This window comes from Pontibacter akesuensis (assembly GCF_001611675.1).
GTDB lineage: Bacteria > Bacteroidota > Bacteroidia > Cytophagales > Hymenobacteraceae > Pontibacter > Pontibacter akesuensis.
On the sequence record NZ_CP014766.1, the window covers coordinates 3,283,321 to 3,514,006 of the forward strand.

General features: G+C 52.1%; 174 protein-coding genes, 5 tRNA genes and 1 riboswitch (2 of these 180 running past the window's edge). Of the genes, 95 read left to right on the forward strand and 84 right to left on the reverse strand.

Going from position 1 to position 230,686, the window contains the following annotated elements:
* Nucleotides 1-788: the 5' portion of a hypothetical protein gene (locus A0W33_RS13955; RefSeq protein ID WP_068838764.1), read on the reverse strand. The gene continues 571 nt to the left of window position 1, outside the view; the window shows 788 of its 1,359 coding nt (coding positions 1-788); the start codon lies at nucleotides 786-788; the stop codon falls past the left edge of the window.
* 78 nt (nucleotides 789-866) lie between these two features.
* Nucleotides 867-1,625, reverse strand: coding sequence for an ABC transporter ATP-binding protein (locus tag A0W33_RS13960; RefSeq protein ID WP_068838765.1), 759 nt, complete (start codon nucleotides 1,623-1,625; stop codon nucleotides 867-869).
* 298 nt (nucleotides 1,626-1,923) lie between these two features.
* Between A0W33_RS13960 and A0W33_RS13965 the strand changes: the two genes are divergently transcribed.
* Nucleotides 1,924-2,005, forward strand: a tRNA-Leu gene (locus A0W33_RS13965).
* A gap of 164 nt (nucleotides 2,006-2,169) precedes the next feature.
* Here A0W33_RS13965 and A0W33_RS13970 read toward each other — a convergent pair.
* The 5 genes from A0W33_RS13970 to A0W33_RS13990 are packed head-to-tail and all read right to left on the reverse strand — an operon-like array spanning nucleotide 2,170 to nucleotide 10,394.
* Nucleotides 2,170-3,744, reverse strand: a complete 1,575-nt coding sequence (locus tag A0W33_RS13970) for an NFACT RNA binding domain-containing protein (RefSeq protein ID WP_068838766.1) — start codon at nucleotides 3,742-3,744, stop codon at nucleotides 2,170-2,172.
* A complete protein-coding gene (locus A0W33_RS13975; RefSeq protein ID WP_068838767.1) occupies nucleotides 3,745-4,506 on the reverse strand; it encodes an MBL fold metallo-hydrolase in 762 nt (253 codons plus the stop codon).
* Nucleotides 4,503-4,778 (reverse strand): hypothetical protein, encoded by a 276-nt coding sequence (locus A0W33_RS13980; protein WP_068838768.1) that lies wholly within the window; start codon nucleotides 4,776-4,778, stop codon nucleotides 4,503-4,505. The genes A0W33_RS13975 and A0W33_RS13980 overlap by 4 nt, the downstream gene beginning before the upstream one ends.
* Nucleotides 4,779-5,162 carry a response regulator gene (locus tag A0W33_RS13985; RefSeq protein WP_068838769.1) on the reverse strand — a complete coding sequence of 128 codons (384 nt, stop codon included), beginning with the start codon at nucleotides 5,160-5,162 and terminating at the stop codon, nucleotides 4,779-4,781.
* 3 nt (nucleotides 5,163-5,165) lie between these two features.
* The gene (locus A0W33_RS13990; RefSeq protein ID WP_068838770.1) at nucleotides 5,166-10,394 is read right to left on the reverse strand and encodes a PAS domain S-box protein; all 5,229 of its coding nucleotides are present in this window, start codon (nucleotides 10,392-10,394) and stop codon (nucleotides 5,166-5,168) included.
* 396 nt (nucleotides 10,395-10,790) lie between these two features.
* Here A0W33_RS13990 and miaA point away from each other — a divergent pair, with 396 nt between their 5' ends.
* Nucleotides 10,791-11,705, forward strand: a complete 915-nt coding sequence (gene miaA / locus A0W33_RS13995; RefSeq protein ID WP_068838771.1) for a tRNA (adenosine(37)-N6)-dimethylallyltransferase MiaA — start codon at nucleotides 10,791-10,793, stop codon at nucleotides 11,703-11,705.
* Between the two features lie 780 nt (nucleotides 11,706-12,485).
* On the opposite strand, the gene tamL is transcribed toward miaA, so the two are convergent.
* From tamL to pfkA, 3 genes are all read right to left on the reverse strand, one after another.
* Complete coding sequence (tamL, locus tag A0W33_RS14000; RefSeq protein WP_229802264.1) at nucleotides 12,486-14,861, reverse strand: translocation and assembly module lipoprotein TamL; 2,376 nt, start codon at nucleotides 14,859-14,861, stop codon at nucleotides 12,486-12,488.
* A gap of 3 nt (nucleotides 14,862-14,864) precedes the next feature.
* Complete coding sequence (locus tag A0W33_RS14005) at nucleotides 14,865-19,988, reverse strand: translocation/assembly module TamB domain-containing protein (RefSeq protein ID WP_308428493.1); 5,124 nt, start codon at nucleotides 19,986-19,988, stop codon at nucleotides 14,865-14,867.
* 183 nt (nucleotides 19,989-20,171) lie between these two features.
* Nucleotides 20,172-21,143 carry a 6-phosphofructokinase gene (pfkA, locus tag A0W33_RS14010; protein WP_068838773.1) on the reverse strand — a complete coding sequence of 324 codons (972 nt, stop codon included), beginning with the start codon at nucleotides 21,141-21,143 and terminating at the stop codon, nucleotides 20,172-20,174.
* A gap of 294 nt (nucleotides 21,144-21,437) precedes the next feature.
* On the opposite strand from pfkA, the gene A0W33_RS14015 reads away from it, so the two are divergent.
* Nucleotides 21,438-21,866 (forward strand): TerB family tellurite resistance protein, encoded by a 429-nt coding sequence (locus A0W33_RS14015; protein ID WP_068838774.1) that lies wholly within the window; start codon nucleotides 21,438-21,440, stop codon nucleotides 21,864-21,866.
* Between the two features lie 67 nt (nucleotides 21,867-21,933).
* On the opposite strand, the gene A0W33_RS14020 is transcribed toward A0W33_RS14015, so the two are convergent.
* From A0W33_RS14020 to A0W33_RS14030, 3 genes are all read right to left on the reverse strand, one after another.
* Nucleotides 21,934-22,554: a hypothetical protein gene (locus tag A0W33_RS14020; protein WP_068838775.1), complete on the reverse strand. Its 621-nt coding sequence runs from the start codon at nucleotides 22,552-22,554 to the stop codon at nucleotides 21,934-21,936.
* 50 nt (nucleotides 22,555-22,604) lie between these two features.
* Entirely contained in the window at nucleotides 22,605-24,362 is a 1,758-nt protein-coding gene (locus tag A0W33_RS14025) for an SLC13 family permease (RefSeq protein WP_068838776.1), read from the reverse strand.
* 218 nt (nucleotides 24,363-24,580) lie between these two features.
* Nucleotides 24,581-25,777: an aspartate aminotransferase family protein gene (locus A0W33_RS14030; RefSeq protein WP_068840136.1), complete on the reverse strand. Its 1,197-nt coding sequence runs from the start codon at nucleotides 25,775-25,777 to the stop codon at nucleotides 24,581-24,583.
* A gap of 334 nt (nucleotides 25,778-26,111) precedes the next feature.
* On the opposite strand from A0W33_RS14030, the gene A0W33_RS14035 reads away from it, so the two are divergent.
* Entirely contained in the window at nucleotides 26,112-27,659 is a 1,548-nt protein-coding gene (locus tag A0W33_RS14035; protein ID WP_068838777.1) for a sensor histidine kinase, read from the forward strand.
* Here A0W33_RS14035 and A0W33_RS14040 read toward each other — a convergent pair.
* Together A0W33_RS14040 and A0W33_RS14045 are read right to left on the reverse strand one after the other, a co-directional pair.
* A complete protein-coding gene (locus A0W33_RS14040) occupies nucleotides 27,656-28,387 on the reverse strand; it encodes a Dph6-related ATP pyrophosphatase (protein ID WP_068838778.1) in 732 nt (243 codons plus the stop codon). The genes A0W33_RS14035 and A0W33_RS14040 overlap by 4 nt on opposite strands.
* Nucleotides 28,388-28,515: 128 nt before the next feature.
* Nucleotides 28,516-29,550: a tetratricopeptide repeat protein gene (locus A0W33_RS14045; protein WP_068838779.1), complete on the reverse strand. Its 1,035-nt coding sequence runs from the start codon at nucleotides 29,548-29,550 to the stop codon at nucleotides 28,516-28,518.
* A 259-nt stretch (nucleotides 29,551-29,809) separates the two neighbouring features.
* On the opposite strand from A0W33_RS14045, the gene A0W33_RS14050 reads away from it, so the two are divergent.
* Entirely contained in the window at nucleotides 29,810-29,998 is a 189-nt protein-coding gene (locus tag A0W33_RS14050) for a hypothetical protein (RefSeq protein WP_068840137.1), read from the forward strand.
* A gap of 51 nt (nucleotides 29,999-30,049) precedes the next feature.
* Here the strand turns inward: A0W33_RS14050 and A0W33_RS14055 are convergent, their stop codons facing one another.
* Nucleotides 30,050-31,132, reverse strand: coding sequence for an MBL fold metallo-hydrolase (locus A0W33_RS14055; protein ID WP_082815242.1), 1,083 nt, complete (start codon nucleotides 31,130-31,132; stop codon nucleotides 30,050-30,052).
* A gap of 249 nt (nucleotides 31,133-31,381) precedes the next feature.
* Here A0W33_RS14055 and A0W33_RS14060 point away from each other — a divergent pair, with 249 nt between their 5' ends.
* Both A0W33_RS14060 and A0W33_RS14065 read left to right on the forward strand, forming a co-directional pair.
* Nucleotides 31,382-31,642, forward strand: a complete 261-nt coding sequence (locus A0W33_RS14060) for a hypothetical protein (RefSeq protein WP_068840139.1) — start codon at nucleotides 31,382-31,384, stop codon at nucleotides 31,640-31,642.
* Between the two features lie 89 nt (nucleotides 31,643-31,731).
* Complete coding sequence (locus tag A0W33_RS14065) at nucleotides 31,732-31,992, forward strand: hypothetical protein (protein WP_068838780.1); 261 nt, start codon at nucleotides 31,732-31,734, stop codon at nucleotides 31,990-31,992.
* A gap of 53 nt (nucleotides 31,993-32,045) precedes the next feature.
* Here A0W33_RS14065 and A0W33_RS14070 read toward each other — a convergent pair whose 3' ends face one another.
* From A0W33_RS14070 to A0W33_RS14095, 6 genes are all read right to left on the reverse strand, one after another.
* Nucleotides 32,046-33,005 carry an alpha/beta hydrolase gene (locus A0W33_RS14070; RefSeq protein ID WP_368856742.1) on the reverse strand — a complete coding sequence of 320 codons (960 nt, stop codon included), beginning with the start codon at nucleotides 33,003-33,005 and terminating at the stop codon, nucleotides 32,046-32,048.
* On the reverse strand, nucleotides 33,005-33,451 hold the full coding sequence (locus A0W33_RS14075) for a GNAT family N-acetyltransferase (protein WP_068838782.1): 447 nt from the start codon (nucleotides 33,449-33,451) through the stop codon (nucleotides 33,005-33,007). The genes A0W33_RS14070 and A0W33_RS14075 overlap by 1 nt, the downstream gene beginning before the upstream one ends.
* 163 nt (nucleotides 33,452-33,614) lie before the next feature.
* Entirely contained in the window at nucleotides 33,615-34,628 is a 1,014-nt protein-coding gene (locus tag A0W33_RS14080; protein ID WP_068838783.1) for a M23 family metallopeptidase, read from the reverse strand.
* Between the two features lie 213 nt (nucleotides 34,629-34,841).
* On the reverse strand, nucleotides 34,842-35,360 hold the full coding sequence (locus tag A0W33_RS14085) for a hypothetical protein (RefSeq protein WP_068838784.1): 519 nt from the start codon (nucleotides 35,358-35,360) through the stop codon (nucleotides 34,842-34,844).
* Between the two features lie 305 nt (nucleotides 35,361-35,665).
* Nucleotides 35,666-36,007, reverse strand: coding sequence for a hypothetical protein (locus tag A0W33_RS14090; RefSeq protein ID WP_068838785.1), 342 nt, complete (start codon nucleotides 36,005-36,007; stop codon nucleotides 35,666-35,668).
* Between the two features lie 131 nt (nucleotides 36,008-36,138).
* Nucleotides 36,139-36,390 (reverse strand): hypothetical protein, encoded by a 252-nt coding sequence (locus A0W33_RS14095; RefSeq protein ID WP_068838786.1) that lies wholly within the window; start codon nucleotides 36,388-36,390, stop codon nucleotides 36,139-36,141.
* A gap of 262 nt (nucleotides 36,391-36,652) precedes the next feature.
* Between A0W33_RS14095 and pepE the strand changes: the two genes are divergently transcribed.
* Together pepE and A0W33_RS14105 are read left to right on the forward strand one after the other, a co-directional pair.
* Nucleotides 36,653-37,372, forward strand: coding sequence for a dipeptidase PepE (gene pepE, locus A0W33_RS14100; RefSeq protein ID WP_068838787.1), 720 nt, complete (start codon nucleotides 36,653-36,655; stop codon nucleotides 37,370-37,372).
* A 189-nt stretch (nucleotides 37,373-37,561) separates the two neighbouring features.
* On the forward strand, nucleotides 37,562-39,370 hold the full coding sequence (locus A0W33_RS14105) for a DUF885 domain-containing protein (protein WP_068840140.1): 1,809 nt from the start codon (nucleotides 37,562-37,564) through the stop codon (nucleotides 39,368-39,370).
* A 408-nt stretch (nucleotides 39,371-39,778) separates the two neighbouring features.
* On the opposite strand, the gene A0W33_RS14110 is transcribed toward A0W33_RS14105, so the two are convergent.
* The 9 genes from A0W33_RS14110 to A0W33_RS14150 all read right to left on the reverse strand — a co-directional run bounded on the left by A0W33_RS14110 (nucleotide 39,779) and on the right by A0W33_RS14150 (nucleotide 47,975).
* A complete protein-coding gene (locus A0W33_RS14110; RefSeq protein WP_068838788.1) occupies nucleotides 39,779-40,231 on the reverse strand; it encodes a Spy/CpxP family protein refolding chaperone in 453 nt (150 codons plus the stop codon).
* An 8-nt stretch (nucleotides 40,232-40,239) separates the two neighbouring features.
* Complete coding sequence (locus A0W33_RS14115) at nucleotides 40,240-40,668, reverse strand: hypothetical protein (RefSeq protein ID WP_068838789.1); 429 nt, start codon at nucleotides 40,666-40,668, stop codon at nucleotides 40,240-40,242.
* Nucleotides 40,669-40,712: 44 nt separating this feature from the next.
* Nucleotides 40,713-41,252: an RNA polymerase sigma factor gene (locus tag A0W33_RS14120; RefSeq protein WP_068840141.1), complete on the reverse strand. Its 540-nt coding sequence runs from the start codon at nucleotides 41,250-41,252 to the stop codon at nucleotides 40,713-40,715.
* Nucleotides 41,253-41,498: 246 nt separating this feature from the next.
* Nucleotides 41,499-42,455, reverse strand: a complete 957-nt coding sequence (locus A0W33_RS14125) for a transketolase family protein (RefSeq protein WP_068838790.1) — start codon at nucleotides 42,453-42,455, stop codon at nucleotides 41,499-41,501.
* A 3-nt stretch (nucleotides 42,456-42,458) separates the two neighbouring features.
* A complete protein-coding gene (locus A0W33_RS14130; RefSeq protein ID WP_082815243.1) occupies nucleotides 42,459-43,850 on the reverse strand; it encodes a vWA domain-containing protein in 1,392 nt (463 codons plus the stop codon).
* 49 nt (nucleotides 43,851-43,899) lie between these two features.
* Nucleotides 43,900-44,757 (reverse strand): transketolase, encoded by an 858-nt coding sequence (locus A0W33_RS14135; RefSeq protein WP_068838791.1) that lies wholly within the window; start codon nucleotides 44,755-44,757, stop codon nucleotides 43,900-43,902.
* 178 nt (nucleotides 44,758-44,935) lie between these two features.
* Nucleotides 44,936-45,385: a thioredoxin-dependent thiol peroxidase gene (gene bcp, locus A0W33_RS14140; RefSeq protein ID WP_068838792.1), complete on the reverse strand. Its 450-nt coding sequence runs from the start codon at nucleotides 45,383-45,385 to the stop codon at nucleotides 44,936-44,938.
* Nucleotides 45,386-45,481: 96 nt separating this feature from the next.
* Nucleotides 45,482-47,377 (reverse strand): M23 family metallopeptidase, encoded by a 1,896-nt coding sequence (locus A0W33_RS14145; protein WP_229802265.1) that lies wholly within the window; start codon nucleotides 47,375-47,377, stop codon nucleotides 45,482-45,484.
* Nucleotides 47,364-47,975: a fumarylacetoacetate hydrolase family protein gene (locus tag A0W33_RS14150; protein ID WP_068838793.1), complete on the reverse strand. Its 612-nt coding sequence runs from the start codon at nucleotides 47,973-47,975 to the stop codon at nucleotides 47,364-47,366. Before A0W33_RS14150 ends, A0W33_RS14145 begins: the two co-directional genes overlap by 14 nt.
* Nucleotides 47,976-48,212: 237 nt before the next feature.
* Here A0W33_RS14150 and A0W33_RS21255 point away from each other — a divergent pair, with 237 nt between their 5' ends.
* The 3 genes from A0W33_RS21255 (at nucleotide 48,213) to A0W33_RS14160 (ending at nucleotide 49,755) form a co-directional block, all read left to right on the forward strand.
* On the forward strand, nucleotides 48,213-48,338 hold the full coding sequence (locus tag A0W33_RS21255) for a hypothetical protein (RefSeq protein WP_262502125.1): 126 nt from the start codon (nucleotides 48,213-48,215) through the stop codon (nucleotides 48,336-48,338).
* Entirely contained in the window at nucleotides 48,331-49,128 is a 798-nt protein-coding gene (locus tag A0W33_RS14155) for a M48 family metallopeptidase (RefSeq protein WP_068838794.1), read from the forward strand. Before A0W33_RS21255 ends, A0W33_RS14155 begins: the two co-directional genes overlap by 8 nt.
* 75 nt (nucleotides 49,129-49,203) lie before the next feature.
* Nucleotides 49,204-49,755: a hypothetical protein gene (locus tag A0W33_RS14160; RefSeq protein ID WP_229802267.1), complete on the forward strand. Its 552-nt coding sequence runs from the start codon at nucleotides 49,204-49,206 to the stop codon at nucleotides 49,753-49,755.
* Between the two features lie 239 nt (nucleotides 49,756-49,994).
* On the opposite strand, the gene A0W33_RS14165 is transcribed toward A0W33_RS14160, so the two are convergent.
* Both A0W33_RS14165 and A0W33_RS14170 read right to left on the reverse strand, forming a co-directional pair.
* Nucleotides 49,995-50,801 (reverse strand): 3'-5' exonuclease, encoded by an 807-nt coding sequence (locus A0W33_RS14165; RefSeq protein WP_068838796.1) that lies wholly within the window; start codon nucleotides 50,799-50,801, stop codon nucleotides 49,995-49,997.
* A gap of 12 nt (nucleotides 50,802-50,813) precedes the next feature.
* Entirely contained in the window at nucleotides 50,814-52,199 is a 1,386-nt protein-coding gene (locus A0W33_RS14170) for a UDP-N-acetylmuramate--L-alanine ligase (RefSeq protein WP_068838797.1), read from the reverse strand.
* A 156-nt stretch (nucleotides 52,200-52,355) separates the two neighbouring features.
* On the opposite strand from A0W33_RS14170, the gene dnaB reads away from it, so the two are divergent.
* From dnaB to A0W33_RS14205, 7 genes are all read left to right on the forward strand, one after another.
* Complete coding sequence (dnaB, locus tag A0W33_RS14175; RefSeq protein WP_068838798.1) at nucleotides 52,356-53,933, forward strand: replicative DNA helicase; 1,578 nt, start codon at nucleotides 52,356-52,358, stop codon at nucleotides 53,931-53,933.
* A 300-nt stretch (nucleotides 53,934-54,233) separates the two neighbouring features.
* Nucleotides 54,234-54,728 (forward strand): GNAT family N-acetyltransferase, encoded by a 495-nt coding sequence (locus A0W33_RS14180; RefSeq protein WP_157578047.1) that lies wholly within the window; start codon nucleotides 54,234-54,236, stop codon nucleotides 54,726-54,728.
* 199 nt (nucleotides 54,729-54,927) lie between these two features.
* Nucleotides 54,928-57,630 carry a D-alanine--D-alanine ligase family protein gene (locus A0W33_RS14185; protein WP_068838799.1) on the forward strand — a complete coding sequence of 901 codons (2,703 nt, stop codon included), beginning with the start codon at nucleotides 54,928-54,930 and terminating at the stop codon, nucleotides 57,628-57,630.
* Nucleotides 57,631-57,722: 92 nt separating this feature from the next.
* Nucleotides 57,723-58,499 carry a PASTA domain-containing protein gene (locus tag A0W33_RS14190; protein WP_068838800.1) on the forward strand — a complete coding sequence of 259 codons (777 nt, stop codon included), beginning with the start codon at nucleotides 57,723-57,725 and terminating at the stop codon, nucleotides 58,497-58,499.
* A gap of 224 nt (nucleotides 58,500-58,723) precedes the next feature.
* Nucleotides 58,724-60,541: a T9SS type A sorting domain-containing protein gene (locus A0W33_RS14195; RefSeq protein WP_068838801.1), complete on the forward strand. Its 1,818-nt coding sequence runs from the start codon at nucleotides 58,724-58,726 to the stop codon at nucleotides 60,539-60,541.
* Nucleotides 60,538-60,843, forward strand: coding sequence for a rhodanese-like domain-containing protein (locus A0W33_RS14200; RefSeq protein ID WP_068838802.1), 306 nt, complete (start codon nucleotides 60,538-60,540; stop codon nucleotides 60,841-60,843). Before A0W33_RS14195 ends, A0W33_RS14200 begins: the two co-directional genes overlap by 4 nt.
* Before the next feature lie 439 nt (nucleotides 60,844-61,282).
* Complete coding sequence (locus A0W33_RS14205) at nucleotides 61,283-64,030, forward strand: S8/S53 family peptidase (RefSeq protein WP_068838803.1); 2,748 nt, start codon at nucleotides 61,283-61,285, stop codon at nucleotides 64,028-64,030.
* 177 nt (nucleotides 64,031-64,207) lie between these two features.
* On the opposite strand, the gene A0W33_RS14210 is transcribed toward A0W33_RS14205, so the two are convergent.
* Together A0W33_RS14210 and A0W33_RS14215 are read right to left on the reverse strand one after the other, a co-directional pair.
* A complete protein-coding gene (locus tag A0W33_RS14210) occupies nucleotides 64,208-65,497 on the reverse strand; it encodes a site-2 protease family protein (protein WP_068838804.1) in 1,290 nt (429 codons plus the stop codon).
* The gene (locus tag A0W33_RS14215) at nucleotides 65,484-66,116 is read right to left on the reverse strand and encodes an HAD family hydrolase (RefSeq protein WP_068838805.1); all 633 of its coding nucleotides are present in this window, start codon (nucleotides 66,114-66,116) and stop codon (nucleotides 65,484-65,486) included. Before A0W33_RS14215 ends, A0W33_RS14210 begins: the two co-directional genes overlap by 14 nt.
* 92 nt (nucleotides 66,117-66,208) lie before the next feature.
* Between A0W33_RS14215 and A0W33_RS14220 the strand changes: the two genes are divergently transcribed.
* From A0W33_RS14220 to A0W33_RS14240, 4 genes are all read left to right on the forward strand, one after another.
* A tRNA-Ile gene (locus A0W33_RS14220) sits at nucleotides 66,209-66,282 on the forward strand.
* A 471-nt stretch (nucleotides 66,283-66,753) separates the two neighbouring features.
* Nucleotides 66,754-68,064 (forward strand): TolC family protein, encoded by a 1,311-nt coding sequence (locus tag A0W33_RS14230; RefSeq protein ID WP_172798122.1) that lies wholly within the window; start codon nucleotides 66,754-66,756, stop codon nucleotides 68,062-68,064.
* A 31-nt stretch (nucleotides 68,065-68,095) separates the two neighbouring features.
* Nucleotides 68,096-69,301 carry an efflux RND transporter periplasmic adaptor subunit gene (locus A0W33_RS14235; RefSeq protein ID WP_068838808.1) on the forward strand — a complete coding sequence of 402 codons (1,206 nt, stop codon included), beginning with the start codon at nucleotides 68,096-68,098 and terminating at the stop codon, nucleotides 69,299-69,301.
* A 6-nt stretch (nucleotides 69,302-69,307) separates the two neighbouring features.
* On the forward strand, nucleotides 69,308-72,433 hold the full coding sequence (locus A0W33_RS14240) for an efflux RND transporter permease subunit (RefSeq protein WP_068838809.1): 3,126 nt from the start codon (nucleotides 69,308-69,310) through the stop codon (nucleotides 72,431-72,433).
* A gap of 187 nt (nucleotides 72,434-72,620) precedes the next feature.
* On the opposite strand, the gene A0W33_RS14245 is transcribed toward A0W33_RS14240, so the two are convergent.
* Together A0W33_RS14245 and A0W33_RS14250 are read right to left on the reverse strand one after the other, a co-directional pair.
* On the reverse strand, nucleotides 72,621-73,007 hold the full coding sequence (locus A0W33_RS14245; RefSeq protein ID WP_068838810.1) for a DUF805 domain-containing protein: 387 nt from the start codon (nucleotides 73,005-73,007) through the stop codon (nucleotides 72,621-72,623).
* A gap of 329 nt (nucleotides 73,008-73,336) precedes the next feature.
* The gene (locus tag A0W33_RS14250) at nucleotides 73,337-73,936 is read right to left on the reverse strand and encodes a DUF6624 domain-containing protein (RefSeq protein ID WP_068838811.1); all 600 of its coding nucleotides are present in this window, start codon (nucleotides 73,934-73,936) and stop codon (nucleotides 73,337-73,339) included.
* Nucleotides 73,937-74,574: 638 nt separating this feature from the next.
* Between A0W33_RS14250 and A0W33_RS14255 the strand changes: the two genes are divergently transcribed.
* The 6 genes from A0W33_RS14255 (at nucleotide 74,575) to A0W33_RS14280 (ending at nucleotide 86,258) form a co-directional block, all read left to right on the forward strand.
* On the forward strand, nucleotides 74,575-75,423 hold the full coding sequence (locus A0W33_RS14255; RefSeq protein ID WP_068838812.1) for a UDP-2,3-diacylglucosamine diphosphatase: 849 nt from the start codon (nucleotides 74,575-74,577) through the stop codon (nucleotides 75,421-75,423).
* Entirely contained in the window at nucleotides 75,420-76,406 is a 987-nt protein-coding gene (locus A0W33_RS14260) for a glycosyltransferase family protein (protein WP_068838813.1), read from the forward strand. Before A0W33_RS14255 ends, A0W33_RS14260 begins: the two co-directional genes overlap by 4 nt.
* Nucleotides 76,407-76,466: 60 nt before the next feature.
* Entirely contained in the window at nucleotides 76,467-77,846 is a 1,380-nt protein-coding gene (locus tag A0W33_RS14265) for a GH1 family beta-glucosidase (RefSeq protein ID WP_068840145.1), read from the forward strand.
* A gap of 102 nt (nucleotides 77,847-77,948) precedes the next feature.
* On the forward strand, nucleotides 77,949-79,424 hold the full coding sequence (locus A0W33_RS14270) for a PhoX family protein (protein WP_068838814.1): 1,476 nt from the start codon (nucleotides 77,949-77,951) through the stop codon (nucleotides 79,422-79,424).
* 89 nt (nucleotides 79,425-79,513) lie between these two features.
* Entirely contained in the window at nucleotides 79,514-81,307 is a 1,794-nt protein-coding gene (locus A0W33_RS14275) for a cytochrome-c peroxidase (RefSeq protein ID WP_068838815.1), read from the forward strand.
* Nucleotides 81,308-81,917: 610 nt separating this feature from the next.
* Nucleotides 81,918-86,258 (forward strand): hybrid sensor histidine kinase/response regulator transcription factor, encoded by a 4,341-nt coding sequence (locus A0W33_RS14280; RefSeq protein ID WP_068838816.1) that lies wholly within the window; start codon nucleotides 81,918-81,920, stop codon nucleotides 86,256-86,258.
* A 483-nt stretch (nucleotides 86,259-86,741) separates the two neighbouring features.
* On the opposite strand, the gene A0W33_RS14285 is transcribed toward A0W33_RS14280, so the two are convergent.
* Nucleotides 86,742-87,626, reverse strand: coding sequence for a helix-turn-helix domain-containing protein (locus A0W33_RS14285; RefSeq protein WP_068838817.1), 885 nt, complete (start codon nucleotides 87,624-87,626; stop codon nucleotides 86,742-86,744).
* Nucleotides 87,627-88,128: 502 nt separating this feature from the next.
* Between A0W33_RS14285 and A0W33_RS14290 the strand changes: the two genes are divergently transcribed.
* The 7 genes from A0W33_RS14290 to A0W33_RS14320 all read left to right on the forward strand — a co-directional run bounded on the left by A0W33_RS14290 (nucleotide 88,129) and on the right by A0W33_RS14320 (nucleotide 97,635).
* Nucleotides 88,129-89,283, forward strand: coding sequence for a glycoside hydrolase family 26 protein (locus tag A0W33_RS14290; RefSeq protein WP_229802269.1), 1,155 nt, complete (start codon nucleotides 88,129-88,131; stop codon nucleotides 89,281-89,283).
* Between the two features lie 26 nt (nucleotides 89,284-89,309).
* A complete protein-coding gene (locus A0W33_RS14295; protein ID WP_068838818.1) occupies nucleotides 89,310-91,214 on the forward strand; it encodes a sodium:solute symporter family protein in 1,905 nt (634 codons plus the stop codon).
* A gap of 33 nt (nucleotides 91,215-91,247) precedes the next feature.
* Complete coding sequence (locus tag A0W33_RS14300) at nucleotides 91,248-92,459, forward strand: glycoside hydrolase family 130 protein (protein WP_068838819.1); 1,212 nt, start codon at nucleotides 91,248-91,250, stop codon at nucleotides 92,457-92,459.
* 2 nt (nucleotides 92,460-92,461) lie between these two features.
* Nucleotides 92,462-93,688 (forward strand): AGE family epimerase/isomerase, encoded by a 1,227-nt coding sequence (locus A0W33_RS14305; RefSeq protein ID WP_068838820.1) that lies wholly within the window; start codon nucleotides 92,462-92,464, stop codon nucleotides 93,686-93,688.
* Between the two features lie 83 nt (nucleotides 93,689-93,771).
* Nucleotides 93,772-94,995, forward strand: coding sequence for a glycoside hydrolase family 26 protein (locus tag A0W33_RS14310; protein WP_229802271.1), 1,224 nt, complete (start codon nucleotides 93,772-93,774; stop codon nucleotides 94,993-94,995).
* A gap of 44 nt (nucleotides 94,996-95,039) precedes the next feature.
* A complete protein-coding gene (locus tag A0W33_RS14315) occupies nucleotides 95,040-96,368 on the forward strand; it encodes a glycoside hydrolase 5 family protein (protein ID WP_082815246.1) in 1,329 nt (442 codons plus the stop codon).
* A gap of 37 nt (nucleotides 96,369-96,405) precedes the next feature.
* Nucleotides 96,406-97,635 (forward strand): glycoside hydrolase family 27 protein, encoded by a 1,230-nt coding sequence (locus A0W33_RS14320; RefSeq protein ID WP_068838821.1) that lies wholly within the window; start codon nucleotides 96,406-96,408, stop codon nucleotides 97,633-97,635.
* 422 nt (nucleotides 97,636-98,057) lie between these two features.
* On the opposite strand, the gene A0W33_RS14325 is transcribed toward A0W33_RS14320, so the two are convergent.
* Entirely contained in the window at nucleotides 98,058-99,422 is a 1,365-nt protein-coding gene (locus A0W33_RS14325) for a sialate O-acetylesterase (protein ID WP_139237264.1), read from the reverse strand.
* Between the two features lie 875 nt (nucleotides 99,423-100,297).
* Here A0W33_RS14325 and A0W33_RS14330 point away from each other — a divergent pair.
* The 6 genes from A0W33_RS14330 to A0W33_RS14355 all read left to right on the forward strand — a co-directional run bounded on the left by A0W33_RS14330 (nucleotide 100,298) and on the right by A0W33_RS14355 (nucleotide 112,894).
* Complete coding sequence (locus tag A0W33_RS14330) at nucleotides 100,298-103,480, forward strand: SusC/RagA family TonB-linked outer membrane protein (RefSeq protein WP_068838823.1); 3,183 nt, start codon at nucleotides 100,298-100,300, stop codon at nucleotides 103,478-103,480.
* A 38-nt stretch (nucleotides 103,481-103,518) separates the two neighbouring features.
* On the forward strand, nucleotides 103,519-105,192 hold the full coding sequence (locus A0W33_RS14335) for a RagB/SusD family nutrient uptake outer membrane protein (RefSeq protein WP_068838824.1): 1,674 nt from the start codon (nucleotides 103,519-103,521) through the stop codon (nucleotides 105,190-105,192).
* A 22-nt stretch (nucleotides 105,193-105,214) separates the two neighbouring features.
* Nucleotides 105,215-106,360, forward strand: coding sequence for a glycan-binding surface protein (locus A0W33_RS14340; RefSeq protein WP_068838825.1), 1,146 nt, complete (start codon nucleotides 105,215-105,217; stop codon nucleotides 106,358-106,360).
* A gap of 90 nt (nucleotides 106,361-106,450) precedes the next feature.
* Nucleotides 106,451-108,481 carry an IPT/TIG domain-containing protein gene (locus tag A0W33_RS14345; protein WP_068838826.1) on the forward strand — a complete coding sequence of 677 codons (2,031 nt, stop codon included), beginning with the start codon at nucleotides 106,451-106,453 and terminating at the stop codon, nucleotides 108,479-108,481.
* Nucleotides 108,482-108,689: 208 nt separating this feature from the next.
* A complete protein-coding gene (locus A0W33_RS14350; protein WP_068838827.1) occupies nucleotides 108,690-110,477 on the forward strand; it encodes a glycoside hydrolase family 9 protein in 1,788 nt (595 codons plus the stop codon).
* 95 nt (nucleotides 110,478-110,572) lie between these two features.
* On the forward strand, nucleotides 110,573-112,894 hold the full coding sequence (locus A0W33_RS14355) for a glycoside hydrolase family 3 N-terminal domain-containing protein (RefSeq protein ID WP_082815247.1): 2,322 nt from the start codon (nucleotides 110,573-110,575) through the stop codon (nucleotides 112,892-112,894).
* A gap of 176 nt (nucleotides 112,895-113,070) precedes the next feature.
* Here A0W33_RS14355 and A0W33_RS14360 read toward each other — a convergent pair whose 3' ends face one another.
* A complete protein-coding gene (locus A0W33_RS14360; protein WP_068838828.1) occupies nucleotides 113,071-113,289 on the reverse strand; it encodes a dodecin family protein in 219 nt (72 codons plus the stop codon).
* 258 nt (nucleotides 113,290-113,547) lie between these two features.
* On the opposite strand from A0W33_RS14360, the gene A0W33_RS14365 reads away from it, so the two are divergent.
* A complete protein-coding gene (locus A0W33_RS14365; RefSeq protein ID WP_068838829.1) occupies nucleotides 113,548-114,051 on the forward strand; it encodes a cupin domain-containing protein in 504 nt (167 codons plus the stop codon).
* A 127-nt stretch (nucleotides 114,052-114,178) separates the two neighbouring features.
* Here A0W33_RS14365 and A0W33_RS14370 read toward each other — a convergent pair whose 3' ends face one another.
* On the reverse strand, nucleotides 114,179-115,216 hold the full coding sequence (locus tag A0W33_RS14370) for an SDR family oxidoreductase (RefSeq protein WP_229802274.1): 1,038 nt from the start codon (nucleotides 115,214-115,216) through the stop codon (nucleotides 114,179-114,181).
* Between the two features lie 148 nt (nucleotides 115,217-115,364).
* Between A0W33_RS14370 and A0W33_RS14375 the strand changes: the two genes are divergently transcribed.
* The gene (locus tag A0W33_RS14375; RefSeq protein WP_068838830.1) at nucleotides 115,365-115,844 is read left to right on the forward strand and encodes a vitamin K epoxide reductase family protein; all 480 of its coding nucleotides are present in this window, start codon (nucleotides 115,365-115,367) and stop codon (nucleotides 115,842-115,844) included.
* 92 nt (nucleotides 115,845-115,936) lie between these two features.
* On the opposite strand, the gene A0W33_RS14380 is transcribed toward A0W33_RS14375, so the two are convergent.
* A complete protein-coding gene (locus A0W33_RS14380) occupies nucleotides 115,937-116,449 on the reverse strand; it encodes a GNAT family N-acetyltransferase (RefSeq protein ID WP_068838831.1) in 513 nt (170 codons plus the stop codon).
* A gap of 189 nt (nucleotides 116,450-116,638) precedes the next feature.
* Here A0W33_RS14380 and A0W33_RS14385 point away from each other — a divergent pair, with 189 nt between their 5' ends.
* Nucleotides 116,639-119,269 (forward strand): beta-glucosidase, encoded by a 2,631-nt coding sequence (locus A0W33_RS14385; protein WP_068838832.1) that lies wholly within the window; start codon nucleotides 116,639-116,641, stop codon nucleotides 119,267-119,269.
* A 161-nt stretch (nucleotides 119,270-119,430) separates the two neighbouring features.
* Here the strand turns inward: A0W33_RS14385 and A0W33_RS14390 are convergent, their stop codons facing one another.
* The 4 genes from A0W33_RS14390 to A0W33_RS14405 all read right to left on the reverse strand — a co-directional run bounded on the left by A0W33_RS14390 (nucleotide 119,431) and on the right by A0W33_RS14405 (nucleotide 123,668).
* Entirely contained in the window at nucleotides 119,431-119,802 is a 372-nt protein-coding gene (locus tag A0W33_RS14390; protein ID WP_068838833.1) for a nuclear transport factor 2 family protein, read from the reverse strand.
* A gap of 59 nt (nucleotides 119,803-119,861) precedes the next feature.
* Nucleotides 119,862-120,734, reverse strand: coding sequence for an FG-GAP repeat domain-containing protein (locus A0W33_RS14395; protein WP_068838834.1), 873 nt, complete (start codon nucleotides 120,732-120,734; stop codon nucleotides 119,862-119,864).
* Between the two features lie 164 nt (nucleotides 120,735-120,898).
* Nucleotides 120,899-122,218 (reverse strand): toxin-antitoxin system YwqK family antitoxin, encoded by a 1,320-nt coding sequence (locus A0W33_RS14400; RefSeq protein ID WP_068840151.1) that lies wholly within the window; start codon nucleotides 122,216-122,218, stop codon nucleotides 120,899-120,901.
* Nucleotides 122,219-122,483: 265 nt separating this feature from the next.
* Nucleotides 122,484-123,668 carry an acetyl-CoA C-acyltransferase gene (locus A0W33_RS14405; protein ID WP_068838835.1) on the reverse strand — a complete coding sequence of 395 codons (1,185 nt, stop codon included), beginning with the start codon at nucleotides 123,666-123,668 and terminating at the stop codon, nucleotides 122,484-122,486.
* A gap of 300 nt (nucleotides 123,669-123,968) precedes the next feature.
* On the opposite strand from A0W33_RS14405, the gene A0W33_RS14410 reads away from it, so the two are divergent.
* Nucleotides 123,969-124,397: a hypothetical protein gene (locus A0W33_RS14410; RefSeq protein ID WP_068838836.1), complete on the forward strand. Its 429-nt coding sequence runs from the start codon at nucleotides 123,969-123,971 to the stop codon at nucleotides 124,395-124,397.
* Nucleotides 124,398-124,571: 174 nt separating this feature from the next.
* On the opposite strand, the gene A0W33_RS14415 is transcribed toward A0W33_RS14410, so the two are convergent.
* The 3 genes from A0W33_RS14415 to A0W33_RS14425 form a co-directional block, all read right to left on the reverse strand.
* Complete coding sequence (locus A0W33_RS14415; RefSeq protein WP_068838837.1) at nucleotides 124,572-125,180, reverse strand: CHRD domain-containing protein; 609 nt, start codon at nucleotides 125,178-125,180, stop codon at nucleotides 124,572-124,574.
* Nucleotides 125,181-125,661: 481 nt separating this feature from the next.
* Nucleotides 125,662-126,612, reverse strand: a complete 951-nt coding sequence (locus A0W33_RS14420; protein ID WP_068838838.1) for a hypothetical protein — start codon at nucleotides 126,610-126,612, stop codon at nucleotides 125,662-125,664.
* On the reverse strand, nucleotides 126,609-127,580 hold the full coding sequence (locus tag A0W33_RS14425) for a VWA domain-containing protein (protein ID WP_068838839.1): 972 nt from the start codon (nucleotides 127,578-127,580) through the stop codon (nucleotides 126,609-126,611). The genes A0W33_RS14420 and A0W33_RS14425 overlap by 4 nt, the downstream gene beginning before the upstream one ends.
* Before the next feature lie 337 nt (nucleotides 127,581-127,917).
* Between A0W33_RS14425 and A0W33_RS14430 the strand changes: the two genes are divergently transcribed.
* The 3 genes from A0W33_RS14430 (at nucleotide 127,918) to A0W33_RS14440 (ending at nucleotide 128,341) form a co-directional block, all read left to right on the forward strand.
* Nucleotides 127,918-128,004 (forward strand) — tRNA-Ser (locus A0W33_RS14430).
* Between the two features lie 120 nt (nucleotides 128,005-128,124).
* A tRNA-Pro gene (locus tag A0W33_RS14435) sits at nucleotides 128,125-128,198 on the forward strand.
* Between the two features lie 69 nt (nucleotides 128,199-128,267).
* Nucleotides 128,268-128,341, forward strand: a tRNA-Arg gene (locus A0W33_RS14440).
* Between the two features lie 392 nt (nucleotides 128,342-128,733).
* Here the strand turns inward: A0W33_RS14440 and A0W33_RS14445 are convergent.
* The gene (locus tag A0W33_RS14445) at nucleotides 128,734-129,636 is read right to left on the reverse strand and encodes a magnesium transporter CorA family protein (protein ID WP_068838840.1); all 903 of its coding nucleotides are present in this window, start codon (nucleotides 129,634-129,636) and stop codon (nucleotides 128,734-128,736) included.
* Between the two features lie 421 nt (nucleotides 129,637-130,057).
* On the opposite strand from A0W33_RS14445, the gene A0W33_RS20950 reads away from it, so the two are divergent.
* The 15 genes from A0W33_RS20950 to A0W33_RS14515 all read left to right on the forward strand — a co-directional run bounded on the left by A0W33_RS20950 (nucleotide 130,058) and on the right by A0W33_RS14515 (nucleotide 143,954).
* The gene (locus A0W33_RS20950) at nucleotides 130,058-130,294 is read left to right on the forward strand and encodes a hypothetical protein (RefSeq protein WP_139237263.1); all 237 of its coding nucleotides are present in this window, start codon (nucleotides 130,058-130,060) and stop codon (nucleotides 130,292-130,294) included.
* A gap of 423 nt (nucleotides 130,295-130,717) precedes the next feature.
* Nucleotides 130,718-131,077: a hypothetical protein gene (locus A0W33_RS14455; RefSeq protein ID WP_068838842.1), complete on the forward strand. Its 360-nt coding sequence runs from the start codon at nucleotides 130,718-130,720 to the stop codon at nucleotides 131,075-131,077.
* Nucleotides 131,078-131,179: 102 nt separating this feature from the next.
* A complete protein-coding gene (locus tag A0W33_RS14460; RefSeq protein WP_068838843.1) occupies nucleotides 131,180-131,833 on the forward strand; it encodes a DedA family protein in 654 nt (217 codons plus the stop codon).
* Between the two features lie 45 nt (nucleotides 131,834-131,878).
* A complete protein-coding gene (locus tag A0W33_RS14465) occupies nucleotides 131,879-133,816 on the forward strand; it encodes a KUP/HAK/KT family potassium transporter (protein WP_068838844.1) in 1,938 nt (645 codons plus the stop codon).
* A gap of 103 nt (nucleotides 133,817-133,919) precedes the next feature.
* Nucleotides 133,920-135,635, forward strand: coding sequence for an amino acid permease (locus A0W33_RS14470; protein WP_068838845.1), 1,716 nt, complete (start codon nucleotides 133,920-133,922; stop codon nucleotides 135,633-135,635).
* A gap of 30 nt (nucleotides 135,636-135,665) precedes the next feature.
* A complete protein-coding gene (locus A0W33_RS14475) occupies nucleotides 135,666-136,025 on the forward strand; it encodes a hypothetical protein (protein ID WP_068838846.1) in 360 nt (119 codons plus the stop codon).
* Between the two features lie 131 nt (nucleotides 136,026-136,156).
* Nucleotides 136,157-137,647, forward strand: coding sequence for an amino acid permease (locus A0W33_RS14480; RefSeq protein ID WP_068838847.1), 1,491 nt, complete (start codon nucleotides 136,157-136,159; stop codon nucleotides 137,645-137,647).
* Nucleotides 137,648-137,904: 257 nt separating this feature from the next.
* Nucleotides 137,905-138,426: a hypothetical protein gene (locus A0W33_RS14485; protein WP_068838848.1), complete on the forward strand. Its 522-nt coding sequence runs from the start codon at nucleotides 137,905-137,907 to the stop codon at nucleotides 138,424-138,426.
* Between the two features lie 108 nt (nucleotides 138,427-138,534).
* Entirely contained in the window at nucleotides 138,535-139,860 is a 1,326-nt protein-coding gene (locus A0W33_RS14490) for an MFS transporter (RefSeq protein WP_068838849.1), read from the forward strand.
* A 37-nt stretch (nucleotides 139,861-139,897) separates the two neighbouring features.
* Entirely contained in the window at nucleotides 139,898-141,319 is a 1,422-nt protein-coding gene (locus A0W33_RS14495) for a dicarboxylate/amino acid:cation symporter (protein ID WP_068838850.1), read from the forward strand.
* Between the two features lie 58 nt (nucleotides 141,320-141,377).
* Nucleotides 141,378-141,509: a hypothetical protein gene (locus tag A0W33_RS21260; RefSeq protein WP_262502127.1), complete on the forward strand. Its 132-nt coding sequence runs from the start codon at nucleotides 141,378-141,380 to the stop codon at nucleotides 141,507-141,509.
* A gap of 118 nt (nucleotides 141,510-141,627) precedes the next feature.
* Nucleotides 141,628-142,575 (forward strand): TerC family protein, encoded by a 948-nt coding sequence (locus A0W33_RS14500; protein ID WP_068838851.1) that lies wholly within the window; start codon nucleotides 141,628-141,630, stop codon nucleotides 142,573-142,575.
* Between the two features lie 105 nt (nucleotides 142,576-142,680).
* On the forward strand, nucleotides 142,681-143,091 hold the full coding sequence (locus tag A0W33_RS14505; protein WP_068838852.1) for a hypothetical protein: 411 nt from the start codon (nucleotides 142,681-142,683) through the stop codon (nucleotides 143,089-143,091).
* A gap of 25 nt (nucleotides 143,092-143,116) precedes the next feature.
* Nucleotides 143,117-143,545: a hypothetical protein gene (locus A0W33_RS14510; protein WP_068838853.1), complete on the forward strand. Its 429-nt coding sequence runs from the start codon at nucleotides 143,117-143,119 to the stop codon at nucleotides 143,543-143,545.
* A gap of 4 nt (nucleotides 143,546-143,549) precedes the next feature.
* Nucleotides 143,550-143,954: a hypothetical protein gene (locus A0W33_RS14515; RefSeq protein WP_068838854.1), complete on the forward strand. Its 405-nt coding sequence runs from the start codon at nucleotides 143,550-143,552 to the stop codon at nucleotides 143,952-143,954.
* Nucleotides 143,955-144,031: 77 nt separating this feature from the next.
* Here the strand turns inward: A0W33_RS14515 and A0W33_RS14520 are convergent, their stop codons facing one another.
* Nucleotides 144,032-144,814: a LuxR C-terminal-related transcriptional regulator gene (locus tag A0W33_RS14520; protein ID WP_082815248.1), complete on the reverse strand. Its 783-nt coding sequence runs from the start codon at nucleotides 144,812-144,814 to the stop codon at nucleotides 144,032-144,034.
* A gap of 931 nt (nucleotides 144,815-145,745) precedes the next feature.
* Here A0W33_RS14520 and A0W33_RS14525 point away from each other — a divergent pair.
* The 4 genes from A0W33_RS14525 (at nucleotide 145,746) to A0W33_RS14540 (ending at nucleotide 151,579) form a co-directional block, all read left to right on the forward strand.
* Complete coding sequence (locus tag A0W33_RS14525; protein WP_068838855.1) at nucleotides 145,746-146,270, forward strand: T9SS type A sorting domain-containing protein; 525 nt, start codon at nucleotides 145,746-145,748, stop codon at nucleotides 146,268-146,270.
* 4 nt (nucleotides 146,271-146,274) lie between these two features.
* The gene (locus tag A0W33_RS21265) at nucleotides 146,275-147,846 is read left to right on the forward strand and encodes a collagen-like domain-containing protein (RefSeq protein WP_068838856.1); all 1,572 of its coding nucleotides are present in this window, start codon (nucleotides 146,275-146,277) and stop codon (nucleotides 147,844-147,846) included.
* A gap of 735 nt (nucleotides 147,847-148,581) precedes the next feature.
* Nucleotides 148,582-150,747, forward strand: coding sequence for a PPC domain-containing protein (locus tag A0W33_RS14535; protein WP_068838857.1), 2,166 nt, complete (start codon nucleotides 148,582-148,584; stop codon nucleotides 150,745-150,747).
* 442 nt (nucleotides 150,748-151,189) lie between these two features.
* Entirely contained in the window at nucleotides 151,190-151,579 is a 390-nt protein-coding gene (locus A0W33_RS14540; protein WP_068838858.1) for a choice-of-anchor I domain-containing protein, read from the forward strand.
* A gap of 41 nt (nucleotides 151,580-151,620) precedes the next feature.
* Here A0W33_RS14540 and A0W33_RS20955 read toward each other — a convergent pair whose 3' ends face one another.
* Entirely contained in the window at nucleotides 151,621-151,893 is a 273-nt protein-coding gene (locus tag A0W33_RS20955; RefSeq protein ID WP_139237220.1) for a hypothetical protein, read from the reverse strand.
* 769 nt (nucleotides 151,894-152,662) lie between these two features.
* Between A0W33_RS20955 and A0W33_RS14545 the strand changes: the two genes are divergently transcribed.
* The 8 genes from A0W33_RS14545 (at nucleotide 152,663) to A0W33_RS14580 (ending at nucleotide 162,749) form a co-directional block, all read left to right on the forward strand.
* Complete coding sequence (locus tag A0W33_RS14545; protein ID WP_229802307.1) at nucleotides 152,663-155,023, forward strand: TonB-dependent receptor; 2,361 nt, start codon at nucleotides 152,663-152,665, stop codon at nucleotides 155,021-155,023.
* A 36-nt stretch (nucleotides 155,024-155,059) separates the two neighbouring features.
* Nucleotides 155,060-156,280 carry a DUF4374 domain-containing protein gene (locus A0W33_RS14550; RefSeq protein WP_068838859.1) on the forward strand — a complete coding sequence of 407 codons (1,221 nt, stop codon included), beginning with the start codon at nucleotides 155,060-155,062 and terminating at the stop codon, nucleotides 156,278-156,280.
* A gap of 116 nt (nucleotides 156,281-156,396) precedes the next feature.
* Nucleotides 156,397-157,593, forward strand: coding sequence for a PepSY-associated TM helix domain-containing protein (locus tag A0W33_RS14555; protein WP_229802305.1), 1,197 nt, complete (start codon nucleotides 156,397-156,399; stop codon nucleotides 157,591-157,593).
* A 713-nt stretch (nucleotides 157,594-158,306) separates the two neighbouring features.
* Nucleotides 158,307-158,816, forward strand: a complete 510-nt coding sequence (locus A0W33_RS14560; protein ID WP_068838861.1) for a hypothetical protein — start codon at nucleotides 158,307-158,309, stop codon at nucleotides 158,814-158,816.
* A 410-nt stretch (nucleotides 158,817-159,226) separates the two neighbouring features.
* Complete coding sequence (locus A0W33_RS14565; RefSeq protein WP_068838862.1) at nucleotides 159,227-160,078, forward strand: DNA/RNA non-specific endonuclease; 852 nt, start codon at nucleotides 159,227-159,229, stop codon at nucleotides 160,076-160,078.
* 40 nt (nucleotides 160,079-160,118) lie between these two features.
* Nucleotides 160,119-160,544: a nuclease A inhibitor family protein gene (locus A0W33_RS14570; RefSeq protein WP_068838863.1), complete on the forward strand. Its 426-nt coding sequence runs from the start codon at nucleotides 160,119-160,121 to the stop codon at nucleotides 160,542-160,544.
* Between the two features lie 156 nt (nucleotides 160,545-160,700).
* Entirely contained in the window at nucleotides 160,701-161,261 is a 561-nt protein-coding gene (locus A0W33_RS14575) for a DUF4833 domain-containing protein (RefSeq protein ID WP_068838864.1), read from the forward strand.
* Nucleotides 161,262-161,831: 570 nt separating this feature from the next.
* Complete coding sequence (locus tag A0W33_RS14580) at nucleotides 161,832-162,749, forward strand: YeiH family protein (protein ID WP_068838865.1); 918 nt, start codon at nucleotides 161,832-161,834, stop codon at nucleotides 162,747-162,749.
* Between the two features lie 178 nt (nucleotides 162,750-162,927).
* Here the strand turns inward: A0W33_RS14580 and A0W33_RS14585 are convergent, their stop codons facing one another.
* From A0W33_RS14585 to A0W33_RS14615, 7 genes are all read right to left on the reverse strand, one after another.
* Nucleotides 162,928-163,563 (reverse strand): TlpA family protein disulfide reductase, encoded by a 636-nt coding sequence (locus A0W33_RS14585; RefSeq protein WP_068838866.1) that lies wholly within the window; start codon nucleotides 163,561-163,563, stop codon nucleotides 162,928-162,930.
* 46 nt (nucleotides 163,564-163,609) lie between these two features.
* Nucleotides 163,610-164,023, reverse strand: a complete 414-nt coding sequence (locus A0W33_RS14590; RefSeq protein WP_068838867.1) for a YeeE/YedE family protein — start codon at nucleotides 164,021-164,023, stop codon at nucleotides 163,610-163,612.
* 59 nt (nucleotides 164,024-164,082) lie between these two features.
* Entirely contained in the window at nucleotides 164,083-164,640 is a 558-nt protein-coding gene (locus A0W33_RS14595; protein ID WP_068838868.1) for a YeeE/YedE family protein, read from the reverse strand.
* 69 nt (nucleotides 164,641-164,709) lie between these two features.
* Nucleotides 164,710-165,573 carry a sulfite exporter TauE/SafE family protein gene (locus A0W33_RS14600; protein ID WP_068838869.1) on the reverse strand — a complete coding sequence of 288 codons (864 nt, stop codon included), beginning with the start codon at nucleotides 165,571-165,573 and terminating at the stop codon, nucleotides 164,710-164,712.
* A 270-nt stretch (nucleotides 165,574-165,843) separates the two neighbouring features.
* Nucleotides 165,844-166,491 carry a Crp/Fnr family transcriptional regulator gene (locus A0W33_RS14605; RefSeq protein WP_068838870.1) on the reverse strand — a complete coding sequence of 216 codons (648 nt, stop codon included), beginning with the start codon at nucleotides 166,489-166,491 and terminating at the stop codon, nucleotides 165,844-165,846.
* Between the two features lie 198 nt (nucleotides 166,492-166,689).
* Complete coding sequence (locus A0W33_RS14610) at nucleotides 166,690-168,030, reverse strand: MBL fold metallo-hydrolase (RefSeq protein ID WP_068838871.1); 1,341 nt, start codon at nucleotides 168,028-168,030, stop codon at nucleotides 166,690-166,692.
* A 209-nt stretch (nucleotides 168,031-168,239) separates the two neighbouring features.
* The gene (locus A0W33_RS14615) at nucleotides 168,240-169,835 is read right to left on the reverse strand and encodes a peptide chain release factor 3 (protein ID WP_068838872.1); all 1,596 of its coding nucleotides are present in this window, start codon (nucleotides 169,833-169,835) and stop codon (nucleotides 168,240-168,242) included.
* Nucleotides 169,836-170,256: 421 nt separating this feature from the next.
* On the opposite strand from A0W33_RS14615, the gene A0W33_RS14620 reads away from it, so the two are divergent.
* Nucleotides 170,257-171,279 (forward strand): hypothetical protein, encoded by a 1,023-nt coding sequence (locus tag A0W33_RS14620; RefSeq protein WP_139237221.1) that lies wholly within the window; start codon nucleotides 170,257-170,259, stop codon nucleotides 171,277-171,279.
* A gap of 157 nt (nucleotides 171,280-171,436) precedes the next feature.
* On the opposite strand, the gene A0W33_RS14625 is transcribed toward A0W33_RS14620, so the two are convergent.
* The 3 genes from A0W33_RS14625 to A0W33_RS14635 form a co-directional block, all read right to left on the reverse strand.
* A complete protein-coding gene (locus A0W33_RS14625; protein WP_068838874.1) occupies nucleotides 171,437-172,288 on the reverse strand; it encodes a DNA-methyltransferase in 852 nt (283 codons plus the stop codon).
* A 219-nt stretch (nucleotides 172,289-172,507) separates the two neighbouring features.
* Complete coding sequence (locus A0W33_RS14630) at nucleotides 172,508-174,010, reverse strand: hypothetical protein (protein ID WP_068838875.1); 1,503 nt, start codon at nucleotides 174,008-174,010, stop codon at nucleotides 172,508-172,510.
* A gap of 351 nt (nucleotides 174,011-174,361) precedes the next feature.
* Nucleotides 174,362-175,081, reverse strand: a complete 720-nt coding sequence (locus tag A0W33_RS14635; RefSeq protein ID WP_068838876.1) for a DUF4397 domain-containing protein — start codon at nucleotides 175,079-175,081, stop codon at nucleotides 174,362-174,364.
* A gap of 241 nt (nucleotides 175,082-175,322) precedes the next feature.
* Here A0W33_RS14635 and nudC point away from each other — a divergent pair, with 241 nt between their 5' ends.
* Complete coding sequence (gene nudC / locus A0W33_RS14640) at nucleotides 175,323-176,267, forward strand: NAD(+) diphosphatase (RefSeq protein ID WP_068838877.1); 945 nt, start codon at nucleotides 175,323-175,325, stop codon at nucleotides 176,265-176,267.
* Nucleotides 176,268-176,368: 101 nt separating this feature from the next.
* Here the strand turns inward: nudC and A0W33_RS14645 are convergent, their stop codons facing one another.
* From A0W33_RS14645 to A0W33_RS14670, 6 genes are all read right to left on the reverse strand, one after another.
* The gene (locus tag A0W33_RS14645) at nucleotides 176,369-176,779 is read right to left on the reverse strand and encodes a c-type cytochrome (protein ID WP_068838878.1); all 411 of its coding nucleotides are present in this window, start codon (nucleotides 176,777-176,779) and stop codon (nucleotides 176,369-176,371) included.
* A complete protein-coding gene (locus tag A0W33_RS14650; protein ID WP_229802303.1) occupies nucleotides 176,766-177,452 on the reverse strand; it encodes an SCO family protein in 687 nt (228 codons plus the stop codon). The genes A0W33_RS14645 and A0W33_RS14650 overlap by 14 nt, the downstream gene beginning before the upstream one ends.
* Nucleotides 177,436-177,873 carry a hypothetical protein gene (locus A0W33_RS14655; RefSeq protein WP_068838880.1) on the reverse strand — a complete coding sequence of 146 codons (438 nt, stop codon included), beginning with the start codon at nucleotides 177,871-177,873 and terminating at the stop codon, nucleotides 177,436-177,438. The genes A0W33_RS14650 and A0W33_RS14655 overlap by 17 nt, the downstream gene beginning before the upstream one ends.
* Nucleotides 177,874-178,114: 241 nt before the next feature.
* On the reverse strand, nucleotides 178,115-178,546 hold the full coding sequence (locus A0W33_RS14660) for a GNAT family N-acetyltransferase (protein WP_068838881.1): 432 nt from the start codon (nucleotides 178,544-178,546) through the stop codon (nucleotides 178,115-178,117).
* A 13-nt stretch (nucleotides 178,547-178,559) separates the two neighbouring features.
* On the reverse strand, nucleotides 178,560-179,075 hold the full coding sequence (locus A0W33_RS14665; RefSeq protein ID WP_068838882.1) for a hypothetical protein: 516 nt from the start codon (nucleotides 179,073-179,075) through the stop codon (nucleotides 178,560-178,562).
* Nucleotides 179,076-179,287: 212 nt separating this feature from the next.
* Nucleotides 179,288-179,713 carry a DUF2267 domain-containing protein gene (locus A0W33_RS14670; RefSeq protein WP_068838883.1) on the reverse strand — a complete coding sequence of 142 codons (426 nt, stop codon included), beginning with the start codon at nucleotides 179,711-179,713 and terminating at the stop codon, nucleotides 179,288-179,290.
* Nucleotides 179,714-180,383: 670 nt separating this feature from the next.
* Here A0W33_RS14670 and A0W33_RS14675 point away from each other — a divergent pair.
* The 8 genes from A0W33_RS14675 (at nucleotide 180,384) to ppk1 (ending at nucleotide 189,185) form a co-directional block, all read left to right on the forward strand.
* A complete protein-coding gene (locus A0W33_RS14675) occupies nucleotides 180,384-181,037 on the forward strand; it encodes an SIMPL domain-containing protein (protein ID WP_172798123.1) in 654 nt (217 codons plus the stop codon).
* A 331-nt stretch (nucleotides 181,038-181,368) separates the two neighbouring features.
* Entirely contained in the window at nucleotides 181,369-183,327 is a 1,959-nt protein-coding gene (gyrB, locus tag A0W33_RS14680; protein ID WP_068838885.1) for a DNA topoisomerase (ATP-hydrolyzing) subunit B, read from the forward strand.
* A 369-nt stretch (nucleotides 183,328-183,696) separates the two neighbouring features.
* A complete protein-coding gene (locus A0W33_RS14685; RefSeq protein WP_068838886.1) occupies nucleotides 183,697-184,551 on the forward strand; it encodes an ABC transporter ATP-binding protein in 855 nt (284 codons plus the stop codon).
* Nucleotides 184,535-185,311 carry a hypothetical protein gene (locus tag A0W33_RS14690; RefSeq protein ID WP_068838887.1) on the forward strand — a complete coding sequence of 259 codons (777 nt, stop codon included), beginning with the start codon at nucleotides 184,535-184,537 and terminating at the stop codon, nucleotides 185,309-185,311. Before A0W33_RS14685 ends, A0W33_RS14690 begins: the two co-directional genes overlap by 17 nt.
* A 13-nt stretch (nucleotides 185,312-185,324) precedes the next feature.
* Nucleotides 185,325-185,705, forward strand: a complete 381-nt coding sequence (locus A0W33_RS14695; RefSeq protein WP_068838888.1) for a GntR family transcriptional regulator — start codon at nucleotides 185,325-185,327, stop codon at nucleotides 185,703-185,705.
* A gap of 6 nt (nucleotides 185,706-185,711) precedes the next feature.
* Nucleotides 185,712-186,458, forward strand: a complete 747-nt coding sequence (locus A0W33_RS14700) for a hypothetical protein (RefSeq protein ID WP_068838889.1) — start codon at nucleotides 185,712-185,714, stop codon at nucleotides 186,456-186,458.
* 38 nt (nucleotides 186,459-186,496) lie between these two features.
* Nucleotides 186,497-186,787: a hypothetical protein gene (locus tag A0W33_RS14705; RefSeq protein ID WP_068838890.1), complete on the forward strand. Its 291-nt coding sequence runs from the start codon at nucleotides 186,497-186,499 to the stop codon at nucleotides 186,785-186,787.
* A gap of 271 nt (nucleotides 186,788-187,058) precedes the next feature.
* A complete protein-coding gene (ppk1, locus tag A0W33_RS14710) occupies nucleotides 187,059-189,185 on the forward strand; it encodes a polyphosphate kinase 1 (RefSeq protein WP_068838891.1) in 2,127 nt (708 codons plus the stop codon).
* A 399-nt stretch (nucleotides 189,186-189,584) separates the two neighbouring features.
* On the opposite strand, the gene A0W33_RS14715 is transcribed toward ppk1, so the two are convergent.
* Both A0W33_RS14715 and A0W33_RS14720 read right to left on the reverse strand, forming a co-directional pair.
* The gene (locus A0W33_RS14715; protein ID WP_068838892.1) at nucleotides 189,585-190,484 is read right to left on the reverse strand and encodes a Ppx/GppA phosphatase family protein; all 900 of its coding nucleotides are present in this window, start codon (nucleotides 190,482-190,484) and stop codon (nucleotides 189,585-189,587) included.
* A 112-nt stretch (nucleotides 190,485-190,596) separates the two neighbouring features.
* Nucleotides 190,597-191,949 carry a peptidoglycan DD-metalloendopeptidase family protein gene (locus A0W33_RS14720; protein ID WP_068840154.1) on the reverse strand — a complete coding sequence of 451 codons (1,353 nt, stop codon included), beginning with the start codon at nucleotides 191,947-191,949 and terminating at the stop codon, nucleotides 190,597-190,599.
* A gap of 177 nt (nucleotides 191,950-192,126) precedes the next feature.
* On the opposite strand from A0W33_RS14720, the gene A0W33_RS14725 reads away from it, so the two are divergent.
* Nucleotides 192,127-192,969, forward strand: a complete 843-nt coding sequence (locus A0W33_RS14725; RefSeq protein ID WP_229802299.1) for a murein L,D-transpeptidase catalytic domain family protein — start codon at nucleotides 192,127-192,129, stop codon at nucleotides 192,967-192,969.
* Here the strand turns inward: A0W33_RS14725 and A0W33_RS14730 are convergent.
* From A0W33_RS14730 to treZ, 7 genes are all read right to left on the reverse strand, one after another.
* Nucleotides 192,966-193,523 carry a thioredoxin family protein gene (locus tag A0W33_RS14730; RefSeq protein ID WP_068838893.1) on the reverse strand — a complete coding sequence of 186 codons (558 nt, stop codon included), beginning with the start codon at nucleotides 193,521-193,523 and terminating at the stop codon, nucleotides 192,966-192,968. The genes A0W33_RS14725 and A0W33_RS14730 overlap by 4 nt on opposite strands.
* Before the next feature lie 156 nt (nucleotides 193,524-193,679).
* On the reverse strand, nucleotides 193,680-194,726 hold the full coding sequence (locus tag A0W33_RS14735) for a WD40/YVTN/BNR-like repeat-containing protein (protein ID WP_068838894.1): 1,047 nt from the start codon (nucleotides 194,724-194,726) through the stop codon (nucleotides 193,680-193,682).
* Nucleotides 194,727-194,821: 95 nt separating this feature from the next.
* On the reverse strand, nucleotides 194,822-195,451 hold the full coding sequence (locus A0W33_RS14740; protein WP_139237224.1) for a hypothetical protein: 630 nt from the start codon (nucleotides 195,449-195,451) through the stop codon (nucleotides 194,822-194,824).
* Nucleotides 195,452-195,920: 469 nt separating this feature from the next.
* Nucleotides 195,921-197,432, reverse strand: a complete 1,512-nt coding sequence (gene malQ / locus A0W33_RS14745; RefSeq protein ID WP_068838896.1) for a 4-alpha-glucanotransferase — start codon at nucleotides 197,430-197,432, stop codon at nucleotides 195,921-195,923.
* Nucleotides 197,429-200,137 (reverse strand): malto-oligosyltrehalose synthase, encoded by a 2,709-nt coding sequence (gene treY / locus A0W33_RS14750; RefSeq protein ID WP_068838897.1) that lies wholly within the window; start codon nucleotides 200,135-200,137, stop codon nucleotides 197,429-197,431. The genes malQ and treY overlap by 4 nt, the downstream gene beginning before the upstream one ends.
* Nucleotide 200,138: 1 nt before the next feature.
* Nucleotides 200,139-202,562 (reverse strand): DUF3536 domain-containing protein, encoded by a 2,424-nt coding sequence (locus tag A0W33_RS14755; RefSeq protein ID WP_068838898.1) that lies wholly within the window; start codon nucleotides 202,560-202,562, stop codon nucleotides 200,139-200,141.
* The gene (gene treZ / locus A0W33_RS14760; protein WP_068840156.1) at nucleotides 202,563-204,404 is read right to left on the reverse strand and encodes a malto-oligosyltrehalose trehalohydrolase; all 1,842 of its coding nucleotides are present in this window, start codon (nucleotides 204,402-204,404) and stop codon (nucleotides 202,563-202,565) included. It abuts the gene before it with no gap.
* A 214-nt stretch (nucleotides 204,405-204,618) separates the two neighbouring features.
* On the opposite strand from treZ, the gene A0W33_RS14765 reads away from it, so the two are divergent.
* From A0W33_RS14765 to glgB, 3 genes are all read left to right on the forward strand, one after another.
* Nucleotides 204,619-206,640, forward strand: coding sequence for an alpha-1,4-glucan--maltose-1-phosphate maltosyltransferase (locus A0W33_RS14765; RefSeq protein ID WP_068838899.1), 2,022 nt, complete (start codon nucleotides 204,619-204,621; stop codon nucleotides 206,638-206,640).
* 21 nt (nucleotides 206,641-206,661) lie between these two features.
* A complete protein-coding gene (gene treS / locus A0W33_RS14770) occupies nucleotides 206,662-209,997 on the forward strand; it encodes a maltose alpha-D-glucosyltransferase (RefSeq protein WP_068838900.1) in 3,336 nt (1,111 codons plus the stop codon).
* 283 nt (nucleotides 209,998-210,280) lie between these two features.
* Nucleotides 210,281-212,320: a 1,4-alpha-glucan branching protein GlgB gene (glgB, locus tag A0W33_RS14775; RefSeq protein ID WP_139237235.1), complete on the forward strand. Its 2,040-nt coding sequence runs from the start codon at nucleotides 210,281-210,283 to the stop codon at nucleotides 212,318-212,320.
* A gap of 401 nt (nucleotides 212,321-212,721) precedes the next feature.
* Here glgB and A0W33_RS14780 read toward each other — a convergent pair whose 3' ends face one another.
* Both A0W33_RS14780 and A0W33_RS14785 read right to left on the reverse strand, forming a co-directional pair.
* Nucleotides 212,722-213,321: a DUF2179 domain-containing protein gene (locus A0W33_RS14780; protein WP_068838902.1), complete on the reverse strand. Its 600-nt coding sequence runs from the start codon at nucleotides 213,319-213,321 to the stop codon at nucleotides 212,722-212,724.
* A 31-nt stretch (nucleotides 213,322-213,352) separates the two neighbouring features.
* On the reverse strand, nucleotides 213,353-214,441 hold the full coding sequence (locus A0W33_RS14785) for a mechanosensitive ion channel family protein (RefSeq protein ID WP_068838903.1): 1,089 nt from the start codon (nucleotides 214,439-214,441) through the stop codon (nucleotides 213,353-213,355).
* A gap of 265 nt (nucleotides 214,442-214,706) precedes the next feature.
* Between A0W33_RS14785 and A0W33_RS14790 the strand changes: the two genes are divergently transcribed.
* Nucleotides 214,707-216,926, forward strand: a complete 2,220-nt coding sequence (locus tag A0W33_RS14790; protein WP_068838904.1) for a bifunctional alpha,alpha-trehalose-phosphate synthase (UDP-forming)/trehalose-phosphatase — start codon at nucleotides 214,707-214,709, stop codon at nucleotides 216,924-216,926.
* 277 nt (nucleotides 216,927-217,203) lie between these two features.
* Here A0W33_RS14790 and xseB read toward each other — a convergent pair whose 3' ends face one another.
* Nucleotides 217,204-217,467: an exodeoxyribonuclease VII small subunit gene (xseB, locus tag A0W33_RS14795; protein WP_068838905.1), complete on the reverse strand. Its 264-nt coding sequence runs from the start codon at nucleotides 217,465-217,467 to the stop codon at nucleotides 217,204-217,206.
* Nucleotides 217,460-219,019, reverse strand: coding sequence for an exodeoxyribonuclease VII large subunit (gene xseA, locus A0W33_RS14800; RefSeq protein ID WP_068838906.1), 1,560 nt, complete (start codon nucleotides 219,017-219,019; stop codon nucleotides 217,460-217,462). The genes xseB and xseA overlap by 8 nt, the downstream gene beginning before the upstream one ends.
* Before the next feature lie 298 nt (nucleotides 219,020-219,317).
* Nucleotides 219,318-219,427, forward strand: a riboswitch (SAM riboswitch).
* Nucleotides 219,428-219,723: 296 nt separating this feature from the next.
* On the opposite strand from xseA, the gene A0W33_RS14805 reads away from it, so the two are divergent.
* From A0W33_RS14805 to A0W33_RS14820, 4 genes are all read left to right on the forward strand, one after another.
* Entirely contained in the window at nucleotides 219,724-221,046 is a 1,323-nt protein-coding gene (locus A0W33_RS14805) for an O-acetylhomoserine aminocarboxypropyltransferase/cysteine synthase family protein (RefSeq protein WP_068838907.1), read from the forward strand.
* A gap of 6 nt (nucleotides 221,047-221,052) precedes the next feature.
* Nucleotides 221,053-222,114 carry a homoserine O-acetyltransferase MetX gene (metX, locus tag A0W33_RS14810; protein WP_068838908.1) on the forward strand — a complete coding sequence of 354 codons (1,062 nt, stop codon included), beginning with the start codon at nucleotides 221,053-221,055 and terminating at the stop codon, nucleotides 222,112-222,114.
* Nucleotides 222,095-223,336, forward strand: coding sequence for a homoserine dehydrogenase (locus A0W33_RS14815; RefSeq protein ID WP_068838909.1), 1,242 nt, complete (start codon nucleotides 222,095-222,097; stop codon nucleotides 223,334-223,336). Before metX ends, A0W33_RS14815 begins: the two co-directional genes overlap by 20 nt.
* Nucleotides 223,337-223,510: 174 nt before the next feature.
* Nucleotides 223,511-224,242 (forward strand): S8 family serine peptidase, encoded by a 732-nt coding sequence (locus A0W33_RS14820; protein ID WP_068838910.1) that lies wholly within the window; start codon nucleotides 223,511-223,513, stop codon nucleotides 224,240-224,242.
* A gap of 67 nt (nucleotides 224,243-224,309) precedes the next feature.
* Here the strand turns inward: A0W33_RS14820 and lysA are convergent, their stop codons facing one another.
* The 3 genes from lysA to A0W33_RS20770 form a co-directional block, all read right to left on the reverse strand.
* Nucleotides 224,310-225,479: a diaminopimelate decarboxylase gene (gene lysA, locus A0W33_RS14825; protein WP_229802297.1), complete on the reverse strand. Its 1,170-nt coding sequence runs from the start codon at nucleotides 225,477-225,479 to the stop codon at nucleotides 224,310-224,312.
* Nucleotides 225,457-226,776: an aspartate kinase gene (locus tag A0W33_RS14830; protein ID WP_068838912.1), complete on the reverse strand. Its 1,320-nt coding sequence runs from the start codon at nucleotides 226,774-226,776 to the stop codon at nucleotides 225,457-225,459. The genes lysA and A0W33_RS14830 overlap by 23 nt, the downstream gene beginning before the upstream one ends.
* A gap of 306 nt (nucleotides 226,777-227,082) precedes the next feature.
* A protein-coding gene (locus tag A0W33_RS20770) for a T9SS type A sorting domain-containing protein (protein ID WP_082815253.1) crosses the window boundary here: on the reverse strand, nucleotides 227,083-230,686 show its 3' portion. It continues 809 nt past the right edge of the window; only the last 3,604 of its 4,413 coding nucleotides appear in the window; the start codon falls outside the window, past its right edge — the gene reads right to left on this strand; its stop codon occupies nucleotides 227,083-227,085.

The window sequence follows — 230,686 nt, forward strand, 5'->3', positions numbered from 1 at the left end:
AGACCCAGTAGAATGACCTTAAAAGCTAACCCGAACAGAAGCATCTGCTTTACCAGTTTGTGGTTCCTGAGCAGGCGCCAGTTTATACTTCTCCTGGCATCGGTGCTGTGCTCCACTATTTTACGTCGCGGCTCGGCGGCAGCCAGCTCCAGCAGGAAATTTGCGCCCAAAAAGAAGCCAAGCGCGGCCATGTGCACCACCAGCATCAGCCAATCAGATGTGGCCTTGAACATGGGCATGCGGGCCTGCAGGGCAATGAAGGCGGCAGCCATGACAGCGGCAGAGTAAAAGTTGGCACTGCGCCAGCGTGTTCTGCGCTCCACCAATACCTGCAGCGAGCGCAGTGTTACATGGGCCGTAAGCAGCACCAGTATACTTTGCAGCAGGTGGAGCACGGTGTAGTGGGGCGAGGAGAGAAAGAGCAGCACCAGGAAATTAAGCGCCACAAAGTAGAAAGGCGACACTAACTCCACCAGTAATTCGGCCCGGAAACGCTGCAGGGCCGACAGTGGATAGATCTGGTTGATCAGGTTGGCCTTGGGCACATATGCCGGGAAAAAACCCTTCAGAATGATAATGGCCAGCAGGAACAGGTTTGAGTAAGCCAGCACCTCGTCGGTGCCGGAAGCAAATTTATTTTCGTGCGCCAGGTTTAGCAGGTACGTGAACAGCCAACTGTATCCACCGGCCGCCAGCACGCCTAAAATCAGGAGCAACACATTCTTCAGGTGCCTCTCCCCAAAAAAACTCCTTATCCGGGCACGCCAGCAGAATACAATCAGATCCATTTTATTTAGTTATGTGTTTAGAGTTGAAAGTTGTGAGTTGCCTACTCTGAAGTATAACTCTTCCCCCTCAATGCTTTATTAGGTAAACATCCAGTCCAGTTTGGTTTCGGTGCTTTGGGGTGGCAGCAGCAGCTGGAAAAGCGCCTGATCGATTAGGTGCTCCCCGTTCATAGTAAACTCCTGCAACGAGCCGTTATAGAGCAGGTGGCCATCGTTTAACACGCCGATGTGGGTAGCTATCTTCTCCACGTAGTTCAGGTCGTGGGAAGAGATCAGGATCACGCGGTTCGGGTTACGGTAACTTCGGATGAGCTGCACGAGCAACTGCGCGGCAATCGGGTCGAGCCCAGTGAAGGGTTCATCGAGCAGGAGCACCTGCGGCTTGTGCAGCATGGCAGCGGCAACACCCACCTTCTTTTTCATGCCGGTCGAGTAGCCGGCAACGTTCTTGTGCAGCGATTCCTTATCAGTGAAAAAGTAGTTGATGAGGCTGCTGATCCGCTCTTCGGCCTCATCAGGAGAAAGTCGGTACAGCTTGGCCACGAAGTTCAGGTAGTCCACGCCTGTAAACTCTTCTATCAATGGATTATCTTCGCACAAAGCACCCAGGTTTTGCTTTACTTCCAGTTGGTGCTTGTGGTAGTCTTTGCCAAACAAGGTAATGCTGCCGCTGTCAGGCTTCACCATGTCCAGAATACAATTGAGGAACGTGCTTTTGCCAACGCCGTTTTTGCCCAGCAGGCAGTAAATCTGACCGGGGGCAACCGTTAAGCTGATATCCTGCAGCACGTGCTTCTTCCCAAAAACCTTCGATAATCCGTTTATTTCTATGCTCATAAAAACACCTCTACATAACCCTGAAACAACAAATGGGTGCAGTTATACTTGTCGCGCAAGTATAACCAGAACGCAATGCCATGGCGGCTTCTTATTATTAAGCCTTTATCTTCTTAAATTGTTTCTGTTTTTCTCCTGATTTATTCGGGGGCAACAGCATGTAAAACCAACACTGCGGCAGTGGCGAAGGTTCTTTGGCAGCGGCTTTAACAGAGGAAATGTTGCGGCTGCTAAATTTTAATCCTGCGCCTTTGGAATATTGGAACGCCCTCTTTACTTTTGCAACCACATTTTACCTGCGCACGTGGTGAAACTGGTAGACACGCCATCTTGAGGGGGTGGTGCCTTCGGGTGTGGGAGTTCGAATCTCCCCGCGCGCACATCAAACAAAAAGAGCAGCCCAAAAGCTGCTCTTTTTGCTATTATACCTTTCTAAACAATTTCCGAATCTTCTCCATACCAAGGGGCCTCAGGCGCACACTAGGAGCCAATCATCATTTCAAAAATTTCGCGTCTTGTGTCTCGGCCCTGCTACTTGTGCCCTTTATTTCGTTGAAGACGCAAACGGATTCTCCGGTTTAACCAGCAGCACCTTTTCGCGCTCCACCACCACGGCACCCGGCGCCGAGCCTTTTGGCTTGCGCACCCATTTTTTAGGGGTATACATGACGGGGCAGAGGCTGTCGGATTTGCGCTTGCTGTAGTAGGCGGCAAGTTGAGCCGCTTTCTCCAATACCGTTACTGGAATGGTTTTGCCCGCCTGGTGCTTGATCACGACATGCGAGCCTGACACATCCTTGGCGTGCAGCCAGATGTCCTCCTTGTACGTATGGCGCTGCGTGAGTTCATCGTTGTTGCGGGCACTCTTGCCCACCAGTATTTTATAGCCCTCAGTCTCGAACACCCGGAAAGGCACCTGCTGCTGCTCCTGTTGCTTGCTGCCCAGCAGGTGGTTATAGTCGCGCAGGTAGGGCTTGAGCTGCCTGTAATCCTGCACCTCGGCTAGTGCCTGCAGGGCATCTTCCAGCACGATCAGCTCCTCCAGTTTCCGTTCCGCTTTTTCCTCCAGCTGTTTTACTTCCACGTGCTGGTTCTTGGCTTTGCGGTACAGGCGCTCTGCCGCCTTCTGTGGTGTTTCGTTTTGCTTTAGCTTGTAGGTGCGGGTCTGGTCGGTGTAAAAGTCGTAGAGCTCCACTTCTGTGGCCCGTGGAGGTATGTTGGTCAGGTTTGCCATCAGTACATCGGCTGTCTGGGAGTAGGAGCGGTCGTGGCGCAGCTCCTGCAGCTTCTGCGTGCTTTGCTCCATCACCGTTTGCGTGATGTGGCGCTTGCGCTCCAGTTGTTGCTTTGCCTGCTCGTACTGCCGCTCAAAGCCCGTCTCCGACAAGTATAGGCGCGTAAAGCTGTTCTGCGCCTCCAGCGGTTCTGTATACGTATGAAGCAGTTCGCCTGTGGGTAGCAGCGACAGCCGGAGCTTGCCCTGTAGCCGGATGATGTAATATTGCTGGGGTTCCTCCAGTATCTCCAGCATGTCCTGCACCAGTTCCCACTTCTCCTCCAGCGTAGCCGAAGTATAGCCGCGCTCCTCCAGGTATAAAACCGGCAGATCGCCGAAGGTAGGATATACTTTGCGGAGGTTACCGTTGGCAGCCATAAAGGCCTCAAAGTTCTGCTGCAGCGGCCGGTCCATCTGCAGCGGGTTCAGCTCAGCGTCCGCGGCAAACTTGTGCTGGAACAGCTCCACCGCCTCCTGCCCCTGGTAAAGTATGATGTTAGACCTGTTGCCAAAAAGCTTGAACAGCAGCAAATAGCCGCCGGAGAGGGCAAGATGAAAGCTGCGTTCGTTCAGGTGCTGCACTACTGCCTCCACCGTCTGCCCCTGCACTTCCTGCAGTAGCTCCACGCTGTTGGCGCGCGCGCGCCTGAACTCGGAAGGAAAGGAGAGAGAGGTGAAATGGGAGGACAGGGCCGCACGGATGTAAAAGTCACGCTCCGGTGCGGCAAACCCAAGTATAAGCTCGTCCTTGTTCTGGCTAAAGGCCGTTTCCGCCTGCAGACCCACCAGCAGCGGCCGGAGTGCCTGAGTCAGTTGCCGTATGAAGTAGTAATTTAAGTGCACTTACAGTTCAATTCTAAGGCCGTCGTAGCCCAGGCGTATAAAGCCCGGCAGTTGCTCCTCCACTTCCCGGTGCAGGCCCATCAGGTGGCTGATGTGTGTCAGGTAGGCTTTCTCGGGCTGTAGCTCCTCCAGCACCTGCACGGCCTCTGCCAGGGAGTAGTGGGAGATGTGGGGCTCAGGGCGCAGGGCATCCAGCACAATTACCTTCGAGCCGCGTATTTTCTCCAACTCTTCCGGGGCAATGTAGTTTACATCCGTGATATAGCTGAAATCGCCGATGCGGAAGCCGAACACGGGCAGTTTGTAATGCATTACCCGGATAGGTGTGATGGTGATGCCCTCAATCTCAAAGGGCTCGTTCGTGATAGGGTACAGCTGCACCTGCGGAATACCGGGGTACCGTGAGTCGGCGAAGATGTAGGCAAATTCACGCTTTAGTTGCTCCAGCACACGCTCCTCGCCATAAAGTGGCATGTCCTTGCGCTGCATAAAGTTGTAGGCGCGGATGTCGTCCAGTCCGGAAGTATGGTCCTTGTGCTCGTGCGTGAACACCAGGGCATCGAGCGTTTTGATGCGCTCGCGCAGTACCTGCTGCCGGAAATCAGGACCCGAGTCGATGATGATGCTCTTACCATCTAGCTCGATGTGCACCGATACGCGCAGCCGTTTATCGCGGTAATCTACAGAACGGCAAACCTCGCAAGTGCACCCGATAACCGGTACGCCCTGCGAGGTGCCTGTGCCTAGTAATGTTATTTTCAATTGACGTTTTCCTGGTTGCAGATTTCGAGGTAGAGCTTTTTAGTTTTCTCACTCAAACGGCTCTCATCCACTGAAATAGTACGAAGTATATCATACAGGCAGTTGATCTTGCCCTCCAGGCTGTAATATTTGTTCACTACAGCTACTTTCATGTCTTTCAGCACACAGTAGCCGGCTTTAAAGCTGCCCTTCTCGTAGCGCAGCACAAAATCCGACTCTGCAAAAATATCCTCCAGCTTGCTTAAAAAAGGCCGCGTGTACTTTAACTCCATCTACTTGTTAATAGTATGCTTTTTAACAGTTTGCACTAACAGGTCGAAATCGAGCGGCTTAGGCAGGTAATCGTTGATGCCGGCCGCCTTGAAATCCTCCATGCTGTAGTTGTTGGCGTTGCCGGTAACAGCGATGATCGGAATCTGGGAGATCTCGGGCTTCTCGTGCGCGCGGATTTCTTTGGTGCAGTCCATTCCGTTCTTCACCGGTATGTTCAAGTCCATGAGGATGGCGTCAATCTTGTTGGATTCTACCTGCTTGATAACCTCACCACCATTCTTGGCTGTCAGAATCTTGTAGTTCTGCAGTTCCAGGATTTTTTTGGTCAGGTTCAGGATAACAGAGCTGTCCTCAGCAATCAAAATAGTCATACTTTCTGCCATGTGCTATGTGAATATAATTTCTTTGTAAGATTTTCTATAATGTTCGTATTGATCCTGCAGCTTAGAGAAGTTTTCGGTTACGTGCTCCAGGTTGTCTTTTTTGATATCGTGTTCCAGTTGCTTGGCAAGCTCGGCCAGCGGATTAATCCCCAAGGTGAAGCCGGTGCCTTTTAGCTGATGCAATGTACTTAAAATACCTTGGTAATGTTGTAAATCGAGTTCTTTTTTGGCTTCCGCAAGCAGTCCCGCCGCCTCTTCCTCAAACTCTTCATACAGCTGCTTTGTAAAATCCTCGCCGCCTATCTCCTTCAACTGCTCCACCACTGTCAGGTCAATGATCGGGGCTGATGGGGCAGGGGCCGCTTCGACTGCGGCTGGCTGCGGCAACTCATACCAATTGTCCTGCTGCCACTTGCTGATCATGGTGTGCAGGTCGGAGCTCTTCACCGGCTTCGACACATAATCGTCCATGCCCTGGCCCATGAACTTCTCGGCGTCGTCCTTCATCGAATAAGCCGTCATGGCCACGATAGGAGGGCAGCTTGTGCCAAGCTGTTCCTTGATGTGCTTCGTTGCCGTCACGCCGTCCATCTCCGGCATCTGGATGTCCATGAAGATGATATGGTACTTTTTGGTTGTAGCGCGCTCTATGGCCTCATAGCCGTTAGAGGCCACATCCGTAATACAGCCCAGGCGCTCCAGCAGTTTAAGGGCCACCTTCTGGTTTATCTGGTTGTCATCCACCAATAGCACGTGCGGGCTGTTGTCGAGCACGGCTACCTCCTGGTTCTGCTGCAACTGGCGCTGCTGCTGCTCGGCCACCTCGGTGGTGCTGGCCTGGCGCACGAGTATGTTAAACCAGAACACACTGCCTGAGTTTGCCACCGACTCCACACCGATATCGCCACCGAGCAGGTGCGTGAGCTGCCTGGATATGGCAAGGCCCAGGCCGGTGCCGGCAAAGGTTTTGGTGGAGGAGTTGTCGAGCTGGGTAAAGTCGTTGAAGAGCAGCTGCTGGTCTTCCGGCGAAATACCGATGCCAGAGTCTTTTACCCGTACGTGCAGCCTGTAATCTACCTTGCCCAGCTTCTCGGCCTGCACATGTATGCTCACATTGCCCGCATTTGTAAACTTAATGGCGTTTGATGTCAGGTTAGACAGGATCTGGAGCAGGCGCGTTTCATCCGTCACAATATGGCGGGGCACGTCTGGCTCAATATGGTACGTAAAGCTCAGGTCTTTCTGCTGGGCACGGTTCACAAACAGCGAATGGATCTTGCCCAATGTCTCATGCAGGTCCACACCGCTTTCGTGTATTACCAGTTTGCCCGCCTGCATCTTGCTCAGGTCCAGGATGTCGTTCAGGATGGCCAGCAGCGCGTCTGATGATTTACGCAGCGTATCAATGTACTCGCCCTGCTCCGGATCCACATTTATCTGGCCCATTAAATCGATCATGCCGATGATGCCGTTCATCGGGGTGCGCAGCTCATGGCTCATGTTAGCCAGGAACTGGGTTTTCACCTTCAGCAGGTTTTCGGCCTCTTCTTTGGCGCGCAGCAGGGCTATCTGCGTGCGCTTCAATTCCGATACATCACGCGCCACCCCCTCTATGGCAATCGGCTCGCCCTGGTTGCTGAACACAATTTTAGCGTCCAGCATAACGGTTTTTTGGGAGCCATCCTTGCACAGCATCTGCACTTCAATGTCCCGAACGCTCTGCTCAGTTAGAACACGCTCGTTTATAGGTACAAGGTTATCAGGGTTCACGTAGAACTTGGCGATGCTCTGCCCCAGCACTTCCTCCTCGGTGTAGCCGAGCAACTGCGTGATGGACGGACTGACGATCTGTAGTTTGGAGTTCAGGCCAACCCGGTAGTACACGTCCTGGAACGACTCAAAGATGTTGCGGAACTTCTCTTCGTTCTCGGCAAGCGCCAGCTGTGATTTTTTCTTGTCAGTGATGTCCAGTGCAATGCCTGAGATTTCCTCAAAGCTGCCGTCGTCAAGGTAAATGGGGTTGAGGTATACTTCGCGCCACGATTCGGTATAGTCCAGGTACAGTTCGAAATGCTGAGGCTCTCCTGCAAATACCTTCTCGTACTTGTCCTCCCAGAAGTCAAAGGAGCTTTCGTGCACCGAGATCAGAGAGTCATCGCTTATGCGCGTAAACTGCTCCAGCGGCTGCCCTGTGCGGTCCTCAAAGGAGGAGGAGAAGTTACGGTTAAACGAGGTGAGCTCGTGGTTGCGGTTAAGCGACCACATGTGGTGCGAACCACTTTCGAAGATGGCGTTTAGTCGGGCGTTTTGGGTGTTAATCTGTTCCTCGTTGCGTTTGCGCTCAATAGCAAGTGCCACCTGGTTCGATATAAAGTGCAGGATCTCGATATCGGTGTGCACGTAGGCATCGGGGTTCTGGTAATCCTGCAGCGTGATGACGCCGATGATGCGGTCGCCGATGGCGAGCGGCGAGCAAAGTATAACTTCCGGCAGTGCACCAAAAATAGTCAGGTTCTCGCGCTCTGCCAGCTCCTGCAGCTCTTTTTTCTGCATGTAGAGGGGCTTGCCCGTCTCGATGATATACTCTGCAAGCCCGGTGGCAAACGGCCGCCTGATCTGCGATCGTGAAACTTTGTCGATGTACTGGTCCACCAGGTACACAAAGTGCAGGAACTTGTGGTCGTCGTTGCACAGGGCTATGTAAATGTTGCGCGTCTCGATGATCTTGCTCAGCTCCCGGTGAATGGCGGAGTACAGCGAGTTAAGGTCTTTGCTGCTGATGGCCAGGTTGGCGATGCTGTAGTATACTTTCTGCAGGCGCTCTGCCTTGATGCGGTCCGTAATGTCGTGCAGGATGGCACGCGTTGCCACTGGTTTGTTATCCTGCCAGCTGCAGGTGATACTGCCGATCAGGTGCACCGGCTTCCCTGTTTTGGTCAGAAACACCGTCTCGATCTTGTTCACATTCTCGCCCTTGTACAGGTTCCGCAGCTGGTAAATCAGCTTGGCCTTGTAGTAGGGGTGCACAATGTCGTTCAGGGTCAGCGACTCAATGTCCTCATCGGTGTAGCCGAGGCGGTCTTTCCAGGCCTTGTTCACGAAGATGAACTTGTTGTCGGCCGAGATATTCTGAATCAGGTCATGCGCATTGTCAAACAGGTCCTGGAGGCGGATCTTGTTGTCCTTGAGGGCCTCCATGGCAATGCGTTTATCTGTCATGTCCTTGCCCACGCTGGCAACCCCCTGCACCTGGCCTTCCTGGTTGTACTCAAACATGCAGTTCCAGCGGATGGTCTTCACCTGGCCTGACTTGGTGATCACGTCGCGCTCGTAGTAGGCACTGAGCTGCTTTGTTTCCACGGCGGTAAGGTAGTCCTGCAGGCGCTGCTCCCTGTCCTCTGGCGGCACAAGCACATTGTAGAAGTTTTGGCCGATCAACTCTTCTGAAGTATACTCCACGTACTCCAGGAAGTACTCGTTGGCAACCGTGACGTTGCCCTGTAAGTCGAGGCTGTAGTAGATGAGGTTTACTTTATCAAGGAAATTGCGGAACTGGCTCATGGATTCCTGCAAAATCTCCTCACGCCGTCTGGCCAGCTGGTTCATCTTACGCTGAGTGATATCGCGCTTAAATACCTGCACGTAATTCTCCCCGTCCAACAGGAGGTGGTTTATCGTCAGTTCGGCGTCGAAAAGTGTGCCGTCATTGCGCCGGTTTTTCCACTCCACCGTAATGGAGCGGCCCGTGGAGATTACCTCACGCATAATCAGGCTGGCTTTCTCGTCAGATCGCTGCCCGTCCGGCTGATACTCCGGGGAATAATCAACGGGTGACTTGCCAATCAGGTCCTCGCGCGTACACCTGAAAAACTCAATGGCCTTGTCGTTGCACTCTACTACAATGCCGTCCTTGAAGAGCAGGATCGCATCATAAGAGGCCTCAAAAAGCATTTTATACTTGTCCTGGGTGTTGGTGAGCTGCTGCTGCAACTGGTGGCGCGAGATGTAATTGCCGATGGCTGTGCCAATAAAATCCAGCAGGGCCACGGAAGACTGGTTCATGCGCGCCTCATTGCCCGGCCACAGCAGGATCAGGGCCAGTACATCTTTCTCCGTCGTGATCGGCACCACAGTGAGGGAACGGTGCAGGTGGCTCTGGAAGAACTCCTGTAAGCGCAGCAGTGCCGTGCGTTTATCGCTGCCGTACAGTTGCTCCACCAGCCTGGTATCTACCTCCAACGTCTCCTGTATCGGCGGGCCTGTCACTTCCCCCGAGGAGTAGGAGAGCATCACCTGGCCCGCGGAACGGCTGTAACCATACACGCAGCCGCCGCTTACGTCGCTTTTCTCCAGCAGCTCATCCAGTGTGTTATGCAACACATCGTGTTGGCTGTCGGCGGCTGTTAATTTTGTAATCAGTTGGTTCAGGAACTCCAGCTGGTGGTTCCGAAACCGGATGTTCTGCTCCGTGTCAATCAGCTCGTTCAGGTTCTTGATGGAGCCGTAAAGCACCTGGTCCCCCTTAAATTTCCCTTTTAACAGGGTAATCTCCACAGGCAGCAGCTCATGGTCGTGCTCGTGGAGCCACCACTCAAACTTCTGCCTGCCATCGGTAAAGGCTTGCTCCACCTGCCGCTTCAGGGCCACCCGCTCAAACAGGTTCAGCTTAAGCGAGGCAGAAATAGGCTTACCCACCAGCTCTTCTTTTCCCAGCCGCACCAGCTCCATGGCAGACCGGTTAATGTCGATCACGCTACCGCTGCAATCAAGTAGGAACATGGCTTCAGTGCCATCCTCAAACACATCGTGGTAGCTGTCGCCGTCGTAGGGCAGGAGTGCAGTGGGCTGGCCGATACCGGCGAGCTCCACGCACAGAAACGTCTCCTCCTGGAACTGCACCAAGCGGCAACTGTAGGTGCTGGTGTGGCAGCTGCCGGAGTTGGCCTGCTCAATTACGCCCGTAAGTGCCTGCTGCTGCTGTAGCTCCCCCAGCAGCGCCTCAAAGCGCTTCTCCGACATATTGAAGAGGTGCCGAAGCTGGCGCGTCTGCTGGAAATCAGATTCGGGGGAGGTATACTCTTTCGTGGGGGCATTGGCCGCCAGTACCTGACCGCCTGGCAGGGCAACCACCACGCCGTGACTGGGTTTGGCCAATTGCACCAAAACCTGCAGTAGCGCAACGGCTAATTGTGCTGTTTTATCGTCAGACGAACGTACTGGTATGTAAGGCATTTTTTTGATCTGCTAAAAGTATGGGAGCTAACCTTGTACACAAATCTAGTCACTGCTCCGCTGCAATTTTTATAAATTAAGCGATAATTTAGCAAAATAATAATTTTATGTCCCGCATGGCATGCTCCTGCCTGAGGCAGCAGAACACGTGTTACGGCATTTTCCTGCTTGGGAGTTTTAAGGTACTGATTCCATGTGGATTGTACAAGCAATGGCAGTGTCAGAAATAGCACTTTATTTCCAGTGTTTTTCTATGATGCAATTACTTAGCGCAGGGGTACTAGTATAGAACCTAATTTAGAACGAAGGGGGAACGCAGTAGCTTACAAATGTCCTGCCTTTGAAGGATACGGCTTTTGAATGGAGTCACTAAAACATGTATACTCATAATATAAGATGAAGAGGCAGAAGCATTTGGTGGTGGTGGTAGGACCTACAGCGGTAGGCAAAACCGATTTGTGCGTGCAGCTGGCAAAGCACTACAACACTGAGATCATTTCGGCCGATTCCCGCCAGTTTTTTAAGGAAATGCGCATCGGTACAGCCAAGCCAAGCCCGGCAGAGCAGCAGGGGGTAGTGCACCATTTTGTGGATTCGCACAGCATTGCCGAGGCATACAATGCCGGTGCCTTTGAGCAGGATGTACTTGCTTTGCTGGAGCGGCTTTTCGAGCGGCACGAGGTGGTGATTATGACCGGTGGCTCGGGTTTGTACGTGCGGGCGGTACTGGAGGGGATGGATGAGATGCCGGATGCAGACCCCAACGTGCGCGAGGCGCTGACAAGACAGTATGAGGAGGCGGGGCTACAGCCGCTCCTGGACAAGCTGCAGGAGCTAGACCCTCTATACTTTGCCCAGGTAGACAAAGACAACCCGCAGCGGATAATCCGGGCGGTAGAGGTGTGTGTATCCAGTGGAATGCCGTATTCTTCTTTTCGGCGCAGTGAAAAGCAGCAGCGCCCTTTCAACAGCATCCGCATTGGCCTTACCCGCGATCGTGCCGAATTGTATAGCCGCATTGATCAGCGTATGGACCAGATGCTGCAGCAGGGGCTTTTAGAGGAGGCGAAGGAACTGTACCCCTACCGCGCCCACAATGCCCTGCAAACGGTGGGCTATAAGGAGGTATTTGACTTTCTGGAGGGCAAGTATGACTGGGCCGAAGCCGTGCGCCTGCTGAAACGCAACAGCCGCCGCTATGCCAAACGCCAGTTAACGTGGTTCAACAAGAACCCGGAAGAGTATACCTGGTTTAACCCGCAACAGTGGCAGGAGATGATGGCATACATTGATGCTCAGGTTAAAGGTTGAGTAGCTGTATAAGTATAGTGGAAAGTTTTCCAAAGGAGTAGAATCATTCCCTCGCCCGTTGTGGAGGTGGGGCTTTGGGGAGCTTGCCTATACTTATTGATTTTCATTCAAACTTCTGTTTCCTCTAGCACTTACGTGGCTCAAGCGGACGCTTGTGCCACGTAAGTGCTACTGCTAATCCTCTGTACACACTACTGGCGCAAGTCTTCTAACTTGTGTCCTTTGATGGTGTCAAGTTTGTAACTCGACTGGCTTGAAAAGCCATACTTGCGTTGCGGAGGCTACACTTGTTAAAGTCATACTTCCATAGCTACTGCCTTCGCAACCTCCGCCAAGCTATACGTACTAGCTGCCGCTGACCCTACAGCTCCCAAATACCTATTGCTGCACCTCATACTTTGGGGCGCTCACGGCTGGGGAAGGGGCCCTATACGAGCGGGGCCCCGTCCTGGGGGTAGGGGCCCTCGATACGGGCATCGCGCTGTGTGCCTGAAGCTGCTCCGGGGGTAGGGGCCCTCTATTCGCTCCGCTGCGGGCTGCCCTTACGGGCACCGCAACATGCACAAGGCGCTCAACCCAAGGACTAAAATCGGTTCAAGTCGCAACAGCTTAAGCGAAACAAAAAGGTATAACTCTCCCCTTGAGGGGACTACAGGGGTATTTTACTCCTGCTGACAATTTTTCTCCTCGGAGGGGCCAGGGAGGAAGTTCCTCGTGTAATCTGTCCCATTGCCATCCCCGTGCTTACCTCAAGCGATTGCTTTTTGTATTAGCATAACACTAGAAAGGATAGCCAATAGCGATATTCAGCACCATGCTGTTTTCACCGCTGAAGCTACCGTTAAAGTTTTTGAGTGCATTCTGCTTCTCCACAGGCGGGTAAGGCAGGCGCACGGGTATGCCAACATCCAGCCGAAGTACAAAGAACTCCACATCCACCCGTAAGCCGAATCCGGTTCCTACTGCTAGCTGGTTTAAAAAGTTCTTTGGATCAAACTCGCCACCGTCACGGTTATCATCTACGGCTTGTTCCCTTTTATCAAATGTCCAGATGTTACCGGCGTCAACAAATACGGCTCCCTTAAAAAAGCCTACTATTGGGAAACGATATTCTATGTTGCCAACCAGCCGAATGTCTCCCACCTGATCAAAAAAGGAAAAGGTTGAAGTTGTATCTATATAGCTGCCAGGTCCTATGCTTCGGGCCCTGAAGGCACGGATGCTGTTTGGCCCGCCTACCGAAAACTGCTTTACATAGGGCAACGTGTTGGAGTTGCCATAGGCAAAACCGGCTCCTGTTACCAAGCGTGTCACCAGCTGGCTCTCCTTGCCAAAGTTAAAGTAGTGCCTGAAGTCGTTGTCCAGCAAAATATACTGGGAGAAACGGCTGCCTGCAATGGTACGGGGCGCATCATCGGTTGGCGGAGGGAACCCTGTTACGGACTGAAACGCGTTTAGGGAGTTGCCGGATAGGTCAAGCGTCACCTGATCAAAGAACTGGTTTGTTCTATTCTCATATACTTGGGTGCTGTAGGTCAGCTGGTAAATGGAGCCGATAATGAACTGGTTCTCAAAGCTGCGGCGCAGGAAAGGGTTGTCCACTAAATATTTTGTAAAATCAGGAGTAACGTTCGATAGCCGCACATACTGCAGGTTAATCGGCGTGACATCGATTGTGACTGTTTGCGTAGGGCGGTAGTTATAGCCGTACGTGGCGCTGTAGGAGTTCATGCTGAAAAAGCCCACCCGGTTCAGGAAGCTGAACCCTGCCCCAATGCGAGTTTGCGGGGCGAACTCTGTTCGCAGGTTCCGAATCTCAAACGGCGATAAGATGCGCGGTATGGAAAGCGATGCCTTGGCACTCAGCTCGAAGGAGGTAAGGTTAGGGTTGCCTGCTTCCTCCACACCTTCGGGAGCCTCGCCGGTGCCTCTGCCACCCACATAGTTCTCAAAGGTGCCGGAGAACTCCAGGCTTAGCAGTTCCGATCCCTTAAACGCGTTTTTATTCCGAAAGGCCAGGTTCAGACCAGGCCCCGCGAATCCATTCGATTTACTGACCATTTGGGCCTCTGCCCGCAGAGACTTTTTCAGGGCGGGGGTAAGGTAGATAAAGGCATCAAGCGCGTTATTCTTCACCGTATCCACTTCATAGTCAATGGTCACGAATTTATAAGCCGAGTAAGCAGACAGCCGCTTGTTGGTGAGTAGGTGCTCCTCGCGGGTGTATAGGCTGTCCTGCTCCAGGAAAACGCCGCGCAGCAGGTGCTTTGCCTTCACGTAGTTCTCGTTCGGGATGTAGTGGTAGCCTTTGTAGTCTATGGTGTCATTTGTGGCCAGGCTGTCGCCTAGGGAATAATTGGCGAAAATAAAGATATCGTCCATCTTGTAGGGTTGCAGCGCTTTCGCCGTAGCGGCCTTTTTGATACGAAGCAGCACGTCTACTTTCCGATCGCCTACTGTAGTGTCGGTGCTGTAGATGAGCAGCTCCGGGCTGAAAAAGTAGTAGCCCTCGTTTTTAAGGACCCCGTCAATGCGCACTCGCTCGGCCGTTAAAGTCGCCAGATCGTAAGGGTCTCCCGGCTTCAGCAACGTCTCGTCCCGCGTCTGCTCAATATCGCGTTGCACGGGCAGGGAATCGTTCAGCGTGTACTCTATCTTGCGGATGCGGTAAGGCTCGCCCACGCGTGCGGTCCAGTTTACGGTGGCCTTTTTGTTTTCGATGGTGGTCGTGCTGCCGACAGTATTGTTAAAGTAGCCTCTGTTGTGCAGGCGGCTGCTCATGATCTGGCTTACGCTGCCGGTATCCAGTTCGGAGAACAGCACGGGAGGCTCTCCGAACTTCGTCATGATCCAGTGCTTGATGCCCTTTTCTTTCTCAGTATAAAAGGCATTGTAGATGGCAAGCTTGGGGCGCAGGCCAAGTATGGAGGCGTTGGGCTCTGGCCGTACCGTCTGGCTTAGCTCTGCCTCCAGATCTGCCGATCGTTTGCTGCTGTCTTTCTCGCCTTTCACCTTCACATCATACCCCCAAAAAAGGGCTTCTCCCTCTGGTACCACTTTCGTAACGCTGCAGCCTGCAGAAAGTATGAGCAGCAATATGAGTGGCAAAATATAAATGGCTGTTTTACGCCCTGTCCCCGGTTTATCTTTCAACATAGATTATTGTTCTATTCCCTCTTCTTTGAGTTCTTGTTCCTGTTCTTTTGCTTCCTGCTTTTCCTTTCTGGTAATTCGGGCTTCTTCCAACTTGCGCTCTTCCTGCCTTCGCTGTACTTCCTCCACGCTGCGGAAAAGGTCGGAGAAGTTATCGTACTCCCGCACATAAATAAGCGACACGCCTGTTGCGCGCACGTCGCCTCCCTCCAGCACGCCTTCATACTGGTTGCGCTGAAAGCCCCGCACCCGCAGGCGCCCATCCTCAGTGAGCGAGTACTCCACCGACACATTTCCACCAAAGCCACTCATGGACTGGTTTGACTGACTTCCGCCCTCCAGGCCGATATCTGTGCCAACTCGTACCGTTAGTCTATCATTCAGGAATTGCTGTTTCAGGGCTACATTTAGGTCCGTACGCCCCTGAGCAGAGCCAGAGGAATAATCCTGGTAGGAATCAACGCCTAACTCAAGGCCCAGGCCACCGGCGTAGCGGTTGGTAAGTTGATTTAACTGATCAGTTAGCACACCACCCAAGCTATTGCGGGCCGAGGCCTCAATACCGCCGCCGGAACTAGCTAGCGGGTCAGGAGCGAGGAAGCGGTTCAGCACCAGGAGCGCAAACACCTGCTTCGCAAGGGCCGACTCATCCTGTCGCAACAAGCCCAGGCTAGATTCTATTTCACTTGTTTCACCACTCTGTTCTTCCTCGGGTAATTGTATGTCGAAGCTGATCTCAGGTGTCAGCAGTTCGCCCTCCACGTTCACCAGCACCTGGAACTCCAACTGGTTCTTCAAAGCAGCATTTTGGCCCATTGATTGAGGAGCCACCAGCGCCTCTGGGGAAGTTTCTAGCGTGTAGATAGCCGTAATGTCCATCAGGGCCTGGAGCGGATCGCCCGTCCAGTTAATGTAGCTGCCCTCTTTTATATCAAGCTCTCTGGAAGCCAGGTCGTAGAAGTCCATACTATAGCGGCCGCTGGTGATGGTGTAGCGGCCGTTCATGTTGATCTCCCCGCTCGGGCGCATGCCGATGTACAACGGATCTGCGGTTCCGCGCACCACCAGGTTATCGCCGGTGATGGGGTCAATTACAATGGTGATTTGGGTGGCGTCGGTTACGGTGATCTGCGCTTCTACATCGGCGCCTACGAAGCCCGTCACTTCTACTTCGGCAGAATCAAGCGCCGGATCGCGAATAATCCTGTCCAGCTCGGGCGACAGGTTCACGAATTCCACTATGCCTTCCCGCTCCGCCGCCCCGACCGATTCGGCCGGTATCACGGTGGTGAACTCTGAGTTGTCCAGCACACGCGCATTTACTCGCACCACCGGCAGGGCCATCGTGCCCGTTATGTCTGCGTCTGCGGCTACAAACACGGTTCCGTAGAACAGGTCGTTGTTTGCGGCGGTGGAGTTCAGTGCCAGGAACTTGTCAGTGGTTACGTCCAGGTCGAACTGGAAGTCGGTGTATGTCTCAGTTGCAATAAGCCCCTCCACCAGCAGATTGTTCCCCAAGGAGTCGGTTACAGTAAAATTAGGGAAGCGGATGCCCTGCTCGTTAAACACCAGGCGCTCGTCCTGTAAAGTAAACAGGGAGCCGAACATGGTCAGGTTAAACTGCGCCTGATCGAAGTTGAGTTCGCCGATGATGTTGGGCTCCGCCACTGTGCCCGTAATGCGGAGGTTACCGCTGGCACTGCCATCGAGTTGCTCCACCATGCCAGCGGTAAAGCCAGCAAGCGAGCCTATGTTCAGGTTAGCTATGTTGGCATCCAGGTTCAGGAGCGTGGCGTTTGGCTGCGTCTCCACAAAACCATTCACCAGCACCTGGTTGCTGTTGTCTGTTAATTTGGCGTCGATGTTGTAGCGGTTGCCGCCGGCGCTGCTGGCTTCCAGGGCCAGGTCGCCTACGGGCACGCCCTCATACATGAAATCCGTCACGGCCAAATCAGAGGTAAAAGACAGGTTATCGCCCATGATGTTGTTGACGGTGGCCTCTCCGTTTATGGTGCCCGCAATCAGGCTATCCTGATCCATAACCGTTTGCATAAGGTAGCCGATGCTCACGTTCTCAAAAACGGCGTTCAAAGGAGCGTTAGGAGACACGGGCCCTGTGCTGTTAAGCGCAATGGTCTGCCCTGCGTGCTGCAGCCTGATGTTGTTGGCATACAATAAATTGGTGTCGAACTGCAGGTAATTGTCCTGTGGCACATCCCAATCATCGCCGTTTATAACCAGTTGGTCCGGGTTGATGGAGAAGCGGTAACCAGTGCCCAGGCTGTTCAGAACGCCTCCAAACACAAGCTGCTCCGCCGTGGTGGTGTCACCGGCAATAGCCAGCTTTACCGCTAACTCATCATCCCGGGCGGCGCCCTCTATACTTATGTTCTTGGCGTTCAGGGATGGCGACAGCAGCTGCTGCAGGTTCAGCTCATACCCCAGTTGCTCCTGGTTTCCGCGTACCCGTAAGTCCAGGTTCTGCAAGGTGTAGTCGGTGTAAACGATCTTACTTATCTGCCCGTCTACCTGCAGCTGGTTTGTCTCGCCGTTGTAGGTGGCGGTGATAGGCGTGGCCGGTTGCAGCTGCTCGAGTCCCGGTACAAAGGAGGTTATCAGCCCGGTTTGCTTCAGGTCGATAGTTGCCGTAAAATCTTTCAGATTGATCGCGGCAGGGTAGGGTGGGTCCGGCTGCAGGTCGAAGTAGTAGGAGAAGTACTTCTGCATGGCCGTAGGCAGGGTCTCCAGCGAGTTTTGGAACTGCATGTTAGCATCCACAATATCAGACTGCACCAGCATTTCGGCTACCTCGCCGCTCTGCTCCAGCGTCATTGTCAGCGAGTCAACAGGGTATCTTGCGTTGTTGTGTTGCACTACCAGCTCGTTCGCCACCAGACGGCCGCTAATGGTACTGGCATCGGCACCGGTGAATTTTCCCTTTATCTGTCCCTGCACTGCCAGTGGTTCCGGGTACAGGTTAAGTGCCTGTAAATCAGCGTTCTGCAACGCCAGGGTAAAATCATAGGCAGGTTGCAGGGTGTCGCGCAAATTAAAATCGCCGGTCAGATCGAAGGCCAGGTTCTGGTCTTCGGCAGTGGCTTTAACCGAGTATAAGTTGCGGTCGATGTGGGCAGCAAGGTCAATATCGTTGTAGGAATAGCCGTTGTAGTCGAACAGTTGCACCGAGGCCTGCACGTTGGCACGCATGGTTTCAGGTGTGAGACCGGTGCCTTGGGCTTTGGCCACCAGTGCCACTTTACCAAGCCCAAGGCTGTCCACAAACAACTGCCCCAAGTCAAAGCCACCAGAACGAACGGTGGCCGTGAAGCTTTCATTCGCACCCATATCCACATCTGCCTGCACGTTTCCAAAGGAACTGCGCAGATCAGCGGTGGCATCAAAGGCGGTTAAGGTGCCCTTGTAGTTTCCTTCCATACTTAGCTGGCTGGGGAGCCGGAAGTCGGGCGGAATGGTACCGGCAGGAGTCAGGGCAAGTATGTCGGTACGGGTAGTGGCAAAGCGATCGATGTTCAGGTCGAGGTACAGGTTGTCTGGGTCCATGGCGTTGCGCACGGTGCCGCTCACATCCACATAGGTGTCTTTCAATCCTGCTAACTTCAGGTTGCTGATGCGAAGGTTGTCCAGTTGTCCTTCTGCTTCGGCTTCCAGTTTTATGGTAGAGTTGGCTATACTTCTGAACGAAGGGTTTTCAGCCATATCGGGCATAAAGTACTGCACGTCCTTCAGCCCCACGTAGCTGTTGTTGATATCGAGGTTCAGGCCGACCTGCGACGGGCTTTCCGTGATAGCCTCCAGCGAGGGGTACGTCATCTGCAGGTCGTTCTGCAGGTGGCTGTTGCCTGTTTTGAGATCAAGGTTGACGAGGCTGGCGCTGGTGGAGTCCACCACAATGTTGGCATTGAAATTCTGAATGTTGAAGCCGCTCCGTTCCTGCAGGGTCAGCTGGTTCAGGTCTACCCGGATGCGGTTCAGGCTGTAGAGAATGTCCTGTGCGTCCAGCACAATGTCGGTGAACAGCAGGTGGTCGTAGTCCATGCCCTGCGGCTGCTTTGGCGCATTAAAGTTGTCAAACGCTACATCCAGGTCCGTTACATCCATTTCGCCCAGCGTTAACACCCAGTTCATGGGCGTGCCGGAGGTCTCTTCCACCGACTTGTCCAGCGCTTCGGCTGTCCTGGCCGGGTTCACGGCCAGTGAATCAACAGGTTTATACTTCTGCTGCACATACTTCACATCCGTATTACGCAGCATAAAGCTCTTTAAGTCGATGCGGGCATCCTTCAGGTCAATTTTGTCAGCTACCACCTCCGACTCGCCCAAAGCCAGTTCAATACGCTGGTCGGCGGGGCGGCTGAGGTAGCTGACCCGGATATCCTCCAGGGCCACGCGGTTCAATCCAAAGTCCATCTCCAGCGGCTCGGTAGCGGCGGTGTCGGGTGGCGGCAGTTTCGTCTGCTCATAGTCTACCCACGTATGGGCCAGTTGAATCTCATCCACCAGGTAGCGCTGCTCGTCAAGGTTTACTTCCTCCATGGTGGTGGTCAGGTCGCCGACGCGCGTGGTGATAAAGTTGCCGCCGGCTTCGTCTTTAAAGACGACATAGACATTGTTGAGGTTGATGGTGCCGAGCTCAATCTGCATGGCCGCAGCGGAGGTGTCGGCGGGCTGTGCGGCAACAGCGGTGGTGTCGGTGGCAAAGGCCTCGGTGATAAAGTCGAAGTTGGTGGTGCTGTCTTCGCGGATGTGTAGTTTCAGGGTGGCGTTGTCGAGGTCTATCTTGCTGATGTTAAGCTTACCACTGATGAGGGAGAAAATAGCCATGTCCACGCCCAGGCGCTCGGAATACCAAAGCGTGTCCTGTGCCTGGTCCTCCACGTACACGTCCTTCAGTACAATGGTGTTGCGCCAGTCGGTGGTGAAGCCGCCAATGTCCACCTGTGTGCCAAGGGTGTCCTCCAGGTAGTTCTCTCCCTGTGTAGCCAGGTAGTTTTGCACTGCCTGAAACTGCAGTGCGATGATGATAAGTATAAGCAGCCCTACAACAATGGCAAGGGGCCAGAGTATGATTTTAAGGGCGATTTTCCCGATATGTTTGGCAGAAGCGATAATTCACAGATTTAGGTTCGTGTTCTGCTTTACGGATTTATGCGAATATGGATAGTATAATTGGTATAAGGAGGGTTTCAGTGACAACCTGACAGGGAGAGACTTGCCCATAAAGAAGCCGCCGCCGCCCGTACTTAGGTGTGGATTCCCAAGTATGGACGGCGGCGGCTACGGTAGTTCTAAGCTTTATACAGAGAGTATATCCACCAGCTTCAGGAACTGAGGGTTGATGAGCTTGTCTTTTGTAATGGTGTCGATAAACGGGGTGTACACCAGCTCTCTGTTGATGATACCGGCCATCTCGCATTTGCGTCCCTGCAGCAGCCCCTCCACACAGGCAACGCCCATCTGGCTGGCGAGCATGCGGTCGGCGGCGGTAGGGGAGCCCCCACGCTGCACGTGGCCCAGAATGGTTACGCGGGCATCCATGTGCGGCAGCTCGTGCTGCACTTTGGCCGCTATCTCGTTGGCGTTTCCGGCATCGTCGCCCTCTGCCACAATCACGATGAAGGATGTCTTGGAGCGGTTCCAGCCTGTGCGGAGCGTGTCCACTACGTACTCTATACTTGTCTCCGTTTCCGGGATCATCACAATCTCGGCGCCGCCGCCGATGGCGCACGGAATGGCAATGTAGCCCGAGTCGCGGCCCATCACCTCAATAAAGAACACACGGTCATGGCTGTCTGCCGTGTCGCGGATCTTGTCGATGGCATCAAGGGCCGTATTCACGGCGGTGTCGTAGCCAATGGTAAAGTCGGTGCCGTAAAGGTCGTTATCAATGGTGCCGGGGGCCCCCACAGTAGGAATGCCATACTCCTCGTAGAAGATGTTAGCGCCCGTAAACGTGCCGTCGCCGCCGATGGCCACCAGTCCCTCAATGCCGTGCTGCTGCAACTGCTCGTACGCCTGCTTGCGCCCCTCCGGCGTCATAAACTCTTTGCTGCGGGCGGAGCGCAGGATGGTGCCGCCTTTCTGGATGATGTTACTGGCTGAGTGCGAGTCCATCTTATAGATTTCCCCCTTCACCATTCCTTTGTAGCCGCGGTGGATGCCGTATACTTCTATCCCATGATAAATAGACGCCCTTACTACCGCCCTGATACATGCATTCATGCCTGGTGAGTCGCCGCCCGAAGTAAAAACTCCTATTCTCTTCATGGTTTATCTATGTCTTATAATGGAGGTAAATTCACAATAAAATGCTTCAGGCAGATGTTTACTCTAAGAAGCAAACGCTGAAAGCTCTGCCGAAGAAGCACGCAATTTATAACAAGAAATAAAAGCTTTCTAAATTTACGACCTAAAATATATTAAATCGTATGTTATCATATCATTACAGCTTTTACATGAGTACCTGTGGTGCAGCAGTTGCCTCTTGCTTTGGCAGCCGCTGGTTGCGCCGGCAAAGCTCAAGCGTTCAATTAAAGTAATTTAACTTATACCAGGCAACGTATGTTCGGTTTTTTTGAGAGCGAAGAAACAAAAAGATTAAAGAGCCACCTCACAAACCTGGGGGCACTGGCACGGATCGATGGGCATCTGGATCCTTCGGAGGTAAAGTATATTGTGGCCATCGGCAAAAAGAACGGCATGAAAGCCAGCGAGGTGCGCGACCTGATTGCCACCGTAAAAGACGTGAACCCGCAGCTGCCTACCAACGACTCTGAGCGCTTCGACCAGATTTACGATTTAGTGGAGATGATGCTGGCCGATGGCATTGTGGATGAGAATGAGATGGACTTCTGCATTAACATGGCTGCCAAACTTGGGTTCAAGAAGACAATTGTAGGTGTGCTGGTTCGTAAAATTTCCATGGGGGTGAAGGATGGCCAGGCCCGCGACATCATCAAGCAGGACGCACAGGCTTTCCTGAACTACTAACACAGAACAACGCCCTGGCCATAAGCCTGCTGCTACCCTACCAACCAGGCAGGCTTGTGGCTTTTGCTTATTCCGTTGTGGCTACTTTCTCAAAGCTGCCGTTCTGGTACACGTAAGTCATTACCGAATTATCAATTCCTACCGAAACGGCATCGTTCGACAATTCTAACTCCTGGTTGGTGTCATAGTTGTACAAATCTTCGCCTTCTTCGGCCGTGTACAGATAGTACAGGCTTTTCAGCGTTCCCCGTTCGTTAAAGAGAATATCCCGGCTGAGCTCCTCCAGCACAAACTCGCCGTCCTCTTTCTGCAGGGCTGCCACAATCACAAGTTCTTTTCCCAGCGCAAACTGCAGCGCCACGTCCTGGCGGGTGTCTCCGTCAAAGTCGCCGCGGGCAATGGCGGCGGTCTCATCGGAAACTTTTGCCGAGGCATCCGCAGCTATTTCCGGCTTTTCCCAGCCCGGATACTTTTCTGTGAGCTGCTCCATTACAGGCTGTGGCAAGGGAAGGGTGGGCGTGGTGGTGTTCTCGTCTGTCTTTACGTTATCTTTCGGCACGTTGGCAATGGAGTCCAGCGCGTCTGCTTGTGGGGCCACGTCCACGTATTCATCCTTCACCTCCTCGTTTTCGGGGGAGCAGGCAAACAGGCACAGGGGCAGGGCAAGCAGGTACAGTATCTTTTTCATCTTTAAAGTAGATTGCTATACTTAAAGATACTCTGATTAAGGGTGTGCTGTTACATCGGCCAAAAAACAGGTACCAGCACCAGTATCACCACCATGAGCAGCAGCGTGAGCGGGGCCCCGACTTTGATGAAGTCCAGGAACTTATACTTGCCGGGGCTGTACACCAGGATACAGGCCGGCTCAAACGGTGTCACCAGCGAAACAGAGGCCGCCAGCATGATAGCAATAGCGAAGGCGCGCGGGTCGGAGCCCAGGGCTGTTGCGGTGCGCAGCGCCACAGGCACAATTACGAGGGCGGCAGCGGCATTCGACATTGGTTGGGTTAGCAGCACCGTCAGCAGCACGAATCCAGCCAGCACGGCCATCACGCCAAATGATCCCAGCAAATCCACTATGCCGGCCGCCAGGAAGTCTGCCGCACCGGATTTCTCCATGGCCGTTCCGAACGCCGTCATGCCCCCGATCAGGACAAGCAGCTTGAAGTCTATGGCCGCATAGGCCCGCTCTGAGCTGATGCAGCGGAACAGGATGGTGCAAATTGCCGCCAGCAGAAACGCGATGGAGAGCGGCAGCAGGTTGGTGGTGCCCAGCAGTATGGCCACCAGAAAACTGCCGATCGCGATCAGGCCTTTGCGTTTTTTGAAGAGCAGTGGCTCAAACTGATCGAGCAGCGCCACGTTGCTCGAAGACCGCAGCTGCTTGAAGCGCTCGGCAGAGCCCTGCACCAGCAGCAGGTCGCCCAACTGCAGCACGATGCTGCCAATCTTGGTGCGCAGCGTTTCGCCGTAGCGCGAGATGGCAATCACCACCAGTCCGTAGCGCTGCAGAAAGTTAACCTGCTTCACCGTGTGGTTTATCAGGTTTGATTGCCGTATAATCAGCAGCTCGGCCAGCCGGATATCATCCGTTACCAGGTCCTTCTCCAATATAACATCGGCCATAATGTTGATGCCTTTCGTCTCCTTCACCTTGATCAGGTTGTCCAGGTCGCCCTCCACCAGCAGGATGTCGTCCTCCATAATGCGGGTGCGGAAGTCCGGCAGAAAGTTATCCTCTCCCCGGATAATGTTCAATACCCGGAAGTTCAGGGAAGTGAGGTCGGAGGCAAACACCAACTGGCCGGCCAGCGGCGATTCGGGGAGTACCACTATCTCGGTCAGGTACTTCTGCAGTTTATACTCCTCGGCCAGTTGCTGGTCTTCGCGGTTCGGTAACATGCGCTGCCCGATGGTCATCATGTACACCACCCCCACCAGGAAAATAACGAACCCGATACCGGAGATCTCAAACAGGCCAATGGGAGGCAGACCGGTTTTGGCGATGTACCCGCTCACAGCCACGTTGGTGGAGGTGCCGATCAGCGTGCAGGTGCCGCCAAGTATGGCGGCGTAAGCCAGCGGCATCAGCAGCTTGGAGGCGCTGATGTTAATGCGCTTGCTAAGCCCCACGAGCGGTGTCACGAACATGGCGGTAACAGTAGTGTTGTTCATGAAAGCCGATACCACCCCCGTCACGAGCATGACGGTGAACAGCATCAGGTTGGTGCTCTTGTGTGCCAATCTTACCAGCCGCAGTACCACAAAATCCAGGATGCCGGTTTCCTGCAGGGCCGCACTCAGTATAAAGATGGAGGCAATAATGATGATAAAGTCGCTGCTGAAGCCTGCGAACGCCTCTTCAGCGGTAATGATGCGGGTGCTGGTGAGGATAATAAGCATCAGCAGTGTCACGATCTCCACAGAAATTTTTTCGGTGGCGAACAGCACCACCGCGACCAACAGCAGGCCTAGCACAAGGGCAATCTCCATAAAGTTTTGATGCGTTTGCTATACTTCGGGATGAGGTACAATCTCGGCTTTTACGCACAATCGCGGTGGCGGTTGCTTTGTGAAGAGCAGGCGATACTTACCATTGGTTTTAAAGAGCAGTTATGCTTGGGGACCAGTGAAATGTATTCATGCTCATAAAAGGAAAGAGACGCAAAATATTGCGTCTCTACAAATATAAACTAAAGGGATGGCATGTATCAATCCAGTGTGGCGGTTGCCTCCTCTATAGACTGCAGAATCACGGCGCAGGCTTCTCTTATCTCTGCTTCGGTGATAACCAGTGGAGGGGCGATGCGCATGGAGTTGTCGCAGAACAGGAACCAGTCGGTGAGCACACCGTTTTTGATGGCCAGGTCGATGACGGCTTTAAGTACCGGGAAACTCTCAAATTCCGCGGCCATCATCAAACCGCAGTTGCGAATCTCCTTGATGCGTGGGTGCACGAGCAGCTCACGGAACAGAGCGGCCTTTTCCGCCACACCGGCTAGCAGCCCATCCTCCTGAATGGTTTGCAAGGTAGCCAGCGACGCAGCGCAGGAAACAGGGTGCCCGCCGAAGGTGGTGCAGTGGCCAAGTATAGGGTCGTTTTTGAAAGCACCCATGATCTCCTGCGGCGCGATGAAGGCCCCGATCGGCATGCCGCCGCCCATGCCTTTGGCGCACAGTAGAATATCCGGTTCAATGCCGAACTGCTCAAAGGCCCAGAATGTGCCGGTGCGGCCAAAGCCGCATTGGATCTCGTCGAGTATCAGCAGGGCTCCCATCTCATCGCAACGGCGGCGCAGGTGCTGCAGGTAATTGTCCTGGGCCACCCGCACGCCAGCCTCGCCCTGCACTGTCTCAATAATCACAGCGGCGGTGCGTTGTGTAATGCTTTGCAGGTCGGGCAAGTGGTTGTATCGGATGTGGCGCACGCCGGGCAGCAGCGGGCGGAAAGCATTCTTAAAACCCTCGCTGCCGTTTACCGACAGGGCGCCCTGCGTGGAGCCGTGGTAGGCGTTGCGGCAGGAAATTAGTTCGGTGCGGCCGGTGTAGCGTTTGGCCAGTTTCAGGGCGCCTTCTACCGCCTCGGTACCTGAGTTCAGAAAGTACACGTTGTCCAGGCGCTTGGGCAGTGTCTGAGTCAGGGCGTGGGCCAACTGCGCCTGCGGTGCCTGCACAAACTCCCCATACACCATCAGGTGCATGTACTTGTCCAGCTGGTTGTGGATGGCCTTGAGCACGCGCGGGTGGCGGTGACCCACATTGCTCACGCCAATGCCCGAAATCAGGTCCAGGTAGCGCTCGCCGCCTGCCCCGTACATGTAAACGCCCTCTGCTTTCTCCACCTCAATCATAAGCGGGAAATCAGAGGTCTGCGCTACGTTTTGCAGAAACAATTGCCTCATCGAAATCATGGCGCAAAGGTACGCAATTAACTACAGACGCGGGAATTAAAGCCATCGGGGTACAGCAAAAACGAACGTACCTGGCAAGCTCTTAACTTTACAGGGATTGTGCAGGTGTTAAACAAACCATGCCATTTACTTAACCGTAAGTTTATAAAGTTGTACAAATCGCAGTATTTTCGGCTGTGCTACCACTTTCGTTTGGCTTCCCTCATTTACTGCCTATATTTAGTGTTGTGACAATTATGCAGGATCATTTAAGTTTTGCTTTGGCTGACAGAGGATGCATGTAAGCATGCCTTAGTTTACAGCCGACCGGGTATAGCCAGAGAAAATCAGAATGAACGGAGAGAACACAATACTAAATTCAGCCTCAGAACTACTTTCAGAGAACACGGACCTGTACAGGCTGTTGGTGGAGGGCGTGCACGAGTATGCCATTTTCCTGATTAGCCCAACCGGCTATGTGCAGACGTGGAATGCCGGGGCCGAGAAAATCAAAGGTTATCGGCCGGAGGAGATAATCGGGCAGCATTTTTCGAAATTCTATCCTCAGGAGGCCCTCGATGACAGCTACCCGGAAAAGGAGTTGGAATGGGCAACCAGGCACGGGCGCTTTGAGGATGAGGGATGGCGTGTGAAGAAAGACGGCTCGATGTTCTGGGCTAATGTAATCCTGACCGCTATTTACAGCTCCAACAGCAAAGAACTGATCGGCTTCTCCAAGATTACCCGCGACCTGACCGACCGGAAACTGTTGGAGGACAAGCTCTCGAAGGCAATGGAGGAGTTGAAGGAGAGTGAGGAGAGTGCGCGGCTCCTGACCGAGGGGGTGAAGGATTATGCCATCTTCATGCTGACACCGGAAGGAAACATAGCGACCTGGAACCGCGGCGCTGAACACATTAAAGGCTACACGGCAGATGAGATAATCGGCCAGCATTTCTCGGTTTTTTATACGGATGAGGCACGGGAGCGAAGGTTTCCGGAGTATGAGCTCAAAATGGCCATCGAGCAGGGGCGCTTTGAGGACGAGGGCTGGCGGCTACGGAAAGACGGAACCCAGATTTGGGTAAATGTGGTGATTACCCCTGTGTATAATGCGGAGGCCAAGCACCTTGGGTTTACAAAGGTAACCCGCGACTTGTCTGAGCGCCGGAAGAACGAGGAACTGATGCACAAGAACAGGGAACTGCACAAGATCAACACCGACCTCGATAACTTTGTGTATACGGTATCGCACGACTTGAAAGCACCGATCGCCAATCTGGAGGGCCTGATCGCAATGCTGAAAATGGACCTTGGCGCCGATGCTTCCAAACATGCGGAGGTGCTGGGCCGCATCGACAATTCGGTGGTACGGCTTAACAACATTATACTTGACCTGACGGATATTTCGCGGGTGCAGAACGAAGAGAGCCCGGTGGAAAAGGTAAACCTGGAGGAACTTCTGCAGGAGGTGACAGGTAGCCTGGAAGACCTGATCGCCTCCTACCACGCCGTGATACAGCCTGACTTCTCAGGGTTCAGGTACATGAGCTATTCCAGAAAAAACCTGCGCAGCATTCTGTTTAACCTGCTCTCCAACGCCATCAAATATTCCTCGCCAGAGCGGCAGCCGATTATTCAAATCAAAACCGAGAAATTGCATGAACAGGGGCAGTACCTGCTCACGGTGGCAGACAATGGCCTTGGCATCCATATAAAACATACTTATAAAATATTTTCTATGTTCAAGCGCATGCACACGCATGTGGAGGGAACTGGCCTGGGGCTGTACCTGGTGAAGCGGATACTCGAGAACTCAGAGGATAGGGTAGAGGTGGAAAGCGAGGTAGGAAAAGGCTCTACGTTCAAGCTATACTTCCACCAAAACGAAGAGAGCTAAGCGGGCAGCAGATCGCAGAACCAGAAAGCAGTGTCAAACACGGGCTTGTCTTCCTTTTTATAGCAGTTATCGTCCGGGTCGGTCGGCGGGCCGTAGCTTTTGCGTACCTTCTCCCCCAAAGTATAGGTGATGGGGTGTTTGAAAATTGGCCCTTCGAATACGAAGGTGTGAAACTCACCGTTCTCGCCGGCGGGATCTACATTGGCTGGCAAATCCTGCAGAAAGCCCTCGTCCAGTAAGCGGCCGGCAAAGGAGGCATCCAGCAATTTTTCGTTTACGCACACCACCACCGCCTTAAAACCCTTCTGAATAAATTCGCACACCAACTCATTTGTCGGGCGGCCCCAGAGCGGGAACACCGCCTGCATGTTCAGCGGCTGCAGTTGCTGCTCGCGGTAAGTGCGCAGGTCCTCGAGGTTGATATCCCCGAAAATGGAGTGCGTGATGCCTTCCTGCTGAAGCGGGCGCATGGTCTGCGCCATCAGTTCGTTGTAGGCATTCATGCTGGCCTGCTCGGGTAAGTATACTTTCTGCAAAGGCAAGCCGATACTTTGTGCCTGTCGCTCCAATAATTCCTCCCGCACACCGTGCATGCTCACCCGCTGAGTTGTGCCACTCAGGGTGGTAAGCAGTTTTGTTACCTCATACTTGCCCTCCTGCACAACCTTGTGCAGGCACAGCGACGAGTCTTTGCCGCTGCTCCAGTTAAAGATGCTCTTGTGCGCCAATGCGTTTAAATTTAGTTCCTGGCCTAAATGTAGCCAGACGGGGCGAAGCTGTGAAGGCTGGCTGACTTTTATACTTCTCAGCGGCCAATACCAGGCTTTCAAAAGTTGAAGCTGCTTCTCTGTATGCTTTACCGTTTGTAGTTCTCGTACCAGGACGACAGCTGCGCTACCTGCTCCTGGTGCTCCTGCAGCCAGTTTGCAACGGCTTCTTTGCCGGAGCTTTGGCTGACGTAGTAGCTCATGGCCTCTACATTGCCGGCGTTTTTCATGCTGTAAAAGAAATCCACGTAATAATCCCACCAGAAGCTGCTTTTGTCTTCCTTCAGCTCGCCTAAAATAGAGAAAAGGGAGCGTGTGCTGTTGTAGAAGCCCTCCTCCTCGGTCTTGCCCTTGTTTTCGTCTGATAAAGCGGTAGCCTGCGAGAGGGAGATCATCATTTCGGCCGCCGAAAACTCGTCATCCCCCTTAGGAATGCCTACGTTTATGGTCATTGTTTTTCCACCCTCGCCTTTTGTTACGCCCTGCTGCTGCATCTGGCGCACTTCCTGGTAGGCGGTGGCAGCGCGTTCGGAAGTGGGCTCGAGCAGCAGGAAGTTGTAGAGGGCCAGCAGGCTTTGGGTGCGCTTGCCCTGGTTTTGCTTGGTGTAGCCCAGCAACAGGTGGCTGCTGGCGTGGTTTGGGTTCAATTGCACCGCATGGATGAGCGCCTGTTCGGCGGCGGCATAGTTTTTCAGCTTATACTGGGTCAGGCCGAGGTTGTAGTAGACCATGTAGTTGTTGGGGGCCAGCTTTATGGCTTCCTCGTAGGCGCTGATAGCTTGTTGCGGCTTGCCCTGCATGTCCAGTGCGTTGCCTTTGATGCCGTAGGCCTGGGCTTTCAATCCCGGATTTGCATTCTTCAGCTTTAATACTTCGTTGCTATATTTCACCGCATTGCCGTAATCGCCTATGGCCCCGTAAGTCATGGCCAACTCATAGTTGACAGTTGGGTTCTTCTTGTCGAGTTTCAGCGCCTCTTTGTAGCTGGAAACAGCTCCTGCGTAGTTCCCAATGTCGTACAGGGCGATACCCTCTTCAATCAATTCGTCAAGTTTGCTGCTTTGGGCACTGGCGGTGAAAGCCATGGCCATGCTTAGCAGTAGCGTGCATACAAGTGTTTTCATGTAGGGATTTTGTGGTTACAAGTAGGAGCAGCCTCATTTGAAGCGCTTCTAAATATACCAAAAACTTTATACTTGCAGCATCTCACCTGTCAATTTATCCTATGCTTTACTACAGGTATAGCATAGCACCATAGGCTATACTTGTAAAAGGCGTGCTGCCTTGTAGCTGAGCCGAAACCGGTTCTGCAGCAGATTGCGTAAAAGAGGGGAGCAGCGAGAATACAGGTACTATGTTTCATCAAGCAGAAAGGAGAACAACATGCCACAAGGAGATAAGTCAGCTTACACCGATAAGCAGAAGCGCAAGGCCGAGCATATCGAGGAAAGCTACGAGAAGCGCGGCATAAGCCACGAAGAAGCAGAAAAACGCGCCTGGGCTACTGTAAACAAACAGGATGGCGGCGGGAACAAGAGCGGTTCCGGAAGGGCCAATCATCCCAAAGATTAAAACTAACGAGAAAGCAAGCGGGCCGGAATCACTTCCGGCCCGCTTTTATTATCATGGATAGTAATTGGTGTGGTTGTGCGGATCGTCATGATTCGGGTCCACATCGGCGGGCATGCCCTCCATCACGCGGTTGTGCGAATACGGCCGCTCCAGGTAAGGATCCTTTGCATGCCCTTTCTCCTTTTTGTCGCGCTTGCTCCAGGCAGACCAAGCCATACCAGCCACAGCCAGCGCGCCAGCAATGGCCAGCGCTTTCGGAACGGCTGAATCTACAGGAGGCGGCACCGATACCACCCCGTGCTCATCGGCTACGGCGGGCTCGTGCACGTAGCGGCCGCTTTTCGGAACGGCAACCAGCCAGAAATCCTGCACCAACTGCTCCAGTTTCTGCCGCAGTTCTTTGCCGCGCATCGGCAAGCCGTGGCCGGTAGCGGCCACCTCTGGCTGCAGGTCGCACAGCGTTTCCACCGACTGGTGCGCTGAGCCCCAATCGGGCGTGAAGTAGGCTGGCGGCCCATGCACCTCGCGCTTCTGCGTCATCACGGCCAGCGCCGATTCGCCGTCGCGCGTTACAAAGGCATCACCGGTAATCAGGGTGCGGTCCTCTTCGCGGAACAGGGAGATATGGCCCGGGCTGTGGCCTGGCGTGTAGATCCAGCGCCAGCCCTCCAGGGCAGGAACGGAACCGTCAGGCGGCAGCAGTTCAACATGCCCCTTGATGTTAATTGGCTTCTTCGGGTATAGGAACGACAGATACGCCATTCCGCCGCCGCCTACTGTCGGGTCTGGTGGCGGGTAACTGGACATACCGGTCAGGTAGGGGAGTTCCATGGGATGTGCGTATACCGGCACGTTCCATTCCCTGGCCAATTCCTTCACGGCACCCACATGGTCGAAGTGGCCGTGGGTAAGAATGATGGCGCGGGGGCGGTTACCTTCGCCTAGCAGGGCATCGGCGGCGGCTTTGATCTTATCGGCTGAGCCGGGAACCCCGGTATCCACCAACACCCACGAACCATCGGGGTTGGCTATAAAGTACAGGTTCACGAAAACAGTCTTCAGCCCCCAGACCCGTGGGGCCACCGGAAAGGTCTTAGTGGAGTTGTTGTGAGAGGTATAAGTGGTTGTGCCCATAGAAGTTATCTTTTTACGTTGCTGGATGCAGGGTTTTTCATACGGGACATCGGTCCGTAAAGCTGCCAAAAAGTGCATACTTGTGGCCCCTTCTGAAAATAAGTGACATACTTTTAGAACAGCTGGCCCGTTTTTGGTTTATACTAGGGCGGGCATGCTTTTTGTTCCTTGCTTGTTGTCAGCAAAAAAACAGCTGATTCATTTTCTGCCTTGCCGGAATTTATTATCTTAGTTGAAAGTTTATTTACTATGGTTAATCTTATTGTACCCCCAAGCTATATGTCGGTTTATGCCAAGTGCGTGGATGCGACCATGCCGGCTTTTGAACCGGAGGAGTGGATTGAAGAAGGGAAAGTATACCCGGTGAAGCACTTCACCGAGCCCCTGAACCAGGGCGAAGGGTTTGCTGTAACCATTGTGGATGAGGATGGGGTAGAGATTCACCCGTCTGCCTCCCACTGGAGCTTCGCGTCTACCCGCTTTGAGATGTATACCCTGCACCTCAACTAGACCAAAATCAGAAATTTCACGTTTAAACGAAAAGGCTGCCTTACCGCAGCCTTTTTTATTCCATGTTGGATCGTGACGAACATTTAGCCATGAGTGCCGAAGAATTTAACCAGCTGCCGCCCCACCTGCAAGCCGAACTGGCATTTGAGCAGGGCCATTACCTGCATCACCGCATCAAAGGCTGGTGCAAGATAGACCTGTACTGGCTGCACGATTTTTATGTGGAAATCTGGTTTCTGTATGACCTTAAAAGCGTTGGCCTGATACGGGCCCTCACCCGCTACGCCTCCCTCGACCCTTATACAGAGACGATTAAACTGAAACTGGCGAATAAGAAAAACAAGGAGTAGGAGAGTAAACCATCCCACGTGAGATTTTATACTTCAAAGCAGGCAGTGCTGGGCTATACTTTGTCTGAGGCACCTGCAATAGTTCGCCTGATGTAGCTTGTCATTTCTTGAAAGGCTGCTCTCGCTTCCTGCATCACGGGCAAAATGGGCCAGATATGTGGCATGCCTTCTCCTTTTATTACTTTCACCTCCACAGCCGCCTCGCACAGTTGCTGCACCACCAGTTGCTGGTCCGGGTACGTGATGTCATTTTCGGCAACAAGCAGCAGCGTGCGAGGGAAATTACTGAAGCTTCCGTTCACCGGCGATAGCCGCACATCATCCACGCCATAATGCTGCGCGCACATTCTCTTGGCACTCAGCACACCCGCTTTTGATAGCATTGGGTCCACTTTTTCTAGCGCATCTAGCTGCGGATTAGAAAAAGAGGCATCCATCACGGGCGAGATCAGGACCAGCGCTAAGGGCAGCGCCTTGCTTTTTTGCACAAGCCGCTGCGTCAGGGCCGTCAGCAACGTGCCGCCCGCTGAATCTCCTACAAGTATAACTTTACCCGCGCCGTGTGTTTCCACCGCATAGGCATAAACGGCATCTATGTTCTCTGAAATAAAGGCAATGTTATTTTCTGGCGCTTTAGGGTAATCAACCATCCAGAGGGTGCATTGGGTTTGGCTTACAAGCTGCTTTGCCGCGTGCCAATGGTGCCGGGCAGGGCCATAAACAAAAGCGCCGCCGGGGCAAAACAGAAGCAGGAAACCATTCGTTGCGGCTGGCTTTACTTCTGTTAGCAATGTTTCGGCAACACTGAACTGCCGCATAAAGTGGGGCCGGAACGACGCAGGTTTTGGGCGATGGACATCCTCTTTGCGCAGCTTATTGAAATCGATAGGGTCTTTGGAGAACTCCCGCTTCAGGCCCTTCAGCTTTATAACGAACAGGGTGAGGTAATAGGTGATGCTCTTCATACATGGTAAGGATGTGGGCCTGCACGTAAGGCGGCAGGTATAAGCAATTAAGCCTTCTGCACTTGCATTTCCATTTGGTACAGATCAAATCCTTCAGCCCAAAAGTCTTTTTCAGTTTTTACCAACTCAAAACCTGCTTTCTGGTAGAATTTATAAACGAGCTGTGTGGTTCTGACCACAATCAGCTCTATTCCCTGTTCCTTTTCGATCCGGGCTATCCGGTGGCGGAGCAACTCGGTCCCGATTCCCTTCCCCTGAAATTCAGGGTGAACGATGTCCCAGGAGATCCGGGCCAGCTTTTCTGCCGGAAAGAAATTTATACCGCCCGAACCGATAAGTTTGCCGTTTTCTTCCACCACATAATAGCGCTCCAGGTGCTCGTCCAAGTACGTGCTGAAGTCATTCTCTTCCGATGCATCAAAGTACCGGGGAATATTCAGTTTTAGCAACGCTAAGAGCGCCGTTTTATCGTCGGGTACGTATGGTCTGATCATATACTTTATGCCTGGCAGCGGAAAATTAAAAGACTATGTTAGCGTTTGCAGCGTAGCAAACAGTGGTGTTGAGGGAAATGGACATAGGCGCTGATGTAATCCTCTTTCTGATTACTGATTCGTTGCGGGAACCGGTGTACCAGTAAGAGCGGCTGCCTGTTTTCTATTTTACGGGTTTAGGTGGCGATACATATTGCCCTCTTTCCGGAGCAGCCTGCGTTACCTGTTCCCCATGCAGTAGGTAATTTGTAAACTGAATGGGTAAACCCACTCCCTCCCGGTAATCTGTGCCTGTTTGCAGGTGATAATGCAAGTGCGGCACTTCACTTTTTCCACTGTTACCTGCCAGACCCAGCAACTCTCCCTGCGTGATAGTTTGCCCTGCCTTTACCTTTACAGAGCCCTGCTTGAAATGAGCCAGGAATGAATATTCGCCGTTTTGATGGTCGATAACCACGTAGTTTCCGGGCGGTGAGTCGGTATTTATTTTACCTAAACGATTGTCTTTTACCGTATCCACCACCTGTATCACCACACCGGCCCCAGGTGCTACAACTTCCTGCCCAAAGCCATAAAAATCTTCGTTCGCCGTGGGCGTATTGGTTTTGGCCAGCTTGCCGTTCTTGGAGTACAGAAAATCCAGTGCATACCGTTGGTCAGGAGCAGAGATGTGTTTGTTTAGGTGGGGTTTCTGTCCGCCCCACGCCACATACCAGGTGTCCAGGAAAGGTAGCTGCAGGTCGGTTTTTGTTTTATAGAATTCATGTTGGCTTGGTGCCGGTTCAGGTGTTGCATTTATGGTAAGCCCCACAATTGTTGTGTCTTTCCACACCCATTTAGTTGTGATAGAGGCAGCTTTTTCGAACTCACTTACCCGGTAATAGGTAATTGCGCCCAGCTCGGAAAAGCTTGCCTCGTCAATCAGCCTGATCTCTTTGCCGAGCTTTTGATGTAACTGATCATTCATTTTGGCAAATCCGATTTCCCCGTTCACCGCTTCCTGAAACGAGGTGCCCATTTTAGGATATAGCGATTCTATGGCGTCGTTTGCCAGGAGAGTGTTTAATTTTCTGCCTTTCTCCAGGTCGTTGATTACGTTTACTTTAGAAGGAATGCCTTGTGTATAGGCATGCAGCGAGAGCACGATGAACGCTAAAAAAAGAATTATTCTTTTCATGAGATGTTATACTTGGTTGACGCTCACACTGAATTACTTACGTGTTTTATAATGCAGTATTGCAATATACGAAGGTTTGTAGTTTAGTTGTTGTTATTTGAAGTTTGTTTATGGGTCTGCCTGATTTTAAGGGCTGAATGATCTGGCTTTTAGGGGTGTGGCGAACGTAGTGATTTGAAAGGAAGCGGTATTGGCTGAAAAAACGATTACTCCTCACAACCTGCTTGCAGCCGCTATAACCGGTGTTATAACCGCCACAGTACGTACTAAGCGCTTACGTGCCACTTGTCGGATAAAGAGCCCACTGCTGATAAGAAGCTTTTCGACTTCAGTTGCCAACGATCCGTTTATACTTATCACTCCTTTCTCCATTGAGCTCATAGCAGCCTGCCGGTACGTGATCATAGTTTCGCCTTTCGCGGTTTTCCAATAAACTTCTTGTTCCCAGAAGCTGGTGGAAAGGATAAATCTTTCTCCCGTCACTAGTTTCAAAGTTTTCTCTCCCCATAGCCCGCTGTAGATTTCGCCAAAGGGCTTGTTATCCCTGGTTACTGCTACATTGCTGTCCCAAAAGCTTTTTTGAGAGAACTTTAGCTCAGTATGCTTGTCGGTATATGTTGCAGTGGAATTCCAGGCACTGGCAAATGTCAGCTCTCCGACAATCACCTGCCCAACTGAGAATATGAAACTTCGGCCATTCCAGTCCGTGCGTCTCCAGTTTAGTGTTTTCATTTTTGAATCAGTAGTAACCGTTTCCCCCCTGTAAGTTCATACTGCCAGTTCAAAGGGCAACGGTCTTGTGGGTGATGTGTGCTAAGCTACCGGCTGATGGGTGTTTTATGGGCTGTAAGTAAGATCTTTAAGATCGCTTTCATGGTAGGGTTTCAGTATGCAGAAATTTTTTAGTTATGATGTTTACTTCTTTGTATGAAGGCTTGGTTGGGAGATTGAGCTTGTTGCTGACAGCGTTTTGTACATAAGATGAGCGATGCGAAGCTGAGCATGACTTATGTGTTGGGTTGTAGGATGTAGTTATTCTATATCCATTTCTCTCCCCTTAGAGTTAGAATCACAAGAGAAAGCACTATATGGAATGTAGCTATGCTTATTATAGTCCAGTTTAAGCTTTTCTTGTTTCCAATTATGTCAATTAATAGTCCGTAAACGGGATACTGAAAGATTGCAAGTATTACAAAAGGCAATTCTATGCCTCGTGAACATAGTATTCCAATCAGTCCGAAAGGGAACAATATTATAGCTGGCTCAAACATGCCATGACCACCGCCCATCATAAGAACTGCAATGAATAAAAGAATTGGTGTCCAGATGGAGAGCTTCTTTGTCCACTTTAAGGTTAGAGCCATTTCTTTCAATTTCATGCTTAATATACCTTGCAACGGCTTGTATAAACGGCAGACGAGGCGTAGCTGAAGTATGGCTTTTATGCCTTGTTGGTTTATGTTTTTCTTCTCAGACCAACCACAGTTAATGTTTACTTCTTGCTTTCAAGTTATTCAAGCAGTCCTTCTCCTTTGAAGAAGACTATCAAACTCAACATTCCATAAGTCAACAATGCACTTATAATTAGTAGCCCTAGTTCAATAAAGAATTTATAAGCCAAGCCTTCACTCTTAGATTTATCTATGAATGATTGTCCAGAAGGAAAATAACGCATTGTTCTTTTAAGGATAAAATAAACAATCAAAACTGGAACAAGAAACATTGCAAAAATTAAGAATATCGCACCTTCATTCCATTCCATTTATTTTTCTTCCTTTTTTTTATCCCAAATACAAACCAACTATTGGCAAAAAGTAATCTATTTCGTTTAGCCACCCACTGTGGACTGATAACCGTAATCGCACTGCCGAATATACTATATATTAACTTATTAATCTAAAAAGCTCGTGCCTGCTAGACTAAAGTATGGCAGGCACTAACTTACATGGTACTTACGCAGGTGGCACAGCAAATTCCCGACCCCATAGCACCATTGGCTCCTGCAAATTCCATACTTTTGAAGTATGAGCAGAAACCTACTTTTAATAAGCACCTCCACCACGCATGGCACCGGCTACCTGGAGCACGCCGAGGAGGAAATAAAGGCCCTGCTACAGGGCAAAAGCAGTATTCTTTTTATTCCGTATGCCCGCCCCAGCGGCATTTCGCACAAAGACTACACCGACAAGGCACGCGTACCATTCGAGAAGTGGGGCATCAGCGTAACAGGTGTACACGAGTATGATAACCCTGAGAAAGCGGTGCGAGAGGCAGAGGCCGTGTTTATTGGCGGTGGCAATACCTTTGTGCTGCTGCGCAACCTGTACCAGAACAAACTGGTGCAGGCACTGCAGGAGCGTGTGAACAAGGGCATGCCTTACATGGGAACAAGTGCAGGAACCAATGTGGCCGGTAAAACCATCGGCACCACCAACGATATGCCCATTGTGCACGTGAAAACCTTTGATGCGCTGCAACTGGTGCCATTCAACATTAACCCGCATTTCCAGGACCCGGAGCCGAACTCTAAACACATGGGCGAAACGCGCGATACCCGTATTGCCGAGTTTCACCACCACAACCGGCAGCCGGTGGTTGGTTTGCGCGAGGGAAGCATGCTGCGCATCCAAGGCGATCGGATCAGGCTGCACGGGCCGCACACGGCGCGGATTTTCCTGCAGTCGGAGAAACCGATGGAGTTTAAGCCTTCCGATGATTTCAGCTTCCTGACAGAGGCGTATTAAGGAATTAAAAATTATGAATTATGAATTCGTAATAAGTAAGGTAGGAGATTAGGGTTGAAGTATAGTAGCAAAAAAGGTGGGGCGTTGGAGTCTCACCTTTTTTGTTTAATTTAAAGTATGGAAGCGCGCTATGCGTTTTATTTTATACTTCTCACATATTCCATCTTTTCATTCATCATTCAGCGAAAAATGAATAAACATAGACTCACTTTATGCGCGGCGTTGGCCGTGGCAACGCTGGGGGCAGTAAGCTGTACCCGTACCTCTGAGCAGGAGCAGGCAACGGAGGCTGTTGCATCTGAGCAGGACCTGGGCCAGTTGTTTGATAACTACTTTGAGGCCCGGCTGAAGCTCTTCCCGATGGAAGCCACCGCCATTGCCGACAACCGCTATAACGACCAGTTGCCCAACGACATCAGCCAGGAGCACACCCAGCAGGTGCGCCAACTGTATCAAAGCTACCTCGAAAAAATAAACAAGATAGACCGAAGTGCGCTAAGCCCACAGGAGCAGGTGAGCTACGACATATTTAAGTATGAAATGCAGGTGTCGCTGGAGGGGCTTGATATGCCGTCGCGCCTGTTGCCGATCAACCAGTTCTGGGGCCTTCCTATCACGATGGCGCAGCTTGGTTCCGGCTCAGGCAACCAGCCGTTCAAAACCCCCGAAGATTACCAGGATTTTCTGGGCCGCATCCAAGGTTTCAGCGTGTGGGGCGACACGGCTATCGCCAACATGCGCCGGGGCATGAGCGTGGGCATTGTGCTGCCGCGCACCATCACGCAAAAGATTCTGCCCCAGCTGCAGGCCATGCTGGTAGATGACCCAAGCAAATCTATATACTGGGCACCCATAAACAACTTGCCGGCCAGTTTCTCGGCTGCACAGAAAGACAGCATCCGCCAGGCCTATACTTCAGCCATAAACGAGCAGGTGGTGCCCACCTACAAAAAGCTGTACGATTTTATGCAGCAGGAGTACCTGCCGGTTAGCCGTGCCACCACGGGCATTAGCGGCATAAAAGGTGGTGATGATTACTACCGCTACCTGGTACGCTACTGGACCACCACCGATATGACACCCGATCAGATATTCGAGATTGGGCAGCAGGAGGTGGCGCGGATCCGCAGCGAAATGGAGCAGGTAAAGGAGCAGGTGGGCTTTAAGGGCGATCTGCAGGCATTCTTTAAGTACGTAAACGACAACCCTAAATTTACTCCGTACAAGTCGCCGGAGCAGGTGCTGAACGCTTACCGCGACATTGAGCAGCGCATGCAGCCACAGCTAAGCCAGCTGTTCGGCATCACTCCGGAATCTAAGTTTGAGGTGCGGCAGACAGAGGCATTCCGGGCGGCATCGGCCAGCGCCGAGTACAATCCGCCGGCACCGGACGGCTCCAGACCGGGAATTTTCTACGTGCCTGTACTTGATGCCAGTACCTATAATGTAGTCGGCATGGAATCACTGTTTCTACACGAGGCTATTCCGGGACACCACTACCAGATTTCTATCCAGCAGGAGCAGGAGGGGCTTCCAAAGTTCAGGCAGTATGCCTGGTACGGAGCCTTTGGCGAGGGCTGGGCGCTTTACTCCGAGAGCCTCGGCAAAGAGCTGGGCCTCTACACCGACCCATACCAGTACTTCGGCCGCCTAAGCGATGAGATGCACCGGGCCATACGCCTGGTGGTGGATGTGGGCATGCACGCCAAAGGCTGGACACGCGAGCAGGCCATTCAGTATTCGCTGGACAATGAACTGACAAGCCGTGAAGCCGCCGTAGCCGAAATAGAGCGCTACATGGTGATCCCGGGCCAGGCGCTGAGCTATAAAATAGGAGAGCTGAAGATAAAGGAGCTACGCCAGCGCGCCGAAAAGGCCTTAGGCGATGACTTCGACATCAAAGCCTTCCATGATGAGATACTTATGAGCGGTGTGATGCCGCTGGCGGTGCTGGAGAAGAAAATGGAAACTTGGATCGCCAAGCAGAAGAAGTCGTAGAGAGATTTCCAGAGTTTATACTTTGGGCTACTAGTTAACAGGTGCAACAGCATCAAAATCATCTTAAAGCGACTGCGTTATCCCTTAAGCGCAGTCGCTTTTTGTTTGCATCCATACCCTTATCCCTGTCATCTTGTAAAGATCTTGTGGGCGAGCTGTAATACCCTTCTAAAACGTATAAACTGGCTTCCACCAAGATCCTTTCAGGATGACAAATTAGGCGTATTCGTGCCGGATAATACAAAAGGAGTGGAGCAGCAAACAGCAGACAAGTATAAAGTGTAAAAATAGTGCAACCACCATTAGGAGGGAGGCTATAATGTTCCCGGGTCAGAAGTATAGCAAGCCCTAAAAGAAAAGCGGAACCTCTAATCGAGGTGCCGCTTTTTTTCTCAACTTTAGCAAAGATTAGTTGCCGGCTCTTCTATCGTCCAGGCGTTTCAGTAGCATTTTAGTGAATTCGCGCTCGGCACGGTAAAGCTTTATCAACTGCTTGTTTGTGATGATGCGCTGGTACTTGGCAGCGTATTCCTGCTCAAGGTTCAGCTCACGCTCCTTGGTCACAAACATGCCGTCTATGCGGGCTTTCGCCTCCTGCTCGCTTAGCTCATCCAGGTTGCGGCGGTAGCCGCTGCGGTACGATTTTACCATATCCCGGCGTTTGGCCTCATACTCGTTGTACAGCGGCCAGAATTGCTGAGCCTGTTCGGCCGTGAGGCCCATTTTATCGGTGATGAAGGCAACTTTAGCAGCCTCCACGTTTTCCTTTCTTTCGTTCGATTTGCTATCCTGAGCAAATACAGTGGTGCCGCCAAGGGTGAAAGCGCAGAAAAGAAGTAACAGTAGTGTGTAACGCTTCATCGGGTTGGTTAATAATCCAGGTTGTTAAGGTGATAGTATTCCAGTTCCGCCTCAGCGGTTCCGGCGCTTACGTTCAAAAATTCTGATGCAAGTTCCGCGTCAGCCATGGCATGCTCTTCCAAGTCTGTGGCATCCACCTGGGCATAGTCGTTCAGGTACTGCATGATCTCCGCATCCGACAGCGAGGCCACAGTGGCCGGAGCGGGCTGTGCTGCTTGCTGTGTGTTTACGAAATAAACGCCTACAAAAACCAACAGCAGCAGAAGTGGGGCAATGGCCAGTCGCATCGGGCGCCATACCTGCTCCAGCCAGGGAGCCGGAGCCTCAGGGGCAACCGTACGCGCCATTACCTGCATCGGCAACTTATCAAAGTAGCCGTCAGGCACTTGGTAAGGCTGCCGCTTTGGAATATCGTTTAGTTTTATCTCTCTCTTCATGAGGCTTTTGCTATACAGGTTTGATTGCGTTAGCAGGGCAAAGTTTAATCCTGTTTCAGAAATTCTTCAATTTTTTTTACAGCGATGTGATACGAGGCTTTCAGGGCACCTACCGATGTGCCCAGTATCTGCGACATGTCCTCATACTTCAGCTCGTCGTAGTATTTCATGTTAAACACGAGGCGCTGTTTGTCGGGCAGGCGCAGGATGGCTTTCTGAAGCTTCAGCTGAATTTCGTCGCCGGCCAGCTCAGGCGAGGCTTCCACTTTCTCCATCAGCTCTGCCGTTACATCATTCAGCGGCAGAAAGAACTTCCGCTTCTTACTGGAAAGGAAGGAGAGGCACTCGTTGGTGGCGATACGGTAAATCCAGGTATAGAGCTGAGCATCCTGCCGGAAATTCTCCAGGTTCTTCCATACTTTCAGGAACACATCCTGCGTCAGGTCATCGGCATCGTCATGGTCGATGACCATTTTGCGGATGTGCCAGTAAATCTTCTGCTGGTACTTGCGCACAAGTTGGTTGAATGCCAGGTTGCGGCTCTCGGGCTGGGCGAATTTTTCTAATATCTCTTTATCTTCCACGTGCACATAAGCAGAAGCTTAAATATACTAAGCCCGGGTTTAAACTTTATACTCTCAAGTATAAACCCTCGGATATTTATACTTGACATGTAGCAACAGGCAGGGCGTTTTCATTTTCTTTATCATCATCCTGGAAACTCTTCATTGTCATCCTAAAAGGATCTTGTGAGCCAAAGGCATAGCTACAAAAAAAGAGGCAGCTTCCTTAGGGGAGCCGCCTCTTTATACTTGTGTGTGAGCTGTTGCTTAACCTTTTCTGCTGATAGCACGCTGTGCAGCAGCCACGATATCGTTCTCAGTCAGGCCATACTTCTCCATCAGTTCCTCAGGCGTAGCAGACTCTCCGAAGGAGTCGTTAACCGCTACGTACTCCTGCGGAGCAGGCTTGGTCGTAACCAACGCTTGTGCCACGCTGTCGCCCAGGCCACCGATGCGGTTGTGCTCCTCGGCGCTTACCACACAGCCTGTCTTGGCAATCGACTTCAACACAGCCTCCGTGTCAAATGGCTTGATGGTGTGGATGTTGATGATCTCAGCAGAGATGCCTTTTTCTTCCAAGATCTTACCGGCAAGTATGGCTTTCCATACCAGGTGGCCTGTTGCGATGATGGTTACGTCGGTGCCTTCGTTCAGCATCACTGCCTTACCGATTTCGAACTTCTGATCAGCAGGAGTGAAGATAGGCACCACAGGGCGACCGAAGCGCAGGTATACCGGACCTTCGTAATCAGCGATGGCGATGGTGGCAGCTTTGGTCTGGTTGTAGTCGCATGGGTTGATCACCGTCATGCCCGGAAGCATTTTCATCATGCCGATATCCTCCAGTATCTGGTGCGTGGCACCGTCCTCGCCCAAGGTCAGGCCTGCATGCGAAGCACAGATTTTCACATTCTTGTTGGAGTAGGCGATAGACTGGCGGATCTGGTCGTAAACACGGCCGGTAGAGAAGTTGGCAAACGTGCCGGTGTATGGGATTTTGCCCCCGATAGTCAGGCCAGCGGCGATGCCCATCATGTTTGCCTCGGCAATGCCTATCTGGAAAAAGCGCTCAGGGTTCTCCTTGATGAAGTCGCCCATTTTCAGGGAGCCTACCAGGTCGGCACAAAGGGCCACTACGTTCGGGTTGGTGCGGCCCAACTCCAGAAGTCCGGCTCCAAAGCCAGAGCGGGTGTCTTTTTTCTCTGTATACGTGTACTCTTTCATTTTTTATCTGTTGAAGATTTTTACAGTTGTTGTTGCGCCCGACCGAATGGTGAAGTCCTGTACAAACGTAAATTTGCTGGACTGGGCTGATTTCATACGGTAAACTAATTTATACTTGCCCGGCTGTAAGGCCAGGGTTACTTTACTGTTGTCCTCGGGCAGGTTGAGCAGCCAGCGCTGGCCGCCGCCCTCGGCCAAAGCATATACGCTTCCGTAGCCCTGCATCTGCGAGGGTATCGCCAATTGGCCCGGTGGCGGAATGGTGATCACGTTCGATTCGCCGGATTTTAGCTCCACATTGGTCAGCTGGATGCGCGGCGTACTCAGGATCTCCAGGTCGTAAGTGCCCGCAAGGTACTTGTGGCGGTTACCGAAAGCCTGCACGTTCAGCGTTCTTTCTGATCCAGTTTGCCGCACAATGGCCTGCAACTGCCCGTAAGGCGATGGTCCGTCCTGCCGCAAGTAAAGCTCGCCCTGCGGTGCCTTTACCTGAATTACGTTGTGCCTGCCCGGCCTGATCTTCAAGTTGCGCTCCACCACGGCTGGCGTGGTGTGCACCTGCAGGTGGTACGGAATCAGCGCATCCACATCCAGCACATCGGCTTTGCCTTTGGCATCCAGGTAATGCACGTAGTTGTACTCCGGCTCTCCTGTCAGCGTATTAACGAACGTCATGTTCACGCCCGTTTCCCGGGGGCGATTCTGTGCATCCAGCAACTCCACGCTCACCGTGGTTTCGCTTAGCGCCTGCGTCACAATCTCCGACAGCACCGTTTCGAAGGTCTTTACATCGGCCGCGTTAAAGTACTGGCCAATGCAACTCAGCTGCTGCTCAAACTGCGGCTCAATGCCAATGCCAATGATAAAGGGCCGCAGGAAAATGCGCTTGCGCTGCAATGCCTCCGACATGGCACACGGATCGCCGCCGCAGGACTCCAGCCCGTCTGTGATCAGGATCACCACGTTGCGGGAGCGGTCCTCCGGAAAGTCACCGGCGGCCTGCTCCAGGGAGTACGTGATCGGTGTATTGCCCCGCGGAATCAGGCTTTCCAGCTTTTTCTTAATCACAGCGGAGTTGTTTTCGGCAAACGGCACCTCCAGCTTCGTGTCTTTGCAGTCGTTGCGCTCCCGGCCAAACTGGTGGCCGTACACCCGCAGCGCCACCTCCAGGTTCTCGTAGCGGTCGAGCGAATCTACCAGGTGGGCCAGCAGGGTTTTGGCAACTACCATGCGGTCGCTGTTCTCCCACTTGGCCAGCATGCTTCCCGAGGCATCCAGCAAAAAGAGGATGCGCGTTTTGGGCTGCGGCTTTTTCTCCTGGGCAAAAGCAGTTCCCGTTGCCGCCAGTAGCAGCAACAAGGCTATCGCCATCACACTTTTGCACCACTTACCCATGCTGTGCTGTTAGCAGAAAACGTAAAGGCCCTAGGGCCAGAATAACGGTCTAGTAATCTGAGGCTACGTCTACGGCCAATTGCTGCAGGGCAATCTCGAGCTGCTCATCGTTTGGAGCCACGCCATGCCATTTGTGAGAGCCCATCATAAAGTCAACACCGAATCCCATTTCCGTGTCCATCAGAATGATAATCGGCTTGCCCTGGCCAGTGGCGGCTTTCGCCTGGTCCAGCGTTGGCAGCAATGTCTCGAAGCTGTTGCCGTTGGTCTCCATTACGTTCCATCCGAAAGCCTCGAACTTCGCGCGTAGGTCGCCCAGGCTCAGTACTTCCTCTGTAGAGCCGTCAATCTGCTGTCCGTTGCGGTCTACGGTGGCGATCAGGTTGTCGACCTTGTTGTGGGGCGCATACATGGCAGCTTCCCACACCTGGCCTTCTTCCAGTTCTCCGTCGCCCATCAGCACATATACCAGGCTGTCGTCGCCGTTCAGCTTCTTCGCCTGCGCCGCGCCAATTGCCACGGAAAGTCCCTGGCCGAGTGAGCCAGATGAAATGCGTACGCCTGGCAGTCCTTCGTGCGTGGTCGGGTGGCCTTGCAGCCTGGAGTTGAGCTTACGGAAGGTAGCGAGTTCTGCTACATCAAAGTAACCGGCACGCGCCAGCACGCTGTAAAAAACAGGGGAGATGTGGCCGTTGCTTAGGAAGAAAAGGTCTTCGCCTTTGCCGTCCATCTTAAAATCGGTGCTGTAGTTCATCACCTTAAAGTATAGCGACACCAGGTAATCGGTGCAGCCAAGGGAGCCACCCGGGTGTCCGGAGTTTACGGCGTGCACCATGCGCACAATGTCGCGGCGCACCTGCGAAGCTGTTTGCTTTAGCTCTTCAATGCTCTTGTTGTGTGGATTCACTTTGTTGGATTATGAATGATAAATAGTTGAATTAAGAATTGCGGATGGCGTGTGTACGTTGTTCCGTCCGAAACAGTATAGGCCGCTGCCTAAGTAAAACACGTAGCTCCGGCAGTAGTCTTATGGTCAAATATAACGAAAAACGCAGCGGCCCGGCTAGGCAACTGCGTTTTAGTTTTTATTTCAACACCTGTGCAGTGTGCTCTTTCGTCTTTACTTTGGTGATGATGTCCGCAATCACGCCGTTTTCATCAATCAGAAACGTGTAGCGCATGGTGCCCATGTACTTGCGCCCGTACATCGATTTCTCCTGCCACACGCCGTACTGCTCCACAATTTGCTTGTCAGTATCGGCGATCAGAGTGAAGGGCAGCTCATACTTGGCGACAAAGTTCTGGTGCGATTTTTCGCTGTCGGTGCTCACGCCAATTACCTCGTAGCCCTCTTGCTGTAAGGCGCTGTGGTTATCGCGCAGGTTACAGGCCTGGGCGGTGCAGCCGCTGGTATTGTCCTTCGGGTAGAAGTATAAAAGCACCTTTTTGCCGCGGTAGTCGCTTAGTTTTACAGTATTGCCATTCTGGTCTTTGCCCTCAAATTCAGGCGCCTTGTCTCCGATGTTCAGTTGCATGTTTTTGTAATTTTTGACTCTTTGACAAAAGACAAAGGACTCTGTTTTTCTTTTTCAAAAGTCCTTTGTCCTTCATCAAATATTCCTTTGTCTAACTTAAATTCTGCCCGTGTAAGTCGCTTCGTTACCGGCGTTGTCCTTCACCTTCAGCACCACCTCCCCGGACAAAGGTACGTTTTTGTCTAACTTCTCAGACCAGATGGTAGCGTCTTTGTGCTCATACTTCATCAGCACCCACTTGCCGTTTACCCAGGCGTTAAAGGAGTTGATGCCTGACAGGTCGTCCCCGATTTTGAAGCTGATCAGGTTCGGCGACTTGTTCATCAACTTAATAGTAGGGGCCTTTGTGTCTTCCAGCACCTTAAATTTTCCCATGTTTTTGGTGGAGAAGGTGATTGTGTTGCCGTCCCATTTGCCACCGGTATAGCCACGGCCACGGCCGGTACCCAGGAAGTATACTGCCGCTTTTTTCATATCCAGGCCGGTGGTGTCAGGCCGGATGGTTACCTGAATGGCCTTGTGCAGCGGCGTGAAATAATCCCCGATGGTGTACACGCCGTTCTCCAGGCTGGTCTTCAAATAGAGCGTGTCGTAGAGCGACTGCTTGTCGAAAAGCACCTTGGCGTAGCGGTTCGTAAACAGCACTTCTTTGTTGGGCGGCACCATCCGCTCCAGGCCAAGCGCTTTGCTGATGCCGCAGAAACGCATGGAGTCAGGCAGACCGGCCCTTAAATCAAAGAGGCTGACGGAGGTGGAGTTCTTCATGTAGCTCGGCACCAGCATCAGCGCCTTGTCGCCCATGTACAGCTCAATGTTCTGAGCGGTTCTGCCGGTGTCGGTGGCACTGATCTTAAGCACGTTGCCCATGATCTCGTAGCTGATTGCCGGCTTCTTCACGCCCTTGGCAAGGGTTTGGGTAAACTTCGGCTTCTGCCCCTTCACGATAAAGCTTAGGGTAGAGGTGTTGTTATAGGAGTCCTGCGTCACCAGCTTTATCCGGTACACCGAGTCTGACAGCACGCTGATGCGGCCGTAGCGCTCCTTCGTCTTGTAGAGCGGCAGGTCGTTGCCGTAATCTACATAAGCCTTTTGAAAGGAGCTGCCTTTCCGCTTGTACTGCTCGTAGTTAATGTGCTGCGATACCTGACGCGAAAGCTCAAAGGGCACCTGGTCGATGTAGTGGTTGTAGAGCGGCTCCCCGTTCACGATCAGGGTCACTTCCTGCGTGCCATTCTTATTGGCGGCGCCGTCCAGCCTGTCAATGGTCAGCAAGTCGAGGCCAAGCAGGCCGTGTGCATACACTGTGTCGGTTAAAGTATAGTTAGTGCCCACCTGCTTAGTGCGGAACTCGGCGCGTTCAAACTCGTTGTTCACGCGCGCATAAATGTTCAGCGGGGTAATGCCCAGGCTGTAGATATCCGGCGGCGTGGTGTCAATCACCTCCGCAAATTTATACTTGAGCGGGTTATAGAGGCGGTCTTCCTTGTCGCGGATCTCAAAGTGCAGGTGCGGCCCGCCTGAGCCACCCGTATTGCCGGATAAACCGATCACGTCGCCGCGCTTCACCGGGAACTGGCCCGGCTCCGGGAAAAGCTCCAGGTCAAAGGCCTGCTTCTCGTACTGCTGCTGCACCATGTAGTTGGCCAGCGGCTTGTAATACTCCTGCAGGTGCGCGTAGGTCGTTACCAGCCCGTTGGGGTGCGTCACGTAAATGATGTTGCCGTAGCCGTAGCTCGACTGCTTTACCCGCGAAATGTAGCCATCGGCGGCGGCGTGCACCGGCAGGCCCACGCGCTGCTCCGTTTTAATGTCGAGGCCGCCGTGGAAGTGGTTGGAGCGGATCTCGCCCATCGTCCCCGACAGGAAATTACGCTCCCCCGGCTTTATCGGAAAAAGGAAATAACCCGGCTCAGGAGCAATTTGCGCCATCGCGCCCCAGCCGGTAAACATAGCAAGTATGGCCGTAGCCAGCAATTTCTTATTTGACTTCAAAGTCAAGAAGCTTCTTATCTTCAACATACCCTTCTAATCTATCTCCAATTTTAACCGGGCCTACGCCTTCCGGTGTTCCTGTAAAAATAATGTCGCCCGTTTTCAGGGTGATGAACTGTGAAATGTAGGCGATGATGTCGTCGAACGAGTTGAGCATCATCTTTGAGTTGCCTTTCTGCCTCTCCTCGCCGTTCACGCTCAAGCTGAAGTTAATGTTTTTCAGGTCGGGGAAATTAGAGAGGGGCAGGAACTCGGACACAGGGGCGGAGCCGTTAAAGCCCTTCGCCAGCGTCCACGGCAGTCCTTTGGCTTTGGCTTTTGTCTGCAAATCGCGGGCCGTGAAGTCAATACCCAGGCCTATGGCGTCGTAGTACTTATGCGCGAACTGCTTCTCCACATTCTTGCCCTCGCGGCAAATGCGCAGCAGCAACTCTACCTCGTAATGCACATCAGAAGTATACTCGGGGTAGTAAAAAGGCTCGTTGTGGCGAAGTATGGCTGTGTCGGGTTTGAAAAAGACGACGGGCTCGTCGGGTACTTCGTTGTTGAGTTCTGCAATATGCTCGGCGTAGTTCCGGCCGATGGCTAATATCTTCATGTACGTACTGATTTCGGTTCTATTCTCAAAAATAGGACTTTTAACGCAGCGCCGCAGCAAATGTGGCGAAAAATTATGCGGGGCGACAGCGCCCGGGCAACTGAACTTCTTTTATTCTAACTTCGGAACAGTGCAATTAGTATAGCCGGCGGCATGACAACATTTTGATGGCTGGCAGACGTATACCTGTACAGAAAAAGCAGAATTTTTATCTCCTGACTTTTAGGAGATAAGCCTATGGCAAGGTGGAATACAGCTGCTTTGCCTTTAAAAATTGATCTCGTTAAAATTGATTTTAGAGAAATTGGTTCAAAATTTGGAACGAATTCTTTAAAGCCACTAAAATTAGAAAGACATGTATAAGAAAATTGTAGCATTTACAGTAGCTGTGGTGACAATGGTAGCCTGTACTACCGTGCCCATTACGGGGCGTCGGCAGCTAAGCCTGGTGCCTGAGTCCGTGATGCAGCAGCAGAGTTACGCTGCCTATGACCAGGTAATCAGCGAAAGCAAGATATCACGCGACGCGCAGGCCACCGCCATGGTGAAGCGGGTAGGGCAGCGCATACAGGGCGCCGTGGAGCGCTACATGGCGCAAAACGGTTTGCAGGGCGAGCTGCAGGGGTTTGACTGGGAGTTTAACCTTATCGACGACCCGCAGGTGAATGCCTGGGCGATGGCCGGCGGTAAAACGGCTGTGTACACCGGTATTCTACCTATTGCTAAAAATGAAACGGGCCTTGCCGTGGTTATGGGCCACGAGATTGCCCACGCCATTGCCAAGCACGGCAGCGAGCGCATGAGCCAGCAGTTGGCCCAGCAGTTCGGCGGACAGACGCTGTCGGCCCTGGCTGGTACACAGCCGGGCGCAGCCACTAACCTGGTGATGTCGGTGTACGGCGTTGGCTCTCAATTAGGGCTTTTAAAGTATGGCCGTACGCAGGAGTCGGAAGCCGACCGCCTAGGCCTAATATTTATGGCCATGGCTGGATATAATCCCGAAGAAGCTGTATCTTTCTGGAAACGCATGGAGGCGGAAAGCGGTGGACAGGCGCCACCGGAGTTCCTTTCAACGCACCCAAGCGCGGGTACCAGGCAAGCCGCTTTGCAGAAGCACATGCCTGAGGCCCTGCAGTACTACAAAGCCAGATAAAAACCAACCCTCATGAAGGTATGCGCCCCTTTGCAGGCTTTAGCCAAGCCTGCTGCTTTGCCAAGTCTACGTTATATGCTGTTTTTCCTGCTGATCCTGGGGTCCGCCTGTACTACCCGCGATGCAATTCGCGATGAGAGCGAGGCCGGCCCAGAGGATATAGAGGAAGAGCCTTACGACGGAAAGCTGCTGGCGCAGGTGGTGTTCGACACGGTGGACTATATTGTGCCCACCACAGAGCTCATGCAGCCCTTTATCCGGGAGTTTGGCGATGGTACGGTGGTAGACAAAGTGATGATCCGCAAGGTGCAGGAGACGAAGGAAGACGATCCGGCTTACTATTTGGTGGGCCTCGGCATGCAAAACGGACAGTTCAGAAGTATGGCTTTGTCCCTGGATGTAGCCGCCGACAATAGCCTGTATTTAAGCAGCAAGGGATCGAAGCACATGTGCCAGGCTGCCGCAGGTTGCGGATTCTGCTACTTCACGTTCTCCGGCAACCAGATCACCGGCTGCGAGTGCGCTTCCCGTGCGCCGGGCAACAACTGTGTGCACAAGGTATCACAGCAAAACACGCTCCTGAAAAATGTGTCATCACTAGATAGGACCCGCAACAAAAAGAAGTAATAATTGTACTTGATGAAAAAAGGGAGAGGCCGCTGGTATCCAGCGGCCTCTCCCTTTTTATTTGATGCCGTAAGAAGCTAAAGATGGAATATTTCAGGCGCTTTTAGTTTCTCACAACCCATTTACAACCTCATCATCAACATTTGTCATTTCGACGTCAGGAGAAATCTTTACTAGTTCTAAATAGATCTCTCCTGACGTCGAGATGACAATGGCAAGAGGATAATGCAACTGTCTCATTACGACGTCTGCATGCTGCGCAGTCGGATGCGTGTCAGGATCTTCTTGGTGTACAGCGGGAACTCACTTTTCATCATCCAGTCGTAGTAGCTTGGCTCTTTCTGCAGCACTTCCTCTACCGACACATTTTTATACTTGCCGAAGTTGAACACCTCCTGGCCAGCTGGGTTGTACACGATGCGGCCCGACAGATCAGCCGTTTTATCGACCGTGAACTTATGCAGCGCCGCCATGTCGTTCTGCACGGGGTACTCTGTCAAGCCCTCTTTTGTCTCGAAAGGAGTTTCCTGGTACTGGTCCAGTTGCACCATCAGGATGTGGTAGGTAGCGATGGTGTCGGCCTCGGCGCTGTGGGCGTTCTCCAGCGATTTGTTGCAGTAGAACTTATAGGCGGCTGACAGGGTGCGTTTCTCCATCTGGTGGAAAATGCGGCAGGCATCCACGATGTGGCGGTTCTCAATGTCGAAGTCAATGTCGCAGCGCAGGAACTCCTCGGCCAACAGGGGAATATCAAAACGAAGCAGGTTGTAGCCACCCAGATCGCAGCCCTCCAGAAACTTGCTGAACTCCCGCGCCACTTCCTTGAATGTAGGGCAGTCCTTCACGTCTTCGTCGTAAATCTTGTGGATCAGGCTCGACTCCAGCGGAATTGGCACGGTGGGGTTGATGCGGCGGGTCTTAAGGATTTCCTCTCCGCCGGGCATCACTTTCAGGCAACTGATCTCCACAATGCGGTCTTTGCCGATGTCGGTGCCGGTGGTTTCCAGGTCAAAGAAAACGAGCGGGCGCTTCAGGTGTAATTTCATGGCTGTACTTGGTTATGCGTTAAGAACCGCCTGCGTTAGCGCCTCCAGATTCATGTTGTTATAGTTGCCCGAGCTCATCAGCAGCAGGTTGGCGTTTTGCCAGTTGCGGCTGGTCAGGTGCTGCTGCAGCGCTTCAGAGTCGGTGTAGATGTGCAGGTTGGGGTTCTGGAACGCGTCTTTCAACTCCTGTTCCGTCAGCATCTCCATGCGCTTGTGCTCAATGGTTTTCGGGTTGAAGTATACGATCGGCTCATCAGCCAGCGCAAGCGCACCGGCATACTGGGGTATAAAGTTCCGGTTCAGGCTGCTGAAGGTGTGCAACTCCAGCACCGCTACCAGATCACGCTGAGGAAACTGCTTCTTTACCGCCTCTGAAGTGGCTTTTACTTTAGAAGGCGCATGCGCAAAGTCACGGTAAATGTTTGCGCTGTCAGATTCCCCGATCTTCTCCAGGCGCTTGGCCGCTCCTTTAAAGCTTTGAATTGCCGCGTAAAAATCACTCGCTTTCACACCAATTTTCTTGCACACTTCCTTAGCAGCAGAAATGTTGCGCAGGTTGTGCTCCCCAAACAGCTGTATCTCCACGTCGCCCTCTTTCTTCGTATGCAGAATGGTTTTGCCGTTTTTGATGCTGTGCTCGTGCACCGTGTAACCGATGTAGGAGATATCAGCAGGGTTGCGCGGCACGCTCACCAATTGCACCTGCTCGTCGTCCTGATTGTAGATCAGCGTGCCAGCCTTCGGTGTCATTTCGGCGAAAATGCGGAACTGCTCGCGGTAAATGTCCTGGTCAGGAAACACGTTGATGTGGTCCCAGCTGATGCCGCTGATTACAGCAATGTGGTGGTGGTAGAGGTGGAACTTGGGTATGCGCTTGATCGGGTCGGAGAGGTACTCGTCTCCTTCTATGATAATCAGGGGTGCATCATCTGTTAATTTCACCATGCGGTTGAAGCCTTCCAGCTGCGCACCCACGGCATAATCAAATTTGCGGCCCAGTTGCTGCAGCACGTGCATGATGAGCGAGGTGATAGAGGTCTTGCCGTGGCTGCCCCCGATTACGATGCGCTGCTTGTCCTTGCTCTGCTCGTAAATAAACTCCGGGAAAGAATAGACAGGAATGTTGAGCTCCTGCGCCCGCTTCAGTTCGGGGTTGTCGGGGCGGGCGTGCATGCCCAGTATAACGGCATCCACGGAGGCATCCAGTTTCTCCGGAAACCAACCTTCTTCTGAGGGAAGTATACCCTCGGCGGCGAGTCTGCTTTTGGCCGGCTCAAAAATCTCGTCGTCAGAGCCCGTTACTTTCAGGCCTTTGTCGTGCAGGGCCAGGGCCAGGTTGTGCATGATGCTGCCGCCAACGGCAATCAGGTGTATGTGCTTTAAATCCTTCTTCTCCATGTGCGATGCTAATGATGTAGCGAACCTACAAATTTAGAATTCCTTCCCAAATTAAAATGGCTATACGGCAATATGTGGATACTTTGTGGATATCTTGTGGATTATTAACAGGGTTATAAAGATTGAATCTCTCCCAGAGCTGCTAAATTTGTGACTATGGAGGAGATGAAAATGAATGTGCGGCCTGCGGGCAACCGGAACGGATGGCAGAAGAAAGCCCCCGTTCTTTCGGAATTGGGTAAGAAGCCACCGCAGGCACTGGACTTGGAGGAGGCCGTGCTAGGCGCTCTGATGCTGGAAAAGGATGCCCTGACCACGGTAATTGATATTTTGCGCCCGCAAAGCTTTTACAAGGAGGCACACCAGCGCATTTTCAGGGCTATACTGGCGCTGTTTGATAAGTCGGAGCCGATTGATATACTGACGGTGACGCACGAACTGCGCGAGCAGGGCGAGCTGGAGATTGCAGGCGGTGCCTACTACGTCACCCAACTGACCACCCGTGTAAACTCCGCTGCCAACATCGAGTACCACGCCCGTATCATCACGGAGAACTCCATCAAGCGCGACCTGATCTCCATCTCCTCAGAAGTGCTTTCCAGCGCCTTTGAGGATACTACTGACGTATTCGAGTTGCTGGATAAAACTGAGGCGAAGCTGTACGAAGTATCGGAATCCAACATCCGCAAGAACTTCGATGACATGCGCTCTTTGATGCACCAGGCCATCAAGGAACTGGAGGAGAAGCGCAAGCAGGCCGACGGTTTAACAGGTGTGCCAAGCGGTTTGATGGCGCTGGACCGTGTAACATCGGGCTGGCAGAAATCTGACTTGGTTATACTTGCCGCACGTCCGGCGATGGGTAAAACAGCCTTCGTACTGTCGTGCATGCGCAATGCCGCTGTTGATTTCAACAAAGGTGTGGCAATTTTCTCTCTGGAGATGTCCTCGCTGCAGCTGGTGAATCGTCTTATTTCTTCAGAAGCTGAGCTGGACTCGGAGAAGATCAAGAAGGGAAGCCTGGAGGAGTATGAGTGGGCACAGCTGAACCATAAAATCGCGAAGCTGACCGAGGCGCCTATCTTTATTGATGACACCCCTGGGTTGTCTATTCGTGAACTTCGCACCAAGTGCCGCCGGTTGAAGGCCCAGTACGATATCCAGATGATCATCATCGACTACCTGCAGCTGATGAGCGGCAATGCCGATGGAAAGTCGAACGGTAACCGGGAGCAGGAGATTGCCTCCATCTCACGTGCCATGAAGATGCTGGCCAAAGAATTGAACGTGCCGGTAATCGCGCTCTCGCAGCTAAGCCGTGCCGTGGAAACGCGTGGCGGTGATAAGCGCCCGCAGCTGTCTGACCTTCGTGAATCCGGCTCCATCGAGCAGGATGCTGACATGGTGCTTTTCCTGTACCGCCCGGAATACTACGGTATTACCGAAGACGAGATGGGCAATCCGACGGCCGGTGTAGGCGAGGTGATCATCGCCAAGCACCGTAACGGATCGCTGGAAAACGTGCAGTTGAAATTTATCGGTAAGTATACTAAATTTACGAACCTCGACAATGATTTCGGGGGAGATGGTATGAGCGGCTTTAACGCCTTGCCTAACAGTACGTTTGATGCCGATGCACCAGGGTCTATTCGCTTGGGTAGCCGCATGAACGACGGGGGTAACGGAGGCGGCGGCTTCCCGACATCCAACTTCGATGAGGAACCACCGTTTTAATAAGTAAGATTTTAGACGTTAGATTTAACACAATAGACTTCTAAATATTTCAGTTAGAAGTATAAAAGACTTCACAAAGTATAAAGGCATACACAATAAGCCAAAGGAGGATTAGCCGCTGCGCCACGAGCCAGTGGCTTTTCTGATTTTAGGGAGGTCTGAAAAAGTAGGAGTCCCCGATGACCTCGCAGTGTCCGAAGGTCCTGCGAGCGTCTTGCCAGCCACGAGGCATCAGACGCTGCGAGGTTTTGCGAACGCTCGCAGGTCTTTCGGCAGCGAATGGCCTATCCAAATCAAAGTATGAAACGGGTGGATATAGTTGAAATAAAAGAATTAACAGCTGGCCAGAAAAGGCAGGTGCTACAGCTGTGGAACCAGGAATACCCGGTGCAGTTGCAGTATGCGGCTCTTGCTGCGTTCGAAGAGTATCTTAAAGGCTTGATGCAGAAGCGGCATTATTTGCTTCTTAGCGAGGCCGGAGAAGTATGCGGTTGGTTTTTTCTTTTTGAACGGGCGGAAGAAACCTGGTTTGCCTTGTTAGTAGATGGTAAGTTGAAGGGGAGAGGGTACGGAAAACGTCTGCTGCGCCTTGTTCAGGAAAAGGAGAGCCAACTGAGCGGCTGGGTCATAGATCATGATAGGGACGTGAAAAGCAACGGAGAGAAGTATAACTCTCCCTTAGACTTCTACCTGAAAAATAATTTTAAGGTATGTCCGGAGGAGCGGCTGGGGACGGAGAAAATATCAGCTGTGAAAATTAGGTGGATTAGAGAATCAAACACTACATCCTGTTGACTCTGCCGACGCAAGCGTTTTTACTGCTACGAAGCAACAGACGCTGCGAGGTTCTGCGAACACTCGCAGCGTCTTTTAACGCATAGTCCGGCTATACTTGTCAGGATTTATTTTCCGGCTTCTCAAGTATAAATGCTCCCACTTTTTAAGCTTCTAATTTCTACTTAAATTAAGCCCCTCATTTAGTACCTTTGCCTGTATGAAAGTAGGAATCTTTTTCGGTGGTCCGTCGCGTGAGCGGGAAATCTCGTTTGCGGGTGGCCGTACGGTTTACGATAATTTAGATAAAGCACTCTTTGAAGCCGTTCCGGTATTTGTGGACAGCCTCGGCAACTTCATCCGCCTCGACTGGCAGTACATCTACAAAGGCACTATCCGCGACTTTTACCCGCCGGTGGAGGCACTGCCTGAGAGCGAGCACGGCCTGCAGATCTACCTGGAGTCGTTGGGTGAGCTGAGTATCGAAGAGCAGGACAAGATCATTGCTAAAGCGGGTAAGCGCCTGCAGCCAAACGAGTTCAAGCAGTATTTTGACTTTGCGTTTCTGGCGCTGCACGGCCCTTACGGCGAAGATGGCAGTATACAGGGCTTACTGGAGTGGTACCACATCCCGTATTCCGGCTCCGGCATACTTCCCTCTGCGATTGGAATTGACAAGGCGGCGCAGAAAGAACTGCTGAAGCAGAACGGCTTTGCCACGCCCGGTTACAGCCTGATCAAGTATAGCGACTGGGCCGACCACAGCAAGCGGGAGTCGATTTTTGAGCAATTGGTAGCGCAACTGGGTCTGCCGCTGGTACTGAAGGCGCCGCATCAGGGCTCTTCCATCGGCATCTCTATCGTGAAGGAGAAAGATTTTACCACCTTCGAGACAGGGGTAGACCGCAGTTTCTTCACCAAAACCATTTACAAGAGCCAGTGGCTGGCAATGGGCGAGGAGAAGCAGCTGACAAGTATAAAACAGCTGGTGGACATCCGTGAGGGTATCGGCATGCCGGTACTGCTGCAGGATGGCTCCATCATCTATCACCCGGAAGAGCTTTTCAACCACATTAACCACACCTTCTCCAGCTCCGCTACCGACAGCATCACACTTACCAATGTGGAGCACGAGCAGCAGGTGCTGGTAGAGGCTTTTATACAGGGCAAAGAATTCTCCTGCATTGTAGTGCAGGACGAGCAGGGACAGCCGATTGCCTTGCCGCCTACCGAGATCGTAAAGGGCAATGAGATGTTTGACTACCGCTCAAAATACCTACCGGGTTTGAGCCGTAAGATTACACCAATTAACCTGCCTGTAGAGCAGATACAGCAAATCCGGAAAGACTGCAGCAAGCTTTTCAAGGACTTTGGCTTTAACGTGTATGCGCGTCTGGATGGCTTTATAACGGAAACTGGGGACATTTTCCTGAACGATCCGAACACGACTTCAGGCATGCTGCCTTCGTCGTTCTTCTTCCACCAGGCCGCAGAAATAGGCTTGAACCCATCGCAGTTCCTGACTTATATCATCCGAACGTCGGTGGCTGAGCGTCTGAAAACCGGTAAAGACACCGTGAAGCTGACGCGATTGCTGCAAAAGCTCGATAAATCCATACAGGAGCAGCAGGCGCACCGGCACGATAAAATCCGGGTGGGTGTGATCATGGGCGGTTACTCTTCTGAGCGCCATATCTCGGTGGAGAGCGGTCGTAATATCTACGAGAAGCTTTCTTCGTCTACCAAGTATGAGCCGCTGCCCATCTTCCTGACGGGCAGCAACGAGTCGCACCGCCTGTACACCATTCCGATCAACGTGATGCTGAAGGACAATGCCGACGACATCAAGGAGAAAGTGCATTACTTTGAGAAAGGTGGAAAGCCGCACCCGGTGCTGGCGCAGATCACGGAAGAAGCCGAAAGCATCACCCGCAAGTATACGGGCAGTACGCTGCAGGAGCCGCAGCGCATTAGCTATGAGCAGCTGAAAAATCTGACCGATGCGGTGTTCATTGCCCTGCACGGTCGCCCGGGCGAGGATGGGGCACTGCAGGCGGAGTTAGAGAAGCTGTACATCCCGTACAACGGCTCTGGTATCCGCTCGTCTCAAATCACCATCAACAAGTATGAAACCAACGAGATACTAGCCAAACACGGTGTACCGGTGGCAAAGCATGCCATGGCCCTCAAAGAGGATTGGATGCAGGACAAGGAAGCTTTCTTTCAGGGTATAGAGGCAGCGTTTCCGTATCCGTTTATTGCCAAGCCCGCAGACGATGGCTGCAGCTCAGCCGTTAAGAAGATAAAGAACCGCCAGGAGCTGGCAGCGTTTTCTCACCTGATCTTCCGTGAGATGGAAGAATTGGATACCGAATGCGCCCGCACCTTGTCGCTTGGCTTTAAGGAAGAATTCCCGAATAAGGCAGGCTTTCTGGTGGAAACACTAATCTCCCGAAACGGAGCCAAGCATTTCCTGGAGATTACGGGCGGTTTGCTTACCAAGTATGATCCGGATGGCACAGTGAACTACGAAATATTTGAGGCATCTGAGGCATTGGCTGAAGGCGAGGTGCTGTCGCTGGAGGAGAAGTTTCTGGCGGGAGAGGGGCAGAACATTACACCCGCCCGCTACGCCGCTGACCCGGTGCGTCGCCAGAAAATTTCAGATAAAGTAAAGGAAGACCTGCGCCGTGTGGCCCAGATTCTGAACATCGAAGGCTATGCCCGCATCGATGCCTTTGTGCGCGTGCTGGAAAATGACGAGGTGGAGACGATCATTATAGAAGTGAACTCGCTGCCGGGCATGACGCCGGCCACCTGTATCTTCCACCAAACCGCCATTAACGGTTACAAGCCTTACGACTTTATCGACCGCATCCTGCAGTATGGCGTGGAGCGTACCAAGATGAAGGGACAGTTATAAAGAGTTAAAAAAATTAAAAGTTAAAGAGTTTGAAGGTGTTTTATAGAAGTCTAATGTCTTTTATCTAATATCTAATGTCTCAAATAAAACCCATGTTTAAAGCAAATTCTTTTGTAAGTGTCTTGGTGCATCTGACGATAATGGCGGCGATTGTTGCCGCACTTATTTTCGGCTTCTTTTACCTGTACCTGCCCTCTGCCACTAACCATGGCGAAACGATATCAGTGCCGAAGATTACCGGTATGCAGCTGGGGGATGCGGAACAACTGCTGGAGGAGCAGAGCCTTCGCTACTTCATCAACGACTCTACTTACAGGTCGGACCAGAAGCCGTTTGAGATACTGACGCAGGACCCGGCGCCGGGGGCGAAGGTGAAAGAGGACCGGAAGATTTACATCTCCGTGAACATGAAGAACCCGCCGATGATCAAGATGCCGAAGCTGATTGACGGATCGGTGAAAAACGCAGAGCTCATCCTCAAAAGCTACGACCTGAAAAAAGGCAAGATCACGTACGTGCCGGACCTGCAGCAGAACGCTGTGCTGAAGCAGTTTGTTGGCGGAAAAGAAGTTGCGCCGGGGGCTTTGGTGCCAAAAGGCGCTGTGGTGGACCTGCACGTGGGCGACGGTCTGGGTAATACAGAGTTTGAGGTACCCAGTGTGGTGGGTATGCCGGTGGATGAGGCATCGGTGCTGCTGGCAGGGCAGGGGCTGCAGGTTGGCAACATTTTCTACGACGCCAGCAGTACAGAGCCGACAGGAACTGTTGTGAAGCAGCGTCCTTTTGCCGAAGTGGGCGCCAAGATTCGCGTAGGCGAACTGGTAGACTTATGGGTGGCCGGCGACGAGCAGCTGCAGGGAATAGAGTAGCACAGGAAGGAATAAATCAGGAGCGCCTGCCAGAAACGGCGGGCGCTTTCGTTATACATGCAGGAGGTGGCTTTCCGCTGCAAACGCGCTGGGCACTTCCTTTGCGCTGTAAGGAGGCAAATTTGCCTTCGGATATTAAATTACACTTGATACTTGCCCTGGCTGCTCCGCGGCGTTAGAAGCAAGGCTATACTTTCAGTAAACGGGTTTATGGTACATTGAGCATGAGAAAACAGCTGGCGCTTATACTTGGTATCCTGTGCTGTGCGGCAGGAGCCACGGCACAGGTAGTGTTGCAGCCCCTGCAGCAGGAGGCAGGGCGTGCGGTGCAACAGGCTGCGCCAGCCTTACGCGCGCCGGCTGCTTTGTCGCTTCCTTTTTTTGACGATTTCTCAGGCGCCAACACCCTCAATACGCAGCGCTGGAACAGCACCGGTGTGACTGTCAACAACCGCTTTGGCTTTGAGCCGCTCACCAAGAATGTAGCCAGCCTGGATGGGTTAAACAGCCTTGGAATGCCCTACGCACCGGGTTCGGTATCGGCAGGGGCCTCCGACACACTCGCCTCTGCGCCTATACTACTCGGCGGCCTCACACCGGCTGACTCTGTGTACCTGAGCTTTTACTGGCAATCCGGTGGCTTGGGCGATGTGCCGGATCTGACGGAAAACAACCTGCGCTACCTGGTGCTGGAGTTCAAGGACAACACCGGCAGCTGGCAGGAAGTATGGCGGCAGTCGGCTGTAGGCAGGGCCACCGACTTTGCACAGTTTTTTGTAGGGCTGCGGGAACCACGCTATTTCCACAGCGGCTTTCAGTTCAGGTTCCGCAACATCGGTTTGCGAAACGGGCTGGCTGATGTATGGAACCTGGATTATATTGTGCTGGATAAAAACAGGCGCAAAGGGCAGAACACCACCCGCGACATCGCCATCAGTGAGGGTGTGAGCCGACTGCTGAAGCATTACACCGCCATGCCTGCCCGGCAGTTTCTGCAGAACCCTGAGGCTGAGCTGGCCGAAGAGGTGCGGGCAACACTCAACAACCTCGGTAATATGCCTGGTGCCATCAGTTGGAGAGGCTATGTGAAGCGGCTGGGTGCCACAAGTGCCGATACATTTCTACGGGGCCAGGCGCTGATTCCTGCCATGGCTCGCCAATATGAAATTGCGGGTACCCCCACGCTAGCCAAAACACGACTGCCGGCATCCGGGGAGTTTACCCTGCAACATGGCATTCTGTTGGACACCAAGGAGCAAAACCCTTTGCAGCGGACAAATGACTCCACTGCCCGCAAAACCGTTTTTTCTGATTACTATGCCTACGATGACGGCACGGCAGAGGCAGGCTTCAGCTTTGTGAGCTCCGGAAACGGGAACGTGCTGGTGGCGCAGCGGTACGACCTGAGCCAGCCTGACCAGGTTTCCGCGTTCCGCGTGTACTTCCCGAAAGTTGGAAAGAGCATCGAAGGCACATTCATTACCTTCCGGGTATGGGCCGCCGCGGATAGTTTACCGGGAGAAACACTCTACCAGCAGAACTTCAGCATCCGGTACAGTACCATCCAGAATGAGTTTTACGAGGTGGTGCTGGATAAGCCGGTGCCTGTTGAAGGCAGCTTCTATGTGGGCTGGTCCCAGCCAAGTTCCCAGTACATCAACATCGGGTTCGACAGGAACGAAAGTGCCGCTGGCCGCCGCTTTACGTATACAGTGGCTACGGGCTGGATAGAGGAAGCCATGTTTGATGGTGCCGTAATGCTGCGCCCTGTGCTTAAAGGCGAGCCGCTCGGGATTGAAGACGAACGCTACAGCAAGGCAATGCGGGTATATCCGAACCCCAGCACAGGCGAGGTAAACCTCAGCGCACCGTATGAACAGGTACAGGTATACGATATGCTGGGCCGCCTCCTGCACAGCCAGCAGTACAAAGCAGGGCAGCAAACCCTGCAACTCGGACATTTGTCGCCGGGACTTTATACTTTGCGTATTCAAAACAGAAAAGCGATTATCACCAAAAAAATAATATTGACAAAACCATGATAGCAGCAACCGATATTACAGCCGAAGAACTGAAGGAGCGCCTCAACAAGGGAGAAACGCCGATCATTATTGATGTGCGTGAGGATTGGGAATACCAGGAAACAAACATTCCGGGTGCGCAGAATATTCCCTTAGGTGTGCTGCCACAGCGCCTGGAGGATCTGGATGAGATGAAGGACCAGGAAGTGATCGTGCAGTGCCGTTCCGGCGCCCGCTCAGCCTCAGCCAAAGCGTTTCTGCAGCAGCAGGGTTTCAGCAATGTGCGCAACCTGCTTGGCGGCATTCTGGCCTACAACGGGTAGGCAACAACAGGGGAATTAGCATCTTAAGCATGCTGGAAAGGCAGAAAGAATTACTTCTTTCTGCCTTTTTGTTTTACAGTACGCTCATCAAGTATAAAGACTCATCTACCTAAAGCACCATTCCTCTTTCTTCTTCCGCTAGCTTGAAATAGTGTAGCCGACAGTAATAGTTAATCGGGTTTATTTGAAGTTGTACGTCCTGTGTTTAAACATGTAAAAAATTGTCTTACAGGCGGTTGCTTGAAGGGGTGAGTTTGTCTGAAAAATCGGGTAAAGCCAAATATTCTGTTCTAATAGTTTAATTTTTCAGAAGGGAAAGGGACGTATATAGCATATGTTATTTTTTTAATGGAGCCAAAGTCCAGCAGGCATAGTTGCTTCGTATCTACCGAACATTTCACCTTAAACTATATATGTCCAAACTTTACTCTTAACCTTTATGAAGAAAATCTTAGCAGTAGCAGCTATGTACCTGCTCATGGTAAACGCCGTATTCGCGCAGGCTTACGTAGATTCAAAGCTTAAGACAGCCCTTACAGACAGGATAACCCCTGTGCAGGTTGTAGTTACCTTTAAAGGAGAGGGAGCCCCTGCTCTTCTTGATATTGCCGCCCTTACCCAGTTAGGAATCACAAAGGGTCTCACACTTAGGGCCCTGCCCATTGCTGGTGCTATCGCCACTGCCTCGCAGGTAGAAGCGCTTGCCAGAAACCCAAGGGTGCTTTCCATTTACCTGAACGAATCGCTGAAGTATGAGAATAACGCTGCCACCGCCCTTACAGGTGTAGAAAAAGCGCGTAACGAGATGGCCTTCACCACCCAGAATGGTGGATTGCCTGTGTCAGGTAAAGGAATCGGCGTGCTTGTGAACGACAGCGGGGTAGACGGAACACACCCTGACCTGCAGTTCGGCAAGAACCTGAAGCAGAACGTAACGGCGGCCACTAACCTGAATGCACTCTCTGCCATACTGCCGTACACGCCCATCGAGAACATCCCGAACACCGATGCTACTGGCGGCCACGGCACGCACGTTGCCGGTATTGTAGGTGGTACTGGCCAGGCTTCAACGGGCAAGTATACTGGTGTTGCTCCAGGTGCTGATCTTATCGGCTACGGTTCAGGCGCTGCCCTGCTGCTGCTGGATGTACTGTCTGGCTTCGACTATGCGTTGATCAACCAGGCGCAGTACAACATCCGCGTCATCACAAACTCTTTCGGTACTACAAGCGACACAGGCACAGACGTGAACCCTGCTGACCCGATTACGCTGGCGACAAAGCGTTGTGTGGATAGAAACATCGTGGTGGTATTCTCTGCCGGTAACTCAGGCCCAAGCTCTGGCACCATGACTGGCCAGTACAAGAAAGCGCCGTGGGTAATTGCCGTGGCTGCTGGCGACAAGTCCGGCCGTTTGGCAGATTTCTCTTCCAGGGGCATAGAGGGCAAAGGCGGTTCTTTCACGCTCGATGGAGAAACTTATACCTGGCAGGATCGCCCAACAGTAACATCTCCGGGCGTTGACATTATTGCTGCAAGAGTAATCGCACCGGTTTCTTCTTTGTCTGCTGATAAGGATGCCACAGAACTGGACCCTGCCCACGTGCCCTACTACACGCACATGAGCGGTACATCTATGGCAGCGCCGCATGTGGCTGGTATTGTGGCGCTGATGCTGGATGCGAACCCATCGCTGACGGTGGCACAAGTGAAGGCGATTCTACAGCAAACTGCTTCTAACGTTCCTGGCAGAGAATCATGGGAGGTAGGTGCCGGTTATGTAAACGCCTATGCCGCAATCGACAGATCCTTCAGAGCGGCTGCGCCTTATGGCTCCACGCTTAACCTGACCAGAACTTTCAACAGTAATGTAAATGCAAACAACGTTGCAGAAAACTTCTCCATAGATTATAACCCTGCTACCACTGCTACCAACATTTATACTTTCAGCGTGGCAGAAGGTACGACAAGCATCGAGGCGAAAATTAAAGCCACTGGTGTTGAAGGGGAGACTGGAAACCCGGTAAGGCTGTCGCTTATCTCGCCTAGCGGTGTAAGAACAAGTGCTGGTATACCTGTGCTTTTTGCTTTGAGCTACGACCGTGGCGTGGCTATAGCCTCTCCTGAAGCCGGTACCTGGACAGCGGAGATTTCCGGTTTGAATGGGGTTGCTTTCCCTGAGAAAATCAGCGGCGTAATCAACAAGATGACTGCAGCCGGTACCTCAGGACTAAATGACATTGCGGGGCACCCGGCAGAGGCTTCGATCAAAATGGCAGTAAGTTCCCGTTTGGCGGATGGTTTGGCAGGAGGTGGCTACAAGCCGGACGAGCTGCTGAAGCGCATAGACATGGCAGACTACCTGATGATGGGAGAGGGCATCCGCCAGTTCCTGCCTGTAAATGGTGCCTTTACTATGACGGACGTGAGAGACAGAAACCTGTTGGTTGAGTCAATTGTAGCCAAAGGTGGTGCCCTGCGCGATCAGGAGCATAAGTTCAATGGCATTATGCTTCCTGCTGCACCTGGCAAGTTCGCTCCTACCGGCAAAGTAAGCCGTGCAGAAGTGGCTTACTCGCTTGTGCAGGCATTGGGCTTGCAGAACTTTGCCGTGGAGCGCAACGGTAAAACACCAACAGTAGCAGTAGACGGTAAGAGCTACCCTATAGAGGATGCGAAAGACATTCCTGCCGGTTTGGAGGGTTATGTGAGCGTGGCGCTGGAGCTGAACCTGATCAACGCTTACTACAGTGTTACACAAGGTCCTTATGATCTGCAGCCAACACTGCACGCTACATTCAAGCCATTGCAGGATGTTACCCGTGCTGACTTTGCCGTAATCATCACCCGCACACATGCACAGTGGAATGCCGCTACGCAGCCTCTTGCCAGCACAAGCACTTCTAACGCAGTAGCCGTTGGTAGTTTGGAGGAGCGCGTGTTCAGCTATCCGAACCCATTCACTGGCAAAGCTACCATCAGCTATGTGGTGCCGCAGGATGGCCCGGTACAGGTGGAGGTTTATGATGTGCTGGGTAAGAAGGTTGGCACACTGGTTGCCGAAACAGTAAAAGCCGGTAAGCACACGGTAGAGTTCGATGGCAGCAAGTTACCAGTTGGCACTTATATCTATCGTGTAAAGGCTGGAAACAAGGTGTTCACAAATCGCATGATCCTGACTAAATAGTAAAGCTTAAATTAACTATGCCTGTAACTAGGCAGAAACAAAGAAGCCTGCAGCACAAAATGCTGCAGGCTTCTTTTTGCTTTGACCTTTTTCCCGTACTGCCCTGAAAAGTTCGACAACAAAGGTCTGGCCGTGTACGGAGCTCCTGCGGGCATCTGGCAACAGCGCAGTGAAATGCTACTCGATTATGAACGGTGATGGGCTGAAGCAAAGCAGGAACACCACAAACGCGAGTACGCCCAGCACCTTACGTGCAGGCGAGAGTGGCCGCTCATCGGGGCAGGAAGGGTGGAAGATTCCCATCAGGCGCGAAAGCAGAATGCCGAACACCAGCCAGCCGCTGTAGCCATCCGCGTCCGGGAAAGCCAGGGAAATAAGCACCTGCAGCAACAGCACCAGGGCAGCCAGCAGTAGGCTATACTTCAGTTTGGGAGTGGCGGGCTGCAGCACAAACACCAGGTAGAGCACATAAAAAGTCCATAGCCAGATGTACGCTGCTATCTCAGGAAATAAATCGGCCAGCGTATACTGCAGCGAAAGCAGGAGCAGGGTAGCGGGCATGGCAAACTTCCGGGAGTCCAGCAGCTTTAAAAAGGCCCAGTAGGTGAATGGTCCAAAAACAACCAGCAACTCCTCCGACCACACCGGCTTGCTGTAAGGCGATATTACCCCTAAGCCGGCATAAAGTATAAACAGGCTGAAGAAGATAGGCGAGAGCTGGTTAAAACGCCTGTAGCCTATCAGGCCGTACAGGATGTGCCCGCCGTCCAACTGTCCGATCGGGAGCAGGTTTAGCGCCGTGAAGAACAGGGCCAGGTAGCCGGCGAACACCAGCGGGTAATGGATAACCTCATACTGGTTCGGCAGCAGCGCAGGATCGGCCACAAACTGCTCGAAGAACATAAACAGCAGGTTACTGCCGATCGAGAAGCTTCCAAACACGTCCTGGTATACATATTGGGCATAATCCAACCCATATTTTTGATACTCTGGATGGACAGAAAAAATATACTCGGGCGGCGGCAGGTGCGTAAAAGCGTAGTATAGCAACGGAACGGCCACTACAAAGCCCGCCAGCGGACCGGCAATGCCGATATCAAAGAACTGCTGGCGCGAGAAGATGCGCTCCTTTATCCGAATAAAAGCCCCCATCGTGCCAATAGATGCCGTTATACCGAACCAAAGCGGAATATAGTAGGGCAGTGTAACAGCGGTGCGATAATGGCGGGCCGTAAAGTAATGTCCGAACTCATGTACTGTTAGTACCCCCAGGAAGGGCAACGAGAAGTATAGCCCACCAATAAACTCTGCTTGGGTAAGCGTGCCCGTCCAGGTGAAACCCTGCGGCCCGAGGAAAAAAAGTTTTCCAAACGTCCATTCTGCCCCGGCAATGGTGGTGGTCACCAACGTGAGGCAGAACAGGAGCAGGTGTAACCAATAGTTCTGCTGCGGCTTAGCTAACGACATCCGCAAAAACTTGGTTGATGGTGAGCGGCGGTTGCAGGTGCAAAGTCTGAAGACCTACATTGCGGGCGCTCTCGATGTGCTGGATGCTATCATCTATAAACAGTGTTTCTGCCTTCTCCAAACCGTTCTCGGCCAGCACCTGCTCAAAGATGGCGGCATCGGGCTTGCGTTTGCCCACCAGGTGCGAGTAATAGCTCTTGTCGAACAGCGAGTCGAGGCTCGGGATAGTGAAGCTGTGTTCCACAATCTCGTTAAAGCGCTTCATGTGGATGGCGTTGGTGTTGCTCAGCAGGAAAATACGGTAATGCTTTCCCAACTCCAGCAACAGGTCAATGCGCTCCTGCGGAATGTCCAGCAGCATGGCGTTCCAGGCGTCGTCGATCTGCTCATCCGTCGCGTCGATCTGGTACGTCTGGCGCAGGTTGTTGCGGAATTCCTCGTTCGAACTGACTCCTGTTTCAAAAAGGTCGAAAAGGTGCGACTGCTCTTTTTGACTAAAGGCGATATTGCAGTTGTCTTTGCACAGCTGCTGAAGGTGTTGTATGCTTTTGCCGTAGTCGATGTTAATGATGACCCCGCCGAGGTCGAAGATTATATTCTTGATTTGCTTGAAGTCCACGAAAAAATATCTGAATTGTGTTTGAATTATTGAATGCAAATATGTAAAATTGCACTCCCAAATACAAAGGAAGCACATTCTTTAGAGGGAACGGGCCTATAGCTCATTCGGTTAGAGCAACTGACTCATAATCAGTAGGTGCCTGGTTCGATTCCAGGTGGGCCCACTTCACAATCAGCCACTTACGAGTAAAATCGGTAAGTGGCTTTTTTATTTGCACACGTTTTTGATTTCCTGCTATTAACCCAAGCGAGTACCATTCCCCAGGGAAAATAGCTCCTGAAACTCACTTCCGCAGGGACATGATGAGCGTAGTATTTGCCGTTCAACCCACTATCCCTCCCTTTTTTCAGTTTGGTCTTGGGTGCTAGCGTAATTTTTATGCTTAGCAGGTTGATAGCCAAGTATAACCTTAAGCAGCTGGTGGTGGTTAAATGAGTTGTACAAGGCAAAACAAAGGCCTGTACCTCAACCCGATTGATCATTAGATGCGTCCGGTACAAGCAAATTGAAAGACGGCAGGTTTACATATGGTGCTCCCAACGCCCCGGTAGTCTTCTTACCGGTCAGGTTTGTCGTATGCATCTGTACCTTGTTTTATTTATCCGGATGTTCACGGAAAGTAGCGGAAGTTCAGTTGCCCTATGAGCCAAAGCAGGAGTTCTCCCTGGCCGGCGAAACAGCAGTGCCTGACAGGTGGTGGCTAACTTTCAACGACCCAACACTGAACATACTTGTCGACTCCGCCCTGGAAGCCAACTTACCCTTAAAAATAGCATGGTATCAAGTTGATGAAGCCCGGGCCGTGGTGGAGATTGCCTCATCGGCAAGAGTGCCCGACTTATTTCTGCAGTTACAGTCTGGGGTCAGCCGCCCGGAACCTGATTTTGCCGGAGGAGAAAATACGCAGCTGCGCCTGGGGGCGAGCTACGAAGCCGATCTGTGGGGCCGGATTAGGTATAGCGTGCATGCGGAGGAGTACCGGTTCCAGGCCAGTTACTACGACTACAAAACGGCGGCCGTTACCCTTACCAGCGAAGTTGCCCTGGCCTGGTTCAGGCTGAAAGCGAACAGCATTCAGCTGGAGCTGGTAGACGAGCAACTGGAAACGAACGAACAGGTGCTGGCGCTCATCCGGAACAGGTTTGCCAGCGGACAGGTGCGGGGCGTTGACGTGCTGCGGCAGCAGCAGCTCATCGAAAACACAATGCAGCAACGAATAACACTCGAACTGCAGCGGGAGTTGCTGGAGAATCAGCTTTCCGTGCTGCTTGGCCAACCGCCCGGCGAGATGGCAACGGTTCCCGCCCAATTACCCGACCTGCCGCCATTGCCCCAGACCGGTGTGCCGCTCCAGCTTGTCAACCGCAGGCCCGATGTGCAAAGCTCCTTTTACCTGCTCCAGGCCACAGACAGGGAAGTAGCCGCCGCCATCAGCAACAAATACCCCCGCCTGACTTTATCACTTAATGCCGCCCTTCGGTCCAACGACTTAATCGGACTAGCCCAATCACAGGCTATCTCGATTGGAAGCAGTCTATTGGCCCCTTTGTTCTACGGCGGCAGGTTAAGCGCACAGGTCGATCAGGCAGAAGCCATCCGGCAGCAGCAACTGAACGACTATGGGCAAACGGTGCTAATTGCTTTTCAGGAAATAGAAAACGCCCTCGTGCGGGAGACAAAACAAGTCCAGCAAATCGAAGTAATAGCAAAACAGGTGGAGCTGGCTGAAAAAACCTATGGACAGCTGCGGATAGAGTACCTGAATGGGTTTACTCCCTACCTCGATGTGCTGGTGACGCTCAATCAGCTGCAACAGCTGCGAAGGGAGTTAGTAAATACAAGGCTGGGCCTGCTCGAAATAAGAATTGAGTTGTACAGGGCCCTGGCCGGTGGTTTTGAAACAGAAAGGGAAGTTGAATCAGGGGAAGAAACTCAGGAATTGTAGCACAGATGTGAACCGTATACAGCGCCTTTAAATGACCAAAAAGAAGACATTCCTAATCAGTGCCGCCATACTTCTGGTAAGTGCTGCCATAACCCTGGTTGTGTTTATGACGGCACCGGAAGCGCAGCGCGAAGGAGCAAGTATAACCACGGCCATGCTGGTGGATGTGGTAGAGGTAAACCGGGGCAGTTATACCCCCACCGTAGTGGCAACTGGAACCGTGCAGCCCGCCAAAGACATTACCTTAAGCACACAGGTAGGCGGGGAAGTGGTGCGTATTGCAGAAGACTTCGCACCGGGTTCCTTTGTCGATAAGGGCGAAGTGCTACTGCAGATCAACCCTGCTGATTACCGGAACACGCTGCAGCTTCGGAAGAGTGACCTGCAGTTAGCCAAAACGGATCTAAGCGTGGAGATGGGCAGGCAGGAGGTGGCCCGCAAGGACTATGAATTAATTGGCGAAGCGCTTCCTGCAAATAACCAGGATTTAGTGCTTCGCAAACCCCAGCTGGATGCAGCCAAAGCCAGGATAGCTGCGGCGGAAGCTGCAGTAGACCAGGCACGACTGAACCTGCAGCGTACCACCATCCGGGCGCCGTTTGATGCTCATATCCTTAGCCGAAATGCCAATGTAGGATCCCAACTGGCGCCGGGTGCGGAGCTAGGGCGACTGGTAGGAATGGAAAAGTATTGGGTAGCGGCCAATGTACCCGTTGCGAAGGTAAACTGGCTCACTTTCTCTGAAAACGAAGCCAATGCCGGATCAAATGTAAAAGTCATAAACGCCACCAGCTGGGCTGCCGGGCAGTACAGAAAAGGAAAGCTGTTCCGCCTGGTAGGTGCTCTCGATACGCAAACTCGGCTGGCACGAGTGCTCATTTCCGTTCCCGATCCGCTGGCACGGCAAACAGCCGCCGACACCGTTCCCCCTTTGATTATCGGCACTTTTGTGGAAGTGCACATTCAGGCGAAGGAAATACCAAACGTCATCCGGCTTAGCCGCGATTACCTAAGGCAAGGGAACACGGTTTGGGTGATGAAAGACGGCAAACTGAATATCCGGAAAGTAGACGTCCTTTTTGATGACGCCACTTACGCCTATATCAGCAAAGGCCTTTCGGATGGCGATAGGGTTGTAACCACAGACTTATCCACTGTGGTGGAAGGGTCTAAATTACGTACAGAAAGAGGAGGAGCGGCACAGGATACCACGGCAGGAGAAGAGGATAAGGAGTAACGAAGTATGGAAGAGCAAGCGAAACCGGCTGAAGACACACAGAAGGGCGCCATCGCCTTTATGGCCCGCAACCGCATCATCACTAACCTGCTGATGTTTTTACTGGTGGGCGGTGGTATCTGGACGATGTATAACATGCAGAAAGAGGTTTTCCCGCAGTTCCAGCTAGACTATGTAGAAATAAGTGTGGTGTACCCCGGCGCTGCACCAACCGAAACAGAGCAGGGAATCGTGTTGCCGGTGGAGGAAGCCATTAAAGGGGTGCAGGGTATAAAAGAGGTAACGTCTGTTGCCAACGAAGGCTCCGGTACCGTTACGGTGGAGCTGGTCCCCGGCTCTGACAGGATGAAGGTTTTCCAGGACATCGACCAGGCCGTAAGCCGTATCCAGACCTTTCCGGATGATATAGAACAACCTCAGGTAACGCTGCTGGACCAGCGGCAGGACGTGATGCAGATCGGGCTGTTCGGGGATGTGGATGTATGGACGCTGCGCATACTTGCCGAAAGACTGCGTAACAGGCTGCTGAGCAACGACGAAATCACACAGGTAGAGATAGGCAACGTGCCCGACTTTGTGACGCACGTGGAGATTCCGGAGCACACGCTGCGGGAGTATAACTTCACACTGGGCCAGGTAGCCGACATTATCCGCAATTCCAGCGAGGATGTTCCGGCGGGCTCCATCGAAACACAGGCCGGCGAAGTGCTGCTCCGGATGGAGGAGCGGAAGCTCTGGGCTGAAGAACTTGCTAACATCGATATCATTTCTTCAGCGTCGGGTGCCACGGTAAAGCTCGGCGACATCGCCACAGTAACCGACGGATTTGAGGAAACAGGCTTTCATGGGCAGTTCAACCAGCAAAATACCGTAGACCTGGAAATATTTCGCACAGGCAAGCAGTCTCCCCTGGAGATAGAGGAGCTTGTAAAGGAAATTATCGCAGACTTCGAGCAATCCCTGCCACCCGGCGTGAACATTCGCATTGACACAAACAGGGCAGAAGACTTTCGGGAGCGTTTGTCGCTTTTAACGGAGAACGGGTTAATGGCGATCGTGATTGTGATGGTGATCCTGGGGCTGTTCCTGGAGTACCGGCTGGCGTTCTGGGTGATGATGGGTATGGTGATATCCTTTATCGGGGCCATGGTGTTGTTGCCCGTCATGGATATCAGCATCAACATGATCTCGATGTTCGGCTTCCTGATTGTGATGGGTATTGTGGTGGATGATGCCATTGTGGTGGGAGAGAATGTGTATGCGTACCGGCAGAAGGGCTACAGCTACATGGACGCCGCCATACTTGGAGCGAAGGATGTTTCCAAGCCTGTCATCTTCAGTATCCTCACCACCATCATTGCCTTTGTGCCGCTGCTTTTTATGCCCGGGGAGACGGGTAAATACTGGTGGCCTTTACCGGTGGTGGTAATAGCGGTGCTGGCCGTATCCCTTTTCGAAGCACTGTACATACTTCCCTCACACGTGGCGCACAAGCCAAAAGAAAACAACTCCAAAGCCATACGGAAGCTGGAGAGCTGGCAAAATTCTATAGCCGATGCCTTCAGCCGGTTTGCAAACAAGCGCTATGAGCCCTTTCTGGATGTGTGCTTGCGCAACAGGTATATTACCTTCGCTGCTGCACTTGCCTTGTTGCTTTTAGTTGGCGGCTACGGCTACAGCGACCACATGGGCATGGTGCTGATGCCTGAACTGGCTGCCGATGAAATAGAGTGCGCCGTACGGTTGCCGGTAGGCACTACCACTGATCAGGCCGCTAAAGTTGCCATTGAAGTTACCAACTCTACGCGCCGCATGTTCGAAGAGCACAACCTGTACGAGGTAGCCGAGGGCATCAAAACAAATGTCCGTGGCAAAGACTTTATCGATGTGGAAATTGTGATGAAACCTCCGGATGAGATCGACATGACGGCCAAAGAGCTAATTGCCTTGTGGCGTGAAGAAATCGGTGATATTGAGGGTGTCGACCAGATTACATTCGAGGCGGAGCGGGGTCCGGGCGGTGCGCGTCAGGACATAAGTATAGACCTAAGCCATACCGACATTGAAATGCTGGAGAGGGCTAGCGAAGCTTTTGTAGAGCGGGTGGAGTCGTTTGCGGAAACCCGCGACATCAGCGATAACTTCAACATGGGCAAAGTACAACTGGGCTTCGAGCTGTTGCCGGAAGGCAGAAGCCTTGGCTTTACACCCTCCGGGGTAGGGCAGCAGGTGCGTGATGCCTTTTTCGGTGCCCTGGCCATGCGGCAGCTCCGTGGCATCAATGAAACGGAAATCCGGGTGAAGTTGCCGGAGGAAGAGCGCAAGGACATGTACAACCTGGAGGAGTTCATCGTGCGGGCACCCGATGGCACGTCTGTCCCTTTGCTGAATGTGGTAAAAGTAACCGAAGGAGAGACGTTCACAAACATCAACAGGCGCGACGGACGCAGGGTGGTAAACGTGGGAATGGACGTGGAACCAGCAAGTGCCCAGACCCGCGTCCTGAAATCATTGAACGAAGAGGTGCTCCCCCAACTGCGGGCCGACTTCCCTGGGGTTACCTGGACCTTTGAAGGAAGCCAGGCAGATATGCGGGAGTCAACGCAGGCGCTGTGGTCTGGCTTTATCATCGCCATGCTGCTTATCTTTTCTTTACTGGCTGTGGCGCTAAACAGCTATGTGCAGCCCATTATCGTGATGCTGGCTATTCCGTTTGGGGTGGTAGGGGCGGTGATTGGGCACATCCTGCTCGACTACGACCTTTCGCTGGTCAGCTTAATGGGTATCATTGCTCTCTCCGGGGTGGTGGTAAACGACTCGCTGATTATGATCGACTACGCCAACAGGCACCGGGGTAGCCACTCTGCCTACGAAGCCATTCATGAAGCCGGCGTCCGAAGGTTCAGACCCATCGTACTCACCACCCTCACCACCTTCGGCGGATTGACCCCCATTATACTTGAAACATCCCGACAAGCCTATCAGCTTATACCAATGGCTATATCGCTGGGCTTTGGGATTATCTTCGCTACCTCTATTATTCTCGTGATTGTGCCCTGCCTGTACATGATCCTGGATGACGTGGTGAAATTGATAAAAAGCAAGCAAGCTTCAAGTAGTAGTGCGGGATAAACTGATTATAGGGCTGCTGCTGCGTCTGATCTTCGGAGTAAGGTAAGATGTGTAGCTAGCTATGAGGGGGCGTAGAGTTTGTTTTATGAAATAAAGATTAAGAAAAAGCCACCCGTTGTAGGTGGCTTTGCTATAATATTGCTGTCACCCGCTGCTAGTTCATCAGAGGCAGGGAAGCGGTGCTTACTTAACTTACAAGAACCTCCTGAGCAGGAACTGCGGCTCTGTACATATCAGCTTGGCTAATGCGGCCTTTTGGGTCGTTTCCGTAATAGTTGCTTCCGTGGTCTCCATCACCGAACAGCATCCAAAGACCGTAAAATGGAATTAGCTGAAAGAAGCCAGAGTTTCCGCGGTCATGGCATCTCTTGGCGCCAGAAGCAAGACTTATCCAGCTTGCCATGAGCATGGCAACAACGAAAAAGATCGTTGCTCCGGCTGCCGCTGACTCACCGGCGAAAAGTGAGACACCAAATACAAAGAAAATGACACTCATTAAAGTTGTGAGGATGATATGAGTAACGGCGTACTCAGTTCTGCGGATCCTTCCGCTGAAAGAGAAGATGTTTGACATGCTGTTGTTTGTTTTTGTTAGTTGGAAAGATAGAGGCTCAATATAGGTAATATATAGTGATTCCTATATTTGTAAAGGATAATTTTTTTTGCGAAAGTCCGTAAAGGTTGCCTACCTAAAAAATGCAAAAAGCCACGCGCTAATGGTGGCCACCTGTTTTTACGAGGTCGGAGGTTCTGGATATATGACGCTAGGTAACGTTGCGGTTATTTCCGAAGGCGACGTTTAGCAGGACTACCGCTTTATAAATTAAGTATAAGTATTGCTTTCCATTAGCGCAGCAGTAGTTCGGCAGCCCACTTTTGGCAACCCATCATTAGGTGCAGTGTTTATTTTATCCAACCTGCCGCTTTTCTCCATTCATCATACTTCTGCTTCCTATTTTCTAAGTCGGTTGGTGGGGCCTGGTTTTCACTTTTAACCTGTCCTCTCATAATATCCGTCTGTTCTTCAAGCGTGTTCAGTCCGACAGATTTTCGTCTTTGATTTACGTTGGCTAAGTCGTCATAAGGTCTGGGGCTTAATTCCCCGTTTTCATCCCAATCAAATTGAGTTCCATAGAGCTGCGGCCTTCCTTCATAAACAGCAATTCGGTCAGTCAGGTAAGCCAGGCTTCTTGGGTTCGCTTTATTTTCACTTACGGCACTTTCTAAAAGTTTTACACACTTTCTCATAAAGCCTGGTTGCCCGATTGAATGCTGTATGACCAACCACGCGGCCTCGCTGGCTTCTTTACCTACTTTGTCCAATGTTGGGTAACCAATCGTGTTTATAATTTCATTTAATATCTCCGCATTGCTGTTGTGCAGTTTCTCCATTTCCTCGTTGTAGCCTTCTGACAGTTGCCCATTTTTAATAAGCTTGTCCCTAAGTGCTAAGTCTTCATTTTTAAGATTGATTATTCTTTCAGCAATGGTTGTGTAATCCATTCTTTTAGTGGTATATATCTGATCAGTAGGAAGAAAATATGCGTTGCAATCGAGTTTCTCACCGAGTCATGTTGTTTGAAAGAGCCATCCGTTGTAGTTGGCTTTTCTGATTTGTTTAATCCATGGCGACTGCATTCCTGTCTGTAGCTTTACTGTTCAGGATTTCCCTCTTTGTTATTTAATCTTTATGTCTTCAGCCACGTCTTTCACGGGCTAAAGAACCTATCTACCTTTGGGCATATTAGGTTAGATCTTCTAAGTGAGAGCGCTTGCTGCTGCGAGCGCTTTCTCTTTTTATGAAGTTATCATACTTAAAGTATAATCCCATACTAGTTGCGAAGACTTCCCCCAAACAGCACCTGTAACGGGCCCGGGTAATTCCTTCGGAGTTTATTCTTAATTAAAGCTTAACCCTCTCACAACCTGCAGGTAACATCCTGCTATTATTTTTATGGGGAAGTTAATAGGCGCTTGAGCCGAAGGCGAGTCACCATAATAAAAGACAGGAATATGAAACAGGTTAAGAGACTCTCGACTGCTGTTACAGGGAAGCTGCTGTGCTTTTTCCTGTACAGGCTTAGCTCATTTTATTCTCCATTCAAGTTTAACAGGGGCTAAACCCGCACCGCATCTGCTTTATGCCTAGAAAAAGAAGAAGAGTAGAGGTTGTCGTTATTTCAGATGTACACCTCGGTACCTACGGTTGCCACGCAAAGGAACTGCTTGCCTATCTGAAAAGTGTACAACCCAAAGTACTTATCCTTAACGGTGACATCATAGATATCTGGCAATTTAGCAAGAGTTACTGGCCTGCTGCGCACATGCGGGTTGTCAAGTACCTGATGGGCATGATCACCAAGGGCACCAAGATTTACTACATCACCGGCAACCACGACGAAATGCTGCGCAAGTTCGTGGGCTTTAAAATGAGCGCTTTCCAGGTGGTAAACAAAGTAGTGCTGGAACTGGACGGCAAGCAGGCCTGGTTTTTCCATGGCGATGTGTTTGATGTGACGATGCAGCACTCGAAGTGGCTGGCGAAACTGGGCGCAAAGGGCTACGACACCCTTATTCTGCTAAACCGAATGGTCAATTTCTTTTGCCATAAGCTTAACCGGGAGCAGGTATACTTGTCGCGCAACATCAAGAACCGTGTGAAGAGCGCCGTGAAATTCATTAACAGCTTTGAGCAAACAGCCTCTGAGATTGCCATCTCCAATGGCTACGAATACGTGGTTTGCGGGCATATTCACCAGCCTGAAATACGGGAAGTGCATAATCAGAAAGGGAGCGTCACGTACCTAAACTCCGGCGATTGGATCGAGAACCTCTCTGCACTGGAGTATAACGCGGGTAAGTGGCGCATTTACAAGTATAAAGAGGACCTGGATACGCTTCTTATTGATGAGCCGGAGGAAGACGAGTTGATGACAAACGTACAGCTGTTTCAGAGCCTGATGGTAGAATTTAACCTGAAACGCGCTTGAAAATCCTGTACGCGATACAGGGCACGGGTAACGGCCACCTGACCCGGGCACTCGATGTGATACCGGCCCTGCAGCAGCGCGGCGAGCTGGACATATTAGTTAGCGGCTGCCAGGTAGATCTTAGCCTTCCCTATCCTGTGAAATATCGCCTGAACGGACTGAGCTTTATCTTCGGAAAAAGGGGCGGTGTGGACCTGATGCGGACGCTCGCCCAGCTTAACTCCAGGAGCTTCTACAAAGAAACGCGCCAGCTCCCCGTGCGGGATTACGACCTGGTGATAACAGACTTTGAGCCTGTATCGGCCTGGGCCTGTGCGGTAGCCCGTAAACACTGTGTGGGCCTGAGCAACCAGGTGGCGGTGCTGCATGCCAAGGTGCCAAAGCCGAAAGAGACAGACCCGATGGGCAAGCTTATCCTGAAAAACTACTCGCCCACCACGGCGCAGTACGGCTTTCATTTCTCCAGGTTCGATGATACGATTTTCACGCCCATTATCCGGCAACAGGTGCGGGCGCTGGAGGTAAGCAACCAGGGGCACTACACCGTGTACCTCCCCGCGCACGACGACCACAAGATCTTAAACAAGCTTACCAACTTTAAGAGTATAGAATGGCAGGTGTTCTCCAAGCACAACAAAGAACCATTCCGGCACGAGAATGTGTCCATTCAGCCTATTCAGAACGAGGCGTTCCTGAAAAGTATGGCCTCTTCTGCGGGAGTACTTTGTGCAGCTGGCTTCGGTACGGCATCAGAGGCTTTGTACCTGCAGAAAAAACTGCTGGTCGTGCCCATGAAGAACCAGTTTGAGCAGGTTTGCAACGCTGCGGTGTTGCAGCATATGGGTATTGCAACGGTTAAAAACCTTAAGAAAAAGCATTTTTCCATCATTTATGATTGGATGGAGGACTCAGCACCGATTAAAGTCGATTATCCGGACGAAACGGATGCCATTGTGCAGCGCATCGTACGGGAAAATACATAGTACTTAAAAAGTTTAGCTTCTAATGCTGCAGGCACCTACTGGGTGCCGCTGCTTTTTTATATGACACAACATAACCACGCGCAGGCCCCGAGACAGCCGGAGCTTAGCAGGGCAGACTTTGGAGAAGATTTTAAATGGGGTGCCTCCACGGCGGCCTACCAGATAGAGGGAGCACACGAAGCAGAAGGCAAAGGGCTTTCAATCTGGGATGTGTTCTCGGGCAAAAGAGGAAAGGTAAAGCAGAACCATAACGGCAACCACGCTTGTGATTTCTTTAACCGGTACCCCGATGATCTGGCGCTGGTGCAGTCGTTGGCTATTCCCAATTTCCGCTTTTCCCTTTCCTGGCCCCGCCTGCTGCCGGAAGGCCACGGGCAAATAAATAGGGCAGGCGTAGACTACTACAACCGCCTGATTGACCATTGCCTGGAACTGAACATCACCCCCTGGATCACGCTCTACCACTGGGACCTGCCACAGGCGCTGGAAAGAAAAGGTGGCTGGGCAAACAGGGATATTGTCGGCTGGTTTGAGGAGTATGTGGCGCTGTGCATAAAGCTTTTTGGGGACAGGGTGAAGCATTGGATGGTGCTCAACGAGCCGATGGTGTTTACCGGCGCAGGCTACTTTCTGGGCGTGCATGCCCCCGGCCGCAGGGGATTCGGCTCCTTTATTCCGGCCGTGCACCACGCCGCCCTGTGCCAGGCAGAAGGGGGCAGAATAATAAAACAACTGCTGCCCGAAGCTGAGGTAGGCACCACCTTCTCCTGCTCTTATATAGAGCCGCTCCGGCAGCAAGAAAGGGATATCAAAGCGGCCGTACGCGTAGACGCACTTCTGAACCGCCTCTTTTTGGAGCCTTCGCTGGGGCTGGGGTATCCGCTGGACGACCTTAAGTTCATGCGCCGCATCGAAAAGTACGTGCAGCCCGGAGATGAGGGAAAGCTCAGATTTGACTTCGACTTTATAGGCGTGCAGAACTACACGCGCGAAGTGGTGAAGTACACTTTCTGGACCCCCTTTATGCAGGCGAACCTGGTATCCCCCAAAAAGAGAGGCGTGCCTTATACTTTGATGAACTGGGAGGTTTACCCTGAGGCCATTTACCATATGCTGCAGCAGTTCGGCAAGTATAAGGGTATCAAAAAGCTGGTTGTAACCGAGAATGGTGCCGCCTTCGCAGATCAGTTTCAGAACGGACAGGTGCACGACCCGGAGCGAATGGCTTTTCTGCAGCGTTACCTGGCGCAGGTGCTCAGAGCGAAGCAGGATGGAGTTAACGTGCAGGGATATTTTGTCTGGTCATTAGTGGACAACTTTGAATGGGCAGAGGGCTACGATCCCCGCTTTGGCCTGGTGCACGTCGACTTTGCCACACAGGCGCGCACTGTAAAGTCATCCGGCTACTGGTACCGTGATTTTCTGAAGAAAGGAGTTTAGCAGTAGGATGCAGCCTCTTTTATATTCACAGAACAGTAAAACAGCAGTAACCTTCAGGTAACACCATAGGTGTAGTTTTGTCCATAAACCAAAACGAACACTATGAAACACATTTCCCTCTCCAGGCTTGGCTTAACCCTGGCACTCGCTTCCTCCATACTTGTAGGTTGCAACGATGACAGGTTTTCTCCGGGAAAGCCCTCTGCCGCTGTGCTGAAGGATTACTCGGTTAACCCCGCCTTAGTGAAAACACTCTCCGGCTTCAATAAGGTTAAAGTCAACACCCTTATCAGCAGTGATGACGTACTGGAGCAATCCCCTGGCTTTGTGTATGGAGCGCAGCCAGACGGAGCCGGTATCATTCCGAACCCCAACGGCGAAGGATTCATCATGGTGACTAACCACGAGATACAGCAGTCTGTGTCGAGGGTATACCTGGACAAGACGCTGAAGCCCGTGAAAGGCGAGTACATTGTAGACGGTGCCGGAGGCATGTGGCGCCTGTGCTCTGCTACGCTGGCTACCCCCGAGGAGCACGGCTTCGGACCAACTTTCCTCACGGCAGGTGAAAGCGGCATAGAATCCATGATCCACTCCATCGACCCGCTGGGCAGCGTGGCAGACAGGAATCGCAACGACCGCACCTTGCCTGCCCTGGGTAAGAGCAGCGCAGAAAATGCCGTACCACTTCCAAAAAGCGCTTTTGCAGGAAAAACTGTTGTTTTTATAGGAGAAGATGAGAGCAACCCTGCCAACAGCATGGGCCAGGTGAACATGTACCTGTCTGATGCGGTAGGCGATCTGCAGAACGGCAAATTGTACATGCTGCGCCGCAAAGACAGAAACATTGTGGAAACGGACATGGAAGTAGGCAATTCTTACGAAGTGGAGTTTGTAGCCTATGATGATGTGAAAGCCAGTACAGGGGCGCAGTTGGCCTCCCAGACTGTTACAAAGCAGGCAATCCAGTTTGCCCGCGTGGAGGACCTGGACTATGGAAAAGGCAGTGCTGCCAACAGCCGCAATTTATACTTTACCTCTACCGGTGTGAGCCCGGATAAGCTGAACCCAGCCCCCGGCCTAACCATGTGGGGGCGTGTGTACAAGTTGGAACTTGACGCGAAAAACCCACTGAAAGGCAAAATCACGCCGTTAATTGACGGTAACGAGGACCCGGGAAACAGCATTGTGAACCCGGATAACATCTGCGTGACCGAGAACTACGCTTATATTCAGGAAGATGGCGACTCTTTCTACAAGGAAAACAAGCATGACGGCCGTATCTGGCAACTTGACCTGAAAACAAAGGTCCTGAAACCGATGCTGGAGATGAACCACCGCCGCGATGATGCAGCTTTCAGCGCTAAGTATAACCCCTCCGGCGACACGCGCCTGAGCTCATGGGAGTACGGTGCCATGTACGATATCTCTGACCTGATTGGCGTACCAGGAACATTTGTGTTGAACCTGCACCCGCACACCTGGAGAGACGAAAAATACAGAAATGCGGACGGCAGCGGTGTTTCGTCTAACATCGAAGGTGGCCAGACAGTTATCCTGTCAAACGTACCTCGTTAAGAACCAATTTCCCCTTTAATAACCCCCAGCGCAAGGCCTTCCACCATTTAGGAAGGCTTTGCTTTTAGCTTTTCAACAGGTTATCGTTTATGAAAAAGATCATGTGTGTACTGATGGGACTGATGAGTGTGCTGCTGTACTTCTGTTCACCGGAGCCTCCGCAAACGCCATCGCAAAAGGCCAAAGCTTACCTGCTTGCCAACCTCGATACACTAGAGCAAACAGTCGAGCACCGACTGCAGCGCCTTGCCACCTCAGGCAGCGAAGACTCGATTCGTTTTGCCTTTCTGGAGACGCGCCGCAGGTACAAAAAAGTGGAGTTGTTCACGGAATACTATGCCCCCACCGCCAGCAAGGCCCTAAACGGCGCGCCCTTGCCGGAGTACGAGGTGCTGGAATCTAAAGCTTTTGAGCCCTCGGGCCTGCAGGTGATAGAGGAGCACCTTTACCCGGAGTTTGATACCGAAAACCGGGAGGAACTGGTGCGGGAGGTGAAGAAGTTGAAATCGGTACTGGGCCGGGCGCGGGTAATTTTGGAGGCCGTTGACCTGGAAGATGCTAACTTATTAAATGCCTGTAAGCAGGAAGTATACCGCATCATGGTGCTGGGCATCTCCGGCTTCGATACGCCTCTTACCAATGCCGGTGTGCAGGAGGCGACCGTGGCGCTGCAATCCGTGCAGGAGGTGCTGGGCTTCTTTGGAGAGCACAAGCAGCTGCAACAGCTGCTGCAGGAAGCCGTTGCCTATACTTCAGAAGATAACACATTTAACGGCTTCGACCGCATGGCCTTTATCATGCGCTTTGCCAACCCGATCACCGTCACTATCACCGACTGGCAGCAAGAACTGGGCATAATGCCGCTGCCCGATCAACTGGTGCTGAACACGCAGGCTGCCACGCTTTTTTCCCCCGACATCCTGAACAACGACGCCTTTGCCGGCTCCGCAAACGCTGCCGCAACACCCGATAAGATCGCCTTGGGCAAAGTGCTGTTTTTTAGTCCGGTGGTGTCAGGGGGTACCCGTACCTGCGGCAGTTGCCACAAGCCAGAGTTGGCGTTTACCGATGGCCTGCCTAAAAGTGCCGCGCTGCAGGAGGGTAAGTTTGTGCAGCGCAATGCTCCCACGTTATACTATGCCGGCTTGCAGCACGCCCAGTTCTACGACATGCGCGCCACGACCTTGGAGAGCCAGGCGGTGGACGTGATTCGGAACAAGGATGAAATGCATGCTTCGGTGGAGGAGGCCACCCAGCGCCTGAACCAGCAGCCCCACTTCGTGCAGGCTTTCCAGAAGGCTTACCCAGGTATGGAGGCCGAGGTACAGCCGCGCCACGTCATGCTGGCACTGGCCACTTACGTCCGTTCGCTCACACCGTTTAGTTCTCGTTTTGATAAGCACATGCGGGATGAGCAAAGCCAACTGACGGAGCAGGAGATCAAAGGATTCAACTTGTTTATGGGCAAAGCCAAGTGCGGTACCTGCCATTTCATGCCTGTATTCAATGGCACCGCTGCCCCTGCCTTCACCAACACCGAGGCTGAGGTGTTGGGCGTGCTGCAAGACCCCGACGCTGCCCACCCGACGCTGGACCCGGACGAAGGGCGTTTCACCCACAGTGGTATGGGGGAGTTGCGCTTTGCCTTCAAAACCCCAACCCTTCGGAACATCTCCAAAACGGCGCCCTACATGCACAATGGTGCATATGAAACACTTGAGGAAGTGATGGATTTCTACAACAAAGGCGGTGCTCAGGGGATGGGCTTACAACTGGATAACCAAACGCTGCCACCGGACCCGCTCAACCTGTCTGAAGAGGAAACAGAGGCTATTATCGCTTTTCTTCAAGCGCTGACAGATGAGGAGCAGGAAGAAGAGTGAAGTATGAGGTCGTTGGTTGGAAGTAACGTTATGCCCTTCCTCCCCCAGGCTTGTTAGAATTGGAATAGCCTAACATATTAGGAAGAGTATAAAAGCAGGAGCCACCTTTTGTAAGGTGGCTCCTGCTTTTATAGCCAAAGAGGGGAGGTATCCTTTGATATTGCTGTTTCCTAAGTATGGATTCGCATCAAAAATATTATTACATGTCGCATAGATCCTTTTACCTCATAATTGTCAGTGGCACGTAGTACTTAAATTCCTTCTGCCGAAACTATAAAACAATATTTGAAGATTGTTGATCAGCATAATCCATAGTAAACAAACCCTTTGAATAATTCAACAGCCCCTTTTAGTAACTTCTCGCTGATCTACTAACTTTTTAAATCCTGATGTTACGGAATTGTTAAGAAACCAACCTATATTTAGGATGGTATACCTGCTTTATACTTTTCGATGCTGTTGTGTCTGCCTATCTGATGGAACAAGAGGAGTGCTCTAGTTGAATAGCAGCCAGTTCTCGATGATGCAACTTTTTTGTGCGGTAATAGCATTAAGCAGATAACATGAACAACAAGTATAGGGCGGCGGTGCAAAACCTGAAGTATAAAAGATGATAGTGAGACTGTGGTTGGTGTTGGTGTTGCTAAGCTGCTCCCTGCTGGGGCATGCTCAGTATAACGAGCTCAAATTTGAGCACCTGTTGAAGGAGGATGGCCTCTCTAGTAGTGACGTGACCAGCGTGGTGCAGGACAAGCAGGGCTTTATCTGGATCGGCACCATCGATGGCCTGAACCGCTATGATGGCTATACTATAAAAACCTACCGGAACGACCAGGAAGACTCCACCAGCCTTTGCGACAATAAAATCAGCGTACTCTTCGTAGACCACCAGGGTGTGCTATGGATCGGGACGGAGAACAGCGGGCTGAGCAGGTACAATCAAAACACCGACTCCTTTACAAACTTTGCTCCCCAGGTGTATGAGCAGCATAGCCTGTCTTTCCATTACGTCACCTCCATTACCGAAGACGCGAACAAGCAGCTATGGGTGGGCACTTTGTCGGGGCTCAACAAGTTTGACCGGAAAAACCAGCGTTTCGACCAGTATTTCCGGGGCATTAGACTGCAAGTCACCCCCGAAACAATTGTGCACCTGAAAGAGCGTGGACTGCCAAACCGTTTTCTGACGGCTCTGCACAGACTGCAAAAAAAGGAGTTTTATAGCCACTCCAGTTTCCTTGCTGCCCTGCAAAAGCTGGTACCCCCGACCGATCTCAAGCCTTACGAGCACCTGATTCAGTCCTACATGCATGTCAGTACGCAGGCCGAGAACATACGCTCGCTGGAGGCCGATACCAAAGGAAACATATGGATCGGATTGGAGCAGGAAGGATTGGCCTTGTTCAATCCGGCCAGCGGAAGAATGAACCGCTACAGGCACCAGCCGGGAGATCAGCACTCGCTAAGCAATAACGAAATCATGAGCCTGGAGCTCGACGGCAACCAACTGTGGATCGGCACGCGGGGCGGCGGGCTGAACCGGCTGGACATCGCTCAGGACAAAGTATACCGCTACCCTTACCTCAAGGAGCGAAGCCACATCAAGGACATCCTCAAAGACAGCAAGAACACGATCTGGTACGGAGACGGGTTTGCTCTTAGCCGCTATAACCGGCAGGAAGACAGTTTCACAACGTATGAAACGTACAACAGCAGAAGCACAGGCCAGGCGACATTAGCGGTGAATGCGCTGTATGAGGATGTGCAGGGAACCCTGTGGGTGGCCTGCTTTCAGGGAGGCGTCGTTAGAACCGTTGTCAACAATCCGTTTATACACTTTAGCCAGAATGCCAGTGCCAGAAACGGACTGACCAAGTCGAGCGTTTCCACGGTGTTGAAAGACAGCAAAGGCAACCTGTGGGTGGGGTATTATACCATGGGCATTGATGTGTGGGATGCCCAAACGAATACGAAGACACATTATACTTACAAGGCAGGGGATCCTCACAGCCTAGGGGAGGGTACGGTCTTTAAAATATTCGAAAGCAGTGACGGCACCATCTGGGTGGGCACCTACCGGGGAGGCCTGCAGTATTTCGACACTACCCGCAAACGCTTTGTATCTTACCGCCATGAGCCGGGCAACCCGAAATCCATCAACGGAAACGACATTCGGGACATAGCCGAGGACAAGCAGCAGAACCTGTGGATAGCCGTGCACGGCGGTGGAATAGACAAACTGGATCGGAAATCAAACACCTTTACGCACTACCGGGCCAACTACAGCGATTGGCAGCACTCGCTGGCAAATAATTGGGTGTTCACCGTTCTGGCCGACAACAAGAACCGTATCTGGGTGGGGAGTGTGGCAGGCGTAAGTATACTGGCGCCGGGGAAAAGAGACTTTATCAGCTATAACCAGCAAAACAGTGCCTTAAGCCACAACAACGTGCGCTCCATTTTCTCTGATAAGGCCGGTAACGTGTGGGTGGGAACCGAAAACGGCCTGAACCTTTTTGACGAGCAGCAAAAGGATTTTGTGGTGTATACCGAGAAAAACGGGCTGGCCAACAACTTTATCATGGGTGGGGTAGCCGACAAGAAAGGCAATCTGTGGATCAGCACAAACAACGGACTATCAAAATTCAATGCGGCTACCCAGACCTTCCGCAATTACAGCAGGCTCGATGGTCTGCAATCAAACGAATTCTTCCCGGGAGCCTACTCCAAAGGCGAAGAGAATGAAGTATACTTTGGTGGGAAAAACGGCCTGAGTGTGTTTAACCCGGAGCACATCCGCGACAATCCCTACAAAACACCTGTCGTTATCACAGACTTTAAGCTTTTCAACAAGCAGGTACTGGTGGGGAAGGAGCAGTCGCCTTTGCGCAATAACATAAGTCAGACGCGCGAAATCACGCTCGAGCACGATCAGAATGTCATGAGCTTTGAGTTTGTGGGCCTGAACCTGGTGCGTCCGGAGAAAAACCAGTACGCCTACAGGATGGAGGGCTTCGAGAAAAACTGGAACTTTGTGGGCAACCGCCGTGACGCCACTTACACAAATCTTGACCCCGGGGAGTACACGTTCCGGGTGAAGGCCGCCAACAACGATGGCCTGTGGAATGAGCAGGAAACTTTGCTGAAGATCATTATTCGCCCGCCTTTCTGGAGGACGGGCTGGGCCTATGCCTTTTACGCCTGCTGTATACTTGGCCTGCTCTATGGGTACCGAAGTGTAACGCTTTACCGCGAACGGCAAAAGAACAAGCTGCGCCTGGAGAAGCTGGAAGCCGAAAAAACGCATGAACTGGACACTCTGAAACTCAACTTCTTCGCCAACATCTCCCACGAGTTCCGTACGCCCCTGACCCTTATCGGCGATCCTGTGGACAAGCTGGTGCGAGAAGGTGGCGCCATGCCTTCAGAAGAGCGATTGGGCTTGTACCAGTTGATACAGCGTAACTCCAGCTTATTGCTGCGCCTCATCAGCCAACTGCTGGATGTATCGGAAGCGGATGCGGGCATGATGAAACTCAAAGTGGTGAAGTGGGACATGGTGCAGTTTGCCAGAAGTATAGCCGACATGTTTTCGTACAAGGCGGAGCGAAACAACATCGTGTACCTTTTTAATTCAGATACCGAGGCGGCAGAAGTATACTTTGATCCGGACAAGCTGGAGAAGATACTGTACAACCTGCTGTCGAACGCATTTAAATTTACCCCCGAATACGGTAAGATTGCCGTGAACCTGTCACTGGTAAGCGATGCCCGGCTGCTACCGTCACGGCTGGCGGCAAAGGATTCTTCTCCGGGAGTTTATGCACGGATAGAAGTGGAGGATACCGGTGTGGGCATTCCGCAGGAGGAAAAGGACAGGATATTCGAGCGCTTCTTTCAGGTGGAGAAGAAAGGTTACCGGAAAAAGGGCGCTGGTATTGGCCTTACCCTGGTAAAGCAACTGGTGGAGCGGCATTACGGCGACATAGCGGTGGCCAGCGAGATGGGGGAGGGAAGTAAGTTCACCATCTGGCTGCCCGTTCACGGGCAGCGGTTCACTTCTGAGGAGCTTGCGTTTCCGGACGTGGATGCGAAGCCGGAGGAGGGGCTGACTGTAAAGGAAAGTGTACCTGAGCATGAGGTTGCAGGCGCAGTGCCGGAAGCGCAGGTACCGGGCGAAGTTCCGTTGCTGCTGCTGGTGGAAGACAGCCAGGATGTAAGGAATTACCTGCACTACAATTTCAAGGGAACTTACCGCATCGAGGAGGCTCGGAACGGAGCAGAAGGGTTTGAAAAGGCGAAAGCGAAGATGCCGGACCTCATCATAAGCGATGTGCTGATGCCGGAGCTAAGCGGGATAGAGCTTTGCGGGAAACTGAAGCGCAACGAAAGCACGTGCCACATACCGGTTATCCTGCTCACCGCGCAGGCCACAGAACATAGCCAGTTGCAGGGGCTGGAAACGGGAGCAGACGACTACATTGCCAAACCATTCAGTGTGCCGGTGCTCAAGGCAAAGGTAAAGAACCTCATTGCCAGCAGGAAGCTCCTGAAACAACAGTTCTTGGAGGACCCAGGCTTTAAGCCAGCCCAGCTTGCCACCAATTCGCTTGACGAAAAGTTCATGGAGCGCATCGTGCAGGTAGTGGAAGCGCACATGCCCGATTCAGACTTCAACCCGGACATGCTGGCCAGTGAGCTGGGTATGAGCCGGTCGCAGCTTTACCGTAAAATGAAAGGCCTTACCGGTTTGTCGGTAAGTATCTTTATCCGGAATATCCGCCTGCGGCACGCTACACACCTGTTGCAGGATAAGGGCCTGACAGTGGCGGAAGTAGCCTACAGCACCGGTTTCAGCGATCCTGCTTACTTTAGCAAGTGCTTTAAGGAACTGTATGCCAAAACGCCAACTGACTATATTCAGGAAATAGGAGAAGCTTTGCAGGATTAATGCTACCCTGGAGTGTTTAGCCGCTGAGTTATTCTTTTTGTCATCCTGAAAGGATCTTGTAGGCAAGTAGCGAGAGTCTAATTTCCCTTCTACCAAGTATCTTAATAGCATGGCAGTGAGCTTTTACTCCAGATTTAGAAGAACCCACCCCTGCCCCTCCGAGGAGGGGAATATTCAGCACGAGTAAGATTTACCTTTTATGGCCCAAGTTTTCAAACTTGTCACTAAGTATGGTGTCGGGTTTGTAACCCGACGGTCTCGCAGAGACCAATAAGTATAAGTATAAGTATAAGTATAAGTATAAGTATAAGTATAAGTATAAGTATAAGTATAAGTATAAGAGCTAGCGTTCTGCCCCCTCACCCTAGCCCTCTCCTCAAGGGGCGAGGGGACTTTTCACCCATGCTGAAAATCCCCTCCTCGGAGGGGCAGGGGTGGGTCAACATTTCCAGAGTATCGTTCCCAAGTAAACCCACAGCCGTGCTAGATAAACACCCTTGTGCCGGAGTAATTCTGCCGGAACTCGGTTGGGGTGCATCCGTTTTTCTTTCTGAAAATGCGGTTAAAGTAGGAGAGGTTGTTGAAGCCGCTGTTAAACGATACCTCAGCCACCGTCTGCGTCGTGTCGATCAGGAGGCGGGAGGCGTGGCCCAGGCGGATTTCGTTCAGGCTCTCGATAAAGGTGCGGCCAGTTCGTTTCTTGATAAAGCGGCTGAAGGATACCTCCGGCATGTTCACCACTTTAGCCACATCCGCCAGTGCAATGTCTTTATCAAAATGGGCCTCCATAAATTCAAATGCTTTCTCTATGCGGCGGCTGTTATAGCTGAGCTGTCCTTCGGAGAAAGTGGCGTTAGATAGGGTGCGCATGTCGCGGGAAAGAGACAGGTCATGCAGGAGCGACATCAGTTCGAGTACAGAATCGAAACCGCTTTTGGTGGTGAGCCGCTCAATGCGCTCGCGGAAGGCGGCGGCTGTTTCCTTCGAGAAAATAATTCCTTTTGAAGACCGCTCCAGCAGCGCCCGTACATGGCTGAGCTGGTTGCGCCGCAGGAGCCGCTCATCAAACAGGTCGCGGTGAAACTGTATGGTAATTTCGTAGATATCTTTGCTTTGGCAGGTGTGGTTGAACCAGCCATGCGGCAGGTTGCTGCCCACCAGCACAAGTTCCAGGTCGTTGATCACCTCTACGTTATCCCCTACAATACGCTTTGCCCCGGCGGCATTATGTATAAAGTTCAGCTCAAACTCCTCGTGCGTGTGCAGCGGAAAATTAAACTCCTGCTTCACCCGCTTAAAAAACGTAAAGCAGTCGCTTGCATTCAGGGGCGTGATTTCCCGGTAAATGTTTGAGAGATGGTCTGACATAACGCTTGTTAAATAAGTATCAGGAATTCGGTTATTAAATTTAGCTCTTTTTTGCTAGAATCAGCAAGCCAAATCCATACCCACATTGGGGGCTGCCACTGGACACTACGTTATTTACTGCTTTGCAATTAGCTGCATTATAAGCTAAAGGAAGGATAGGGGTAGTATAATTTAGAATGACAGGAGCGTAGGTGTGGCTGTTTGCAGCAGCTTGTAGTTATGATTATGGTTTCTTATCCGGTGGAATCTTTAATTCAGGATTGTTTTTAGATACCTGAAAAAAAGTGCGTTAGCCTAGCTAAGTCAATGAATTGATAAAATAGTATTACAATAGCAATTGAGATTGTGGATATATTTGATTATTGATTTTTAGGTTGATTATTTGGAGAAGGGCCACAGCTTAAAGTTACCTGATAGCTGTGCCTTTCTTTGATCAATTCAAAAATACTGCATCTGCAATGCACGCGATTATAGCGCCGCTCTAAGGCCAAAGCCATACAATATGCTAAGAATTCTTCTGATATGCGTAGCCCATGTGCTTCTCGTGAATGTACTCGCGGCGCAGCACCTGCCGATAGATGCGAAGGCAAGCGAGGAGACAAAGAACCTCTATGCCAACCTGCAGCGGCTAAGCGATCAGGGGGTGATGTTCGGGCACCAGGACGACCTGGCCTACGGCGTTAATTGGAAGTATGAGAACGGCCGCTCAGATGTGAAGGAGGTGGTAGGAGATTATCCGGCAGTTGTTGGCTGGGACCTGGGGCACCTGGAGCTGAAAAGTACGATCAACCTCGACAGTGTTCCATTTGCTAACATGCGTGCCTACGTGCGGCAGGTGTATGGCCAGGGTGGGCTTAACACGTTCAGTTGGCACCTCAAAAACCCCGTTGATCCCGCTAAATCGAGTTGGGACAAGCAGGACTCCACCATACAGCAACTCTTTGCAGATAAAAAGGCCATGCGCAAGTATAAATCATGGCTAAACGAGGTTGCGAGCTTTATGAAAAGCCTGAAGGGACCCAATGGAGAAGCTATTCCTGTTGTGTTTCGGCCACTGCACGAGCACAACGGCAGTTGGTTCTGGTGGGGCCGCGACCATGCCTCACCCGAGGAGTACAAGCAGCTTTACCGCTTTACGGTAGAGTACCTGCGCGATAAGAAAAAGGTGCACAACCTGCTCTATGCCTACTCTCCCGATAAATTTAAAACCAAAGAGGAATACCTGGAGCGCTATCCCGGCGATGATTACGTGGACCTGATCGGCTTTGACGTGTATCACCGCCCCAACACAGCCGATACCGTGGATACTTTTGTGGCTGACACACGCCGGATGGTAGAGTTGCTGCGGGAAATAGGGAAGGAGCGGAATAAAGTTTACGCCATCACCGAAACAGGCCTGGAGCGCATCTCGCAGCCTGACTGGTGGACGGAAACCTTGTTGCCCATCATACAAAACAGCGGACTTTCTTACGTGCTGCTGTGGCGCAACGGCCGGCCGGATCATTATTACGCACCGTACCCGGGCCAGGCAAGTGCGTCGGATTTCAAAAGCTTCTATCAAAACCCCGGTACGCTCTTCGGAAAGGAGGTAAAGGCGGCAAACCTCTACGGGCCGGCTGCTCCGGCCACGGAAGCAAAGGCAGCAAGTGGTCGTTAAAAGTATAGCTCTTTAGGATACAGAAGATGAAATTAGCAGCAGTAGACATAGGCATTATTGTTAGCTACCTGGTGGCAGTCGCCTGTATTGGGCTGCTGTTGAAGAACCGGGCCAAGCAAAACAAAGAGGCTTATTTGCTGGGGGGCAACACGCTGCCCTGGTACGCACTCGGCCTCTCCAATGCCTCGGGCATGTTCGATATTTCCGGCACCATGTGGATGGTGATGCTCGCCTTTGTATATGGCCTTAAAAGCATCTGGATACCGTGGCTCTGGCCCTCGTTTAACCAGGTGTTCCTGATGGTGTTTCTGGGCATCTGGCTCCGGCGCTCCAACGTTACCACCGGGGCCGAGTGGATGCTCACCCGCTTCGGCAAAACAAAGAGCACGAACAAATCACACGCAATAGTGGTGGTGTTTGCCCTGCTTAGTTGCCTGGGCTTCCTGGCCTATGGCTTTATCGGCCTGGGCAAGTTTGTGGAGATATTCATTCCCTGGTCGGCGGTGCAGCCTTATGTGCCGTTTACTGTTTCTGCCGAGTATGTGCCGCACATTTATGGTCTGGTGTTTACGCTCTTTGCCGTTTTTTACTCCATCCTGGGCGGTATGGCGAGCATTGTGTGGGCCGATGTGCTGCAGTTTGCCATCATTACCATCGGCTCCATTGTGGTTGGTTATATTGCCATCGAGAATATTTCGGCCGGAACGCTGGTGGTGCCGGAAGGCTGGAAGACGCCTTTCTTCGGTGCCACGCTTGACATGGACTGGACCGGCATCATCGATGATGTGAACACCAAGATTCAGGAGGACGGCTTCTCGCTCTTCGGTATTTTCTTTTCGCTGATGCTCTTTAAAGGAGTATTGGCCAGTCTGGCAGGCCCAACCCCGAATTACGACATGCAGAAAATCCTGTCGACGCGCACACCTCAGGACGCAGCCAAGATGAGCGGCTTTGTATCGCTGGTGCTGATTCCTACCCGTTACCTCATGATCATCAGTTTTACGGTGCTGGCGCTCCTGAACTTTGAGCAGCTGAACCTGGAGGTGGGAGGCCGCCTCGATTACGAACAGATACTGCCTGCAGCCATCATAAACTTTGCCCCGACCGGTATACTTGGCTTGATCGTGGCGGGCCTGCTCTCAGCCTTTATCGGCACCTTTGCCGGCACCTTAAATGCTGCGCAGGCCTACATCGTGAATGATGTGTACCTCAAGTACGTCAACCCCACGGCCCCGAATGCGGTGGTGACAAGTATGAATTACCTGTCGGGTATCCTGGTGGTGGTGCTAAGCGTTGTGCTGGGCTTCTTCGCCAAAGATGTGAACAGCCTGCTGCAGTGGATCGTTTCGGGCCTGTACGGAGGCTACATCGCTGCCAATGTGCTGAAATGGTACTGGTGGCGCTTTAACAGCAACGGCTTTTTCTGGGGCATGCTCTCAGGAATAACGCCAGCGCTGATCTTTCCTTTCTTCTTCGATGGGTTGGACCTGTACTACTTCCCGGTGCTGCTGCTGCTTTCCCTGATCGGAAGTATAGTAGGCACCCTGGCCGCGCCGCCTACCGACATGGAAACGCTGAAAAGCTTCTACAGCACCGTGCGCCCCTGGGGCTTCTGGGGGCCGGTGGATAAACTGGTAAAAGCAGAGAACCCCGGCTTCAGGGAAAATAAAAGCTTTTGGTTTGATGTGTTCAATGTGATTGTTGGCGTGGTGGCACAGATGAGTCTGACGCTTCTGCCCATCTACCTGGTTATCCAGATGCAGACCGAGCTGTACATCACGCTGGGCGTTTTCCTGGTGTGCGCCGTGATCATGAAGAAAACCTGGTGGGACCGGCTGCCAAATGACAGCCCAACTACACCGCCTAAGAATCCGAACGAAGACAAACCGCCTAAAAAAGATCCTGTAGCGGTAGCTGACAGCATTCATTAAATTAATTACCATAGTACAATACCCATTTATCAAATGGAATCTATTTTCAAAGAAAGACTACAGCAGTTGGAGTGTGCCTATCATTCATTGCTGACCCGGGAGAACCCGAAGGAAGAGTTAGGAAATGGCGTGTTTGACCGCTACGCGTATCCGGTGCTCACGGCGCAGCACACGCCCCTTTTCTGGCGCTACGACCTTAACCCAGAAACGAATCCCTACCTGATGGAGCGCTTCGGCATTAACGCAGCCTTCAACTCAGGAGCCATCAAACTAAATGGCAACTACCTGCTGGTGGCGCGGGTAGAGGGAGCCGACCGCAAGTCTTTCTTTGCCGTGGCAGAGAGTCCGAACGGCATCGATCACTTTAAATTTTGGGACCGCCCCATCATTATGCCTGAAACAGCCGTGCCGGATGTGAACGTGTACGACATGCGATTGGTGCAGCATGAAGACGGCTGGATCTACGGTCTGTTCTGCACCGAGCGCAAAGACCCTGCTGCCAAGCCAGGCGATGAATCGTCGGCTGTGGCGCAGTGTGGTATTGCCCGCACGCACGACCTGAAGAACTGGGAACGCCTGGCAGACCTGAAAACACCATCGCCGCAGCAGCGTAACGTGGTGCTGCACCCGGAGTTCGTGAACGGCAAGTATGCTTTTTACACCCGCCCGCAGGACGGTTTCATTGAGGCTGGCTCCGGCGGCGGCATCGGCTGGGGACTGGCAGACTCCATTGAGCAAGCCGTGATTGAGAAAGAAATCGTGCTGGATGCCAAGCAGTACCATACCGTGAATGAGGTGAAAAACGGACAAGGCCCGGCGCCGCTGAAAACGGAGAAAGGCTGGCTACACCTGGCGCACGGCGTTCGCAACACAGCAGCAGGCCTGCGCTACGTACTTTATACGTTCCTTGCAGACCTGCAGGACCCCACAAAAGTCATTCATAAACCGGCAGGCTACTTTATCGCACCGGAAGGAGAGGAGCGTATTGGTGATGTATCGAACGTGGTGTTCAGCAACGGTTGGATATTGGACGAAGATGGCACCGTGTTCATTTACTACGGCTCCTCCGACACGCGCATGCACGTAGCCACCACCACGCTCGACAAACTACTGGATTATGTGCTGCATACCCCTGCCGACGAATTGCGGTCAGGAGCAACGGTGGAACGTCTTAATAAACTTATAGATGAGAATATGGCCTACCTTCAGAAAGAGCCGGCGCTTTTGGCCACAGTACAACCTTAAGTATGGCCCAAACAGCAGTGTCGGCAGACAGACATAAGTTGAGTGTTTATAAGGTGGAAGCAGCTTCCGAACTTCAGCACATTCTGGCGTTTTGGGAGCTACATTCTCTTGATGAACAGCAGGGTGGCTTTATAGGGGAGATGGATAACGCGGGGCAAGTGCAGCTTAACGCTCCGAAAGGCGCGGTGCTGAATGCCCGCATCCTGTGGACGTTTGCTGCAGCTTACCGGCACACCAAAAAAGAAAAGCACCTGCTGCTGGCAAGGCGTGCCTACAACTATTTGGTAGCGCACTTTCTCGATACGCAGTATGGTGGCGTATACTGGGCGATAAGTGCGGCAGGAGAACCCTTAGACACGCGCAAGCAAATCTATGCGTTGGCCTTTGCCATTTACGGACTAAGCGAATATTACCAGGCAACCAAAAGTCAGGAGGTGCTGGAGTATAGCCGGCAGCTGTACGGGTGGATAGAGCAGTATAGCTATGATCAGGAGTTTGGCGGCTACTTTGAAGCGTTTAGCCGGGAAGGCGTGCTGCTGGAGGATTTGCGGTTAAGTCCAAAAGACAGGAACGATCCGAAAACCATGAACACGCACCTGCATATTCTGGAAGCCTACGCCAACCTGTACCGCAACTGGCCTGATGTGCAGTTGGCGCAGCAGCTGGAAAGCTTAATCAGGCTGTTCCTGGAGAAAATTGTGGATGCCAAAACCGGCCACATGCAGTTGTTCTTTGACCGGAAGTGGAACGCAACGGCTGATCTGGTATCGTACGGCCATGACATTGAGGCTTCCTGGCTACTGCTGGAGGCAGCGGAGGTATTGGGAAAGGAGGAGTTGGTTCAGGAGGTGAAAGCGCTAAGTATAAAAATGGCCCGCGCGACAGCCGAAGGCCTGCAACCGGACGGCAGCCTGTATCACGAGCTGGACCGCAGCCAGCAGCATTACGATACGCACCGCGAGTGGTGGGTGAGCGCCGAGGCAATGGTCGGGTTTCTGAATGCGTACCAGCTCACCTCTGACCCTGCCTTTCTGGAGCAGTCGCTGCACTCCTGGACTTTTGCGCAAATGCACTTGCTGGACAAAGCAAAGGGCGAGTGGTTTTGGGGTGTGTATGACGATTACAGTCGGATGGACGAAGTGAAGATTGGCTTCTGGAAGTGCCCGTACCACAACAGCCGGGCTTGCCTGGAGGTGCTGAACCGCTGCCAGCGTTTGCTGGAGCTTTAGATGCTGAATATACCGGAAGCTATACTTGTACTTTGGGGGTCACAATAAAATCCAGAGGGCGCTCTCAAGCTAAAAAACACTATATGAAGCTGTACAAACCTTTACTGTTAGCCACTTTCATACTTTGCAACCTGGCTGCTGTGGCACAACATGCTGCGCTTGTGGATGCGGATGCCACCCGTAAGACTGTTTTCCTGTACAACAACCTGAAAAAGCTGGCCAGGAGCGGCACCCTCTTCGGGCAGCACGAAGCAATGGCTTATGGTGTAGGCTGGAGAGCAATGCCTGGCAGGTCGGATGTGAAGGAAATCAGCGGCGCCTATCCGGCTGTGCACGGCTGGGACCTGGGCAAGATCGGTACCGAGAATAGCATCAACGGCGTACCCTTTGAGGATGTGCACGAGTACATCCGGGAAGTATACAAGCGCGGCGGCATCAACACCATCGCCTGGCACATGGACAATCTGGCCAGCGGCGGCAACTCCTGGGACACAACTCATGTGGTGAAGGACATGCTGCCCGGCGGCAAAGCACACGCAGCCTACCTGCAAAAGCTGGACCTGGCGGCAGACTTTCTGAAGAAATGCCGCGCCAACATCTTCACCCCGATTCCCATCATCTTCCGCCCCTACCACGAGCACAACGGCGATTGGTTCTGGTGGGGGAAGGGCTACACCACCGAGGCCGAGTTTGTGCAGCTCTGGCAGTTTACGGTAAAGTACCTCCGGGATGAAAAGAACGTCCACAACCTGATCTACGCTTTCTCGCCGGATCGCAGCAGAATGAACCTTGCAGAAGGAAAAGCCGCGTACCTATATGGCTACCCCGGCGATGATAATGTGGATATCATTGGGCTGGATGATTACTGGGACATGGGCTTTGAGGGAAACACCAAACCGATTGCTGAGCAGAAAACAGATCTGATCAACAGCCTGAAACTAATCGATAGCATTGCAAAGGAAAAGGGGAAACTGGCAGCGCTAACGGAAACCGGGCTAGACAAGCTGCCTATTTCCAACTGGTATACGTCGCACTTGCTGGGCGCGCTGGAAGAGGGGCTGGAGCCGCTGCAGATCTCGTACATCATGGTGTGGCGCAATGCCAACACCGGCCACCATTACAGCCCCTACAAAGGGCACCCGGCCGAGAACGACTTCAGGCAGTTTACGGCAGACGAGCAGATACTGATGGAGCCGGACATACAGCACCTGTACAAGCGAAACAAGCCGTTGCTGAGCAACCGTGCCAAGGGCAGAAAGTACAGCAGTAGGCAAACGAGCCACGCACCATCTTCCGCAGGAAATTAAAAACTGCAAGTATAGAATATAGTGATCCACTTAATTTTTACCATATGAACATCCGGCTTATCTTCATCGCCCTGCTGTTTTTTCCGTCCATGCTATCGTGGGCACAGGAAGACAAAGGCTTTATTAAAGTAGCAGGCATGCAGTTTGTGCGTGATGGCGTACCCTATTACTTTATAGGCGCCAATTACTGGTATGGCATGAACCTGGGCGCCACCACCACCGGAGGAGACAGGAACCGCCTGAAACAGGAACTGGACCAGTTAAAACAGCTGGGCGTGACGAACCTGCGCATAATGGCGGGTACGGAGGGGCCGGACACGGAGTCGCACCGGGCAAAACCCTCGCTGCAGCCTTCGCCGGGGAAGTATAACGAGCAGGTGCTGGAAGGCCTTGATTTCCTGCTGGCCGAAATGGGCAAACGCGACATGACGGCCGTGGTGGTGCTAAACAACTTCTGGGAATGGAGCGGCGGCATGGGACAGTATGTTTCCTGGGCAACCGGCGACACGATTCCGTACGCGCCACCGGCCGGTACCTCCAGTTGGGATGATTTTCAGCGTTTTTCAGCCTCCTTCTACAGTAACAAGAAAGCTACGAAGCTGTACCGGAAGCACCTGAAGTTCATCATCAACAGGGAAAACAGGTTCAACGGCGTCAGGTATGAAAACGACCCCACCATCATGGCCTGGCAGTTAGGGAACGAGCCGCGTGGGTACAACAACAAAGAGGCGTACCGCAAGTGGGTGCACGAAACGGCGGGCTATATCAAGAAGCAAGACAAAAACCACCTGGTAAGTATAGGCAGCGAGGGAAACACCAGCTCCCACCATGCCGGCAACGATTTCTACGAAGATCACCGGTCACCGAACATCGACTATGCGACCATGCACATCTGGATACAGAACTGGGGTTGGTTTGACCCGCACAAGGCCCCGGAAACCATGCCTGGCGCGGTGGAGAAAGCCACTGCCTACCTGAACGAGCACGTAGAGGCGGCGCAGAAGCTGAACAAGCCGGTGGTGCTGGAAGAGTTTGGCGTGGCCCGCGACAACGAAGCCTTCGCCACAGGCAAACCTACCGAAATGCGCGATGCCTTTTACCGGCAGATGTTCGAGGCCGTGTACAAGCAGGCCAAGGCAGGCAAGCCGATCGCGGGGGCAAACTTCTGGGCTTATTCCGGCGCTGGAAGGCCTGCAGCGGCCGAAGGAGGCAATTACTGGAAAGCAGGAGACAGCTTATTGGGTGATCCCCCGCATGAGAAACAGGGCTGGTACTCTGTCTTTGATTCGGATGCCTCCACGCTCGCCATTATCCGGAAATACGCTGAACTGATGCAGCGCCTGCCAGCTGAGGCGGAAGCATCCGGGAAGTAGTGGATTTATACTTCAACCATCCCAAAGACCATCAGAAATGAGAAACATACTTTGCCTCCTTCTTTGCCTTTTTGCCCTTACGGCAGTAGCCCAAAAGCAAAAGAACCTGGCTCTTACACCGCCCATGGGCTGGAATAGCTGGAACAAGTTTGCCTGTGATGTGGACGAAAAGCTGATCCGTGAAACGGCCGATGCCATGGTGGCCAGCGGCATGAGGGACGCTGGTTATCAGTATATCGTGATCGATGACTGCTGGCACGGTGAGCGCGACAGCCTTGGCTTTATTCATCCCGATCCGAAGCGTTTTCCATCGGGTATGAAAGCGCTGGCTGACTACGTGCACGCAAAAGGGCTGAAGTTCGGCATTTACTCGGATGCGGGCTGGAAAACCTGCGGCGGCCGCCCCGGCAGCCGTGGGCGTGAGTTTCAGGATGCCCAGACCTACGCCAGCTGGGGTGTGGATTACCTCAAGTATGACTGGTGCAACACGGAAGGCTTAAAGGCCGAAGGCGCCTACATGACGATGCGTGATGCCCTTGCCGCCTCGGGAAGGCCAATTGTGCTGAGCATCTGCGAGTGGGGCGACAACCAGCCGTGGGAGTGGGCACAGGATGTGGGTCATCTCTGGCGCACTACCGGCGACATTTACAACTGCTGGGATTGCGTTTATGACCACGGCACCTGGAAGTCGTGGGGTGTGATGCAGATACTGGACAAGCAGGACGGCCTGCGCAAGTATGCCGGCCCCGGCCACTGGAACGATCCGGACATGATGGAAGTAGGCAACGGCATGCGTACAAATGAGGACCGTGCGCACTTTGCCATGTGGAGCATGCTGGCCGCGCCGCTCATTGCCGGCAACGACCTGCGAAACATGAGCAGGGAAACGCGCGAAATCCTGACAAACAAAGAAGTGATCGCCATCAACCAGGACTCGCTTGGCATCCAGGGCTTTAAATACTCAGATCAGGACAGCCTGGAAGTATGGTTTAAGCCGCTGGCAAACGGCGACTGGGCCATGTGTGTCCTGAATCGCAAAAGCACACCTCAGCAATTGAGCTTCGACTGGAGCAAACATGCGGTGACGGACACCATCTTCAACCGGCAGCTTGAAACCAGCCAAACCAGGTATAAACTGCGCGATGTGTGGGCGAAGAAAGCGTCGGGAACAACAGCCAAAACTTTGAAAGCAGAAGTGCCTGCGCACGATGTGCTGATGCTGCGGCTTAGCAGCAGCAAACCAGCGAAAAAAGCAGCTAAATCTTAAGCGCCTCAAGTATGGCTGCGTGCTTCTGATGCTTTTTGAAGTTACAGCCATACTTGTACTTGATTGATACTGTTTACTCACCATTATTCAGCAGCTACACGTTACGCACTAATAACTATGAGGACAGAAATAACTTAATGTATTCCTTATTGTCATCCTGAAAGAATCTTGGTGGCGAACGGCAGAAGCGGGCAATTAGTGATTCACTAGCTTGCCCACAAGATCCTTCTAGGATGACAAAATAGTGAAAGCTATTTCTGTCCTCATACTTAGTATAGCATTGGCCTGTGCGGCAATTAAAGTAAAGCTAAACGAGAGTGAGCAAGTATAAAAAGCATCAGAGACAAAAGCGGCAAGTATAAATTTTTATACTTGCCGCTTTTGTTGTGAAGTATATGGGTTGGTAAAAAGCCATTTTCGCTTTATTGCAACGGAATCGGCCAGTCGTCAGTGCGGAAGCTGGAAGCAGGCAGGCCCTCCTTATTGAATAGGTTTGGCTCTGCGGTGTTGCTCCAGGCAAAGCGTACGGCTACCGGCTTTTTAACGCCCGGGGCACTCACCACAAGGGTTTTTCCGTCTACCCTTGCTTTGGCCGGTACAAACTGCTGGTCTTCCCCTGCAATCTCGAAATGCGTCAGTTGTTTGCCTTTCATCACCAATCCATTTTCGGCATGGTCAAAGTACAGGCGCACTTTGCTTCCCTCTGTTTTCATTTCACGGTACAGCGGTCCGGAGAAGGGTAGGTTTTTCCTGCCGTAAGTCTTGTTCAGGGCCAGGTTGGCAAATCGCTTGCCTACATCCTGTTTGTTTCTGGGGTGGATGTCGTTGATGTTTCCGATATCGCTTGTAACCACCATGCCTGTGCCCGGAACCGAGAGTGCTTTTCGCTGTGCATCCCGCAGCAGTACACCCTCCAGCGGGCGTCCGTACTTGAAAGGCGCTATTTGTGCGTAGTAAAACGGAAAATCATAGCCCCATTCGCTTCGCCAGCGGTTAATCAGGGCCGGGAACAGGCGCGCATAAGACTGCGGCGCCGCCGTGTTCGTCTCCCCCTGGTACCATAGCACCCCGGCAATGCGGTACGGAATTAGCGGGGCCAGCATGGCGTGGTATGTTTTCCCCGGCTCATGCGGCGCCCACTCCATTGGTGCTATTTTTTTTGCCGCCTCGGCCAGGCCTGGATCTGATGCAGTTACCTCAGGGGCCACCCATACTTCCGCTGGCGTGCCGCCCCAGCTGCTGTTTATCAACCCAATGGGCACATCCAGTTCCTGGTGCAGCTCCCTGCCGAAGAAATAGGCGATGGCACTAAAGTCGATCATGGTTTCTGGTGTGCTGGGTACCCATTGCCCACCCAGGTCGAGTTGCGGAGCATCTGCCGTGCGGTGCTGCACATTGAAAAAACGGATGTTCGGGTGATTTGCGCCGCGTACGGCCTCTTCGGCGTTGTCAATCCCGGCGCGGGCGCTCCACTCCATGTTAGATTGGCCTGACACAAGCCATACTTCGCCAATCAACACATCTTCCAGTTTAATGGTATTGTAGCCCTGCACTGTTATACTGTAAGGGCCGCCGGCAGCGGGCGTATTTACCGTCACCCGCCACTGTCCGTTTGGGTTCGTCTCCGTTTTAACGGTTTGCTGGTTCCAGCTTGTGGTAACGCTGACCGGCTCCTGTGCCTTGCCCCAACCCCAAATCACTACTTCGGCCTTCTGCTGCAGGATCATGTGGCTGTTGAAGATAGCCGGTAGCCCGACGTTGGCAAACAGCGGCGAAAGGGAGCACATAACAAGGGCTATACAAAGGCAAGTAATACTTTTTCTCATCTAGTAAACGTGTGTAACGAAAGTTTGGAAACTGGTCGTTTTCCGGCGCAAACTGCTCATGGAGCCAACATAAGAAAGCTTCCCACAGTTGTTTATCCTGGTTCTAAGGCTATCAATCTTATTCAGGATAGCAGCAGGAACAGACATTCCCTTCAGCATAATAAAGGGGCTTCGCCGCTTGCTCCATGATAAGGTAGTACCGATGTTCTGCAGGTATAAAGTACACCATTTTCCTTTAAATCAAAAGATAGGAATAACGCCCCTAATGCACAATGTTATTTTGAGCAAACAAATGATAAAAAAGTATTATCCCACAGGTTCTAAAATAGATACATTTGAAATATAAGTGAGTGATTACTTTTATCAAGGTTTAGCAGGCCTTGAATAAAGCCTAGAGAGCATAACTTTACTCCTGAGCGAGGTATTTTGGCGCTCTTTAGGTAAAATCAGGAATATTTATAATTTACTGATAGTGAACTTGTTCAGAGGGTATGCAGTTCTTCTGCAACAATAGTCATAGAATTAGAGACAATATTCATAGTGTGCTTAAGGGGTGCCAGCGATCTTAGCAACATGAAAGTGAGTACACACTTGTTGTTCAAACTTTGTTTTTTATCTTCATGCGTTTTCATCCGGGGCGTTTTAAAAAGCAGGAGTCAGGTTTCATAACCAAGCTGAAAGAAAGCAAAGGTACAGGCGCTTAACAGGAGAAGTGTTTTACATCATAAAGTAGTATAGCCCGCCAAAGGCGAGCAGGAGTAAGTGCTTTCCGTGCACCAGAGCTGTGGTTTTGGTTTGCGGTTTTTTGAATCGGAAGTCTAATCAAATTAAACTGTATGAAAAGAATTTTACTTTTTTGTCTAATGCTGGGATGGCTTTTACCAGAGGCCGTTGCACAGATACAGGTCAGCGGAAAGGTGACCGAGGCATCCACCGGCATTCCGCTGCCAGGTGTGACCGTGCTTGTGAAAGGCACTTCTGTGGGGTCTACAACAGGCGCTGAGGGAAACTTCAACATCACGGCGCCTGGATCTGACGCTGTGCTTGTTTTTTCTTTTATTGGCTATACCCCCCAGGAGGTAACAGTCGGAAACAAGTCTGTTATCAACATAGCGTTAAAAGAGGATGTAGAACTGCTGGAGGAAGTAGTGGTAGTGGGTTATGGTACACAGAAGAAAAGTGACGTAACCGGTGCCGTGGCTCAGATTTCCGGCGATAAGCTGCGAAACACTGTCACAGCAAACATCGACCAGGCGCTGCAGGGGCGTGTGGCAGGGGTGCAGGTTACCCAGAACTCCGGTGCGCCGGGTGGGGCCGTGTCTATCCGAATCCGCGGTACAAACTCTATCACGGGGTCAAACGAGCCGCTTTATGTAATTGATGGTATTCAGATACAAGGCGACGGTGCCAGAAGCGCTGGTTTTGACTGGTCTGGTGCCGCCGGTGGCCAGCAGTCCAACTCATCCAGCCCTTTGGCAAACCTTAGCCCGAACGATATTGAAAGTATGGAGGTGTTGAAAGATGCCTCTGCCACAGCTATTTACGGCTCACGTGCTGCTAACGGCGTTGTAATCATCACCACAAAGCGCGGCAAAAAAGGCGAAGCAAGGATTTCTTACGACGGCTACTACGCCATCCAGGAACTGCCGAAGAAACTGGACATGATGAACCTGCGTGAGTATGCCGAGTATAACAACCAACTGGCCGCAGAGCTTACGGGCGTTGCGCAGAATGAGCGGTTTATGGACCCTAGCCTGCTAGGCCCTGGCACCGACTGGCAGGATGAGGTTTTCCAAACGGCACCGATGCAAAGCCACCAGCTTTCTGTACAGGGTGGTACAGATAAGTCGACTTATGCTATTATGGGCGGCTTCTTTAAGCAGGACGGTATCATCATCGGGTCAGGCTTTGACCGCTTTAACGTTCGTGCCAACCTAGACTCTCAGGTAAAGGAGTGGGCGAAGATTGGTGCCAACATTGCCTACTCTAACACCGACGAAGTAATAACCCTGAACGACAGTGGGGACGGCGTAATTGCCCAGGCCCTTCAAATGACGCCAAGTGTGCCTGTAAGGAACATCGACGGGTCTTATGGCGGTCCTCCCCTAGGCCAGTTATCTGCCCAGATCGGCGCCAACCCGGTGGCCCTGGCGCTGATGCGCAACAACACGCTTGAGCGGCAGACTATCTCGGCTAACTTCTTTGCTGATCTGAACATTTACAAGGACCTGACTTTCCGGTCTGAGTATGGCTTTAACCAGAACCAGGGGCTTGCCAAGGCTTTTATCCCGACTTACGAGTGGGGCTCTATCCGCAACGACGTAAGCCAGTTAAAGCAAAGAAACGAAACCGGCTTCTTCTGGATCTTCAAGAACTACCTGACGTACAACAAGACCCTGGGGGAGCATACCATTTCTGCCATGGGCGGAACGGAGGCACAGCGCTCAGAGTATGAGGGCTCGGAGTTCTTCAAAGTAAACTTTGCTTCCAACAACATCACCACGCCAAACCAGGGCGACAACTCTGATATTCCGACAAACGGTTGGGCAGGATCAAATACGTTGGTTTCATACTTCGGGCGTACCAATTACAACTACGCTGACAGGTACCTGCTTACGTTAACACTTAGAGCAGACGGCTCCTCCCGCTTTGGCCCGAACAACAGATGGGGCTATTTCCCTTCTGTGGCTGTTGCCTGGCGAGTGGCAAACGAGAGCTTTATGCCGAAGTCAGAGGTGCTAACAGACCTAAAGATCAGAGCAGGTTACGGTGAAGTGGGCAACCAGGCCATCCCGAACTATGCCTATGGCTCTTCCCTGAGAAATATCAACTCCGCATTTGGCATGTCTTACATCAGCGACAGGATCTCAAACCCTGACCTGAAGTGGGAGACAACGGCACAGTATAACGTTGGTATGGATGTGTCGCTCTTTAACGGCCGCATCGACCTGACAGTGGATGCCTACAAGAAGTTTACACGAGACATGCTCCTGCAGGTGGCCATCCCGAACTACATGGGTGGTGGTGCCGGCGGTATCGGGGCTCCTTATGCCAACGTAGGTCGCCTGGAGAACAAAGGCTTCGAGCTGGGGCTGCACACCCGAAACATTGTAACTCCTAAGTTTACCTGGAGCTCAGATTTGAACTTTACCCTGAACCGCAACACCATCACTGAGCTGGACAGATCTTATTTTAGAGGCCTTTACTGGTATGCCGGTTACGACCAGGTGACCAGAACAATGGCAGGCCAGCCGGTGGGTATGTTCTATGGCTACGTTACTGATGGCTTGTTTACCTCAGCAGAGGAGATCCGCAACCATGCTGTGCAGGTACGTGAGGATGGTACCGTATCGGGTGAAAATCCGAATGGCATTAACTACGTGCATGAAAGAGACGGTGTGTGGGTAGGTGATGTTAAGTTCAAGGACATCAACAAAGACGGTGTGATCGACTCAAGAGACCAAACCACTATCGGCGATCCGAACCCGGACTTCACCTTCGGCTTTAACAACTCGCTAACGTACGGCCCTTTTGACCTGACTGTGTTCCTGTCCGGTTCTTACGGTGCGGATGTGTTTAACTTCCAGCGTGCCAGAATCGAAAGCATGACCAGCATGTACGACAACCAGGCAGCCACCATCGTAAACCGTGCGCGCCCGGCAGTAAATGATCAGGGAGAGCCGTACCTGCTGAACCCTGGCACCGACATCCCTCGCTTTGCACAGCTGAACGTGAACGCAAACGACCGCATGTCTGACAGATGGATCGAAGACGGATCTTTCATCAGACTGCAGAACGTGAGCCTTGCCTACACGCTACCACAAACACTGACACGCCGCGTGAAAATTGAGCGACTGAGATTGTATGTAAACGGCCAGAACCTGCACACTTTCACCAAGTACAGCGGCTACGATCCTGAGATCGGTGCCTTTGAGCAGGATGCCCTGCGCCAGAACATAGACATGGGACGTTATCCGATGCCTAGAACAGTGACGTTTGGAGTGAATGCTGAATTCTAAGAAGCGGTACTATTTATTTAAGACTAAATTAAAAGGATATGAATAAGAAGTATATATACATGCTGGCTTGTACGCTGATGCTTTCCGGTACAGCATGCGAGAAGGAGTTTCTGGAGATCCTCCCAGAGGATCAGCCAACAGCGGATGCCTACTACAACACCGAGTCTGAGATACGTTCCGTAACGGCTTCGCTTTACGGTCGCCCTTGGTTCGAGTACAACGATAAATTCAGCTGGGTAGCCGGAGACGGTATGGCCGGAGATCTTTATAACGATTACCAGCACGAGGGGCAGATGTTCTTCTTCTCTTTCTCTGACAACAACAATATCATTTCTCAGGGCTGGAGAGGCCTGTATAATATCGTTGCCTTCTCCAACTCCATCATTAATGATATGCCACGCATTGCGAGCTCAAAGGGCGTGTCGGAAGAAGTGATCAACCGTGGTTTGGGAGAAGCCCGTTTTATCCGCGGCTTTACCTATTACCTGCTCACAGAGTACTGGGAAGAGGTGCCAATCATTGAAAATGCGGCAGCTTTAGTGGCCAGCGGCAACATTCAGGTGCCAAAGCACACCAACGAGAGCCTTTACAAATTCATCATCCGCGACCTGGAATTCGCTGCACAGAACCTTCCGGCATCAGACATGCCGGGAAGGGTAACTGAGTGGTCTGCCAAAGGCATGCTGGCTAAAGTATACCTGACCCGGGCACAGAAGACTGGCTCTGCAGAGGATTTTGCCAAGGCCATGTCCTATGCCGACGATGTAATCAGAAACAGCGGCCTGACGCTGATGTCAAACTACGCGGACCTGTTCAAGATCGAGAACAACAACAACCCAGAGTCCCTGTTCGCGCTGCAGTGGATTGCCGGAACCTGGGGCCATGGCAACAGCCGCCAAGCGGTATTTGCCCGCAATAGCCGCATAACCAATAATTCTGAGGCTTGGGGAGGCTGGAAATCAGCCACGGTTAGCTTTGTGAACAATGTGCGGGAAAACGCTGCCGGCGGCACAGACAAGCGCAAGCCGGCAATTTTCATGACGTTGGGGGATTTCTACCCTGAACTGATGAAAGCACAGGGCGGCTATACCTATAACATCGTTTTACCTAACCCATCGGGCGTAGGCAACCTAGAGGAGCAAAACAGCCTGCTCAACAACATTAAGAAGTATGTGGTGGGCAGCCGTGAGGACGTGGGCGTTCCGGTGAACAACCAAGCGGTGCCCCTGAACCAGTACATGCTGCGCCTGGCCGATGTGTACCTGATTTATGCGGAAGCCGCTATCGGTACAGCCGCTTCTACAAGCGATGCAAAAGCGCTGGAATATTACAACGCTGTTCGCACACGTGCAGGACTGGCTCCTAGACAAGGGAATTTAACCTTTGAGCAGGTCTTTAACGAGCGCAGGGTTGAGTTCGGTATGGAGGGTATCAACTGGCTCGACGTGAAGCGCTTCTACTACCGTAACCCACAGGGCGCGCTGGCTTACCTTAACGGGCAGAACAGAGCGGTTACTTATGAGCGCGCACAGGATGCCAGCGGCAATCCGGTTGGGGAGGCAAACTCTTTTGAAGGATACAGACTGGTGCAGCCAGAAACGCCGGTGGTAATCACAGAGGCTTACATGGAGCTGCCTATCCCGAATGCCGAGGTATCGCAGAACCCATTGCTGGCACCTACTGCCGAGGCAGTGGCATATGAGTTTGAATAAACATTATAATGGTATAAAAGACATGAGAGCATTTATAAAAAATGTACTGCTTTACATAATGCCCCTGATGCTGGGAGCAGGTATATTGAGCGGATGTGAGGATGATGACATGCCTAATGGCGGAAATCCGACGATTCATTATGTGCGCGTAACCGACCCTGCCGCATCGGACTCACTGCTGGTGGGATCCTCTTTAGGAAACCTGATTGCCATAGTAGGGGAGAACTTGGGTGGAACACGCGAGGTATGGTTTAATGACCGCCAGGCTGTTCTGAACCCAACTTATATCACTGACAAGACAATTTTAGTGAATGTTCCTAGCTTGCCGCCTACCGAAGTAATGAACAAAATGGTGCTCCGGTTTGCCAACGGCAATGAATTGCAGCACGACTTCGTAATTGAGATTTCAGGGCCTCAGATCACAAGAATCAAAAATGAGCACGTGAAGGACGGCGAGGAACTGGTACTGCTTGGCGAGTACTTCTTTGATCCGATCAAAGTGACCTTCGCCGGTGGAGAGGAAGCAGAAGTCGTTTCCGTTGCGCAGAATGAAGTTCGTGTCATCGTGCCTGAGGGCGCCACTCCGGGCCCTATCACCGTGCAGACAAACTTCGGCAAAGCCACGAGCAGCCAGTGGTTCCGCGATACACGTAATGTGTTTTCTGACATGGACGTGAGCAACACCGGTGGCTGGTGGCACGGGCACCAGTACTTTGCCGACAGCCATCCTAACGTTAAACCCCTGGACGGCAAATTTATACTTATCAATAAGGACTTGGGAGCAGGAGAATGGTTTGAGTTTATGGTGGCCAACCCGCCAAGCTCTATGCAGACTCAGAACATTCCAGACGATGCGATTCGAAATCCTTCAAATTACAATCTGAAGTTTGAGATCAACACCATAAAGCCGCTGGTAGACGGAACCGTTATAAAAATGTATATCGGTAACGACATGCCGGGCCAGCGCGGTGGCATGTTCTATGCTTGGAAGCCAAATATTGATACAAAGGGACAGTGGGAAACAGTTTCTATTCCTTTTGAAAACATCATCGGCATCACTAATCCGCAAGTGAGCGCGAATGGGTACGGTGTGTCTTTCTGGTTCCAGGATGGCGTTGCCATGACGGCAAACTTTGCAGTAGACAACTTCCGGGTTACACCGAAATAAGGAAACCTTTACGGGCTATTTCATCTCCGCCGCCGCACTTGGTGTGGCGGCGGAGATCTAAAAAAGAAGTAAATTCTAAAATTGGAAAATATGTTAAAGATCTTTACTAAAAGCAATTTACTGCTGCTAGTGTTCTTGCTGACCTTTGGCGCCTTCCTCACCTCTTGTGATAAGGACGATGATGTGAGCATTAATGAAACGCAGCTGCACAGCTACGGTCCTTCGCCCGCTTTACGCGGCGGTGAGCTTAAGTTTATCGGTATAAACCTGGATAAGGTGACAGCGGTAATTCTGCCTGATAACATAGAGGTGACTACCTTCAAAACAAAAACACCCACGCTGCTGGTAATTGAAGTTCCGGAGGCGACGGTAGAGGGTAATGTTTCCCTTAGAACACCAAATGGTATGATCACGGCTAAAAGCTGGTTGGGTATTTCAGAACCAATCACCGTTGCCTCTGTTAGCCCTGCTACCGTAAGGCCAGGCGACGTGATCACCATCAAGGGTACTTACCTGAACCTGGTGGAGGAAGTGATCTTTGCCAACAACAAGGTAGTAACTGAATTTGAAAGCCATACGAAGGATGCCATCCAGGTGCGTGTGCCAATGGATGCGCAGACAGGGGCAATCATGGTTTCTAACGGAGCAGATGAGCCTATACTTGTTTCCTCAGAGGCAGAGCTGCAGGTGGCATTGCCAGCGGCGACCAGTGTGGCGCCAAACCCTGTAAAAGCGGGAAGCACGCTAACGATAACCGGCACCAACCTGGATCTGGCAAAGGAAGTGATCTTTGGCGGTAACAAAAAAGTAACCGAGTTCACGGTGTCAGAGGCTGGAGACAAATTAATGGTGACAGTACCTGCGGATGCAGCGGACGGAAAGATAAAAATGGTGGCAGCTTCCCTGGTAGAGGTGGAGTCAGCGCAGGAGGTGACAATGGTGGTACCAACCATCTCCGGTGTTACGCCTAGGCCTGCCAAGAACAGCGGCAACATTACAATTAGAGGCACCAACCTGGACCTGGTAACTTCTGTGATGTTCGGTGGAGAAACCACGGGAACGATTGTATCTAAATCAGGTGGAGAGTTGGTGGTGAAAGTGCCTGCAGATGCGGTAGAAGGTATTGTGACACTGCACACTGCGGCAAATAAGACTGTTGCGACAGGAGAGGCGCTCACGCTGGTGAAGCCGGTTATCTCTTCCGTGTCTCCAACGGCAGTGAAGACCTTGCAGAACGTTACGATCAGCGGCACAAACCTTGATATTATTGAGAAGGTAATGTTCACCGGTGACACAGAGGGAACGATCGTTTCTTCTTCTGCCACCGAACTGGTGGTAACCGTGCCAACCCGTTCCCAGTCAGGCGCCGTGACTTTGATCTCAACCAACGGCACGAGAGTAGTATCCTCGCAGTCGCTGTCTATTCAGCCAGGAAATGTGCCTTCTATTACGAGTGTACCGCCTTCTATCAAACCAGGCCAGTTGCTTGTGATTGAAGGAATGAAGCTGGACTTAACCACAGAGGTTATCTTCCCGGGAAACATCAAGGCAACCCAGTTCGGTGCTAAAACAGCCACACGCCTTGAAGTAGTAGTCCCGGAGAAAACAGCGATCGGTGTAGGCCGCATCCGGTTCGTTACCGCTGAAGGCGATGTAACGGAATCCCCGGAGATTAATTTCGTCGGAAGCATCACCTACTACATCTACAACGACGCCATCAACGCTGCCTGGCAGCAGTGGGGTGGCTGGAACCTGAACTCCCAGGACTGGGCCAGCACTGAGCAGGTGAAGAGTGGTACAAAATCAATAAAGGTTGACGCAAAAGCAGACGGTTACGGTGCCATACAGGCACACCCTTCCAGCACGTTTAACCCGCGACAGTATGAAGTGCTGGTGATTTCGCTGTACAGTGTGTCTGGCGGTAGTGTGTCGGTATCGATCAAGGATGAAGCGGGAACAACGCATCCTGACTATGCCATCAGCCTGCCAGCTGGCCAGTGGAAGACGGTTGAAATTCCTATTAGTGCGTTGGGCAACCCATCCACTATCAACGAGTTCATCGTGAAGAACTACCAGGGCCCGGCTCAGGTGTTCTATGTGGATGAAATCGGTTTCCGGTAGAAACGAAGCATTTATGAGATAAAAAGAAAGAGCAGAAATGCTCTTTCTTTTTTAACAGGCTTTCCACGTGACGGCTATACGCGCAATAGCATGTAGGGCATGCTGTTGCCTAAGAAGAAGAGCTCGTACACGAAACGTGAAGCCAGGATGCAGCTTCTCATCAGTTGCAAAGAGTAGGTGTCAAGTCAGCTTTCTTATTAAAATTCGAATGAAACATATTAAATCAGGTCTCTTCGCACTCCTGACCGGGGTGCTTGCGTGCGCCGGCCTATCAGCAAGCGGACAGCAACAGTCCCAGGAAATTCGCCTGAACCAGATAGGGTTTTACCCCGATGGAGCCAAAAAGGCCATTGTGCCGGGTAAGGTGAACGGAAGCTTTTACATTACCACCGCAAATTTAACGGACACTCTTTATACCGGTAAACTGGGGGAAGAGCTAAAATCACTGCATTCAGCTAAAACTACCAGAGTGGCCGACTTTTCACCGCTGAAGGCTGTCGGCACCTATGTGCTGGTTGTGCCGGGGCTAGGCCATTCCTATCCGTTTGCGATAGGGCAGGAGGTGTACCGGGATGTGGCTCACGCGGCTATTAAAGCCTTCTATTTCCAGCGTGCCTCCACGGATCTCGGAAAAGAGCATGCAGGCCAGTGGAGCCGTCCCGGCGGTCATCCCGATAACAAGGTGCTCGTACATGCATCTGCTGCCAGCAAGGGCAGGCCAGCAGAAACAATCATTTCCTCTACCAAGGGCTGGTATGATGCTGGGGATTACAACAAGTACATCGTGAACAGTGGCATTACCACCGCTACCATGCTGTCGGCTTATGAGGACTTTCCAGCATACTTCAACACGCTACATTTACAGCTGCCTGAAAGCAACAATACCCTGCCCGACCTGCTTGATGAGTCGCTCTGGAACCTGCGCTGGATGCTGACCATGCAGGACCCTGAAGATGGCGGTGTTTATCACAAGCTCACCACACCAGAGTTTGAAGGTATGAGTACCAAGCCATCGGAGGCAAATGCGCCGCGCTACGTGGTGAAAAAATCAACGGCGGCGGCACTGAACTTTGCAGCTGTGATGGCGCAGGCTAGCCGCGTATTTAGCAAGTATGAGAAAGAACTGCCGGGCTTTGCAGACTCAAGCCTGGTTGCCGCCAAGGCAGCATGGCAGTGGGCCCGTAAAAATCCGACGGTATTATATGACCAGCCTGCAATGAACAAGCAGTTTAACCCTGATGTAAACACGGGTGCTTACGACGACAATGACGTGAGTGATGAATTTGACTGGGCCGCCGCTGAGCTTTACCTCACAACAAAGGATGAGGTCTACTACAAAGCCATCAAGGCTGTGCCACATAAAAACATGGAACTACCATCATGGGGACAGGTTCGGCTGTTAGGCTACTACTCCTTAGCACGACACCAGCAGGACCTGACACCAGCAGCCCGAAAAGACTTCCCGAAATTGAAAGCCGCCTTGGTTGCCTTTGCAGACCAATTGGTGAAAGCCGGAGAGAAGACCTCTTATAAGGTGCCGATGGGCGGAAAGGCAAGTGATTTTGTCTGGGGAAGCAACGCCGTGGCAGGTAACCAGGGAATCGCCCTGGTGCAGGCATATCGTCTGACCAAAGACCAACGGTACCTGAACAGTGCGCTGGCTAACCTGGATTACCTTCTCGGCAGAAACGCAACCGGTTACTCTTTCCTGACCGGCTTTGGCTCTAAAACCCCGATGTTCCCGCACCACCGCCTTTCTGTTTCAGATGAGGTGAAGGAGCCGGTTCCGGGGCTGCTGGTGGGTGGGCCGAATCCTGGGCAGCAGGATGGCTGCACGTACCACACGAAAATAGCCGACGAGTCATATATAGATGAGGAATGCTCTTACGCCGCCAACGAAATTGCCATCAACTGGAATGCTCCTTTCGTATACCTCGCTTCGGCGTTAGAGGCGATGAAGCACGAAGCGGGCTATGTGCAAACGAAGAACAAGTAACCCCATGCCGCTATATTATCAAACGCCTGCAAGCCGAAGGATTCATATACTTTGACCTGCACCTAAACGGATTCTGTAAACAACTCACAACATAGATGAATAAGACCAAATCTATTCCTTTTGCGCTCGCCGTGGCACTTGCCTTACAGTTTTGTGCCTCTCCCAAGCCCGCTGCTGATGGCATAACCACGGCCGCAACAGAAACTACAGCAACAGCCATTTCTCCCGCATCTGTAGCCTCATCCAGCCGGGTGGACAGCCTGATCGCAGCCATGACTATTGAAGAAAAAGTAGGGCAGATGACGCAGGTTACCATCGACCTGATCTTGGAAGATGACGAAACGACGGTGGTGGATATGGCGAAGCTGCGCAAGGCCCTGATTGAAAAAAATGTAGGTTCTATCCTGAACGTAAAAGGCCATGCCTACACAGTGGATGAGTGGCATAAAATTCTGACAACCATTCAGGATGTGGCTACCAAGGAGACAAGACTGGGCGTGCCGGTGGTATATGGCGTTGATGCCATCCATGGGGCAAACTACATTGCGGGCTCTACCTTGTTTCCGCACAACATTGGCACAGCCGCCAGTCGCAACCCGGAGATGGCCCGCAAAATAGCGGAGATCACGGCAGCGGAAGTGCGTGCCGCTGGTATTCCCTGGAACTTCGACCCGGTGCTTGACATCGGCAGGCAACCGCTGTGGCCACGCTTCGAGGAGACTTTTGGCGAGGATGTGTACCTGGTAAAAACCATGGGAGCGGCCACGATCAGAGGATATGAGCAGGATGGCCTGAATCAGGACCACACCGTTGCCTCCTGCATGAAGCACTTCCTGGGATATTCCCTTCCCGCTACCGGCAAAGACAGAACGCCGTCTTATATTCCGGAAACAATGCTGCGGGAGTATGTGCTGCCTCCGTTCAGAGAGGCCGTCGAAGCCGGGGCAGCTACGGTGATGATCAACTCAGGTGAAATCAACGGGGTGCCCGTGCACGGCAGCAAGTACTATCTGACCACCATCCTGCGGGATGAACTGGGTTTTGAGGGCGTGGCTGTTTCAGACTGGGAAGACGTGATCCGCCTGCACACCCGGCACCGCGTTGCCGCCACCCCAAAGGAGGCTGTGCGAATGGCAGTGGAGGCAGGGCTGGACATGAGCATGGTGCCGATGGACTATTCATTCTACGACCTGCTGGTGGAGCTGGTAAAAGAGGGAACCATCAGCGAGGAGCGCATTGATCTGTCGGTGCGCCGTATCCTGAACTTCAAAGAAAATCTGGGACTGCTGGATAACCCATACCCGAATGCTGCCCTGAAAAGCCAGGTGCAGAAGCCGGAGTATGACAGCGTAGCCTACCAGGCCGCCTTGGAAAGCCTGACGCTGCTGAAGAATGAAGGCAATGTGCTGCCGCTGAAGAAGGGAGCACGTGTGCTGGTGGCTGGCCCGGGGGCAAACTCGCTGGGAACGCTGCACAGCAGCTGGTCCTATATCTGGCAGGGCAGTGATGAGAGCCAATACCCGGACAAGGCCCTAACCATTGTGGAGGCCTTGCGAAAAGAACTGGGCGCGAAAAATGTGGTGAGCCGATCAGTGGGTGACTTCGGGGCGGCCGCTAATTACAATGTCGCACAGCTGAAAAAGGATGCGCAAAACGTGCAGGCCATTATACTTTGCCTCGGAGAGAAAGCATATGCCGAAAGCCCTGGTGTAATTGATGATCTGGGACTGGATGCCAACCAGCTTACCCTGGCCAAGGCCGCCAAAGAAACAGGGAAGCCGGTAATTCTGGTACTCACGCAGGGAAGGCCACGCATAATCTCCTCCATTGAGCCAGATGTGAAGGCAGTGCTGCTGGCGTACCGTCCATCTACCTTTGGCGCTCCGGCTATTGCCGACGTACTTTTTGGTGACCATAACCCAAGCGGGGTGCTGCCTTTTACGTACCCACGCCATGCCGGTGATGTGGTGCTGTACGACCACAAAGGGACCGAGAAGATCCGTGAGGACCAGCCAAACACCTATGGCGATAAAGGATTTAATCCGCAATGGACATTCGGGCATGGCTTAAGCTACACTACGTTTCAGTTTTCAGACCTGAAGGTAAATGCAACGACGTTCGGAGCGAATGACCAACTGCAGGTAACCGTGAAGGTGAAGAACACCGGTAGCCGTGCCGGTAAAAAGGCCGTGGAGCTTTACAGCCGAGATCTATACGCCAGCATCACCCCAAGCGCCAGCAGGCTGCGGGCGTACACGAAAGTGGATCTTGCACCGGGAGAGGAAAAAGAAGTTCGCTTCAGCCTGAAACCGGAAGACCTTGCTTTTGTGAATGAGGCAGGAAAATGGGTAACGGAACCCGGCGACTTCGACCTGATGGTGGGTGACCTGAAAGTGACAACGAACTACGTACAGTAAAAAGAGAGCCCGGCACGTGTCGGGCTCTCTTTTTTATACTTAAAGTGATTGCCGTTGCTATTGTACGGCAATTCATACTAAAAAAGCTGCAGGAGCCTCCATCGTATAGGGCAAGCTCCTGCAGCTTTTTTATTGAGACAAAAGTGGGATTTTTATACTTTGTTCTTCGTCAGATATCATCCGTTCTGCTTCAGGTTATCCACCTCGAAAGATATTTTAGCATTCACCCCATAGGAGACGATTCTATTATCCTGCACGTTTGCCGTCATCTCCTTAATATAAATGGACTTTATGTTTTTAACTGACTTCGCAGCTTCTTCCAGCGCGTTACGGGTAGCGTCGTCAAAACTCTTCTCAGACCCGGCGATTACTTCTATTACTTTTACAATTGCCATAGTTTTATGCTTTAAGATTTAAAAATAATTATACTTTATGGTTTACGGGGCAAAAATTAAAGAGGTTAAAAAGTGCCTTTGACAGCAGACGAAGGGGGGGACTGCTTCTAACGCTGCGGACTATGTGCTGGAAATTGTTTGGCAACAGGCAAAATTTTAGCGCCCGAGCCTAATCCGAATTGAAAATTATCCGTTGTAATTAGCGATAATCTATATATTTAAATCTTAGTTATTTTAACTCGAAACCAGTGAAGAAGTATGTCAAGTGAGCATAATAAGGAACAACTGTTTAAGGAAATAGCGCAGGAACTGACGGCTAAGGGTTTTAACATCGACAGGCAGGACCAGACGCGGCCATGGGGCGGTTTTTTTGTGATAGACGAGCAGCAGGCCCAGCGTTTTGCTGATACCTACTTTGACGGCATATCCGTCGATGACCTGAAAATATCAGGAAAGCTGAGCCCCAAGATTCTGGTTGTGGCGCCCGAGAAACGCCTGTCGTGGCAGTACCATCACCGCAGGGCTGAAATATGGCAGGTAGTACGAGGTGTTGTTGGCGTGGTGACAAGTGATACCGATGAGGAGGGGATGGTGCAAACGCTGAACCCGGGAGATAAAATCACCCTGCAGCAAGGGGAGCGTCACCGCCTGGTAGGCCTGAAGGAATGGGGGGTACTGGCTGAAATCTGGCAACACACGGATGCCGCACAGCCATCAGACGAAGAGGACATCGTAAGAGTGCAGGACGACTTTGGCCGGTAGGTTATACCTGGCAGAAGTTTAAAGGCAGGAGGTCCAGAAATCATAACCGGGCCTCCTGCTTTCTTAGTTACTACTATCCTGGAGCAAGCGTCTGCTTGAACCTACTCGTGCTTCAGGTTTAGTCATCCTACTTGTCAGACCATTTTCGGGAGAGCATGCTGCCCAGCATAACGCCACCCAGCGCCAGTGCCCCCGCCAGCAGTTTATCCCGGTGCAGGCTTAGCCATACTTGTGGGCTGAAGTAAGTTGCCTGATCATCGAAGGTGCCATGGGCACCATGGTCTCCCGGAAGCGGATCGTAGAGGTTGTGCTTGCGGTTCGGATCTTCGGGAGTGTTGGTTTGCTGGCCTTCAATGCCAGTCTTGGCCAGTACATAATCCGCAAACCAGGGCGCTATTTTGTTGCCGATAATGGCTTGCAGTGTCGGATAGCCTACCCGGTACTCCCGGCGCTCGTTTTCGGCCGCGTATACAATTACTTCGGCGGCCACCTCAGGCTGGTAGATCTTGCCCATGGGCTTTGGCTTGTTCGGCAGACGGGTTTTCACGAAGCCAAACTGGGTCGTGTTCATGGCCGGCAGCTGTACCATCGTTACCTTCACGTTGCTTTTATCGTGCATCAGCTCGGTGCGCAACGAATCGTAAAAGCCCTGAATGGCGTGCTTGGAGCCGCAGTAGGCTGACTGCAGCGGAATGCCGCGGTAAGCCAATGCTGAGCCCACCAGCACAATGGAGCCTTTATCACGGGGCAGCATGCGCTTGAGCGCTGATAAGGTGCCGTATACCTGGCCGAGGTAGGTTACATCGGTTACACGCTTATAATCTTCCGGCTCCATTTTCTTTACGGGGCTGAACACACTGTTCATGGCGTTGTTCACCCACACATCTATATCGCCTAATTCTTGCTCTATCTTCACGGCTGCCGCTTCCACGGCCGCTGCATCCGCCACATCCACCGGTACAAACACGGCTTTACGCCCCATCTCCTCTACTTCGCGCTTTGCGCCTTCCAGGCCTTCCACGCCCCGGGCAAGTAATCCGACATCATACCCGTTTTTGGCGAACTCCCTGGCGCAGGCGCGGCCCAGTCCGGCTGAGGCACCTGTGATGACGGCCACACCTTTGCGGCCACTATTGTGCGTATTTGTGTCTTGTGTCATTTTCATAGTTTAAATTGCTGTGTCTCTTCTGTTGATGGTACGCCTCGTTTCAGGTGTAAGTTTAGAATGCGCTGAAGTATAGGTGTTGTGTGGCAGTTGTTTAGGGGAACTAACGCACAGCAGGCGCGTAGAAAAAGCACAAACCGCACAAGCTATGAAACAAAACAAATCCGTAATTGACAAGCTGCGCGACGACAGCAGCGAAACCACACAATACCGCCGGCAGATAGCAGGACTGGCCGCACTGGGCCTTCTCGACTTCAGCCTGATTTCCCTTTTCCAGTTGGGCTATATCAGAAAGCTACCAGATATTCCGGGCAAGTATTTTGACACGGAGAAAGTCAACTCTTCAGAAGATGCCGTGATACTCGGCATACCGGATGGTGTGATTAGCTTGGGGGCTTACACGGCTACGATGGCGCTGGCCACAGCGTCCTCACGCTTCACAAAGCAGTCGCGGGTGCTGGATGTAGCTCTTGGAGGTGTTTTACTGGCACAGGCTGCCGGCGCGGCGCAGTACCTGGTCAACATGACCTTTGTACAGAAGCGCGCCTGTATTTACTGCCTCGCGGGGGCAGCCATAAACTTCGCGGCACTTAGTCCTTTACGAAAGCTGCTCAGGCGCCGGGACTAGTACCGTCCAGTCTTTTTATACTTGGTTTTGTATAACTTTATACTTCATCAGAATGCTGTAGGTAGTGTTGATGCAAGTATAAGCCGCACTGGCTAAAGTTCTAGTACGTACAAGTTGCATACATCAGCATCTGGCGTTAACTGCATAGTGCCCTCATACTTCATTCCCAGTTTTTCAAGCACGCGGATAGAGCCGGGGTTGCCTGGCAGGGTGAAGGCTACGATGCGTGCTAAACCAAGGGTGTGCCTGGCATGGCGAACCACACCTGCTGCTGCCTCCTGGGCATACCCCATCCCGGTGTACCTGGGTAGCAGGGCATAGCCTATGTCAAAATCCTCCAGCACCTCCCTTTTCAGCAAACCGCAAACACCGACAGGTATGTTGCCTTCCTTTAGCCGAACTAGGTACAAGCCAAGACCAAACCGTTTATAACTGCTGATTGGTCCGTTCTTGATGTAGGCACGGGCATCATCCAATGTACGCACACCTCTGTCTCCAATGTTTTGCAACCACGTCGGGTCATTTAACAACTCCAGGACAAAGGCGGCGTCTGCGGTCGTAAACTCACTGAGAATTAATCGCTCTGTTTCAAGTACGTTGGGCATAGGCTAAACTTTTTGGCGGGCAGCGGGAATTCTGCTGCTAAACCAGCTTAAAATACAAAGAAACAAGATGTTGTTAAGCCTTGAGCAGCATTAAAATACTGCCTCATCAAAACACTTCAAATCGGGTTAGAAAAGTACTGATAATTTTTAGAAATTAGAGGAATCTATGTTTGACCTTAAGACTTGCGAATGAAAAGAGTTCTATCATTATTCCTCATGTCAGTGCTGATCGGTGCAGCGTCTTTTACTTTAAAACAGGAGGAAAAGTACAAATATCCTTTCCAGAACCCTGAGCTCTCCATCGATGCCCGTGTAAACGACCTGGTCTCACGCCTCACCCTGGAGGAGAAGGTGGCGCAGATGCTGAATGCGGCGCCGGCAATCGACAGGCTGGGAATCCCTTCTTATGACTGGTGGAACGAGGTGCTGCACGGAGTTGCGCGCACGCCTTACAAGGTAACGGTGTACCCGCAGGCCATTGGCATGGCGGCCACTTTTGACACGATATCACTTAAACAGATGGCTGATTTTTCGGCCCTGGAAGGAAGGGCCATCTATAACAAAGCCATTGAGGAAGGAAAGTCCGGGCAGCGCTATGTGGGCCTGACCTACTGGACACCGAACATCAACATCTTCCGCGATCCGCGTTGGGGCCGTGGTCAGGAAACCTATGGCGAAGATCCTTTTCTGACAGCTATGCTGGGCAGGGCCTTTGTGCGTGGACTGCAGGGAGATGACCCTAAATACCTGAAGGCAGCAGCCTGTGCCAAGCATTATGCCGTGCACAGTGGTCCGGAGCCGGAGCGCCACGTATTTAACGCCACGCCATCAAATTACGACTTATGGGATACCTATCTGCCTGCTTTTGAGGAATTGGTGGTGAATGCGGATGTAGCGGGTGTGATGTGTGCCTACAATGCCTTCCGTGGAGAGCCTTGCTGCGGCTCTGATGTGCTGATGAACGACATCCTGCGCAACCAGTGGCAGTTTACGGGTTACGTTACGTCGGACTGCTGGGCGATCGACGACTTCTTCAAAAACCATAAAACACACCCGGATGCTGCCAGTGCCTCGGCGGACGCTGTAATGCACGGAACTGACCTGGACTGCGGTACCGACGCCTACAAAGCGCTGGTGCAGGCCGTGAAGAATGGTCAGATCACTGAGCGCCAGATTGATGTGTCGGTGAAGCGGCTTTTCACCATCCGGTTCCGTTTGGGCATGTTTGACCCGGCAGCTATGGTAGCCTATGCGCAGACGCCATCCAGCGTGCTGGAGAGTGCACCGCACCAGGCGCATTCCCTGAAAATGGCCCGCCAGTCGATGGTGCTGCTGAAGAACGATAAGAACACGCTGCCCCTGCGCAAAAACCTGAAGAAGATTGCCGTAGTTGGTCCGAACGCCGACAACCCTATTGCGGTGCTGGGCAACTACAACGGACTTCCATCTGAAATCGTGACGGCACTGGAGGGAATCCGCGAAAAAGTGGGGCCAAACACCGAGGTGGTGTACGAGCGGGCCTCTACCTTTACCAAAGACACGCTACTGGTGTATTCCGACATCAGCAAGCGGCTAAGTATAGATGGCAAGCCCGGCGTAAAGGCCGAATACTTTGATAATAAGGAATTGAAGGGGCAGCCTATCGCCACACGCCAGGAAGCAGGTATAAGCAATGCCTGGCAGGAGGGCGAAACAGTTGTGGGCAACATGAAAGCCTATGATTTCACCGCCCGTTATACGACAGATTATACTGCCGATAAAGATGGCACTATCACTTTTGAAGTAGAAGGAGATGATGGCTACCGCTTTTTTGTGGATGGCAAGCAGCAACTCGATGCCTGGTCGAGGAACCGCTGGGGCGCTAAAACCTACAAGCTCCCTACCGAAAAAGGCAAAACGTACCGCCTGATGGTGGAGTACCTGCAGGACGGTGGCAAGGCCTCCATCGCGATGCGTGCCGGTAACTTAGCCAGAACCGACTTCAAGGCGCTGGCGAACCGTGTAAAGGATGCCGATGCGATTGTGTTTGTGGGCGGTATTTCGCCGCAGTTGGAAGGGGAGGAGATGAAAGTGGATGAGCCGGGTTTTGAAGGCGGCGACCGTACCACCATCATGCTGCCGCAGGTACAAACCGACCTGATGAAGGTGCTGAAAGCCACGGGCAAACCGGTGGTGTTTGTGATGATGACAGGAAGCGCCATCGCCACGCCCTGGGAGTCTGAAAACATACCGGCCATTGTGAACGCCTGGTATGCCGGCCAGTCGGCGGGCACAGCCATTGCGGATGTACTCTTTGGTGACTACAACCCGGCGGGCCGTTTGCCGGTTACCTTCTACAAGAGCGACAAAGACTTGCCGCCATTCAGCGATTACTCTATGGAAGGCCGTACGTACCGCTACTTTAACGGTCAGCCCTTGTACAGCTTCGGGCACGGCCTGAGCTATACTACCTTCAAGTATGACCAGTTAGCAGTGCCTGCAACTGCAAAGGCAAACAGCCCGATAACCGTTCGTGTGCGGGTGACGAACACCGGTAAAATGGATGGCGAGGAAGTGGTGCAGCTGTATACCAGTCGCGAAGTGGCCGGATATAAAACTCCGATCAGGGCATTGAAAGGTTTCCAGCGCATCTCCCTTAAAAAAGGAGAAAGCAAAGTGGTTACTTTTCAACTGCGCCCACAGGACATGACTGTTATTGCCGAGGACGGTACCGCCAAACACCTATCCGGTAATGTGCAGATAAGTGTAGGCGGCAGCCAGCCGGACGCCAAAACAAAGAAGAGCAAGAAAACTGTTGAAGGAACAGTGGCTTTACAATAGAAAAAATCGAAGGCTGTTTTGTTAAGTTTATACAATAGAAAAAGGGAGACCCGATGTCTCCCTTTTTCTATTGTATAACTGGTTATACTTGTTGATGATGCATACTTGCAGCACGAAAGCAGTAGCGCTACCGATGGATGCATCAAAATTTTAATCAAGCGCTAGGCTTCGAAGTTATCGTAGTAGGTATAGTCTTTCGTGATTTGGCCATCTTCAATGGTAAAGATAGTACAGATGGGCAACTCAAAAGTAGTACCGTCTGGTGCAGTGCCGCTGGATACAAATTCCACAATCACGTGCTTCTCGCCTGATGGATACACCTGCACTACCGTATCAGTGAGGTCCGGGAATACTTCGTTTAGCTCCCTGTACTTTTGTGCCGTTTGCGCACGCGTCTGCTTTACGATGCCGGGGCCAAGCGACGGGTCTTTGAACGCTGCCGTTTCAGAGTACAACTCCGCCATCATGTCCCAATCATGCTGATTGAAAAGGTCGAAGTAGCGGTTTACAAGTTCAGTGTTTTCAGATGCCATTATTCAAGGGTTAAGGTTTATAAGTTAAAAGCGTAGGCAGAAATATTTTAAAATGTTGATTACTTGCAACCTTTTCTCCTTTTATGATAACTGATTAGCGCATTTACATACTTCGTGTCGTTCCTGCTGTCTTTCTCCAGTTGCTCAAGTATACCTATCCGCCAATCAAGATAATCCTGATAGTTGCAGGTCTTGTCTATGAACTTTTCGTCCTCACAGCCCATCACTTTTATACTGTCCATCAAAAATGAGTTAGATACCCTGAAACGCTGGGGCATGTTAAAGTGGAAATTGTTGGCTCCTTTTACCTGAGCGATCTCAACATACTTGCGGTCTATTTCGGATTTAACGTCATCTGACAAGAAAAACTCCGGTCTCTCCTCCGGTTCAACTTGCTCATTTCCTGAGTCAAGTAACTCTGGAACACCGTCACCATCCAGATCCACAATTACTGAGTAGTTGTTCCAGTTACGGTGTACTGACTCAAAGTTGTCCGTGCTGTACGTGGTCGTTGATTTGTTGAGGTACACATCGGTGCTAAAAACATCCTCCTGCCCGGAAAGTATGGTTACATCCTTTTTCCCATCACTGTTGTAGTCTACAAAGGAGTAAGTATGGGGTGGGAAATCGCTGCTATCTTTCAACTGCCAGATGGGGTTGAACCTGCCTCGCACCATTGTCCAGATAACGGTGCCCAGAAACCTGTTATCACCAATGTACCGGGTGAGGTACAGATTGTCACTAATGGTGTCGGTCGAGACGATCTGGTTACGTGTAGTGCCAATGATAGCGGATTCGGATAGGCCTTGATATAAGCTAACTGTATCTTTACCAACAGCAGCAACACCTTCGCCCTTATTCACGGCATCGGTTCTGGTTTCACTTTGGCAGCCCAACAGGAGTAGGAATCCCAGGCTTAGAACTTTCTTCATTAAGTTTGTTCTAGGAGTTGCGTTGTTAACAGAACGTGTACATCTGTTGGCGCGGAAGTATAAAAAGGACATACTGTTTTAGCTCCGGAAGCTACTAAATAAAATTCTATTTAAACAGAAAAAGCACCCAATCACGGGTGCTTTTTCTGTTGATGCCCTTAGGCCTATTTCTCTTTTTCTTCCAGCACTTCCCCGTTTCGGTAAACGCGGGTTTTGATTACTTTGCCCTCGGGGTTATGATACTTCCAGTTGCCGGTTTCGCGGTTGTTGCGGAACTGGCCCAGCACCTCTATTTTGCCGTCCTCGAAATAACCTTTGTAGGGCCCGAAGCGGCGTCCGTCTTTATGGTCGGTTTCTGATTTCAGCTTACCTGATGGATAATAAGTGTAGCTGATGCCGACAATTTTATCATCTTTATACACCTTTTTCTCCTCTACCTGCCCATTCTCATAGTAGGTAAGTCGTTCTCCTGTTTTCTTGCCGGCCGTGAAGTTTTCGCTGAGTTGTACTTTTTTACCCGGGGCATCATAGTATACTTTCCAGATGCCGTGCTTTTTCCTGTCTTTCAGCTGCTCCTCGGCCTGCAGGTTGCCGGAAGGAAAGTAACGGGATGTTTTGCTGTCGGAGCCATTGTTGCTGGCCGTGGTTTCCTCTACCAGTTTGCCGTCTTCAGAAAAGTACTGCGCCGTGCCGTTGATCTCGCCATTTTTATAGGAGATAATGCTGCGTGGCTTGCCGCTCTCGAAGTATGATTTTGCCTGGCCCTGCATTTTGCCGGCGGCAAAGCTGCCTTCGGTGCTTAGCTTGCCGCTGCGGTAATAGCTCTTGTAGCTGCCCTGTTTCTGGCCCGCCACGTTTTCCACCTCCGTCTGTACCTGCCCGTTATCGTAGTATGTTTTATAGGAGCCCTCCAGCATGCCGTTGCGGTAACTGGCTTCCGACTCCAGGTTGCCGTTGGCATAGTAGGTTTTGGCTGGCCCGTTCTGCTTGCTGTTCCTGTAGGTAATGTCCGACTTTAACTTTCCCGAGGGGTAATACTCGCGCACAGCTCCCTCCGGAAAGCCGTTAACAAACTCAGTCTCCTTTTTGAGCGTGCCATCATCGAAGTATGTTTTAAAGAGTTTGCTTTGCTGATCGTTCTCGTAAAAGCCCTCCTGCAGCAACTTCCCATCTGCCCGATACGCTTTGTAAGGCCCCTGCTTCACATCCAAAACATAACCTACCTGCAGCTTCGGCTGGCCGTCCGGGTAAAACTCAGTGTACACGCTGTCTTTCTTGCCTTCCACGAATTTTATAAACGCTTCGCGCTCACCAGTGGGATAATAGCGGTTGTAATAGCCCACGATAGCGGAGTCCGGGGTAATGGTGTATACTTCCTTTACCTGTGTGTACGCCTCGTCGTGATAAGTAGTGACTTGCTGTTGGGCAATGGATGCGATGGGGAGCAGGCCCAAGGGAAGTAAAAAGGTTAGTAGCTTGTGCATAGTTATAAACGGTGAACGTATATGTTGTGAAGCCTTGTCAGAATCAGGGTTTTCCGGATGCGTAAGTATAAACAGGATTTCGGGTGCAAACATTCCAATGGCGCCGTTGCCAGTATGCATGATAAGGAAGGTTGTCCCTGTTTTATACTTCCCTCGGCCACCGGCTATACAATACTTCACCCTAAAACGCTGTAAATCTACATACAAAAAAGAAGCCTTACGATTAACGCAAGGCTTCTATCAAATTGTATGCCCGAAGGCTGAATTACATTTTCTCGATCACAATGGAAGAGGCGCCACCGCCACCGTTGCAAATACCGGTCACGCCGATCTTGCCACCTTTCTTGTCCATCACGTTGCAAAGCGTTACCAAAATGCGCGCACCAGAGGCCCCGAGCGGGTGGCCTAAAGACACAGCACCGCCGAATACGTTCACGTTGCCGCCTTCCAGCTGCAGCTTTTGGTTGTTGGCAAGCGATACCACAGAGAATGCCTCGTTGATCTCGTAATAATCTACATCAGAAGCATCTACGCCGGCATTTTTAAGCGCCTTCGGTATAGCCAGTGATGGGGTAGTGGTGAACCAGATCGGATCCTGCTCGGCATCGGCAAAACCCAGGATGCGGGCGATTGGCTTAAGCCCCAGCTCCTCTGCTTTCTCCTTGCTCATCAGCACCACTGCCGCGGCACCGTCGTTCAGGGTAGAGGCGTTGGCAGCGGTTACAGTGCCTTCCTTGTCAAATACCGGGCGCAGGCCAGGGATCTTATCGTAGTTTACTTTTCTGAACTCTTCGTCCTCCGACACCACAATAGGGTCTTTGCCACGCTGCGGGATCTCCACCGGAACAATCTCGTCTTTCAATAGGCCGGCCTCTGAGGCTTCAGCGACTTTCTTGTAGGAGTTGATAGCATACTCATCCTGCTGCTCCCGTGTAATCTTCATCTCCTTAGCCGTGTTCTCAGCCGCATTGCCCATGTGGAAATCGTTATATACGTCCCACAGGCCGTCTTTCAGCAAGCCGTCCGTCATCTGGCCGTGGCCTAGCTTGGCGCCGAAGCGGGCTTTCTCCAGGTAATAGGGCACGTTGCTCATGCTCTCCATACCACCAGCCACAACCACATCTTTGTGACCCAGCATAATGGCCTGTGCGCCAAACATTATGGCTTTAGAGCCAGAGGCGCAAACTTTGTTTACCGTCGTGCACTCTACCTCATATCCCAGTCCGGCAAACACAGCCGCCTGGCGGGCAGGGGCCTGTCCTACGTTGGCAGATATTACGTTGCCCATGATTACTTCCTGTACTTCGCTTTTGTCTACACCGGCTCTCTCCAGTGCTCCTTTTATGGCAGCGGCACCGAGTTGTGTAGCCGAAAGGCTGGCTAATACGCCGCCAAATGAACCGATTGGCGTACGAACCGCCGAGATGATATATACTTCTTTGGTTTGCATGGTTTGATTAGGATTTATTCTGATATGTTGTGAAGTTACTGGGATTTGTTCTCAAAACCAAACGTTCGTTAGCCTGGTCAGGTTGTGGTCAGGCTAACCAAACGAAGGCGTTCTGCTTTGTTACGGCCACTTGCGGCTACTTTTTAAAGCTACCGGTGAAACTACCGGTGGTTTACTTAGTGTTTTACGATGCTCCCGTAAAATAGCTATGGAAGCAAAATTTAAACTTGTTCCAGGCAGTTGTTTACACTGGTAAAGCTGAAGTAAGCTAAAGTACAGGTTCTATAACCTTTCAGTCGTGTGGGAGACACCGTTCCTTTCGACAGCAGCCTGACGGTACTTGCTGCCCTTTCAGCAATTATACTTGCAGCTTACCTCCGGAAAACCAGCAAGGTAGCCGTCAAAAGCGTTCTGAAGGTGATAATCGGAATCGGGGGCTTCTGGCAGCTCTACAACTGGATTGCTCATCTTATTGCCGTGTCTCTTGTAAACGTGCAGCGACTGGAGACGGGCAGTTTCACTTACTCCTTCCACTTCTACAGCCTGATGCTGATGGGCATAGTTTTCGCTGGCATGAGTGCACTGGTGCTTTACTATTTCCTGCAGATGACCAAAGACAGAAACCGGGCTATGCCGAAGGTAAAGCTTCTCTGTGCTGCTGTGATTGTATTGAGTTTGCCTATAGCCCCTACAAAACCCGTCGGGCTGTTGCGGGCATTTCCTCTGTGATCATACTGGCCACCATGGCTGCTACCCGGAAACAGTGGAACACGCCAAAAGAGCAGGAGCGAACTGCTGAAAGGCCGCAGGTGGTGGCATAAGAATGGTACCACCACATACAAGCAAAAGGGCCTGAACGTTGTCCAGACCCTTTTACTGATATATTTACTAGCGGAACGCTGCTTATTTCTTCTTGCCGTTGTTGGCGTTCATTACCATACCGCAAGCTACTGGCAAGGTGGCAAGGTATTCTCCATCAACCGTCATACCGTGTAGCACGATTACCCTGTTTTGCAAAGGGCGCAGGTCAGCAGTCATGTCGAAAGTCTGCTTGTAATCTATTGTTCCATCAGGAGCAGTTGGGAACGGTGTAAGCGATAAAAGCACCGGTCCGTAAGAAGGAAGTCCCTCTGCAAGTTCAATCAAACCATCTCCGTCCATATCAGAACTCATGTCCGGACAGGTGGCGTTTCTGTTGTTTTCAACAAAACCGTGAATATGCTGTGGGTGCAACTTGTTCGGCTCCAACCCGCTTGCCTGGATATGCACTTCCAGTTTGTCGCCCATCAGGGTTAAAGTGGCAGTACCACTAACGCCGGAGTTGTTCAACTCATTCAGGTTAACGGTATAAACCTTGTTTAAATTAAATGACTTGCTTTGATGTGCAGCTTGCGCGTTCTGGGCAGAGAAGTCTGCATCTGGCGAGATATCAGACTGCTCGCAGGCCGTAAAAGAGAAAGCAATAGCTGCAGCAGCAACGAAAGTTGTTGGTCTAGAAAAGAAATTTTTCATATCGTTTAAATTTGATTAGTTGTGATAAATGATTTAAGATGAAACACTTACGGTAGGCTTTTCGACAGGAAAATTAATAGTGCCGCAGGAGGTGGTGAAAGTCTGTTTTATGGTGGGGAGTGTTCCTCTTTACTTAGCGAATAAAAAATCCAGTATAATCATATTACTATATTGTTGTAACATCATAGTTTGGCCAACTATAAACTAAAGAAAGATTTAGGAAGTCAGAGGGATAGGCGGGAAGGTGTGGCAGCAAGTACCCTGCTTACGAGTAGGTGGAATGAGTTCGGCATATCTGAGCTTTCGCCTCGCAGCGTGCTACTCGAACAAAATTTAATATGCGCTTACAACATTAAGATATAACAGAATGAAGTACCCTTTTGTAGTGCTAAATATGGCTGTCTGCCCTTGTCACGTGAGACAGGCATCAAGAGTGAGGTTCCTACACAAGTATAAATAACCGCAGGGGCAAAAGCGGTTATTACCAGTCGGGCTTGCTGGGATCAGGGGCTGTAGTGGCTTTTTTTGGCAGTTGCTGGATGTACTGCAGTTCAGCATTGCGCATGGCATCGAGCAGCAGTTTCGCCTTTTCAGGGCTCATATTCGCCTGCTCCAGCCTGGAGCGTCGTGTTTGGGCTCTCTGGTCGGCAGCCGATACTGATTCTGCATTGCTGCTGCGAGGTCCGTTTGGGTCAAAGGAGCTGTTTTGGTTTTGGCCCTTTGTGTCTCCCGCCGTTGAGCCGACAGCTTCTTCGCGGTCTCTGTTACCTGCCGGGTTGTCTTGTTCGCTGGCGCCGGCATTCTGCTGTTGTGCCCCAGTAGGGTCCTGCTCAGGCTTCTCTACCTCTTCCTGCCGGTCTCCCTGTGGATCCGGGTTCTGCTTTGGCTGCGGCTCGATGTTTTCCTCTGCCGGGGGCGGCGACTGCAAACCGTCAGGTTCCGCCGGAGTTTCCTCTTTTGGGGCGGGTGCCTGTTCTTCCTCCTTGGCGGCCTCGGGGTGCAGCTCCAGGTACTTTTTTAAAAGCTCGTAATTGTAGCGGGCCTCCTCATTTTCGGGCTCTGTAATCAGCGACTGGCGGTAGAGGGAAAGGGCACGTTTATACTTCTTCTGCTTGCTGAAAAGGTTGCCGATCTGCAGTTGGGTGAGCGAACGGAGGTGCTGTGTCGGGTGGTTGGCCAGCAGTTGGTATGCCGCCAGTGCCTGCGGGTACAAGCCTGCCTGGTAATAGGAGTGGGCCAGGTTCAGCTGCAACTGGTCGTCCTTTACCTCCAGGTCGTGCAGTAGATACTCATAGGCGGCAATGGCCGCCACATAATCTTCCTGGGTATAGAAGCGGGCTGCTTTCTGCACATACTCGTTTGTGCGTGAAACAGACGAAATGCCTCCGCTGAAGATGCTGATGAGGAACAGGACCAGGAAGAGCGGCTTCATATCCGGATAAGTTTTACGGTGATGAAAGCATCAAGCAAAATCAGTACCAGTGCCAGTGCCAGGGGGTACACATACTTGTTTGCGGTTACGTCTATTGTTTTGCTCTCGCGCAGCTCGCCCTCAATTTTGTTGATCGCGCTGATCAGCTTGCTTACCTCACTCACGCGCTCATTTACCTCATAGTAGGTGCCACCCGTAAGCTCGGCCAACTGCACCAGCGGCTCCGGGTTCAGCCGTGAAAGCACCACCCGTCCATCTTCGTTCTTCTTAAACCCATTGTCCACAGGTATGCGGCTCCCGTCTGTCGTGCCAATGCCGACTGTGTACACCCGTATGTTTTCTTCTTTCAGCTCCTGCGCCAGTTTTTCTACCTCGCCTCCAAAATCCTCCCCATCGCTTAGCAATACCAGCACCCGTGCCTTTTGCTCCTCAGCCTTGGGGTTTTCGTCCTGGCGCAGCTTCTCCAGCGTTAGTCGCAGCAAAGGGGCGTAGTCGGTGCCAGAGTGGGGGAGCAGCGTTGTGCGTAGGGTCTGAGTATACAGCTGCAGGGCGTTCTGGTCGTAGGTGAGGGGGCTCTGAACGTAAGCTTCGTCAGCAAACACAATCAGGCCAATACGGTCGGAGTTAAAGCGCCTAACGAGCCGCATGGTTTCCATCTTAGCCTTTTCCAGCCGCGAAGGCTGCACATCGGTGGCATCCATGGACTTGGATAGGTCCACAGCAATGTACAGGTCTTTGCCAATGGTTTTGATCTCCTTCTTCATCGCCCCGAACGAAGGCCCGAGGATGGCTACCACCAGCAATCCAGCGTACAGCAGCCGCAGCACAAACTTTACCCATACACCGTGCGGCCGCTGCTTAAAGAACAGGGCCACCCGGCGCACGCGCAACAGATAGCCCACGTAGAGCACCACGAACAGGGTGCCGAACAGGACCTCAAGCAGGGTTAGGGTTTGATACCAGGTCATTTTTTACAGTAGGCAAGCCGAAATGCTATGAATAAAAAACTTGCCGGCACAAATATACGAAACGGACGCATACGAACCTGCTGCTGCCTTTATGCTACAGCCGGTAGAGCCGAAATAACGCCTGTGTGGGCAAAAGCAGGTATAAAGCTGGATGGAGTAGGCGGAAGGTGAAAATATTTCAAAAATTTTAGTTTCGGCAAGTTTTGCTGTATCAGGTACTTAAGCCGGAGCGGCAGTGGAAAGCACATTATTTAAGCAGAATTTACGCGGGAGGTGTTGCTATATTATGCGAGTTGTAGTATGTTTGCATTCTCTTTAGCAGGAAGAGTAAACCACTGGAGAGGTGGGTGAGTGGCTGAAACCAGCAGTTTGCTAAACTGCCGTACTCGTAAGGGTACCGGGGGTTCGAATCCCCCCCTCTCCGCTGTAAGATGATGAAATAAAAAAGTTGAGAAACTTTTTGCAAGTCAGAAATCTTCACTTAACTTTGCACCGCAATAAGGCAGAAGGGTTGAGAAACCAGAAGCTTTAAAGCAAAATAGTTCGGGGTGTAGCGTAGCCCGGTATCGCGCCACATTTGGGATGTGGAGGTCGTAGGTTCGAATCCTGCCACCCCGACTACAAAATTTCGGAAGCAATTCCGAAATTTTTTGTTTACGGGAAGTTCACCGCTTTCCGCACAAGACTGGTCTCGTAGCTCAGCTGGATAGAGCAACTGCCTTCTAAGCAGTAGGTCTTTGGTTCGAATCCAAACGGGATCACATTTAACGGTATAAAATGCCTCTTTACAGCTTGTAGAGAGGCATTTTTTATAGCGTGTGCAGTATTTACTGCACACGATGCTGGAATATTGCAAAATTGCTGCACACGCAATCGAGCTTCAGAATGGGTATATTATAAATGATAGTCAGCTACTGAGTATTAAAATTTCTTCATGAATCAACACACATGAAGTACAGTTATAAATCTTAGTCATTTAAAAGCCGACAGGAACGAATTCTCCTCTCCGCAGTACGCGCAATATTGGGGAGCAAAGCGCAATACGAATTTTTTAGCCTGTTGCTCCGCTTGCTGAACGTTTTAGATATCATAAGCCCTCCCGGAACGGAACATGCTATGGCTCATCTTTCTGTGTCGTATGCCATCTGCTCTACTACAGCCAACCTTTTCTTCTGAACCACTGGTAGATAACCAGGGTCACAAGCCCCATAAGGGCGAGCACTGCCGGATAACCATACCTTTTCTCCAGCTCGGGCATAAATTCGAAATTCATGCCGTAGATGCCCACAATGAACGTTAGGGGCAGGAAAAAGGCGGAAAAGATGGTAAGCACTCGCATTACCTCGTTTGTTCGCTGGGAGGAGAGCGAGATATACGTGTTGATCAGGTGATTAGTGCCGTCGTTGATTTCATCGAACTGCGTCATCAGGTGGACGTACAGGTCCTTCAGGTCCTGCATTTCCGTAGGCTGAAGACCCTTCAGCTGCATGCTGCTTAGGATTACTTCCGAGAGGCGGAGGACCCGTCTACACACGGTGGCCTTGCGCTTAAGGTGGTAGAGCCCTCTTGTCAAGGGAGGCATTTGCTGGTTCAGGAAAGTTTTCGCCTCGTAGTAGTCCAGCTCCTCGGCCAGGCTGTGGGCCGGGGCCACATACGTTCTTAGGGCGGCTTTGAGGAGCTTGGGTAGCAGGTCAGCGGTTGTCTGAACCTGTGCCGCCCCGACATACTTTTCCTTGACCCCATCGATGAGCCCGGTGGGAAGGCGGTGGATCGTAATTAGAAATTCCTTGGAGTAGAAGAGGGCGATCTTATTGGTAAGCTCCTGTATTGTGTCGGCCTCCCGGTGCGCCTCGCTGTCAAAGACGCGTACAATCATGAAAACGGCCAGGCCGAAGTCCTCATACTTAGGCAGGTGCTCGGGCTGGAGGGCGTCTACGACAGAAGAACGGTGCAGCCCGAACTGCTCGGCCACCTCCTGCAGTTCCTCAGCTGAGGGGTTTTCAAAATCAATCCATTGCCAGCCGGAGCTCTCCAGCGAAACAAGCGTTCTTTTCATAAGATAGGCACTATCAAACCAGGTGCAATATAGCACAAACGAAATTATAGCCTCGGCCACTACCACCTTCGGCACTTTACATTAGGTGCTGCGGCTACGCGCTACCGGGTGGATACCTTCTAGCGCAGTATCCATGCCCTTGCTTTACACCTGGAGCAGGACCGAGGCATTACCTTTGTTTATTTGAAGTGTCGGCTGCAACGATTCTGTCAGCGGCTTTTCGGCCCGTCTTGGGCTAGCCGGGCGGGGATGCTTTCTGTGCGGTCGAAAGGCTTCGTAGCGCTTCGATTAATTCTTGCTCTTTCGTGTGTGTTATGTCCAGTCGCTGCGCGATGCTGCCTGTATGGGAAGAAATTTCCAGTGTCTTCACGGTGGAAAAGTAGAAGAGCGCGCAAAAGACGGGCAGGCTTGCTAGGGCAAGGTGAACGCCCTCCGCTCTTCCGGCCAACTGGGACAGCAGCGCCAGCGTAAGGGCTGCTGCCACCTCGATGAGCCAGGAGGCTCGCCGGCGGTGTACCACATCGCAGCCGACGACGTGCCGGAGGAAAACGTGCCGGGTGTACATGTTAGTCGCCTCTTCCGTCCGCTGACAGACGCGCAGGTTGGTCAGCACGATCTCCCCTCCCAAGGCAGTGAGCACTATTTCTTCTCCCTTTAGTAAATGCATGGGGTCTAACTGTGATTTTAAGGCCTTAACCGTTAATGAATTGCTAGGAGCCTAAAAAATGAAATCGAAGTGTACCATAAAACAGGCTCCCGCAACTTTTCAAAATAATACTGCTTTTCTTGTCGAAGGGATATTATATGCTTGAAAATAAATGAATTACCGTGGGATGCATAGCCGGTACCATTCCCGTTTTAGTACATCAACGCGTTGTCTTTCCACTGATCCATTAATATGATACGGCTTTGTTTTATAAGTCGAATAGGCTTTTTTGTGCAAGGTCTGGCTTGGGTTTCGAAAAAGAATGTACTCACCCCGGGGGAGTGACCACCTGTCCCAAGTTCTGTGGGAGTCCGTGCTAAAAATTATTAATGCGCTGCTGTTGCTTTAGATAGAGCTAAGCGCTTCCTTTGCTGCATGATACCCACAGGCATGCCTTTCCTGAAAAAGCTGACACTCCTACTCACCGTGCTGCTGTGCAGTGTGCTGGTGCTGGGCTTGCCTGTCGTTTCCCAGGCGGCAGTCCCCGGGGATCTTTCAGTTATAAGTGCCGTTGACAATGATGAGGACGTTCCTTTCGCATTTAATGCCGGTGAGACCACTCCTGGTGATCCTGAAGGGGTGCTGCAGCTGGATAAAATGGTTTTCGGCCTCCTTTTCAAAGCTATCCTGCAGCAGGTTCACCCCGAGCAAAGCAACTCGACCGCCCTGCCTCTTCAGCATCAAACGGCCCTTAGGCTTTACAGTCTAACTTCCATTCTCACAAAAGGCCCCTAGTCCCTTTTCCTATCCTCTTTTACGGGTATTGGCGCCTGTTTCCCTATAGGGGAGCTGTGTGGCCTGTCCTGCTATCTTATCATTTTATTTAAGGGTACGTGTATGGAGCTGTTAGGGCACCTGGTCGATTTTGTGCTGCACATCGATCTTCATTTAGTGGACCTGTTGCGGGAATACCAAGATTGGATCTACCTCATTCTTTTTCTTATCATCTTCTGTGAAACGGGCCTGGTGGTTACTCCGTTCCTGCCGGGGGATTCGCTGCTGTTTGCCATCGGTGCCCTGGCGGCCCTACCGGCTTCCGGGTTAAATGTGCTGTGGCTTCTGGGCCTGCTTATCGTAGCTGCCGTTCTGGGTGACTCCTTCAACTACCTGACGGGCATTAAGCTGGGCGGCCGGTTCTACAGCAAGGACAAGTGGTTTCTCAAGCAGGCGCACTTGATGCAGGCAGAGCGGTTTTACGCCCGATATGGCGGCCGTACTCTTATCTATGCCCGCTTCATTCCGATCGTGCGCACCTTTGCGCCCTTTGTGGCGGGCATGGGCAGGATGAACTACAGGCGCTTTCTCTACTTTAACGTGGTAGGCGCACTGCTCTGGGTTGTCTTCTTTATCCTAATCGGGTATATGTTCGGCAACATGCCCATTGTCCGGAAAAACTTCTCCCTTCTGGTGCTGGGCATCATTGGCATTTCGATGCTTCCCCCTGTGCTCACGGTTCTACGGCAGCGGTTCAGTCCATCAAAGCAGGTCTAACGGCTTTAAAAAAAGAAGCTTCTACTATTTATCCTTTTTAAAAGTATGTCATCTAAAGCGCCGGCTGTTACATCGGCTGGATTGTTGATTTCACTGGGCATCATTTACGGCGACATCGGCACTTCGCCGCTGTACGTGATGAAGGCTATTGTTGGAGACGCACCCATCTCTCAGATACTGGTGTATGGGGGCATCTCCTGCGTCTTCTGGACCCTGACCCTGCAGACGACGCTGAAGTACGTGCTACTGACGCTGCAGGCCGATAACAACGGCGAGGGCGGCATTTTTTCCCTGTACACGCTGATCCGCCGCCGGGCAGCCTGGCTCATCGTGCCTGCCATGCTGGGAGGCGCCGCGCTGCTGGCGGATGGCATTATCACGCCGCCGATCTCCATCTCCTCGGCCATCGAGGGCCTCCGGATTCTGTATCCGGACATACCCACTGTGCCCATCGTGCTTGCGATACTGACGGTGCTGTTTCTGATGCAGAGCTTCGGGACGCAGGTGGTGGGCAAATTGTTTGGCCCGGTGATGCTGCTCTGGTTTTCCATGCTGAGTAGCCTGGGATTGTTTTCGTTGCTGCAGTATCCTGAGATCCTGAAGGCACTCAACCCTTTCTACGCCTACCAGCTGCTGGCAAACTACCCGGGTGGGTTCTGGCTGCTGGGGGCGGTCTTTCTCTGCACAACCGGTGCTGAAGCGCTTTACTCGGACCTGGGGCACTGCGGCCGCCCGAACATCAGGCTAAGCTGGACGTTTGTTAAGAGCTGCCTGTTGCTCAATTACCTGGGTCAGGGAGCTTGGCTCATGACACTGGAGAGGCAATACCTGAGCCAGAACCCTTTCTATGGAATCATGCCTTCCTGGTTTCTACTGCCGGGAATAGCCATTGCCACCCTGGCGGCCATCATTGCCAGCCAGGCACTTATATCAGGTTCTTTCACCCTTATCAGCGAAGCGATCCGCCTCAACCTGTGGCCGCGGGTAAAGCTCGTGTATCCCACTAACCTGAAAGGGCAGCTTTATATTCCCAGCATAAACTGGTTGCTATGGCTGGGCTGTGTGGGTGTGGTGCTGTATTTCAGGGAGTCCGAGAATATGGAGGCCGCCTATGGTCTGGCCATCACCATGGCTATGCTCTCGACCACCATTCTTATGGCGTACTACCTCTACGCTAAGTATAAGTCAAAGTCCGTTTCTGTCTTGTTCCTGGCAGTTTACCTGGTGATAGAATGTTCTTTTCTGATTGCCAACCTTAGCAAGTTCCCGCATGGAGGCTGGGTCTCTTTGCTGATCGCCTTGCTGCTACTGGGTGTCATGTACACCTGGATCCGTGCCTTCCACATCAAGCGAAGCCTGACTGAGTACGTGCGCCTGAAGTACTATGTGCCGGCCCTGCAGGAGCTAAGCGCCGATGCCTCTGTTCCCAAGTATGCCACACACTTGGTCTTCATGACAAGCGCACCTGACCCGAAGAAGCTGGAGTCAAAAGTGATTTACTCCATCTTCCAGAAACGACCGAAACGAGCGGACATATACTGGTTCATTCATGTGGATACGACCGATGCGCCTTACACCGCCGAGTACAAAGTTCGCCACATAGCGCCTGGAGATGTGATCCGGATTGACTTCAAACTCGGCTTTCGGGTAGAGCAGCGCATTAACCTGTTTTTCCGGAAAGTGGTGGAGGAGTTGGTGGAGAAGGGGGAGGTGGACATCACAAGCCGGTATCCGTCCCTGAGCAGGCAGCACCTGATAGGCGACTTCAGGTTCGTGGTACTGGAAAAATACCTTTCCGTGGAGAATGACCTGCCGTTTGTGAAGCGGGTGATCATGCAATGGTACTTCAGCATCAAGGAGTTCACCAGCACAGAGGCCAAGTGGTTTGGACTCGACACCAGCTCAGTGAAGGTGGAGAAGGTGCCTTTAATCATACGGCCGGCTAAACTGCCCGACCTGACCAGAATTCCAACGACAGCATGAAGAACGGATTTTCTACCCCGGAACAATTTTACGATGCACACGCAATAGGGATATTAATATGAAACAAGCACAAGCAGTAAAGCAAGGCGCTAGGAGTAATCACATGCAGAACCTTACCCGCCGCAAAAGTGTCGCGGCACTGCAGGCGGACTATGCCACGGCAGGTGATGTGCACGGCAACGACCTGGTGCGCACGCTCCGCCTGCGAGACCTGGTAGCCTTTGGCATCGCCGCCATCATTGGTGCCGGCATCTTCAGCACCATCGGAAATGCCAGTGCCGCCGGTGGGCCGGGTGTCTCGCTGCTTTTTATCTTCACGGCTATCGCCTGCGGTTTTTCGGCCTTGTGCTATGCGCAGTTTGCCTCTACCATTCCTGTGTCCGGGAGCGCCTATACGTACGCCTACGCCACCTTCGGTGAGTTGGTCGCTTGGATTATTGGGTGGGACTTGCTCATGGAGTATGCTATCGGCAACATCGCCGTGGCCATCTCCTGGTCAGACTATTTTACAGCCGTTCTGCGTGGTGTGGGGCTGGGCATACCGGAGTACCTGACCATGGATTACCTAAGCGCCATGCGTGGCCACGAAGCAGCACAGGGAATGCTGGCGCAGGGACAGGCCTTCGTCTCGCTGCCGACGGGGATGCAGCAAGCGTTTAACGCCTGGCAGCAGGCACCTGCTCTCGGTGGGATACGGCTTGTGGCTGACTTTCCGGCACTCGCCATTACGGTCCTTATCACCTATCTGGTTTACATCGGCATCAAGGAGTCAAAACGGACGGCGAACATCCTGGTGCTGCTGAAACTGATCGTCATTCTGCTGGTCATCACGGTAGGGGCGTTTTATGTGCAGGCAGATAACTGGACACCGTTTGCGCCAAACGGGATAACGGGTATCCTGAAAGGCGTATCGGCCGTCTTCTTCGCTTACATCGGGTTTGATGCCATCTCCACCACCGCCGAAGAATGCGAGAACCCGCAGCGGGACCTGCCAAGGGCGATGGTGTACACGCTTATTATTTGCACGGTGCTGTATGTGATACTGGCGCTGGTCCTCACGGGTATGGTCCCTTACACTGAGCTGGCCGTTGGCGATCCGCTTTCCTTTGTGTTCGCGCGCGTAGGTCTTGATTTTATGGCAGGAATCGTAGCTGTCAGCGCCATTATTGCCATGGCCAGCGTATTGCTGGTGTTCCAGTATGGGCAGCCCCGTATCTGGATGGCCATGAGCCGGGACGGCTTGCTGCCGGGTGCCTTCTCCCGCATTCACCCAAAGCACAAAACACCCTACTTTGCCACCATCGTTACGGGTATTGTGGTGGCTGTGCCTGCCCTGTTCATGAACCTGACAGAGGTAACGGACCTGACAAGCATCGGAACCCTCTTTGCCTTCGTGCTGGTATGTGGCGGTATTCTGGTCCTGGACCACAGGCAGGGCACAACACAGGCCAACAAAGGGTTCAAGGTTCCCTACATCAACGGCAAGTTTGTACTGCCCTTTATACTTGCGGCGCTTTCAGTTATACTGCTGCACTACAACACGCAGGCAATCGACTCGTTCTTCATCCTCGCCGGTGGTTGGGACGCGCTACAGCACAAGTTGCCGATGCTGGGGTTCCTGGCAGTGGTGGCCGTGATGACAGTGCTCACCTTTCGAAAGAACCTATCGCTTATTCCGGTGCTGGGACTGCTCACCAACCTGTACCTGATGTCGGAGTTGGGCATCACCAACTGGAGCCGCTTTCTAGCGTGGCTGGCACTGGGTCTTGTGATCTACTTTGCCTACGGCTACCGCAAAAGCAAGCTGAACATCCGCTAACCAGACAGGGCACCGAATAACCGTTTCCCCATGAGAAAACAGAAAGGCCTCGTACTGCTTCTACTCCTGCTGATTGCGGGTGTGTGGGGGTGCCTTTCTGTTTCCAGCCCTGAAGGTGGTGATCTTCATCAGGCCAATGTTAAAGCCACCAGCCAGGAAGAAAACCATTTTAGTCCGGAAGAACAGGGAAAGTCCATTGCCTGGTCCGAGCCTACCGCGCCACACGGCAGAACAGTTCACACGGCGGATAACCAAAACCCATACTTGCTTGCAGGCGGCGGCTCTTCTCCCTTCATACTTGACAGGCACAGCGCCTGCATCACATTCAGCGTTGCCTTTGGTATTTCCACTTTAACGACGCAGTTCAGAATACTCCCCAACGCCCCTTAGATAGAAATAAATGGTTGCGTGGCGGTAACATTAACCGCCATTATTCACCTGATGCACTGTCACAGGTGTGGCTTGTCTGGCTTTCGCATAAAGGCCGGACGAGCGATGTATCATCATTTCAAATCTACAAAATGACTAATAATCTATTTGCGACAAAGTCTGTCGAAAAACTAATAAGTGAATCCGAGGGCGGGGAGCACGGCTTGAAGCGCACCCTCACCGCAACCAACCTGACCATGCTGGGCGTGGGCGCCATTATCGGGGCGGGCATTTTTGTGCTGACGGGTACGGCAGCAGCGAACGCAGCCGGGCCTGCCATCGTTATCTCCTTCCTGATCGCCGGTTTGGGATGCCTCTTCGCGGGGATGTGCTACGCTGAGTTTGCCTCTATGCTCCCGGTGGCAGGAAGCGCCTATACGTACGGCTACGCCACACTGGGGGAGTTCATCGCCTGGATCATCGGGTGGGACCTAATTCTCGAGTACCTGTTCGGTGCCGCAACCGTGGCCGTGGGCTGGAGCGGCAACTTCGTGAGCCTGCTCGGTTCGCTTGGAATTACCGTTCCGGCTGCCATCGCCGCCGCACCGCTTGCCTACGATGGAAGCTCTTTCGAAGCGACAGGAGCCCTCATCAACCTGCCTGCCGTCGTGCTGATTCTCGTCATGACAGGGCTGCTGGTTGTAGGGATACAGGAGTCAGCCAAATTCAACAACATCATTGTAGTGGTGAAGGTGGTGATCGTGCTGCTTGTCATCGGCTTTGGGTTTGAGTATGTTGATTCTGCGAACTGGGAGCCTTTTATCCCAGGTAAGGAGATTCTGACAGATGGCAGCACCCGCTACGGGTGGAAGGGCGTGGTGGCTGGTGCTGCCATTGTGTTCTTCTCCTACATTGGCTTTGATGCCGTGAGCACCGCGGCGCAGGAGGCAAAGAACCCGCAGCGCGACATGCCTATCGGAATGCTTGCCTCCCTGGGGGTTTGTACGGTGCTCTACATCCTGATGTCACTGGTTTTAACCGGAATTGTACCTTACGAGTCCCTGAACGTGCCGGACCCTGTACTGGTAGCCCTGGCGGCGGCGGGGCCTGGCCTGAAATGGCTTTACTTCCTGACAGGTGTTGGTGCTGTGGCTGGTTTGGCCTCAGTTGTACTGGTGATGCTGATGGCCCAGCCGCGCATTTTCTACTCCATGAGCCGGGACGGCCTTCTTCCCGCACTGTTCGGTAAGGTGCACCCCAAGTTTAACACCCCTTATGTACCCACTATCATTACGGGCGTCGTGGCTGCGATCGTGGCCGGTATTTTCCCAATTGGCCTGCTCGGTGAGTTGGTAAGCATCGGCACGCTACTGGCCTTCGTCATTGTGTGCGCCGGCATCATCGTTCTGCGCCGCACAAGCCCTAACCTGAAAAGGCCCTTTAGAACACCTTTCGTGCCGCTTGTTCCGGTGCTTGGAATCCTGATCTGCGGGTATATGATGGTGAACCTGGGGGTGGATACCTGGCTGCGGCTCATCGCCTGGATGGCCATCGGCGTTGCCATCTACTTCCTTTATGGAAGAAAACACAGCAAACTGCAGCAGCAGCCGGAGCCGGAACAGCCCAAAGTGATGGTCGGCTAAAGCTTGGACAGGGTGCGGCCGGGGCCTTTAAATTTTTAGACCGGCCGTGCTTTCCTGGCGCGCACTTTTAACGCATGAAGCATGGAGCTTGTAAACCTGTTCATCTTCCTTTCGCTGCTCACGCTGCTTGTCCTGTACTTTCGCCGCACCGGCGGGAAAAAGTAGGAGGTGCACTGCTGCAGGAGCTGTGGTGGCAATAAAATCAAAGCAAAAGGCCGGCGCTGAGCCGGTTTTTATAACATTTAAACTTATATCAAATGGACTTGAATTCAATAGTCATAGGGGTAGTCATACTGGCACTGTTAGCGGTGGCGGCAATGTATTTCGCTTTCAATGAGCGGCGTAAATCAAACGGGCGCTTAAGGCAGTTCACCGATCTGGGTGCCCAACACGGGCTGGAGATCTCCCTGTGCGACTTCTGGCATCCCGGTCATGCCATTGGCATTGATACTTCTAAAAAGCGGCTTCTTTACGTGAAAGCATCTGCTGAAAAGGAGGAAGTGATTACTGTCGATTTGTCCGATGTCAGGAACTGCAGTCTGCTTCACGAGTACCGGGATCAAAACGGCACCAGGGTGATCGACCTCATTGGCCTGCACTTCACATTCCGAAGCAGCAAAGCTCTACAGACACTGTTGTTTTACAGCAGGGAAGAGGACCTGCACCTAAGAGAGGAACTCCAGCTTGCTGAGAAGTGGAAAGGCATTGTGTGCTCCAGTCTACCCGGCACAAGTGAGGGAGCCGCCGCTGACAAGCGACCCCAACCGGTAACACTTTAAGAAAAGCCACCTGTTTCCCTAAGCAGCTCCTTAAGTATAGAACCCAAGGTAACGGGATCATTCTTAAGGAGCGCTTAAAACAAATGCGACAATAAAAACATAGCAAAGATGCCAAATACAAAGACTAAGTCTAACATTGAGATCCATCCGCACAAGGTAGGCGCATACCGTTGGGTTGTCTGCGCGCTTCTGTTTTTTGCAACGACTATCAACTACCTGGACAGGCAGATCATCGGTTTGCTAAAGCCGGCGCTGGAGGTGCAGTTCAACTGGACTGAGAGCGACTACGGGACTGTGGTGATGGCCTTCGCCGCTTCTTATGCGGTGGGGCTGCTGCTGTTTGGAAGGCTTATTGACAAAATCGGCACGAAGCTGGGGTACGCGATCTCCATTGTGGTTTGGAGTCTGGCCGCCATGTTCCATGCCGCCGCCAGGAGCACCCTCGGGTTTGGCATCGCGCGTGCTGCCTTGGGCCTGGGCGAGGCGGGAAACTTCCCGGCAGCCATCAAAGCAGTGGCCGAGTGGTTCCCCAAAAAGGAACGGGCGCTTGCCACAGGCATCTTCAACTCCGGGGCCAACATCGGGGCGGTGGTCGCCCCGATTCTGGTGCCGTGGATCCTGGGTGTTTACGGCTGGGAGATGGCCTTTATCGCGACGGGTGCCGTGGGCTTTGTGTGGCTGGTGTTCTGGTGGGTGCTCTACGAGATCCCCTCCCGCCAAAAGCGCCTGCAGAAGGCAGAGTACGATTATATCCACAGCGACAGCGAGGCTATACCGGATGAAACGGCAGACACGACGCCGGTAAAGTGGTCAAAGCTGCTGACGGTGCGGCAAACGTGGGCCTTTATCGCGGGTAAGTTTTTAACCGACCCCATCTGGTGGTTCTTCCTGTTTTGGCTGCCTTCCTACTTCAGCAGCGTCTTCCAGCTGGACCTCTCAAAGCCAAGCCTGCACCTTGCGGTCGTCTACACGGCCACTACTATTGGCAGTATTGGCGGCGGTTACCTGTCCTCTTATTTTATTGGCAGGGGGTGGCCAGTATTTAAGGCCCGCAAAACTGCCATGCTGCTTATCGCCCTCTGCGTGGTGCCCATCGTGGGGGCGCAGTTCACCACCGACCTGTGGACGGTGGTAGGCCTGATCAGCCTGGCTGCCGCCGCGCACCAAGCCTGGAGCGCCAACATCTTCACGACAGCCTCTGACATGTTCCCGAAAAGAGCGGTGAGCTCGGTGGTGGGCATAGGCGGCATGGCCGGCTCCCTGGGTGGTGTGCTTTTCCCGCTCTTCATAGGCTTTGTGCTCGATCACTACAAGTTCCTGGGTAAACTGGCCGAGGGTTACAATATCATCTTTGTTGTCTGCGGATGTGCTTACCTGCTGGCTTGGCTGGTTATGCACTTCATCACCCCGCGCATGAAGCCGGTACAGTTGTAATGCCTGCGCCTGAATTGGAGATCACAACTCACTGTATATGAAAAAGTCTTTATTACCGATGGCGGCGCTGCTAAGTATAACTGTGGCGGCCATCCTGACTGTACTGCAGCAGTACAGCTTTATTTCACTGCCGGCAGAGGTGCTGATGGGCGTGCGTTGGGCAGTAGTGGGCGTTTTGCTGCTCTACGGCCTGCAGAAGCGCTCCCTCACCACCTGGATCTTGGTCAGCATGGTGGTGGGCTGCGCCATCGGCTACGACTTCCCCGGGTTTGCCGTCAGCCTGAACGTGCTGAGCAAGATCTTCCTCAAGCTGATCAAGACCATCATCGCCCCGCTTATCTTCGCCACGCTGGTGGTGGGCATTGCCGGCCACTCCAACCTGAAGCAGGTGGGCAGCATGGGTTGGAAAGCCATCCTGTACTTTGAGATCGTTACCACGCTGGCCCTGTTCATCGGCCTGGCCGCCATCAACATCAGCCGCGCCGGCGTGGGCATAGACCCGGGACTGGCGCAGAGCCAGGAGGAGATCGCCCCGGTGGCCGCGCAGAGCACATCCGACATCATCCTGCACGTGTTCCCCGAGAACATCGTGAAGTCCATATCCGAGGGGCAGGTGCTGCAGATTGTGGTGTTCAGCGTCCTGTTCGCCATCGGCCTTGCCATGGTGGGCGAGAAGAAGCGCAAGCCGATGCTGGACTTCTGCGAGAGCCTCTCCGAGACCATGTTCAAGTTCACCAACATCATCATGTACTTCGCCCCGATCGGTGTGGGCGCCGCCATTGCCTACACGGTGGGGCACATGGGCTTCGGCATCCTGCTGAACCTGTTCCAGCTGCTCATCACCCTCTACGTGGCCCTGATCGTCTTTGCGGTGGTGGTGCTGCTGCCGGTGGCCCTGATCGCCCGCGTGCCGATCGTGCGTTTCCTGAAAGCCATCTCCGGCCCGGTGTCCATCGCCTTTGCCACCACCAGCTCGGAGGCGGCCCTGCCGCGCGCCATGGAGGAGATGGAGAAGCTGGGCGTGCCGCGCAAGATCGTGGCCTTCGTTATGCCTACCGGCTACAGCTTTAACCTCGACGGCACTACCTTGTATCTGGCCCTCGCCTCCGTTTTCGTGGCCCAGGCCGCGGGCATCAACCTGACGTGGGAGCAGCAGCTGGTGATGGTGTTCACCCTGATGCTGACGAGCAAAGGCGTGGCCGGTGTGCCGCGCGCCTCCCTGGTGATCCTGCTGGGCACCGTGGCCTCGTTCAACCTGCCGGTGTGGCCGGTGTTCGCCATACTTGGCATCGACGAGCTGATGGACATGGCCCGCACATCGGTGAACGTGACCGGTAACTGCCTTGCCACCGCCGTAGTGGCCCGCTGGGAGGGCGAGTTCCACCCGGAGCGCGAAGTAGGCCTGGTGGAAACCTCGAACCCGGAGATACTGGAAACAGAAGGGGAGAAGGTGCGTTAGATAATTTTTTTGAAGCCCTGGTCAGGGCATATGTTGATACACCATACACAAACCTGCTATGGAGCTATTAATCCTAAGTCTGATGCTGGCACTCACTGCCGTTTCTTACCTGATTTACAGGTTGTACATCAAGCCCAAACGCCGTCGCCGTAGCACGGGTGTTCTGGATAAGCATAAGCGCAAGCTGTGACGGCACTCCACTAAGTTAGTCTGTGCATTAAATTTTCCCCATGTCCCCGAGACGCTGTGCCAGGCATGGGGGGCAGTACCTGTAATACATATCCTTTATTTGTTAACCTATTTTCTCAATGGAGAACTCCCTGTCCTTTTGGATCCTGTTCAACGCTTTCGTGCTCCTGATGCTTGGGCTCGACCTGTTTGTATTCCACCGTGACGCCCATGAGGTAAAAATCAAGGAGGCGCTGCTTACCAGCCTGTTCTGGATCGCACTGGCGCTGGGGTTCAACGTGCTCATATATTTTTGGCAGGGGGAGCGGCCGGCCATGGAGTTTCTAACAGGCTACCTGATTGAAAAGTCTCTGAGCGTGGACAACCTGTTTGTCTTCATTATGATCTTCAACTACTTCAAGGTACCGCTCAAGTACCAGCACAACCTCCTGTTCTGGGGGGTACTGGGTGCGCTTGTGCTGCGGGCCATCTTTATACTGGTGGGCGTGGCCCTAATTGCCAAATTCCACTTCCTGATCTACATCATGGGCGCGTTCCTGGTGTTCACGGGCATCAAGATGGCTTTTTCACATGGAGATGAGGAGGTGCACCCCGAGAACAACCCCCTGATAAAATGGGTAAGCAGGCACATGCGTATCACTAAAACCCCAGTGGGCGGTAAGTTCTTCACCAAGATAGACGGCAAGTGGTTTGCCACGCCGCTGTTCCTAGTGCTGATTATGATCGAGAGCACAGACGTGGTTTTTGCCGCTGATTCCATTCCGGCTATCCTGGCAATTTCCAAAGACCCCTTTATTGTCTACACCTCCAACGTGTTTGCGCTGCTGGGTTTGCGGGCCCTCTACTTCGCCCTGGCCGGTATCATGCAATTGTTTCATTACCTGCACTACGGCTTGTCGGTCATCCTGGTGTTTATCGGGGCAAAGCTGATGCTAAGCGATATCTTCCACATCGACATGCGTTACGCCCTGTTGGCAGTGGGGGGCATCCTGGCCATCTCCATCATTGCCTCGCTGCTGTTTCCCAGGAAGGCGAGTAACTTGCCACCTCCGCCGGATGTTTACTAAGGGCAGCAGGATCAGGAGGCAAGTTGGTTCAGTCATTTAATTGTAGGGAACTTGCTATTGCTGTAAAAGAGCTATCTTCGCGGCTCAACCATTAGAAGTTCAGGAATGGTCTTACACGACAACATCATCAGGCTGGACTACAATCCAGCAACGGACATTCTGGAGACCAGTATGCCGGACGTGACGCACTTCATGCTTCCCGAGGTAAAGGTGTGCCTGGACGTCATCGTCACCAACATACGCAACTACGACATTAAGAAACTTCTGCTGGATGCGTCTAACTCCGTCATAGAAATGGAGGAGGATGACGAGGCCTATAAAGCCATTGCCATGAAATTTGGTATGGACCTGATGGGTACGCGCCTGAAGAGAATCGCGCGGGTGGAATCGACAAACGCGAGGCGCGAGGCCAAGTCCGCGGAGGTCAGGCAGCAGGCAAACCTGCCGATGGAGTTCCGGAACTTCTCCAGCAGAGACGAGGCCATGAGCTGGCTGTTGGAAATGCAGGTGGCCTAAATTCAATTACCCAACCCACAAGCACATGATTATTTTTGAAAACAGCATCATCAAGCTGGACTACGACCCTGCCACCGACATCGTGGTGATTGAGTACCCTGACCTGCACGGGTATCTGCTGCCGGAGATAAAGCATAGCATAGATATCCTGACTGATACCGTCAGGAGCTACGACGTGAAGCGGGTGCTGCTCGATTCCACTAAAACAACGGTGTCCGTGACACCGGAGGAAAGCAGGGAGATAGCCGTTTACCTGGCTAGCGCACTGGCACGTACGCGCGTGCAAAAACTTGCGCGGGTACAGTCGCTGGACCTGACCGTGGAGACGCGGGCAAAAAACAACATGCAGCACGTGCAGCAGGAGCTGACGCTTCCTTTCATGCTGCAGAACTTTACGCAGAAGGCGCAAGCCCTGGCGTGGCTGCAAAATGAATCTGCAACGGATCAGATCTGATACCATGATTGTCTACCACAACAGCATAATCACACTCGATTACGACCCTGCTACCGATATTCTTGAGGTTGCCTTGCCGGATATGCAGGCCCACTCCATCAGCGAAGTGGAGCGTTGCCTGCACATCATTGTGGAGCATGTCATCTCCTACGACGTGAAGAAGCTGCTGCTGGATTCGAGCAAGGCCGTAGTGGAGGTGGAGGACGAAACCTACAGGAGCCTGATTCTGCAGTTCAGCAGAGAGCTTATAAATACCAGGTTGCAAAAGGTGGCCCGTATCGCAACCCCTGTCGCCTCGCAGGAGCACCGGGCAAACCTGATGGCACAAGAGGTGCACCAGCTAAAACCGGCAGTGGCGTATGAAAACTTTGCAGGCAGGGCAGCAGCACTGGACTGGCTCCTTGTCTGAACGTTATCGTGTTCGATAGTGGCAATCCAGGGCACAGACAGGCCTAAAATCAAAGCAATTGTATATTGCATTGAACCCTATACCACTCCAGATTTGACAGCAAAGGAAATCAGTGCGGGCGTGGTTCTACAACCCGTTTTGTGCAGGATGTTCCTGCGGTGCGTCTGTACCGTGCTCTTGCTTATAAAAAGCTGTTTGCCAATTTCTTCGCTATTGTAGCCTTGGGTGAGTAGTAGAAGTATGGTCCTTTCCCTTGCGGAAAGCAAAGAGTGGGCGGGAAGACGCATTTTTTCAACAGGAACGTCAGTGTATGAGGGCTCCCCGTTGAGGCCGATGAAGGAAAGCACGGGAGCACCGTCCCGCTTGAGATGAGAAATGTCCGTGTGGGTGCCCAAGGTGCGCAAAACATGCCCCTGCTCATCGAACTGTATGGTAATCACCTGTTGCAGAACACGGATGTACTCGCCGTTCTTCTTCCTGATGCGGTAGTCATAGCGGACCTTGTAGTTGGGTATTTGCTCCAGCGTCAAGCCGGAAAAGAAATCACCCACTTTTTTCTCACAGGACAGAAACCAGGGCTGATCCTCGGGATGTATGCTGTTCATGATAAAGGCAACGTCTACCTCCTCTGGCGCATAACCCAGCACTGAAGAGACCTCCGCGCTCACCAGCTCAAAAGCAAAGGCTTTAACGTTGAGTATAAAGTAGTAGAACTCCCCCACCTGAAAAAAGGAAAGAAGCCTCCTGTGCAGCTCAAGCTCTAACCTGAAGTCCACTGCAGTAACGACTCTTCCAACCCCGTTTCTTTCAGATATTACTTTCCAGATTCTTTGCGCTTGTTCATCTATAACTGGTTTCATTGTCTGTTAGGCTTTAGGTGCAATCCATCCGTCTCTTTTGGTATGCTTGCTGCAAGTGTATAAATATAGTGGTAACCAGGAAGTTGACAAAAGCATCCACGGTTGTTTTGAAAAAAAGACTCTTGTACAACGCCCATTCTTACAGTTCTTGCCCAGGAGAAGTTGAGCTCTTGCTTTGGGGGTACCATGGCAGTTTCATGTTACCCTTTTGAAAAGGAGTGGTTGTGCTATGCTATATAGATTGAGTTCTTACTATAGGGAAAGCAACCTGCCAATGCAGCAGATAAGAGGAGCTATGGCAGAATAGCCCCAAAGCACTTCTATCCAAAATTATTGTTTTGGAAAACGGCAGAGTCTTTTAAGACGAAGAGTTTCCTTTTCCGATTTTCTATTCTTATTTAAGCTGCTCACTGCTACTGTATCTGCCGGCTTCCACTCCTGAAAAACCTCTGTTTTCTGGGTTAAGCTTAAGATGAGACTTCATTGGGCTATGAACCAATATTTCTTAATGACTCCTAGTTTTCAAAAAACAGAAGAATCAGTTCAAGCTTCATCTACATAAAACTAGCTACTGATAAAAAATACTCATTAGTAGGTATTTTTTATCAGTAGCTACCCTGTTAAGTTTACAGGATATTTCAAATATATATTTGATTATTTATATATTTTATTCGGATGCGTACCCATCAGCTTTAAGGTCATGTAGCCAATCTTTTCCTTTACACTGGATCGGTTCGTTCTTTTGGCAAGTTCCTATTAGTGTCTCTCTAATTCCGCTGTTGCGCGGGAGACACCAAACCGGATTATTGCACTTGGGGCTTAAAGGCCATTTGGGATGCTTTATCACCTAAAGGTGCGCCTAAAAATGCGGTCTGAATATGCTGTTTTCAAAGTGCTTAATAAAGTGATATTCAAATTTTTACCATGCAATATGAAACACAAAAAAACAATGCTATGCACCATGCTCTTGGTGGGTTTCGGCCTGTTGCGAGTCAATGCACAGGTGGCTGTGCCCGCCTCGGGCGGAGAGGGCTCGGGAAACGGGGGAGCAGTCAGCTATTCCGTAGGCCAGGTTTTCTTTAGCAGCCACGCCGGAGAAGCCGGTTCGGTGAGTGAGGGTGTTCAGGCCGCCTATGAGATAACAGTAATCTCGGGCAAAATAACCGATAGCACAGAGTTGCTGGCCGCTGGTACAGGATTTTCAGCCATTTTGCCAGATCTCTATGCTTACCCGAATCCAACCACGGATGTCCTGACGCTCCGAATTGGCAACTATCAAGAGAACGAGGAAGCAAGCTACCAGCTCACAGATGCACGAGGCAGGGTTTTAGAGAGCAAAAGCATAGTGGGCAGTTTAACCAACATATCCATGATAAACATGGCACGCGAGGCTTATTTCCTAAGAGTCATACACGGCAACCGGTCAGTTAAAACATTCAAGATTATCAAACACTAGACAAATGAAGAGAATATTTACACTTATAGCGGCATTGATGCTTTTCTCGGGCGCCTATGCGCAGGCCCCTGAGAAGATGAGCTATCAGGCGGTGATCAGAAACAGCAGCAATACCTTGGTGGCAAACCAGCCGATTGAGATGCAGATCAGCATCCTGCAGGGATCCCCAACGGGGTCCGCTGTTTACGTGGAGAACCAAACGCCCGTGACCAACAGCAACGGTTTGGTCAGTATTGAGATAGGAGCCGGAACCAAGGTTTCAGGGGAGTTCACAGCGATTGATTGGGCAACCGGGCCGTTCTTTATCAAAACCGTGAGCAATGTGCCCGGTACCCAGACGAAAGGGCCAAAAGGGACAACCAGTAGCGGGGGTACGGTTACGGGTACCAGCCAGTTGATGAGCGTCCCCTATGCTATGTATGCGAAGACATCGGGAAGTTCATTGCCTGGACCGGCTGGTCCACAGGGGGAGCAGGGCATCGCCGGGCCGACAGGTCCAGTGGGACCAGCCGGGGCCGTGGGACCTACAGGAGAACAGGGTATTGCAGGGCCGCAAGGACCTGCCGGACGTGACGGTGCCACAGGACCAGCCGGTCCTCAGGGGGAGCAGGGCCTAATCGGACCCAAGGGTGACCAGGGCGTGGCCGGGGCACAAGGAGAACAGGGTATTGCGGGTCCAACGGGGCCAACAGGCGCAAAAGGTGAGCAAGGGGAGCAGGGTGTCGCCGGGCCGACAGGTCCAGTGGGACCAGCCGGGGCCGTGGGACCTACAGGAGAACAGGGTATTGCAGGGCCGCAAGGACCTGCCGGACGTGACGGTGCCACAGGACCAGCCGGTCCTCAGGGGGAGCAGGGCCTAATCGGACCCAAGGGTGACCAGGGCGTGGCCGGGGCACAAGGAGAACAGGGTATTGCGGGTCCAACGGGGCCAACAGGCGCAAAAGGTGAGCAAGGGGAGCAGGGTGTCGCCGGGCCGACAGGTCCAGTGGGACCAGCCGGGGCCGTGGGACCTACAGGAGAACAGGGTATTGCAGGGCCGCAAGGACCTGCCGGACGTGACGGTGCCACAGGACCAGCCGGTCCTCAGGGGGAGCAGGGCCCACAAGGCGAAAAGGGGTTAGATGCGGGCACAAGAACCGCGTTCCTCAGAGATCAGAGACAATCTGCACAACACGGAGGAAGCGCTGTATTGAATCAGTGGAATACAAGAGCCTTGAATATACTGGAAGGGGACAACAGCTTTGTAGAACTTTCAAATAACCGCTTCATCCTTCAGCCTGGAAAGTACACGATTGAAATTATGGCTCCGGCTTACGCAACCGCTGCTCACCAAGCTAAGCTTAAGGATATCAATACAGGTGCCGATGTTCTGATAGGAACAACTGGCTTTTCACACCCTTCCGCCCCTGCCATAAGTCACTCCTTCATTCAGGGTATACTCACTGTTTCCACCCCGACCACTTATGAGGTGCAGCATCGTGCTGGGGTAGAGCGGCTTTTCAGCGGCTTAGGGCAGGCAGCTAATTTTGGAACTGTAGAGATCTATACCCAAATAAAGATCATGAAGGTTGAGTAATTTTTGAATGTTTGCCCTGCTTCATCGTTCAGAGAAACGACCTTGTGAAGCGGGGCAAACACTTAACGTTATGGCACAGTGGCTTCCAGAGTTGTTGCGCTGGCAAGTATGCAGCATACCTTATCCGAGCACACCTTTTACCGGCAGAGTACGCCTTTATCCATTGCGCTAGTTCGGAACTTCTGTTTTAGCGGTACAGGTTTGGGAAGTCAGCCAGATGTTTGCCTGCCAATGTAGTGCGTGACGCTTCGTGGCCTTAGCTTATCCGGGGGTGTCCATGTTTAGATATTCTGTCAGATCATAATTGTTACCCATCATCAGCGCAATACTTGCCGGAATACGTGATGAAGCAGGGGTTGAAGGGTGATGTTGCTTTATATTATCTATTTCAAGGGTTTGGAAAGAGGGCATCCTCAAAAAGACTGTTAATCAGAAAGTAGATTTGGACCTGTTCCCTCACTATCAATGAGCTGGAAAACAGCTTCCGCTTTTATACTTGTAGTAAACAGCCTGTACCTACAAGAGCTCCCATGATCTTAGAAGAAGGAATTTTTGGTGTTATATTAATCTAGATTATTAATGTAATAATTCAAAAATACCCAGAAGTAGGTATAGGTTTATTCACATGGCTCTAGCTAAATTGCCATTATTTCAATGTATAATTATTATCTTGAGGAGCTACTTTATTAGTCAGATTGGCTTGCTTAATTGAATCACTTTGCAAACAATAACTTTATGCCAGTAACTATACGAAAGCAGGCAAGACTTAAGTATATACCTATACTACTTCTAGTATTTACTGTTCTTTTCTGCAAAGGGCCCGAGCCCGAGCCTAGTCCTAATCCAACCCCGGCTTCCGGTATAATTGACAAGGTAGCGTTGCAAACCGGAGAAATACTGCTCCATGGGTCAACCCCGGAGTTGATCATGGCGCCTAATGAACAGACTTCTGTTACCATTAGTCAAATGAGCTTAAACTCAATTGATTCTTCTCCTAAAAACATTGCGTTGAACAGCTCTGACCCCAACGTGGTAACGGTAACGTCAGAGGGAAAAGTCAAAGCTGTTTCTAACGGCAGTGCTTTTATTGTTGGAAGTGACAAGGAAGGAAACAAAGCGGTATTTTCAGTAACAGTACGCACCAATGACCTCCCTGCCTTGACAGAACCTGTATTTAGTAACTTTGATAAGCCTATCTTGATTGTAAATATGGAAAAGGCTGAATCTGTAAAACCAATTATCCTAAACCGGTTAGGTCAGCCTTTGCAAGTACCGTATTCCTTAGGCTTCCAGTCCGGCAACACAAGTAAAGACGTAGCAGAAAATAGTCCTCCCAATTACCCTCAGGAGGGCATTTACAATCTAGCGGTTAAGGCGGGAGATAAGGAGTTGGTGGGAAATACACCCGTAATTTTATATACCCCAAGCAAGTCCTCTTTAGCAGAAATAAAGCCTAGAATGATAGGAGCTAGTTTGGAGTGGGGCAGGTATCCTAGTCATTTCAATAGGAATGGGCTGCAATCGCAACCGGTCAGAGGATTAGTCTACCGTTTAATTCCTAAGACATCAAATGGCAGAGTAGAGTTGTTACTAAACATTTCAGAAGAGGATGTCACTGTTGAAACAGAAGACAATACTGTTATCTCAGCCAATGGCTCCACTATTACGTCAGTAAAAGCAGGGATAGGAAAATGGCGGGTGAAGCAGGAAGACTATATTGGTCCTTGGAAAAATAGTCAGGTTTTCTATGATTTCTCTGGAGACTGGATTTGCAGCAATAATAAAAAGGGCTTCAGCATCCATATGGAGGTTCCTGAGGTAGTTGGTAGAATTTACCACAGAGGTGTTCAGGGTAACTATACAGCTTTTTTTCAACTCTATGAATTATGGGCGAATTGGTACATCCAGCGGGATTTAGCGAAGGCCCAATTCGTGAACCTGGTAACAAAAGAGGTCTCCAAAATTTCTAATGCTAAGATAGGTCCACTCTCAGCTTGTACCATCTGCTCTTATCCGACCGAACTTCAAAGACAGGGATGGTCTTACGGTGAACTGCACACGAGTTATGATAATACGCGGGGGGTGTTAACCTACATCAATGATGATGAATTCATGATGGCGGATGGGACGTTGAATGGACCCATATTCAAAAGGGGGAAAGTTGATTTGGCAAACCCCACAAATGTACCTACCTCAGTTGTAACAACCACCCCTGCCAGCATTGATGCCGTCTCTGCAGTCTTGGGAGGTACTGTAAGTGGATCTCCTGAGATTGTAGAAAGAGGGATTATCATTGATACAACTCCAAACCTTACTGTGGAGAGAAGAAACACGTTTCAAGAAGGTGCCGGAAACGGGGAGTTTGTAACAAAGGTTTCTGGATTTTCAGCGGATACCAGGTATTATGTCAATGCTTATGCTAAATCAGCAACAGGTGTAATTACATACGGTAATGAGTTAAGTTTTAAAACTACTGGTACGGGACCCGGTACTGGTGCTGGACCCGGTGCTGGAACCGGACCAGGTACCGGAACTGGTACATCCAAGGAAATCATAGTTGACACAGAGCTGAAAGGTGAGGCATACGAAAAGGTGGGTTTCTCCTTTACGCTTCCTGCCGGCGTCAAGACGATGGAGATAAGGACAGTTGAAAGTGCGACTGCCTACTGGAACACCGCGGACCTGTTTGTAAGAAAAGGTTCTGCCCCCGTTGTAGCAGGCCCGAAGCCGCCCACCTGGACCCCTGCCTATTCTTGGACGGCTGACTGTCATAGCACCGAACCTAACAGGTCTGAGGAAGTTTGCCCTTTCACGAACCCCGGAGCCGGCACCTGGTACGTAACGCTTTACGGGTATAATACTTATTTCCGTTCTCGTGTGATAATTACAATCACGAAGTGATAATTTCAGGCAGCGTAGGTTTATTACCTAGGCTGCCTGAAATGGGGCTAGGTAGAGCTGAAACCAAGGCATCACCAGAAGTGCAAGAAGTACTCGGATGCGGGTATACCGTACGGCTATATTGACTTTATACATTAGGACTTCTGGTACTGCTAGCAATGCGGTTTAAGTCGGTTGTGGACCAGTCAAAGGAAGGTATGTGTTCACTCAATTCTCCACCATTGAAAAGAAAGGAGGAGCCGGTACGCGTATAAGAAGTAACTATAAAAACAAGCTAAGAACTGCAAGTAGGGCTGGGTTTTAGGTTGTGGCATGGAAACAAGAAAACCTGTCATGGAATAGGGCGCTTTCCCGAATGTGGCGGAACGGCAGCGGGACGAGAACCGGGGGTGATTAAAAGGGACGTCCACGCTGGGCGACCCGGACGGGGACGGGGACTACGATGTGCTGTATTCCTTCGGGGCCCGCTCCTTCAGCATCTGGCCAGGTATACGACAGCGGCGGCGAGGTCGGCAAACTCCTGGCGACGGCTTCCTTTTACCCCGACGACCGGAGCGACGACAAAGGAGCTGAGCCTGAAGGCGTAGCCGTGGGACGCGTAAACGACGGAACCATCGCTTTCGTGGGCGCTGAGCTGGCGGACGCCGTGCTGGTGTACGATGTGTCGAACCCGGGCAGGCCGGAGTTCCTGCAGGTACTGCGAACGGGCGATGCCCCGGAGGGAATAATTTTCATACCGGCCGGTGAGGGCCCCGGCCAAAGGAGCCTGCTGGTGGTCAGATCCGAGAATGACGGGACAGTGAAGGTATTCGAGGCCGGCGCCATGAGGTAACAGGGCGGGTAGGTAACACCATCTCAGAGCGTTGGTGCAGTCTAAAAGATGCTTTGCAGCGCCGCTTCGAGGTTTAGAGGCGGCGCTGCTTTTTTTAGTGCCCTGTCAGTTTGAATTTCTGCAGAAAGGAGGACTGGAGGAACCTTGCCTGTAGTAGCTCCTGCTTCGGTGCCTGAAAGCAGTGCTGAAGAAATGATTGTTCCGGTTAAAGTTGATATAAGAGCCGGTCCGTTTTGTAAAAAAAATTGTGCGGCTCTTTTTTTGTATTTTCTACGGTAAGTGTAACAGCTTGTTTTGTTAGATGACTCATACAATTTCTTTGCAACCGTTGAAGAGAGAGTAGCTGTAAAGAATATTTTAACAGTGAAGTTACAGCCCTTTACTTAATCATCAATTGGTCATTTGAACCTCTCCAATACATGTGGTATGTAACTAAAGTCAATGAACTTTTTAAGACAATGTCTAACATTTATTAAAAAGTGCGTTTAAACTATTCTAAACCACTCTTATGTTAACCTTAATAATCCAACGGACTCACAAGAAGCCTCTCTACGCTGCGTAGAGAGGCTTTTTTGCTTTACGGTGCTGCATTTAGAGCAGGCACTCGATACAACAGCCGACAAAGAGTGGCGCACGCCCAGATTCTCAAAATCCAAAAATAGATAACTGTCTGGCACGTAATGCGATGCACCTGGTGGTTTCCATCTTCGTTGCGGAAAGGCTGCGTGCAAGAACCTACTGCAGAACGATCCTCCATCACTCTGGCACGATCCTCACGCACATTTAAACTTCACTTTCATTTTTCGATGGGAAGGCTGGTGTGGGCAACGAGTTATTAAGACCTGCCTTGTTACCGCTACACGTTGCCATCCATAGGCATAGGTAGTGGTTTTTCTAATTACGACAATCTGGTGTTAACCCTATGGACTAATTGAAATCGTATTATTAAAGTATTTAGAATAAATCTAAATTGTAATTGTTTGAACCTCATTTCCTTTTACCTTTGCAGTAGTTTGTAACTATTCTAAATAAGGAACAGGTGTGCAACAGCATTCAATACATATAAAAGCGTTTTTTAGTCTTTTGGCTTTATTCTGTTTCGCCCACACCGCCTGGGCACAGGAACTGGAGAAGGCAAGCGTGTCCGGCAACGTGAGTGCCTCCACAGGCGAAGCACTTGCCGGCGTTACTGTGGTACTAAAAGAGACCGGTATAGGCACGGCAACCAACGCTGATGGCGAGTTTGAGGTGGCAGGCATCACTCCCGGGAATTATGTGCTGCAGTTCAGCTTTGTGGGATTCGAGACACAGGAGAAAGCTGTACAGCTAAAGGCATCGCAAAGAGAAACGGTAAGTATAAACCTCCGGGAGAAGTCCTTTGAAGTAAAGGGTGTTGAGGTAATTGGGAAGTCCGCTGCCCGCCTGCTAAACGAGCAAGCTTACGCGGTTACCGCCGTTTCTACCAAGGAGCTGCAGAACAGCGTGGCGGATGCAAGGCAGGTCCTTAACCGCGTATCAGGTGTACGGGTACTGGAAGAAGGAGGATTGGGGTCAAATCTAAGCTTCACCCTGAATGGCTTTTCGGGAGACCAGGTGAAGTTCTTCCTGGATGGCGTTCCAATGGGCAGCTTCGGGACATCCCTTCGTCTAAGCGATATTCCTGTTAATACCATTGAAAGAATAGAGGTATACAAAGGAGTTGTGCCGGTTTGGCTGGGTACCGATGCGCTGGGTGGCGCTGTGAACATCATCACAAACAAAAAGAGCAACTTTCTCGATGCCTCCTACTCCATCGGATCTTTCAACACACACCGCCTGTCGCTGAACGGAGCCCGCACCAATCCTAAAACCGGCTTCACTGTCAGGGCAAACGCCAACTACAATTACTCCGATAACAACTACAGAGTATGGGTGCCGATCACAGCGGGAAACAACGTGGTCGATTCAGCTGAGGTAGAGCGGTTCCATGACCGCTACCGCTCGGGCAACATGATGCTGGAAACGGGATTGGTGAACAAGAAGTATGCAGATCAGCTTCTTGTGGGAGTGATTGCCGCAGCCAACGACCAGCAGGTGCAGACAGGCACCACCATGAGCAGTGTGTACGGCGGCATTGTCCGGAACAGCCGCTCGCTGGTACCCACCCTCAAGTATAGCAAAGACAACCTGTTGGTAGATGGCCTGAATGTGAGTCTTTACAGCGCGTACAGCATTACGGAATCCCAAATTATCGATACCCTAAGCGGGGTTACCTACAACTGGAGGGGGGAGGCAACGTATGTGCCCGGATCAAATGATGCCGAGAATCCATCCAGGAAAGCAACTTTCACAACCCTCTACGACAATGAACTCAACAGCCAGCTAAATGCTGGGTACGCCATCAGCCCGAAGCACTCGCTGGCCATTAACTATGCCCTGACAAACTTCCACAGGAAGGCGTTTGACACCGAGGACCCCGATAAGATCCAGAACAAGTTTCCGAACACCCTGAGCAAGCAGGTGGTGGGTGTCGCCTATAAGTATGATCCGACTGAAAAATGGAGTACCACCCTTTTTAGCAAGCTATACCTGCTCAGGGCAAAGACCAGCAAGGAGTATGATTTCGGCACTGACACCCGCCGCGTAGCTTCCTACGAGAACAGTAACAAAAGCTTTGGCTATGGTGTTGCCACCTCTTATTTCCTGCTTCCCCAGTTGCAGCTGAAAGCATCGTACGAGCATACGTACCGCATGCCCTGGGCCTCGGAGATTTTCGGCGATGGTCTGTTTGTCTTGCCTAACCCGGAGCTGGGACCGGAGCAGAGCGACAATTTCAATGCAGGGGCCGCCTACGGCTTCAAGTTGTCGCAGGACCACCAGTTTAACATCGAGAGCAGCTTTATCTACCGCAAGGCAAAAGACCTGATTTACCAGGTGGTGAGCGGAAGCCCCGAGACGTACTATAGCAACCTGAGCAAAACACGCACGCTGGGCGTGGAGGGAAGTATGAAGTATGCGTGGCGGGATATCCTGCACCTGGGCGGCGGGGCCACGTTTCAGGACATCACCGACCAGGCTGAAACTGTGTTCAGCCTTTACTCCGGCTACCAGCGCAACTTCCAGCAAGGCTACCGGCTGCCAAACACGCCCTACTTCTTTGCGAACGCCAACGCGGGGTTTACCTTCCGAAATGCGCTGGCGAAGGAGTCTGTCTGGAACGTGAACTATTACTATAATTTCGTGGAGCAGTATTTCCTGAGCTGGGCGAAGCTTGGCTCCCGCGACTCCAAGAAGATTATCCCGACGCAGTCGTCGCACAACCTCGAAATTTCCTGTAGCCTGAGCCAGGGCAAGTATAACATCTCCGCTGAAGTCCGCAACCTGACGGATGCGCGGCTTTACGATAAATATTACCTGCAAAAACCCGGGCGCGCCTTTTACCTGAAGGTGAGGTACGTCCTCTAAATCTATACTACCAATTTTATAACCAGAGCAAAAAATATGTTTTCGATCAAAAAAGCAAGACAGCTGGCACTGCCTATTCTGAGCCTTTGTGCATCTGTTGCCTTTACCTCCTGCGACAGTGAATCGGATAACCCGACGCCTGTTGAAGCGAACCCGTTTGTGGTGTCGCTTGCCGTGGCGGGCAGCGATGGTGTTTTTACCTATTACACCGTTCCGTTTGAGGATGTGATGAGCGGCACCCTTTCTGCCGTGGGGCAGGGCGTTGAGCAGCCGGGCTACTATGAGTTCACGCAGTTTGACAACACCATCTACAGCATCGGCGGACTTGACAACAAGGATGTGGTGGGTATTTCGCAGGGGGAGGACGGACAGTTGCAGCGCATCGGAAACGTGTCGTTCGAAAGCGGCCTTGCCGACCTTATCGAAGTAGACGCGAACACCCTGCTGGGCCTGGAGTTGTCTTCCGGTTCAGACATGGTGAAATTCCATACCATTGATGCCAATGCGGTAACTGTAACCAATACCAGGCAGCGCCCGGTTTCCGATATTACAAACTTGAGGGTTCCGGCCTACGCGGGCATGCGCATCAGCGGCAACCACCTTTTCCTGAGCTACTACATCAGCGACCCGGCTACTTTTAACACCGCTTACACCGATAAGGCGCAGGTAGCTGTTTATACTTACCCGGGGCTGGAGTTTGTGAAGGTAATAGAGGACGAGCGCACCGGCCCGATTGGGGGCTTTAACACCAAGTCGGGACTTATTAAGGATGAGAAAGGGGATATCTATGCACTTTCTCACTCTAACCCGGCAAACGGCTACAGCCAGACCACCAGAGACGGCGGCATCCTGCGCATCAGAAGCGGCGAGGCAGCATTTGATCAGAACTATTTCTTTGATGTGGAGGAAGTAACCGGAGGCAAGAACATCGCGCACCTGAAGTATCTGGGTAACGGAAAAGCCCTTGCCGAAATCAACACGGCAGCCAATACGGACCAGGTAAGATGGTCGGATGGCCCCCTGCGCACAGCCATTGTAGACTTGTACAACAAAACAGTTACGTACATCGACGGTATTCCTGAGCATCCGGGCCACGGCAGAAGACTGTCTGCCCTGCACAACGAGAGCTTCGTGTACATGGCTATCCAGCACAATGACAAGCGAAACTTTGTGTACAAAATAGACCTGCAGAACAACACAGCCACCAAGGGCGCTGAAGTAAACGCCAACTTTGTAGCTGGCTTCTTCAGGCTGTAATACCTGATCAGAAAATACCTGGCAGCTTCACCGTAGAAAGGTGAAGCTGCTGTTTTCTTTAAGAATTTTTGTGTTGCGTACAGATGAACAGCAAAAAGAAGAATAGCCGGAGTGCTTTGAGAAAGCTGAATGATTGGCTGCACCTTTGGCTGGGCCTTGGCTCAGGCATTGTAGTATTTATCGTCAGCATCACGGGGTGTTTCTATGCCTTTCAGCAGGAAATAAAAGATGCCCTAGAGCCCTGGCGCTTTGTGGAGGTGCAGCATAAGCCTTTTGTGCCACCAAGCCAGCTGCTGGATACGGCTCAGACCTACATGCCCGGCCAAACACCCACAGGTCTGACGTACAGCAACCAGGAAGGCGCTGCGGCTGTAGGCTATGAGGGCCTCGAGAATGGAAAGCATACCTTTACGGCTGTCTTTATGAATCCCTATACCGGAGAGTTCCTGCAAAAGCAGCAGGCGCTGGGGGAGGGGCAGTTCGACTTTTTCCAGTTTGTGCTGGATGGCCACCGGGCACTTTGGCTGCCGTACGAAATAGGCCGCCCGATTGTGGGAATCGCTACGCTTATTTTTCTGGTGCTGCTTGTAACGGGCCTGGTGATGTGGTGGCCCCGGAAGTGGAATAAGACCAATGTCAAAAAGAGCTTTAACATTAAGTGGAACGGCAGTTTTAAGCGCGTAAACTACGACCTGCACAACGTGGTTGGCTTTTACAGCCTGCTCTTCGCCTTTGTACTGGCGGTAACGGGCCTGGTGTGGAGCTTCGGATGGTTTGCAGATTCCCTATACTATGTTACCTCCGGCGGAGAAGCCATGCCGGTTCACAGTCACCCGCACTCAGATGTCTCCAGAGCCGGAATGGCAAGCGATACCGTTTCAGCACTGGACAAAGCCTGGTACAAAACCCTGGCCCAGGAGCCAGACGCGCAGGGTTTCTTTATGACTCCTACACTGGAGCACGCGGACGATGCCATCGAAGTGATTGCCTACCAGGACCATGGCTCCTGGTATAACCGGAATGAGTATTATTATGACCGGTACACGCTGGAGCACTACCGTGTGAAAGGAGATAAGTATGAGGAGGCCAGTTTTGCAGACCAGCTCTACATGCTCAACTACGACATTCATATTGGGGCGGTGTGGGGCTTGCCAGGTAAAGTACTTGCTTTCTTTTTAAGTTTGATTTGTGCCAGCCTGCCTGTAACGGGCTTCTTGGTGTGGTGGAATAAAAAGAAGAAGCCAAAAGCAAGTATAACTGCGGCCGATCACCAGCGCAAGATGAAACCACAAGCCGGTATCGCCAAAGTATAGTGAACCAGGAAAAAGCGGTGCTATCTGCAGCTAGTGTTGGTTCCTGAGGAGCCGCCCGGTTCAGCAACAGTGCCCTTTCGGCCGGAGGCAAATAATAGAAAGTATAAGAAGTTATAAGGCACTACCCCAGTGTCTCCGGAAGTCCAGAAATAGTATGCCCGCCGCAACACTGGCCGTAGGCATCAGCCGTGCAGCACCCTGTTCTCTTTTTCCGACTCCTCATCATTGTTCACCACCACTATTAGCTTGGCGAGGGGGTCCAGCACGGTGGTCCCGCTCAGAGTAACCTATGCTGCGCCTCCTGCAGCTGCGCCCTCTGGCCTGGGCGTTTAATGTTCCGTCAGGATGCTGCTTGGCCGCTGTATGTTTACATATATACGGCCTGAGGCTATTGGATATTCCTTTCAAGCCTTGTATTTACTTCGCCAGTCGGGAGTAAAAGGTAACTGGTTGGGACTATTCGGATCAAACGGAATTGCTTTGAGAAAGAGAGGAGTGGATCAGGCGTTTCGGGTGGAGCAAAGTATGGTAATGCGTTTGAAGTAGATATGATTATATGGTTTAAATGATAGTTTGTAATAAACGGGATCAAACTTAAGTTTCAAAAAAAACACCTGGCAAGCTGTAGCGCGGCTTTATTTTTCTTCAATGTAATATCTTTGCTGCACACGATATCAAATAAAACGTATACTTCTGCATCAAACGCAACGACTATGAAAAAAATAAAACTACTGGCGCTGCTATGGCTACTTGCTGCCACGCCGCTGCTGGCACAGAACTACAAGACAGGCATTGGCCTTCGGGGCGGCTACGTTTCCGGGCTCACCGTTAAGCACTTTGTCAATGGCACGAGCGCCCTGGAGGGCATTATCTCCCCGCGCTGGGAAGGGCTTCTCATTACCGGGCTGTACGAGAAGCATACCACCGCCTTTCAGGTAAAGCAACTGCAGTTCTATGGTGGCATTGGGGCACACGTGGGGCTGTGGAATTTCCCGGACCACAAGCACAGACACCATCCCTGGTTCCACCATGACGACCATGACCACGACCACGATCATCATCGGGTGATCGGGGCAGACCTGGTGATGGGGCTGGAGTATACTTTCAATGAGATACCTTTTACCCTTGGGGCGGATTGGAAGCCGGCCATCAACCTCATTGGTCACCAGGGTGTGTGGCTGGGGGATGTGGCCCTGAACTTACGCTTCCTGATCAGCAGGTAAGGCTCCCTTGTTTTGGCAACATGCATTTCGGGTTGTTTGCCATAGGCAATTAAAGCAGGCTCCTTCGCAAAGGAGCCTGCTTGCGTTACAGAAAATAAGACCGTTCGCGGTTAAATGTGTGGGCTACAGCTTTAAGACAGCTGCCGATACCTGTATCAGCAACGCTGACTCTTTACGTATACAGGGTTCCTTTTACCCGCTGGCGACGGAAAGTGCGCACTTAAGCCGGGTAACAATCCGTTATGCTAGAGGAGGCAAAGGAAGCTTAAAGTGTTGGCACCCTCCCGAAGTGGCAGCTGCACCCATGTAGCGTACTGGTAACAGATGCTGCCGGCAGCGCAGGCTGTCACCTTCCGTTTCCCCACACGATACGTCGCCGTTACGAATCTTAAATTTAAATTCAGAGCATCATGTTTAAATATACTTACCGCTACTTCCTGTTTTTTCTGCTACTTCTGGCTGGCTGTAAGGAGTCTGAGGTGATGCCGCGGAACTCGCTTACCCTAGAGGAGGAGCAGTTGCTGCTGGGCAACCCCAGCGGCGCTACAGCCGAAAAGAGCAACCAGAGCAATTACCTGATTACAAAGCCGCAGTACGTGCTTTCCTACAGCCGTGAGCGCGGAACGCCTAACTGGGTAAGCTGGCACGTGACCCAGGACTGGCTGGGCACAGCCGACAGGCAGGATGATTTCCGGGCAGATCCCGCCTTGCCAGAGGAATGGTACCACGTTACGGCCAGCAGCTACCGGGGCAGTGGCTTCGATCGGGGACACAACACACCCTCCGCAGACCGGACCAAAACCGCCGCGGACAACTCTGCCACCTTCCTGATGACCAACATGATACCGCAGGCCCCGAAAAGCAATCAGGAGTTGTGGGCGAACCTCGAGGATTATACCCGTGGTCTGGTACGGCAGGGCATGGAGGTGTATGTGGTGATGGGCAGCTACGGCAGGGGCGGCACAGGTAGCAACGGCAGCGCCAAAACCATCGACAACGGCAGAATTACTGTGCCCAGCCGCATCTGGAAAGTGCTGGTGCTGCTGCCAGAGGGCAACAATGATCTGGAGCGGATTGACAGCTCCACGCGCGTGATAGCGGTAGACACACCCAACACCAACACTGTTCGCACAGACTGGGGAACGTACCGCACCACCGTAGATGCCATTGAGGAGGCTACCGGTTACAACCTGCTCTCCAGGCTTCCGGAAAAGGTGCAGCAAGTGTTGGAGAGCCAGGTGGATAAGGGATTAACGCGGTGATGCCTTGGCAAGTATAACTGACACGAAAGGAGGCAAAAAGATGAGTGATAAAGAGATTGACGCTGCTACAGCTAGCTTGCTGAGAGAACTGCGCCAGCTTTCGGAGGGCCTGTGGTACGTAAGCGAGACAGACGCACCGCTGGAGGTGGTGCAGTATCCTGCTCAGGGCGAGAAAGAGTTAACTCACGCACAACTTGCGGATTGGGCAGGTAAGCCAGCCGGTGCAACGGTGGAAAAAGCGGAGCTTCCTTATTTCTTCAGAAACATGACGAAGGAAAGTGAGGGTGCGACAGAAGAGGAGCGGCGGGATGCTCAGCGCTTTCAGGAGTTACAGCGCTTTCTGGAGCAGCACCTGCAGCACGTGCAGGTATACCGGGTGGGACAACGAAGTATCACAGCCTTCATACTTGGGGAGGCCCCGGCGGGTAACCTGGTCGGGCTTAAAACGGAGCTGGTAGAAACGTGAGACCGGTAGCAACATGTAGATTCCTTTTAACATAAATTAAGGATAGTGCAGTGAACAATAGTGACGCTACTTTAGGTTATATTTAATGACTGACAGGCCATCTAATGAGTTAACGTGCAGCTAAAAAACTAATGCCTTACGTTTAGAAACAGCACCGTGAAAAGAACTATTTACTTCATCCTTATACTAGTTTATACTTGCCTGGGCAGCGCCAGCGCCAGTACGGGGCAACGTACCATCGAGGCACAACCCGACACTTTTCCTGTGCCGAAGAACATAAAAGGCATGTTGTTTTATGTGCAGCGCGACCCTAATACCAATACGGTGGTGTATGAACTGAACAAGGCTTCTGACGGGGCGCTGGATGAAAAGGAACCGATTCATCCTTTTTGGATCAGGTATCCGGAGGGAGGCGTGCAAAAGGAGCTTAACTACGTGCAGCGCAAATTCGCCTATGGCCTGCACACAAAGAAGCTCAGCAAGGATAACTATGAAATTAAGTTTGTGTGCTATGATAAACTGGCGCTAAACCTACGCAAAGGAGCAGACGGAACCTATCACGTCTATACCACCATCAACAAGAAAGAGACCATACTGGACCGCATATTTGTGCGGGTGGAGGGAGGGACTTTTTGGGTGCCCAATGTGCTGTACGTGGAGCTGAAAGGAAGAGACGCTGCAACGGGTAAAGCTGTGGTTGGCCGATTTAAACCCTGATCAACGAGGCAGGAGACGTACAACCGGCGCACGAAATGTGTGGTGAAACGTAAAAGCATGGAAGAATACCTTTTAGGTGTGCCGCTCAAGCCTCTGTAGAGCTATATCTGCGTGCAGGAACATGTAGTCGGTTGGAGAAGCACACAGCCACACCAGCAATAGAGATTTCCCCATACCTGGTGCAGCGGATGAGTCCTTTGGTATCCGCCGGTTGAATTCCGTTGCAGTGTTGCAGCAGGAAATTCCTGGTGAGAAGATCATTTCTTCTGTGGTTATGTAGTTCCAGGAAGTCGACAATATGCCACTCTCACAGATCTTCTGCTGCAACGTTAGTCTGCCTTTCGTACCTTTGCCCGGCATTTCTTAAACGTCCAGGAAACAGATTTATGCATTAACCCCCCGCACACGTAAACGAAGGGTATTATTCGATTAAATATAAGACTGCCTATACTTATTTAATTGAAGCGTAACCCTACTACAACTGCAGGTTTGAAAAAGCTACATGCTGCAGGCACACCGACAAATTAACCCGTGGAATTACCAGGTAAAAGAACAACAGGTACGAAATTAATGCAGCTTGCAGTATTCTGGGGTATCATCCTGCTCGTGCTGCTGACAGACCTGATTAGTGCACCCCTTGCCTTGTTTGCCGGTATACTTGTAGGGTTAAGTATGGGCACCCCGTATCCTGCCAGGTTGGGCACTATCACCAGGTGTGCACTGCAGATTTCGGTTGTTGGCCTCGGCTTTGGCATTAACCTGTACCAGGTGGCAGCAACCGGCTTAAGTGGCCTTGTTTATACCGCGGTTTCCCTGGTGGCCACGATGGTGCTGGGGCTGCTGCTGGCAAAGCTGCTGGGCGTGGAAAAAAAGCTCAATCACCTGATTTCTGCGGGTACGGCCATCTGCGGCGGAAGTGCCATTGCCGCTGTCGCACCGGCCATCAAAGCATCGGAGAAAGAAATTACTGTTGCCCTTGGAGTTGTCTTTGTACTGAATGCGCTGGCCCTGTTTGTTTTCCCCTTCCTGGGAAAGCAGCTGCACCTCTCGCAGGAGCAGTTTGGCGTGTGGGCCGCCATTGCCATTCATGACACCAGTTCGGTGGTGGGGGCGGCTACCAGCTATGGAGAAGAAGCCCTTGCCATAGCCACTACCCTCAAACTTACCCGTGCCCTATGGATTTTGCCGATGGTGCTGCTCACAGGGTTTCTGTTCAAAACGGACGGAAAAAGAGTGTCTTTCCCTCTGTTCATACTTTTCTTCCTCACGGCCTCCATCCTAAGCACATTTCTGCAAGACTTCCAACAGGTATATGCCATACTTGTGCTACTGGCCAAAAAGGGGTTGATCATCAGCTTGTTCCTAACCGGGGCTGGTATCAGTCTGCCCTTGCTCAGAACAATCAGCGTCCGGCCGTTTCTGCAGGGCGCGCTCCTCTGGATTCTAGTAGCAACAGGTTCTCTTGTAGCTGTTTTTTACCTGGTATAGGGGGTCCGGTCTGCGTATGATTCCTTAAAAAGAAGCAAGTATAAATGCGTTGCTAGCCAAGACAAAAGCCACACCTATAAAAGCGTGGCTTTTGTCTTGGCTAACGAAGTGTAAATCACCTATACTTCTAAGCAGTATAAGCTAGCCGCTACGGCTGGGTAAAAGCTTATCCATTCACTTACTTCTTCACCATGCTTTGCAGAAATTTCCGCACTTCCGGCGTGTCATACGCGGCCATTCCTTCCTGCCGGGCTACGATAGTACCTTCGGGCGAGATGATGAAAGTGGTGGGGATGGCGCTGGAATAAAGCTCCTCAGGAAGTTGGGTAACTGGCAGGTACACCGGAAAAGTGAATCCTTTCTTGTCTATAAACTTCTTCACTTTCTCCATACCGCCTTCGTCTACCGACAGCATCACAAAAGCAATGTTATCTGAACCCACTTTATCATACAGGCTCTGGATGTTGGGCATTTCGGCGATGCAGGGCGGGCACCAGGTGGCCCAGATGTTCAGGAAAACCACCTTGCCCCGCAAACTTTCGAAAGCCACGGCTTTGCCGTTCAGGTCAACCATCTCAAAGCCGGCGCCTACCTTTTCTGCGTTGTTTGCCAAGGTGGGTTCGGAAGTGTTCTCAGCCCCTGCAGCCGTACTGACTTCAGGCACATCCGCTTTCATGATTCCGGTTGCCAGCAACACCCGCTGCACCTGGCCAATTACTTCGGTGTGCAGGCCCGTAAAGTATAGCACCCCGAAAATGGCCAGCATGACAGCCCAGCCCGGTATGTCTTTTAATGAGAATCTTTTCTTGTTCATCTTTTTCCTGACATCAGTAATTCACTCTATACTTTAGATACTTCTCTTAGTGCGGCAGCCTGTCCCTGACAACGCCATACACATAGGTGCCTGCCAATGCGCCCCCGATGGCCACCAAAATAGCCCAGTAACTATGGCCGATGTTCACAAACATCGGTCCAGGGCACGCGCCGGTGAGGGCCCAACCCAACCCGAAGATCGTTCCCCCAACAAGGTAGCGCGGAACAGACATTTCCTTTGGCGTGAATAAGATGGGGTTTCCCTGGAAATCGCGCAGTTTATACTTCTTGATCAGGTAGGTAACGACTGTACCCAGTAAAACAGCCGTTCCGATGATACCATACATGTGAAAGGACTGGAAGCGGAACATCTCCTGAATCCTGAACCAGGAAATCGCTTCCGATTTGCTCATCACGATGCCGAAAAGTATGCCGGCAAGTATAAATTTCAAACTTTTCATCTGTAGTCAATTATAATGTGTGCATGTGGCTGGGGAGAATCCCCGGCTGTGTTTCTGCTTTAGAAAATGAGCGGCAGCAGCACAAACGTGGTGATCAGGCCGCCGATAAAGAAACCGATTACCGCTATAAGCGAGGGCAACTGCAGGTTGGACAGACCACTGATGGCGTGCCCGGACGTGCAGCCCCCGGCATAGCGGGTGCCAAAACCGATGGCAAAGCCACCCAGCAGCAAAACCAGGAAGCCTTTCACCGTCAGCAGCGCTTCCAGGCCAAAGATTTCTTCCGGCTGCAGGTCATCCGGGGCAGAAATACCTAGCGCACGAAGGTCCTGCACGGTGGCTTGTGAGATCTGCACGGCTTCGTTGCTCGTGAGAAATTCTGCCGAAATAAAGCCGCCCAGAATGGCGCCCACCAGAAACAGCAGGTTCCAGATCTGTGCCCGCCAATCAAAATCGAAGAACTTTACATGGCGTCCCGCCCCACAGGCAGCGCAGATGGTGCGCAGGTTAGAAGAGAAGCCGAATGATTTTCCGAAGAACAGCAGCAGCACCATCACAAGTGCTATTACCGCACCCGATACATACCACGGCCAGGGCTGGCTTAATAAAGCTATCATATCTATATTAATAATAGTTAAAAATGTACAAGTTAAAAGCCATCGCCTTTTAATTACACAAGCAGTGGGCTAGGCGAAAAATATTTCTTTGATGATGATGTAGATACCCATCAGCAGCACGAACCAACCGAATGAGGTCTTTAGTTTGTCTGCATGAATTTTAGTGGAGAGGAACGTGCCAAGAAAGATGCCGGAGATGGAGATGGTAGAGAAGATGCCAAGAAAGACCCAGTCAATTTCGTAGTTATACACATCGCCGATAAAACCAAAAAGCGATTTTACCGCAATGATGAGCAGAGAAGTACCCACGGCCAACTTCATATCCAGTTTACTGAACAGCACCAGCGCCGGAATGATCAGGAACCCCCCGCCCGCACCCACCAAACCGGTAAGGGTACCTACCACCAGACCTTCTGCCAGAACACCGGCATAGTTAAACTTCTGCTCCGGCAGGCCAACAGGTGCCGTAGTTTCCTGCTCCTCCAAAAGCGCTGGAGCGGTATTCTCATCTACTGCGTCAAGGGGCTTTGTGGGTGTTTTCTTCTTTCTGATCATGCTGATAGAAGCAAACACCATCAGACCGGCAAACAGCAGCATCAGCAGCACACCCTTGGTTACCGCCAAATCGCCTACTGTGAAAAGGTCTTCCGGAATGGCCGGTATCAGGTAGCGGCGCGTCAGGAAAACCGCCACAAGGGAGGGCAACCCGAACACCACCGCCGTTTTTATACTTACCAGCCCTTTCTGATAAAATTTGTAGCTGCCCACCAGGCTCGTTAGGCCCACAATAAACAGCGAATAAGCCGTGGAGATGACGGGGCTAAGGCCGATCAGGTAAACAAGTACGGGCACGGTAAGGATGGAGCCGCCGCCGCCGATCAGGCCGAGTGATAAACCGATGAGCATGGCTGCGAGGTAACCTAATATTTCCATTCTAAAGTGTTTTTCTGTGCAACGATACAAAGGTACAGGCAACTGTAACCTGCCGCAGTGACTCCTGTCACAGAGTAAAGTTATAATTTAAAGCCTTCATAAATGAACGTGTGTGAGAAGTTGCGCATTTAGAAAACAAAGACAAGCGTGGAACTGGAATAGGGCAGTTTCACCTTATCAGCTTCTATGGCCATCAGAAACAGAGCTTCTGTCACACTGGCCGCTGCTCCTGTACGCGTAGAACGTGTATGGCGCTGAATCTCTGATCTCCTATACTGCTGTCAGGTTGTGCACCTCGATGTAGTTCCGGTGCAAAGTGATGGCACGGGCCTGCTCCAGCTTTTTAAGTAATCTGGAGATTACCTCCCGGGAGCTGTTCAGTTCACTGGCGATTTGCTGATGGGAAAGCCTGATCTCGTTCCCACTTACCTGCACGTGGCGCTTCAGGTAGAATAGCAGCCGTTCGTCAAGGGCCTTGAAAGCGATACTGTCCAGCGTTTGCAGCAGCTCTTCGAAACGCTGGCGGTAAGAGGCTATCACGAAGTGATGCCAGGATTTATACTTGGCCAGCCAAGCCTCAGAGAGGTGCGAAGGAATCAACACTATTTCTGATGCGTCTACGGCCTTTACCCTGATCTGGCTTTGCTCCTCACGCGCGGTACACATCATAGAGAGGGCGCAGGCATTTCCGGGCTCCAGGTAGTACAGCAGAAACTCATTGCCCTCATCGTCTTCGCGGTATACTTTCAGCAGTCCGCTCAGCAGCAGCACGGTTGATCTGATGTACTGCCCCGTTCGAAGGGCCTCTTCTCCCGCAGCAAGCTTTTTAATATTGCTGTTTTGCAGGATGTCTTTGGCAAGAGGCAGTTCAAACTGCGGGAATTGCTGCAATAGTATGTTCTTGTGTGTACTTTCCATCGGTCAGAGTTAGCTTAACCTATTTTGTCATCCTGAAAGAATCTTGGCGGCGAGCGCTGTATCTGTTTAACAACCCTGACTGACGCTCGCATACAGGTTTCTTCCAGAATGACAGCATCTATTTATACTTCAAACCAAACCTGCCCTGGTACTTATGCAGCGAAAAGTGTAGCCGCTCGATTGTGCGATGTCCGTGTGTCAGGCTTGCTTTAATGCAGTAACAGCCTCACTCATATCCAGTACGTCAACCGGTAGCTGACTTTCAAGGATGCTGCTGCCTGCTGCGGAGCGGTAGCCACCGGCGCAATGCACCACCACAGGCTTGCCTGTAGGTATTTCATGGACACGGGCGCGCAGTTCCGGTAAGGGAATGTTGATGGCGCCATCGAAAAACTTGCCCGCCTTTACTTCTGAGACGTTCCGGATATCCACAATGGTATAGCCAGCCTTGTTTGCCTGAAATGTTTCCGCGCTGAATGTGGTACTATTTTCGCCAGCTTTGGTATCATACACAAAGGCGCCCTCTATCAGCAACTCATACCCAATTTTGGCGGCTTTGCTGATTACCTCGTCCAGCTCAGCATCGCTTTCAGCAAGCAGGTAATAGCGCTCGTCCGGGCGCACGATGCTCCCGAGCCAAGTTTCAAACTTGCCGCCGTTCTGAATGTTAATGGCTCCTTTGATGTGCCCCTTCTTAAAGGTTTTCTCCCCGCGAACATCCACAACAATGGCGCCTTCCGCCGGTGTGAAGTTTTTCTCCAGCCTTGGCACGCCTTCTATACTTAGGGTGTAGGCCGGGGCTCCCTGCTTGTTCAGCGCTACATCGTAGCCGAAATAAGCGGGTATGAACGGTTGGTCTTCTGTCAGTACTTCTACAAAGGCCTCCTCGCTCATTTGCTGCAGTGCATAGTTGTTCAGTTTCTCTGCGCCAATGGTGCTGCTGTTGGCCTCACTCAGGCCTTTGCCGCAAAGCGTTCCTGCGCCGTGTGCCGGGTATACGAGCACCGCATTGTTTAGCTTCATCAGCTTTTCGCGGGTGCTGCGGTACATTTGGCGGGCAAGCTCCTCGCGCTTTGCCGTTATGTTGCCGGCACTCTCGCGCAGGTCCGGGCGGCCTACGTCGCCAATAAACAGGGTATCGCCTGTAAACACAGCTTTGTCTTTGCCCTCATGCTCCAGCACAATGCTGATGCCATCAGGGGAGTGGCCGGGCGTGTGAATGGACCTGAGTGTTACCTCACCCAACTGTACTACATCACCGTCATCAAATGCTTGGTGCGGGTAATCGGCACTAACCGAGCTGTGCGCATAAATAGTGGCGCCTGTTTTCTGGTGAATTTCCAGGTGGGAGCTGACAAAGTCGGCGTGCGGGTGCGTTTCAATGATCCCAACTATTTTAGCGTTGTTGGCCTCTGCGTAATCGTAATATGGCTGCGGGTTGCGCGCAGGGTCGATGAGAATGATTTCGTTTCTGTTTTCGCTTAGGATGGCGTAGGCATAATGCGCCAGGCCCTTGTCTTCGAACTGCTGTACCTTCATAGCAAAATTTTATTGTTGTTTTTGAAGCTTTATACTTCCTGCTTTTCTTTTACCTTGATTTCCTGTTACAAAGTTACGAGCCGCACTTTCCTGGTTCAGTGATGTTTGTCACACACCTTGTTTTATTTACGTTCGTAGCGGTGGGTAAAACAAAAGGGCCATACTTGAATGAAGTATGGCCCTTTCTATAAAATGCATTGTTAACTCTTTTACTTCACCGCATCAAACTTAAAGTCGGAGGTGAGGTGGAACTTGATGGCCGGGTAATGCTCCTGCACCGAGCGCAGCGTCCAGGCGGTGTCGGCGAAGAACACGGGGTTTTCATCTTTGTCGTATGCAATCTGGCTGCCTTTTAAAGAGATAAAGCGGCTGAGTATATCTTTGTCGTCTGACGTGATCCAGCAGGCTTTATGGTAGTTGAGCGAGTACAGGTCGCAGGTGGCCCCGTATTCCTGCAGCAGCCGGAACTTGATCACGTCGAACTGCAGTTCGCCCACCGTGCCGATGATTTTGCGGCTGCCCGGTTGCTGCAGAAAAAGCTGCGCCACGCCCTCGTCTGTCAGCTGCCGGATGCCTTTCTCCAGTTGCTTTGTCTTGAAGGGGTCCTTGTTCACCACCTCGCGGAATATCTCGGGCGAAAAGCTAGGAATGCCCTTGTACTGCAGCACCTCGCCCTCGGTCAGCGTATCGCCGATTTTGAAGTAGCCGCTGTCGTAGAGGCCCACCACGTCGCCTGGCCAGGCCTCTTCCAGCAGGCTCTTCTCGTTTGCCATAAAGCTGGTGGGGCTGGAAAAGCGCACCTTCTTATCAAGCCTGGTATGGTAGTACAGTTTGTTGCGTTCAAACTTGCCCGAGCAAATGCGGCAGAAAGCGATGCGGTCGCGGTGGTTGGGATCGAGGTTGGCGTGTATCTTGAAAATGAAGCCGCTGAAGGCATTTTCCTCGGGGCGTACTTCGCGCTGAGAGGCCTCAGTTGGCTGCGGTGCCGGCGCTACCTTCACAAAGGTATCCAGCAGCTCGCCCACCCCGAAATTGTAGATGGCGCTTCCGAAGAACACCGGTGCCAGGTACCCTTCCTGGTACAGCTCCAGGTTAAAATCCTCGTAATACTCCTCCAGAAAAGCCACATCCTCCCGTAGCGTCTCGGCTGGTTTTGTGCCGATAAAGTCATCCACCGCACTGTCGGTAATGTCGCCCACGGCAACTATGTTTTCTGAGCGCTTGGTTTTGTTCGGCGTGAAGAGGCGGAGTTCCTTATCATAGATATTGTACACGCCCTTAAACGTGCTGCCAATGCCGATGGGCCAGCTCAGGGGGCGCACGTGGATGTTCAGCTCTCTTTCCAGTTCGTCCAGCAACTCGTAGGGGTCACGGCCTTCGCGGTCCATTTTGTTGATGAAAACGATAACGGGCGTGTTGCGCATGCGGCATACTTCCATCAGCCGGCGCGTTTGCTCTTCCACACCTTTCACGCAGTCCACCACCAGAATCACACTATCCACGGCGGAGAGGGTACGGTAAGTGTCTTCGGCAAAATCCTTGTGGCCGGGTGTGTCGAGGATGTTCACTTTGTGGCCGGCATACTCAAAGCCCATCACCGAAGTAGCCACCGAAATACCACGCTGTTTCTCTATCTCCAGGAAGTCGGAGGTGGCGGCCTTAGTAATTTTATTGCTTTTCACGGCTCCGGCCGTGTTGATGGCTCCCCCGAACAAGAGTAGTTTCTCGGTAAGGGTTGTCTTGCCCGCATCGGGGTGGCTGATAATGGCAAAAGTGCGCCTGCGCAGAATTTCTTCCGGTATCATAGTATAAAAGTATTCGCTGACCTCAACAGCCAGTTAAATTCAAGTATAGGAAAATGCCCGTTGCCTCGGCCCTGTCTCGAAAAGGAGGCGTTATTTCAGGGGGAGTGGGAGTGTTTTGGCTGTGATGCAGCACAAAACCTAGTAAAGGTACTACATAGTAGAGTAGGGTGCAAAAAAGGCTCGTTGTGTTGAAATTCTCAAAGCCGCTTGATGTTAAAGCACCTTGTATTTACTTATAGAGTGCAGTAAGTATAAAGCAGTTTTCAGGACCACAGCAAATGGAGCCAGCGTGCTTATAAAATTCACGAAACAGAAAACTCATTTTTCTGAAATTAACCAGTCAAAGTATAACTTCCGGGGCAACAAATTGAGAATTAGTAAGTATATAAATTATACTTTGTTTATAATAATTAGGATATTCATGAAAGTAACTATACTAATTGCGGCTATACTTTGGGCTGCAGGGGCCGCCTATGCTCAGGGTAATGAAGCCTCTATCGAAGTGCACGGGAGCGGAAATGAGGTGACCATTACCCAATCCGGTAGAGATAACAGAGCGTCCTTTGTTCAGGTGGAAAGTGCCCTGCCGGCAGGCTACGTGGATAACCAGGCAATGATTAGGCAGGCAGGCATTGAAAATACAGCGCTTCAGAGCCAGGGAGGTTACGCTGTAAGTAACCGACTTGTAGTTGATCAGCAGGGGAACAGGAATGCCGCCACACAGCAGCAAGCTGCTACTACGAACAGCAGTTTCTACATCGCCCAGGCTGGAGATGATAACGCAGCAACCCAGGCAGTGTATGAATTTGTCACCAACTCTAATACTTTTATTGTCGAGCAGAGTGGAGCGGGAAACGTAGCGGCGCAAAGTGCGAATACTTCCGGTAACAGGAGCGAAGTTTACCAAACAGGAAACAAAAATACTGCTGAGCAACAGCAACGGTATTTAGGAGGAAATAATGTGGCTGTTATTGAGCAGTTGGGAAGTAACAACATGGCTACTCAGTGGCAGGTGGCTTCTTCTCAGAGCGCCTATGTAAATCAGGCAGGAAATAATAATATAGCCATACAAGACCAGGGACGGTTTGGCGGCAATGATGCCAGCATAATGCAGTTGGGCTCAGGTAACAGCCACTCGCAGACACAGGGGGTATTCGGCAATGTAGCCACTGCCCAGGTAGCAGGTCATAACAACCGGGGCATTCAGCGCCAGACGGGAGAGCGTAACCGGTCAAGTCTTTTGCAGAGTGGAGACAGCAACAGTGCTGAAGTAACTCAGCAACCATACACGAGCCTGTTTGATGGGAACAACTTTAGCCTGGTTGCGCAGGAGGGAATCAGCAACAGCACCGTTGTTTTGCAGCGAGGATCGGATCATCAGAGCACAGTGCAGCAGTTAGGAAGCAACAACACAGCAAACGTCAGCCAATCGTCTGTCAGGTAAAGGTTGCCGGAGAATTTAGTTGACTGCCGCAGAAAATATACAGCAGAGGCCCAGCCATACTTGTTCGCTGGGCCTCTGCTGTACTTTTTGATGCCTTTGCAGGAGCAAACGCATGGTTTATACTTTCCTCAGCAGCTGTTAAAAATGGTCGAATAGCTTATTTAGAAAAAAGCGGAAGAGTAGATTCTGTAGCTGGCTTCTTCTGGAGCGTTTCCTTGATGCGGGCCTCGCACACTTTGATATAGTCCGTCGCCTGCACTTTGTGTAGCAGCACGTCCTCGTTCTTCTCTATCCCGATAAAGCTCCTGTCTTCCTGCACGGCTGCAACCAGAAAACTACCGCTTCCGCAGGCATTGTCCAGCACCACATCACCGGGTTTGGTAAAGGTTCGGATGAGGTAGCGCCCAAGCTCCACGGGCTTTTGCGTGGGGTGCACCACCGGCCCTTCCGCCTCAGCGGTCTTCACGTACACGTAATCGTCGGCTTCCTGCTCTTCCACAAACAGAATATCGTTCGGGTAGCGCTCGCCGCTGCTTTTCACATGGCTGGGCTTAAAGTCGCCGTAGCTGCCGGTGAACTGATCTTTGCGCACCCCTTTGTCGTAAGGCTCGCCGGGTGTCATTTGGGGGTTGTATACCGGCTGCTTTTTATAGAACACACAGATGTCCTCATGTTTCCTGAGAGGCTGCTTTTTGGCGTTTAGAAAATTAGTGGGCTTTGATTTGATCCAGACAATCTTATACTTGAACAGCTTCTCCCTGCTCATGATCAGCCTGGCCGTGAACACACCTTGTGAGGTGAGTACAATGGCTCCGTTGTCTTTGATGATGCGCTCGTACTGAGCCCACAGCGCCTCCAGGTCTATCACCGAGTCCCATTTATTCTGAGTGGTGCCGTAGGGCAGATCGCACAGCACCATGTCGATGCTTTTGGCAGGGAAATCCTGCATCACATCCAGGCAATCGCCTTGTATAACGCGGTTCCGATAGGCTTCTAGTCCACTTTTCATCTGTTTTCTCTAACTCCTTTTATACCTTGTAGATCTTTAGGGGCTCATTTAAGATTCCGCTGCAAGATGAATTCAATGCAGCCATACTTGCACAAGCTAACTTCTGCATAAGCTCTAAAGTTAGGCCATTCTGCAGAAAGATACCCGCTGGCGTACGCACTTTCTGCAATAAATTAGCAGACTGGTACTCAACTTAACAGGGTTTAAATAGAGCCGCAGCTATACTTTAACGGCTATACTTCGAAGACGCGTGATTGCGTGCAGCTCCTTGTTCTGCACTTCGTAGTTGTCTTGCCGGAAACAGAAGGAGCTGCCGTCTGCGCGGGTGCGCTTGGTGCCGGCCGCATAAAATCTACCGCGTGTGGCAAGTTCCTGCTTCGGAATCCAGCCACAGAGCTCTAGTATGTTTGCCGTGGCATGGTAGCTGCAAAACACAAGCAGGTCGGCCCGGTGCCCTTCCTGCAGCATGTAGAAGTTATTGACGTATTCCGGCTTCACGAAGCTTTTGCGCTCCATGGTTTTCACATCTATCCGGTGGTTGCGAAACAGAATATCAAATCCGCCGTCAAAGCCGTCAGTTTTCTTGTCGAGGTCCGGCAGGTTGCCGTGCAGGTACGCGTGCGTTAACAACTCACCGAGCAGTCCCACCTGCTGCTTCCGCTTGTCCCCGTCCTCCACCCCCCGGTTACCAAGGTTATGGCACTTGAGGTATTCCTCGATTTTAAGGAGCAGTTTCTCAGGTACCGCTATCCTGACAGCCTCAGCCGTTCCGTTTATTGCATGTTTGTAAAGCACGTCTTTCAGCAGACTGATGGTATCGCTGAAAGCTTCAGGGGCTGCTGCTTGGGGGAGCGTGAAGTTTACTTTTGTCTTGGTAGCCAAAGAACCCGAGTGGCCCTGAAGTAATTCTATCACGCCTTCTGTAGTACCGGGAGCGGTTGGGTAATACAGCACGAGAAGAGGAACGTCTTCCCCCAGCATGGTGCTAAGGTATTCTTTCAAGATAGCAAGCCGGTTGTACTTTCTGCCGTCTGGCTGGGGGTAGTAGTTCGCAAGGCACTGGGCTTGGATAGGCGTTGCCAAAGAGTGTTTCTTGAATTCCAGCAGCGCCTTGGGCTGATTGGCTTCATCCAGGAGCACGAGGTCCACATCGCCGGGGTACAGCGTGTCAGTTCCGGCCAGGAAGCACTCGAGGTTGGAGGTGCCAAAGCCAAGGCCTTTATTCCCCAGCCTCACAGAGCCGCCGGAATGTGCTTTGATCAGCTGCCGAAAGGCCTCTAAGTGTATTACAGCGGGGTTCAGCGAGAGACTACGGGCACTGATTCCCGTAACATCAACTAAAAGAATTTCACTTTTCTGATTCTGCCAATCAAAGTCATCGCGGAAAATGACCAGCTGCAGCTGAAGCTCAAATGCAGCGGCAAAAGCCAACACCCGGTCGAGGTAAGCTGCATCGAACTCCCGGCGTACGTTAGCCTCCAGGTTGCAACTGAACTGCTGGTAAGTAGCGGGCGGAAGCAGCGTTCGCTTGATCCAGATAGCCGGACTAACGTGCGGGGAATTACTGCTCCAGTTGATAAAAAAGTCGAAGGTGATGCCGTAGAGGCCGTGGGGGTGCAGCGCCTCATTCGATAGCCATACTTCCGGGCCACCGCAGGTTGGGTGCGCCTTCGGTAAAATGGTTCTGTCACCACATTTCGCTAAGTATGGTTTGTGCAGCATAAGTTGTTGCGTTTTGCGTACAACAGAGTCTACTAAAGTCAGCAAGGCTTAGTGTTACTTTACTTGCTCTCAACTATTTGCCTTGCATACGGATGCCTGTTTTTTAGTTTGCAAAAACCCTCTAAGTGTGCTCAGTCGTCACTTTTTAAAGGAAAAGTATGTCATTAGGAGAGGCAACCCCCGGTGTAGCAGGTTAAGGGGAAAGTGTGACTTTAAAGCACTTCAAAACAGGTAGAAACAGAAAAGCGCTGCAAACATCACCGTCAGAAAGAGCTTCTGTCCGATAATGTCTGCAGCGCTTCAGCAAGTGAACGTGGCGTTACAGATAATCTTCTACAGCACGTGCCCTGGCTATAGGTTACGGATTAACTGGGCGTGCAAGGTATTGGCGTTTCCGGAGGGTGGAGTTTTGAACCCACGGATGATCAGGGTGTAGTTGGCACCCGCAGCGAAGGTGGCATTAGTTACCGTTACCAGTGTCTCCCCGGTATCGGCTGACTTTATCTCCAGGTTATACTTGCTAGCATCCACAGGCATGAAGGAAGTGATCTCCTTAAACGCCAGGTCGGAGGTCAGCACATTGCCAGCCGTTCCCGTGGTTGTAATGTCAAGGGGAGCGGCGTCCGGAGAGAGGTGCACCACGCGTATACCCGCTTTGCCAGCGGCAAGCTGCGGTATCACGTCCTGCACCGCAAGGAGCTCCAGATCGTCAAGCTTGTTGATGGCAAACACAGAATAGGCCTTTCCGTCTTCAAATGTAAGGGTGGAGTCTACAAAAGCGTCAGCCGCGTTCACGGATGTAAACTTAATGCCGTAGCTGTCCGGTTTAAAAGGCAGGTAACCTGTGTAACTGGTGTACTTGAAAGGCTGCCGGTTCAGTAACTGGTTATCGATGTAGATGTCGAAGTCAGGGGCATCCGGGGAACCATGATAGAGTGAAAAATATGTTGTCGGCGTTGGTTCAGGCGTTTCCACGTCGTTGTCGAGGCACCCAGTCAGCGAAAATGAAATAACACTGAAAAGCAACAGAGTAACTTTGCCTGCAAATGATTTACTGAAAAGGCTGTGCATAAAAGAACTGAAAATAGAATGTTGTTGAATAGATGATTCGTAGCTGTCAAAAAGCGGGCACACGCTACAGGCAAGACCCGCAAGTGAGTCACCGGGTTGCAAGGTACGCGTTGTGGCGCAAATTTAAATTGGCGTAGAAAGATTCTTCCGGAAGCATGCTATACTTCCTACCTTTACCTGTTGCAGCCTGAGCGCTGCTTTTTGATGGTATGCCATACTTGTTTGGCGCAAATTAGATACGATGAATTACTTTTCACACAATCCCCTGAACCGCTTTGCAGAGATAAGGGCAGATGCTAGCCAAATAGCGCAACTGTGGGAGAATAACCGGGCGCGTGTGCTGGTGGTGCTGGATAACCTGAGCCTGCTCACCGCCGATGCAAAAGCCACAGCCATGCTTCCACGTGCTGCAGCAGCGGACTTGCTGCAGGCAGCGGTGGTGCGGGTATACCTGGGGTCGGAGGGGGAGGTGCCCTACTTTGCCCTTGGCTTTGCGAAGGAGCAGGAAAATGAAATAGCTGCATATCTTCCGAGTGGCCATGCCTGGCACGACCTGCGGCAGGTAGCACTGCAGCTTCCGAAGGAGCAGGGCGCGCTGCTGGCTTATGCGCGCGGCATGGTGCACTGGCACCTGCACCACCGCTATTGCGCCAACTGCGCCAGCCCCACCACCAGCGAGCAGGCGGGGCATGTGCGTTACTGTACTAACCCCGCCTGCAAACGGCATCACTTCCCGCGCACCGACACGGCTGTGATCGTGCTGATTTCAGAGGGCGATACGTGTTTGCTGGGGCGCCAGCAAGTATGGCCAGAGGGTCTATATGCGGTGGTGGCCGGTTTCCTGGAGCCGGGCGAGACGCTGGAGCAGGCGGTTGCCCGCGAGGCCATGGAGGAGACGGGCGTAACGCTGCAGCGCATTAGCTACCACTCCTCACAGCCCTGGCCTTTCCCGGGCTCCATCATGGTGGGCTTTGAGGCCCTTGCCGCTAACCGCACCATACAGGTAGACCACGTGGAAATGGAAGATGCGCGCTGGTTTACGCGGGACGAGATCGTAGCCGGTCTGCAGGACAACACCCTGCGCATGCCGCCCCAATTCTCCATTGCCTTCCGCCTCATCCGGGATTGGTTCAACGCTGCGGGCAAGTATAAACTGGAGGATCTGGTAGCGGCGGCATCTGCATAAAAAGAAACACAGTGCTATGGCATGCTGGCGTATAAAGTATAAATGCCCTGATTGCTGATCTGCCTACAGAGCATTTATACTTTATACTTGTTACGTACGTGCTAGTGCTGCACAGGGCAATCGCTTAGTAACTGCTCCACCTCCTCAAAAGTGTAGCGCTTGTTGTTGTTACCGTAATTGGTTTGGATGTAGTTGAGCAGGTTCGTGATCTGGTCCTCCCGCAAATCCACACCGGGCATTTCCTTGTTGTATTCTTTCCCGTTCACTACCATGGGGCCTGCTATGCCATGGCGGATAAGGCAGGGCAGCTGGTCGCGGTGGTTTTCGAGGTAATCAGCCTTGGCGATGGGCGGGATCAGGCCACGAAGGCCACTGCCATCCTCCAGGTGGCAGCTCTGGCACTGCTGCACGTAAAGGCGCTTGCCCTCATCCTGCTTTTCGGTGAAGCACTGAGTCAGGGTAGTCAGGGCAAAGGCCCCCAGGGCCAGCGCCGTCAGCCTATTTTTTCTCATTCTTTTTCTCGTTCAGCAGCACCTTGATATCCGCTATCAACCTGTCCACATCTTCGGCTTCGGTGCCGTTATAATTGCCCCGGATGTGGCGGTCGCCATCCACAAGTATAAAGTCGCCTCCGTGCGTAAACCCTCCTTCGGCGCCTGCGTCCTGCTGGGCGGCCACCAGGTATTGCGAAGCGATGTCGTAAATGCTGTCACGCTCGCCGGTTACCAGGTGCCATTTCTCTGTTTCGATGCCCAACCGGTCCGCATAGTCGCGGAGTACGGCTACTGTGTCATGCTGAGGGTCGATGGAGTGGGAGAGGAGCACCACCTGCGGGTTGTCTTTGTAGGTTTCGTACACGCGCAGCATCTGGCTCTTCATTTTAGGGCAGATGCTCGGGCAGGAGGTGAAGAAGAAATCCGACACATAAATCTTACCGGCCACCGTTTCCTCGGTTACCCGTTGGCTGTCCTGGTTGATGAAGGCGAAGGCAGGCACCTGGTGGTAAATAGTGTCGGTTACCGTCTGGCCGTTTACCGTACGCTCCACGGCTTCGCGCTCCCCGTAAATAGGAAGCGTTTTGTTTTCGGCAGCGCCACTGCCGCAGCTGTAAAACATGGAGGAGACCAGCGCCATCGCAGCGACGCCAAGGCCATGCCTTAAGCTAAACTTATTTCGGTTGTTCATACTTCTGGGCGGTTATATGGGCAGCCTGTATGGTGCTGTCCATTAGTGTTTGTACGCGTTCAATCTTAACCAGCTCCTGCTGCAGGTAGGTCATAGCCTCGGTGTGCTGCAGCGAGTCCGGCGCTTCGTACTGGCGCATCCACTGCATCATCTCCTCATCAGCTTTGTTCAGCGAATTGATTTCTTGCTGCAGCACCAGCAGGTCGGTGCTATCGGCCTGTTGCGTCTGCAGCGTATCGTGCAGCGAGCGCAGCTGGCGGCGGAGCTTAATAATGTCTCCCATCTTCTCCATAGCTGTATCGTGGATGGCCAGTACCTGTGTTTCCAGCGTGGCCTTCACATCGGCAGTCTCTGTCGCATCGGTGTTACAGGCAAACAGCAGCGCAAGGGGCAAGTATAAAAGCAGGAGATATTTTTTCATGGGTCACTTCTGATATAAAAGGATTTGCAGGGCAAAAAAGTTTAGTTTCCCTGTGGCAAAGCCGCGCACCTGTACCTTAAAGTTACCGGTACTTGCTTTATATCACGGGGCTTCTGTCGCGGAATAGCGGCCATGGCAAAACTCCTGCAAAGGTATGGCTACCCACTGGCAAGAACAAGTATAAACACCAGCTGTTTCGGTGCGAAGGGAGTATGGCAATTTAACGTGCCGCTACAGCAAACTATACCCGGCGGTCGTACACTTTCTGCTCCTTTGTTTGAGTGAACCCGATCTTCTGATAGAACTGGTGCGTTTCGAGGCGCAGCGTGTTTGTCCTGACCCTGACATTGCGCACGTTATGCGTTTGCGCCCATGCAATTGCATTCTGAACCAATAGCTTTCCGGTTCCTGCGCCTCTGATGTTCGCGTCTACTACCAGCCCTCCAATCTCCACAAAAGCAGCGGACTCCAGGCGCGTGGCGTAAAAAGCGTGCACCCATCCAACGACAAGATCATCGGAAACAGCAACGAACACAGCATCCGTTTTGCTGTCGGCAAGCACTTTGAGCCGTGCCGCCGTCTCAGACACGGTGGCTTCGTAGCCCAACTGCTTTGAGAGGCTGCAGATAGCGTTTGCGTCTATTGGGGCGGCGTTTCGTACCGTAATGTTCATGATTCTTGACAGATTACAGGTTGTCCTCCACTTGCAGGCCCAGCACGTTAGCCAATGCCTTTGCCACCTTCATGGCCTCTTTTTTACTTTCTGTATGGATCACGTAGTCAGGGGTGGCTTCTGCAGAAAAAAGCGCAATACTGTAAACGGTGATGGTGCGCCGCATGGTGGGGGAAATACCGTTTGGGATGTTCTGCGTGGTAGAAGTTGCGGCAGAGAGGCGAAGCTTTTTTAAGTCCGGCAGCGTTTTCCATTCTCCTGATTTGTAGCCTAGGATGGAAATGAATTCCCGGATGCTGCGCCGCTTTCTGTTTATTTGGATGCCGTAATACGTGAAACGCAGGGAAAGCCCCAGTAGCAACGCCACACCACTGATCACCATAGTCCTAACCTCGGCGCCCTCCTGCTCTAAAAACAGCGGACTAAGCCACACAAATACACCGATAGCCACAAATAGGAACCAAAAGTTGCTGGCGCCCCCAAAGACGTACCGGGTCCTTCGCTCGTATCGGTTTTTGGGGCTCTTCATGGCTGGTGCTGCTTGGTTTGTTTAAATGCTTCGTCTACTTACGCAATACGGTGGAGCTGGACAAGTACCTCCCCAAACTATCATGGCAGGAACTGAAAATTTAATGAATAATGATAAGCAGGTGCTTAACGAGGGGCTGTGTTTTCAATGCTTTTCTAAAAATAAAAGGTCTGACCGTAGCCAGACCTCGTAAATTATTTTCTTTCCCATACTTATGCGGGTACGGTAATATCAGAGTGTAGCGCCTGGGCTACCTGCTGGTACTGGCCCTCTGAAAGATGATCCCTTAGAAAGCTCATCACATCCTGAAAGGCGTAGAAGGCGTGATCCAGAGTGGGGAAGTCGGCTTCCTCGGCACCCGAATCCTTACTGCGGATATACTCCAGCCACTCGTCCTCGTGCCGGATGCGCACAGGCTCGTGCATAGTGAAACCATCGAAATAAATCCCTTTCCAGATAATGGGCATCTGTGCCGCCAGGTGAATGGCTTCGGCGTGCTGAATGCGGTCTCGGATGGCGTGGAGCACCGCCCTGAATATACGCGCAGCCTTTTGCTCGTCTTCTATCCCCAGGTAGGTGCACACCTTGTGCAGCCAGGTCTTGGAGTCTTTCAAATAATTCTCAAAATTCATTGCCATAGCTTGTCTTCATTTAAGGTGGAACATATACTATAAGCAACGATGAGATGGGACGAGGGTTTACCGCTTTGCCAAGTAGGAAGGAGGAAGAGGGAAAGGAGGTACTAGTACGGAATCAGATTGGCGGTCTTGCGTAATCTAGCCCCCTGGCTCCTTCTGGTCTAAGGAGGGGAGTTTTACCCCTCCCCAGCCCTCCCCTAAAAACAGGGGAGGGAGTTTGGCTGAAGCTCCGTCAGCCGTGGCTATCTGACTGATTCCAGTCCTTGGGTGGGGGTAGGGGCCCTCGAAAAGAGCGCCTTTGGAGTTTTTCGGTCCCGCTGGAGGCGGGATTGCAAAGCGAAGTGAGCAAAGAAAAGCTCCCAGCGCGATGCCCAAGGACGAGGCCCCGCTCACATAGGCCCCCTACCCCAGCCGTGAGCGCTCCAAAGGTAGAAGTGAAGCAATAGGTATTCGGGAGCTGGAGGGTCAGCAGCAGCCTGAAAGGATAGCTTGATTCAAGTTACAGAATGCTGTGGCTATGCAAGTATGGCTGCAGCAGTCGACGGCACAAGCGGACGCTTGCGCCACTACCACACAAGAACCACTAGAAACCTGCTTAAACTGCCGCTGCTCCTGCAGAGCTGGCATACTTTTAGATATACAGCTATTATATATTCAAAACCTCAAAACTATGAAAAGAGCACATCAGGGACTTTGGGCTGCACTATTCGCAGTAAGCCTATTAAGCAGTTGCAGCGTGGAAAAAGAGCAGCAGGAGGACGATTACCTGCAGGTAATTGGTGAAGCGGAGATGCCGATGGATGAAGCCGGCTACCGGCTTAACCTGTCCTACAACGGCCCGATGCACATCCGGCATAAGTTTGCCGCCTGGGCTGACTCCCTGGCAAAGGAACTGCCAGGTATGGCCCTCATCAACGAGAGTGTTTACATGAACTACATGCCGGAGGAAATCGGAAAGCAGAAGCTGCGGCCGGACATGTTCCAGACCAGTGTTTCTTACAATGTGACGGTGCCGGACAGCGCCACGTACGGCCGCATTGTGCGGGACGCGCTGGCTCACCAGTTTCCGTTTAACCTGAACGTGAGCGGCACCTTTGTGGAGGAGGCCAAACGGGGGCAGTTGCAGCAGGAACTCATGGCCCAGGCACTGGAAAACGCAAAGGCAAAGCTGAACAGTTTAAGTGGGGGAGCAGGTGCTTACAAAATCGTAGGCATAGAGGAGCTCGATAGTAACCAACCGTACGGCCCCGAATATTACGATTTCAACCGCAAGATGGTCTCCAGGGTAAAAGTGAAGGCGAGGCTGAACGCTGAGGAGGATTAAACTTGTATTACAGTTTCGATTGCAGCGAGCCGCAACCAATGCGGCTTTTTGCATTTGATGCCCTGCCTGCAGTACACCGGTGCGGCGCTGGTGCTGCTGTCCGTGAAGGTGATGATCCTGAGGAAAGCTTTTTTGTATTTTTTGTAGCTGTTAATTAGCGATTTAGGCACTATCGGGCGTGTTATTTTGTTCAAATATAGTAGCTTATACTTACCCCATGCAGGCCCCGCCAAAACCACCCGTTGGATGCGTGCGACACAGGCCTCAAAAGTATAGCTTAAATTAAATTAAAGTGGTAACTTTACCTATTCAATATAGCCCATAACACGCAATGAGTGACGTAAAAGAAGTAGCAAAAGCTAACGATTATTCAGCAAATAGCATTCAGGTACTGGAAGGTCTCGAAGCGGTTCGTAAGCGCCCAGCCATGTACATTGGCGATATCGGTATAAAGGGCCTGCACCACCTGGTGTGGGAAGTAGTGGATAACTCCATTGACGAAGCCCTTGCCGGCCATTGCGACGAGATATCGGTTACCATTAACACAGATAATTCCATCACCGTGTCTGACAACGGCCGCGGTATTCCTACAGATTTTCACACCAAAGAAGGCCGCTCTGCCCTGGAGGTGGTAATGACGGTGCTGCACGCCGGTGGTAAGTTTGATAAAGACACCTACAAAGTATCGGGTGGATTGCACGGTGTGGGGGTGTCCTGCGTGAACGCCCTTTCCACGGACCTGCACGTAACGGTACACCGCAACGGCAAAGTATACGAGCAGCATTATAACATCGGCGTTCCGGCTTTCCCGGTGCGTGAGATCGGCGAAACCGACAGGACAGGTACTACGGTTCGTTTTCAGCCGGATGCCTCTATCTTCACTACCACCGAGTATAAGTACGACACCATCGCCAGCCGCCTGCGCGAGCTGTCGTTCCTGAACAAGGGCATCCGCATTAACCTGCAGGACCTGCGCGAGATGAACGATGACGGACAGCCACTTTCGGTTTCCTTCCTGTCAGAAGGTGGTTTGAAGGAGTTTGTGGCTTACCTGGATGAAACCCGCGAGACACTGATTCCCGAGCCAATCCACGTGGAGAGCGAGAAAAACGGCGTGCCAGTGGAGATCGCGTTGCAATACAACACATCATATACCGAGAATATTTTCTCGTATGTAAACAACATCAACACCATTGAGGGTGGTACGCACGTGGCTGGTTTCCGCCGCGCCCTTACCCGTACCCTGAAAGCCTACGCTGATAAGTCAGGTATGCTGGACAAGGTGAAGATTGACATTGCCGGCGATGACTTCCGCGAAGGATTGACTGCCGTAATCTCTGTGAAAGTGCAGGAGCCGCAGTTCGAGGGCCAGACCAAGACAAAGCTAGGTAACTCTGAGGTATCCGGTGCCGTGGATACGGCCGTTGGCGAGATGCTGAACACTTACCTGGAGGAGCATCCGAAGGAAGCCCGCATTATTGTGCAGAAAGTTATACTTGCCGCACAGGCTCGTTTTGCCGCGCGCAAAGCGCGTGAGATGGTGCAGCGTAAGAGCGTACTATCCAGCACCAGCTTGCCTGGTAAACTGGCCGACTGCTCTGACAGCAACCCTGAGAACTGCGAGATATACCTGGTGGAGGGTGACTCAGCCGGTGGATCTGCCAAGCAGGGGCGCGATCGTAAGTTCCAGGCTATCCTGCCGCTTCGTGGTAAGATTTTGAACGTGGAAAAGGCGCAGGAGCACCGCATCTACGAGAACGAGGAAATCAAGAATATGATTACCGCGCTTGGTGTAAGCTTCGGTACGCCGGAGGATGACAAGGCGCTGAACATGATCAAGCTGCGTTACCACAAGGTAATCATTATGACGGATGCGGACGTCGACGGTTCTCACATCCGTACCCTGATCCTGACCTTCTTCTTCCGCTACATGAAAGAGCTGATCGAGAAAGGCTACGTATACATTGCCCTGCCGCCGCTTTACCTCGTGAAGAAAGGCAAGGAGGAACGCTACTGCTGGACCGAGCAGGACCGTGTGGATGCTATACAGGAGCTAGGCAAAGGCAAGGAAGACAGCGTTGGCGTGCAGCGTTACAAAGGTCTTGGCGAGATGAACCCGGAGCAGCTCTGGAGCACCACCATGGACCCGAACACCCGCAGCCTGAAGCGCGTGGACATTGAGTCAGCCGCCGAGGCCGACCACCTGTTCTCGATGCTGATGGGCGATGAGGTAGGCCCGCGCCGCGACTTTATCGAGCGCAACGCCAAGTATGCACGTGTAGACGTATAACATTTGCAGCATAGAATTACCAAAGAAGGCCAGCTAGTGTAGCTGGCCTTTTTAATTGGTGCCTGCTTAATCGTTTTGCCGCAGTTCAGGCAACACAACTCCCTCGCCTCTTGGGGAGAGGGTTGAGGCGAGGGGGTTACGCATACTTCAGCAGCACCCTTATGCTTCATTTATACATGCTGAAGCCTGTAACTACTTCTCTGGCACAAACAGTTATCCCTAATTATGAAGAAAGGTTTTTGTGCCCTGTGTTACACAAAGTTACATTCGATAGCTATGAAAATATATTTCTAGAATATATAGGAAATGTCGGAGCAGTATTTACCTTTGTAGTGTACTATGTAACTAATACACTAGCCAAGTGAGGGTATGATACAAATCGACAATCTTAGTTTTGGGTATCCAGGAAAAAAGACGCTGTTCCAGAACCTACAGCTCTCGCTTCACAAAGGGCACATTTACGGCTTGCTGGGCAAGAATGGCGCCGGTAAGTCCACGCTGCTGAAGAACATGGTGGGCCTGGGTTTCCCGACCGAGGGGAGATGCCTGGTAAACGGGCAGAATGCCTCGAGTAGAACCGTTGAGCTCCTGCAGGACCTGTACTTCCTGCCGGAGGAGATTTACCTGCCTTCCCAAACCTTGGCGAAATACGCCCGGACAACTGCCTGCTTCTATCCTAGGTTCAGCGATACAGACTTTAACCATTACCTGGGCGAGTTTGGTGTTTCGCGCGAGGAAGTGCTGCCGGAGATGTCTTTTGGGCAACAGAAAAAGGCTTTGATTGCCTTTGCCCTGGCCACCAATACAAGTCTTTTGGTGATGGACGAGCCAACCAACGGCCTGGACATCCCCTCTAAAGTGCAGTTCCGCCGCATTATTGCCTCGGCGCTTACCGAAGACCGTTGCATGATCATCTCAACGCACCAGGTGCGCGACCTGGACAGCCTGATTGATACGCTGGTGGTGCTCCACAACCAGGAGATTGTGCTGAACCAGGAGCTGGAAGCCATCGCTGATAAGCTCACATTTACGACGCTTTCTTCCACTCAGGGAATGGATGTGCTCTACGCCGAGAATTCAGTGAAAGGCAAGCACGTGATTATGCCCAATACAGCCGGCACTTACAGCAGGGTAGACATGGAGCTGCTCTTCAATGCGATCATCAATGGTGATAAATCTATACTAACATTCCTGAACAGACCTGTATATGCAAAACAAGTTTAGCTTTCGCCGCTTCAGCATGTTGTTTCAGAAGCATACTTCTGAATACCTCTCTGGCTACCTGATGGCGGTGGTGGTGTTGCTGGGCGTGCTGATTTTGTTCCTGGGCGGTGCTGCCTATCTAGATAGTGCGCCTTTGTCAGAGAACCTGCAGGCGCTTGTGTTTGCCCTCTTGTTCTTTGGGTTCGGTTTTATATTTACGAGTGGCGTGTTTGCCAGCCTTGGCGATAAGAACAAAGCTATCTCATTTCTTACCTTGCCCGCTTCGCACTTCGAGAAGTACCTGGTCGGGTGGATCTATTCCTTCCTGTTTTTCTCGCTGGTGTACGTGGCCTGCTTTTACCTGGTGGCTGCCGTCGTGCTTCGTATGGATACGAACCCGGGGCAGGAGTCAGACCTGCTCGACATGTTCACGGGGGATAGAAGGATGTACATGTCCTTTGTGTTTTATGCGCTGCTGCACGGGCTGGCCATTTTTGGAAGCGCCTTTTTCAAAAAAGGGCATTTCATCAAATCAGCCTTTGCCTTTGTTGTCATCATGCTCCTCATCATTTTACTTAATGAGCAGGTGATGCAGCTGGTATGGAGCCGCGATTTGAAGGGGGCTGTGCCGTTTAGCGACATCACCTTCCTGGAGAACCAGGAACTAATGCGAATCGCACCTCCTGAGGGGCTGCAGAGTCTCGCATATGGCATACCTGTGGTGTTGGCAGTACTTTTCTGGGCGGCGGCTTACAGCCTGCTGAAAGAGAAGCAAGTTTAAAAGAAAGAAACGTATGGAGTTTAGAAGCAACGAGGCTATTTACTTGCAGATAGCAGCCTATGTCAGCGAGAATATCCTGCTGGGTAAATGGGCGCCCGAAGATAAAATACCGTCGGTGCGGGAGCTGGCTGTGGAGTTGGAGGTAAACCCCAATACAGTAATGCGCACCTACGAATTCCTGCAAAACCAGGAAGTGATCTACAACAAGCGGGGCATCGGATTTTTTGTGGCGCCCACAGGCCCGAAGAAGATTATCGCTTACCGCAAAGAGACTTTCCTGCAGCAGGACCTGCCCGAATTCTTCCGCAATATTTTTCTGCTGGAGATTGGCCTGGAGGAGATCCAGGAGAAGTATGAGCAATTTGTATCCACAAACTACGAACTGAAAAACTAAGCCACCATGAAAGCGAGTAGCAAATTTGTACTGACAGCGGTGCTGTTTTTTGTCGCCACCGCAGTGGCCTACAACACTGTGCTCACGGCCGAGTACAGAAAAGGAGAATACAAAGATCCCTACCTGAACTACAGCGACCTGAACCTGAAGGGCTTCACCGATGTTGCCATTAGCGGCGCCCATAACATGCGCTTTAAGGTGATACAGGGCGAACACAAGGTGTATGTGCACAAGAACGCCGCAGCGTATGTGCAGGTAAAGCAGGATGGCAATCGTTTAATAGTGCGTACAGTGTTGCCGGAGAAGGTAAATTACCAGAGTAACATATACCAAGTGGTGATTGCTGTGCCTGAGCTGAAAAGTCTGCAAACGGACGCTGCCTATACGTCCAACGGCGAAGAGGTGATAATCGATAATGCTATGGAGCTTTTTACAGGGTACAGCGGCGTAAGCGTGGTATTAGAAGACCTGGAGGTAGACAGCCTGAGCCTAACACAGGACCACGGCAGCAAAGTTACCCTGAAGAACAACAGGATCAATGCGTTGCATGCTACTGTTGGCATGAAAAGTAACAGCTACTCCATACTTGAGCTCTACAGCAGCAACAAAATAGCGAATGCTGACTTGCAGATCCAAAACAGAAGCGAGCTGGTGATGCAGGATCTGCGCATTCCGAACCTGAACTACACCTTCTCAGAGCGTGCGAAGGCCACGATGACGGGCGCTTCTTTGGCCTCTGTTTTAAAGAAATAACTATTACAAATACAGCCTGCCTGGTACAACTTAAGATTATGAAAAAAAGCACAAAAATGCTCGGATTGGCGGTTCTCCCGCTATTGGTTGCAGGTATGGTTTTCCAGGCCGTACTTCCTCCGACCACAGCGGGAGTGCCCTCAACAGGAAGCGAGCTGCAAGCGGGAGAGGGGCAGTTGGCGGCTTTCTGGCACGAAACGGTGAAGCAGCTCACCGTGGTGGTGGCCCTGCCACAGTACCAGTTTCTGGAAGAAGAGGAGCAGGCTTCGGAAGACACGCCGCTGGTGTCTACTTCCGGATTGCTGCAACTATTGGAGATGGTTTTGTAAGCAGTGGTTTAAGTAAAAAGAGCTGCCGACGCAGTTTCATTGGTCATCTATCAAGTATAACCACACCAGCGTATTACGCGCGGGGGATGCGGCAGGTAACACGGCTGCATCCCCCGCTGCCGTTTAGAAGCTCCCGAAAATCAAGCCGTAAATAAATTTTAAGCGTAATATGAAGGAATAGCTATACTTTCTCCTTAAATTATGGGTTTAGAAGTATAGCCGGCGTCGGCACATCTCCTGTGCCTTTTTGCCCCTGATAATACACGAAAACATGCTGATTAATAAGGTTTCTGACCAGATAAAGAGAAGTAAGTATATTAGCCGCGACCTTAGCTGGATGCGCTTTAATTACCGGGTACTGGACCAGGCCCGCGATACGAACAAATGCCTTTTCGACCGCCTCAAGTTCCTGGCTATCACCTCATCCAACCTCGATGAGTTCTTCATGATCCGGGTGGGCAGTTTGTACAACTACATCGATTACGGCAAAGAGCGCCTCGACTACTCGGGGCTGCGCGAGCTGCCGTTCCGAAAGAAGCTGCTCGATTACGCGCACCGCTTCGTCAATGACCAGTACCTCACGTTCAACAACGAGCTGAAGCCGCTTTTCGCCGCCAACGGCTGTGACATTCTGAAGCCAGCCGAACTGACCGAGATAGAGCAGAAAAAGGTGGATTCGTATTTTAAGAACACCATCTACCCGATGCTCACACCCATGGTGTTCGACAATTACCATGGCTTCCCGCTGCTGATGAACCAGCTGCTGACCTTCGGTGTGGTAACGCGCACCACCGACGAGGGAAAGCCGCAGGATCGCGTGACCTTTGTGCAGATTCCGCAGAACCTAACCCGTTTCTACGAGATCAACCGCAAGGACAAGATCATTTTCGTGCCGATTGAGGACATCGTGCGCTGGAAGATCAAAAAACTGTTCCGCAACGTGGAGATTGTGTCGGTGAACCTGTTCCGCATTACCCGAAACGGCGATTATACGCTGGAGGAATCAGACGACCTGGAGGCGGATTTTGTGCAGGAGATAAAATCGAAGCTGAAGACGCGCAAGAAGGGGCGCGTGGTGCGCCTGGAGGTGGAGCGGAACCCGTCGCAGTTTATGATGCGCATTCTGAAGGAGCGCTGGACAATTGACAATGCGAACGTGTTCACCATCAACAGCCTGATCGACCTGCGCAGCTTGTGGCAGATCATCAACCACCGCCACTTCAGGGACAGGGGCTTTAAGCAGCCTTCTTCTATCCCACCGCGAAGCCTGCCCAACGACGGCGTGGATCTTTTTGAGTACCTGAAGGAGCACGACGTACTGCTGCATCACCCTTACAACAGCATGGAGCCGGTGGTGAATTTGCTGGAGCGTGCCGCCGAAGACCCGTCTGTGCTGGGCATCAAGCAAACCATCTACCGCCTAGCGGACCAGAGCCGGGTGACGGCAGCCTTACTAAAGGCAGCCGAGAACGGCAAGCACGTGTCGGTGCTGTTTGAGGTGAAGGCGCGCTTTGACGAGGAGCGGAACATAAAGGAGGGGGAGCGTTTGGAGAAAGCCGGATGTTTTGTGATTTATGGCATCAGCAAGTATAAAACGCACACCAAAATGCTGATGATCATCCGGAAGGAAGGGGAGAAGGTGACGCGCTATGTGCACATCGGCAGCGGTAACTATAACGAGTCCACCGCCCGCCTCTATACCGACGTGAGCCTGCTGACTACGAATGAAATTTATGCCCACGACGTATCGGAGTTCTTTAACGTAATTACCGGCCACTCGCGCCCCAACGATTACAAGTACCTGATGACCTCGCCCAAGAATATGCGCAACCAGCTGATTGAGCTGATCCGGCATGAGGCGCGTAACGCAAAGAAAGGACTGAAAAGCGGCATTGTGATCAAAATAAACTCGCTGGAAGACAGGGAGGTGATCGATGAGTTCTACAAAGCTTCGAAAGCAGGTGTGCCGATCAAGCTGATCGTGCGCGGCATCTGCTGCCTGCGTCCGGGGCGGGAGGATCTGAGCGAGAACATCACTGTGAAAAGCATTGTGGGGGAATACCTGGAGCACGCGCGCCTGTACTACTTCCATAACAACGGGGCGCCCAAAGTATACAGCGGCAGCGCCGACTGCATGGTGCGCAGCTTCGACCGCCGCATAGAGGCCCTCTTCCTGATCACGAACGAGGAGCTTAAAAACGAGGCTATCCGTATTCTGCACTACAACCTGGAGGACAATCAGAACTCTTACACTATGCGCGAAGACGGCACCTACATCAAGCGCCGTAACAGCGCCAACGAAGTGGCCGTGGACCTGCACAAGCTATTCTACAGCAAGAACAGCGTTGTAGAGGAAGTGGTAGAGTTGTTTCAAAGTCCGAAGGAGATCCATCAATAAAAAAGGCCGGAGCAGTTTCAACTGCTCCGGCCTTTTTTTAACCGCTCTGGGAAGTATAATAGCCAAATATAAGGGCAGCCTTGAATGGTATTTAATCTCATTGAGATAATCCGACACCCCTCATGGTACTGTCGTCGAGATGACAAGTGGGGGAATGCATCCAATTTTGGCTCAAGTGCCAAAGTATAGCCTGCTTATAATTCGCTGGCTGCTGCATTTGCCCCTGTAGGGCAGTGTAGTCAGAAACTCCACTTTCACGCTACGTCACGAATCTAAAAATTCGCGGCAGATATTAAATTGTAATTAGAGGCTTTTGCTGCAAGTATGGCGAATTGCCTTACAAATGAAAAGCCCTTTGGAAGAGGCAGGTTGAATGTAGCGAGTTATACTTGGCAGTCTTTAGCTGATCGTTGTAATAACGAAACGTTCGGGGTGATGCTGCTCGTACAGAGCGTGCAGCATGCCGTCTTTCAGGCCCACGTTTGGCACGATCATACTTTCCAGCTTCGCCCACTTCATGGCAGAGAGGTAGATCTCAGCGGCCGGCACAATTACGTCGGCGCGATCTGGGTTGAGTAGCAGGTCGGTGATGCGCTCGTGCATGCTCATGTTGTTCAGGCGGGCAGCTACTTCCTCTATCTGCTTTCGATAAATGGGTTTGCCGGTTATCTTGCCTGCCAGTTCAAAAATTTTGTTGATGTTGCCGCCGGTACCGATGGCCCGCGAGAGGTGGTACTTTTTAGAATTATCCTCGATCCAGCTTTTCATCCTTTCCCAGAGTACCACCGAGTCCTGGCCCTGCATGTGGCGGATAGAGCCCTGTTCAAACGACTGCGACGCCATTTTCTCACGGTTCACATAGATGTTAAACTCGGTGCTGCCACCACCCACGTCGATGTGGAGGTAGTTGCGCTCATCCAAAAAACTGAAAATAACCTTGTTGATCAGGTAAGCCTCCGTTTCGCCGTCGATCACCTGAATGTCGAAACCAGTCTCCCGCCGCACGCACTCCAGAATATCCGGTGCGTTCAGGGCAGAGCGCATGGCAGAAGTAGCGCAGATCATGTAGTGATTTACCTCGTGCACATCGAGTAGCAGCTGGAATGCCTTCAGCAGCTTGACGAACTTGTGTACCTTGCCTTCGCTGATATAGCCGTTGTTGAACACATCCTCCCCAAAACGGATGGGATAACGCACATATTCAACTTTTTTAAAGATTACGTTTCCGTTCTGGTTCAGTACGCTGGAGATCTGGCATCTCACTGCGTTAGACCCAATGTCAATAGCAGCTAACTTCAAATTTTGCAGTGTTTTGTTTCGTGTTAATGTAAATATAGCTAATTAATCAGAATGAGGAAGCAGAAACGGGCAAGGGAATAGCCGCAAGCTGAACACAGAGTGTGCAAATTTTTTAGCGCACGCTCACTTCATCCACGGAATTGATCCACCCCAGCTGTCCCGATGCATCGCGCACGAACGCATAATTGTTGTAGCGCCCAAGTATGGCTATACTTGCTCCGGCGCTTAGCTGTTGCATGGCGGCAGCCGCTGGATGGGCATCCTCCAACAGGTCAGTTGCTGCGGTTAGCTGCTCCTGCCTCACAGGCCTGGTAGCGGGCTCTGTTATGCTGCTCGCAATGTAAGCTTCGGCGCCGGTTGGCAACAGCACCCGGTACCAGTTTGCGGTGCCCCCGGTAACCAGCAGGGGCGTGTGCCGGGGCAGCTCCTGGTACACAGCTGATTTTGTACTTGGCTGCAGCCGCACATTCCCGCTCTTTGCTGCTACCCGAACCCAGTTGCCTAGCAGCGCAGTATCCAGTTGTACTGGCTGCAGTTTAGAGGCTGATTGGTGCACGTAGGGGTAGGGGTTTGTGGCGCCCTGGCCATAACGGTAAATGCCGAAGTGCAGGTGCGGTCCTGTTCCTTTGGCGTTACCCGTATTGCCGATCAGGCCGATGGTGTCACCCGCCTGCACGCGTTGCCCCGTCTGCACGAGTTGGCTGTCGAGGTGCGCATAGTATAAGCTCTGCCGGCGGGCAGGGTCTGTAAGCCAGATAACCTTACCGCCACGCGGGGTGGTGCTAACACGGCTGACGACACCGGCGGTGGCGGCAATGGCCGGTGCCCCGCGCCTGGCGAAAACATCAATACCCTCGTGCCGTCTCACCCCGGCATCGCGCGGGTCGCCCCAGATGCTGGCGATGTTCCGGCTGCTCTTATCGGCCACCGGGAAAGCGAGCGTGGGCTCAGATTGAATGGTGAGGGTATACTGGCCGCTGCGCAGCAGCTCCGGCTGCACCCGAAGGATATGCTGCTGGTCATTTCTTACTTCGTAAGATAGGGTAGCTGTGCTGGAGTCGGCGGCTGCGACATGGGTGGCGTTCCCACCACCGGCCTCAAACAGATCCAGGAACACATCCAGTTGCTCCCGCGCCTTTAGCTCCAGGTTCACGATCAGGCGCTGCCCCCGCTGCCCCTCAATCCTGTACCCGAGGGCCCGGGGCTTGTCTGCGGCAAAATAACCCGTTTCTTTGAAGGGCAGGGTTACCGTGATGGAATCCTGCAGCGCCTCCTGGGCTTCCTGCAGCCACTGCTGCCCCAGGGCGGTTTCGTGCAGCTTGGCATCTCTAAGTTTAGCCGCATACTTTTCGTGGGGCGTCTGGTTTTTGAACACACCGCGTAGCGTCTGCTCTTTGCCGCAACCGGCAAGTATAAGCAGTGGCAAAATGTAAATTATGTAGTTGATGAAGTTGCTTCGTCGCATTCCCATAGAATTGTGCTGCAAGTATACTATGGCTTGTATAACAGTTAATTACTTAAAATGATGCCTTTTGTTCTTAATTTATACTTCAACTGTCAGCGGATAGAGGCAATTGAGGCAGTTGTATTAAACGAAGGTGGCCGCGGCACGTAAACAGAAGGGAATCAAAGGGACAGTAAGATGAGAAAGCCAAAATGGAGAAGTATGCGCCGTAAATTAAGCCGCAGCCTGTTGCCGTTGTTCGCACCGCTCGTGCTTACGCCGCTGGCAACACCTGCCAACACAGGCGCATCGATGCCTGCTCCGAGCAATAGTCAGCTCAAAAAGAAGATGGCCACTATTAAACTCCTGAAGTTTAACCAGGTAGCATATAACCTGTATGCGCACATGAAGCTGCAGGATAGCGGGATGAACTTTGAGGTGTTTGACAAAGCGCTAACGGGCTACTACAACATGAAACGAAACGGTGAGATAGCTGATAAGCCCTACATCACCATAGTAGACTTTACCAAATCATCTAACACCAAAAGGCTGTGGGTGGTGGATGTGGAGAAGAAAGAGCTTCTTTATAATACCTACGTATCGCATGGGCGAAACTCGGGGCAGGAGTTTGCCGAGACTTTCTCGAACGAGAACAAATCGTTTATGAGCAGCATCGGCTTCTACGTAACTGAGAACACCTACTATGGCAAGCACGGCCTGTCGCTGAAGCTGGAGGGATTGGATAAAGGCTTTAATACCAACGCCAAAGACCGCAGCATTGTAATGCATGGGGCCGAGTATGCCACCGAAGAATTTATAGCGCAGGCAGGTCGTTTGGGCCGAAGCCTCGGTTGCCCGGCCATTCCGATGGAGGACCATGAGGAGATTATCGGGAAAGTTAAGGGCGGTACAGCCATGTACGTGCACGCGGCTTATGACGAATACACATCCCAGTACCTCGACCACATGACGGCCATGGCAGAGCTTGTGAATGAGAATAACGAAAACAAGAAGGACGTACTCCCGGTAAGTCAGGGTTAAAATACACGCCACTTGATGCCGCACCCAATAGCTTGTGCCTGTTGCTCTGGCACGACCTGCCCGGCAAGCAGCGCATCCAAGGCTGCTGCCACGTCTTTGCCCGTGGCTTGTTGGGCGTTGCCTGGCCTGGAGTCGTCGAACTGGCCGTGGTAGGCGAGGTTTAGGTTGCCATCATACACGAAAAACTCAGGTGTGCATTCGGCGCCGTACGTACGCGCCACCTGCTGTGTTTGATCGTAGAGGTAGGGGAACGGAAGCTGCACGCGTTGGGCCAGCTCTTTCATCTGCTGCGGTCCGTCCTCCGGGTATTGGTTGACGTCGTTGGAGTTGATAGCCACAAACGTTACCCCCTGCGCTTTGTACTTGTTGGCCAGTTGCACCAGTGCCGGCAGTATGTGCTGCACGTAGGGACAGTGGTTGCAGATAAACATAAGCACCGTTGCCTGCTGCGAGGCGACATCCCCCAGCGAAACGAGTTTGTCAGAAACAGTATCCAGAAGGGCGAAGTTGTGTGCTTTGGTGCCAAGAGCTACCTGTGTTGCTTGCTGTGCCATGGGTTTACGCTGTTAGGAGGTGAATTGCTACGAGACTATCAGTAACTAAGATAAGCTTTTACCGGAAGATAACAAACAGGTGGCGTGGTTTGTGGTGGAGACAAGTTCCGTTTCACGGCATGTACACACGTCTAATAAATTTCCGCCCGCGGCTCGTTATTCCATCACATAGGCATAAGGGTAAAGCAGTACGCGCCAGGTTTGGCCGCCATCCATGGTTTTGTATAACACCTGACCGCCGGAGGCAATGCCACGAAGTTCATCTACAAACTGAATGTTCTGCAAAGCGAAGGGAGTTGGTATGTTCGATGCGAATGTCCAGTTCTTCCCACCGTCAGCAGACTTGTAAAGTGAGTTTGCCGCCAGCGCGAAACCTGTTTCCTCCCCAAGGAAATGCAGGTCATCAATGCTCCTGTTTTGGAACTGGCTGATGATGTTTTGCCAGGATTGGCCCAGGTTGTCGGTGAAATACACCTTCTCCTGGCTCTGGACGATGACGTTTGTTTTGCTGATCATGAACAGCCGTGTCATGCGCTTACTATCGTCAAGCAAAACAGGCGCTGTCCAGGTTAATCCCCCATCATTCGTAAAGCTAACGTAGGCATTGTCGTAGTTATCCCACCTGTTTGAGGAGTAGGCTACTGTTTGCCTGCTCATCAGAAAGCCACCCATTTCGGCATCAAAAAAATCAACTACTCCGTAAGCCGCGTTCTCATAGGAGTGCAACTTTATACTTTCTCCTGTTTTTGGGTTAAGCTGAAACAAGCTTATCTCAGGCTTTCTAACCAAGTAGGGAAGGTTGTCATCCGGCCAGCGCTGGTAGATTATAATAGCCCTGTCTTCACTAAAGAGCGCACCTCTGTCACTCCAGTTAAAATACGCTTGTGGTTTTTCAACTGCTATGTCGGACTCAAAAACATAGGATTCCCAGGATCTGCCATAGTTGCGGGACACCAGCATATTTGAAAACCTCTTATCCGATTGGTGCACATAGGAATAGGCTACCAAAGTATTGGGACCGAAAAATTTAAACACGGCCGCTTCGCCCGGAAGCTGCGGCAGCTGCCCGAGCGTCTGAAAAGACTTAAAATCGTTTTCTGTGTAGAAGCTATGGTTGCTGCCTACCCCAATAATTTTGCCATCGGCTGTTAAAAACGGATCTAGTTGATTACTGGATATCAGCAAGCCAATTTCTGGATTCACAAGTGGCTTAACCTCTACTTTTCCTATAAGCGATGTTTCTTTGTCGCCGCAGGAAAGTATTGTGAGACAAAGGAATAGTAGTACTGGGTATCTCATTATCTTAGCAAGTAGGCGTAGCCGAGGGATATGGTAAGGGAGTTGAAGTTGAAAGACTGCTTTGGATTGATGATAAATCCCTGCTCCATTGCCTCGTTTAGTATATCAGGGTTCACGCTCAGGCTTGGACTGAAGAACTCATGATCAACCTTGAAGTACACATGCTCCATACTTGCCATCAGGCCTACAGTGGTAGAAAAAGCCTTTCCCTTAAAAAGATCACCTGAAGTTGCCGTCGTCGACGTGTTGGTAATGGGGTTGAAGTTGTGTGTTTCAGAATAGTAGTTTGACAACCAGTTGTGGTCCAGCCTTACCAAAGGAGAAACACGAAATTCATTTTTTCGAAGCAGTACATATTGCAACTCTACACCTGCTTTCCAGGTTCTGATGTGCTCCGTGACAGAATTGACTTCCTCGATTTCTTTGTAAAACCATTTCAATCCTGCGGTTGGTTTGATGTAGAACCTGTCAGCCACCACAGCTACGGACGGGCCAATGCTGGCGCTCAACCCCAGAACAAATATTTCTTTTAAATCCTTGTTGGTGGGCAAGGCTGCTCCGAAGTCGGCTTCAATTTTAAATTTGTGTTGGCTTTGTGCGGCTTTGCCTGAGAGCAAAAATGCGAGCAAAAGTACTGTGCTTATTTTACGATACATCTGTAATCGTTTCTTTTTTGTATTGGCTAAAAGGGGAGTGGTGTTGCTACCGTTTAGCATTTGGCAGCTGTATTGGCAATTAGCAGGATGTGGAATTTAGTCGCAAAAGTAAAGTCTGGTTTAATAGGAATATTCCGCTCAATATAAAATGCTGTAGTTGATCCAGCCAACACATAAGTATGGATGATCCGAATTTATTCTCGCTTCGATTTTTAGCCAATATGGGGTTCTTAGCTATTGCATACTTTTTTAAGTTCCTGCCCCTAAGCAACCTGTTTAAAGTTTTCCGCGAGGGAAGAACGTTGAAAGTATAGGTGCTGAATCCGGCTTAAATATAGGGAAAGGAATTTATATAGCGTGTTACTTCTTTCCCGAACGCAAAAAAGTATGACCCATGCCTGAGCCATACTTTCGTGAAAACTATACTTGCCCCTACGGCCGTTTACCTACCGTACAAGTTAGCTAATTGCTGCAGCTCTTTGATGTGCTCTTTACTGAACTGCTTTGGCTGCAGGCGCCACTCCCAGTTACCCGATCCGGTGGAGGGTTTGTTCATGATGCCTTCCTTACCGAGCCCCAGCACGTCCTGCACGGGCACCACCGCCAGCTGCGAAACGGACATATACGCCAGCCACACCATCACCTTTGCCGCGTTTTCATCTGTCAGGTCGTGGTAGCTGTACCGGCTGAAGAGTTTTTTATCCTTGGCAGGCGCTTTTTCGAACCAGGCGCGCACGGTGCTGTTGTCGTGGGTGCCGGTGTACACGATGCTGTTGCGGGTGTGGTTGTGCGGCATAAATGAGCTTTCAAAAGCATGCTCATCCCCCACAAAGGCAAACAGCAACACAATCATGCCTGGCAGGTCGAAGTCATGAATGAGATCGCGCACCGGTTGGTCTATGTCGCCGAGGTCCTCGGCCACGATCGGCATCTCCGGGTACTTCTGCTGCACAAGACCAAGTATCTCCTTTCCTGGTGATTCTTTCCACTTGCCGTTCTCGGCGGTTTCGTCTTTTGCCGGCACCTCCCAATAGGCCGAGAAGGCCCGGAAGTGGTCGAGGCGCAGAATGCCGAACAGCCGCAGGTTGTGGTCGATGCGGTCGATCCACCAGTCATACTCCTGTTTTGCCATGGCTTTCCAGTCGTATACCGGTGTTCCCCAGAGCTGACCTGTTTCGCTGAAGAAATCTGGCGGCACTCCTGAAACTGAAGTAGGCATCCCCTCATCGTCCAGCTTGAAGAGGTGCGGATGGCTCCATACATCTGCGCTATCGTGGCTCACGTAAAAAGGCATGTCCCCGAAAAAGGTAATGTCCTTGCTATTGCAATAGCTTTTGAGCTTTTCCCACTGGCGGTAAAAGATGAACTGCATAAACATCTCAAACTCCACCTGCTCGCTAAGCTCCTCAGCCAGTTCCTTTACCGCCTGCTTTTCGCGGCGCTTTATCTCCTTGGGCCATTCCACCCAACTCTTGTGCTCGAAGTTTTTCTTGAAAGCCACAAAGTTGGCAAAGTCCTGCAGCCACAGCTTCTGCTCTTTCTGAAATTCTGTAAAATCTTTCCAAAGCCCATCCGGAAGCTCATCGCTGAAGTACTGGTAGGCCTTTTGCAGCAGAGCGATTTTATACTTGCTCACCTTTGCAAAATCTACACGGGCATCATCAAACTCCTCTTCATGCTTCAGGTCCTGCTTGTGCAGAAGCCCTTCCTCTACCAGCAGTTCCGGGCTCACGAGCAGCGGGTTGCCAGCAAAGGCCGAGTGGCTACTGTAAGGCGAGTTGCCGGAGCCGATCTCGGTAGGATTTAGCGGCAAAATCTGCCAGTAGCGTTGCCCCGCCTCCTGCAGTTGGTCAGCAAACTTGTAGGCCTCGGGGCCGAGGTCGCCAATGCCGAAGCGGGAGGGAAGGGAGGTAATGTGGAGCAGAATGCCTGCACTGCGTTTCTTTATAATCATACGTTTTTGGCTGTTAATAATGCGACAGGGAATGTTTTGAATATGGCTGCAGCGGATAAAGAGTCGGTGGCGTTCACTTCGCCCTTGCCCAGCACAGGCTGCCATACTTGCGGCGCAAAATCCGGTAGTTGAATAGAAGTATCGCCCCACACTTCCTCGCCCAATGGAAGTTCATGGCTACTCACTAAACTCACCAGCAGCAGCGGCACGGCTACCAGCACCCACTGCCCCTCATGGTGACGGGCAAAGGCCAGCAGGTGGTCTTTTTTGGCTCCCTGCACCTGCAGCGGAATATAATCTCCCTTGTCGAAAACGGTTTGTAACTCTCTTCTGGTGGTCAGGGCTTTGTGCAGCAGGTAAAGCTTTACGCGTGCGTCTTCCGGGTGCTGCAACAGCTCCTCATGCAACTGCGCTATGTCCTGTTGCTCCTGCTGCTTCAGTTGTTTCAGGTAACGGTGGCGCTGGTCATAATCCACGGGGCGGCGGTTGTCCGGGTCCACCAGGCTTAGGTCCCAGAACTCGGTGCCCTGGTAGATATCCGGTACGCCGGGGCTGGTAATCTTCAGCAGGCTCTGGCAAAGCGAATAGATCCAGCCATAGTGGGCCAGCTTCAGGAAAAACGGCTGGAACGAGTGCATAAAGTCTTCGTCCTGCTGCAGCAGTTGGTGCACCAGGCCTTTCATGGCCTGCTCATACGTCTCGTTTGGCGCCGACCAATCGGTGTTTACCTTTGCCTCGCGCAGCGCCTTCTCGAGGTACTCCTGCACGCGCTGAATCAGGCTTTCATCCACCTCGCCTCCCATCGGCAACACCCCGATCAGGGTCTGCAGCAGGAAGTATAAATCGTTGCGGGTAGGCTCTGTGGTATACTTCTTCGTGATCTCCAGCCACTGCTGCACATGCTGGTCCCACTCCTGGGCCACCTCGCTTAGTACGTTCAGGCGCATGCGGGCACCCTCGCCACGTTTGGTATCGTGGGTGGCGGTGGCGTTGATGGAGTGCGGGTAGGTGCGCTGCCGGTACAGCATCCGCTCATGGTACTCGTCATCCTCCAAATGGAAAATGTCCGGGCTGTTGCCCACCTCGTTCAGCGAGATCAGGCGGTTGTAGTTGTAAAAGCTGGTATCTTCCACACCCTTGGCGGCCAGCGGACCCGTGAACTGCTGGCTGCGCATCACAAAGTACAGCTTGTTTCGCTTCGACTCGTCAGTGTCTTCGGGCGTAACAGTGAAGAGCGTGTGCAGGTGATTCAGTTGCTCCTCCAGCCCCGGCGCCTTTTTGTGGGCCTCGGCAAAGGCCTCGTCCACCACGTGCATTTCGTGTTTGGAGAGCGGCAGGCGGTTGCCGTAAATGCAGTAAATTGGCCAGGCAGTCAGCAGTGTCGCCAGCGCTTTGCGCCAGGTGTCCTTTGGCTCCAGCGGGATGAGCTTGCGCTCCTGCAGCAGGCGAAGCAGGTTTTCAAGTTCGCCCTGCATGTAATTCGTCAGGATAAACATTTTCTTGTCATACACCAGCTGCTCATAGTTGGTCGGTGCATTCGGAATCAGCCGGCGGTAAATTTCGGTGAGTTGGCGCCGGCCCTTACCGGAAGTATAGAGGTTGCTCACCCAGGCCAGGAAATCGTACCCGCTGTTTCCCTGTATTGGCCAGCGCTCCGGCAGTTGCTCTTCGCCCTCCAGAATCTTTTCCACCACCAGGTACTGCTCGGGCCCCACCAGCTGGCGCAGACGCTTGAGGTAGGTGGTAGGGTCAAACAGGCCATCCACGTGGTCGACGCGCAGGCCTTGCAACATACCCTGCTCGCACAGCTGCTTGATGAACTGGTGGTACTGCTCAAACACCTCAGGGTGCTCCATACTAAGGCAGATCAGATCATTCACCGTAAAGAAGCGGCGGAAGTTGATCACCTTCTCTGTTTCCTGCCAGTGGCAAAGTATAAAGTGCTGCCGGTTGAGTAGTTTTTGCAGCTTTTCCTGCTCCTGATTTTTATCTGCTAACAGCTGTTCCAGCGCTTGCCGCACAGCCGCAGTTTTGTAGACTTTCTTTTTGAAGTTGCTCCAGGCTGCCGGGCTAATTGTTTTCTCTTCCTCGAACAGCGTGAGTTCCCTTAGCAACTGCTCCGCCTGCGGTGTTACCTCAGGGTTTCCGGAGTTTTGCAGCGCCTCCTGCAGCAGAAAGCGGTAACTGCCTACGCTCAAAGGATAGCCGCTTTCATAGTAGAAAACGCTGATGCCCTGCTCACTGATTTTTACTTCCAGCTGTTTGTTTTCCAGTACCTTGTCCAGCGGGTCACCGAGGAAAGGCACCATCACCTGCCCGTTAAAATCGGGGTGGCTAAAGTCGATATCGAAGAAGGTATAAAAGTGCGACTGCGGTCCTTTTTCCAGCACATCCATGAGCCACACGTTGTTGGGGTGATAAGCCATGTGGTTGGGCACAATGTCCTGAAGCCAGCCCATGTTCAGGTTTTTCAGCTCCCGCGCTATCTCCTGCAGCTCTTCCTTCGTTCCTATCTCAGGGCTGATCTCGTAGGCGGCCGTAACGTCGTAGCCGTGCTCGCTGCCGGGACGGGCACTGAAAAAAGGGGCCGAGTATACGGTGCTCACACCCAGTTCATGCAAGTAGGGGACGATCTGGCGAATATCGCTCAGCTTGAAATTGGGGTTTGTCTGCACCCGGTAAGTGGCCGATGGTATATAGGTCATATTAAACTTTCAGGTTGAGGTTGTTGTAAAGCTTTTCAAATTTCGCGCACCAGGCTACTGCTTTGCTGTCTCCTTGTTCAGCCTGCTGCCGCATGATCTCGTAGCTGTCCTGCTGCATCCGGAAAGCAATGTTCTGGGCCTGCCAATAGTCTGTTTCCAACTTCGAGCCATCCATTACCTCCAGCAGCCGGATCAGCAGGTCAATCGTCTCGGTTTTCTGAGGTTGCTCCTGCACTTCCTTCATCAGCAGGTCCACGCGCTGGGTCAGGGCAAACTCCAGCGAAGTATAGCTAAGGCGCACCTTCATGCGTTTTACCTCGGCCAGCAGGCGCTTTATCTCCTGCGGGTCCGGTTTCTCCGATTCAAACTCCCGCAGCAGGCGCGTGTTCACGATATAGTCTACGGTTGTTTGCAGCGGGCGTGGCAGCTTTATGCCATAAGTTTTAATAGCCGAGATGAGCGGGTAGTTGTTGTCGTATACTTGCTGGAAATCGCTTTCCACGCTTTCCATCGTCTGCGCCAGCACTTGGTCCAGTATCTTCTTCTGATCATCCTTGAACAAGTGCCAGAACGAGTAATTGTGCGACTCAAAGTGCTTGTCGAGCAGCATAATTACCTCGCTCACGTTCCCGCGATCGAAGGCAGTCTGCAGTTCAGTGCGCAACTCCTCGTAATCCTGCTCGCTCATAAACTCACGCACGCCGCCAAACAGCTGGTGGTCGCCGAGGTGCAGCACCCCAAACGTAATGGTGACTTCCTCCCAGGTGATTTTGGATTTGATTCGTGCGCGGCCCACTGCCAGCCGCTGCCGTCCTGCCTGCAGGTAATCGTAGGCCTCGGAGGTGGCCGTGAAGCTGTACAGGTCGAAGGTTTCGCGGTAGTCCTCAAATACCGAGGAAACGGCGTAATGCGCCCCCACGCGCAACAGGTCGATGATGGCAGGTTGTACCTGCCGCATGTAGGCGTAGCAAGCATCACCTTCTTCCGGAACGTTGCTCTTTGCCTTGCTGAGCAGCAGCAGGAATTCTGACTCCAGTTCCTGCCCACTAAGCTCCTGGGCCAGTTGCAGCGTACGGGCCGCGTAGAAAATATCCTGCACCGTTTCGATGCCTGTCACTTCATCAAAAAACCAGCCGCAGCTGGTGTAGATAAGCAGCGTGTGGTACTGCATTTCCAGCAGCTTCAGGAAGCGCACCTGCTCTGCCTGGCTCAGCTCGCGCGTGGTGTGGCTACGGATAAAAGCAGCAACATTCTCCTCGCTTCGGTCCATCACCACCTGGATGTAGTCGTTGCGGGTCTTCCATGGATCGGCTGTTAGCTTTTGCATTTCCTGCTCAAAGAGCGGTGCCACAGTATCCCGCAGCCAGTCAAAGGCATCACGCAAGGGGCCGCGCCAGGCTTGGTTCCAGTCGGGGTGGCCGCCGGTGTTACAGCCGCAATCGCTGCGCCAGCGCTCCACGCCATGGGCGCAGCTCCAGGAGCTCTCCTCTATAATCTGCGCCTCATACTGCGGCGGGTGCTTTTCCATAAACTCGCCGTATACCGTAATCCGGGCAAGCTCCTCCTCTGTGATGTAGTCCAGCGCAAAGGAAAGCGCCATCTCCCCGAAGCGGTGGTGGTGGCCGTAGGTTTCGCCGTCGGTGGCGATGTGCATGAGCTGCGGGTCTTTCTGTGCCTCATCAAAATTGTTCACAAGCCGTTTGGCAAACTGATCTCCGTGCTCCAGCAGCCGCTCAAAAGCAATGCCCTGCGACACGGGACCGTCATAGAAAAACAGCACGATTTCCCGCCCCGAAGGAAGCTTGCACACGTATGGCCGGCGCGGGTTTATCTTGGCGCCAGTGGCATCGTGCCACTCTTTCTCCCCGATTTTCCTAAAAGCCTTGGCCTGGTAAGGGGAGAGGACCGTGAACTTAATGCCGTGCTCTGCCAATACCTCCAGACTCGCGGTGTCGGCGGCGGTTTCAGCCAGCCACATGCCTTCCGGCATACGCCCAAAGCGCTTCTGAAAATCGCGGATACCCCAGATTACCTGCGTCTGCTTGTCACGCTCGTTTGCCAGCGGCATGATGATGTGGTTGTACACCTGCGCCATGGCAGAGCCGTGGCCTGAGAAACGCTTCATGCTCTGCTTGTCCGCTTCAAGTATGGCCTGGTAAGTTTCAGGGTCTTTCTTCTGCATCCACTCCAGCAGGGTAGGGCCAAAGTTAAAGCTGATGTAGCTGTAGTTGTTGATGATATCGACGATGTTGCCATTCGCGTTGAGTATGCGCGAGGCCGAGTTGCGGGCGTAGCACTCATCTGATATCCGCTCATTCCAGTCGTGGTAAGGCGAGGCAGATTCTTGCAGTTCCACTTCGTTTAACCAGGGGTTTTCGCGTGGGGGCTGGTAAAAGTGCCCGTGTATACAGATGTGTTTCGTCATTTATTTCTGATGTTCAAGTATGATAACGCTGCCAGCCGGCAGGTTTACTGAGGCGCCTGCTTCCAGTGTCTGCTGGGTTTCTGCGCCCGGTCCTCCCCACTTTTCGTCGGCAGAGTGGAGCAGGATTTTCCAGCTTCCGTTGGCCTCTGAAAACAGCGTTGTTTCCTGTGGTTGATTACTTATGTTAAACAGGCAGTAGAGTGATGGTTCCTGCCCGATGTGCAGCAGGTGCAACACCAACTGCTCCTCCTCCAACTGTACCTTCATGTTCGGCTTGTCGGGTTTGGCCAGGGCAGGGGCGGTTTTGCGCAGGCGGATGAGCTCCTTATAAAACTCCCTCAGCTTTTTTTGCTGCGTGTCTGAAGTATAACCGCGCTGCAGCTTGGACCTGTTGAAGGTATCCTCGCTCTGCGGGTCCGGCGCCTCGCCTTTGGAGGCGAAGTAGGCAAACTCCTCTTTACGGCCTTTGCGCACCGCCTCCACCAACTCCTCATCCGTATGGCTCACAAAGTATAAAAACGGGTTTTTCTCACCGTACTCTTCGCCCATAAACAGCATCGGCACATACGGCGAAAGCAGCACAAGGCCAGCAATCGGCTTCAGCATCTCAAACGAAACCAACTCCGTCAGGCGCTCGCCGAGCATGCGGTTGCCTACCTGGTCGTGATTTTGGGAGCCTATTACAAACTGCTTCGCAGGGTTAGCCGTAGCGTCGGTGCCGAGTGTTTTTTTGCGGTGCTCGGAGTAAAGGCCATTGTACACAAACGTGTGCTCCAGCGCTTTTTGCAACTGCTCTGGTTTGCCGTAGTCCTCAAAATAACCTTCTTTTTCGCCGGTTACCAGCGTATGAATGGCGTGGTGGTAGTCATCAAACCACTGCGCATCGATACCATAACCGCCTTGCTCAATTGGGTTGATGAGGCGCACATCGCTCTGGTCACTCTCGGCGATCAGCAAGTAGGAGCGGCCTTCCTGCTCCTCCAGTTGGGTTACGTGCTCGCGCAGCTCCTGCAGAAAGTGCTTGGCACCGGTGTCGTAAATGGCGTGTACCGCATCCAGGCGCAAGGCATCAATGTGATAGTCGCGCAGCCACATCAGGGCGTTCTGGAAAAAGTAGTTGCGCACGTGGTCGGAGTGGGCATCGTCGAAGTTCAGCGCGTTGCCCCAGGGCGTGTTATACTTGTTCGTGAAGTAGGGGCCAAAGTCGTTCAGGTAATTTCCCTCCGGGCCCATGTGGTTGTACACCACATCTAGCACCACCGAAATTTCCTGCGCATGGCAAGCATCCACAAGCTTCTTCAAGCCATCTGGTCCGCCGTAGGAGTTTTGTGCCGCAAAGGGATAAACCCCGTCGTAGCCCCAGTTGCGTTCGCCCGGGAACTGGGCAATGGGCATGAGCTCAATGGCGGTGATGCCCAGTTCCTTCAGCTCCGGCAGTTGTTTGATCACGCCTTCAAAAGTGCCTTCCTCTGTGAAAGTACCAACGTGCAGCTCGTATATGATCAGCTGCTCCAGCGGCAGGCCTTTCCATTGCTGGTCGGTCCAGTTAAAGCTTGTCTGGTCTACCACGGCAGACGCCTTGTGCGGTCCATCGGGTTGGTAGCGCGAGGCCGGGTCAGGGCGGTGTGTGTCAGGACTTAATACATACGTATAACGCGTGCCGGGCGTGGCCATTTCACTAAGGCCGGTCCAGTAGCCAAAGGCTTCACGCTGCAGCGGAACCTGTATGGGCTCGGGCTTGTCTAGCTGCACTTCCACCTTCTCTGCCTCTGGTGCCCAAACCGTGAAAACTGTTCCCTTGCCAGGGGTATAATTAGCTCCAATATCTCTTAGAATAGCCATAAAATGCATGGTTTTTAGTAGCACGTATTAACTGGCTTTCTGGGTATTAGGTTGTGCATTTTTAGTTAAGCCAAAGGTTTTTTGCGGCAGAAAAATGGTACATTGGCTATACCTGGAGGCCGTCTTACGTAAGGTATAACGTATTCTAGAATATAGACTGAAACATATTAATCTAGTATAAGTACCTACAACGACTAAAGCAGAAACAATCTTGATGGAACAACTCGAAGGAAAAAAGCGGATTATCATAGAAAGTGTAAAGCCTGAAATCGATTGCGGCAGGCACCCGGCCAAACGCGTGGTGGGGGAGGAGTTTACCGTAACGGCAGATGTATTTGCCGACGGGCATGACGAGGTGAAAGCGCGGCTCCTGTACCGCCACACACGCAAAAGGAAATGGGAGGCAGTGCCGATGGAGTTTCTGGGCAATGATCGCTGGCAAGCCACGTTCACGCCTGAGTCGATGGGGCTGCACGAATACACCATTGAAGGGTGGGTGGATCACTTCTACACCTGGCAGAAAGGCCTGAAGAAGAAGTTTGAAGCCGGACAGGATATCACGGTAGAACTGCAGATCGGTGCGCAACTCATGGACCAGTCGGCGGAGCAAGCGAAGCCGGGGCAGCAAAAGCGCCTGCGCAAGTGGGCCGAGCAACTGCGCAACAGCCAGTCGCATGCGGCGGATGTGGCTTTTGCCACGGGCACCGAGGTGAGCGACCTGATGAACGCCTGCTGCGAGAAAGAGAATGTCACCACCTATGATAAAATCCTGAGGCTGGACGTAGAGCGGCAAAAAGCCTTGTTCAGCGCCTGGTACGAGTTCTTCCCACGCTCGGCCGCCCAGGAAGCCGGCCGCCACGGTACGTTTCAGGACTGTGTCCGCTTGCTGCCCCGCATCGCTGAAATGGGATTCGATACCATTTACCTGCCACCCATCCACCCAATCGGGTATGCTTACCGAAAGGGCAAGAACAACTCCGTAACAGCCGAGCCGGGCGAACCAGGTTCTCCATGGGCCATTGGCTCTGAGGTTGGAGGGCACGATGCCATACTTCCTGAGCTGGGGACTCTGGATGACTTTCGCCACCTGGTGCACCAGGCGCGGGAGCAGGGAATTGAGATCGCGCTGGATTTTGCCATCCAGTGCTCACAGGACCATCCCTACGTAAAAGACCACCCGCAGTGGTTTAAGTGGCGCCCCGACGGAACAGTACAGTATGCTGAGAATCCGCCTAAGAAATACCAGGATGTGCTGCCGGTAAACTTCGAGACAGAAGACTGGCAGAACCTTTGGCGCGAACTGCACCGGGTGCTGCTGCACTGGATAAACCAGGGCGTGTACGTGTTCCGGGTAGACAATCCGCACACCAAAGCCTTCGGTTTTTGGGAGTGGGTGATTGCCGAGATCCGCAGAGACTTTCCGCAGGTGATTTTCCTGGCAGAGGCCTTTACCCGCCCACGTGTGATGGAGCGCCTGGCCAAGATTGGCTTCACGCAATCGTACACCTATTACACCTGGCGCAACACGGCCGAGGAACTGGAGGAGTACATGACGCAGCTCACCAAAACGGACATGCGCGAGTACTTCCGCCCGAACTTCTGGCCGAACACGCCGGATATTTTACCGTACGCTTTACAGGAGGGCGGCGAGCCGGCACATATCACACGCCTGGTGATGGCGGCAACGCTCTCGTCCAACTACGGCCTGTACGGCCCCGTGTATGAGTTTGGCATTAATCAGCCAATGCCCGGCAAGGAGGAGTACTATGATTCCGAGAAGTATGAGGTGAAGCACTGGGATTGGGGCAGGCTCACCAAAATTCGTGAGGTGATCACGCTTATCAACCGCATCCGCAAAGTAAACCCGGCCCTGCAAACTACCTGGAACATCGCCTTCGGCAATGCGGATAACCCGGCCCTGGTTTGCTATGCCAAGTGGAGCAGCGACTACCGCAACAAGATTCTGGTGGTGGCCAACCTGGACCCGCACAACACACAGAGTGGCTGGGTACAGGTACCACTAAACGAGTTGAAAATTCCACAGGACCAGCAGTACCTGGTGCACGACCTGCTCACTGAGCGCAAGTATACCTGGACCGGCGAGTGGAATTATGTGGAGCTGCGGCCGCATGAAATGCCGGTGCACGTGTTCCGCGTGGAAGAAGCCTCGGCGGGCATGGGCCACGATAATTTAGACGATAACTGGTTACCAAACGACCATCAATCCAACCAATAAATAACCCTATTGACCACACATATGGCAGACGATAAATTCGAGTTTGACGATAACATACACTGGTACAAAGACGCCATCATCTACGAGCTGCACATCAAGGCTTTCAATGATGGAAATGGCGACGGCATCGGCGATTTCAAGGGCCTGATGCAAAAGCTGGATTACCTCGAGGATTTAGGTGTAACGGCCATCTGGCTGCTGCCCTTTTACCCTTCACCCCTGAAAGACGACGGCTACGACATTGCCGACTACCTGAGCATTAACCCATCTTATGGCGACATGCAGGACTTTAAGGCCTTTGTGCGGGCGGCGCACAAGCGCGGCCTGAAGGTGATCACGGAACTTGTTATCAACCACACCTCCGACCAGCACCCCTGGTTTCAGCGTGCCCGCACAGCCAAGCCAGGTTCTAAGTTCCGCGACTGGTATGTATGGACAGACGATCCGACTAAGTATAAGGATGTCCGCATCATCTTTACCGACACTGAGCAGAGCAACTGGAGCTGGGACCCCGTGGCCAAGCAGTACTACTGGCACCGCTTTTTCTCGCACCAGCCCGATTTGAACTACGACAATCCTGCTGTGCAGAAGGAAGTGTTTAAGGTGCTGGATTATTGGTTTGACTTGGGTGTGGATGGCTTCCGCCTGGATGCCGTGCCATACTTGTTTGAGCGCGAAGGCACCAACGGCGAGAACCTGCCCGAAACGCACGACTTTTTGAAGCAGCTGCGCGCCCACGTGGACAACAAGCATAAAGGCAAATTGCTGCTGGCCGAAGCTAACATGTGGCCTGAGGAATCCGCCTCATACTTTGGTGACGGCGACGAGTGCCACATGAACTACCACTTCCCGGTGATGCCGCGTTTGTTCATGTCGCTGAAGATGGAGGACCGTTACCCGATCATCGACATCTTTAACCAGACGCCTGCCATACCTGAGAGCTGCCAATGGGCTATGTTCCTGCGCAACCACGATGAGCTGACACTCGAAATGGTGACAGACGAGGAGCGGGACTACATGTATAAAGTGTACACGAAAGACCCACAGGCCCGCATTAACCTGGGCATCCGTCACCGCCTGGCCCCGCTGCTGGGCAACGACCGCGCCAAGATTGAGCTCATGAACGTGCTGCTCTTCTCGATGCGTGGTACGCCGGTGGTGTACTATGGTGATGAGATCGGCATGGGCGACAACTACTACCTTGGCGACCGCGATGGCGTGCGTACCCCGATGCAGTGGAACGACAACCGCAACGCCGGCTTCTCTGAGGCCAACCCGCAGAAACTATACTTGCCGGTCATCATCGACCCTGAGTACAAGTATGAATCGGTGAACGTGGACACGCAGAACCACAATGCCAACTCGCTGCTCTGGTGGATGCGCCGCATCATTAACATGCGCAAGCGCTACAAAGCCTTTGGCCGTGGCGAGATGAAGTTCCTGAACCCAAGCAACTCTAAAGTGCTGGCCTTTATCCGCGAGTATGAGGACGAGACGATATTGGTGATCGCCAACCTTTCGCGCTTCCCGGAAGCCGTAGAGCTGGACCTGCACGATTACAAGGGATCAATTCCGATGGAGGTGTTCAGCAAGAACAAATTCCCATCCATCAAAGACGAGCCCTACCTGTTCACCATCGGGGGGCACGGTTACTACTGGATGGAGCTTCGTCCGCAGGAGGTGCCAAAGGGCGCAGACGGCGATCAGTCGAAGCCAGCCATGAAGCTGCCAAGCCTGAAGCAGCAGCTGGACACCCGCACCCTGCGTGAGCTGGAAAGCAAAGTGCTGCCGCAGTACATCTGGCAGCGCCGCTGGTTTGGCGGAAAGGCCCGCACCATGCAGCGTATGCAGGTGGTGCGCAGCATGCCGTTACCACTAAGCAAAACCGGAGCCGCCCTACTGTTTGTGGAGGTAAGCTACAACGAAGGTCTGCCTGAGCTGTACCAGTTGCCGGTTGCCTTTGCCACGGGTGAGCAGGAGGAGGAGCTGCGCAGCGGCAGCCCAAATAGCGTGATCGCCCGCGTTTCCATCGATAGCAAAGAGGGTATTCTGTACGATGCGCTGTATGACGAGGAATTCCGCCAGATGCTGTTGCAACTGATGGTGAAGAAAAAGCGCCTACGCCAAGATGAGGCCGAGCTAGTAGGCCTAAGCGACAAGAACGTGGCATCAGCCCTGCGTAAAGCGGAGGGACCAGCCACTTCCAAAATACTCTCTGCCGAGCAAAGCAACACGTCGATTGTTTACGATGGCTCGCTGTTCATGAAAGTATACCGCAAACTCGACAGGGCCATCAACCCTGATGTAGAGGTGGTGCGCATGCTAACCGAGCAGGTTGGTTTTGAGAACACGCCGCGTTACCTGGGGTCGGTGGAGCAGCAGGAGCCAGGCAAGCAGCCGATGGTGCTGATGATGCTGCAGGAGCTCGTGCCGAATCAGGGTGATGCCTGGAGCTATATCGGCGACTCGTTGAAGCGCCTGTATGAGCGCATCCTGACGCAAACTGACCGGGTTAAAACCAAGGCCGCCGCGGGTTCCTTTGCCCATCCGCTTACCTTCTCGGAAATTCCTGAGGAGGTGCAGCTACAGATTGGCGGTGCCCACGTGGAGCGGGTAGAGCTGTTGGGGCAGCGCACGGCAGAAATGCACCTGGCGCTGGGCTCCATCACCAACGACAAGGAGTTTACGCCTGAGGAGTTCTCGCTGCACTACCAGCGCTCTGTCTACTCTTCGCTTACCTCGCTGGTGCGCAGTAACTTCGATAGCCTGCAGAAGCACCTGCCGAACCTGCCGGATAACGTGCGCGGGGAGGCAGAGGAAGTGCTGCAGATGCGCGGCGAGATTCTCGAAAGGCTGAAGATGATCTTCGCCCACAAGATTGACACGCAGAAAATCCGGACTCACGGCGATTACCACCTGGGTCAGGTGCTGTTTACCGGCAAGGACTTCTACATCATCGACTTTGAGGGCGAGCCGGCACGCTCTTTCAGTGAGCGCCGCCTGAAGCGCTCAGCCCTGCGCGATGTGGCCGGTATGATTCGCTCGTTCCACTATGCGGCCTACAATGGGCTGTTCCAGCAGGAGGGGCTGCGTCGTGAGGATGCTGAGTACCTGGAGAGTTGGGCGGAGCAGTGGTACCATTACGCCAGCGGCTTCTATATGCATGCGTACCTGGAAAAGACCAGGGGCACAGGCATCATACCGCCGAAAGAAGATGACTTCGAGACGCTCATCCATACTTTCCTGCTGGAGAAAGCAATTTATGAGCTGGGATACGAATTGAATAATCGTCCGGATTGGGTGCTCATCCCTATCAGAGGCATTAAGTACATCATGAAAAAGTATACAAATGGCTAAGAAGAAAGAAAGCACAACCACCGATATAAACGATATAGCGAAGAACGCAGCTGCTAACCCAACGAAGCCAAGAGCTACCCGCACCAAAAAGGAGCCAATGGCCGCAGAGGAGGCCAAGGCTGAAGCTACTGGTGAGACCCCTGCGAAGCGCACACGCCGGAAAGCAACGGATATACCCGCTGCCGAAGCAGGTTCCCCTGTGGTGGATGCGGGCGCTGGTGCAAAACCCGCCGCCAAGCGGGGCAGACCTAAGAAAACAGACGCTGGCACCGATGAACTCTCCATGCCCCTGGCATCGAGGGACGGTGTGCAGGAGTTGGCAAAGGTGAAGCCACGCGGCCGCAGCGGCGCTAAGAGTACAACGAAAGTAGTGGAGGAGCACCAGGATCTGGCGCCAGAGTTGCAGGACAGGCCGGTGTGGTATGCCACCCGCTTCTCTGATTTTGACATACACTTGTTTCGTGAGGGCAGGCATTACGCGCTCTACCTGAAACTGGGTTCGCACCCGATGGAGGTGAGCGGCCGCCAGGGTACTTACTTTGCCGTCTGGGCTCCCAATGCCGACCAGGTGTCGGTGATGGGAGAGTTCAACGGCTGGAGCCGCGACAACCACCAGCTGCATGTGCGCCTGGATGGCTCCGGCATCTGGGAGGGGTTTGTGCCTGGTGTGGATGCCGGCAGCATGTACAAGTACCACATCAAATCAAAGTATAACCTGTACCACGCTGAGAAAAGCGATCCCTTTGCTTTCCGCCGTGAAACGCCACCGCATACCGCCTCTGTCGTAAGCGACCTGAAGTATGAGTGGCAGGACCAGGCATGGATTGACAGGCGCAAGAACAAGGCGGGGCAGGCACAACCGATCAGTGTGTATGAACTGCACCTGGGCTCCTGGCGGCGCAAGCCAGAGGAGGACAACCGCCCACTCACGTACCGGGAACTGGCCGAGGAGTTGCCGGGCTACGTGAAGCACATGGGTTTTACGCACGTGGAGCTTATGCCCGTGATGCATCACCCGTTCAACGGCTCGTGGGGCTACCAGATTACCGGATACTTTGCCGCACACAGCCTTTTGGGCGATCCGGAAGACCTGATGTACCTGATCGACAAGCTGCACCAGCACGACATCGGGGTGATTATGGACTGGGTGCCTTCGCACTTTCCTTCTGATGAACATGGCCTTGCCTACTTTGACGGTACCCATCTGTTCGAGCACGCTGACCCGCGCAAGGGCTTCCACCCTGACTGGCAGAGTTATATCTTTAACTATGGCCGCAACGAAGTACGTTCGTTCCTCATCAGCAACGCGCTGTTCTGGCTGGACAAGTATCACGTGGACGGGCTGCGTGTGGATGCCGTGGCCTCGATGCTGTACCTGGACTATAGCCGCAAAGAAGGCGAGTGGATACCGAACGAGCATGGAGGGCGCGAGAATCTGGAGGCTATCTCCTTCCTGAAGGAGTTTAACCACGCGGTGCATGATAACTTCCCTGAGGTGCTCACCATTGCAGAGGAATCTACTGCCTGGCCAGCCGTAACGGGCCCTGTGGAGAACGGAGGCCTTGGCTTTAACATGAAGTGGATGATGGGCTGGATGCACGACACGCTGGACTACTTCTCGAAGGATCCGATCTACCGCCGCCACCACCAGGGAGAGATTACCTTCAGTATAATTTACGCCTTCTCAGAGCGCTTTATGCTGCCGCTCTCGCACGATGAAGTGGTGCACGGAAAGGGCTCCCTGATCAACAAAATGCCGGGCGACGAGTGGAACCGCTTTGCTAACCTGCGTGCCCTGTATGCCTACATGTATGCGCACCCGGGCACCAAGCTGATGTTTATGGGCGGCGATATAGCACAGGCAAGAGAGTGGAACCACGACAGCAGCCTGGATTGGCATCTGCTGGAGGACCGGTACCACCGCGGTGTGCAGGAAATTTTAGTGGAGCTGAACGCTATCTATAAGGCGGAACCGGCTATGTACCGGCACAGCTTTAGCCCCGAAGGCTTTGAGTGGGTTGATTACAACGATGCGCACAACTCAGTTCTCAGCTTCCTGCGCAAGGGAGACAGTCCAGACGATACGATGCTGGTAGTATGTAACTTCACTCCGGTGGTGCACGAGCACTATCGCCTGGGTGTACCACAGAGCGGCGATTGGGTGCAGGTATTTAACTCCGATGACAGCCGTTATGGCGGCAGTAACCAGCACAACGAAGGTGTTTTATCTTCTGTGCCCGAGCCATTCCATGGACAGCAGTACTCGATCACGCTTAAAATTCCGCCAATGGCCGTTGCTTATTTCAAGCTTCGCCCACAGTAAAGGATAAAGCTGCTCCCAGCGCAGCAGCAAGTATGATTCAAACAAAAGCCGCAGCAAGTATAAGCTATACTTGCTGCGGCTTTTTATGTGCTGAAACTAAGCTTGCAAAGGCAACTCTGGCGCAAGCGTCCGCTTGTGCTGACGTGCACGGATCAACCTACAGAGATCTAGTCAACTATACTTCTTTACTATTGTCATCTCGAACGCAGTGAGAGATCTATTCAGAATTCCAGATAGATTTCTCGCCCTGCTCGAAATGACAATAGCTTTGGTTTAATTCTTATTTGCTCTTCGGCACAAGCGGACGCTTGCGCTATACTGATTCTCATCCAATGCCATCCACAAACACATATCAAAGTATAAAGCATCAACTCAAGTATAAACCAAGAATCAGTGAATAGCTATTTCCCTTTTCGCAACGGGAAGTACTTACGGAACATGGTTTGCTCGTTTGGCTCGTTGTAAGTGGCCGTGACAGCCGAAACAGAGCGCACATCCTCGATAGAGTAGAAGGCCTGTGGGTTGTAATCCCGGATAATGCCGATGACTTCGTCGAGCTTCTTGCGTTTTACGATCAGGAACAGCAGGTTTACCTTGCCGCGCGTGCCCCGGGCATCAATGCAGGTAAGGCGGTAGCCACGACCTGATAGGCGTTCAATCAACTGATCAGCCGGCTCCACCGTGATCACGCGCACCACCATCTGCCCCAGCGCCAGCTTCTGCTCCACGCGCAGCCCCAGAAAGTTTCCCGTGGCAAATCCTCCGGCCCAGGCCAGGTAAGAAGCCACGTTACTCAGATTCTCCATTACCTGCGTGATGGCAACCAGCCAGATCAGCACCTCCAAAAAACCAAGTAAGGGGGCTATTACTTTATCGCCTTTGGAGATAAAAACAATACGCAGCGTGCCAAGTGTCACATCGCAGATGCGGGCCAGAAAAATAAGCGCAGGTATGATCACCCAGTTGACGAGTGTCGGGTCCAGTCCTTTAAATAAATCCATGAAACAGAAAGGGTCGGTGCATGTGGCAAAGTTAAGAAAGCTCTCCGAGCGGAGGGAGGTTTTGTCCTACAAATGCAGAACGGGTTTTGGGTAGCGCGTCCGGGTAATTCTTCTGGATGTAATCAATGAGCCCCTCCCGCACGTGGCAGCGCAGATCCCAGGCAACACCCGAGCTGTGGGCGCTCATCAGGGCACGCAGTTCCATGGTGCGCTCTTTCGAGTCCGTTACCTGCAGCACCGAAACACGCTTGTCCCACAGGTCCGTAGAAGCTAGTATACGGTTAAATTCCTTGCGCACGGGCTCCAACGGAAGGGTATAGTCGGTGTACAGGTATACTGTGGCGAGTATGTCTGAGCTGGTGCGCGTCCAGTTCTGGAAGGGCTTCTGAATAAAATAGTTGAGCGGCAGCACGAGCCGACGGTTATCCCACAGCTTCAGCACCACATAGGTCAGCGTAATTTCCTCCACGCGGCCAAACTCTCCCTCCACCACCAGCACATCGTCGAGCCGGATGGGTTGCGTGAAGGCAAGTTGCAAGCCGGCGAGTAGGTTGGCAATAGAGGTTTGTGCCGCAAAGCCGATCACAACACCAGCTACGCCGGCAGAGGTAAGCAGGCCGGTGCCCAGCTTCTGCACCGGCTCAAAGCTGAGTAGAATCAGGGCGGTGGCGATGAAAATAATGATCACCACCACAAGCTTGCGCATGAACTGCAGCTGCGTGATCAGGCGGCGCTCCCGTATGTTGTCCTCCTTCTGAATGGCATACTTGTGGCGCACCATATCGCGGGCAACATCCGTCAATTTTATCAGAATCCAGGCAAAAGCAATAATATCCAGTATTTCTATCAGTCGCCGCAGAAAGTACAGCGTATCGGGCTGGTAGGGCAGCGAAGGCAAGGCTATAGACAGAAACAACAGCGGAATGAAAAAAGACAGTGGCCTGCTCAGCCGCTGCGTCAGGGAGGTGAGCAGGTAAGGGTTCTCAAAGCGGTTGTAGAGGTTCAGTAGCTTAAATATCAGGAATTTAGCAATAAGCCCGGCCAGCAAGGCCGCCGCGATAATGCCCAGGCCGCCCAGGTGTATTTCGAACCGCTCGTACAGTGCCTGTAGTTTTTCCATAGGGTGAAATGGGTTTGATCAAAGTAGAGCTACTGCTTAAGGCTAGCAAAAGTTATCCTTAAGCGCCTCAGGAAAATCAGCACAAAAATTTATATGTTAATAGTTATTGTGCTATATTAGGGAACGTAGATGCCCCTTTTACGTAAGGAAAATTAGGTTAATGTGTATTAACCGCTTTAGATATACCGTACCGGCAGCTCTGTAGCTTATCATACTGCACCAAGAATTTCTGCTGCATGGAGCGCCGAGAAAATTACCACAAAGCATGGCAAAACTTATTATTGTTTCTAACAGACTACCAGTAAAACTGCAGGAGAAGGACGGAAAGCTGAGCTACCACGCCAGTGAGGGCGGACTGGCAACGGGTCTGGGTTCTTTCTACAAAAAGGATAATAACCTCTGGATAGGCTGGCCAGGCCTGGTGGTGACGGAGGATGAAAAGAAGGGCCGCATTGCAGACGACCTGAACAAGGAGAACATGCACCCGGTGTTCCTGACGGATACCGAGATAAAGGAGTTTTATGAAGGCTTCAGTAACGAAACGCTGTGGCCCACCTTCCATTACTTCAGCCAGTATGCCGTTTACAGCCAGCAGCTGTGGGAGACTTATGTGAAGGTAAACCAAAAGTTTTGCGAAGTGGTGCTGGAGCAGGCCGGTCCGGAAGACACCATCTGGGTGCACGACTACCAGTTGCTGCTGCTGCCAAGTATGCTCCGCGAGCGCCTGCCGGACAGCACGATCGGCTTCTTTCAGCACATCCCGTTCCCGAGCTATGAGGTGTTCCGCCTGCTGCCCTGGCGCAAAGAGCTACTGGAGGGCATGCTGGGCTCTGACCTGGTTGGCTTCCATACGTACGATGACATGCGCCACTTCCTGAGTTCTGTGAACCGGATTGTGGGCTACGGCAGTATGCACGGCTGGATTAACACGCCGAACCGCTCGCTGCTGGTTGACTCGTTCCCGATGGGTATCGACTATGAGAAGTATGCCGGCACGGCTGACACCGAGGAGGTGAAGAAGCGGGAGAGTCTTTACCGAAGCAACCTCAATGCCGAAAAGATCATCCTTTCCATCGACCGCCTGGACTACTCCAAAGGTATTGCCCAGCGCCTGGAGGCATTCGATAAGTTCCTGGCCAAGTATCCGGAATTCCATAAAAAGGTAACGCTGCTGATGCTGGTAGTGCCGAGCCGGGATGCCGTGGAGAAGTACAAAGAACTGAAGGAAGAGGTAGATGAACTGGTAGGCCGCATTAACGGACAGTACAGCAGCATCAATTGGAATCCGATACAGTATTTCTACCGCTCCTATCCGCTGGAGACGCTGTCGGCGTTTTACCGCATGGCCGATGTGGGGCTGGTAACGCCAATGCGCGACGGCATGAACCTGGTGTGCAAGGAGTACGTGGCCAGCAAGCTCGACCAGAAAGGCGTGCTCATACTTAGTGAAATGGCCGGTGCGTCGAAAGAACTCTCCGATGCCATTCTCATCAACCCGAACGACATTAATCAGATGGTGGAGGCGCTGCACCAGGCGCTCACGATGCCGGAAGAGGAGCAGGTATCGCACATGCGCAACATGCAGGAGTCGCTCAAGCGCTACAACATACACCACTGGGTAAGTATGTTCATGGATCGGCTGTCTTACGTGAAGATCAAGCAGCTGTCGCTGGCCACTTCATACCTCGACGAGTCAACCTTCCTGGAGATGAGCGATGCTTACGACTCCTCCCGTTCGCGCCTGTTCTTCCTAGAGTACGACGGTGCCCTGGTGGATTACCGCAACCGTCCGCTGATGGCACGACCGGATGACGAGCTGATGGAGTTGCTGGAGAGTTTGAGCAGCAATCCTAAAAACCGTGTGGTGGTGATGAGCAGCCGCGAAAAAGCGACGATGCAGGACTGGCTCGGACACCTGAACATCGATATTATTGCCGAACATGGCGTCTGGATTAAGCAGCGCGGCACCGGCTGGCAAACCATGCTTAGCCTGATGGACGACTGGAAAAAAGATATTCGCCTGATCCTGGATTTGTACGTGGACCGCACGCCAGCCTCCTTCATCGAAGAGAAAGAGTACTCGCTGGTATGGCACTACCGTCGCGTAGAGACTGGTCTTGGCGAGTTGCGTGCCCGCGAGTTGGTGAGCCACCTAAACTTCCTGGCGTCCAACAGCAACCTGCAGGTGCTCGACGGGCAGATGGCTGTGGAGATAAAGGCGCAGGAAATAAACAAAGGAAAGGCATCGAGTTACTGGCTCAGCAAGTTCCCGCACAAGTTTGTGCTGGCCGTTGGCGATGACTGGGGCGATGAAGATATCTTTAAAGCCATGCCCCGTGAGTCCTATACCGTTAAAGTGGGCAACTCGTCGTCGGTGGCAAAGTACCACGTAGACACGTGCAAAGAAGCCCGCGAAATGCTGTCGCGTTTGGTGCAGGTTCGCAACCAGGAGCAATCCTCCGGCGGAGCCCTGATGACCGGCTGATAAGCAATAAGACAAAACGAAGAAGCCCCACCTGCACAAAACAGGTGGGGCTTCTTCGTTTTTAGAGAAGTATGGCGGCTATACTTGCTTATGATCTAAAATGCGTTTGATATTGACAAGTTTATTACTTCCTGCTATTGTCATTTCGAACGCAGTGAGAAATCTATCCGGCATTCTATAAAAGATCTCCCCTGTCGTCGAGATGATAAAAGCGGGATAACAAAGAAGTCAAATTCAACTATCAGCCAAAGTATAAAAACTGATTTTTAAACCGCTTCTAAAACAAAGAATTGGTAGCGGGCTTGTTGTCTTTTTGCTTTGGCTGTGGCGGCACCTCGCAGTTTTCTTCGTTAAATACCTGGTCGATGGCTTTCTCGGCTTTGCGCAGCTTTTCCTTGCACAGCTTAATCAATTGCGACGAACGCTGTACTTTTTGCGTCAGCTCGTCCACGTCTACGGCATCGTTTTCGATGGCACGTAGTATCTCCTCCAGTTCCTGCGTTGCTTCGCGGTAAGTCATTTGGTTTAAGTCCTTATTCATTCGTGTCAGTAGTTACGACAATACTATGGATGGAGCCGTCCTGCATTTTAGTCTGCACCACGTCCCCGTCTTTTACTTGCTTTACACTTTTGATGATCTGGCCGTTTACCAGCGTGAGCGTATAGCCCCGCAGCAGCAGCTTTTCCGGGTTGTTGGCTTCTATACCCATCTCCAGCAGCTTCAGGCGGTGATTCTCGGCCTGCATTTTGTTCTTTACGCCGTACGGAAGCCTGTCGCCATACTTGGTAAACGCGATTTGCGCCTGCTTTAGCCTGTCGTTTGCCTCGGTTTCGAGGCAATGCACCAGGTGATTGAGTTCGTGCTCCTTTAGGTGCAGGTAGCGCTGGCTCTTTCCCTCCACGCACACCGACAGTTCCTGAAGGCGGCGTTCCTGTTCGTGCAACAGGTCTTTGGTGCCGGCGTTCACGTCTTTCTCCAAATTGCTGACGTGGTGCTTCTGTGCCTCAATGTATGATTTTGGCTTCAGCAGCAGTCCCCGCGACAGCGCTTCCAGTTTGTCTTTGCTCGTTTGCAGTACCTGGCGGGTCGTATTGTTAAAGCGCAGGCTGATTCGCTCCAGTTGGTCATCGGCCAGTTTCATGTGCTGGGCCGAAAACATGCGGATGCTGTCGAACAGACTCTCGCTGTATTCTTCTGCCGCGCGGTTTCTGTCAATCAGAAAACCGGCCACGGCCGTGGGTGTTTTAAGCCGGGTGTTTGCCACCAGGTCGGCTATGCTTTCATCGCGCTCGTGGCCAATGCCCGTTAGCACCGGCAGCGGCGCTTTACCGATTGCGGAAGCGATGAGGTAATCATCAAAGCAACTAAGGTCGGTTTGAGAACCACCGCCGCGTATCAGCACCACCACATCGAACAGGTGTTTATACTTGCTGATTTTGGCAAAGGCAGCGGCGACCGAGGCAGGGGCCTCGTTTCCCTGCACCGTAGCCGGAAAAAGTGTGGTGCTGAAAGTATAGCCGTAACTGTTGTGGTGCAGCTGGTGCACAAAGTCCTGATAACCGGCAGCGGTGGCCGAAGAAATCACGGCCAATCGTTGTGGCACCAGGGGCAGCTCCAATTCCTTGTTGGCCTCCATCAGTCCTTCCGCCTCCAGGCGCTTCAGCGTTTCCTGGCGCTGGCGGGCAAGGTCGCCGATGGTATAATTGGGATCGATGTTCGTGACATCGAGGCTTAGGCCATAAAGCTCGTGAAAGCGCACCGTTGCCTGCAGCAGCACCTTCAGCCCTGCTTTTAGCGGCTGCCCGGTTTTCTCTTCAAAGTGGCGGCCCAGCATCTGGAAACGCGAGCCCCAGATAGTGGCTCTAGCCTGCGCCAGCATCTGGCGGGCGTCGTCGCCTTTGTCCACCAGCGTCAGGTAGCAGTGCCCTTTGCGCCTATCTACGTTTACCTGAGCCACCTCAGCCACCACCCAATAACTATCGGGAAAAGCCAATTCCAGCTCTTCCCGTATCTGCTGGTGCAGGGCAAACAGGGAGAGCGGCGCAGGCTGCTCCTGGTAGGTAATGGAATGACTGATAAAGATATGGGACATCGCTCGCTCAATGGGTTTACTCCTGCACTACCAGCAGAACACTGGTTCCTCAGGCTCTAAGATAAGTCTTTCTTAACAAAAACACAGAGCGCTGGTAGGGTAAAATGATGGCCTGTAGCAAAGTATAGAGCGGATAAAACAAAAGGGCAAAGTGCTATAAGTATAAGGTTGCTTCATAAGTGCTTGCTTATGAAGCTGATATAAATTAAAATTTGAAAAAATTAATGTATTGTTTGGCTTTTTTGAAAAGGCTGCCGTATAATTGCAACATCAAGTCAATACGCCCTTACCGGTTATTGATTTATAAAGAAGCGTGGAGAGACAGGCTCTAAGAAGCGCTAGCAACCTAACTACCGTAGTTAAGGTGCTAATTCCTGAGCTCGGCAGGGTGCCGGGCGAATATAAATTGATACGATCATGAACAAGGGAATTCAGCCAACACCACACGAAGAATTATTTTTAGCACCGGCAGTTTCTGTGCTGCCTCAGCGTTTCCGTTTAGCTCCTGCTGACGGATTTGGCATGCGCACGCTCCTGTGCAGCATGTGTTACTGTTGTTGATTCCCCATGTATAAACTCCTCTTTGCAAAAGTAGGGTAGTGGCAGAATTAACTCTGCTGCTGTGGCCATGCTATACTTGCAGCGGATTCCTTGTCTTTCTATAATCTTGTTTTTCCTCTCTAAACCTTAAAACCAGTACTATCATGTCTGAAAAATTGCATTTCGAAACACTGCAGCTGCACGCCGGCCAGGAAATAGATCCCACCACACAGTCGCGTGCCGTTCCTATTTACCAGACCACGTCTTACGCTTTTAAGAATGCTGAGCACGGTGCCAATTTGTTTGCCCTAAAGGAATTCGGCAACATCTATACCCGCATCATGAACCCGACAAGCGAAGTGTTTGAGAAGCGCATCGCGGCACTGGAAGGCGGTGTGGCGGCCGTGGCGGTGGCTTCCGGCATGGCCGCACAGTTCATTGCCCTGAACAACATACTAGAGTCAGGCGACAACTTCGTGTCCACCAAATATCTGTATGGCGGCACCTACAACCAGTTTAAAGTATCGTTCAAGCGCCTTGGCATTGAGGTAAGGTTTGCGGAAAACGATGAGGTGGAAAGCTATGAGCAGCTGATTGATGAGAAAACGAAGGCCATTTATGTGGAAACGATCGGCAACCCACGCTTTAACATTCCGGATTTTGAGGCTATTGCGGCGCTGGCGCGCAAGCATGATTTGCCGCTGATAGTAGATAATACCTTTGGCGCCGGGGGCTACCTGTTCCGTCCGTTGGAGCATGGCGCTAACGTGGTGGTGGAGTCTGCCACTAAATGGATCGGCGGCCACGGCACAAGTATAGGCGGTGTGATTGTGGATGGCGGAAACTTTAACTGGGGCAACGGCAAATTCCCGCAGTTCTCAGAGCCAAGCGAAGGCTACCACGGCTTAAACTTTTGGGAAGTTTTTGGGACGGATGGTCCCTTCGGTAACATTGCCTTTGCTATTCGGGCTCGGGTGGAGGGGCTGCGCGACTATGGTCCGGCAATCAGTCCGTTCAATTCTTTCCTGCTGCTGCAGGGCCTCGAAACGCTGTCGCTGAGAGTGGATAGAACGGTGCAGAATGCGCTGGCGCTGGCCGAGTGGCTGGAGGGGCACGAGCTGGTGGAAAGTGTAAACTATCCGGGTCTGGAGAGCAGCCCGTACCATCATCTGGCTAAAAAATACCTGAAACGCGGCTTCGGAGGCGTACTATCCTTTAAACTAAAAGGAGACAGGGAGCAGGCGGAGGCCTTTGTGAACAGCCTGCAGCTGGTAAGTCACCTGGCTAACGTAGGCGATTCCAAAACACTTATCATCCACCCGGCCTCCACCACGCACCAGCAGCTTTCAGAGGAGGACCAGTTAGGAGCGGGCGTAGAGCCAACGCTGCTACGCATTTCCGCCGGCATCGAACACATCGAAGACATTAAAGCAGACATCGCGCAGGCCTTTGCCAAAGTACAGGCAGGGGAGCCAGCCGCAGTATAAAACCCTATGCCAACACAGCACATTTTTCACCACCAGCAAGCGTTTCAGCTGGAGTCCGGGAGTATTCTTCCGGGCCTCCAGCTGGCGTATACGACCTATGGCACCCTGAACCCGCAGCGCGACAATGTGGTGTGGGTATGCCATGCCCTTACCGGCAACGCCGATTGCACCGACTGGTGGTGCGGTCTCTTCGGAGAGGGAAAACTGTACGACCCGCGGGAGTGGTTTGTGGTATGTGCCAATACGTTGGGCGGCTGCTACGGCTCCACCGGCCCACTTTCCATCAACCCGATCACGCTGCAACCCTACTTCCACACGTTCCCTCAGCTCACCAACCGCGACATTGTGCGGGCATTCGATCTGCTGCGGCAGGACCTGGAACTAGGGCGCATCCATACACTGCTGGGCGGCTCACTGGGAGGACAACAGGCACTGGAGTGGGCGCTGCTGCAACCAAAGGTGGTGGAGCGGCTGGTGCAGGTGGCCAGCAATGCGCGCCACTCGCCGTGGGGCATTGCCTTCAACGAAACACAGCGCATGGCCATCCGGCAAGACCCAAGTTGGCAAACCGATACCCCGGATGCCGGAAAGGAAGGGCTGAAAACGGCACGTGCCGTGGCCATGCTTTCTTACCGGCACTACAACACCTACCATGCCTCGCAGGGGGAGCCGGGGCAAAGTATAACCGATAACTTCCGCGCCTCCAGTTACCAGGTGTACCAGGGGGAGAAGCTGGCGCAGCGATTCAATGCTTATACGTATTGGCTGCTTTCTAAAGCAATGGACTCGCACAACGTGGGCCGCGACAGGGGAGGTGTGGAGAAGGCGCTGGCGCAACTGAAAGCGCGAACGCTCGTGGTGGGGGTAGATTCCGATCTACTTTTCCCGGTGGAGGAGCAGCATCAGGTACAGGCACATGTGCCCAACTCCTCTTTTCACCTCATTCATTCCAACTATGGGCATGATGGCTTTTTGGTGGAGTTTGAGCAGCTAACGGCGGCAATCAGTACGTTTTACTTACAGGAAAAATTAAAAGCACAACCAGACTATGAAGAACAGGAGCGCTAAACGCATTGGGATATTTGGCTTTGGCTGCGTGGGCCAGGGCCTGCACGATGTGCTGCAGGACAACCCGCAGCTACAGGTGGTGCGCATTTGCGTACGCGACCGTGAGAAGCTACGCACGCTGCCGAGCCACACCTTCACCTACAGTCCGCAGGAGTTGCTGCAGGACGAGAGCATTGATCTGTTCGCCGAGCTCATCAGTGATCCGGGAGAGGCGCTGCTCATCGTGCGGCAGGTGCTGCAGGCAGGCAAAACCATTGTGTCGGCCAACAAAAAGATGGTGTCGGAGAACCTGCCGGAACTGGTGGAACTGCAGCAGGCGTATGGCGGAACCTTGCTGTATGAAGCGGCTGTGTGCGGTAGCATTCCGATTTTGCGCACGCTGGAGGCTTACTACGGCAACGAGCAACTGCAGGAGGTAAGCGGTATACTTAACGGATCCTCCAACTACATCCTAACAAAGCTAAATTCCGAAGGACTGGCTTACGAAGAGGCGTTGCGGCAGGCGCAGGCGCTGGGCTTCGCAGAGGCCGACCCTACGCTGGATGTGGGAGGTTTTGACGCGCTGCACAAAATAAGTTTAATTGCCGCACATGCCTTTGGTGTGGTACCCCATGCAGCTGATGTGCTGTGCCAGGGCATACAGCACATCTCTAAGCGTGATGTGACACTCGCACAGGCGCTTGGGGCACGTATACGCCTGGTGGCTTCGGCTAAACTAAATGCACACAACAGACTGGCGGTGCAGGTGCTGCCAACGCTGGTGTTTCCTGACTCGGAGTTGTATTATGTGGAGGCGGAGTTCAATGGCGTGCAACTGAAAGCCAAGTATGCAGGCGATCAGTTTCTGAAAGGCCGTGGTGCCGGGAGCCACCCGACTGGGTCAGCTGTTTGGGCCGATGTGTCGGCAGCCTTGGCAGGATACAAGTATAGCTATGGTAAGCTGCAGCAGGCAGAAGTGCAACTAGAGGAAGACACGGAGCTCAGGTTGTACCTGCGCACGCCTAACCCGGAGCTGTTACCGCAGCTGGATTGGCTGGAACTTACTTCGTTCGGCGTAGATGCAACTGTAGCCCAACTGATCGGGACGGTGCGGCGGCGAAGTATAATCGCTCATGCAGCTACTCTTGCCGCTGCCAATGTATTTATTGCACAAGTTCCGGATAGTGTTCAGGTTGATGATGTGTTACGCGCATCGCTGTTAGACGCAGTGGAGGTAGCTTGATTTTATAAATATCATCTATAATTATTTAAAGCTTTACCATCTTAACTTTAAAGCATAACGATTGTACAATATATTATTTGCACTATATTAATATTTTAATTGATAAAATCATAGCTGATTGTAAAATCTTACCGTACAATAAATCAAATAGTTATTGGTTTAACTTGTACTGAGATGATAAAAATATACCTACCCTTTCTCTCATCCCTGATTATGATTTTGGCATTTTCTTCCTGCCGCCAGGAAGAAGCCTCACCAATCCGAAATGTTAAAGCCGGCCCTACGTTACTGCGCGTGCAAGCGGGTGACGGACCTTGTGTCAGTTATACTTACTTTCTTGATAATCAGAAGAAAAGCCTGGGGAGCGTGTTTACAAAGCAGGTGCTGGTGAGTTTTTCTGATGGCCTCAGCACTGAAGCCGAGGCGGATATACTGGCAAAGTATGAATTTGTGAAAGGCAAAAACGGACAGTTAAGCTCTAACTCAGCCATATTGCACAATGTGGAGCTTACGGACGGCTTGAATTGTAAAGAAGTAGAGCGGGCCATGCGCCTGCTGGCCGGAGAGGCAGCTATCACGTACGTAGCACCTTACTTCCTGAATGAAGACGGATTGCTCGGTATCAGCAACGAAGCAATCGTAACCGTTCAGGACGGGCAGGATGCGGCCTTGCAACAGTTAGCGACTACTTACCGTGCAGAAGTGCTGATGCAGCTTAGCGGAAAAACTTACCTGGTGCGGGTAGACAAAGACTCTAAAGGAAATGCGCTGGAATTGGCTAACTTCCTGAAAAATAAACCCGGAATAGCCCATGCCGAGCCGGATTTTGTGGTGTCGCTGCAAGTATCAGAGGAAACTACTTACCCCGTGGTTACACGCAGAAGCAGATTGGCCCTGGCGCAATAACACAGCACAGCTACAAAAAAGGCCTGCTCCCGGATAATGGGAGCAGGCCTTTTTTGTAGCTGCATTTTTAAATGTAAATCGCCTGTGCCTTCTCGCGCAGGTTGTATCCTGAGGCCATTACCTCGCCGTAGGCACCGGCCGTGCGGATGGCGATCAAGTCGCCGCGATTGGTCTCAGGCAGGTTCACCGCTTTGCCAAAGCAATCGCTCGACTCGCAGATAGGCCCCACCACATCGTAGCGCACTTCCTGCTTCTGGCTTGTCAGGTTCTGTATTTTGTGATACGACTGGTACAGGGCAGGGCGGATAAGCTCCGTCATGCCGGCATCAAGTATGGCGAAGTTTGTTGTCACACCATTCTTGATGTACAGCACCCTCGATACCAGCGTGCCGCATTGCGCCACCAGCGCCCGACCTAGCTCAAAGTGCACCTGCTGCCCCGGACGAAGCTCCAGGAATTGGTTGAACAGCCCAAAGTAGGCGGCAAAGTCCGGAATGAGGTTTTGCTCTGGCGCATAATAATCCACGCCCAGGCCGCCACCTACATTCACGTGCTCCAGCATGATGTTGCGTGCCAGGAACCACTCCTGAAACTCGTTCACCCGCGTACACAGGTTCTTGAACACCGTTAGGTCTGTAATCTGGGAGCCGATGTGGAAATGGATACCGATCAGCTGGATGTGCTTCAGCTTCTGAATCAGATCCAGCACGGCTTCCAGTTCCCAGGCGTTAATGCCGAACTTGTTTTCCTCTAGCCCTGTGGTGATATACTTGTGTGTGTTGGCATTTACGTTCGGGTTGATGCGCAGCGCGATACGGGCTACGGTACCTTTCTTCTCAGCCAGCTCGTTCAGCACCTCCAATTCATGGCTCGATTCGCAGTTGAAGCAGAAGATTTCTTGCTCTAGCGCATAGTTTATCTCTGCATCAGATTTGCCTACGCCTGCAAAAACGACATCCTTCGCCGCAAAACCATTTTCGATGGCCGCTTTAACCTCGTTGCCGCTTACACAATCGGCACCAAAGCCAAATTCGCGCATCGCATCAAGTATAGGTCCGTTTGCATTCGCTTTCAGGGCGTAGTGCACGTGAAAGTTATACTTGCCTGCTTCCTGCTGAGCAAACTGCAGCGTTTGGCGCAGCAGGTTCAAGTCATATACATAAAGTGGGGTAGCATGTTGCTGCAACTGCTCCGGGTTCAGGTTCAGCATGGGCTCAGTTTCTGCTAAAAATTCCATCGTTCAGTTTCGTTAATGCCTCCACCTTGTTCTCTGTGTTGATCAGGAGGCTAATATTATTCTTGCTGCCGCCGTACGAGATCATACGCAGCGGGATTTGCTTCAGCGCCTCAAAAATAGCCAGGCCGGAGCCGCTTCGCTCGGCAATAAAATCACCCACCACGCAAACAATTGTCTGCTCCCGATCTACCTCTACCTGTCCGAATTTCGTCAGCTCAGCCACGATCTCGTCCAGGTACTTGTCGTTATCGATTGTCAGTGACACAGCTACCTCCGAGGTGGTTATCATGTCGATAGGCGTTTTAAAGCGCTCGAACACCTCAAACACACTGCGCAGGAAGCCATAGGCCAGCAGCATGCGGCCCGATTTAATTTTGATTGCCGTGATGCCGTCTTTCGCGGCCACCGCTTTCAACTTGCCACCCTCAGAAGTCGAGGAGATGGTGGTGCCTTTTGCCTCAGGCTCCATGGTGTTCAACAGGCGCACCGGAATGTTCTTCTGCTTAGCCGGCAATACGCTGCTTGGGTGCAGGATCTTAGCGCCAAAGTATGCCAGCTCCGCCGCCTCATCGTATGACAGCTCCGCAATTGGGTAGGTGTTTTTCACGATGCGCGGGTCGTTGTTGTGCATGCCGTCGATATCAGTCCAGATTTGAATCTCAGCTGCGTCTGCCGCCGCCCCGATCAGCGAGGCAGAGTAGTCAGAGCCGCCGCGCTTCAGGTTGTCGACCTCACCAAATGCATTGCGGCAAATGTATCCCTGTGTTATAAACAGTTTCACATCCGGGTGCAGGGCCAGTTCTTTCTGCAGGTTCTTCGCGATGTAAGCAGCATCCGGCTCCTCGTTCTCGTCTATCTTCATGAAGTTAAGCGCGGGCAGCAGTACGGATGTTATACTGTGCTCCTCCAGGAAAAACTGAAACAAGGCGGTACTCAGCAATTCGCCCTGCGCCAGCACCGCGCGCTCTTCATGTACAGTGAAAAGATCTAGGGTAAAGGCCGTCAGGTGTTCAAAATGTTGCGTCAGCAGTCCGTTTGCCTGTTTCTTTTTCTCGTCGGTGGTGTAGAGCGCGTCTACTACCTGTTTATACTTGTCGTGCAGCGCATTGATGAGCGCCCTTGCTTCTGCTTTATCGTTCTGGAACAGCTTCTCGGCAATTTGCACCAGGCTGTTGGTAGTGCCCGACATAGCCGAAAGCACTACGATTGTTGGCTCATCGCTCTGGATGAGAGAGGCTACCGCCTTCATTCTATCAGCAGACCCCACAGAGGTGCCGCCGAACTTCAGTATTTTCATGGATATAGGTATGAAAACAGGATTTGTATAAGTAGCTGCAAAAGTACGAAAACTTGAGTACTGTTCTGTACTTGTGCGCATAGATTGTGGTGTATCTGTCAATATGATAGAGCAGCGCAGACTTTGGCAGGTGTAACTGAAGTCTGCCGGGGGAATCTAACAGGCATTTTAAATTACACGGTGCACTTGCGTACACCATGGTCTTGCAGGTATATTTTAACCCGCGCGTGATCGCAAACAGTTGTAAGCAAAAAAGACCGGCTGCCCATGGCAACCGGTCTTTCAAGAATTAGCTGTTTCTGAAATTTATTTTTTCATGATCTTGGCCGTGCCACTTACATCGTTGCCTTGTAGGCGCAGGATATACATGCCAGTGCTTAGGCCCCTAATCGGAAGCTTCAGCTCGTTTACCCCAGGCTGCAGTTGCACTTTGCCACGGTATACTTCCTGACCGCGCATATCCACCAGGCGTACACTTGCCTCACCGGCGGCAGGAGCCGTCACTGTCAGATTGATTTCCCGCTCAAATGGGTTCGGCCATACTTGCAGTTGTGCGAGTGCTTCCACACCCTTCAGGCTGATGGCGATTACGTTGCTGTAAGCGAACTCCCCATCAAAGTCTACCTGCTTCAGCCTGTAGTAAACAGCCCCGGAGAGCGGCTGCGAATCGATGAAGGTATAGCGCTGCTCCTGTACCGTAGTACCGGCGCCGGCCACAGTTCCGATTGGCTCAAACGTTTTACCATCTGCGCTTCGCTCTACTACGAACTCTTTGTTGTTCTCTTCGGAAGCTGTGAGCCACTTCAGGTTCACTTTACCGTTCTGCACAGTGCCAGTGAAGTATACCAGCTCAACTGGGAGTGGTACGATAGCGGGTTCTTGTCCGTAGATGATGATCGTGAGCGAGGTTGTTGTTGTACCGCCTCGCTGATCAATTGTAAACACGCTAAACGTATAGGTGCCAGGAATCAAAGCTCTAGGATCTGTTACAACAACATTGCCATTACCTAGCAGCCCTGTTCCAGGGGGCAAAGCAGTGCCTGCAACTACTTGAGCATCTCTAACTCCGTTGGCTGAAGCTGGTGAAGAAGGAAGCTTGTCTGTGTCTGTAGCTGTAGCTAGCACATTATTGACAGCATACTGGTTCACATACTTTGGCGGTGCTATGTTATAGGTGGTAGGGCAGTTTATTATTACCGTAGTGTTGGCAGATTTATCGCCACAGATAGGAGTAGTCACCGTCCAGGTGAAAACATATGTTCCTGATGTAAGGCCCGATACTGTTGTACTGGCACTGTTCACGTCCGCGAAGGTAGGATTTGCATTAGTTCCCTCTGTTGCCGTGCTTACTGACCATTTTCCTGTGCCTGGAGCCGGATCACTACCTTGTAGCGTAACCGTGCTGCCACAAACTGTTTGTTCTGCTCCGGCAGAAACCGAGCGGCCTGCGTCGCTGATTTCCAGAGTTACCCTGTTGGTGAGGTTTACCGTGCAGTTATTTGCAGAGGCTGTGAAATAGTAAGTATGGAGACCTGTTGTGGCTGGACTTACTGTAACTGACCGCGTCGTTCCATTGCCTATAAAAGGAGCTCCTGTTCCCGTGATCTCTGTGCCGCTTCCTGAGCCATCTGCTCTGAAGAGTCTGTAAGTAGCCCCATCGTTGTTCGTGTCAACATATATAACCGCAGCTCCACCAGGGCATGTCCGTGTGGTGCTTATTCTAACTGCTTGGTCTGTACGTGGGCCAGCAACAGTATAAGTTACCTTGTTAGCGTTTTCTACAGCGCAGCTTGTGTTGGTCTGCGTTGTATTTACAATCCGGATACCATACGTTGTGGTTGCACTAACGGAGGCTATAGTGAAGCTTATTGGTCCTGTTGTAGTTGGGCCAGTTCTAGGGTTAGGACTGCCGCTAGTTGTTAGTACTAATTCTTTGGTAGCATCGTTGATCAACTCATATCTGTAGCCCGGCTGTGCACCGCTCAACGTAATAACAGGAGAAGCTCCTGCACAACCGCTGGGGCTGTTTATGGAAACACCATAATTGTTAGGTGGCAACGGATTTATGCTTACGCTTACTCTACCTAGCAACACCTCGCATGCTGATCCGTTTATTTTCCTTGCCCTTACGCGAAGCGTAGTAGCGGCAGTGATCGGTCCGGAGGTTAAAGTGATCGTTCCCCCTGTGCCAAGCACAGAGCTACCTGTTTCTGAGTAAGTAAAGTTAGGACTGGTACCGGACTCTGTAACCAACCTGTAGGCAACTCCTCGTTCTGAATTGCCAACTGTGACAGTAGCGCTGCTGCCAACGCATACTGTGCTGGCTGTTGGACTTACCGTTGGTCCCGAAGATGGTGGCACACATTGTACAATCAGCGGAGCTGTTTTCGCACTCTCGCAGCCTGTTTCTGATGTTCTGAAGCTGGCTGTAATAGCGGCACCTGCAAATATCTCCAGAGGGTTAAAACCTTCCAGTACAAAGTTACCATTACTGTTTGCTGTTACAGGATTGTATGGGCTGCCCTCTACATATAGCGTAACAATGGAGTTAGCCGGGGCTATACCGCTTATGGTTGTTTGACCTTCGGTAATTGGCCCCGTTACAGTAATTGTTCCAGTAGGTGCAGGATTTGAAGTAACTGTGTTGGATGTCAGGCTGGTTGCTTTTCCTGCAGTAGTAGCCCTGGCTGTGATCGGAACACCAGCTGCAATTCCCGTTCCATTGTTCAGGGATGATAGATCAACAGACCAGAATCCATTTGCATTTACAGTGCCTGTTAGGCCAGTGCTCACCCCATTGGCAAATATGGTTACCACACTACCTGGTTCTGTCGAAGTACCGGTTATGAGTCTTACAGGGCCGCAGGTAGTAATTGGGTTGATAACTGGAGTAGCCGTGGTTTCTCTTACAGTAAGTAAGTTAGAAGGAGTAGAAATAGCATTCGCACATAGGGTACTTGTGCTAATCTGAGACCGCACAGCTACAACATCGCCTGGAGTAAGTCTGATACCTGGGGTATTCAGCGTGTAGGTAGTTGTAGTCGATAACTGAGGAATGGCTTGCGTGAAGCTTGTAGCTACACCATTTACGTAAAGCACCAGGTTGCCGCCCGTCGTTGTTGTTTCGTTAGGGTTCACCGATACTGTTAAAGACGTAAGATTTGTCGGGATACTTAAATTGGAGACGTTTGTAAACGTTACCCCATTATAGGTAGCTCCGGTAATGCTTATGATTTGACTGTTGTAAGAAGCGTTTCCTCCCGTGGCATGGCACAGTTGATTTGACCTGAGCGATTCACATCCTGTAATGTTGCCTGCGGCATCTGTAGGAGTGGAGGTAATGACATAGCTACTATTAGAGGCTGCTATAAAAGGAGTGGTAGACCCAGTAAAAGTCGTTCCGGCTGTTAAATTAAGCACGGCCGAGGTAGCAACGGAGTTATTAGTAAGGTTGTAAATCTTAATGATTTGTGTTCCAGTAAAACTAGGCATCAGAATCAAATAACGTGTATTTCCGCTACTCGTCATACCGGTTATTCTAGGTGCGGTAGTGGAGGTACAGGCGCCTGAAACTACAGTTACTGTGTTAGAAGCGACCGACATACTCTTGTTCGGAGCCAAAACAGTCGCCGTAATAGTATTGCCTGCAGCAAGCAGAGTTGCGGGTAGGCCAGTTATCGTCCAGGTGCCATTAGCCGTTACTGTAGGGCAGGTAGGTTGTCCTGCGCCACCACAAATCGCCGTTCCATTCCGATAAACTGTCACTACCGATCCTGGAGCTTCTACCGAAGTACCGGTAATAGATGTGTTGTTAGCCAGAATAGGTCCTGTTACTACCGGTGCTACGGCAGCTATCTGTGGGAAGCCGGATGTCTGTAAGGTGTTTAGGCTGGTTGCCGGAAAGGAGTTA

Coding starts and splice junctions, on each gene's coding strand:
- A0W33_RS13960 (WP_068838765.1), bottom strand. CDS start 1,625: ATGAGCATAGAAATAAACGGATTATCGAAGGTTTTTGGGAAGAAGCAC.
- A0W33_RS13980 (WP_068838768.1), bottom strand. CDS start 4,778: ATGGAGTTAAAGTACACGCGGCCTTTTTTAAGCAAGCTGGAGGATATT.
- A0W33_RS13985 (WP_068838769.1), bottom strand. CDS start 5,162: ATGGCAGAAAGTATGACTATTTTGATTGCTGAGGACAGCTCTGTTATC.
- A0W33_RS13990 (WP_068838770.1), bottom strand. CDS start 10,394: ATGCCTTACATACCAGTACGTTCGTCTGACGATAAAACAGCACAATTA.
- miaA (WP_068838771.1), top strand. CDS start 10,791: ATGAAGAGGCAGAAGCATTTGGTGGTGGTGGTAGGACCTACAGCGGTA.
- tamL (WP_229802264.1), bottom strand. CDS start 14,861: ATGTTGAAAGATAAACCGGGGACAGGGCGTAAAACAGCCATTTATATT.
- pfkA (WP_068838773.1), bottom strand. CDS start 21,143: ATGAAGAGAATAGGAGTTTTTACTTCGGGCGGCGACTCACCAGGCATG.
- A0W33_RS14015 (WP_068838774.1), top strand. CDS start 21,438: ATGTTCGGTTTTTTTGAGAGCGAAGAAACAAAAAGATTAAAGAGCCAC.
- A0W33_RS14020 (WP_068838775.1), bottom strand. CDS start 22,554: ATGAAAAAGATACTGTACCTGCTTGCCCTGCCCCTGTGCCTGTTTGCC.
- A0W33_RS14025 (WP_068838776.1), bottom strand. CDS start 24,362: ATGGAGATTGCCCTTGTGCTAGGCCTGCTGTTGGTCGCGGTGGTGCTG.
- A0W33_RS14035 (WP_068838777.1), top strand. CDS start 26,112: ATGAACGGAGAGAACACAATACTAAATTCAGCCTCAGAACTACTTTCA.
- A0W33_RS14045 (WP_068838779.1), bottom strand. CDS start 29,550: ATGAAAACACTTGTATGCACGCTACTGCTAAGCATGGCCATGGCTTTC.
- A0W33_RS14050 (WP_068840137.1), top strand. CDS start 29,810: ATGCCACAAGGAGATAAGTCAGCTTACACCGATAAGCAGAAGCGCAAG.
- A0W33_RS14055 (WP_082815242.1), bottom strand. CDS start 31,132: ATGGGCACAACCACTTATACCTCTCACAACAACTCCACTAAGACCTTT.
- A0W33_RS14060 (WP_068840139.1), top strand. CDS start 31,382: ATGGTTAATCTTATTGTACCCCCAAGCTATATGTCGGTTTATGCCAAG.
- A0W33_RS14065 (WP_068838780.1), top strand. CDS start 31,732: ATGAGTGCCGAAGAATTTAACCAGCTGCCGCCCCACCTGCAAGCCGAA.
- A0W33_RS14075 (WP_068838782.1), bottom strand. CDS start 33,451: ATGATCAGACCATACGTACCCGACGATAAAACGGCGCTCTTAGCGTTG.
- A0W33_RS14080 (WP_068838783.1), bottom strand. CDS start 34,628: ATGAAAAGAATAATTCTTTTTTTAGCGTTCATCGTGCTCTCGCTGCAT.
- A0W33_RS14085 (WP_068838784.1), bottom strand. CDS start 35,360: ATGAAAACACTAAACTGGAGACGCACGGACTGGAATGGCCGAAGTTTC.
- A0W33_RS14090 (WP_068838785.1), bottom strand. CDS start 36,007: ATGAAATTGAAAGAAATGGCTCTAACCTTAAAGTGGACAAAGAAGCTC.
- A0W33_RS14095 (WP_068838786.1), bottom strand. CDS start 36,390: ATGGAATGGAATGAAGGTGCGATATTCTTAATTTTTGCAATGTTTCTT.
- pepE (WP_068838787.1), top strand. CDS start 36,653: ATGAGCAGAAACCTACTTTTAATAAGCACCTCCACCACGCATGGCACC.
- A0W33_RS14105 (WP_068840140.1), top strand. CDS start 37,562: ATGAATAAACATAGACTCACTTTATGCGCGGCGTTGGCCGTGGCAACG.
- A0W33_RS14110 (WP_068838788.1), bottom strand. CDS start 40,231: ATGAAGCGTTACACACTACTGTTACTTCTTTTCTGCGCTTTCACCCTT.
- A0W33_RS14115 (WP_068838789.1), bottom strand. CDS start 40,668: ATGAAGAGAGAGATAAAACTAAACGATATTCCAAAGCGGCAGCCTTAC.
- A0W33_RS14125 (WP_068838790.1), bottom strand. CDS start 42,455: ATGAAAGAGTACACGTATACAGAGAAAAAAGACACCCGCTCTGGCTTT.
- A0W33_RS14130 (WP_082815243.1), bottom strand. CDS start 43,850: ATGGGTAAGTGGTGCAAAAGTGTGATGGCGATAGCCTTGTTGCTGCTA.
- bcp (WP_068838792.1), bottom strand. CDS start 45,385: ATGCAACTGAACATCGGAGACAAGGCGCCTGAATTTGAGGGCAAAGAC.
- A0W33_RS14150 (WP_068838793.1), bottom strand. CDS start 47,975: ATGAAGATATTAGCCATCGGCCGGAACTACGCCGAGCATATTGCAGAA.
- A0W33_RS21255 (WP_262502125.1), top strand. CDS start 48,213: ATGGCAAGGTGGAATACAGCTGCTTTGCCTTTAAAAATTGATCTCGTT.
- A0W33_RS14155 (WP_068838794.1), top strand. CDS start 48,331: ATGTATAAGAAAATTGTAGCATTTACAGTAGCTGTGGTGACAATGGTA.
- A0W33_RS14160 (WP_229802267.1), top strand. CDS start 49,204: ATGCTGTTTTTCCTGCTGATCCTGGGGTCCGCCTGTACTACCCGCGAT.
- A0W33_RS14165 (WP_068838796.1), bottom strand. CDS start 50,801: ATGAAATTACACCTGAAGCGCCCGCTCGTTTTCTTTGACCTGGAAACC.
- A0W33_RS14170 (WP_068838797.1), bottom strand. CDS start 52,199: ATGGAGAAGAAGGATTTAAAGCACATACACCTGATTGCCGTTGGCGGC.
- dnaB (WP_068838798.1), top strand. CDS start 52,356: ATGGAGGAGATGAAAATGAATGTGCGGCCTGCGGGCAACCGGAACGGA.
- A0W33_RS14180 (WP_157578047.1), top strand. CDS start 54,234: ATGAAACGGGTGGATATAGTTGAAATAAAAGAATTAACAGCTGGCCAG.
- A0W33_RS14185 (WP_068838799.1), top strand. CDS start 54,928: ATGAAAGTAGGAATCTTTTTCGGTGGTCCGTCGCGTGAGCGGGAAATC.
- A0W33_RS14190 (WP_068838800.1), top strand. CDS start 57,723: ATGTTTAAAGCAAATTCTTTTGTAAGTGTCTTGGTGCATCTGACGATA.
- A0W33_RS14195 (WP_068838801.1), top strand. CDS start 58,724: ATGAGAAAACAGCTGGCGCTTATACTTGGTATCCTGTGCTGTGCGGCA.
- A0W33_RS14200 (WP_068838802.1), top strand. CDS start 60,538: ATGATAGCAGCAACCGATATTACAGCCGAAGAACTGAAGGAGCGCCTC.
- A0W33_RS14205 (WP_068838803.1), top strand. CDS start 61,283: ATGAAGAAAATCTTAGCAGTAGCAGCTATGTACCTGCTCATGGTAAAC.
- A0W33_RS14210 (WP_068838804.1), bottom strand. CDS start 65,497: ATGTCGTTAGCTAAGCCGCAGCAGAACTATTGGTTACACCTGCTCCTG.
- A0W33_RS14235 (WP_068838808.1), top strand. CDS start 68,096: ATGACCAAAAAGAAGACATTCCTAATCAGTGCCGCCATACTTCTGGTA.
- A0W33_RS14240 (WP_068838809.1), top strand. CDS start 69,308: ATGGAAGAGCAAGCGAAACCGGCTGAAGACACACAGAAGGGCGCCATC.
- A0W33_RS14245 (WP_068838810.1), bottom strand. CDS start 73,007: ATGTCAAACATCTTCTCTTTCAGCGGAAGGATCCGCAGAACTGAGTAC.
- A0W33_RS14250 (WP_068838811.1), bottom strand. CDS start 73,936: ATGGATTACACAACCATTGCTGAAAGAATAATCAATCTTAAAAATGAA.
- A0W33_RS14255 (WP_068838812.1), top strand. CDS start 74,575: ATGCCTAGAAAAAGAAGAAGAGTAGAGGTTGTCGTTATTTCAGATGTA.
- A0W33_RS14265 (WP_068840145.1), top strand. CDS start 76,467: ATGACACAACATAACCACGCGCAGGCCCCGAGACAGCCGGAGCTTAGC.
- A0W33_RS14270 (WP_068838814.1), top strand. CDS start 77,949: ATGAAACACATTTCCCTCTCCAGGCTTGGCTTAACCCTGGCACTCGCT.
- A0W33_RS14275 (WP_068838815.1), top strand. CDS start 79,514: ATGAAAAAGATCATGTGTGTACTGATGGGACTGATGAGTGTGCTGCTG.
- A0W33_RS14280 (WP_068838816.1), top strand. CDS start 81,918: ATGATAGTGAGACTGTGGTTGGTGTTGGTGTTGCTAAGCTGCTCCCTG.
- A0W33_RS14285 (WP_068838817.1), bottom strand. CDS start 87,626: ATGTCAGACCATCTCTCAAACATTTACCGGGAAATCACGCCCCTGAAT.
- A0W33_RS14290 (WP_229802269.1), top strand. CDS start 88,129: ATGCTAAGAATTCTTCTGATATGCGTAGCCCATGTGCTTCTCGTGAAT.
- A0W33_RS14295 (WP_068838818.1), top strand. CDS start 89,310: ATGAAATTAGCAGCAGTAGACATAGGCATTATTGTTAGCTACCTGGTG.
- A0W33_RS14300 (WP_068838819.1), top strand. CDS start 91,248: ATGGAATCTATTTTCAAAGAAAGACTACAGCAGTTGGAGTGTGCCTAT.
- A0W33_RS14305 (WP_068838820.1), top strand. CDS start 92,462: ATGGCCCAAACAGCAGTGTCGGCAGACAGACATAAGTTGAGTGTTTAT.
- A0W33_RS14310 (WP_229802271.1), top strand. CDS start 93,772: ATGAAGCTGTACAAACCTTTACTGTTAGCCACTTTCATACTTTGCAAC.
- A0W33_RS14315 (WP_082815246.1), top strand. CDS start 95,040: ATGAACATCCGGCTTATCTTCATCGCCCTGCTGTTTTTTCCGTCCATG.
- A0W33_RS14320 (WP_068838821.1), top strand. CDS start 96,406: ATGAGAAACATACTTTGCCTCCTTCTTTGCCTTTTTGCCCTTACGGCA.
- A0W33_RS14325 (WP_139237264.1), bottom strand. CDS start 99,422: ATGTGCTCCCTTTCGCCGCTGTTTGCCAACGTCGGGCTACCGGCTATC.
- A0W33_RS14330 (WP_068838823.1), top strand. CDS start 100,298: ATGAAAAGAATTTTACTTTTTTGTCTAATGCTGGGATGGCTTTTACCA.
- A0W33_RS14335 (WP_068838824.1), top strand. CDS start 103,519: ATGAATAAGAAGTATATATACATGCTGGCTTGTACGCTGATGCTTTCC.
- A0W33_RS14340 (WP_068838825.1), top strand. CDS start 105,215: ATGAGAGCATTTATAAAAAATGTACTGCTTTACATAATGCCCCTGATG.
- A0W33_RS14345 (WP_068838826.1), top strand. CDS start 106,451: ATGTTAAAGATCTTTACTAAAAGCAATTTACTGCTGCTAGTGTTCTTG.
- A0W33_RS14350 (WP_068838827.1), top strand. CDS start 108,690: ATGAAACATATTAAATCAGGTCTCTTCGCACTCCTGACCGGGGTGCTT.
- A0W33_RS14355 (WP_082815247.1), top strand. CDS start 110,573: ATGAATAAGACCAAATCTATTCCTTTTGCGCTCGCCGTGGCACTTGCC.
- A0W33_RS14360 (WP_068838828.1), bottom strand. CDS start 113,289: ATGGCAATTGTAAAAGTAATAGAAGTAATCGCCGGGTCTGAGAAGAGT.
- A0W33_RS14365 (WP_068838829.1), top strand. CDS start 113,548: ATGTCAAGTGAGCATAATAAGGAACAACTGTTTAAGGAAATAGCGCAG.
- A0W33_RS14370 (WP_229802274.1), bottom strand. CDS start 115,216: ATGAAAATGACACAAGACACAAATACGCACAATAGTGGCCGCAAAGGT.
- A0W33_RS14375 (WP_068838830.1), top strand. CDS start 115,365: ATGAAACAAAACAAATCCGTAATTGACAAGCTGCGCGACGACAGCAGC.
- A0W33_RS14380 (WP_068838831.1), bottom strand. CDS start 116,449: ATGCCCAACGTACTTGAAACAGAGCGATTAATTCTCAGTGAGTTTACG.
- A0W33_RS14385 (WP_068838832.1), top strand. CDS start 116,639: ATGAAAAGAGTTCTATCATTATTCCTCATGTCAGTGCTGATCGGTGCA.
- A0W33_RS14390 (WP_068838833.1), bottom strand. CDS start 119,802: ATGGCATCTGAAAACACTGAACTTGTAAACCGCTACTTCGACCTTTTC.
- A0W33_RS14395 (WP_068838834.1), bottom strand. CDS start 120,734: ATGAAGAAAGTTCTAAGCCTGGGATTCCTACTCCTGTTGGGCTGCCAA.
- A0W33_RS14400 (WP_068840151.1), bottom strand. CDS start 122,218: ATGCACAAGCTACTAACCTTTTTACTTCCCTTGGGCCTGCTCCCCATC.
- A0W33_RS14405 (WP_068838835.1), bottom strand. CDS start 123,668: ATGCAAACCAAAGAAGTATATATCATCTCGGCGGTTCGTACGCCAATC.
- A0W33_RS14415 (WP_068838837.1), bottom strand. CDS start 125,180: ATGAAAAATTTCTTTTCTAGACCAACAACTTTCGTTGCTGCTGCAGCT.
- A0W33_RS14420 (WP_068838838.1), bottom strand. CDS start 126,612: ATGAAGCCGCTCTTCCTGGTCCTGTTCCTCATCAGCATCTTCAGCGGA.
- A0W33_RS14425 (WP_068838839.1), bottom strand. CDS start 127,580: ATGACCTGGTATCAAACCCTAACCCTGCTTGAGGTCCTGTTCGGCACC.
- A0W33_RS14445 (WP_068838840.1), bottom strand. CDS start 129,636: ATGAAAAGAACGCTTGTTTCGCTGGAGAGCTCCGGCTGGCAATGGATT.
- A0W33_RS14455 (WP_068838842.1), top strand. CDS start 130,718: ATGATACCCACAGGCATGCCTTTCCTGAAAAAGCTGACACTCCTACTC.
- A0W33_RS14460 (WP_068838843.1), top strand. CDS start 131,180: ATGGAGCTGTTAGGGCACCTGGTCGATTTTGTGCTGCACATCGATCTT.
- A0W33_RS14465 (WP_068838844.1), top strand. CDS start 131,879: ATGTCATCTAAAGCGCCGGCTGTTACATCGGCTGGATTGTTGATTTCA.
- A0W33_RS14470 (WP_068838845.1), top strand. CDS start 133,920: ATGCAGAACCTTACCCGCCGCAAAAGTGTCGCGGCACTGCAGGCGGAC.
- A0W33_RS14475 (WP_068838846.1), top strand. CDS start 135,666: ATGAGAAAACAGAAAGGCCTCGTACTGCTTCTACTCCTGCTGATTGCG.
- A0W33_RS14480 (WP_068838847.1), top strand. CDS start 136,157: ATGACTAATAATCTATTTGCGACAAAGTCTGTCGAAAAACTAATAAGT.
- A0W33_RS14485 (WP_068838848.1), top strand. CDS start 137,905: ATGGACTTGAATTCAATAGTCATAGGGGTAGTCATACTGGCACTGTTA.
- A0W33_RS14490 (WP_068838849.1), top strand. CDS start 138,535: ATGCCAAATACAAAGACTAAGTCTAACATTGAGATCCATCCGCACAAG.
- A0W33_RS14495 (WP_068838850.1), top strand. CDS start 139,898: ATGAAAAAGTCTTTATTACCGATGGCGGCGCTGCTAAGTATAACTGTG.
- A0W33_RS21260 (WP_262502127.1), top strand. CDS start 141,378: ATGGAGCTATTAATCCTAAGTCTGATGCTGGCACTCACTGCCGTTTCT.
- A0W33_RS14500 (WP_068838851.1), top strand. CDS start 141,628: ATGGAGAACTCCCTGTCCTTTTGGATCCTGTTCAACGCTTTCGTGCTC.
- A0W33_RS14505 (WP_068838852.1), top strand. CDS start 142,681: ATGGTCTTACACGACAACATCATCAGGCTGGACTACAATCCAGCAACG.
- A0W33_RS14510 (WP_068838853.1), top strand. CDS start 143,117: ATGATTATTTTTGAAAACAGCATCATCAAGCTGGACTACGACCCTGCC.
- A0W33_RS14515 (WP_068838854.1), top strand. CDS start 143,550: ATGATTGTCTACCACAACAGCATAATCACACTCGATTACGACCCTGCT.
- A0W33_RS14520 (WP_082815248.1), bottom strand. CDS start 144,814: ATGAAACCAGTTATAGATGAACAAGCGCAAAGAATCTGGAAAGTAATA.
- A0W33_RS14525 (WP_068838855.1), top strand. CDS start 145,746: ATGAAACACAAAAAAACAATGCTATGCACCATGCTCTTGGTGGGTTTC.
- A0W33_RS21265 (WP_068838856.1), top strand. CDS start 146,275: ATGAAGAGAATATTTACACTTATAGCGGCATTGATGCTTTTCTCGGGC.
- A0W33_RS14535 (WP_068838857.1), top strand. CDS start 148,582: ATGCCAGTAACTATACGAAAGCAGGCAAGACTTAAGTATATACCTATA.
- A0W33_RS14540 (WP_068838858.1), top strand. CDS start 151,190: ATGTGCTGTATTCCTTCGGGGCCCGCTCCTTCAGCATCTGGCCAGGTA.
- A0W33_RS14550 (WP_068838859.1), top strand. CDS start 155,060: ATGTTTTCGATCAAAAAAGCAAGACAGCTGGCACTGCCTATTCTGAGC.
- A0W33_RS14560 (WP_068838861.1), top strand. CDS start 158,307: ATGAAAAAAATAAAACTACTGGCGCTGCTATGGCTACTTGCTGCCACG.
- A0W33_RS14565 (WP_068838862.1), top strand. CDS start 159,227: ATGTTTAAATATACTTACCGCTACTTCCTGTTTTTTCTGCTACTTCTG.
- A0W33_RS14570 (WP_068838863.1), top strand. CDS start 160,119: ATGAGTGATAAAGAGATTGACGCTGCTACAGCTAGCTTGCTGAGAGAA.
- A0W33_RS14580 (WP_068838865.1), top strand. CDS start 161,832: ATGCAGCTTGCAGTATTCTGGGGTATCATCCTGCTCGTGCTGCTGACA.
- A0W33_RS14585 (WP_068838866.1), bottom strand. CDS start 163,563: ATGAACAAGAAAAGATTCTCATTAAAAGACATACCGGGCTGGGCTGTC.
- A0W33_RS14590 (WP_068838867.1), bottom strand. CDS start 164,023: ATGAAAAGTTTGAAATTTATACTTGCCGGCATACTTTTCGGCATCGTG.
- A0W33_RS14595 (WP_068838868.1), bottom strand. CDS start 164,640: ATGATAGCTTTATTAAGCCAGCCCTGGCCGTGGTATGTATCGGGTGCG.
- A0W33_RS14600 (WP_068838869.1), bottom strand. CDS start 165,573: ATGGAAATATTAGGTTACCTCGCAGCCATGCTCATCGGTTTATCACTC.
- A0W33_RS14605 (WP_068838870.1), bottom strand. CDS start 166,491: ATGGAAAGTACACACAAGAACATACTATTGCAGCAATTCCCGCAGTTT.
- A0W33_RS14610 (WP_068838871.1), bottom strand. CDS start 168,030: ATGAAGGTACAGCAGTTCGAAGACAAGGGCCTGGCGCATTATGCCTAC.
- A0W33_RS14615 (WP_068838872.1), bottom strand. CDS start 169,835: ATGATACCGGAAGAAATTCTGCGCAGGCGCACTTTTGCCATTATCAGC.
- A0W33_RS14620 (WP_139237221.1), top strand. CDS start 170,257: ATGAAAGTAACTATACTAATTGCGGCTATACTTTGGGCTGCAGGGGCC.
- A0W33_RS14625 (WP_068838874.1), bottom strand. CDS start 172,288: ATGAAAAGTGGACTAGAAGCCTATCGGAACCGCGTTATACAAGGCGAT.
- A0W33_RS14630 (WP_068838875.1), bottom strand. CDS start 174,010: ATGCTGCACAAACCATACTTAGCGAAATGTGGTGACAGAACCATTTTA.
- A0W33_RS14635 (WP_068838876.1), bottom strand. CDS start 175,081: ATGCACAGCCTTTTCAGTAAATCATTTGCAGGCAAAGTTACTCTGTTG.
- nudC (WP_068838877.1), top strand. CDS start 175,323: ATGAATTACTTTTCACACAATCCCCTGAACCGCTTTGCAGAGATAAGG.
- A0W33_RS14645 (WP_068838878.1), bottom strand. CDS start 176,779: ATGAGAAAAAATAGGCTGACGGCGCTGGCCCTGGGGGCCTTTGCCCTG.
- A0W33_RS14650 (WP_229802303.1), bottom strand. CDS start 177,452: ATGAACAACCGAAATAAGTTTAGCTTAAGGCATGGCCTTGGCGTCGCT.
- A0W33_RS14655 (WP_068838880.1), bottom strand. CDS start 177,873: ATGAAAAAATATCTCCTGCTTTTATACTTGCCCCTTGCGCTGCTGTTT.
- A0W33_RS14660 (WP_068838881.1), bottom strand. CDS start 178,546: ATGAACATTACGGTACGAAACGCCGCCCCAATAGACGCAAACGCTATC.
- A0W33_RS14665 (WP_068838882.1), bottom strand. CDS start 179,075: ATGAAGAGCCCCAAAAACCGATACGAGCGAAGGACCCGGTACGTCTTT.
- A0W33_RS14670 (WP_068838883.1), bottom strand. CDS start 179,713: ATGGCAATGAATTTTGAGAATTATTTGAAAGACTCCAAGACCTGGCTG.
- A0W33_RS14675 (WP_172798123.1), top strand. CDS start 180,384: ATGAAAAGAGCACATCAGGGACTTTGGGCTGCACTATTCGCAGTAAGC.
- gyrB (WP_068838885.1), top strand. CDS start 181,369: ATGAGTGACGTAAAAGAAGTAGCAAAAGCTAACGATTATTCAGCAAAT.
- A0W33_RS14685 (WP_068838886.1), top strand. CDS start 183,697: ATGATACAAATCGACAATCTTAGTTTTGGGTATCCAGGAAAAAAGACG.
- A0W33_RS14690 (WP_068838887.1), top strand. CDS start 184,535: ATGCAAAACAAGTTTAGCTTTCGCCGCTTCAGCATGTTGTTTCAGAAG.
- A0W33_RS14695 (WP_068838888.1), top strand. CDS start 185,325: ATGGAGTTTAGAAGCAACGAGGCTATTTACTTGCAGATAGCAGCCTAT.
- A0W33_RS14700 (WP_068838889.1), top strand. CDS start 185,712: ATGAAAGCGAGTAGCAAATTTGTACTGACAGCGGTGCTGTTTTTTGTC.
- A0W33_RS14705 (WP_068838890.1), top strand. CDS start 186,497: ATGAAAAAAAGCACAAAAATGCTCGGATTGGCGGTTCTCCCGCTATTG.
- ppk1 (WP_068838891.1), top strand. CDS start 187,059: ATGCTGATTAATAAGGTTTCTGACCAGATAAAGAGAAGTAAGTATATT.
- A0W33_RS14720 (WP_068840154.1), bottom strand. CDS start 191,949: ATGCGACGAAGCAACTTCATCAACTACATAATTTACATTTTGCCACTG.
- A0W33_RS14725 (WP_229802299.1), top strand. CDS start 192,127: ATGAGAAAGCCAAAATGGAGAAGTATGCGCCGTAAATTAAGCCGCAGC.
- A0W33_RS14730 (WP_068838893.1), bottom strand. CDS start 193,523: ATGGCACAGCAAGCAACACAGGTAGCTCTTGGCACCAAAGCACACAAC.
- malQ (WP_068838896.1), bottom strand. CDS start 197,432: ATGATTATAAAGAAACGCAGTGCAGGCATTCTGCTCCACATTACCTCC.
- treY (WP_068838897.1), bottom strand. CDS start 200,137: ATGACCTATATACCATCGGCCACTTACCGGGTGCAGACAAACCCCAAT.
- A0W33_RS14755 (WP_068838898.1), bottom strand. CDS start 202,562: ATGACGAAACACATCTGTATACACGGGCACTTTTACCAGCCCCCACGC.
- treZ (WP_068840156.1), bottom strand. CDS start 204,404: ATGGCTATTCTAAGAGATATTGGAGCTAATTATACCCCTGGCAAGGGA.
- A0W33_RS14765 (WP_068838899.1), top strand. CDS start 204,619: ATGGAACAACTCGAAGGAAAAAAGCGGATTATCATAGAAAGTGTAAAG.
- treS (WP_068838900.1), top strand. CDS start 206,662: ATGGCAGACGATAAATTCGAGTTTGACGATAACATACACTGGTACAAA.
- glgB (WP_139237235.1), top strand. CDS start 210,281: ATGCCCCTGGCATCGAGGGACGGTGTGCAGGAGTTGGCAAAGGTGAAG.
- A0W33_RS14780 (WP_068838902.1), bottom strand. CDS start 213,321: ATGGATTTATTTAAAGGACTGGACCCGACACTCGTCAACTGGGTGATC.
- A0W33_RS14785 (WP_068838903.1), bottom strand. CDS start 214,441: ATGGAAAAACTACAGGCACTGTACGAGCGGTTCGAAATACACCTGGGC.
- A0W33_RS14790 (WP_068838904.1), top strand. CDS start 214,707: ATGGCAAAACTTATTATTGTTTCTAACAGACTACCAGTAAAACTGCAG.
- xseB (WP_068838905.1), bottom strand. CDS start 217,467: ATGAATAAGGACTTAAACCAAATGACTTACCGCGAAGCAACGCAGGAA.
- xseA (WP_068838906.1), bottom strand. CDS start 219,019: ATGTCCCATATCTTTATCAGTCATTCCATTACCTACCAGGAGCAGCCT.
- A0W33_RS14805 (WP_068838907.1), top strand. CDS start 219,724: ATGTCTGAAAAATTGCATTTCGAAACACTGCAGCTGCACGCCGGCCAG.
- metX (WP_068838908.1), top strand. CDS start 221,053: ATGCCAACACAGCACATTTTTCACCACCAGCAAGCGTTTCAGCTGGAG.
- A0W33_RS14815 (WP_068838909.1), top strand. CDS start 222,095: ATGAAGAACAGGAGCGCTAAACGCATTGGGATATTTGGCTTTGGCTGC.
- A0W33_RS14820 (WP_068838910.1), top strand. CDS start 223,511: ATGATAAAAATATACCTACCCTTTCTCTCATCCCTGATTATGATTTTG.
- lysA (WP_229802297.1), bottom strand. CDS start 225,479: ATGGAATTTTTAGCAGAAACTGAGCCCATGCTGAACCTGAACCCGGAG.
- A0W33_RS14830 (WP_068838912.1), bottom strand. CDS start 226,776: ATGAAAATACTGAAGTTCGGCGGCACCTCTGTGGGGTCTGCTGATAGA.